This is a genomic window from Bacillus sp. JZ34 (assembly GCF_053903205.1).
This window is the reverse complement of the sequence record NZ_CP096403.1, coordinates 3674959-3905644: the sequence shown is the minus strand read 5'-3', so window position 1 is coordinate 3905644 and position 230686 is coordinate 3674959. Positions and strand designations below refer to the sequence as shown.

At 45.9% G+C, this 230686-nt stretch carries 211 protein-coding genes, 11 tRNA genes, 3 rRNA genes, 9 pseudogenes, 1 riboswitch and 1 other annotated feature; of the genes and pseudogenes, 158 read left to right on the top strand and 76 right to left on the bottom strand.

All coding sequences use genetic code 11. The annotated features are described in order from the left end of the window. The first annotated feature begins 18 nt into the window (after positions 1-18). Together M1D90_RS19860 and M1D90_RS19855 are read left to right on the top strand one after the other, a co-directional pair. A complete protein-coding gene (locus tag M1D90_RS19860) occupies positions 19-1125 on the top strand; it encodes a GerAB/ArcD/ProY family transporter (RefSeq protein WP_101561625.1) in 1107 nt (368 codons plus the stop codon). Positions 1126-1180: 55 nt separating this feature from the next. Beyond that, a complete protein-coding gene (locus tag M1D90_RS19855; protein ID WP_039073202.1) occupies positions 1181-1912 on the top strand; it encodes a MerR family transcriptional regulator in 732 nt (243 codons plus the stop codon). 29 nt (positions 1913-1941) lie between these two features. Here the strand turns inward: M1D90_RS19855 and M1D90_RS19850 are convergent, their stop codons facing one another. Both M1D90_RS19850 and M1D90_RS19845 read right to left on the bottom strand, forming a co-directional pair. Then, on the bottom strand, positions 1942-2625 hold the full coding sequence (locus tag M1D90_RS19850; protein ID WP_456282999.1) for an ABC transporter ATP-binding protein: 684 nt from the start codon (positions 2623-2625) through the stop codon (positions 1942-1944). Between the two features lie 15 nt (positions 2626-2640). Continuing rightward, positions 2641-4080 (bottom strand): ABC transporter permease, encoded by a 1440-nt coding sequence (locus M1D90_RS19845; RefSeq protein ID WP_456282998.1) that lies wholly within the window; start codon positions 4078-4080, stop codon positions 2641-2643. 217 nt (positions 4081-4297) lie between these two features. Here M1D90_RS19845 and M1D90_RS19840 point away from each other — a divergent pair, with 217 nt between their 5' ends. Then, positions 4298-4984: a response regulator transcription factor gene (locus tag M1D90_RS19840; protein ID WP_020450166.1), complete on the top strand. Its 687-nt coding sequence runs from the start codon at positions 4298-4300 to the stop codon at positions 4982-4984. Beyond that, positions 4974-6401: a sensor histidine kinase gene (locus tag M1D90_RS19835; protein ID WP_039073204.1), complete on the top strand. Its 1428-nt coding sequence runs from the start codon at positions 4974-4976 to the stop codon at positions 6399-6401. Before M1D90_RS19840 ends, M1D90_RS19835 begins: the two co-directional genes overlap by 11 nt. A gap of 31 nt (positions 6402-6432) precedes the next feature. Here the strand turns inward: M1D90_RS19835 and M1D90_RS19830 are convergent. The 3 genes and pseudogenes from M1D90_RS19830 to M1D90_RS19820 form a co-directional block, all read right to left on the bottom strand. Then, positions 6433-7074: pseudogene (locus tag M1D90_RS19830) on the bottom strand (methyl-accepting chemotaxis protein); the annotation flags it as partial. Between the two features lie 357 nt (positions 7075-7431). Next, positions 7432-8151 (bottom strand): annotated as a pseudogene (locus tag M1D90_RS19825) (MCP four helix bundle domain-containing protein); the annotation flags it as partial. A gap of 134 nt (positions 8152-8285) precedes the next feature. Beyond that, positions 8286-9647, bottom strand: a complete 1362-nt coding sequence (locus M1D90_RS19820) for an aspartate kinase (protein ID WP_456282997.1) — start codon at positions 9645-9647, stop codon at positions 8286-8288. Positions 9648-9924: 277 nt separating this feature from the next. Between M1D90_RS19820 and M1D90_RS19815 the strand changes: the two genes are divergently transcribed. The 4 genes from M1D90_RS19815 to M1D90_RS19800 are packed head-to-tail and all read left to right on the top strand — an operon-like array spanning position 9925 to position 13532. Continuing rightward, entirely contained in the window at positions 9925-10878 is a 954-nt protein-coding gene (locus M1D90_RS19815) for an ABC transporter permease (protein WP_026580546.1), read from the top strand. Then, entirely contained in the window at positions 10868-11812 is a 945-nt protein-coding gene (locus tag M1D90_RS19810) for an iron chelate uptake ABC transporter family permease subunit (RefSeq protein ID WP_059231855.1), read from the top strand. Before M1D90_RS19815 ends, M1D90_RS19810 begins: the two co-directional genes overlap by 11 nt. After that, positions 11812-12570, top strand: a complete 759-nt coding sequence (locus M1D90_RS19805) for an iron ABC transporter ATP-binding protein (protein ID WP_103750272.1) — start codon at positions 11812-11814, stop codon at positions 12568-12570. The genes M1D90_RS19810 and M1D90_RS19805 overlap by 1 nt, the downstream gene beginning before the upstream one ends. A 14-nt stretch (positions 12571-12584) precedes the next feature. Continuing rightward, positions 12585-13532, top strand: coding sequence for a siderophore ABC transporter substrate-binding protein (locus M1D90_RS19800; RefSeq protein ID WP_023855630.1), 948 nt, complete (start codon positions 12585-12587; stop codon positions 13530-13532). 181 nt (positions 13533-13713) lie between these two features. Here M1D90_RS19800 and M1D90_RS19795 read toward each other — a convergent pair whose 3' ends face one another. From M1D90_RS19795 to M1D90_RS19775, 5 genes are all read right to left on the bottom strand, one after another. Next, positions 13714-15135 (bottom strand): MDR family MFS transporter, encoded by a 1422-nt coding sequence (locus M1D90_RS19795; RefSeq protein WP_026580547.1) that lies wholly within the window; start codon positions 15133-15135, stop codon positions 13714-13716. 11 nt (positions 15136-15146) lie between these two features. Continuing rightward, the gene (locus tag M1D90_RS19790) at positions 15147-16034 is read right to left on the bottom strand and encodes a TetR/AcrR family transcriptional regulator (RefSeq protein ID WP_229105608.1); all 888 of its coding nucleotides are present in this window, start codon (positions 16032-16034) and stop codon (positions 15147-15149) included. Between the two features lie 94 nt (positions 16035-16128). Next, entirely contained in the window at positions 16129-16971 is an 843-nt protein-coding gene (locus tag M1D90_RS19785; RefSeq protein ID WP_195537017.1) for an isocitrate lyase/PEP mutase family protein, read from the bottom strand. A 110-nt stretch (positions 16972-17081) separates the two neighbouring features. Continuing rightward, positions 17082-17819, bottom strand: a complete 738-nt coding sequence (locus M1D90_RS19780; protein WP_059231859.1) for an NADPH-dependent oxidoreductase — start codon at positions 17817-17819, stop codon at positions 17082-17084. A gap of 18 nt (positions 17820-17837) precedes the next feature. After that, on the bottom strand, positions 17838-18125 hold the full coding sequence (locus M1D90_RS19775; RefSeq protein WP_059231861.1) for a putative quinol monooxygenase: 288 nt from the start codon (positions 18123-18125) through the stop codon (positions 17838-17840). A 177-nt stretch (positions 18126-18302) separates the two neighbouring features. On the opposite strand from M1D90_RS19775, the gene M1D90_RS19770 reads away from it, so the two are divergent. Then, positions 18303-18599: an ArsR/SmtB family transcription factor gene (locus M1D90_RS19770; RefSeq protein WP_020450179.1), complete on the top strand. Its 297-nt coding sequence runs from the start codon at positions 18303-18305 to the stop codon at positions 18597-18599. Between the two features lie 64 nt (positions 18600-18663). On the opposite strand, the gene gabR is transcribed toward M1D90_RS19770, so the two are convergent. Continuing rightward, positions 18664-20094 carry a MocR-like transcriptional regulator GabR gene (gene gabR, locus M1D90_RS19765; RefSeq protein WP_026580552.1) on the bottom strand — a complete coding sequence of 477 codons (1431 nt, stop codon included), beginning with the start codon at positions 20092-20094 and terminating at the stop codon, positions 18664-18666. Positions 20095-20197: 103 nt separating this feature from the next. On the opposite strand from gabR, the gene gabT reads away from it, so the two are divergent. From gabT to gabD, 3 genes are read left to right on the top strand one after another with little or no spacing between them, the layout of a single operon-like run. Next, positions 20198-21511, top strand: a complete 1314-nt coding sequence (gene gabT, locus M1D90_RS19760) for a 4-aminobutyrate--2-oxoglutarate transaminase (protein WP_039073209.1) — start codon at positions 20198-20200, stop codon at positions 21509-21511. A 33-nt stretch (positions 21512-21544) separates the two neighbouring features. Next, entirely contained in the window at positions 21545-22936 is a 1392-nt protein-coding gene (locus M1D90_RS19755) for an APC family permease (protein WP_043054059.1), read from the top strand. Further along, entirely contained in the window at positions 22911-24305 is a 1395-nt protein-coding gene (gene gabD, locus M1D90_RS19750) for a succinate-semialdehyde dehydrogenase (protein WP_130569388.1), read from the top strand. The genes M1D90_RS19755 and gabD overlap by 26 nt, the downstream gene beginning before the upstream one ends. 43 nt (positions 24306-24348) lie before the next feature. On the opposite strand, the gene M1D90_RS19745 is transcribed toward gabD, so the two are convergent. Then, a complete protein-coding gene (locus tag M1D90_RS19745; RefSeq protein WP_026580556.1) occupies positions 24349-25233 on the bottom strand; it encodes a DMT family transporter in 885 nt (294 codons plus the stop codon). 162 nt (positions 25234-25395) lie between these two features. On the opposite strand from M1D90_RS19745, the gene M1D90_RS19740 reads away from it, so the two are divergent. Then, positions 25396-25887 (top strand): hypothetical protein, encoded by a 492-nt coding sequence (locus M1D90_RS19740; RefSeq protein ID WP_026580557.1) that lies wholly within the window; start codon positions 25396-25398, stop codon positions 25885-25887. Positions 25888-25934: 47 nt separating this feature from the next. Here M1D90_RS19740 and M1D90_RS19735 read toward each other — a convergent pair whose 3' ends face one another. Genes M1D90_RS19735 through M1D90_RS19725 form a run of 3 tightly spaced genes read right to left on the bottom strand, consistent with a single transcriptional unit; the run spans position 25935 to position 28820 of the window. Further along, complete coding sequence (locus tag M1D90_RS19735) at positions 25935-26579, bottom strand: YcnI family copper-binding membrane protein (RefSeq protein WP_396278985.1); 645 nt, start codon at positions 26577-26579, stop codon at positions 25935-25937. Positions 26580-26581: 2 nt separating this feature from the next. Beyond that, on the bottom strand, positions 26582-28228 hold the full coding sequence (locus M1D90_RS19730) for a copper resistance protein CopC (protein WP_035400577.1): 1647 nt from the start codon (positions 28226-28228) through the stop codon (positions 26582-26584). A gap of 19 nt (positions 28229-28247) precedes the next feature. Beyond that, positions 28248-28820 carry a DeoR family transcriptional regulator gene (locus M1D90_RS19725; RefSeq protein ID WP_039073212.1) on the bottom strand — a complete coding sequence of 191 codons (573 nt, stop codon included), beginning with the start codon at positions 28818-28820 and terminating at the stop codon, positions 28248-28250. Positions 28821-29081: 261 nt separating this feature from the next. On the opposite strand from M1D90_RS19725, the gene nirB (M1D90_RS19720) reads away from it, so the two are divergent. The 5 genes from nirB (M1D90_RS19720) (at position 29082) to cobA (ending at position 38003) form a co-directional block, all read left to right on the top strand. Further along, complete coding sequence (gene nirB / locus M1D90_RS19720) at positions 29082-31385, top strand: nitrite reductase large subunit NirB (RefSeq protein ID WP_396278987.1); 2304 nt, start codon at positions 29082-29084, stop codon at positions 31383-31385. Between the two features lies 1 nt (position 31386). Further along, positions 31387-33546 carry an assimilatory nitrate reductase catalytic subunit NasC gene (gene nasC / locus M1D90_RS19715; protein ID WP_035337190.1) on the top strand — a complete coding sequence of 720 codons (2160 nt, stop codon included), beginning with the start codon at positions 31387-31389 and terminating at the stop codon, positions 33544-33546. Positions 33547-33659: 113 nt separating this feature from the next. Then, positions 33660-36080: a nitrite reductase large subunit NirB gene (gene nirB, locus M1D90_RS19710; protein ID WP_023857922.1), complete on the top strand. Its 2421-nt coding sequence runs from the start codon at positions 33660-33662 to the stop codon at positions 36078-36080. A gap of 30 nt (positions 36081-36110) precedes the next feature. Continuing rightward, the gene (gene nirD / locus M1D90_RS19705; protein WP_020450192.1) at positions 36111-36431 is read left to right on the top strand and encodes a nitrite reductase small subunit NirD; all 321 of its coding nucleotides are present in this window, start codon (positions 36111-36113) and stop codon (positions 36429-36431) included. A 111-nt stretch (positions 36432-36542) separates the two neighbouring features. Then, positions 36543-38003, top strand: a complete 1461-nt coding sequence (gene cobA, locus M1D90_RS19700; RefSeq protein ID WP_075213084.1) for a uroporphyrinogen-III C-methyltransferase — start codon at positions 36543-36545, stop codon at positions 38001-38003. Between the two features lie 25 nt (positions 38004-38028). Here cobA and M1D90_RS19695 read toward each other — a convergent pair whose 3' ends face one another. Further along, complete coding sequence (locus M1D90_RS19695; protein WP_023857920.1) at positions 38029-38709, bottom strand: GntR family transcriptional regulator; 681 nt, start codon at positions 38707-38709, stop codon at positions 38029-38031. Between the two features lie 227 nt (positions 38710-38936). Between M1D90_RS19695 and M1D90_RS19690 the strand changes: the two genes are divergently transcribed. The 22 genes from M1D90_RS19690 (at position 38937) to M1D90_RS19585 (ending at position 61739) form a co-directional block, all read left to right on the top strand. Next, entirely contained in the window at positions 38937-40577 is a 1641-nt protein-coding gene (locus M1D90_RS19690) for an SLC13 family permease (protein ID WP_023857919.1), read from the top strand. Positions 40578-40721: 144 nt separating this feature from the next. After that, entirely contained in the window at positions 40722-41117 is a 396-nt protein-coding gene (locus M1D90_RS19685; RefSeq protein WP_035337180.1) for a 3-hydroxyacyl-ACP dehydratase FabZ family protein, read from the top strand. 15 nt (positions 41118-41132) lie between these two features. After that, positions 41133-41597, top strand: coding sequence for a tRNA (N6-threonylcarbamoyladenosine(37)-N6)-methyltransferase TrmO (gene tsaA, locus M1D90_RS19680; protein WP_023857917.1), 465 nt, complete (start codon positions 41133-41135; stop codon positions 41595-41597). Between the two features lie 170 nt (positions 41598-41767). Further along, positions 41768-43819 carry a BglG family transcription antiterminator gene (locus M1D90_RS19675; RefSeq protein ID WP_456282996.1) on the top strand — a complete coding sequence of 684 codons (2052 nt, stop codon included), beginning with the start codon at positions 41768-41770 and terminating at the stop codon, positions 43817-43819. Between the two features lie 16 nt (positions 43820-43835). Further along, entirely contained in the window at positions 43836-44117 is a 282-nt protein-coding gene (locus M1D90_RS19670; protein WP_003179002.1) for a PTS sugar transporter subunit IIB, read from the top strand. A gap of 23 nt (positions 44118-44140) precedes the next feature. Then, positions 44141-45514: a PTS ascorbate transporter subunit IIC gene (locus M1D90_RS19665; RefSeq protein ID WP_039073217.1), complete on the top strand. Its 1374-nt coding sequence runs from the start codon at positions 44141-44143 to the stop codon at positions 45512-45514. 14 nt (positions 45515-45528) lie between these two features. Further along, entirely contained in the window at positions 45529-46371 is an 843-nt protein-coding gene (locus M1D90_RS19660; RefSeq protein ID WP_039073218.1) for a transketolase, read from the top strand. Beyond that, positions 46368-47321: a transketolase family protein gene (locus tag M1D90_RS19655; protein ID WP_456282995.1), complete on the top strand. Its 954-nt coding sequence runs from the start codon at positions 46368-46370 to the stop codon at positions 47319-47321. The genes M1D90_RS19660 and M1D90_RS19655 overlap by 4 nt, the downstream gene beginning before the upstream one ends. Positions 47322-47394: 73 nt before the next feature. Beyond that, positions 47395-48150 carry a Cof-type HAD-IIB family hydrolase gene (locus tag M1D90_RS19650; RefSeq protein WP_020450202.1) on the top strand — a complete coding sequence of 252 codons (756 nt, stop codon included), beginning with the start codon at positions 47395-47397 and terminating at the stop codon, positions 48148-48150. A 288-nt stretch (positions 48151-48438) separates the two neighbouring features. Further along, positions 48439-49200, top strand: coding sequence for a 5-oxoprolinase subunit PxpA (gene pxpA, locus M1D90_RS19645; protein WP_456282994.1), 762 nt, complete (start codon positions 48439-48441; stop codon positions 49198-49200). A 24-nt stretch (positions 49201-49224) separates the two neighbouring features. Further along, entirely contained in the window at positions 49225-50436 is a 1212-nt protein-coding gene (locus M1D90_RS19640) for an NRAMP family divalent metal transporter (protein WP_195537026.1), read from the top strand. 23 nt (positions 50437-50459) lie between these two features. Then, positions 50460-51233 (top strand): putative hydro-lyase, encoded by a 774-nt coding sequence (locus M1D90_RS19635; RefSeq protein ID WP_212110048.1) that lies wholly within the window; start codon positions 50460-50462, stop codon positions 51231-51233. 77 nt (positions 51234-51310) lie between these two features. Next, positions 51311-52045: a 5-oxoprolinase subunit PxpB gene (pxpB, locus tag M1D90_RS19630; RefSeq protein WP_020450206.1), complete on the top strand. Its 735-nt coding sequence runs from the start codon at positions 51311-51313 to the stop codon at positions 52043-52045. Beyond that, complete coding sequence (locus tag M1D90_RS19625) at positions 52042-53055, top strand: 5-oxoprolinase subunit C family protein (RefSeq protein ID WP_105980722.1); 1014 nt, start codon at positions 52042-52044, stop codon at positions 53053-53055. Before pxpB ends, M1D90_RS19625 begins: the two co-directional genes overlap by 4 nt. A 31-nt stretch (positions 53056-53086) precedes the next feature. Beyond that, entirely contained in the window at positions 53087-53836 is a 750-nt protein-coding gene (locus tag M1D90_RS19620; RefSeq protein WP_023857908.1) for an IclR family transcriptional regulator, read from the top strand. 88 nt (positions 53837-53924) lie between these two features. Then, positions 53925-54563, top strand: a complete 639-nt coding sequence (locus M1D90_RS19615) for a GDSL-type esterase/lipase family protein (RefSeq protein WP_035337176.1) — start codon at positions 53925-53927, stop codon at positions 54561-54563. 271 nt (positions 54564-54834) lie between these two features. Beyond that, positions 54835-56259 (top strand): PTS mannitol transporter subunit IICB, encoded by a 1425-nt coding sequence (locus tag M1D90_RS19610; RefSeq protein WP_145930079.1) that lies wholly within the window; start codon positions 54835-54837, stop codon positions 56257-56259. A gap of 66 nt (positions 56260-56325) precedes the next feature. After that, complete coding sequence (locus M1D90_RS19605; RefSeq protein ID WP_023857905.1) at positions 56326-56766, top strand: PTS sugar transporter subunit IIA; 441 nt, start codon at positions 56326-56328, stop codon at positions 56764-56766. Beyond that, positions 56763-57902 (top strand): mannitol-1-phosphate 5-dehydrogenase, encoded by a 1140-nt coding sequence (locus M1D90_RS19600; RefSeq protein ID WP_039073224.1) that lies wholly within the window; start codon positions 56763-56765, stop codon positions 57900-57902. Before M1D90_RS19605 ends, M1D90_RS19600 begins: the two co-directional genes overlap by 4 nt. A gap of 259 nt (positions 57903-58161) precedes the next feature. Next, entirely contained in the window at positions 58162-60240 is a 2079-nt protein-coding gene (locus M1D90_RS19595; protein ID WP_456282993.1) for a BglG family transcription antiterminator, read from the top strand. Between the two features lie 110 nt (positions 60241-60350). Next, positions 60351-61220, top strand: a complete 870-nt coding sequence (locus tag M1D90_RS19590; RefSeq protein WP_101561604.1) for an SDR family oxidoreductase — start codon at positions 60351-60353, stop codon at positions 61218-61220. 15 nt (positions 61221-61235) lie between these two features. Next, on the top strand, positions 61236-61739 hold the full coding sequence (locus tag M1D90_RS19585) for a D-lyxose/D-mannose family sugar isomerase (RefSeq protein ID WP_396278991.1): 504 nt from the start codon (positions 61236-61238) through the stop codon (positions 61737-61739). A 16-nt stretch (positions 61740-61755) separates the two neighbouring features. On the opposite strand, the gene M1D90_RS19580 is transcribed toward M1D90_RS19585, so the two are convergent. Beyond that, complete coding sequence (locus M1D90_RS19580; RefSeq protein WP_456282992.1) at positions 61756-62139, bottom strand: DUF2283 domain-containing protein; 384 nt, start codon at positions 62137-62139, stop codon at positions 61756-61758. An 84-nt stretch (positions 62140-62223) separates the two neighbouring features. Here M1D90_RS19580 and M1D90_RS19575 point away from each other — a divergent pair, with 84 nt between their 5' ends. The 3 genes from M1D90_RS19575 to M1D90_RS19565 all read left to right on the top strand — a co-directional run bounded on the left by M1D90_RS19575 (position 62224) and on the right by M1D90_RS19565 (position 65013). Continuing rightward, entirely contained in the window at positions 62224-62646 is a 423-nt protein-coding gene (locus M1D90_RS19575; protein ID WP_023857899.1) for a pyridoxamine 5'-phosphate oxidase family protein, read from the top strand. Between the two features lie 451 nt (positions 62647-63097). Next, complete coding sequence (locus tag M1D90_RS19570; protein WP_023857898.1) at positions 63098-63907, top strand: lipid II flippase Amj family protein; 810 nt, start codon at positions 63098-63100, stop codon at positions 63905-63907. Between the two features lie 164 nt (positions 63908-64071). After that, complete coding sequence (locus M1D90_RS19565; protein WP_023857897.1) at positions 64072-65013, top strand: LCP family protein; 942 nt, start codon at positions 64072-64074, stop codon at positions 65011-65013. A gap of 31 nt (positions 65014-65044) precedes the next feature. On the opposite strand, the gene M1D90_RS19560 is transcribed toward M1D90_RS19565, so the two are convergent. After that, a complete protein-coding gene (locus tag M1D90_RS19560) occupies positions 65045-65338 on the bottom strand; it encodes a DUF3817 domain-containing protein (RefSeq protein ID WP_031305229.1) in 294 nt (97 codons plus the stop codon). Between the two features lie 84 nt (positions 65339-65422). Then, positions 65423-65833 (bottom strand): carboxymuconolactone decarboxylase family protein, encoded by a 411-nt coding sequence (locus tag M1D90_RS19555; protein WP_020450223.1) that lies wholly within the window; start codon positions 65831-65833, stop codon positions 65423-65425. A 117-nt stretch (positions 65834-65950) separates the two neighbouring features. On the opposite strand from M1D90_RS19555, the gene M1D90_RS19550 reads away from it, so the two are divergent. Both M1D90_RS19550 and M1D90_RS19545 read left to right on the top strand, forming a co-directional pair. After that, positions 65951-66379 carry an Lrp/AsnC family transcriptional regulator gene (locus M1D90_RS19550; RefSeq protein ID WP_043926750.1) on the top strand — a complete coding sequence of 143 codons (429 nt, stop codon included), beginning with the start codon at positions 65951-65953 and terminating at the stop codon, positions 66377-66379. Between the two features lie 70 nt (positions 66380-66449). After that, positions 66450-68633: a DNA topoisomerase III gene (locus tag M1D90_RS19545; protein WP_023857894.1), complete on the top strand. Its 2184-nt coding sequence runs from the start codon at positions 66450-66452 to the stop codon at positions 68631-68633. 158 nt (positions 68634-68791) lie between these two features. Here M1D90_RS19545 and M1D90_RS19540 read toward each other — a convergent pair whose 3' ends face one another. The 3 genes from M1D90_RS19540 to M1D90_RS19530 are packed head-to-tail and all read right to left on the bottom strand — an operon-like array spanning position 68792 to position 72160. Beyond that, positions 68792-69709, bottom strand: a complete 918-nt coding sequence (locus M1D90_RS19540) for a prephenate dehydrogenase dimerization domain-containing protein (RefSeq protein WP_025810087.1) — start codon at positions 69707-69709, stop codon at positions 68792-68794. Then, on the bottom strand, positions 69706-71802 hold the full coding sequence (gene pabB / locus M1D90_RS19535) for an aminodeoxychorismate synthase component I (protein WP_197407047.1): 2097 nt from the start codon (positions 71800-71802) through the stop codon (positions 69706-69708). The genes M1D90_RS19540 and pabB overlap by 4 nt, the downstream gene beginning before the upstream one ends. After that, complete coding sequence (locus M1D90_RS19530; protein WP_025810086.1) at positions 71771-72160, bottom strand: chorismate mutase family protein; 390 nt, start codon at positions 72158-72160, stop codon at positions 71771-71773. Before M1D90_RS19530 ends, pabB begins: the two co-directional genes overlap by 32 nt. Before the next feature lie 995 nt (positions 72161-73155). Here M1D90_RS19530 and M1D90_RS19525 point away from each other — a divergent pair. Then, positions 73156-74877, top strand: a complete 1722-nt coding sequence (locus tag M1D90_RS19525; RefSeq protein ID WP_023857889.1) for a pyruvate oxidase — start codon at positions 73156-73158, stop codon at positions 74875-74877. Positions 74878-75015: 138 nt separating this feature from the next. Beyond that, positions 75016-75621: pseudogene (locus M1D90_RS19520) on the top strand (lytic polysaccharide monooxygenase auxiliary activity family 9 protein); the annotation flags it as partial. Positions 75622-75740: 119 nt separating this feature from the next. On the opposite strand, the gene M1D90_RS19515 reads toward M1D90_RS19520, so the two are convergent. From M1D90_RS19515 to aspA, 5 genes are all read right to left on the bottom strand, one after another. Continuing rightward, on the bottom strand, positions 75741-75992 hold the full coding sequence (locus M1D90_RS19515; protein ID WP_020450232.1) for a hypothetical protein: 252 nt from the start codon (positions 75990-75992) through the stop codon (positions 75741-75743). A gap of 71 nt (positions 75993-76063) precedes the next feature. Beyond that, complete coding sequence (locus tag M1D90_RS19510; protein ID WP_025810083.1) at positions 76064-76615, bottom strand: GNAT family N-acetyltransferase; 552 nt, start codon at positions 76613-76615, stop codon at positions 76064-76066. A 53-nt stretch (positions 76616-76668) separates the two neighbouring features. Beyond that, entirely contained in the window at positions 76669-77949 is a 1281-nt protein-coding gene (locus tag M1D90_RS19505) for an Nramp family divalent metal transporter (RefSeq protein ID WP_079289441.1), read from the bottom strand. 182 nt (positions 77950-78131) lie between these two features. Further along, positions 78132-78392, bottom strand: coding sequence for a GlsB/YeaQ/YmgE family stress response membrane protein (locus M1D90_RS19500; protein ID WP_105979276.1), 261 nt, complete (start codon positions 78390-78392; stop codon positions 78132-78134). A gap of 94 nt (positions 78393-78486) precedes the next feature. Then, entirely contained in the window at positions 78487-79908 is a 1422-nt protein-coding gene (aspA, locus tag M1D90_RS19495) for an aspartate ammonia-lyase (protein ID WP_043054070.1), read from the bottom strand. Between the two features lie 306 nt (positions 79909-80214). Here aspA and M1D90_RS19490 point away from each other — a divergent pair, with 306 nt between their 5' ends. Beyond that, positions 80215-81429, top strand: a complete 1215-nt coding sequence (locus M1D90_RS19490) for a macrolide family glycosyltransferase (protein WP_456282991.1) — start codon at positions 80215-80217, stop codon at positions 81427-81429. Here M1D90_RS19490 and M1D90_RS19485 read toward each other — a convergent pair. Beyond that, complete coding sequence (locus M1D90_RS19485; protein WP_020450238.1) at positions 81426-81872, bottom strand: DUF2188 domain-containing protein; 447 nt, start codon at positions 81870-81872, stop codon at positions 81426-81428. The two genes, M1D90_RS19490 and M1D90_RS19485, sit on opposite strands and share 4 nt — an antisense overlap. 118 nt (positions 81873-81990) lie before the next feature. Between M1D90_RS19485 and M1D90_RS19480 the strand changes: the two genes are divergently transcribed. Continuing rightward, a complete protein-coding gene (locus tag M1D90_RS19480; RefSeq protein ID WP_103750286.1) occupies positions 81991-82812 on the top strand; it encodes an EcsC family protein in 822 nt (273 codons plus the stop codon). 42 nt (positions 82813-82854) lie between these two features. Here the strand turns inward: M1D90_RS19480 and M1D90_RS19475 are convergent, their stop codons facing one another. After that, positions 82855-84144, bottom strand: coding sequence for a Na+/H+ antiporter NhaC family protein (locus tag M1D90_RS19475; protein WP_456282990.1), 1290 nt, complete (start codon positions 84142-84144; stop codon positions 82855-82857). A 128-nt stretch (positions 84145-84272) separates the two neighbouring features. Between M1D90_RS19475 and M1D90_RS19470 the strand changes: the two are divergent. The 9 genes and pseudogenes from M1D90_RS19470 to M1D90_RS19430 form a co-directional block, all read left to right on the top strand. Next, a pseudogene (locus M1D90_RS19470) lies at positions 84273-84602 on the top strand (cupin domain-containing protein); the annotation flags it as partial. Positions 84603-84608: 6 nt separating this feature from the next. Next, positions 84609-84962: a YdbC family protein gene (locus tag M1D90_RS19465; RefSeq protein ID WP_306419670.1), complete on the top strand. Its 354-nt coding sequence runs from the start codon at positions 84609-84611 to the stop codon at positions 84960-84962. 101 nt (positions 84963-85063) lie between these two features. After that, entirely contained in the window at positions 85064-85504 is a 441-nt protein-coding gene (gene gsiB, locus M1D90_RS19460) for a glucose starvation-inducible protein GsiB (RefSeq protein ID WP_023857883.1), read from the top strand. A gap of 389 nt (positions 85505-85893) precedes the next feature. Continuing rightward, positions 85894-86934: an AI-2E family transporter gene (locus M1D90_RS19455; RefSeq protein ID WP_023857882.1), complete on the top strand. Its 1041-nt coding sequence runs from the start codon at positions 85894-85896 to the stop codon at positions 86932-86934. A gap of 71 nt (positions 86935-87005) precedes the next feature. Continuing rightward, positions 87006-87147, top strand: a riboswitch (cyclic di-AMP (ydaO/yuaA leader). 74 nt (positions 87148-87221) lie between these two features. Next, positions 87222-88466 carry a dicarboxylate/amino acid:cation symporter gene (locus M1D90_RS19450; protein WP_456282989.1) on the top strand — a complete coding sequence of 415 codons (1245 nt, stop codon included), beginning with the start codon at positions 87222-87224 and terminating at the stop codon, positions 88464-88466. A 69-nt stretch (positions 88467-88535) separates the two neighbouring features. Then, complete coding sequence (locus tag M1D90_RS19445; RefSeq protein WP_026580582.1) at positions 88536-89462, top strand: ABC transporter ATP-binding protein; 927 nt, start codon at positions 88536-88538, stop codon at positions 89460-89462. Continuing rightward, complete coding sequence (locus M1D90_RS19440; protein ID WP_023857879.1) at positions 89455-90222, top strand: ABC transporter permease; 768 nt, start codon at positions 89455-89457, stop codon at positions 90220-90222. The genes M1D90_RS19445 and M1D90_RS19440 overlap by 8 nt, the downstream gene beginning before the upstream one ends. 121 nt (positions 90223-90343) lie before the next feature. Continuing rightward, on the top strand, positions 90344-90682 hold the full coding sequence (locus tag M1D90_RS19435; RefSeq protein ID WP_023857878.1) for a hypothetical protein: 339 nt from the start codon (positions 90344-90346) through the stop codon (positions 90680-90682). 124 nt (positions 90683-90806) lie between these two features. Next, on the top strand, positions 90807-91955 hold the full coding sequence (locus M1D90_RS19430; RefSeq protein WP_026580583.1) for an acyl-CoA dehydrogenase family protein: 1149 nt from the start codon (positions 90807-90809) through the stop codon (positions 91953-91955). Between the two features lie 36 nt (positions 91956-91991). Here M1D90_RS19430 and fbpB read toward each other — a convergent pair whose 3' ends face one another. The 3 genes from fbpB to M1D90_RS19415 form a co-directional block, all read right to left on the bottom strand. Then, on the bottom strand, positions 91992-92147 hold the full coding sequence (gene fbpB / locus M1D90_RS19425; protein ID WP_023857876.1) for a Fur-regulated basic protein FbpB: 156 nt from the start codon (positions 92145-92147) through the stop codon (positions 91992-91994). 2 nt (positions 92148-92149) lie between these two features. Further along, positions 92150-92308 (bottom strand): Fur-regulated basic protein FbpA, encoded by a 159-nt coding sequence (gene fbpA, locus M1D90_RS19420; protein ID WP_023857875.1) that lies wholly within the window; start codon positions 92306-92308, stop codon positions 92150-92152. Between the two features lie 413 nt (positions 92309-92721). After that, on the bottom strand, positions 92722-93042 hold the full coding sequence (locus M1D90_RS19415) for a thioredoxin family protein (RefSeq protein ID WP_003179104.1): 321 nt from the start codon (positions 93040-93042) through the stop codon (positions 92722-92724). Positions 93043-93202: 160 nt separating this feature from the next. On the opposite strand from M1D90_RS19415, the gene M1D90_RS19410 reads away from it, so the two are divergent. From M1D90_RS19410 to M1D90_RS19385, 6 genes are all read left to right on the top strand, one after another. Continuing rightward, entirely contained in the window at positions 93203-94288 is a 1086-nt protein-coding gene (locus M1D90_RS19410; RefSeq protein ID WP_023857873.1) for a D-alanine--D-alanine ligase, read from the top strand. A 116-nt stretch (positions 94289-94404) separates the two neighbouring features. Further along, entirely contained in the window at positions 94405-95775 is a 1371-nt protein-coding gene (locus M1D90_RS19405; protein ID WP_025810070.1) for a UDP-N-acetylmuramoyl-tripeptide--D-alanyl-D-alanine ligase, read from the top strand. 65 nt (positions 95776-95840) lie between these two features. Next, on the top strand, positions 95841-96551 hold the full coding sequence (locus M1D90_RS19400; RefSeq protein WP_023857871.1) for an alpha/beta hydrolase: 711 nt from the start codon (positions 95841-95843) through the stop codon (positions 96549-96551). 335 nt (positions 96552-96886) lie between these two features. Then, on the top strand, positions 96887-98350 hold the full coding sequence (cshA, locus tag M1D90_RS19395; RefSeq protein ID WP_023857870.1) for a degradosome RNA helicase CshA: 1464 nt from the start codon (positions 96887-96889) through the stop codon (positions 98348-98350). A 112-nt stretch (positions 98351-98462) separates the two neighbouring features. Continuing rightward, positions 98463-98942 (top strand): PH domain-containing protein, encoded by a 480-nt coding sequence (locus tag M1D90_RS19390; protein WP_035337159.1) that lies wholly within the window; start codon positions 98463-98465, stop codon positions 98940-98942. Beyond that, complete coding sequence (locus M1D90_RS19385; protein ID WP_456282988.1) at positions 98932-100416, top strand: PH domain-containing protein; 1485 nt, start codon at positions 98932-98934, stop codon at positions 100414-100416. The genes M1D90_RS19390 and M1D90_RS19385 overlap by 11 nt, the downstream gene beginning before the upstream one ends. Here the strand turns inward: M1D90_RS19385 and M1D90_RS19380 are convergent. After that, a complete protein-coding gene (locus tag M1D90_RS19380) occupies positions 100413-101012 on the bottom strand; it encodes a rhomboid family intramembrane serine protease (RefSeq protein ID WP_039073239.1) in 600 nt (199 codons plus the stop codon). The genes M1D90_RS19385 and M1D90_RS19380 overlap by 4 nt on opposite strands. A gap of 343 nt (positions 101013-101355) precedes the next feature. Here M1D90_RS19380 and M1D90_RS19375 point away from each other — a divergent pair, with 343 nt between their 5' ends. The 13 genes from M1D90_RS19375 (at position 101356) to M1D90_RS19315 (ending at position 111653) form a co-directional block, all read left to right on the top strand. Continuing rightward, entirely contained in the window at positions 101356-102315 is a 960-nt protein-coding gene (locus M1D90_RS19375) for a LolA family protein (RefSeq protein ID WP_164468292.1), read from the top strand. Between the two features lie 224 nt (positions 102316-102539). Beyond that, entirely contained in the window at positions 102540-103709 is a 1170-nt protein-coding gene (alr, locus tag M1D90_RS19370) for an alanine racemase (RefSeq protein WP_456282987.1), read from the top strand. Positions 103710-103820: 111 nt separating this feature from the next. After that, on the top strand, positions 103821-104102 hold the full coding sequence (locus tag M1D90_RS19365; RefSeq protein ID WP_006638778.1) for a CopG family ribbon-helix-helix protein: 282 nt from the start codon (positions 103821-103823) through the stop codon (positions 104100-104102). A gap of 4 nt (positions 104103-104106) precedes the next feature. Then, complete coding sequence (gene ndoA, locus M1D90_RS19360; RefSeq protein ID WP_003179128.1) at positions 104107-104457, top strand: type II toxin-antitoxin system endoribonuclease NdoA; 351 nt, start codon at positions 104107-104109, stop codon at positions 104455-104457. Between the two features lie 117 nt (positions 104458-104574). Then, positions 104575-105402 (top strand): RsbT co-antagonist protein RsbRA, encoded by an 828-nt coding sequence (locus M1D90_RS19355; RefSeq protein WP_023857863.1) that lies wholly within the window; start codon positions 104575-104577, stop codon positions 105400-105402. Positions 105403-105405: 3 nt separating this feature from the next. Next, the gene (locus M1D90_RS19350) at positions 105406-105771 is read left to right on the top strand and encodes an STAS domain-containing protein (protein WP_031305225.1); all 366 of its coding nucleotides are present in this window, start codon (positions 105406-105408) and stop codon (positions 105769-105771) included. Between the two features lie 2 nt (positions 105772-105773). Next, complete coding sequence (locus M1D90_RS19345) at positions 105774-106175, top strand: anti-sigma regulatory factor (protein ID WP_023857861.1); 402 nt, start codon at positions 105774-105776, stop codon at positions 106173-106175. A 10-nt stretch (positions 106176-106185) separates the two neighbouring features. Next, positions 106186-107193 (top strand): PP2C family protein-serine/threonine phosphatase, encoded by a 1008-nt coding sequence (locus tag M1D90_RS19340; protein ID WP_020450261.1) that lies wholly within the window; start codon positions 106186-106188, stop codon positions 107191-107193. A 58-nt stretch (positions 107194-107251) separates the two neighbouring features. Next, positions 107252-107578: an anti-sigma factor antagonist gene (locus M1D90_RS19335; protein WP_020450262.1), complete on the top strand. Its 327-nt coding sequence runs from the start codon at positions 107252-107254 to the stop codon at positions 107576-107578. Next, a complete protein-coding gene (gene rsbW, locus M1D90_RS19330; RefSeq protein WP_020450263.1) occupies positions 107578-108060 on the top strand; it encodes an anti-sigma B factor RsbW in 483 nt (160 codons plus the stop codon). The genes M1D90_RS19335 and rsbW overlap by 1 nt, the downstream gene beginning before the upstream one ends. Beyond that, on the top strand, positions 108026-108817 hold the full coding sequence (gene sigB / locus M1D90_RS19325) for an RNA polymerase sigma factor SigB (protein WP_023857858.1): 792 nt from the start codon (positions 108026-108028) through the stop codon (positions 108815-108817). Before rsbW ends, sigB begins: the two co-directional genes overlap by 35 nt. Further along, a complete protein-coding gene (locus tag M1D90_RS19320; protein ID WP_020450265.1) occupies positions 108814-109413 on the top strand; it encodes a PP2C family serine/threonine-protein phosphatase in 600 nt (199 codons plus the stop codon). Before sigB ends, M1D90_RS19320 begins: the two co-directional genes overlap by 4 nt. A 77-nt stretch (positions 109414-109490) precedes the next feature. Continuing rightward, entirely contained in the window at positions 109491-111653 is a 2163-nt protein-coding gene (locus M1D90_RS19315) for a Tex family protein (protein WP_456282986.1), read from the top strand. Between the two features lie 41 nt (positions 111654-111694). On the opposite strand, the gene M1D90_RS19310 is transcribed toward M1D90_RS19315, so the two are convergent. Further along, the gene (locus M1D90_RS19310; protein WP_020450267.1) at positions 111695-112252 is read right to left on the bottom strand and encodes a TetR/AcrR family transcriptional regulator; all 558 of its coding nucleotides are present in this window, start codon (positions 112250-112252) and stop codon (positions 111695-111697) included. A 153-nt stretch (positions 112253-112405) separates the two neighbouring features. Here M1D90_RS19310 and M1D90_RS19305 point away from each other — a divergent pair, with 153 nt between their 5' ends. Together M1D90_RS19305 and M1D90_RS19300 are read left to right on the top strand one after the other, a co-directional pair. Then, a complete protein-coding gene (locus M1D90_RS19305) occupies positions 112406-113029 on the top strand; it encodes a GNAT family N-acetyltransferase (RefSeq protein WP_023857855.1) in 624 nt (207 codons plus the stop codon). Positions 113030-113169: 140 nt separating this feature from the next. After that, the gene (locus M1D90_RS19300; protein ID WP_025810061.1) at positions 113170-116289 is read left to right on the top strand and encodes an MMPL family transporter; all 3120 of its coding nucleotides are present in this window, start codon (positions 113170-113172) and stop codon (positions 116287-116289) included. A gap of 166 nt (positions 116290-116455) precedes the next feature. Here M1D90_RS19300 and cmpA read toward each other — a convergent pair whose 3' ends face one another. Next, the gene (cmpA, locus tag M1D90_RS19295; protein WP_023857852.1) at positions 116456-116566 is read right to left on the bottom strand and encodes a cortex morphogenetic protein CmpA; all 111 of its coding nucleotides are present in this window, start codon (positions 116564-116566) and stop codon (positions 116456-116458) included. A gap of 111 nt (positions 116567-116677) precedes the next feature. Here cmpA and M1D90_RS19290 point away from each other — a divergent pair, with 111 nt between their 5' ends. From M1D90_RS19290 to M1D90_RS19250, 9 genes and pseudogenes are all read left to right on the top strand, one after another. Further along, positions 116678-117139 (top strand): SprT family protein, encoded by a 462-nt coding sequence (locus tag M1D90_RS19290; protein WP_023857851.1) that lies wholly within the window; start codon positions 116678-116680, stop codon positions 117137-117139. A 116-nt stretch (positions 117140-117255) separates the two neighbouring features. After that, positions 117256-117330, top strand: a tRNA-Asn gene (locus M1D90_RS19285). A 2-nt stretch (positions 117331-117332) separates the two neighbouring features. After that, a tRNA-Ser gene (locus M1D90_RS19280) sits at positions 117333-117423 on the top strand. Positions 117424-117451: 28 nt separating this feature from the next. After that, positions 117452-117523, top strand: a tRNA-Glu gene (locus M1D90_RS19275). Positions 117524-117535: 12 nt separating this feature from the next. Next, a tRNA-Gln gene (locus M1D90_RS19270) sits at positions 117536-117610 on the top strand. Between the two features lie 8 nt (positions 117611-117618). Next, positions 117619-117694 (top strand) — tRNA-Lys (locus M1D90_RS19265). Between the two features lie 12 nt (positions 117695-117706). After that, positions 117707-117789 (top strand) — tRNA-Leu (locus tag M1D90_RS19260). A gap of 20 nt (positions 117790-117809) precedes the next feature. Then, positions 117810-117892: transfer RNA gene (locus M1D90_RS19255), tRNA-Leu, on the top strand. A gap of 229 nt (positions 117893-118121) precedes the next feature. Next, positions 118122-118205: pseudogene (locus M1D90_RS19250) on the top strand (pentapeptide repeat-containing protein); the annotation flags it as partial. Positions 118206-118276: 71 nt separating this feature from the next. Here M1D90_RS19250 and M1D90_RS19245 read toward each other — a convergent pair. The 3 genes and pseudogenes from M1D90_RS19245 to M1D90_RS19235 form a co-directional block, all read right to left on the bottom strand. Then, the gene (locus tag M1D90_RS19245; RefSeq protein ID WP_128823342.1) at positions 118277-119161 is read right to left on the bottom strand and encodes a DMT family transporter; all 885 of its coding nucleotides are present in this window, start codon (positions 119159-119161) and stop codon (positions 118277-118279) included. A gap of 570 nt (positions 119162-119731) precedes the next feature. After that, complete coding sequence (locus M1D90_RS19240; RefSeq protein ID WP_369523847.1) at positions 119732-120106, bottom strand: site-specific integrase; 375 nt, start codon at positions 120104-120106, stop codon at positions 119732-119734. Between the two features lie 204 nt (positions 120107-120310). Next, positions 120311-120439 (bottom strand): annotated as a pseudogene (locus M1D90_RS19235) (tyrosine-type recombinase/integrase); the annotation flags it as partial. A 341-nt stretch (positions 120440-120780) separates the two neighbouring features. Here M1D90_RS19235 and M1D90_RS19230 point away from each other — a divergent pair. Both M1D90_RS19230 and M1D90_RS19225 read left to right on the top strand, forming a co-directional pair. Continuing rightward, positions 120781-121401 carry a hypothetical protein gene (locus M1D90_RS19230; protein ID WP_128823337.1) on the top strand — a complete coding sequence of 207 codons (621 nt, stop codon included), beginning with the start codon at positions 120781-120783 and terminating at the stop codon, positions 121399-121401. Between the two features lie 15 nt (positions 121402-121416). Then, the gene (locus M1D90_RS19225; RefSeq protein ID WP_023857848.1) at positions 121417-121689 is read left to right on the top strand and encodes a DUF3986 family protein; all 273 of its coding nucleotides are present in this window, start codon (positions 121417-121419) and stop codon (positions 121687-121689) included. A 102-nt stretch (positions 121690-121791) separates the two neighbouring features. Here M1D90_RS19225 and M1D90_RS19220 read toward each other — a convergent pair whose 3' ends face one another. Then, on the bottom strand, positions 121792-121947 hold the full coding sequence (locus M1D90_RS19220; RefSeq protein ID WP_023857847.1) for a hypothetical protein: 156 nt from the start codon (positions 121945-121947) through the stop codon (positions 121792-121794). Between the two features lie 467 nt (positions 121948-122414). Then, positions 122415-122930: pseudogene (locus tag M1D90_RS19215) on the bottom strand (ATP-dependent DNA ligase); the annotation flags it as partial. Positions 122931-123244: 314 nt separating this feature from the next. Here M1D90_RS19215 and M1D90_RS19210 point away from each other — a divergent pair. Continuing rightward, positions 123245-123886, top strand: coding sequence for a glycoside hydrolase family 11 protein (locus M1D90_RS19210; protein WP_456282985.1), 642 nt, complete (start codon positions 123245-123247; stop codon positions 123884-123886). 1012 nt (positions 123887-124898) lie between these two features. Here M1D90_RS19210 and M1D90_RS19205 read toward each other — a convergent pair. Beyond that, on the bottom strand, positions 124899-125927 hold the full coding sequence (locus M1D90_RS19205) for a fatty acid desaturase (protein WP_456282984.1): 1029 nt from the start codon (positions 125925-125927) through the stop codon (positions 124899-124901). Between the two features lie 611 nt (positions 125928-126538). On the opposite strand from M1D90_RS19205, the gene cspC reads away from it, so the two are divergent. Continuing rightward, on the top strand, positions 126539-126742 hold the full coding sequence (gene cspC / locus M1D90_RS19200; protein ID WP_003179166.1) for a cold shock protein CspC: 204 nt from the start codon (positions 126539-126541) through the stop codon (positions 126740-126742). Between the two features lie 253 nt (positions 126743-126995). Here cspC and M1D90_RS19195 read toward each other — a convergent pair whose 3' ends face one another. Continuing rightward, positions 126996-127982 (bottom strand): zinc-dependent alcohol dehydrogenase family protein, encoded by a 987-nt coding sequence (locus M1D90_RS19195; protein ID WP_020450277.1) that lies wholly within the window; start codon positions 127980-127982, stop codon positions 126996-126998. A gap of 550 nt (positions 127983-128532) precedes the next feature. Here M1D90_RS19195 and M1D90_RS19190 point away from each other — a divergent pair. Further along, positions 128533-129918, top strand: a complete 1386-nt coding sequence (locus M1D90_RS19190) for an aminotransferase-like domain-containing protein (protein ID WP_456282983.1) — start codon at positions 128533-128535, stop codon at positions 129916-129918. A 97-nt stretch (positions 129919-130015) separates the two neighbouring features. Next, a complete protein-coding gene (locus M1D90_RS19185) occupies positions 130016-131314 on the top strand; it encodes an MFS transporter (RefSeq protein ID WP_456283524.1) in 1299 nt (432 codons plus the stop codon). A 620-nt stretch (positions 131315-131934) separates the two neighbouring features. Here M1D90_RS19185 and M1D90_RS19180 read toward each other — a convergent pair. Then, positions 131935-132588, bottom strand: a complete 654-nt coding sequence (locus M1D90_RS19180) for a hypothetical protein (protein WP_035337128.1) — start codon at positions 132586-132588, stop codon at positions 131935-131937. Positions 132589-133162: 574 nt separating this feature from the next. Continuing rightward, entirely contained in the window at positions 133163-133777 is a 615-nt protein-coding gene (locus M1D90_RS19175) for a YczE/YyaS/YitT family protein (protein ID WP_456282982.1), read from the bottom strand. A 109-nt stretch (positions 133778-133886) separates the two neighbouring features. On the opposite strand from M1D90_RS19175, the gene M1D90_RS19170 reads away from it, so the two are divergent. Genes M1D90_RS19170 through M1D90_RS19160 form a run of 3 tightly spaced genes read left to right on the top strand, consistent with a single transcriptional unit; the run spans position 133887 to position 135523 of the window. Further along, complete coding sequence (locus tag M1D90_RS19170) at positions 133887-134339, top strand: MarR family winged helix-turn-helix transcriptional regulator (protein ID WP_023857834.1); 453 nt, start codon at positions 133887-133889, stop codon at positions 134337-134339. A gap of 25 nt (positions 134340-134364) precedes the next feature. Further along, positions 134365-134883 carry a GNAT family N-acetyltransferase gene (locus M1D90_RS19165; RefSeq protein ID WP_039073244.1) on the top strand — a complete coding sequence of 173 codons (519 nt, stop codon included), beginning with the start codon at positions 134365-134367 and terminating at the stop codon, positions 134881-134883. A 22-nt stretch (positions 134884-134905) separates the two neighbouring features. Then, entirely contained in the window at positions 134906-135523 is a 618-nt protein-coding gene (locus M1D90_RS19160) for an FMN-binding negative transcriptional regulator (protein WP_145624631.1), read from the top strand. A gap of 268 nt (positions 135524-135791) precedes the next feature. Here M1D90_RS19160 and M1D90_RS19155 read toward each other — a convergent pair whose 3' ends face one another. Then, positions 135792-136706 carry an arginase family protein gene (locus M1D90_RS19155; RefSeq protein ID WP_145624633.1) on the bottom strand — a complete coding sequence of 305 codons (915 nt, stop codon included), beginning with the start codon at positions 136704-136706 and terminating at the stop codon, positions 135792-135794. Positions 136707-136811: 105 nt separating this feature from the next. Between M1D90_RS19155 and M1D90_RS19150 the strand changes: the two genes are divergently transcribed. After that, on the top strand, positions 136812-137147 hold the full coding sequence (locus tag M1D90_RS19150) for a winged helix-turn-helix transcriptional regulator (RefSeq protein WP_020450289.1): 336 nt from the start codon (positions 136812-136814) through the stop codon (positions 137145-137147). Positions 137148-137458: 311 nt separating this feature from the next. Next, complete coding sequence (locus M1D90_RS19145; protein WP_025810048.1) at positions 137459-138331, top strand: YitT family protein; 873 nt, start codon at positions 137459-137461, stop codon at positions 138329-138331. Positions 138332-138452: 121 nt separating this feature from the next. On the opposite strand, the gene M1D90_RS19140 is transcribed toward M1D90_RS19145, so the two are convergent. Next, on the bottom strand, positions 138453-139565 hold the full coding sequence (locus tag M1D90_RS19140; protein WP_023857829.1) for a Gfo/Idh/MocA family protein: 1113 nt from the start codon (positions 139563-139565) through the stop codon (positions 138453-138455). 110 nt (positions 139566-139675) lie between these two features. Here M1D90_RS19140 and M1D90_RS19135 point away from each other — a divergent pair, with 110 nt between their 5' ends. Then, entirely contained in the window at positions 139676-140542 is an 867-nt protein-coding gene (locus tag M1D90_RS19135; RefSeq protein WP_456282981.1) for a LysR family transcriptional regulator, read from the top strand. A 364-nt stretch (positions 140543-140906) separates the two neighbouring features. Here M1D90_RS19135 and M1D90_RS19130 read toward each other — a convergent pair whose 3' ends face one another. From M1D90_RS19130 to M1D90_RS19115, 4 genes and pseudogenes are all read right to left on the bottom strand, one after another. Then, positions 140907-141479, bottom strand: a complete 573-nt coding sequence (locus M1D90_RS19130) for an RBBP9/YdeN family alpha/beta hydrolase (RefSeq protein ID WP_020450297.1) — start codon at positions 141477-141479, stop codon at positions 140907-140909. A gap of 83 nt (positions 141480-141562) precedes the next feature. After that, a complete protein-coding gene (locus M1D90_RS19125) occupies positions 141563-141892 on the bottom strand; it encodes a winged helix-turn-helix transcriptional regulator (protein ID WP_023857826.1) in 330 nt (109 codons plus the stop codon). Positions 141893-142374: 482 nt separating this feature from the next. Continuing rightward, positions 142375-143163, bottom strand: a complete 789-nt coding sequence (locus M1D90_RS19120) for a cyclase family protein (protein ID WP_456282980.1) — start codon at positions 143161-143163, stop codon at positions 142375-142377. 129 nt (positions 143164-143292) lie between these two features. Continuing rightward, positions 143293-143397 (bottom strand): annotated as a pseudogene (locus tag M1D90_RS19115) (hypothetical protein); the annotation flags it as partial. Positions 143398-143407: 10 nt separating this feature from the next. Between M1D90_RS19115 and M1D90_RS19110 the strand changes: the two are divergent. Next, positions 143408-143704, top strand: coding sequence for a DUF2306 domain-containing protein (locus tag M1D90_RS19110; protein ID WP_456282979.1), 297 nt, complete (start codon positions 143408-143410; stop codon positions 143702-143704). A gap of 230 nt (positions 143705-143934) precedes the next feature. Then, entirely contained in the window at positions 143935-144294 is a 360-nt protein-coding gene (locus tag M1D90_RS19105; RefSeq protein ID WP_020450306.1) for a putative zinc-binding protein, read from the top strand. A 130-nt stretch (positions 144295-144424) separates the two neighbouring features. Here M1D90_RS19105 and M1D90_RS19100 read toward each other — a convergent pair whose 3' ends face one another. After that, positions 144425-145249 carry an alpha/beta fold hydrolase gene (locus M1D90_RS19100; protein WP_051303798.1) on the bottom strand — a complete coding sequence of 275 codons (825 nt, stop codon included), beginning with the start codon at positions 145247-145249 and terminating at the stop codon, positions 144425-144427. Positions 145250-145381: 132 nt separating this feature from the next. Beyond that, the gene (locus tag M1D90_RS19095) at positions 145382-145645 is read right to left on the bottom strand and encodes a CD3324 family protein (RefSeq protein ID WP_020450308.1); all 264 of its coding nucleotides are present in this window, start codon (positions 145643-145645) and stop codon (positions 145382-145384) included. 344 nt (positions 145646-145989) lie between these two features. On the opposite strand from M1D90_RS19095, the gene M1D90_RS19090 reads away from it, so the two are divergent. From M1D90_RS19090 to M1D90_RS19080, 3 genes are all read left to right on the top strand, one after another. Continuing rightward, complete coding sequence (locus tag M1D90_RS19090) at positions 145990-146487, top strand: RNA polymerase sigma factor (protein ID WP_020450310.1); 498 nt, start codon at positions 145990-145992, stop codon at positions 146485-146487. Continuing rightward, positions 146487-147347, top strand: a complete 861-nt coding sequence (locus M1D90_RS19085) for a DUF3298 and DUF4163 domain-containing protein (protein ID WP_020450311.1) — start codon at positions 146487-146489, stop codon at positions 147345-147347. Before M1D90_RS19090 ends, M1D90_RS19085 begins: the two co-directional genes overlap by 1 nt. 228 nt (positions 147348-147575) lie before the next feature. After that, on the top strand, positions 147576-149471 hold the full coding sequence (locus M1D90_RS19080) for an acyltransferase family protein (protein ID WP_456282978.1): 1896 nt from the start codon (positions 147576-147578) through the stop codon (positions 149469-149471). A 23-nt stretch (positions 149472-149494) separates the two neighbouring features. On the opposite strand, the gene M1D90_RS19075 is transcribed toward M1D90_RS19080, so the two are convergent. After that, positions 149495-149944 carry an NUDIX hydrolase gene (locus M1D90_RS19075; RefSeq protein ID WP_026580609.1) on the bottom strand — a complete coding sequence of 150 codons (450 nt, stop codon included), beginning with the start codon at positions 149942-149944 and terminating at the stop codon, positions 149495-149497. A 197-nt stretch (positions 149945-150141) separates the two neighbouring features. Between M1D90_RS19075 and M1D90_RS19070 the strand changes: the two genes are divergently transcribed. Next, complete coding sequence (locus M1D90_RS19070) at positions 150142-151347, top strand: Bcr/CflA family efflux MFS transporter (RefSeq protein WP_023857816.1); 1206 nt, start codon at positions 150142-150144, stop codon at positions 151345-151347. 38 nt (positions 151348-151385) lie between these two features. On the opposite strand, the gene M1D90_RS19065 is transcribed toward M1D90_RS19070, so the two are convergent. The 3 genes and pseudogenes from M1D90_RS19065 to M1D90_RS19055 all read right to left on the bottom strand — a co-directional run. Further along, positions 151386-152558, bottom strand: coding sequence for an iron-containing alcohol dehydrogenase (locus tag M1D90_RS19065; protein ID WP_023857815.1), 1173 nt, complete (start codon positions 152556-152558; stop codon positions 151386-151388). 204 nt (positions 152559-152762) lie between these two features. Beyond that, positions 152763-153710 carry a histidine kinase gene (locus tag M1D90_RS19060; protein WP_229129451.1) on the bottom strand — a complete coding sequence of 316 codons (948 nt, stop codon included), beginning with the start codon at positions 153708-153710 and terminating at the stop codon, positions 152763-152765. Between the two features lie 225 nt (positions 153711-153935). Further along, positions 153936-155201 (bottom strand): annotated as a pseudogene (locus M1D90_RS19055) (ATP-binding protein); the annotation flags it as partial. A gap of 802 nt (positions 155202-156003) precedes the next feature. Here M1D90_RS19055 and M1D90_RS19050 point away from each other — a divergent pair. From M1D90_RS19050 to tsaD, 16 genes are all read left to right on the top strand, one after another. Continuing rightward, on the top strand, positions 156004-157086 hold the full coding sequence (locus M1D90_RS19050; protein ID WP_145608011.1) for a response regulator: 1083 nt from the start codon (positions 156004-156006) through the stop codon (positions 157084-157086). Between the two features lie 286 nt (positions 157087-157372). Further along, the gene (locus tag M1D90_RS19045; RefSeq protein ID WP_271725888.1) at positions 157373-163279 is read left to right on the top strand and encodes a SpaA isopeptide-forming pilin-related protein; all 5907 of its coding nucleotides are present in this window, start codon (positions 157373-157375) and stop codon (positions 163277-163279) included. 98 nt (positions 163280-163377) lie between these two features. Further along, the gene (locus M1D90_RS19040) at positions 163378-164010 is read left to right on the top strand and encodes a class A sortase (protein WP_145930060.1); all 633 of its coding nucleotides are present in this window, start codon (positions 163378-163380) and stop codon (positions 164008-164010) included. A gap of 569 nt (positions 164011-164579) precedes the next feature. Continuing rightward, the gene (locus M1D90_RS19035) at positions 164580-166001 is read left to right on the top strand and encodes a sugar porter family MFS transporter (protein WP_023857810.1); all 1422 of its coding nucleotides are present in this window, start codon (positions 164580-164582) and stop codon (positions 165999-166001) included. Between the two features lie 608 nt (positions 166002-166609). Then, positions 166610-166686: transfer RNA gene (locus tag M1D90_RS19030), tRNA-Arg, on the top strand. A 12-nt stretch (positions 166687-166698) separates the two neighbouring features. After that, positions 166699-166772: transfer RNA gene (locus M1D90_RS19025), tRNA-Gly, on the top strand. 100 nt (positions 166773-166872) lie between these two features. After that, positions 166873-168422: ribosomal RNA gene (locus M1D90_RS19020) — 16S ribosomal RNA — on the top strand. A gap of 170 nt (positions 168423-168592) precedes the next feature. Next, a 23S ribosomal RNA gene (locus M1D90_RS19015) occupies positions 168593-171522 on the top strand. Between the two features lie 132 nt (positions 171523-171654). Next, positions 171655-171770 (top strand): 5S ribosomal RNA (rrf, locus tag M1D90_RS19010). The 16S, 23S and 5S rRNA genes sit together here with 4 tRNA genes alongside, the layout of an rRNA operon. Before the next feature lie 12 nt (positions 171771-171782). Beyond that, a tRNA-Met gene (locus tag M1D90_RS19005) sits at positions 171783-171859 on the top strand. Positions 171860-171895: 36 nt separating this feature from the next. After that, positions 171896-171972: transfer RNA gene (locus M1D90_RS19000), tRNA-Asp, on the top strand. 196 nt (positions 171973-172168) lie between these two features. Next, positions 172169-173143 (top strand): thiamine-phosphate kinase, encoded by a 975-nt coding sequence (gene thiL, locus M1D90_RS18995; RefSeq protein ID WP_456282977.1) that lies wholly within the window; start codon positions 172169-172171, stop codon positions 173141-173143. Between the two features lie 17 nt (positions 173144-173160). Beyond that, on the top strand, positions 173161-173637 hold the full coding sequence (gene tsaE / locus M1D90_RS18990) for a tRNA (adenosine(37)-N6)-threonylcarbamoyltransferase complex ATPase subunit type 1 TsaE (protein ID WP_020450323.1): 477 nt from the start codon (positions 173161-173163) through the stop codon (positions 173635-173637). Continuing rightward, positions 173618-174307, top strand: a complete 690-nt coding sequence (tsaB, locus tag M1D90_RS18985) for a tRNA (adenosine(37)-N6)-threonylcarbamoyltransferase complex dimerization subunit type 1 TsaB (RefSeq protein ID WP_020450324.1) — start codon at positions 173618-173620, stop codon at positions 174305-174307. Before tsaE ends, tsaB begins: the two co-directional genes overlap by 20 nt. 12 nt (positions 174308-174319) lie before the next feature. Beyond that, a complete protein-coding gene (rimI, locus tag M1D90_RS18980) occupies positions 174320-174778 on the top strand; it encodes a ribosomal protein S18-alanine N-acetyltransferase (RefSeq protein WP_023855532.1) in 459 nt (152 codons plus the stop codon). Then, positions 174768-175793, top strand: coding sequence for a tRNA (adenosine(37)-N6)-threonylcarbamoyltransferase complex transferase subunit TsaD (gene tsaD / locus M1D90_RS18975; RefSeq protein ID WP_026578976.1), 1026 nt, complete (start codon positions 174768-174770; stop codon positions 175791-175793). Before rimI ends, tsaD begins: the two co-directional genes overlap by 11 nt. Before the next feature lie 239 nt (positions 175794-176032). Here tsaD and M1D90_RS18970 read toward each other — a convergent pair whose 3' ends face one another. Continuing rightward, positions 176033-177958, bottom strand: coding sequence for an ABC-F family ATP-binding cassette domain-containing protein (locus M1D90_RS18970; RefSeq protein ID WP_039073316.1), 1926 nt, complete (start codon positions 177956-177958; stop codon positions 176033-176035). Between the two features lie 146 nt (positions 177959-178104). On the opposite strand from M1D90_RS18970, the gene moaC reads away from it, so the two are divergent. From moaC to tatC, 4 genes are read left to right on the top strand one after another with little or no spacing between them, the layout of a single operon-like run. After that, complete coding sequence (gene moaC / locus M1D90_RS18965; RefSeq protein ID WP_048350303.1) at positions 178105-178611, top strand: cyclic pyranopterin monophosphate synthase MoaC; 507 nt, start codon at positions 178105-178107, stop codon at positions 178609-178611. 3 nt (positions 178612-178614) lie between these two features. Beyond that, positions 178615-179259: a redox-sensing transcriptional repressor Rex gene (locus tag M1D90_RS18960; RefSeq protein WP_020450329.1), complete on the top strand. Its 645-nt coding sequence runs from the start codon at positions 178615-178617 to the stop codon at positions 179257-179259. Positions 179260-179297: 38 nt separating this feature from the next. Continuing rightward, entirely contained in the window at positions 179298-179471 is a 174-nt protein-coding gene (locus tag M1D90_RS18955) for a twin-arginine translocase TatA/TatE family subunit (protein WP_020450330.1), read from the top strand. A gap of 6 nt (positions 179472-179477) precedes the next feature. Next, positions 179478-180254 carry a twin-arginine translocase subunit TatC gene (gene tatC, locus M1D90_RS18950; RefSeq protein ID WP_095293002.1) on the top strand — a complete coding sequence of 259 codons (777 nt, stop codon included), beginning with the start codon at positions 179478-179480 and terminating at the stop codon, positions 180252-180254. 44 nt (positions 180255-180298) lie between these two features. Here tatC and M1D90_RS18945 read toward each other — a convergent pair whose 3' ends face one another. Next, entirely contained in the window at positions 180299-180490 is a 192-nt protein-coding gene (locus M1D90_RS18945) for a YdiK family protein (RefSeq protein ID WP_023855536.1), read from the bottom strand. Beyond that, the gene (locus tag M1D90_RS18940; protein WP_128823503.1) at positions 180490-181224 is read right to left on the bottom strand and encodes a CPBP family intramembrane glutamic endopeptidase; all 735 of its coding nucleotides are present in this window, start codon (positions 181222-181224) and stop codon (positions 180490-180492) included. The genes M1D90_RS18945 and M1D90_RS18940 overlap by 1 nt, the downstream gene beginning before the upstream one ends. Positions 181225-181449: 225 nt before the next feature. Between M1D90_RS18940 and groES the strand changes: the two genes are divergently transcribed. The 4 genes from groES (at position 181450) to M1D90_RS18920 (ending at position 185683) form a co-directional block, all read left to right on the top strand. Further along, entirely contained in the window at positions 181450-181734 is a 285-nt protein-coding gene (groES, locus tag M1D90_RS18935) for a co-chaperone GroES (RefSeq protein WP_003179248.1), read from the top strand. Between the two features lie 44 nt (positions 181735-181778). Next, on the top strand, positions 181779-183413 hold the full coding sequence (gene groL, locus M1D90_RS18930; protein ID WP_020450334.1) for a chaperonin GroEL: 1635 nt from the start codon (positions 181779-181781) through the stop codon (positions 183411-183413). 786 nt (positions 183414-184199) lie between these two features. Next, positions 184200-185117: a VanW family protein gene (locus M1D90_RS18925; RefSeq protein ID WP_020450369.1), complete on the top strand. Its 918-nt coding sequence runs from the start codon at positions 184200-184202 to the stop codon at positions 185115-185117. Between the two features lie 116 nt (positions 185118-185233). Next, positions 185234-185683: a YfmQ family protein gene (locus tag M1D90_RS18920; RefSeq protein WP_020450370.1), complete on the top strand. Its 450-nt coding sequence runs from the start codon at positions 185234-185236 to the stop codon at positions 185681-185683. Between the two features lie 25 nt (positions 185684-185708). Here M1D90_RS18920 and M1D90_RS18915 read toward each other — a convergent pair whose 3' ends face one another. After that, positions 185709-185975 carry a hypothetical protein gene (locus M1D90_RS18915; protein WP_145608264.1) on the bottom strand — a complete coding sequence of 89 codons (267 nt, stop codon included), beginning with the start codon at positions 185973-185975 and terminating at the stop codon, positions 185709-185711. A 97-nt stretch (positions 185976-186072) separates the two neighbouring features. Between M1D90_RS18915 and M1D90_RS18910 the strand changes: the two genes are divergently transcribed. Then, positions 186073-186534 carry a GNAT family N-acetyltransferase gene (locus tag M1D90_RS18910; RefSeq protein ID WP_195259048.1) on the top strand — a complete coding sequence of 154 codons (462 nt, stop codon included), beginning with the start codon at positions 186073-186075 and terminating at the stop codon, positions 186532-186534. 65 nt (positions 186535-186599) lie between these two features. Here the strand turns inward: M1D90_RS18910 and M1D90_RS18905 are convergent, their stop codons facing one another. After that, entirely contained in the window at positions 186600-187280 is a 681-nt protein-coding gene (locus M1D90_RS18905) for an SOS response-associated peptidase (protein WP_080131257.1), read from the bottom strand. Between the two features lie 39 nt (positions 187281-187319). Continuing rightward, positions 187320-187550: a hypothetical protein gene (locus tag M1D90_RS18900; RefSeq protein ID WP_025811974.1), complete on the bottom strand. Its 231-nt coding sequence runs from the start codon at positions 187548-187550 to the stop codon at positions 187320-187322. Positions 187551-187710: 160 nt separating this feature from the next. Between M1D90_RS18900 and M1D90_RS18895 the strand changes: the two genes are divergently transcribed. After that, positions 187711-188325: a TetR/AcrR family transcriptional regulator gene (locus M1D90_RS18895; protein WP_026578969.1), complete on the top strand. Its 615-nt coding sequence runs from the start codon at positions 187711-187713 to the stop codon at positions 188323-188325. 15 nt (positions 188326-188340) lie between these two features. Beyond that, complete coding sequence (gene ppsA / locus M1D90_RS18890; protein WP_456282976.1) at positions 188341-190965, top strand: phosphoenolpyruvate synthase; 2625 nt, start codon at positions 188341-188343, stop codon at positions 190963-190965. Between the two features lie 26 nt (positions 190966-190991). Here the strand turns inward: ppsA and M1D90_RS18885 are convergent, their stop codons facing one another. The 3 genes from M1D90_RS18885 to M1D90_RS18875 all read right to left on the bottom strand — a co-directional run bounded on the left by M1D90_RS18885 (position 190992) and on the right by M1D90_RS18875 (position 192552). After that, the gene (locus M1D90_RS18885) at positions 190992-191276 is read right to left on the bottom strand and encodes a hypothetical protein (RefSeq protein ID WP_020450376.1); all 285 of its coding nucleotides are present in this window, start codon (positions 191274-191276) and stop codon (positions 190992-190994) included. 65 nt (positions 191277-191341) lie between these two features. After that, on the bottom strand, positions 191342-191704 hold the full coding sequence (locus M1D90_RS18880) for a DUF488 domain-containing protein (RefSeq protein WP_035337100.1): 363 nt from the start codon (positions 191702-191704) through the stop codon (positions 191342-191344). An 83-nt stretch (positions 191705-191787) separates the two neighbouring features. Next, on the bottom strand, positions 191788-192552 hold the full coding sequence (locus M1D90_RS18875) for an SDR family oxidoreductase (RefSeq protein ID WP_035337097.1): 765 nt from the start codon (positions 192550-192552) through the stop codon (positions 191788-191790). Positions 192553-192705: 153 nt separating this feature from the next. Between M1D90_RS18875 and M1D90_RS18870 the strand changes: the two genes are divergently transcribed. After that, positions 192706-194181, top strand: coding sequence for a carboxylesterase/lipase family protein (locus M1D90_RS18870; protein WP_456282975.1), 1476 nt, complete (start codon positions 192706-192708; stop codon positions 194179-194181). A 20-nt stretch (positions 194182-194201) separates the two neighbouring features. Here the strand turns inward: M1D90_RS18870 and M1D90_RS18865 are convergent, their stop codons facing one another. After that, entirely contained in the window at positions 194202-195479 is a 1278-nt protein-coding gene (locus M1D90_RS18865; protein WP_026578966.1) for an MFS transporter, read from the bottom strand. Between the two features lie 369 nt (positions 195480-195848). On the opposite strand from M1D90_RS18865, the gene M1D90_RS18860 reads away from it, so the two are divergent. The 5 genes from M1D90_RS18860 to M1D90_RS18840 all read left to right on the top strand — a co-directional run bounded on the left by M1D90_RS18860 (position 195849) and on the right by M1D90_RS18840 (position 200644). Then, positions 195849-196529, top strand: a complete 681-nt coding sequence (locus tag M1D90_RS18860) for a PspA/IM30 family protein (protein WP_128823493.1) — start codon at positions 195849-195851, stop codon at positions 196527-196529. Positions 196530-196564: 35 nt separating this feature from the next. Further along, complete coding sequence (locus tag M1D90_RS18855) at positions 196565-197590, top strand: TFIIB-type zinc ribbon-containing protein (RefSeq protein WP_026578964.1); 1026 nt, start codon at positions 196565-196567, stop codon at positions 197588-197590. Next, a complete protein-coding gene (locus M1D90_RS18850; RefSeq protein ID WP_145654475.1) occupies positions 197590-198357 on the top strand; it encodes a TPM domain-containing protein in 768 nt (255 codons plus the stop codon). The genes M1D90_RS18855 and M1D90_RS18850 overlap by 1 nt, the downstream gene beginning before the upstream one ends. A gap of 20 nt (positions 198358-198377) precedes the next feature. Then, on the top strand, positions 198378-199352 hold the full coding sequence (locus M1D90_RS18845; protein ID WP_020450384.1) for an SPFH domain-containing protein: 975 nt from the start codon (positions 198378-198380) through the stop codon (positions 199350-199352). A gap of 236 nt (positions 199353-199588) precedes the next feature. After that, positions 199589-200644 (top strand): LLM class flavin-dependent oxidoreductase, encoded by a 1056-nt coding sequence (locus M1D90_RS18840; RefSeq protein ID WP_065643585.1) that lies wholly within the window; start codon positions 199589-199591, stop codon positions 200642-200644. 35 nt (positions 200645-200679) lie between these two features. On the opposite strand, the gene M1D90_RS18835 is transcribed toward M1D90_RS18840, so the two are convergent. Continuing rightward, positions 200680-201507: a TrmB family transcriptional regulator gene (locus M1D90_RS18835; protein ID WP_020450386.1), complete on the bottom strand. Its 828-nt coding sequence runs from the start codon at positions 201505-201507 to the stop codon at positions 200680-200682. A 147-nt stretch (positions 201508-201654) separates the two neighbouring features. Here M1D90_RS18835 and M1D90_RS18830 point away from each other — a divergent pair, with 147 nt between their 5' ends. From M1D90_RS18830 to ftsW, 4 genes are all read left to right on the top strand, one after another. Beyond that, entirely contained in the window at positions 201655-202287 is a 633-nt protein-coding gene (locus M1D90_RS18830) for a homoserine/threonine efflux transporter (RefSeq protein ID WP_020450387.1), read from the top strand. A gap of 193 nt (positions 202288-202480) precedes the next feature. Continuing rightward, on the top strand, positions 202481-203125 hold the full coding sequence (locus M1D90_RS18825; protein ID WP_020450388.1) for a helix-turn-helix domain-containing protein: 645 nt from the start codon (positions 202481-202483) through the stop codon (positions 203123-203125). 15 nt (positions 203126-203140) lie between these two features. Next, entirely contained in the window at positions 203141-204298 is a 1158-nt protein-coding gene (rodA, locus tag M1D90_RS18820) for a rod shape-determining protein RodA (protein ID WP_065643587.1), read from the top strand. Next, positions 204295-205437, top strand: a complete 1143-nt coding sequence (gene ftsW / locus M1D90_RS18815) for a putative lipid II flippase FtsW (RefSeq protein ID WP_035337089.1) — start codon at positions 204295-204297, stop codon at positions 205435-205437. The genes rodA and ftsW overlap by 4 nt, the downstream gene beginning before the upstream one ends. A 318-nt stretch (positions 205438-205755) precedes the next feature. On the opposite strand, the gene M1D90_RS18810 is transcribed toward ftsW, so the two are convergent. Beyond that, on the bottom strand, positions 205756-205815 hold the full coding sequence (locus tag M1D90_RS18810) for a hypothetical protein (RefSeq protein WP_219192634.1): 60 nt from the start codon (positions 205813-205815) through the stop codon (positions 205756-205758). A 288-nt stretch (positions 205816-206103) separates the two neighbouring features. Then, positions 206104-206529 carry a VOC family protein gene (locus M1D90_RS18805; protein ID WP_026578960.1) on the bottom strand — a complete coding sequence of 142 codons (426 nt, stop codon included), beginning with the start codon at positions 206527-206529 and terminating at the stop codon, positions 206104-206106. Between the two features lie 94 nt (positions 206530-206623). Between M1D90_RS18805 and M1D90_RS18800 the strand changes: the two genes are divergently transcribed. The 13 genes from M1D90_RS18800 to pgmB all read left to right on the top strand — a co-directional run bounded on the left by M1D90_RS18800 (position 206624) and on the right by pgmB (position 223735). Further along, a complete protein-coding gene (locus M1D90_RS18800) occupies positions 206624-207571 on the top strand; it encodes a helix-turn-helix transcriptional regulator (RefSeq protein ID WP_105980756.1) in 948 nt (315 codons plus the stop codon). Positions 207572-207863: 292 nt separating this feature from the next. Then, complete coding sequence (locus M1D90_RS18795; RefSeq protein ID WP_035337087.1) at positions 207864-208541, top strand: DUF3298 and DUF4163 domain-containing protein; 678 nt, start codon at positions 207864-207866, stop codon at positions 208539-208541. A gap of 71 nt (positions 208542-208612) precedes the next feature. Beyond that, positions 208613-209992 (top strand): polysaccharide deacetylase family protein, encoded by a 1380-nt coding sequence (locus M1D90_RS18790; protein ID WP_080131264.1) that lies wholly within the window; start codon positions 208613-208615, stop codon positions 209990-209992. A gap of 4 nt (positions 209993-209996) precedes the next feature. After that, entirely contained in the window at positions 209997-211661 is a 1665-nt protein-coding gene (gene amyS / locus M1D90_RS18785) for an alpha-amylase (protein WP_334212609.1), read from the top strand. A 167-nt stretch (positions 211662-211828) separates the two neighbouring features. Then, entirely contained in the window at positions 211829-212779 is a 951-nt protein-coding gene (locus tag M1D90_RS18780; RefSeq protein WP_020450398.1) for a LacI family DNA-binding transcriptional regulator, read from the top strand. Between the two features lie 115 nt (positions 212780-212894). Then, positions 212895-214658 carry a glycoside hydrolase family 13 protein gene (locus M1D90_RS18775; protein ID WP_456282974.1) on the top strand — a complete coding sequence of 588 codons (1764 nt, stop codon included), beginning with the start codon at positions 212895-212897 and terminating at the stop codon, positions 214656-214658. 94 nt (positions 214659-214752) lie between these two features. After that, positions 214753-216006: an extracellular solute-binding protein gene (locus tag M1D90_RS18770; protein WP_224146534.1), complete on the top strand. Its 1254-nt coding sequence runs from the start codon at positions 214753-214755 to the stop codon at positions 216004-216006. A 41-nt stretch (positions 216007-216047) separates the two neighbouring features. After that, positions 216048-217355 (top strand): carbohydrate ABC transporter permease, encoded by a 1308-nt coding sequence (locus tag M1D90_RS18765; protein WP_020450401.1) that lies wholly within the window; start codon positions 216048-216050, stop codon positions 217353-217355. Continuing rightward, positions 217356-218207, top strand: a complete 852-nt coding sequence (locus M1D90_RS18760; protein WP_023855564.1) for a sugar ABC transporter permease — start codon at positions 217356-217358, stop codon at positions 218205-218207. A 4-nt stretch (positions 218208-218211) separates the two neighbouring features. Beyond that, the gene (locus tag M1D90_RS18755; protein WP_020450403.1) at positions 218212-219096 is read left to right on the top strand and encodes a DUF1189 domain-containing protein; all 885 of its coding nucleotides are present in this window, start codon (positions 218212-218214) and stop codon (positions 219094-219096) included. Then, positions 219074-221410, top strand: a complete 2337-nt coding sequence (locus M1D90_RS18750; protein ID WP_456282973.1) for a glycoside hydrolase family 65 protein — start codon at positions 219074-219076, stop codon at positions 221408-221410. The genes M1D90_RS18755 and M1D90_RS18750 overlap by 23 nt, the downstream gene beginning before the upstream one ends. Then, positions 221352-223058 carry a glycoside hydrolase family 13 protein gene (locus M1D90_RS18745; protein ID WP_456282972.1) on the top strand — a complete coding sequence of 569 codons (1707 nt, stop codon included), beginning with the start codon at positions 221352-221354 and terminating at the stop codon, positions 223056-223058. Before M1D90_RS18750 ends, M1D90_RS18745 begins: the two co-directional genes overlap by 59 nt. Further along, positions 223055-223735, top strand: a complete 681-nt coding sequence (pgmB, locus tag M1D90_RS18740; RefSeq protein WP_328067175.1) for a beta-phosphoglucomutase — start codon at positions 223055-223057, stop codon at positions 223733-223735. Before M1D90_RS18745 ends, pgmB begins: the two co-directional genes overlap by 4 nt. Positions 223736-223950: 215 nt before the next feature. On the opposite strand, the gene tyrS is transcribed toward pgmB, so the two are convergent. From tyrS to M1D90_RS18720, 4 genes are all read right to left on the bottom strand, one after another. Beyond that, the gene (gene tyrS / locus M1D90_RS18735; protein WP_456282971.1) at positions 223951-225204 is read right to left on the bottom strand and encodes a tyrosine--tRNA ligase; all 1254 of its coding nucleotides are present in this window, start codon (positions 225202-225204) and stop codon (positions 223951-223953) included. A gap of 42 nt (positions 225205-225246) precedes the next feature. After that, positions 225247-225464, bottom strand: a binding site (T-box leader). Then, a complete protein-coding gene (locus M1D90_RS18730) occupies positions 225459-225905 on the bottom strand; it encodes a MarR family transcriptional regulator (RefSeq protein WP_223254891.1) in 447 nt (148 codons plus the stop codon). Its footprint overlaps the feature before it by 6 nt. Positions 225906-226102: 197 nt before the next feature. Continuing rightward, entirely contained in the window at positions 226103-226669 is a 567-nt protein-coding gene (locus M1D90_RS18725; protein ID WP_456282970.1) for a hypothetical protein, read from the bottom strand. Continuing rightward, on the bottom strand, positions 226666-227067 hold the full coding sequence (locus tag M1D90_RS18720; RefSeq protein ID WP_206761178.1) for a hypothetical protein: 402 nt from the start codon (positions 227065-227067) through the stop codon (positions 226666-226668). The genes M1D90_RS18725 and M1D90_RS18720 overlap by 4 nt, the downstream gene beginning before the upstream one ends. 192 nt (positions 227068-227259) lie before the next feature. Between M1D90_RS18720 and M1D90_RS18715 the strand changes: the two genes are divergently transcribed. Together M1D90_RS18715 and M1D90_RS18710 are read left to right on the top strand one after the other, a co-directional pair. Beyond that, positions 227260-227640: an RlpA-like double-psi beta-barrel domain-containing protein gene (locus M1D90_RS18715; protein WP_020450411.1), complete on the top strand. Its 381-nt coding sequence runs from the start codon at positions 227260-227262 to the stop codon at positions 227638-227640. A 56-nt stretch (positions 227641-227696) separates the two neighbouring features. After that, positions 227697-228716 (top strand): hypothetical protein, encoded by a 1020-nt coding sequence (locus tag M1D90_RS18710; RefSeq protein WP_456282969.1) that lies wholly within the window; start codon positions 227697-227699, stop codon positions 228714-228716. A 44-nt stretch (positions 228717-228760) separates the two neighbouring features. Here the strand turns inward: M1D90_RS18710 and M1D90_RS18705 are convergent, their stop codons facing one another. From M1D90_RS18705 to M1D90_RS18695, 3 genes are all read right to left on the bottom strand, one after another. Continuing rightward, positions 228761-229753 carry a DUF4003 domain-containing protein gene (locus tag M1D90_RS18705; protein WP_456282968.1) on the bottom strand — a complete coding sequence of 331 codons (993 nt, stop codon included), beginning with the start codon at positions 229751-229753 and terminating at the stop codon, positions 228761-228763. 94 nt (positions 229754-229847) lie between these two features. Then, complete coding sequence (locus tag M1D90_RS18700) at positions 229848-230150, bottom strand: small nuclear ribonucleoprotein (RefSeq protein ID WP_456282967.1); 303 nt, start codon at positions 230148-230150, stop codon at positions 229848-229850. A 122-nt stretch (positions 230151-230272) separates the two neighbouring features. Further along, entirely contained in the window at positions 230273-230494 is a 222-nt protein-coding gene (locus M1D90_RS18695; RefSeq protein ID WP_456282966.1) for a hypothetical protein, read from the bottom strand. Positions 230495-230686 lie beyond the last annotated feature (192 nt).

The following is a 230686-nucleotide window of genomic DNA, read 5'->3' as shown; positions in this document are numbered from 1 at the left end:
GAGAGAGGAGGGCTTTAAATGGAGAAAGCAAAAATCAGTGCTGCACAGTTGTTCGTGCTGATTGTTCTGTTTGAACTCAGCAGCTCTCTGCTGATTTTTCCAGGACAATCTGCCGAACAGGACGCCTGGATCGCGATCTTGTTCGGAACAGTCGGAGGGCTGGCTTTGTTTATGATGCACCACTTTTTCTACCAGGTGAATCCCGACGCCTCTCCCTATGAAACGCTGATGAGTATTTTTGGAAAACCGGTTGGCTGGGGCCTGTCTTTTATCTACATTGTTTATTATTGTTATATTGCGGCAAGGGTTTTGCGCGATTTTGGCGAAATGCTGCTGACGTCGGCTTATCCGAACACGCCGATTATCTTCGCGAATGGTTTGTTGATTGCAGTTTGTATTTTTACCGTGAGGAAAGGAATCGAGGTCCTGGCCCGTTCAGGCGAGCTGCTGTTTGGCATCATGTTTTGGCTCGCTGTCATAGGCCTCATCTTAATTGTTTCGTCAGGCTTGATTAAACCGAAAGAGCTTTTGCCTATTTTTGGAAATGGACCCGGTCCGATGTTCCATGCCGTGTTCACGCAAACGCTGTATTTTCCGTTTGGAGAAATTATCGTCTTTACATTGATCCTGCCGTATTTAAAAGAAAAGAAACAGGCAAAAAAAGCGGGGCTGTTGGGAATCGCCATCAGCGGCATCATCCTGGCTTTTAATGTGGCATTGAACATCAGCGTGCTTGGCGTCGACCTCAATATGAGGTCGCGCTTCCCATTGCTGAGTACGATCCAGACGATTCAAGTCGCCGAATTTCTGGACAGGCTTGATGTATTTTTCATGCTCGTGTTGGTGATTGGCGGTTTTTTTAAGATGAGCATTTTCATGTATGCCGTAACCGAAGGCGTGACCGTCTTATTCAAGCTTAAAAAACCCTCCAAAATCGTTCATGTCATCGGCATTATCATTTTGATTTTATCTGTCTCCATTGCCAGCAATATTTCGGAGCATGTAAAAGAAGGAATCGAGTTTGTTCCTTTATATGTCCATTTGCCGATGCAGGTGATCCTTCCTGCTTTTATTTGCCTGGTCGCTTATGCGAAAATGAAAAAAAATAAAAAAAAGACCGTGTAATGGATTGACCCCGCCCTTAGGGCACCCTTTAACATGACAGACGAGGTGAAGTTTGATGCTCTATACGGTAAAAGAAGTGGCCGGGTTGGCGAATATCACGATCAAAACGCTATACCACTACCATAAGATCGGCCTTTTATGCCCCGCGGAGGTGACGGATGCCGGCTACCGCCTTTACGGGGTAAAAGAGCTGGAACGGCTGCAGCATATCTTGTTTTATCGGGAGCTCGAATTTCCGCTCAAGGAAATTAAGCAAATACTGGACGGCGAAGCTGATCGACTGACGATTTTATCTGAGCAGAAACGTCTTTTTACTGCCCGTTTGGACAGGATAAAACAGCTTATTTCTACGATCGATCTCTCGATTCAGCAGGCCGGGAAAGGAGAAGCAATGGATCAATCAAGCATGTTTAAAGGGTTTTCAAGCAGCAGGGAATGGGAGGATGCACTCGCTGAACAGAACCGCTATTTGAAGGAGGCGTATGATGTCGATTTGCTGAGAGGAGAACCGGTCATCGCGGAAGAAATGAATGAAAAAGCTGAAGAGGCGGCCCGTTTTATGAATGGAATGGCCGAAGCGCTCAGAGATGGAGTCAAACACGACCATGACCAAGTAAAGACCGCAATTAAACGGCACCTCAAGTTTTTGGGGATCACGTCCGGCGATTTTCAGACGCAGACACGCTTTTTTATCGAAGATGATTTTCATCGCGGGATGCTTGAAAATCAGCAAACCGGCCTCTCGTATTATTTGGCGGCGGCTGCAGAAGCTTTTGCTTCATCATAAAAGAAGGGGAACGGCTCATGCCGTTCCCCTTATCCTGCTGATCTGCGGTTTTTGACGGTAAAGCCGCCTCTTGAAAGCCGGATGTTGACATCGGATACCTTTGCGATCTGTTCGTCATGGGTGACCATGATGACGCATTTGTTTTCTTGGTGGGCAAGGTTTTGGAAGAGCCGGACGATGTCCTTTGATGTATTTTCATCCAAGTTGCCGGTCGGTTCATCGGCGACGATTAAGTCCGTGTCACAGCAGAACGCTCTGATGATGGAGACACGCTGCTGCTGCCCGCCGCTTAATGTCAGTACTTTCTGTCTGGCCTGCTTTTCGCCGATGCCGACTTTTTCGAGCATCTCCAAAGCGTATTGTTCTTTGTTTTTGACCTGAGATCCGGTAATTTCCATGGCCGACGTGATATTTTGGAGAGCCGTCATATACGGGAGCAGGTTATAGGACTGAAAGACGATCGATACATATTGATTGCGGAAGCTGGTCAGCCCGATTTTTGAAATGTTTTCTCCTTTATACAGGATGTCTCCCTCTTTTGGTACATCAAGTCCGCCTGCCAGCGATAAAAAGGTGGTTTTGCCGGAGCCGGAAGCCCCGACAATCGTATACAAAAGCCCTTGGCTGAATTGAATGCTGATCTCTTCGAAAAGAGGCTGATCCTGATTTTTATACCAATAGCCGACATTCTGAAATTCTAAAATAGTGCCCATGATCTTCACTTCTTTCTATTCTTGTTTTGTTAAAATCGTTTTCGGATGGAGCCTTAAAACAGATATTGACGGAAGGAGCGTCGCGAACAGCGCGATTAAAAGGCCGATGCCGCCGAGTGCCATCAAGTTCCCGAAGGATACTTGAATGTCAAGCTGATCAATGGCTGAGACTTGGGCGGTCCTTTGTCCTAAGAAGCCTCCGCCGCCAAGGCCCATCATTCCGCCTGCAGACTGGCCAGCTGACGTTTGTTCGATTTGCTGGCTCAAGAGCTGGTTCCCGATTTGCCCGGCAATCAAGCTGCCGGTTAATGCTGAGATGCCGATGGCAAGCACTGCGATCATTAAGATTTCGGTCAAAAACTGTCCGATGAGTTTCCAGCGTTTTTCACCGATCGCCATCAGAACGCCCATTTCGTATTTTCTCTCCCTGATTGACATCATGACGATCAGTCCGAGGATCACCGCTCCGGCGATCGTGACGAGATAGACGACATTTTTCGAGAAGGACGCGACATTTTCAATCGGGCCGACCATCTGCTGGTACAACTGATCATTGGCATCCAATGTGAATGTATCCAAATCAATGCCTGTTTTCTTGGCAGCCGCAATGAAAGTGTCGATGTTGGAGGCGTCGTCCATATTGTAGACCGCTTCATCAATCGCGTTTTTATAATCGTCGCCTTTTAAGGCCGATGCCGCCGTATATGGTGTGTAGATTTTGTTATAAGGGTTTAAAAAGGCAAAGTTTTGCGCTTGATTGTCTCCGGATGAAGTCGTTTGATAGATTCCGACGATTTTCAAATTGATTGTTGTAGCTTCATCGCTGCTCGCTTTGACTTTGATCGTATCGCCGACTTTCAGAGCGTTTTCTTCGGCAAGCGTTTCTTCAATCACGGCGACTTTTTTATTCACATCATCCTTTGTTAAAGCACGGCCTTCCGTGATCTTGGACGTCCCGTTGGAAAATTCGTCGACAAGGGCTGTGCTTGTCACACCTTCGATTGATACGTCAGCCTGCATCATTTGCCGGTCGCCCTGTTCATTGCCGCCCGGTCCGGCCGGCTGCTCGCTGTTTGAGGCCGAAGAATCCTCGTCACCGCTTTCGATCGGATCGAAATTGTCCGCTAAGGCAGACGTAGAGGAGATGTAGTTATAGCTTTTGACATGGTCAAGGCCCGCAAGCTTCTCGGCTGATTTAACAGAAACGGGGGTCGATTCAAACCTTTTCCGTTCTCCTGATTCCTGCTGTTCTTTCATCATTTTTTCCCTGTCAACTTTGAGCGTGACGCTGCCTCCAAGCTGCTCCCTTGCCAGTTCGCTCGATTTCACGGCCGCCGACTGGATCGTAATTCCTGTCAGCACGAGCACGCAAATCATCGTGAAAACAAACAATTGTAAAAGTGTTTTTCCTTTTTTCGCTTTCATGCTCCAAAAGGCTCGTTTGAAAAAATTCATAACGCGTGATTCCTCCGTATCTATTTCATTTATTATGGCCGCGAAGTCAAACGGCAGCAGGACTTTTGCCTTATGCTTGATTTCATCTTAGCCGCTACTTATGAATAAATTATGACCAAACTGTTGCCAGTCCTTTAAATGTTCAGAATGGAATTGAGAAATGGCTGAGCCCTGTGTAAAATGAATCTAACGTTTGTCTAGCGGAGGCATATTGACGATGAAAATATTAATGATTGAGGATAATTTAAGCGTATGTACAATGACAGAAATGTTTTTTGCAAAAGAAGGATTTGAAACAGAGTTCGTCCATGACGGACTTGAAGGATATAACCGTTTTAAATCGGATGATTGGGATTTGTTGATCATCGATATCATGCTGCCGTCCATGGACGGGGTCACGATCTGCAAAAAGGTCAGGGAAGAGAGCACGGTTCCGATTATTATGCTGACGGCAAAAGATACGGAATCAGACCAGGTGCTCGGTTTTGAGCTCGGAGCTGATGATTATGTGACAAAGCCGTTCAGCCCTTTGGCGCTTGTGGCGAGAATCAAAGCGGTGAGCCGGAGGTATCAAAGTGCCGGCCCGCAGGATTCCGCTGACAGCGACTCGCTTGAAACGGAACATTTTAAAATCAATAAAAAAACGAGAGAAGTGTTTTTGGACGGCGTTCAAATTCAAAATTTGACGCCTAAGGAGTTCGATTTATTGTATTACCTGGTGCAAAGTCCAAAACAGGTTTTCTCAAGGGAGCAGCTGCTTGAGCAGGTTTGGGGATATCAATTCTACGGAGACGAGCGGACGGTTGATGTTCATATTAAAAGGCTGAGAAAAAAGCTTGGCAGCGACTCGCGGCCGTTTCTTTATACCGTATGGGGAGTAGGGTACAAGTTCGATGAAGATTAAGTATCTCTATCAGCTGCTGGCCAGTCACATCACTATATTAATCATGGCTTTTCTCATTACCGGGGCGCTGTTTTCCCACTTTGTCAAAGACTTTGCATACGAAAGCAAAGTCGATGAGCTGTCTTCATACGGCTATCGCATCATGGGCGAAATGGAGATGCGGCCAAAAGGCGCACCGGCCATTATGAAGCCGTTTGAGGAAATTTTGCGAAGCAGGAAGATCAGCTTCTTTCTTTTTAATGAAAAGAAAGAGGTCTTGATGACGCCGGCCGATTTGCGGCCGCGAAAGCTGCTGCTCAGTGATGAAGAATGGAAAGAGCTTAAAGATGGAAAGGCCGTGGTCGTCAAAACCGATTTTAACCGTTTTAATGAGGAAGTATCGGTTGTGGCGCTGCCCAACATCGTCAACAATGAATTTCAGGGAGGCATTCTGCTGACCGCTCCGATCAGCGGGACCGAGGAAATGATCAGCGACATGAACCGCTTTATGCTCTTTACGGCGGCGGGTGTTATCTTAGTCGCTATTCTTCTAAGCTGGCTGACGTCCAAATTCCATGTCGCCCGCATTCAGAAGCTCCGCGATGCAACGAAAAAAGTCGCCGCCGGAGATTATGACATCCATATCGAAAACCGCAATAAGGATGAGATCGGTGATTTGGGCGACGATTTTAACATTATGGCCCGCAAGTTAAAAAGCTCAAGCGAAGAAATCGACCGGCTTGAAAAGCGAAGAAGGCAGTTTATCACTGACGTCTCACATGAGCTGAAGACGCCGCTGACGACGATCAGCGGTTTAGTGGAAGGGATGAACAGCCAGACGATACCCGAAGATCAGCAGGATAAATGTATGAAGCTGATTACGGAGGAGACAAAAAGGCTGATTCGCCTCGTCAACGAAAACCTTGATTATGAAAAAATCCGTTCCAATCAGATTACACTGCAAAAACTGCATTATCCGCTGATCGAAGTGTTTGAAATCATTAAAGAGCAGCTGGCGCTTCAGGCTGAGGAGAAACAGAATCAGCTGATCCTCGATGTGGAGGATCATGTGATGGTCAATGCCGATTACGACCGGCTCATCCAGATACTCGTCAATATTACGAAAAACAGTATTCAATTCACAACGAACGGAACCGTTTGGCTGAGAGGCCGGGAAGACTATAAGGAGACGGTGATCGAAATAGAGGATACCGGAATCGGCATTGATGAAAAGGATATTGAAAACATTTGGGATCGTTTTTATAAAGCAGATTTATCACGGACGAACACCCCTTACGGAGAATACGGGCTGGGGCTGTCGATCGTCAGACAGCTCGTCGCCCTGCACAACGGTACGGTAGAGATTGAAAGTGAGAAAAACAAAGGAACAAAATTTATCATCCGTCTGCCGCTGACAGCGAGAGATGATGATGAATAGAAACCCGCCAGACAGCGTCTGGCGGGTTTTGTTAATCTTTAATTTTGAATTTCTGGATCAGGTGCTGCAGCTCTTCGGCGTTTTGCGCGAGAATCTGTGATGCGGCGGCGATTTCTTCCATTGAAGCAAGCTGCTCCTGAGTTGCCGCACTAACCGTTTGCGTGCCTCCCGCTGCTGTTTCGGCTACTTCTTTGACGCCGGAAATGGCGGTTTCGATTTCGCTTGCGCCGGCTGTCAGGTTTTTCACCAAGTTTGTCACGTCATTGATCTGTGTGACGACCTCCGTAATCGAGTTTTCGATTTTTTGGAACGCGCCTCCCGCTTCATGAACGACGACAAGTCCTTCTTTGACTTCGCCGGTTGCCGAAATGACCGAGTTCATTGTCTGCTTCGTATCGTTTTGAATGATCGTAATCAATCTTGTAATCTGTTCTGCTGAGCGGGCCGATTGCTCGGCTAATTTCCTGACTTCATCCGCGACGACGGCAAAGCCTTTTCCTTGTTCTCCCGCCCGGGCCGCTTCAATGGCCGCGTTTAAAGCAAGCAGGTTCGTTTGTTCAGCGATGCTCGTAATCACTTCGGTAATATTTCCGATCTCATTGGAACGCTCTGTTAAATGTTTAAATGCTTCTGAGAGCGAGACGACCGTTTCATTAATAGACTTCATTTGAGTGCTCACTTTATCAATGGCTTTCGTGCCTTCAAGCGACATCTTCGCCGTCTGGTCAGCGGTGGCGGCCGCTTTTTCGGCATTTGAAGAAATTCTTCCGGCAAACTCGGTCATTCCCATAATAACGGTTCTGCTGTTTTCAACGCTTTCCACCTGCTGATCGGAGCCTACTGCAAGCTCCTGGATCGTTGTTGAGATGTACTCGCTCGCCTTTGTGCTTTCATCCGCACTGGCGCTCAGCTCTTGTGATGAAGAAGCAACTTGGTGCGACGTTTCGCCGACCGTTTCAATGATCGAACGGACGCCTGCTACCATTTTGTTAAATGATGATGTCAGCAATCCCAATTCATCTTTCGATTGATATGTTCCTTTGACAGTAAAATCGCCTTGCTCAGTTTCTGCGAACAGCGCCTGAATGTCTTTGATCGGCTTTGTGATCAGCCTTGTCATTAAGAGGCCGATCGAGATGGATAAAACAAGCGCTACAGCAATGACAATGATGAGAAGCGTGATGATTGAACCGGCTTCTTTAGAATCCTGCTGATAGATTGTTTTGGCGTTATCAGCATTTAAGGTTTGAATGTCTTCAATGAGCTGGTTGACCGTTTCTCTTTGAGGCTCCATCTTTTTTAGATAGACGTCATATGCTTTATCATTTTCGTTCTTCACCGCCAAGCTGAGCATCTCGCTGCTGATATCTTGCAATTTCTTGTATTCGGTTTTGAAATTTTCGTATTTTTTAGAGACGTTGTCCATTAATTTCAGCTGATCGATTTTTTCCATTAAGGTGCTGTTTTCTTCGTTTTTTTCCTTAATGTGTTTTTGCAATGTTTCATTTCGATCGTTGTCTTTCGTCACCATCAGCTCGAATTTGTACGTATCAATATCAAGGTTGTTCGCTTTTAAATTTGCAAACAACTGGTTGGGAACCAATTGATCTTGATAGATGATCTCTGAACCTTTGGAAAGCTTGTTCAGCCCGCCTATCCCCTGGATGCCGACAATCGACAAAGCCAGCGCTGAAATGATAATGATGACAAATAGTTTGCTTCTGATTTTTATATTTTTCAACAGATTCATAAGTGTTCTCCCATCAGTTTATTTACTTTACATATCGGCTTTCAAAACGGTTTTGTGAATGAATTTAAGGCAGGCAATTTTAGGGAAGGGTATATTTTCTGACAGCAAAAAAACCCCATAAAAAAAGGGGTTTTTTAAACGAGAACTTTTGCGAAAAATTCCTGGTATAACGCGCGGACCGCTTGTTTTTCCTGAGCTTCCTTAACGCCGAACATCATGCTGACTTCCGAGGAGCCCTGGTTGATCATTTCGATGTTGACGCGCGCATCGGACAATGCTTTTGACGCTCTTGCCGTCGTTCCGACGTTATGGCGCATGGCTTCGCCGACGACCATAATCAGGGCAATATTGTGTTCAATCGTCACTTCATCGGCATCCAGTTCTTCCTTGATCCGTTTGATTATCCGCTTTTCTGCTGCTTGATCCATTTGATCCTGCCTTAAAATGATCGTAATATCATCAATGCCGGATGGAATGTGTTCATACGTCAGTCCGTCATCTTCAAGGATTTGCAGAACGCGGCGTCCGAAGCCGATTTCGCGGTTCATTAAATATTTGCTGATGTAAATGCTGCAAAATCCGCTGTCGCTGGCGATCCCGACGACAGGTCCGTTCGTATTGTCGCGTGTGCTGACAACTCTTGTCCCCTCCGCGTCCGGATTGTTTGTATTTTTGATCTGAACCGGTATGCGCGCCCGGAAAGCAGGGATCAATGCTTCATCATGAAAGACGGAAAAGCCTGCATACGACAACTCCCTCATTTCCCGGTATGTCAGCTCGCGGATTTCTTTCGGGTTGGATACGATCGCCGGGTTGACAGAATAAACGGCGTCAACGTCAGTGAAGTTTTCATACAACTCGGCTTTCAATCCATTCGCTAAAATGGAACCTGTAATGTCAGAGCCGCTCCGCGAAAACGTCATGACTTCGCCTTCCCGGCTGAATCCGAAGAAGCCGGGAAAGATGATGATGCCCTTTTGCTGTCTCAGCTGAAACAGATTGTCATACGACTCGGGCAGGACTTGTGCGTTGCCTGGCTCGCTCGTCACAAACAGCCCGGCGTCTTTTGGACTGACATAGTGCGCTTCAACTCCCTGGTGCCTGAAGTAAGCCGCTACCAATTTGGCATTGTTATCTTCGCCGCTTGCTTTGACCGCATCGATAAACCGTTCCGGATTTGTTTTATCACCTTCGAGCAGCTGAAGCAGGTCGGCCCGGATCCGGTCGATCACGACATCGTCAAGTCCGAGCTCAAGCGCGATATCGGCATATCGTCCGACAATCGCCTCAACCAGATCGGGCGCTTTTTTTGATGATAAGTACTGTTCGGCGCATTCGATTAAAAGGTCCGTTACTTTCGTATCCTCGGGGTGCCGTTTTCCGGGTGCTGATACAACGACGGCCTTCCTTTCCGGATCAGAAGTGACAATTTGAAATACTTTCTCTAGCTGAGCCCCTGAAGCGAGCGAGCTGCCCCCAAATTTAACGACTTTCATTTGTTACATCTCCCAAAGTTTAAATTTTCGAAATAAATTTAATCTTAATTATTGCGCTTTTTACAAGAAGAATCAAGGTTTTTCTTTCGGGAATGAACAAATGTATTTTTGAGGAGGACTAAAGATGGGGAAATCGCATGGTTTCAACCTTTGTATCTATTAATCTTATTGACTATGTCAGAAAAAATGGTAAGATATATGAAGACCCTTATTGATAATGATAATCATTAACGTCGGCGGAGGGGTTTGCTTTGTTGTGCAAGGAGGCTACTGCAGCATGAAATTACGATACTTATTGCTAATGCTCATCATTCTTTCAATCAGCTCGATATTCATCGGCGTTAAGGAGCTTTCGCCTCTTGATCTTTTCCGCTTTAACGAGGACGAAATTCAAACGCTTTACATAAGTAGAATTCCGCGCTTGATTAGCATCGTGCTTGCGGGAATGAGCTTGAGCATTTGCGGGCTGATCATGCAGCAGCTAACGCGCAATAAATTTGTTTCACCGACCACCGCTGGAACGATGGATTGGGCGAGGCTCGGTGTGATCATTGCGATCGTGCTTTTTTCGTCTGCAGGAATTGTGGTTAAAATACTGTTTGCCTTTGTTTTTGCACTGTTTGGCAGTTTTTTGTTCGTCAAAATTTTGGACAGAATCAAGTTCAAAGATGCGATCTTCATCCCTCTCGTCGGTATGATGCTCGGAAGTGTTGTCAGCGCCATCTCCACTTTCATGGCTTATCAGTACAATATCATTCAAAACGTCAATGCATGGTTTGAAGGGAATTTTTCGCTGGTCATGAAGGGGAGGTATGAGCTCTTATTTCTGAGTATACCGCTCGTTATCATTGCCTATCTGTTCGCCAATAAATTTACGTTGGCCGGGATGGGGGAGTCTTTTTCCATCAATCTTGGATTGAATTATAAGCGGGTGGTCAATATCGGATTGATCATCGTATCTATTATTTCGTCCGTCGTCATCCTGACGGTCGGCACGCTTCCCTTTTTGGGTTTGATCATCCCGAACATCGTGTCCATCTACAGGGGAGATCATTTGAAAAACAGCCTGCCTCATACGGCGGTTCTCGGAGCCGTTTTCGTCTTGTTTTGCGATATAGCGGGACGTCTCGTCATTTACCCGTACGAAATTTCGGTTGGTTTGATGGTCGGCATCATCGGGAGCGGCGTTTTTCTTTACTTGCTTTTAAGGAGAAAAGCCTATGCGTCATAAACAGAAAATGCTTATACTCATCGTGATAGCGGCAGCCTGCATCAGCTTGTTTCTGTTCTACGGATTGCCGTCTGTATGGGAATATGCGCTTCCGCGGAGGTTTGCCAAAGTTTTTGCGATCATCGTTGTCGGTACAGCCATTGCGTATTCGTCGATGATTTTCCAAACGATCACAAACAACAGAATTTTGACGCCGAGCATCCTCGGACTCGATTCTCTCTATGTTCTGCTGCAAACCGGGATTATTTACTTTTTCGGTGCAGCCAAACTCGCCGATCTTGGTAAAAACGGCAATTTTTTATTGTCAACCGGTTTGATGGTCTGTTTTTCATTTGTGTTGTTTTTCCTGATGTTTCGCCGCGGGGGAAGGCACATCTTCTTGCTGCTGTTAGTTGGAATCGTATGCGGCACATTGTTCAGAAGCCTGTCATCCTTTATGCAAATGTTGATCGATCCGAACGAGTTTCAAGTTGTTCAAAACAAGATGTTTGCCAGCTTCAACAATTTGAACACGGACATTTTAATGCTTGCTTCGCTCATCATTCTGGCGATTCTCGTTTACGCTTGGCGGTATAATCCGTACTTTGATGTCATTTCGCTCGGCAGGGATCAAGCCGTCAACCTCGGAATCGATTACGACCGGACGGTGAAGAAAATGCTGATCGTCGTCGCCGTTCTCGTCTCCGTATCTACTGCACTTGTAGGGCCGATCACATTTTTGGGGCTGCTCGTCGTCAATGTGGCGCGGGAAGTATTTAAAACGTATAAGCACAGCGTCCTGATTCCCGGAGCGGTTTTGTTCAGCATCATTGCGCTTGTCGGGGGCCAGTTCATTGTTGAAAAGCTGTTTGGTTTAACGGTGACGCTTGTTGTGATCATTGATTTTATCGGCGGGATTTATTTTATTTACCTGTTGCTGAAGGAGCGTAAATGATGATAGAAGTACGAGATATCATGAAACAATTCGGAGAGCAGACCGTTGTTCATCCCACGACTTTAACGATAAAAAAAGGAATGATCACGTCCTTCATCGGACCGAACGGAGCGGGGAAAAGCACGCTTTTGTCCATCATCAGCAGGCTGATTGGCATGGACGCCGGAAAAGTGCTGATTGACGGCAAGGAAATCAGCGCATACAAAAGCAATGATTTAGCCAAAAAAATCAGCATTTTAAAGCAGTCCAACCAGATCAACATCAGGCTGACTGTCAGGGAGCTCGTCAGTTTCGGCAGATTTCCTTATTCACAGGGAAGGCTCTCGAAAGAGGACTGGGCATATGTCGACGAAGCGATTGATTATATGAAGCTGAGAGACATTGAGCATAAACACCTCGATCAGTTGAGCGGCGGCCAGTGCCAGCGTGCTTTTATCGCAATGGTCATCGCTCAGGATACCGACTATATATTGCTTGATGAACCATTAAATAACCTCGATATGAAACATTCAGTAGAGATAATGAAGCTCTTGAAAGACCTTGTCGAAAATCGCGGTAAAACGATCGTCATTGTCATTCATGACATTAATTTTGCCTCGGTTTATTCAGACAGAATCGCAGCCCTGAAAAACGGGCGGATTGTAAAAGAGGGGCCGGCGGAAGACATTATCCAAACGCCGGTGCTGAAAGACATCTATGATATGGACATTCCGATCCAACAAATCGGAGACCAAAAAATCTGTGTATATTTTAAATGATGAGGTGACTTGAATTGAAAAAACTATCTTTATTGATTATGGCATTGATAACCGTTCTTGTCGTATCCGCCTGCGGAAACAAAGCTGCTGATACAGATGCAAAATCTTCCTCTAAAAAAGAAACCGTCACAATTAAACATAACAGCGGTACAACAGATGTACCGAAAAACCCGAAAAAAGTCGTTGTCTTCAACTTCGGAATGCTTGACACGCTTGATGAGCTTGGCTTGAGCGATCGCGTTGTCGGCCTTCCGAAACAAACCCTCCCGTCTTACTTGAAAAAATACAAAGACAGTAAATACGAAAGCGTCGGCGGACTAAAAGAGCCTGATTTTGAAAAAATTGCAGAGCTTGACCCCGATTTGATCATCATCGAAGGCAGACAGTCTGAGCAGTATGACGAGTTTAAAAGGATCGCACCGACGATCGACATCGAGCTTGACCAGAAGAACTACATGAACAGTTTTAAAGAAAATACCGAAAATATTGGAAAAATCTTCGGTAAAGAAGATGCTGTCAAAGAAGCTCTTGCGAAAATCGATGATAAAGTAGAGAAAGCCAACAAGCTTGCGAAAGAAAAAGGCGGCAAAGGATTGGTCGTCTTAACAAGCGATAAACAAATCAGCGCGTATGGAAGCGGCTCAAGATTCGGTTTGATCCATGATGTGCTCGGCGTTGAACCTGTCGACAAAAACATCGAGGCTTCCCTTCACGGTCAAAGCGTCTCTTCCGAGTATATTTCTGAAAAGAACCCTGATTACCTGTTTGTCATCGACCGAAGCGCTGCCATCGGCGAAAAAGGAACAGCAAAAGAAGTCATTGAAAATGAAATTGTAAAATCAACAAAAGCTTATAAAAAGAGCCATATCACATATCTTGATCCAGGTTACTGGTACCTGTCAGGCGGAGGTCTTGAGTCCGTATCTGAAATGGTGACAGAAGTTGAAAATGGATTAAAATAAAAGAGCGAGGCTGCCGGTGTATCCGGCAGCCTTTTTGTCTGTTCAGGAGAAGAACTCGAATGATATTCATTTCATATGAAAGGAGACGCAGAGCAGGTCTTCATGCTTCTTACGCTTCAAGGGATCAAATATATCAAACCATATAAAAACACGCCAGTTTGATTGAACTGGCGTGTCAGGATCAGCGCGCCGGCTGGCCTTGTTTGTCGGCCTGCGGCTTCTTTTTCAATGTGAACGAAAGGATAAATCCGATCAGCGCCAAGACAGCGGCCACGATAAAGGCGGAATTCATGCCGTGAATGAGCGCATTTAACGGGTTAGATGCGGCAGCGTTTTTGGCTGAATTGCTCATGACGGAAATCAAAACGGCCGTGCCGATTGAACCGCCGATCTGGCGCATCGTATTGTTCATCGCTGTTCCGTGCGGGATGAGATGCATCGGAAGTGCATTGATGCCAGCGGTTGTGAGAGGCATCATAATCATGGAAGTGCCCATCATCCGCAGCGTATAAATGACGATAATAAATGTCAGCGAAGTATCCATTTGCAGATCCGCAAACGGGATCGACGTCAGCAGCAAGATGGCAAAACCGATAATCGCAAGACCTTTTCCACCGATCTTGTCAAAAATCCGGCCGATGATCGGCGACATGATACCCATTGCTATCGCGCCCGGCAGAAGCATCAGACCGGAATCGAAAGCTGTCACGTCTCTGACGTTTTGCGTATACAGCGGCAAAATGGTTTCAGTACCGATCATTAATGCAAAAACGATCATACCGAGGAGCGTTGTTATCGTAAAAGTCCACGATTGGAAAACGCGAAACTCGAGTATCGGCCTTTTGATTCTTAATTGTCTAGAGATAAAGAAGAACAGAGCGACTGCACCGACTGCAAAGGAAATTAAAACGGTATTGCTTCCCCAGCCTTCTGATCCGGCGTTGCTGAAGCCGTACAATAAACCGCCGAAACCCAGGCTGGACAGGATAATAGATAAGATGTCCACTGATGTTTCTCTCAATTTCGTAACGTTTTTCATCAGTAAGATGACAAGCACAAGATCAATCAGGGCAATTGGCAGAATAATATAAAATAAGTATCTCCATGTAAAGCTGTCGACGATCCAGCCTGACAATGTCGGTCCGATGGCCGGTGCAAATGCGATGACCAAACCGACCATACCCATTGCAGCCCCGCGTTTTTCAACCGGGAAAATCGTTAAAAAGATCGTCTGCATGAGCGGCATCATAATTCCCGCACCCGCGGCCTGGATGATTCGCGCCGCAAGGAGAACCGGGAAGTTAGGCGCAACTGCGCCGACGACCGTTCCCGCCACAAAGATGCTCATCGCGGCGATGACGAGCGCGCGGCTCGAAAATTTTTCGATTAAAAAGGCGGTAATCGGAATGAGAATCCCGTTTGTCAGCATGAACGCCGTTGTCAGCCATTGAGCTTTTGTAGCGTCTATGTTTAAGTCTGCCATAATATGCGGCAGTGCCGTAACCAGAAGCGTTTGGTTCAAGATCGCGATAAACGCCCCTGCAATGAGCAAACCTACGATGATATTTCTGTTGTATGTCTGTTGTTCAGTTCCTGTGTTCATATCAATCCCTCTTATTCTTTGATACTAATTGTTTGTATTTGTGAAACATCGCATTGGAGCGCCTCGATTTTTCCAAGGTAATCAAGGAGAGCCTTAATTAAATACGTGCGGGGCTCATTGGCGAAAAGCTCCTCGCTCAGCAAATCTGCGGCAGACAGCAATTCTGTCACGGAAACGTCGTCTTGTGGCAGCGAGGAAATCTTGTTTTTCAGTTTTTGCAAAAGGTCTTCAAGCAATTCCTCTTTTTTGAGCGGTGCCCAGCATGATGAGAAATTCGTATAGGAGGCAATAATGTCTTCATTTAATGAACTTTTCTGATCTTCGTTCAGCTTTTTCTCTATGAAGAGATCCAGAACCGACATAATGAATGGCGGAATCGTTTTAACGTCAGGCTGCGCTTTTCCAGTGCCGACTAAAAACAGGAATTCTCTCATCAAACCGTGGAAAATGATGACGATATCCCATATAAACGGCTCCACCTCTTCGCCGTACGCTTGAATGATAGAGTCTTTATGCCAGCTGATGATCAGCGATTTTGTTTCTTTCAGATGCTTTTTAAATACCGCGGTATCGGGAGACGATCCCTCATTGGAGAGGAAATTGATAAATTGGCGGTTTTCCCTGAATTCCGTAATCTCCAAAGCGATTTTTTTAGCGAGTCTTTCTTTTGGCGTCAGCGAGGTTTCCGTATTGATGATGGCGCTTTTGTTCAGCATTTCATGCTTTCTGAACTTGATCAATGCCAGCAGAAGATCTTCTTTAGATTGAAACAGTTTATAAATAGATGCTTTTGACATTTTGCATTCTTCAGCGATCGCTTGCATTGCAACGTTATGATAGCCTTTTTGGGCAAACAGCTTTTTGGCGGCCCTTAAGACTGCTGCTCTTTTTTCGTTCATTCCGGCTCCTTCTTTCGCAATGATAAAACTCATGGGTTACGAAAAAACCCATGAGTTTTCATAAATGAAATATTAACAGACCGAACTGTTTAGGTCAACGATTTTGTTTTGGGTTACGATGAAGGCTGATCCAATCGGCAGCTTCGCCGTATGAAAGGACTCCGTCCGTCATATGACTGAAGGAGCCGCGGGTGATGATGTCTTCACCGATCTTTTTCACCAGCGACAGGGCGGCTCTGAACGGGGCGGATCCGCAGCTGATTCTTTCGATCCCCAGTTCGGAAAGAATTTGTAAAGAGGGAGTGTGTGAGCCGGCCAGTACGTTGAGTGGTCCGGGTATACCTTTTCTCAGCCGTGCAATGGTGCCTGTATCATTGGCTCCGGGGATAAATATGCAGTCCGCGCCTGCTTGTCTGTACCGATTTGCCCGCCGGACGGCTGTTTGAAGCCGGGAACCGGGAGCGTCTGCATTGAGCCAGTATACATCCGTGCGGGCATTGATCAAAACAGGAAGGTTCAGTTTTTTGACAGCCGCAATTTTTTCTTCCATTAATGTTGCATCACAAAGCGGCCGGCAGGGGTCTTTCGTTCCGTCTTCAATATTCATACCGACAACGCCGGCCGCTGCGGCTTTTTTTGCGTTTTCAGCAACTGCTTCCGGTGATTGGCCGTAACCCGCTTCAAGATCCGCGCTGACGGGAATATCGACGGCATCCGTGATGGTTTTCAGGACGGAAAGCAATGTTTCAAAAGGGAGATGTTCGCCGTCGGGATAGCCGAGGGACATGGCAATTCCGGCGCTGGTTGTGCCGACTGCTTTAAAACCGCAGTTTTGAAACGCTTTGGCGCTGGCCGCATCCCAGGCATTCGGCAGAACGAACGGGCCTGACTGATGATGGAGGTCTAGAAATGCTTTATATTTTGCAAATGGTTTCATGTGTTCCACTCCTTTTTTACATATTGTAAAGGTAAAGACCTTCGATGCTCATCGAAATGTGGAATGGAACGCATGAAAAAAGGCTATCGATCACCGATAGCCTAAAGTATCTATTCGAGTTTAAATCCTTGTTTCTCAAGCATCTCACGGATGTGAGGATAATACACTTTATTGTAATAAGCGGATATGCCCTGAGACCAGTTTCTTGTTTCCTGTCCGTTTGTCCGTTTTGTCATGTATTCGGATATTTCTTCATCGTACGCGTCGATCAGCGGTTTTAAGTCAGGTTGATAGGTTTCGCTGTGCCTTACCGCTTGTTCAGGAAGTCGCGGCTTTTTCGCGGAGCGGTCCGCCGGATGGCCGACGACAAGCCCTGCGACAGGGAAGACGTATTCGGGAATATTGAGCAGCTCGATCAGCTCTTCTGCACGGCCGCGGACAGCGCCGATCGGCACAGTGCCAAGCCCCATCGATTCAGCGGCCGCTGTGGCCGTACCGAGAGCGATGCCTGCGTCGACAGCTCCGACAAGCACGGATTCCATTCCGTCTGTGATCGCAAGCGTTTCGCCGTTTTTCTCAAGGGCGATTTTCGCACGGTTGAAGTCCGCGCAGAACAAAAGGAAAACGGGGGCCTGCTCGATCCAGACCTGTCCGCCGGCCAATTCGGCGATTTTCTTTTTCCGTTCTTCATCTTGAACCGTAATCACGGTGACCTGCTGGCCGTTGATTGAAGTCGGTGCGGCTTGAACGGCTTGAATGATCTTGTCCAGCTGTTCAGGGTTCACGGGCTCATCTGTATAGCTGCGAATCGATCTATGGTCTGTCAATGATTTCAATACTTCATTCATTTAAACGTCATCCTTTCTTTAATCCGGTGTGTGCGTTTTAACCACATTCAGCGGTTCTGATAAAAGGTCGCCCGCGGCTTGAACGAAAGCTTGAAAGTGCTCTGTCTGATTATGGGCGTCAATTGCGTTTTGATCTTTCCATTGCTCAAGCATGACAAATGTATTGGCATCTTCGGTATCTTCAAACAGCTGGTATTGGGCATTGCCGGCTTCAGCTCTTGAATGTTTAAGCAGCGGTTGTACGCTTTCGAGAAAGGCGTTGCGTTTTTCTGGTTTTACTTTCATATAGGCTTGCAATACGATCATCGGTTCAAACCTCCGTCATGTCATTTAGAATTCCTTTGCGTGTACGTTGTATACACAGTGAATTGATTGTTCGAAAATCATCGAACAATTGCATCGTAACATGTCTTTGCTTTGGCGGCAACCTATTTGCCTTCTTGACGAATTGTCTTGAAGTTAGGATTATGATACATTTAACCCATGAAAACAAATGAAATGAAGTTAATATCTGTTCTCCATGCCTTGAGTGATCCATACAGGCTTGAGATTGTCAAAGCCCTGGCTGACACAGCCGAGAAAACGTGCGGTACATGCACAAATCTCAATATCGCAAAGTCTACGCTGTCCCACCATTTCAAGGTGCTGAGAGAAGCGGGACTGCTCAAAGTCCGCATTGAAGGGAAGCATCATTATTACTCCCTCTGCAAACGGGAATTGGAGGAGCAGTTTCCGGGACTGATTGAGGCGGTTCTCCAGGTAGAAAAGGAACGGTGGTAAACGGGCAGACGTTGGCTTTCTAAAGCCAAGTTGATACCGGCAGGAGCGAACCTGCCGGTATTTTTTAAAACTTCTCATCACCGCATACCGCTTCATAAAGCTTGGCAGTCCCTTTGTCGATCTGATCGGCAGCGATTTTAGCAAATCCAAGCACGAGCGATACTGTTCCTTCATGTTTTGTCTGCTCTTTCTTTAACGTAAACCGGTTCATGCCGTAAACCTCGACCCGTCTATCCTTTGCTCTTGATAAAACCTCTTCTTCACTTCTATCTGTTTCAAAATCGGCCACAAAGTGAAGGCCTGCGCTTTCGCCTTTAATTTTCACCCGGCCGTTAAAGGTTTTGACAAGGCTTCCGATCAGCCTTGTCCGCTTTTCTTCGTAAATCTGGTTCATTTTCTTGATGTGCTTTTGGTATTCCCCCGATTCGATCAATTCCTGCAAGGCGAGCTGTGTTAAAACGCTGCTCGATTGAATCGAGAAATGGTGCCTTTTTCTGTATCGCTTCAGCAGCTTTTGCGGCAGTACCATATAGCTGATTCTCAGACCCGGAAGAAGCGATTTTGAAAACGTGCCGATATAGATGACTTTCTCAGAGCGGTCAAGGCTTTGCAGGGCGGGGATCGTATCGCTCCCATATTTGAATTCGCTGTCATAATCGTCTTCCACAATATAGCGGTTTTCCCCGTCGGAAACCCAATTTAAAAGCTGAATCCTTCTCGATACCGGCATAATGATTCCTGTTGGAAACTGGTGTGAAGGCGTGACAAATAAAACATCCGGATTCAGACGGTGAATCTCGCTGATCCGCATTCCTTTATGATCGAGCTGAATCGTGGCCACTTCTTTCCCTTCATTTTTCAGCAGTCGATAAATGCGGCTGTATCCCGGCTCCTCCATCGCATAGACGGCTGAGGCGGGGAGAAGATCCTGAAGCGTATGAATTAAGGACTGCGTGCCTGCGCTGATCACGATTTGTTCGGGGTGACACTTGACGCCTCTCGTTAAAGCGATAAACCGTGCGATCGTTTGGCGCACTTCGTAGACACCTTGCGGATGCGTCATTTCTCCAAGTTCGTTTACATGAGAAGAAACCGCTTTCTGTTCACAGCGAAGCCATGTTTTAAATGGAAAATGCGCCGTATCGACGCTCATATGGGAAAACGATATCCAGCCGTCTTTGCTTGCCGGCTTTTCAACCAGTTCTTTTTCCAATTGAAAAGGGCCGGGATGGCGGCTGGCATGGAACGTTTCGATCTGCTCTACAAAAAAGCCTTTTCTTTCACGTGAATAAAGATAACCTTCTGCCAGAAGCTGCTGGTAGGCAGCGTTGACCGAATTAATGCTGACGTTCAATGCTTCGGCGAGCTCGCGCTTGGAAGGGAGTTTTTTTCCCGGCAAAAGATTGCGGCTGAAAATTTCTTCTTTAATCCGTTGATAAATTTGGTGATAAATATAATCCGCATCCTTGGAGCGGTCAATCGGTATCGTAATCATAGCGCCTCCCCCCTGGTACCTTTGAAAATTAATGATTGGTACTTTTCATCATACCAAAAAATATTCAGAATTATAAGAAATAAGAGTGGGGGAGAGATTTTTTATGAGTCTGAACACAAAAGCATTCACAACGGAAGATTGGCAGGCCAAACGGGATCAATTTGTGGCAAGGGGTGTCTCCAACGGAAACCGTCATCTGGCCGCTAAAGGGGAAGGGGCCGTTTTATACGATATTGACGGGCGCCGTTTTATCGATTTTGCCGGGGCGATCGGTACATTAAATGTCGGGCATTCACATCCGAAAGTTGTAGAAGCTGTCAAGCAACAGGCCGAACAGCTCATTCATCCGGGTTTTAACGTCATGATGTATCAGGCCTATATCGAATTGGCGGAAAAACTTTGCCGGCTTGCACCGGGCTCACACGAGAAAAAAGCGATTTTCCTGAACTCGGGGGCGGAAGCCGTAGAAAACGCCGTGAAAATATCCAGAAAATATACGAAGCGTCAAGCAGTCGTTTCTTTTACCCGCGGATTCCACGGGCGCACAAACATGACGATGAGCATGACGAGCAAGGTAAAACCATACAAATTCGGATTCGGCCCTTTTGCACCTGAAGTATATCAGGCGCCGTTTCCTTACTACTATAGAAAACCTGAAGGGATGACTGATGAAAGCTACGATGACATGGTTATTCAGGCATTTGACGATTTCTTCGTCTCGTCTGTTGCTCCGGAGACGGTCGCTTGCGTTGTCATGGAGCCGGTGCAGGGAGAAGGAGGATTTATTATTCCTTCCAAACGGTTTGTGCAGCATGTCGCAGCCTTCTGTCAAAAACACGGCATCGTTTTTGTCGCCGATGAGATCCAAACAGGCTTTTCCAGAACAGGCAAATATTTTGCGATTGAGCATTTTGATGTCGTTCCTGATCTTGTGACGGTGTCAAAATCGCTGGCTGCCGGCGTTCCGCTCAGCGGTGTCATCGGCCGGGCGGAAATGCTTGATGCGGCGGATCCGGGGGAACTCGGGGGCACATACGCCGGAAGTCCGCTTGGATGCGTAGCCGCTTTGGCAGTGCTCGATATTATCGAATCGGAACAGCTCAACAAACGCTCTGAAGAAATCGGCAAAGCCATTGAAGAGCGGGCGCATGAATGGAAGGTGAAATATCCGCAGATTGGTGAAGTTCGCAGACTTGGCGCGATGGCGGCGCTTGAAATTGTCCGGGACGAAAAGACACGGGAGCCGGACAAAGCCGCTGCGGCCAAGATTGCCAAGTACGCCAATGAACACGGCCTGCTCTTGTTGACGGCAGGTATCAATGGCAACATTATCCGTTTTCTGTCTCCGCTTGTTATTACTGATGAATTGCTTGAGGAAGGGTTCGGCATCATCGAAGAAGCGCTGAAACAGCTCTAGTTTGACATCTTCTAAAGGAAGGGGCGGATATAGATGGGTAAACAGCAAATGAAAAAAACGATGTCGCAGACGGATGTGCTATTTTTAGCAATCGGGGCTATGCTCGGCTGGGGCTGGGTCGTCCTTTCCGGCGACTGGATTTCGACAGCCGGTTTTTTGGGCAGCACCATCGCATTTATCATCGGCGGCATACTGGTCATCTTAATCGGGTTAACATACGCGGAGCTGTCTTCTGCCATCCCTGAAACGGGGGGCGGCTTGGTTTTCGTCTACAGGGCGTTTGGCCGGAAAACGGCTTTTGTCGCCGCTTGGGGTGTGCTTTTCGGCTATGTTTCGGTGATCACATTTGAGGCGGTCGCATTACCGACCGTCATCGATTACGTCCTGCCTGTCGAACATCAAGGGTTTCTCTGGTCGCTTAGCGGCTGGGACGTGTATGTCACTTGGGTGTTGATCGGTTCAGGGGGTGCGGTCGTCCTGACCGCGCTCAATTACTTCGGCGTCAAGCCGGCCGCGATTTTTCAGTCGGTTTTTACGATCGCGATTATCGCCACGGGCTTTCTCCTTTTGGGAGGCGCTTTGGTAAACGGTAATGTTGAACATATGCAGCCCCTTTTTAAAGACGGATTCTCCGGGATGATGTCCGTCCTCGTCATGATTCCGTTTCTGTTTGTCGGATTTGACGTCATCCCTCAGGTTGCGGCTGAAATTAATGCCCCGAAAAAAATCATCGGCAAAATTTTGATTATTTCGATCGTCAGTGCGGTCGTGTTTTATTTGCTGATTGTTTTCGGCGTGACGATGGGGCTGTCAGAAAGCGAGCTTGCAACGACTTCTTTGGCGACCGCGGATGCAATGGTCAATCTGCTCGGGAACCAGCTGTTCGGCACGGTGCTTGTCCTCGGCGGAGTCGCCGGCATCATTACAAGCTGGAACGCATTTATCATCGGCGCGAGCCGCATTCTGTTTGCCATGTCTGAAAAAGGCATGGTGCCGAAATGGTTCGGCTTCATCCATCCGAAGTATAAAACGCCGACGAACGCGATTTTGTTTCTGGGAGCGCTGGCATTTTTTGCACCGCTGCTCGGGCGCCCTGCCCTTGTTTGGATCGTCAATGCAGGGGGAACAGGTATTATAGTCGGATATTTGATCGTGTCGATTGCATTCATGAAACTGAGAAAGACAGAGCCGGATTTAAACAGGCCGTATAAAATCAATAAGTGGAAAACGACGGGTATATCTGCTATCCTCTTAAGTGTTATCTTTCTTGCCTTTTATTTGCCAGGCATGCCGGCCGCGCTCACATGGCCGTATGAGTGGCTGATCTTGGCAGGATGGACATTGATCGGTTTTCTTTTATACAACAGCAGTTCAAAACGTAAAGGGGAGGAGATTCAACATGACCAGCATGCTAGAAGTATATAATCCTGCGACTGGAGAAAAAATCAAATCGGTTCCCCAGCAATCTGCAAAGGAAGTCGAAGAGGCAGTCGTACGCTCGCATGAAGCATTTCAAAAATGGTCGAAAACATCGGCTTCAGAACGAGCGGGCTTACTGAAAAAATGGTTCGATTTGATTGTGGAGCAGAAGGACGAGCTGGCAAAATTAATTACGCTTGAAAACGGCAAGCCGTACGCTGAAGCACAGGGAGAAGTCATATATAGCGCAGGCTATATCGAATGGTATGCGGAGGAAGCAAAACGCATCTACGGAAGAACGGTTCCCGCATCTGTGACGAACAAGCGCATCATCGTCACGCGCCAGGGAGTCGGTCCTGTTGCGGCGATTACCCCGTGGAACTTTCCGGCGGCGATGATCACGCGAAAAGCGGCACCGGCTTTGGCGGCAGGCTGTACCTTTATCATCAAGCCTGCGCCTGACACGCCTTTAACGGCGCTTGAGCTCGTTCGCCTCGGCCACGAAGCGGGCATTCCGAAAGACGTCCTTCAGTGTGTGATCGGCGACGGAAAAGAGATCGGTTCTATTTTTACAAGCCATCCGCTGATCCGCAAGATTACGTTTACCGGGTCAACGCCTGTCGGCAAACATTTAATGAAAAACAGCGCCGAGACGGTGAAGCATGTGTCAATGGAGCTCGGCGGCCATGCTCCGCTGATCGTTGATGAAGATGCCAACATCGACCTCGCCGTTAAACAGACGATGCTGTCGAAATACAGGAATGCCGGACAAACGTGCGTCTGTGCAAACCGTCTGATCGTTCATGAATCGGTTAAGGATGAATTTGCAGAAAAACTCCGCGCGGAAGTCGCCAAGCTGAAAGTCGGAAACGGACTTGAAGAAGGTGTATCAATCGGCCCGGTCATCAATAAAAACGGCTTCCAAAAAATAGTTGATCAAATCAATGACGCGGTGGATAAAGGGGCGAAAGTTCTCATCGGCGCCGAATACGAAAGCGATGATGAGAAATCATGCTACTTTGTCCACCCGACAGTGCTGACGGATGTTGATCCTTCAATGACGATCATGCATGAGGAAACATTCGGTCCCGTTGCGCCGATTACGACTTTTAAAACGCTGGACGAAGCAGTCAAGCTCGCCAATGATACGCCTTACGGTTTAGCGGCATACTTCTTTACGGAAAACTACCGCCGCGGCATCTATTTATCCGAAAATCTTGATTACGGCATTCTCGGCTGGAATGATGGCGGACCGTCAACCGTTCAGGCGCCTTTCGGCGGCATGAAGGAAAGCGGCATCGGACGCGAAGGCGGACAGGAAGGCATCGAGCCGTATTTGGAAACAAAATATTTGTCTATCGGTTTGGATGAATAACAAGACAACATGAAAACCCGCCCGCATATCCACGGGCGGTTTTTTACGCTTTCACTTGTTCAGCGTTCATTTTATTCTTTTTGGGCTGATAGGAAATATAAAAAATGCCCAGCAGAAGCAATGCGATTCCGGCCCAGGAAACAAGAGGCAGCGATTCCTTGACAAGCACGGTTCCTAAAAGCGACGCCGTGAGCGGTTCAGCCAGCGACAGGGTCACCGCTGTTGAGGCGGGCACTTTTGCCAATCCTGTCGTAAATAACAGGTACGCGGCACCGGTTGCAATGACGCCGATATAGAGGCTGACAGCCGATCCCTGAACCGATAAGATCCAGCTCAAATCGTACAGAAACAACAACGGGGCAAGCAATACAGCGCTTAAAAAGAACACGGTGCCTGTGACAGCCTCCGGCTTCTGCTGTTGCAGGAGCTTTTTGCTTGTCAGCGTATAGACGGCAAAGGAAAGACCGGCGCCGAGTGCGAGCAATATGCCGAGAAAGCTCCCTCCCGATGAGGCGGAAGGGATGAATAACAAGGATACGCCTGCTATCGCTGCAGCCGTTGCGATCCACCATTTCGCTTGGGGCACTTTTTTGAACACGAGCCATTCGAGGCAGCCGGCGATAATCGGAGCGCTGCCGATGGCGACGACCGTTCCGACGGCGATCCCTGAGAGACTGACAGCTGAAAAAAAGAAAGGCTGATAAAATGCCATGCTCAATGCTGCGATAATCAGCGTTTTAACGGGCCAGCCGCTGCGTTTTAATTGACCGCGCAAAGCCGCGAACAAGAGCAGGGTGATGCCGCCGACCGCCATTCTGACAGCGCCGAACACAAGAGGCGCCGCTTCTTCAGGCGCGAACGCCTGGGTTGTTCCCGTCGTTCCCCATAAAATGGCCGCAAGCAAGACAAACAGAATCGATACTTTCATACTCCGATCTCTCCCTACTCAATCATTCAGAACTTTTTCTATTGTAAGATAAGTTTGTCAATTTTTGAATCACCGTATTGGAAATTTTCCTGCAAAGAGGATATATTCAACGCTGGCCGAATTCATATAATGCCCTAAAACAATTAAAGTCGGAGGAAGCGGATGAAAAAACGAACAGTTTTATTATTTTTGGCGATCTTGGTTGCGGGTTGTGCGAGCGCCCAAGAAAATGATGAACAAACCAAATGGGTGAACAGCGAACAGGAAGCGATTGAGGACGGTATTCGTTACGAGAACATCACAAAAGACGATATTATAGACAAAATCGATTTAAACGGCGAACAAGTCGTCGTTTTTCGATTCGGCGATTCGGAGGGAGAGGGAATTTGCCTCGCTCACATCAAACGGGAAAACGGCAAATATCAATGGTACCGCGACTTAAATTACGCAATTGTAAAATCGGATCACCCGAAAACGGAGAGTGCGGAAGCTTCTTCACCGTTCACAACGCCTAAGGGAAGCAAGTACACGTTATATACAGGGGATGCCGCTCGCCTGAATGGAACATTTGAGACTGATGACGGGCTTCATTTAGAGGCGGTGGTCGATCAAAAAACGGGCATGTATTATCAGATCGTGCGGGATTCGAACTGAAATGGGCACAAAAAGGCTGTCGGGATATTCCCGACAGCTTTTCATTTTTACGCTTTCTTTTTGCGCACTGTCAAGAGCAGCGCAGCACCCCCAAGAAGCACGGCGAGGATCGACAGGATGAGGGAAGCGGTTTGAATCCCTTGTCCGGCTTGACCGTCTTCGTTTTCTGCGGCTGTGTTTTGTTTCGTTGAAGCGCCGTGTGCGTCAACCGTTTCGTGCCCGAGCTTTGCAGCATCGACAATGCTTGTGATCGCATGCGGGGTATCGGCGTTTTCATCGCCGGTCCACTCGACAATCGTGCCGTCTTTATAATATTGGTAAGCGTTCCAGGCGGCCTTTTGTTCTTTGTCAGGGTTTTTGGCGGTGAAAGTAAACTGTTGGAATTCACCAGGCTGAATGCCGCCGTTTTCGGCTTCCCACGTCACCCTTGTCACTTTCTCGTTTTTACCGGTTTCAGTGCTTGTTTTCCAGCCTGGCACCGGTTCATACTGCTGAAATTCAACACCGTCCGGCATGCTGAGAACGACCTTGGTTGTGGCGTTGTCTTTTTCAACCGGTACTTTGACGGTGTATGTTTCCCATGAGCCTGCTGCTGATTCTCCCGGTTTTACCGTGACATGTGCGCTGACAGGCACGGAGAAAAGCAAAAATGATGCTAGGATTGCACCCAGCCATAATGTTTTTTTAAACATAATCAAAACTCCTTTTTATTAATTTTTGCATTGAAAACCGTTCTGATCTCCTCAAATGACGCCGTTAACCCGTGAACGCGGATTTTCCAGATGCCGTCTTCGCTTAAATTTAAATTTTTCGTTTGAAAAACGCCGTCTTTATTTTTGCTGAGGCTGAACGTGCTCTCTTTGTCATCCCCGAAAAGCCCGGTTTTCTCAACGGTTAATTCGATTTTTTGAATATCTTTGACGACGTCTCCTTTTCTGTTTCTGACTGTGACTTCAAACGCATTTGAGCCCGGCATGTTCGGGCTGATTCGGAGCGACAGCGTGTTTCCTTCCGTCAATTGCTTCGTCTCACTGAAAGGCTGCGGCAGCGGTGCGGGCGGACTTGGAATATTGGTGAAAACCGCCGTGGTCACCAGAATGAGAAGTCCGACCGCCCATTCAGCCTTCAGCGAACGGGCGCCCTGCTGTTTCGGCGCTTTTCTAAAACGGAAATAGTGTAATGCCCCGAGTCCGATCATGAGAAGAACGAGGGCCGCTTTTACAAGGAGCGCTTTTCCGTAAGCCGTCCCTAGCAGGTTATCCAGTGTGTGAACAATGAAGAAGCTGTTGAAAAGGCCCGAGAATATAAGAAGCCCTGCAGAAGCGAGCGCCCATGGCGAGAAGCGCCGAATGGTTTCCCATATTAAACTTTTGTCAGGCTTCAGCCAGTCTTTTCCGAAAAACAGCACAAACATCGCGAGTCCGCCCGTCCAAATGGAAGCGGTATTCAGATGGATGAAGTTCATCACGATTGTCATATAGCCGGCGCTCGTCGAAGCGGCATGGCCGTCGAGCGATTTGACGAACAAAAGCCCGGCAAAAAGGAACAGGCTCAAGATCGCGCTCTTCAGACCTTTTCTGTTCGAACAAAAAACAAGCAAGGCGATGATGGCGATGTTGATCAGCCACAGCATTCCGCCCGTCGTATTCAGAAGCGTTTCTTGCAAAAGCGAAGGCTGGAAAGCCCCGATCCAGGAAACGCCCGCGTTTACTTTGGTTTGCAGGGGCAGCTGAATGATGATGGCGGCCCCTGTCAATAAGAGCGCCGCATTCTTGATCCGCTTCAGACGGCGCCGTTTGCCACCCGGCCAGCCGTTTTCAGGGCGGTACCATACGAGCTGAAAGAGAGCGGCCCCCATGAACAGGGAGAAACCGGTATACAAAAGGACGCGTTCCATGACGGTATCGGCTGCCGGCAGGCCTGATGCTTGTTTTTGCTGATCTTTCGGCAGCCCGCCTTGAATGTTTCCGATGCTGAAAGGGATCGTGCCTGATACGGGATGCCCGTCTGCTGATACAGCTCTCCATTCGGCCGAGTAGATATCATCCTTCAATTTCGGTTTCAGCATGACGGTCATGATTTTGGCGTTTTGCGGATCGATTTCCGTTTTGCCGGAATCAACGCGCTCACCCGACGAATTTCTGACCGTTATCGAATGAAACCCGTTCTGAATCGCTTCATTGAATTCGATCTTGATTTCTGCAGGCGCTTTTTTCAGCTCCTGATTTTCAGCGGGAGTTGATTTTACGATATATGCGTGAGCAAAAGCGGCTTTTGGCAGCAGAATGATACAAAGAACAGCGAGAACTGTCCAGAGTGTTGCTCTTTTCATCACATTCATCCAATCTTTTAACAAAATTTCACGTCTTCAGGCTGCAGCAGCTGTTCTTCATCGTTTTCTGGACGAGAAGCGCGGCATCGTCAAACGATAACAGCTGCCCGCCAAAGCCTTTTTTGAATTTCCGTGCATCCGCTTCAGAAGCGAAAGGGATCGCCTGCGGCTCGCAGCAGTTCAAATGAAGATTCGTATCCAGCAAAAAGACGGCGGCTTTGGCGCTGATCGTCGTATCTAGCAAAAAATCCCTGCAGATTATCTGGGAGACGTCATCTTTCACTTTCTCATAGCGGAGCATTGCGCAATGGGCACAGCAAAATTGTTCAATTTGACTGTCGTTTTTTACAATTTGCACGGAAAGCCTCGAGCCTGCCCCTTTTCCGCACACGACGCAAAGCTGCCCAAGCTGCTGCTTCGGCTTGTTTAGCGTGATTCCGCCTGCCGTCTTGATGACCTGTCCGTTTTCAACAAGCGGTTTAATGTCGCGGTAAACGGTCATTTCAGAGACGTTCAGCCTTTTCGAAATTTCTGAAATGCGCAGAGATTCTTCTTCTTTGACCCACGCCAATATCTGCTGTCTTCTTTTAATCGGTAGCATTCTCCTCCTCCATTCCTTATGTTCTTTACTTATAAGCCTAGTAGATTGCAGGAAAAGAAACAAGCAGAACGTGATAAAAAATGTGATAAAATGTTGAACTTTAACATCGGCGGCCAAAGCCGTTAAATCGTCATCAATGAGTACTGGTCAAACCGTCCTGTTTCTAAAATTTTTTGTCAGGAAATGTAACAGGTTTGAACGCTTTAGCGATGCAATGTGAAATAATAATCCAGAGCAAAGCTGCAGAGAGGAGGGGAGAAAATGGGGAAACAAAGGCTGGTTTTAATAGGAAACGGCATGGCCGGAGTTCGCACGGCCGAAGAAATTTTACAACACGGCGGGAACCAGTTTGAGATCGTCATCATCGGCAGTGAACCACACCTCAGCTATAATCGGATTCTGCTGTCTTCTGTCCTTCAGGGAGAAACGGATTGGAACGATGTGATGACAAAAAGCCGGAGCTGGTATGAAGAAAACGGGATTACACTTTATACAGGGGAAACGGCTGTCGCAATCCATACGGTTAAACAGACGGTGGCGACAGATCAAAACCGCGAAATCGCTTATGACAAACTGATTATTGCGACGGGCTCTTCCCCGTTTATTCTCCCGGTTCATGGTGCAGATAAAGAAGGGGTATATGGTTTTAGAACAATAGACGATTGCCGGGCATTGATAAAGGCATCAAAGCGGTTTAAAAAAGCGGCCGTTATCGGCGGGGGAATTTTGGGCCTTGAGGCGGCGCGAGGGTTGGCAAACCTCGGGATGAAGGTTGATGTGATTCACCACTCTTCCTGCATCATGCAGAACCAGCTTGATCCGCCGGCATCTGCCATGCTCCAGAAAGAGCTGGAGCGCCAAGGGATTCATTTTCATTTGGATAAAGATGCAGAGGCGATTTTAGGAAGATCCCGCGCCAAGGGTGTGCGGTTTAAAGACGGGACGAAGATCAGCGCCGATCTCATCGTCATGGCTGCCGGTGTCAGACCGAATATCGAACTGGCCAAGGCAAGCGGTATTGCAACCAACAGGGCGATCATTGTCAGCGACTATATGGAGACAAATGTGCCAAATGTCTACGCCGTCGGTGAATGCGCGGAGCATAACGGAACGGTCTATGGCTTAGTCAAGCCATTGTATGAACAGGGGAAAGTGCTGGCCAAACATATTTGCGGCCTCGAATGTGTTGGTTATCAGGGCTCCGTCCAGTCCGCAGCTTTAAAAATGTCCGGCATCGATGTCTTTTCGGCAGGGAAAATCACAGAGGACGACTCGACGACGGCTATTAAACTTTTTGACGAAGCGGCAGGAGTCTATAAAAAAGCGGTTTTTCAAGAGGATAAAATGGCCGGCGTGATTTTATACGGAGACACCAGCGGCAGCCGAAGGCTGTTGGAAAGCATCATCAAACAAAGGGATATTACCGTTGTCAAAAAAGAGCTGTTTCAATCGGAAGAAGACAGTTCAGTCGCTTCTATGGCGCTTGGTGAAACGATCTGCCAATGCAACGCGGTTTCAAAAGGCGCGATCATGGAAGCCATACAGACGCACGGTTTAAAGACGGCCGAGGAGGTCAAAGGCTGTACAAATGCTTCCGGATCATGCGGCGGCTGCAGGCCGTTAGTCGAAGAACTGCTGCTCCATACCGCTGAACAGGATGATTACGTATCTGCGGCGGAACAGCCGATGTGCGCCTGCACTTCATTCACGGAAGATGAAGTCGTGAACGAAATACAGATAAGAAATCTTTCTTCCGTTCACGAAGTCATCTCGGCGCTCGGCTGGAAAAACAGCAGCGGCTGCCGGATTTGCTTGCCCGCGATTCACTACTATTTAAAAATGATCCGTCCGGACATCATCTATAAGGAGCGCGATGAGGAGACGAATATAATGATTCCGCAAATGTACGGAGGCCGAACGAATGCCGAAGAGCTGAAGCGCATTGCAGAAGTGATTGAAAAGTATCAAATACAAGAGGTGTACATGACACACCATCAGAGATTAAAGCTTGCTGGTATCAAGCCGGAGTATATAGAGCGCGTGAAAGAAGAACTCGGCATGCCGCATTGCCCGCCGCCTCAGCATGGGATCGCCGCGGTTAAAACGTGCACATGCGGTTCACGAGGCGAACCGCAGATACAAACATTGGCGGCAGACTTGGAAAAAGCAGCAGAATCCCTCCTCATTCCGGCCAAGGTCTCGATCGGGGTGTCGGGCTGTTTGGATGATTGCGTGTACGCTTCAGTTCATGACATCGGACTTCTCAAAGTAAACGGGGGCTGGGAGATTTATGCGGGCGGCCAAGGAGGCCAGCATGCTTCTCCGGGAGAGCTGCTTTCAGTAGCCGACTCGGCGGAGGAAGCGGGGGAATTCATGAAAGGCCTTCTTCAATATTACCGTGAAACAGCAAATTATCTCGAGAAGGTCGGGCATTGGATTGAACGCGCCGGCATCATTCATATCCGGGAAGTTTTATTTGACAACGGACTTCGCGGCCAGCTGATCGAACGGCTTGAAAAAGAGAAGCGGCTGGCTCAGCAAGAAACGATAAAAGGGCTGATGTGAATTGACAGAACGATTGCTAAAGTACTTTCGCACGAAGCAAAAAGAAGTGCAATCCGAAAAAACGTATGACACCCAATGTCCATTTTGCAGCATGCAGTGCAAAATGCAGCTCATTGAACAGACAATTGTGACAAGAAAAAAATACACGGCGGTCGGAAAAGACAATCCGACGACAAAAGGACGGCTGTGCATGAAAGGGATGAACGCCCACCAGCATGCCTTTCATTCGGAGAGGATCACCCATCCGCTGATCAAAAAAAACGGCGACTTCGTCCGTGTGACATGGGATGAAGCGCTTCAGTACATCAAAGAGCAAGTAACAGCGATCCAGCATGAAGATGGCCGCGATGCTTTGGGTGTATACGGCAGCGCGTCCATTACAAACGAAGAAGCGTATTTGCTGGGGAAGTTCGCCCGCGTCGCCTTGAAGACGAAGCATATTGACTACAACGGCAGGCTTTGCATGTCGGCGGCCGCTACAGCTGCAAATCAAACCTTTGGAATGGACCGGGGGCTGACAAATGCCCTTTCCGAGATCCCCCATGCAAGGGTCATCATCCTCGCAGGTACGAATATCGCAGAGTGCCAGCCGACGATCATGCCGTATTTTGAAGAAGCGAAGCAAAACGGGGCCTACATCATTGTCATCGATCCCCGCGAAACGGCAACGGCCAAGATCGCCGATCTGCATTTGAAAATCAAGCCGGGGACAGACGCCGCGCTCGCAAACGGTATGCTGAAAGTCATCATTGAAGGACAGCTGACAGACGGAGCTTTTCTCAGAGAGAGAGCTGAAGGTTTTGAAGAGGTCAAGCGCCATGTGGCGTCTTTATCACTTGAAGACATTTCGGCCAAAACCGGGATACAAATCGAGCAGATTAAAAAAGCTGCAGTAAAATTTGCCCGTGAGGAGACGGGAATGCTGTTCACGGCAAGAGGGGTTGAACAGCAAACGGACGGAACGGCTGCCGTCAGAAATTTACTGAATATTCTAATATCAACTGGGAAAATCGGCAAATTTGCTTGCGGCTACGGCGCCGTCACCGGACAAGGAAATGGGCAGGGGGCGCGGGAGCACGGCCAGAAAGCAGATCAGCTGCCAGGGTACCGGTCGATTGAAAACGAAGCTGACCGCGCTTATATTGCGGATGTTTGGGGCATAAAAGCTGAAGACCTTCCAGGAAAGGGTGTATCCGCCTATGAAATGATGGAGAAAGTTCATGAAGGCGAAATTACCGGGATGTTTTTAATGTGTTCAAACCCTGTTGTATCCAGTCCGAACGCAGGCTTTGTCAAATCCGCTTTGGGAAAATTAAAGTTTTTTGCCGCCGTTGATTTGTTTCTTTCTGAAACGGCTAGACTCGCGGACGTCATTCTCCCCGCATCATCCTATCTCGAGGACGAAGGAACGATGACCAATCTGGAAGGCAGAGTGACATTAAGGGAAGCCTCAAAACCGTGCCCCGGTGAAGCGAGGCATGACTGGCAAATGATTTGCGATATTGCTGCTGCGCTTGGAAAAGGCCGTTATTTCTCATATCGATCGGCAGAGGATGTTTTTAATGAATTAAGAAAAGCGAGCCGCGGCGGAATTGCCGACTATTCGGGCATCACTTATGAACGTCTGAGAAAGGAAGGCGGCATTTTATGGCCTTGTCCCGAACAGGGACACCCCGGGACACAGCGCCTGTTTGAATCATCCTTTGCCCACCCGGACAAAAAAGCGAAAATGTGCGTCGTCCCGAACGAACCAATGATCAAAAAAGATGAACCGACTGAAGAGTATCCCCTTTATCTGACGACCGGAAGGGTGATGTCTCATTATTTAACCGGAGTACAGACGAGAAGGAGCGCTGCACTCAAGGCCAGACACTTTGAATCATTTATGGAAATTCATCCGAAAACGGCGGAAAAATACAACATTAGCGACAGGGTGCTGGTCAGGGTGGAGTCAAAAAGAGGCAGCATCATTGTCAGGAGCAAATTATCGGAAGCCATCAGGCCGGATACCATTTTTGTGCCGATGCATTGGGCAGATTCGCAAAATGTGAACGATTTGATAGCGGAAACGCTCGATCCGTCTTGCAGAATGCCGGGATTTAAGGTTTGCTCCGTAAAAATTCGTCCGTCAGTTGACAATTATGTGAATAAATTGTCATAAAAAGTCATAAAAAGTTTACAAAATTAACTATAATTTGTGATAGTTTTAAAGATGTAAACAGAATACTTGTTTAGGGCGTATAGTGAATTGTTTTGAAAAAGGGGAGGATCATAGTGAAAAAAAAGCAGCTAGTCCTGGTAGGGAACGGTATGGCCGGGGTCAGGGCCGTTGAAGAAATTCTTAAAATTTCAAGCGAAGAGTTTCAGATCACGATTTTTGGAAACGAACCGCACCCAAACTATAACCGGATTCTTCTTTCCAAAGTGCTTCAAGGAGATACGGATGTTAAGGACATTACACTGAATGATTGGGATTGGTATGAAGAAAACGGGATTCAGCTGTATACGGGGGAAGAAGTCGTTAAAGTTGATCCGGAGTCCAAAACCGTCATCACGGATGCGGGAAGAGTCCAGCCGTATGATGAACTGATTTTGGCGACAGGTTCTCTCCCTTTTATTCTGCCATTGCCCGGAGCGGATAAAGAAGGTGTAACAGCATTCCGTGATATCAAGGATACGGATATCATGCTCGAAGCTTCCAAAACGTACAAAAAAGCAGCCGTTATCGGCGGCGGATTGCTGGGACTGGAAGCAGCGCGCGGACTTCTTAACCTTGGCATGGACGTTACCGTTATCCACCTCGCGCCATATTTGATGGAGCGTCAGCTTGATGCAACCGCAGGACGGCTTTTGCAAAAAGAGCTGGAGAAGCAGGGCATGAAATTTTTGCTGGAAAAGCAGACAGAAGAAATTTACGGAGAAACACGTGTCGAAGGCTTAAAATTCAAAGACGGCTCAATGCTTGAAGCCGATTTGGTCGTCATGGCGGTCGGAATCAAGCCGAACGTTCAGCTCGGCAAAGACTGCGGCCTTCCGGTAAACAGAGGAATCGTCGTCAATGATTACATGGAAACCGAAGTTCCCAACATTTATGCTGTCGGAGAATGTGCGGAACATAGAGGCATTGCCTACGGACTTGTCGCGCCTCTTTATGAACAGGCGAAAGTGCTTGCCAAAAAAATCTGCGGCGTTGAAACAGCTCCGTATGAAGGGTCTGTTTTATCAACCCAGCTGAAGGTTTCCGGTGTTGAGGTCTTTTCTGCCGGTGATTTTAATGAGGATGACGGAGAAGACAAAAAAGCGCTTAAAGTGTTTGACGAACAGGACGGAATCTACAAGAAAATCGTTCTGCGCGGCAATCAGGTGATCGGCGCCGTACTGTTCGGAGACAGCAGCGAAGGTAACAGGCTGTTTTCCATGATTCAAAAAGGAGCAGATATTTCAGATACTTCTAAAATTTCAATCTTGCAGCCTTTGAATCAGGAAGAAGGCATGAGCTTGACCGCTGCGATGAGCGACGATGAGATCGTATGCGGCTGTAACGGCGTTTCGAAAGGAATGATCATTCAGGCGATCAAAGAGCAGGGCTGCACATCGACGGATGAAATTAAAGCCTGCACAGGCGCATCACGTTCTTGCGGAGGATGTAAGCCGCTTGTCGCTGAGATTCTTCAGCATACGCTCGGCTCAGAGTTTGATGCTTCAGCACAAAAAGAAGCGATTTGCGGATGTACGGACCTGTCAAGAGACGAAATCGTGGCCGAAATCAGAGAAAAAGGGCTGACCCATACGAAAGAAGTCATGAACGTGCTCGGCTGGAAAACGGCGGAAGGCTGTTCCAAATGCCGCCCTGCGCTTAACTACTACCTCGGCATGATCAATCCGAAGGAATATGAAGATGAAAGAGAATCCCGCTTCGTCAATGAACGGATGCACGCCAACATTCAAAAAGACGGCACATATTCAGTTGTACCGCGGATGTACGGCGGGGTTACCAATTCGAATGATTTGCGGCGCATCGCTGATGTCGTCGACAAATATGAAATTCCGCTAGTGAAAATGACCGGCGGCCAGCGGATCGACCTGATCGGCGTCAAAAAAGAAGATCTTCCGAAAGTATGGGCTGATCTTGACATGCCTTCAGGATTTGCTTACGGAAAAACGCTCAGAACCGTAAAAACGTGTGTCGGCGAACAGTTCTGCCGCTTCGGCACGCAAGACTCAATGGCCCTCGGAATTGACCTTGAGAAAAAATTTGAAGGGCTCTACACGCCTCACAAAATTAAAATGGCGGTTTCCGCTTGTCCGAGAAACTGCGCTGAATCCGGCATTAAAGATATCGGCGTCGTCGGCATCGACGGTGGCTGGGAAATTTACGTCGGCGGAAACGGAGGCACGCATTTGCGCGCAGGCGATCTGTTAATGAAAGTCAAAACGGCTGAAGAAGTCATCGAAATCACAGGCGCGTATCTCCAATACTATCGTGAAACAGCCAACTATTTAGAACGGACATCTGCTTGGATCGAACGTGTCGGCTTGTCCCACGTCCAATCCGTATTGAATGATAAAGAAAAACGCAAAGAGCTGAATGACCGCATCAATCAAGCGCTGTCTGTCCATAAAGACCCGTGGAAAGACTTTTTGGAAGACGAAAAGACAACAAAACAGCTATTCGAAAATGTTGTCACTTCTTAAAATGAGAAATCAACTTGAGGAGGAATTCACATGGTGAACAAGAACTTAACAAAGGTGTTTGTTTCGAAGATCGGGGATTTGCCGAATCAGCTTGGGAAGACAGTGCTTATCGAGGACAAGGAAATCGCGGTATTCAAGCTTTCAAACGGCAATGTCCGCGCGATTGAAAACCGCTGCCCCCACAAAGGGGGCGTTCTTGCCGAAGGAATGGTAAGCGGCAAATTCGTCTTCTGTCCGATGCACGACTGGAAGATCAGCCTTGAAGACGGCAAAGTCCAAGAGCCTGATACAGGGTGTGTTCAGACATACGAAACGGTCGTTGAAGGCGAAGATTTGTATATCGTTTATTAAACGGCTCAAAGACATGTATTGTCAAAAGCCTCAAGGGTCGCTGAATGTGCTCCCTCTTTATTAAAAAAACAAACGCGTTCACAGAATTGGCAGATGGAAGGATGACAGTTGATGGGGAATGGGAAAGTATATTTTGTCGGGGCCGGACCGGGCGATTCAGGATTGATCACATTAAAAGGAAGAAAGCTGATCGAGGCGGCGGATGTCATATTGTATGACAGGCTCGTCAATTCCCGGCTGCTTGAGCATGCAAAAGCATCATGTGAATTTGTCTACTGCGGCAAGCTCCCGGACCGCCATTATATGAAACAAAGTGAAATCAATGCACTGCTCATTGAAAAGGGGCTGAAAGGCCTCAAAGTGGTCCGGCTGAAAGGAGGAGACCCGAGCGTGTTCGGCAGAGTCGGAGAAGAAGCGGCAGCCGTCAGCGAACACGGCATCCCGTACGAAATGGTGCCCGGCATTACATCGGGAATCGCCGCGCCTCTTTATGCCGGACTGCCTGTGACCCACCGCGATTTCGCTTCATCCTTTGCCGTTGTCACCGCCCATGATAAATCGGGCAAACCGGAAATGAATTGGGAAGGGCTGGCCAAAGGCGTCCAAACCCTCGTCTTTTACATGGGGATCAAAAACCTTGGTTATATATGCGAGCAGCTGATGAAACACGGCAAGTCTCCCCTTGTTCCCGCGATGGTCATCCAATGGGGCACATGGGGCCGGCAGCGGAGCGTTAAAGGGACATTGCAGAATATCAGGGAAAAAATAACCGAGCATCAAATTAAAAATCCCGCGATCATCGTCATCGGCGACATCGTATCATTCAGGCAGAACAGCTGGTTTGAAGAAAAGCCTTTGATCGGGCTGAACATGATGGCGGTCAAAAGCTGTGAAGAAGAACGAGTCCCGGTGGAGACGCTTCGTGAACAAGGCGCTGAAGTTGTTGAATGGCCGAAATGGAAATCACTCGAAACGGTGCCTGACGATACAGTTTTAGAGCGAATTGCTTCTTTTGACAGCCTGCTGTTCACCTCAAGTGCGTCACTGCGCAGATTTTTCAGCCGGCTTGCCGCTTTGAAGATCGATGTCAGGGAAATGCGCGGCCGGCTCTACGCTTCAGATCTGCATGTAAAAGCAGCTCTTGAAGAACGGGGATTTTCCGCTTTTCTGCAGGCGGAAATGCCGGTTTCGGACAGCTGTTTGCTGATCGGCAGCCGGGAAGCCGTGCAAAATCAACCGCACTCCGGTTGTGAGGTATTGATTACACATGACAGGATGATCGACAGCCGCTTTACATCGATCATTAAACGGGAGATCGAGGAGTTTCCTGTTGATATCGTGATCTTTGCGAATCGAACATGCGTCGAGCTGTTCGTAAACGAGGCTGAGACAATCGGCCTCCATCCGGAAAAAACGGCTGCCCGTCTGCAGGCGGTCTGCCTCACGGAAGAAGCGGGGAAGAAGGCTGCAGCCGCAGGGTTTCAGCGCGTTCATATTGTGAATGAACGCGACCGCCTTCCTGATATCATCAAAGGGATCAACCGCACAGCCGAATTTGTCTGCCAGAACTGAAAAAAGCAGGGGTAACCCTGCTTTTTTAGCGTGCGGAACTGCTTCCGAACAACACCTCTTTTAAATAGCAAAGGTCTGCCTCTATATGCTTCCTCATTGATTCGGCAGCCTTGGCGTCATTTCTGTCCTGCATGTGACGCAGAATCTCCTCGTGCTGATTGATGATGTCAAGGGTGCGCGCCGGTTTTTCAAGGTTTTTGCTCCGATAGAAAAAGGTCAGCGACCGCAAATCAAGCAGCTGTTTTTGCAGGCGTTCGTTTTCGCTCGTTTCGATGATGACATCATGAAATTGCGTATTTAGGCGAAGAAGTGCATTGGCCGACTCCGGACTTTGGGTTTCCTGGTGCTTACGCGCTTCAGAGAGCGTTTCGGAAATGAGCTCCAGTGTTGCATTTGAAGCAAGGCGGGTTGCCAATGAAACGGCCAGGGATTCGAGCGCCTGGCGGCATTGGTATATTTCTTCAAGGTCTTTGATTGTCGGTTCATAAACTGTAATTTTTGATTTATCATCTATCGATAATAATCCTTCTTGTTCAAGTGTCCGAATCGCCTCCCTGACGGGGCTGCGGCTCACTTGCAGCTCCTTGGCGATTTTGGATTCGTAGATCCGTTCGCCGGGTCGATATCCTCCTTTAATAATCATATCTTTTAAATAATGATGGACTTGATCATGATAAGAGACTGCACGTTGTATGGAAAACTTCACGCTGTTCACCTCGTTTATTTTTCACTGCGGAAATCACTAATAGTCTAGCAAAAAGAGAGAAATACCATCAACCTAAAATTACCATAATATTGAGTATTTTGTGACAAAAAAGTGTTGACTGCCATTAGCTGTCCGTTATAATTAAGTTATAACTGTCGACAGTCGGCAGCTTACTTTTTATTTACTATTGTAAGCGCTTTATCGATAGAGGGGAAGGGGGATTTTTGATGAAATCAAGCGTTGTGTCAGCATGGGATATGCTTTGGAGATCACACCGGGAAGCAAAGAGGCTGCTTTTGTTCGCCATGCCTGTCAGGGCGGGAAAAGATGCTGATTTAAAGATCAAGTCGGAGCAAACCATGAAGGAAGAAAAGCCGCCGAGCTATAAAACGCCTCAGAAAATCGGACTGCTGCTAGGTCCTGCATTGTTTTTCGCCGTCCTTTTGTTCTTTTTTCCCGAGGGTCTGAGCCATGAAGGAAGAATGGTATTGGCGACCACGTTGTGGGTTGCGGTATGGTGGATTACGGAAGCTGTTCCGATTCCGGCTGCATCATTGCTGCCGATCGTGCTGCTTCCGCTGACCGGGGCGCTGGAAGGGGCAGCTGTCACGTCAAGCTACGGCGATCCAATCGTTTTTTTATTTTTAGGAGGCTTTTTGATTGCACTTGCGATGGAGCGCTGGAATCTTCATAAACGGATCGCGCTTAATATCATTTCTGTAGTGGGAACGAGCACGTCAAGGATCGTCCTCGGGTTTATGGCGGCCACAGGGTTTTTGTCCATGTGGGTCTCAAATACGGCCGCGGTGATGATGATGCTTCCGATTGGAACCGCTATCATTCATCAGGTATCAGCCGTCATGAAATCTGAAAGAAAAGATTTAGCCGGAGAAGAAGCGAAATTTTCAAAAGCGCTGATCTTCAGCATCGGGTATGCGGGGACGATCGGCGGACTCGGTACGCTAATCGGCACACCGCCGAACATTATTTTGGCGGCCAATATTAAGAAGCTGTACGGAGTTGAAGTGTCTTTCGGTGGTTGGATGGCTTTTGCCGTTCCGGTCGTTGTCATTTTGCTTGTAGCGGTATGGCTGTACTTGACGAAAGTGGCGCATCCGATCAAGATGAAGGAGCTTCCGGGCGGAAAAGAATTGATTCTCGAAGAAAAAAGAAAGCTCGGAAAGATGAGCTTTGAAGAAACAATGGTTCTGCTTGTCTTCGGGTTTGCCGCGTTTATGTGGGTGACAAGGACATTTTTATGGGATGATAAAATACCCGGTATTGACGATACAATGATTGCGATATTCGCAGCTTCATTGCTCTTCTTGATCCCTTCGCTCAATAAAGGGGGCAGGGTATTGGACTGGTCGGTTTCGAAGGACTTGCCGTGGGGGATTCTCCTTTTATTCGGAGGAGGCTTGGCGCTCGCGACCGGTTTTAAAGAAACGGGTCTCGCCGAGTGGATCGGCGGAAGGCTTACGGTATTGGATGGATTTAACTTTGTGGTCATTGTTGTTATCTCAGCGGCATTGGTTCTCTTTTTGACGGAGATTACGTCGAATACGGCTACGGCGACTATGATTCTGCCTGTACTGGCCTCGCTCGCTTTAGCGCTGAATGTTCACCCGTACGCATTAATGGTGCCTGCTGCAATGGCGGCAAACTGCGCCTTCATGTTGCCGGTCGGCACGCCGCCGAATGCAATTATTTTCGCATCGGGAAAATTGAAGATCAGCGAGATGGTTCGAACCGGCTTTGTTATTAATATTTTCACACTGATTTTAATCGTCGGAGCTGTGTTCTACATTCTGCCGAATTTATGGGGAGTGGATCTAACCGTCTTCCCGGACAATCTGAAATCGAATTGATGAAGCAAAGCCGGGGGCTTAGACCCCGGCTTTTTGTCATGGTGGAATGTTTGAGCGTTCAGCAGCTTCATTCTGTGTCATCGCGTTAAATAAAAGAGAAAAAAATGAAACTGCGGTATAATCATGTAAAAAAGGATGATCAGCGTGAACAATTCTCTACTGCCGCATCGATACCCGTTTCTATTCATTGACCGTGTTGTTGAGAGCGAGCCGGGAAAATGGGTGAAAGGATATAAATTCATAACGGAAAACGACTGGTTTATTACGGAAAACCAAAAGGAAATGCCATTTTCCATTATCATTGAAGCGCTGGCTCAAACCGCTGCATTTACTGCGCTCAAAGACCCGGATGAGATCGGCTTTCTGTCTTCGGTGAAAAAAGCTGAATACACCGGCAAGGTCTTTGTGGGAGACAAACTTGATCTTTATTTTGAAGTTTCCCGCTTTAAAAGAGGGTTTTTATTCGGCAACGGAACCGCCTCAGTAAACGGAAAACCGGCAGCGAAAGCGGAGATCGGGATTTTTATGGAAGCGAAGTGAAAGCGGGGGATAAAATTGATAGAATTAAAGCCTGTCGCGTTTGTGAAAAACTTGCGGACTGTGCCGCAGGATGATCATTGGGGCGATGTGATTTCTGAAATTAATTTGGCTGAAGATATTCATCCGGACGCTTTAAAAGGGATCGAAGCATTTTCTCATTTGGACATTATCTTTTACTTTCATCAAGTAAAAGAGGATCAAATACAATATCAGGCGAGGCGCCCGAGAAACAATCAAAACTATCCTGAGACAGGCATTTTCGCCCAACGGGGAAAAAACAGGCCCAACAGGCTCGGTGCAACCGTTGTGACACTCCTTGAAAAATCCGGGAGCAAGCTTGTAGTGAAAGGGTTGGATGCGATTGACGGGACACCTGTAATCGATATCAAACCGGTAATGAAAGAGTTTCTTCCGAAAGGACAAATCATACAGCCGAAGTGGTCGGAAGATTTGATGAAAGTATATTGGCATGACAGCTGATTGATAGAAAAAAACCTCTCAACACCTTTTGAGAGGTTTTTTCATGCTTGTACGATAAAAAAGAAGGATATCAGACCAATCTTGAAGATCGGAAGTCCCATGAATTGTACCCAATCGGCAAACAAAATGAAAACGCTTTATTATATGATGGCAATAAGGGGGGCGCAAAAATGATCAACGAGAAACGTCCGGCTCAATTGCTTCAATATTTGCTGCGTGTCAGAGAAGCGACCATGCATCAGCTGATTGATCATTTTCAATTATCAAAACGGCAAATCTGCTATGACCTGGACAAAATCAATCATTGGCTGACCGGCAAGCAGCTGCCTGAAATCGAATATAAAAGAAAAAACCGGCTGGCCGTTCCGGAAAAATTGCTTGAATTGCGGTTCTCCGAAGCCTGTTCAGACATCGGCCGCTCGTTTATTTTTACACAGGAAGAGCGGATCAAAGCCTTGTACATGTTCCTGTTTGTCCGCAGGGAGCCGATTTCATCCGCTCATCTCACACAGTTATTGCAGGTCAGCAAAAATACGGTCATGAATGATGTGAAAAAAGCGAATGAGACGCTGGCTCCGTTTTTGGTGGCGATCAGATATACAAGACAGCGCGGCTATCATTTAATAGGAAGCGAGTTTGATAAAAGAGTTCCTGTCATGCACCACCTTTCTTATTTTCTGCAAAAGCCTTACGGCAAAGAAATCCTTCATTATATTTTAAAAGTTTCCGGCTCGTGCGATCACACACAACAAGAAACGAAAAGAGCGGTTGAACTTGTCTCGAAAGAATACAGGATTCAACTCGTTGAAGAAAGGCTCAATGAATTTGTTTACTTTCTGATGATGTATTCGATCAGAGTGGCCGAAGGAAAAATTGTTCGTTTTCACCAGGAGGAGGGGGAGCTTTTAAAGCAAAGTCCGCTGAAAAACGCAGCCGTAAGGCTTGTGAATGAACTTCGGATTCCCGTCTATGAAACCGAACTTTGCTACATTTTGATCCAGCTGCTCGGGCTTTCATTTGGACAACAGCCGGCGCATGATCCGCTTTATCAGCTGTGTGAAAAGCTTGTGTTTGAATTTGAATCAAGAGCATGCATCACATTTCAGAGGAGGCGCGAGGTGGCGGAATCTCTTTATCGGCACTTGAAGCCGGCATATTTCAGAATGAAATACCGCATTCCGATTCACAATCCCCTGCTCAGCAAGATTAAGAAAGAGCACAAAGAACTGTTTACCATCGTTCAAAAGCTGATGCGGCACCTTGAAGCGCTGCTGAACAAACCGGTTCCAGAAGAAGAAATCGGCTTTATCACGATTCACTTTGGTGCATTGCTTGAGCAGCCGGTACAGTCCGGATCATCGAAAAAGACAGCTGTCGTCATTTGCCCGAGCGGTGTCAGCTCATCCTTGATGGTCAGGCGCCAGCTTGAATCGCTATTTTCAGAGATTGTCGTTGAGAAGGCGATGTCTTTGCAGGCATTCACACCTGACGTCTTTGACCGTTATGATGCCGTGTTTTCCACCGTTGAGCTTAAAACCAAAAAGCGATACTACATGGTCGGGCCGCTGATGACGCCCGCTGAAAAAAGCAGGCTTGTCAATGAAGTGTATCAGGAACTGTTCGGCGTGAAGCAAAAGGAGCTTTTGACAGACGAATTTCTTCACATCCTCAAGAAGCACGCCAAAATCATAGACGAAAAAGGCCTAAGAGAAGCATTGAAAAATATTATATTTATTCAAAAAGTGACGGAAACAAGGGGGAAACGACCAGTGCTGAAAGATCTGCTGACAGATGAAACCATTCAAATGGCTGACCAAATCAAAAGCTGGGAAGAAGCGATTCAAACAGCGGCAAAACCTTTGCTTGATAAGGAGGTGATCTTGAAAGAATACACAGATGCCATGATCGACAATGTCAAAAAGATGGGACCTTATATGATCATCGGCCCCGAGATTGCCGTTCCTCATGCAAGACCTGAAAAAGGCGTCCGAAAGGTGGGAATGAGTCTCCTGAAACTGAAGGAGCCGGTCTATTTTTTGGATGATGAACAGTATCCGGTAAGGCTTTTGTTTTGCATTGCGGCGGTTGACCATACGACACATCTGAAGGCGCTTTCCCAACTGACCCGGCTTCTCAGCAGTAAAGAAAATCAGGACTCCTTAAAGGAAACCGAGTCGTTGGATCATATCAAACGTTTAATCGAAGCCTATTCATCCAATTAAAAACAGGAGGGATAACATGAAGATATTGGCAGTTTGTGGATCAGGACTTGGAAGCAGTTTTATGCTGGAAATGAATATTAAAGATATTTTGCAGGAAATGGGGTTAATGGAGATCGAGGTGGATCATTCGGATTTGAGCTCAGCGTCTCCTGATCAAGCGGATTTGTTTGTCGTTGCCAAAGATATCGCGGAAGGAGCAGCCCACCTGCGGGATATCGTCGTGCTTGAAAGCATTATAGACATGGATGAACTGAAAACAAAACTGGTTAAAACATTGCAGGAAAAAGGAGTGCTTTAATCACAGAAAAGGAGGAACTGCAAATGGGTGAAAGAGCGCTAAAGCTGATGATGGATGTGTTAAGCCAGCCGGCTGTATTAATTGCAGCCATTTCTTTTATCGGTCTTCTGCTTCAAAAAAAGCCGGCCAATGAAATCGTGAAAGGGACGACGAAATCGTTTTTAGGTTTTATCGTGATTTCAGCCGGGGCGGGTATTCTTGTTGGTTCGCTTGAGCCGTTCGGAAAGATGTTTCAAGCCGCCTTTCATGTGAACGGCGTCGTTCCGAACAATGAAGCGATTGTCGCGATGGCGCTCAACGAATACGGGACGGCGACAGCGCTGATTATGTTTTTCGGGATGCTGTCCAACATCTTAATCGCCCGTTTTACCAGATTAAAATACATTTTTTTGACGGGCCATCACACATTGTATATGGCTTGTTTAATCGCCGTCATACTGGCGGTGGCGGGTTTGAAGGGTCCGTTTTTGATCGGCGTCGGAGCGGTTTCGCTCGGCTTGACAATGAGTGTGTTTCCGGCGATGGTTCAGCCTTTTATGAAAAAGATAACCGGCAATGATAAGGTCGCGTTCGGCCACTTTTCTTCAATCGGTTACGCTGTGTCCGGGTTAATCGGCAAAGCAGCAGGCAAGGGCTCGCGCTCGACTGAAAAAATCCGGTTTCCGAAGGGCCTCGGATTTTTAAGGGACAGTTCTGTCAGCATTGCGCTCACCATGACCATCTTGTACGTTTTGATTGCCTTATTTGCAGGGGCGGGCTATGTGGAGCGCGAGTTGAGCGACGGTACACATTACCTTGTCTTCTCCGTTATTCAAGCGGTCACATTTGCGGCAGGGGTGTTTATTATTCTTTCGGGAGTCAGACTCGTGCTCGCAGAGATCGTTCCGGCTTTTAAAGGCATATCTGACAAACTTGTGCCGGATTCCAAGCCGGCGCTGGATTGTCCGATCATTTTTCCGTACGCACCAAACGCCGTACTAATCGGCTTTTTTTGCAGCTTCATTGGCGGCATCACCGGCATGTTGATTCTCGGAGCAGCCGGAGCCGTCATCGTTCTTCCCGGAGTGGTTCCCCACTTTTTCACAGGGGCCTCGGCCGGCGTCTTCGGAAACGCTGCAGGGGGGATACGGGGAGCGGTCTTGGGGTCTTTTGTCAACGGTCTGATCATTACGTTTTTCCCTGTGTTTCTGCTGCCGGTCATGGGTGATTTAGGCTTTGCCAATACGACATTTTCCGATACCGACTTTGCCGCGACAGGAATCGTGCTTGGGCATGCGTTGAAACTGCTGGGGGCAGGAGGAGTTGTAATTGGAATTGCAGCGGTAGTGGCCGGTGCGGTCTTACTGGGCTTTAAACGCGGAAAGGCGGGGAAGTCCGATCATAAAGCTGAAGCATAAAGGAGTGGGCAATGATGTCAGTGAAGGAAATCAATATGGAACGTTTTCGTGACCAAATCAGGCTGCTGACACTGAAACAGCTTCATCACCTCGGTTTTGGGCATTATGGAGGCAGCTTGTCAATCGCCGATGTGTTAGCCGTTTTATATGGAAAGGTGATGAAAATAGATCCCGCCAATCCGTCGTGGGAAGATCGGGACTTTTTTATCCTTTCAAAAGGGCACGGCGGCCCCGCCTTGTATGCAGCGCTTCATCTTACCGGCTATTTTGAAGAAGATGTGCTCTATACGCTAAACCAAAACGGCACGGCTCTTCCGTCGCATCCTGACCGGAATTTAACACCGGGAGTCGATATGACGACCGGGTCGCTTGGCCAGGGGATCTCGGCTGCGGCAGGAGTCGCACTGTCGCACAAGCTTTCAGGACGCACTAACCGGACCTTTGTTATTGTCGGCGACGGGGAGCTGAATGAAGGTCAATGTTGGGAAGCGATCCAATTCGCGGCACACCATAAGCTCCACAATTTTTATGTGTTTGTGGATGATAATAAACAACAGCTGGACGGTCCGACTAAAGATATTATTGATCCGCTGGATTTTGTCAGCAAATTTTCAGCCTTCGGTTTTTATTCCGAAAGGGTAAACGGACATGAACCGGATGCGATTTATCAAGCGATCAAAAGAGGAGAAGCCCAGCGGGAAAGGCCGGTTGCCGTCATCCTTGATACGGTGAAGGGAAAAGGCATCCCTTATTTTGAAAATATGGAGAACAGCCACCACATTAGAGCGAATGATGAACAAAATCGCATAATCGAAAAGATCATGATAACGCTTGAAGAAAAGGAAGTGAGGGCATGAATGAGGCGGCAGCAAATGTCAAGCTGGATGCAGTCGAAATGAGGCAGGCATACAGCTCGGCCGTTTATGAACTGGCTCAGGAAAACGCGGACATCGTGGCGTTGGAAGCGGATTTGATGAGCTCGATTTCCATGGACAAAATTAAACGGCGCATTCCCGAGAGAGTGATCAATTGCGGGGTTATGGAAGCCAATATGATAGGGATTGCGGCCGGGCTTTCGTTAACCGGAAGAATCCCGTTTGTTCACACGTTCGCCCAGTTTGCGACAAGACGCTGCTTTGATCAGCTGTTTGTTTCAGGTGCCTATGCCAAAAAAAACATCAAGATTCTCGGTTCAGATTCGGGAATTACGGCTGAACATAACGGCGGAACACACATGGCCTTTGAAGATTTGGGACTCGCCCGGCTAATCCCGAATGCCTTTGTTTATGAAGCGAGCGATGCAGCAATGCTCCAATTTTTGATCAAAAAGGCTGCGGCAGAGTACGGCATTCACTATATCAGGACGATCAGAAAAAAGGCGGTCAGACTTTATGATGAACATGAAACATTTGCAGACGGAAAAGCAAAAGTTCTCAAAGACGGCAGCGATGCGGCGCTGTTTGCCAGCGGCATCATGGTCGCAGAAGCTTTGCGGGCGGCAGAACTGCTAAAAGAAAAAGGGATCGATGCAGCGGTCATCGATATGTATTGCATCAAGCCGATCGATCAAGAAACCGTGATTCGCTACGCACAAAAAACGAATGCGATTGTCACGGCAGAAAACCATAATGTCATAGGCGGATTGGGAAGCGCAGTCGCGGAAGTGCTGAGTGAACATCATCCCGCTCCGCTCAAGAGAATCGGGGTTCATGAAGCCTTCGGACAGGTCGGGACGATCGATTATTTGAAAAAATATTACCGTTTGACCGCAGAGCATATCGCACGGGCGGCGGAACAGCTCGTTTAAGATTTCTTTGTCCTGGCCGATTTTTATATTAGAATAGATAAAAGCCTAAAAAAAGTGAGGTATCTTAAATATCGTGTCAGTCAGTCAAAGAGATCGAATCGATGTGAAGCTAGTAGCTCTGGATATGGATGGAACACTATTAAATGATGAACAGACCATTTCTGATGAAAACAGAAATGCGATTAAAGAAGCAGAGGAAAAAGGGATTTATGTCGTGCTCAGTACCGGCCGCACGCTGATGACGTGCCGGGAGTTGGCGGAGTCGCTCGAACTGTCTTCTTTTTTGATCACGGCAAACGGCAGTGAAATTTGGGATTCGTCTTTCAACCTGGTCGAGCGTCAGCTGCTTCATCCCGATCATGTCCAAATGATGTGGGATTTGCGAAATCTGCACAACACCGATTTCTGGGCCGCCAGCGTCGATAAAGTGTGGAGAGGCGAGTTTCCTGAGGATATTCAGGCGTATGAATGGCTGAAATTCGGCTTTGATATTCCGGATGACGACGTCAGAAACCGGGTCCTGGAAGAGCTGAAAAAGAACAAAGAATTGGAAGTCAGCAATTCAAGCCCGACCAATATTGAAGTCAACGCCATCGGGATCAATAAAGCGGCCGCTTTGGCAAAAGTATGCGAGCGCCTCGGCTTTACGATGGAACACGTGATGGCGGTCGGAGACAGTTTAAATGATATCGCCATGATCAAAGAAGCGGGTTTAGGCGTTGCCATGGGGAACGCCCAGGAAATCGTCAAAGAAACCGCAGACTGGATCACGGATTCCAATATCGAACACGGAGTCGCAAAAGCGATCAGGCATTGGGTATTGTCCTAGCCGAAAAAAGAGCCGATTTACGGCTCTTTTTTTTGTGCAAAATAAAAAATATTCATGGACTGAAGCAAGTTGAAAAAACCTTGTGAAATCAGGTTTTTCAGCTAAAACTTTTTAGGAAAAATGATTTATTTTATGTGAGGTTTTCTAACAATATGATGCCAAGCGGGCAAATCCTTGATATAATCTATTCAAGTTTGATTATTCGGAATTAAGGTTCCGAAAATCGGAACAAAACGAGGGATATACTAAAATTCGACCGAATGTGCATCAATATATAGGGGGGATTTGATGAATCAAGTTGATTTAAACTGCGATCTTGGAGAAAGCTTCGGCGCTTATAAAATCGGGCTCGATGAGGAGATTCTCGAATTTGTTACATCAGCCAACATCGCTTGCGGATTTCATGCCGGAGACCCTGGCGTCATGAGCAAAACCGTCAAAATGGCGGCGGAAAAAGGCGTGAAAATCGGCGCGCATCCGGGACTTCCCGATTTAGCGGGATTCGGGCGCCGCAATATGGCGATTACGCCTGAAGAAGCATACGATCTTGTCGTGTATCAAATCGGTGCGCTTTCAGGATTTTTAAAGGCCGAAGGTGTGACCATGCAGCATGTGAAACCCCATGGCGCACTGTATAATATGGCGGCGCAAAGCCGGGAACTGTCGGATGCGATCGCGCGTGCAGTTTATCAAACAGACCCGGAACTGATTTTATTCGGTTTGGCGGGAAGCGAACTTGTGCTTGCCGGTGAAAGAGCCGGTTTGAAAACGGCTCACGAAGTGTTCGCCGACCGTACATATCAGGAAGACGGAACGCTGACTTCCCGCCGCCAGAATGATGCGCTGATTCATGATGATGATGAAGCCGTCGGTCAGGTGATCCGCATGGTCAAAGAAGGCAAAGTCCGCAGCCTGCAAGGAACGGATGTCAGCCTTAAAGCAGATACGGTGTGCATTCACGGAGATGGTGCACACGCGCTTCAGTTTGCGAAAAAAATCCGCCGTGAACTCAGAGCAGCAGATATTAAAATACAAGCTTTTTCTACATGATGTTGACAAAAGGAGGAATACCATTTGAAACAAAATAAAAAAACAAAAGCGTCATCAAGCAACTGGACGTTGCTTTTGGGCGCCGCTTTTTTAATGGCCACATCCTCAATCGGGCCGGGATTTTTAACGCAAACCACAGTCTTTACACAGAGCTTGGCTGCAAGCTTCGGCTTTGTCATCCTCGTTTCCATCATTTTAGATATCTTCGTTCAAACCAATGTATGGAGAATCATTGCGGTTTCTGAAAAAAGAGGGCAGGAAATCGCCAACCTCGTCTTTCCGGGACTCGGCTATGTCATCGCCTTTCTCGTCGTTCTGGGCGGGCTTGCTTTCAACATCGGCAATATCGGAGGCGCCGGTCTCGGCCTCCAGGTTTTATTCGGCATTACACCGCAGACGGGTGCGATCATCAGCGCCGCGATCGCGGTTTTGATCTTTGTCATTAAAGAAGCGGGAAAAGCGATGGACCGGTTTACGCTGATCGCGGGCTTTGTCATGATTTTATTAGTGGTGTACGTTGCGATTACGACCGGTCCTCCGGTTGGAGAAGCAGTAACAAAAACGATCATGCCTGATAATATCGACATTCTTGCGATTGTGACGCTTGTCGGCGGCACGGTCGGCGGATACATTACATTTGCCGGCGGACACCGTTTGCTTGATGCGGGTGTTAAAGGGAGGGCTGCGATTCCTGAAGTAACGAAAAGCTCTGTTTCCGGCATTTTGATCACATCTGTCATGAGAATTGCGCTTTTCCTTGCTGTACTTGGAGTCGTCTCAAAAGGCCTGCACATTAATCCGGATAACCCGCCGGCTTCTGTCTTCCAGCTTGCTGCGGGAAATATCGGCTACAAAATCTTCGGTCTCGTCATGTGGGGAGCTGCTGTTACATCTGTAATCGGCGCTGCTTATACGTCCGTATCTTTCTTTAAAACGTTTTCTCCGAAAATTGAAAAGAATTCGCGCGGCATTATTATTGTCTTTATTATCGTATCAACGATTTGCTTTGTAACAATTGGTAAGCCGGTCAACCTTCTCGTGCTTGCCGGCGCATTAAACGGTTTAATCTTACCGATCGCACTCGGATCCCTTTTGATCGGCGCGTATAAGAAGAATATCGTCGGCGACTACAGGCATCCGATCTGGCTTACAATTCCGGGTATTCTGGTCGTTATTGTCATGGCGGCCATGGGAGGCTATACGTTAATCAATGAAATTCCTAAGTTATGGGGATGATATCGTTGCGTCATGTAAATGAAATGTGCCCTGACGAAGTCAGGGCCCTGATTCGAAAAGGCGAAATAACGGGTCCGACAGCCGGGATGGCCGGGGGTTTTACCCAGGCAAACCTGGTGATTTTGAAAAAAGAGCTCGCTTTTGAGTTTTTGCTGTTTTGCCAGCGCAATCAAAAGCCGTGTCCGATTCTCGATGTCACAGATCCCGGATCTCCGGTTCCGTCCATCACGGCGCCGGATGCCGATATCCGCACCGATTTTCCGAAATACCGCGTATACAGGCGCGGCGAATTGGCGGATGAAGTGACCGATATCCATTCTTTATGGGAAAACGACATGGTCGGTTTTTTAATCGGCTGCAGCTTTACGTTTGAACAAGCGTTAATCAATAACGGAATCCCTGTCAGACACATTGAAGAAAAGCGAAATGTTCCGATGTATCAAACGAATATTCCTTGTGTCCCGGCAGGCCGTTTTCAAGGGCCGATGGTTGTCAGTATGAGGCCGGTTCCGGAAGAGCAGGCGGTGCGTGCCGTTCAGGTTACATCAAGGTTTCCCGCTGTTCACGGAGGACCTGTCCATATCGGCAGTCCTGAAGCCATCGGTATAACAGACATCGCAAAACCCGATTTCGGCGATGCGGTCACGATAAAAAAAGGGGAAGTTCCGGTATTTTGGGCATGCGGCGTCACCCCTCAGGCCGTCGCCATGCACGTAAAGCCGGAGCTGATGATCACGCATTCGCCCGGCCATATGCTGGTTACCGATGTTCGGGACGAACAATTTGGCGTGTTATAGGATCTAAAAAATCAATACAGAGTGGTTTATCTGTATTGATTTTTGATTTAAGGGGATGAAAGGCAAGGTGAAACAGAATGAAAAATCTATCGAATGTGACAATGTCTCCGCTCGGCGACTCCGCGGTTATCATTCAGCTCGGAGAGGGGATAAGCGAACAGACGCATCGTGTCGTCAGTGCACTGACAAAGCGGATTGAAAACGATCCGTTTCCCGGTTTTATTGAGTGTGTGCCGGCTTTCACGAGTGTGACCGTTTTCTATCAGCCGTTTGAAGTATACCGCAAGATGGAGAGCGGCAAGGCTGTTGATTCTCCGTATGAAAAGGTAAAAGCCCTCATCGAACATCATCTCCAAGAGCTCACAATGGAAGAAGAAACAAATCAGCGTACGGTGGAAATTCCGGTTTGTTACGGCGGCCGTTTCGGCCCTGATTTGGAGGAAGTGGCCGACATCAACGGACTGACTGCACAGGAAGTCATCGATATTCACACCTCGGGTGAGTACCTCGTTTATATGATCGGCTTTGCGCCGGGCTTCCCTTACTTAGGCGGAATGTCTGAAAAGATAGCCGCGCCGCGGCGGTCCTCTCCGCGGACTTCGATTCCCGCCGGCTCCGTGGGAATCGCCGGCATGCAAACAGGCGTCTATCCCCTTTCAACGCCGGGCGGCTGGCAGCTGATCGGCAATACGCCGCTTGAATTATTCAAGCCTTATGAACAGCCTCCGAGCCTTCTGAGAGCAGGGGATATCGTGAAATTTGTCAGCGTGACAGAAGAGGAGTATCACGCGCTGAAGGAGGGAAAATCTTGAGCATAGAAGTGTTAAAGCCGGGTCTGATGACGACGGTTCAAGACTTGGGCCGCGCAGGTTTTCAAAAATACGGCGTGCTTGTCAGCGGGGCCATGGATGCCGATTCTTTGCGGATTGCCAATCTCCTCGCGGGGAACAGCCAGAACGAAGCTGCACTTGAAGTGACGCTGATGGGACCGGGGCCGTCTCTCCGCTTTCAAAAACCGGCTCTTATAGCGGTGACGGGCGCTGACTTTTCACTGATGGTAAATGACGAAGAAGTCCCGCTTTGGCGTCCGGTTTTCATCAAAGAAGGCAGTGTGCTGACATTCGGCATGTGCAAGCGCGGCAGCCGTGCATACATGGCGGTGGCCGGAGGGATTGATGTGCCGCCTGTGATGGAAAGCAAAAGCACATATGTCAGAGCAGGGCTCGGCGGCTTTCAAGGAAGGGCGCTTCAAAAGGGAGACGTGTTATCACTAGGCAGCCCGGCGCCGTTGTCGGAAGCGATGTATAGAAAGCTTGCAGACCATGGCGATGGCTTAGGCTTTGGGGCTCCGAAGTGGGCTGTCGACCGCAAATATTTTCTCCCGTTAAAAAAGAATCCGGTCATTCGTGTCATCAAAGGCGATCAGTTCGCTTGCTTCACCTCATCATCGCAAGAACGCTTTTTCGCGGATACATTCCGGGTGACGGCCAAATCCGACCGGATGGGGTACCGTCTTCAAGGAGAAGCGCTCGAACTCACTCAGCCGCTGGAAATGATCTCTGAAGCGGTATCGTTCGGAACGATTCAGGTGCCGCCTGACGGCAATCCGATCGTTCTTCTCGCAGACAGACAGACAGCGGGCGGATATCCGAGAATCGCCCATATCGTATCCGCCGATTTTTCACAGGTGACGCAGATGATGCCGGGCGAGCAGGTACAGTTTCAGCTTGTCAGCCTTCAGGAAGCAGAGCGCATTTACATCGAACGGGAGACGAAAATCAGCGAACTTTCCGCCCGATTGAAGCTTGAATACATGTTATGATAGGTGTGATGTGTATCAGGAGGGGGAAGGCATGGAACATAAAAACAAAACAGTTGTCAAAGCTATGACCCTGCTCAATCTGTTCCTGACGAGAGAAAGGCTCTCACTGGGCGACATGATTGAGCTGACAGGCATGCCGAAAACATCTGTCTACCGCATGGTTTGTTCTCTCGAAGAAATGGGTTTTCTCGACCGTGACGAGAACGGGATGTATGCTTTAGGACTGCTGTTTTTGCAATACGGCCACCTTGTTTCAGAAAGGCTTGATATCCGAAAAATCGCTCTGCCTATCATGGAAGAACTCCGCGATGACGTGGATGAAGCCGTCCATTTGATCGTGAGGCAGGGAAATGAAGCGATGTATATAGAAAAAATTGAGGGCACGCAGACCGTTCGCCTCTATACAGCGATCGGGAGGCGGTCCCCTTTATATGCCGGAGCCTGCGCAAGAAGCATTCTGACATTTTTGCCTGAAGAAGAGCGGGATGCCTATATCAAGAAAACAGAGCTGGTGCCGATCGCTTCCGGTACGATCCGGGATAAGAACGAGCTGATCCGCATTTTGAATGAGTCGTACCGGAGCGGCTGCACGGTCAGTCATTCGGAGCTCGAAGACTACACCTCTGCGATCGCCGCGCCGATTTTCAATCATAAGCGCGAAGTCGCGGCGGGGATCAGCATCGCCGGGTTTGAAGCCCGCTTTCAGAAAGACCGTCTTCCTTATTTGACCGAAAGAGTGAAAAAGGCGGCGCTTGACATTTCGAGAAAGTTAGGTTTTTAGGAAAAAAGAAAAGTATCCTTTCGAGCCTCTCCCGAGTACATATATGGTAGCTGCCGCGAAAAAACGGCATACCGGAGGGGGAAAGGATATGACGCTTCAATATACGGCTCTCGGCGATTCTCTAACCGTCGGGGTCGGTGCAGGTTTGTTTGAGCCGGGGTTTGTCCAGCGCTATAAAAGGAAAATGGAAGAGGATTTGAACGAATGCGTTTCTTTGCTTGTATTTGCGAAATCGGGTCTTGAAACGTCGGACATTCTGGCGATGCTGAACGAGCCGTTCATCATGGAACAGGTCAAAAAAGCGGACGTCATCACGATAACGGGCTGCGGCAATGACCTTCTGCAATCGCTGGAGATATATGAAAAAGAAAAGGATGAACACGTCTTTTTGGAAGCTTCCTCACACTGTCAGAAAAACTACTCAGGCATGCTTGAGAAAATCGGAGACATAAAGGGAGACAAAGATACGCGTTACCTCGTCCGTCTTCTCAATTTATACAACCCTTTTCCGTCGATCGAATTAGCGGACAAATGGATTTCCGGCTTTAACAGGCATTTAAAACAGCTCGAGTCCGCTCCGCAAATCAAGGTGATCGATACTTATGCTGTCTTTAAAGGACACGAACAAGAATATTTGTCAATTGACCGCGTACATCCAAACAGCAGAGGGTATGAAGCGATGGCGGAAAATTTGCGAGCGTCGGGCTACGGGCCGCTGAAAAGCTGAATATGATGAAGAAAGACCATTCCAATCAGGAATGGTCTTTTTTTATGCAATTCTTCAGCGCGCCTTTATTTTCCTCGAGTCGGCCGCGGCAGCCGAAACCAGACTAAAAAATGAAACTATTAAATTTTGTCACACGGCTCCTGCCAAAGTGCCGTTTTCTTTCAATTGAGCAGTCATCTGTAAGCGTTTTAATATAAAGACAAGGAGCCGACATTATTCGACATCATTTTTTTATCACAGGCTTTAAAGGACAACAAAGGAGGGTTATGAAATGGAAGAAAGACAAAATCCAGATTTCAAAGTAAAGATTCAACGTTTCGGAAGCTATTTGAGCGGAATGATCATGCCGAATATCGGTGCATTTATCGCATGGGGGATCATTACCGCCCTGTTTATTCCGACGGGATGGATGCCGAATGAGGCGCTTGCTTCATTGGTTGATCCGATGATCAAATTTCTGCTGCCGCTCTTGATCGGATACACGGGCGGTAAGATGGTGTACGACCACCGCGGAGGCGTCGTCGGTGCGACTGCAGCGATGGGTGTTATTGTCGGTGCGGACATTCCGATGTTCCTCGGCGCGATGATCATGGGGCCGCTGGGCGGCTTCCTGATGAAATTGACGGACAGGCTTTTCAAAGATAAGGTCCGTTCCGGATTTGAAATGCTGATCAACAACTTTACAGCCGGAATTCTCGGTTTCATTTTGGCAGTGCTCGGCTTTCTTGCGATCGGTCCGGTGGTGCTCGGCTTGAACAAAACATTGGCGGCCGGCGTGGAAGTGATCGTCAATGCGAATCTGCTTCCATTGGCAAGTATTTTTGTAGAGCCTGCGAAAGTTCTTTTCCTTAACAATGCGATTAACCACGGTATTTTGAGCCCGATTGGTATTGAACAGGCCGCCCAGACAGGAAAATCGATTTTATTCCTTTTGGAGGCGAACCCAGGTCCGGGTCTCGGGATTCTTTTAGCTTACATGATTTTTGGAAAAGGCACATCAAAGCAGACCGCCCCGGGCGCTGCAGTGATTCACTTCCTTGGTGGGATTCACGAAATTTATTTCCCTTACATTCTGATGAAACCGCTGTTAATCCTGGCTGCAATAGCGGGCGGAGCGAGCGGTGTGCTGACATTCTCCATCTTTAATGCGGGGCTGGCGGCTGTTCCTTCACCGGGAAGCATTATTGCGGTGCTGGCGATGACGCCGAAAGGCAACCACATCGGTGTGATCCTTGGTGTTCTCGTCGCGGCAGCCGTTTCATTCATTGTAGCTTCTTTGATTTTGAAAACGTCTAAAGCCGGCGAAGAAGATTTAACAGCCGCAGCGGAAAAAATGCAGCAAATGAAAGGTAAGAAGAGCCAAGCCGTTTCTGCATTGACTTCGGCTGATGAAGCGGAAGAATCAGAGGCAACTTATGAAAATGTCGGCAAGATCATTTTCGCGTGTGATGCCGGAATGGGCTCCAGTGCGATGGGGGCATCGATTTTGAAAAACAAAGTCAAAAAAGCAGAACTCGATATCGACGTATCCAATACATCGATCAATAATCTGCCTGGAGATGCCGACATCGTCATTACGCATAAAGACTTAACGGAACGCGCAAAAGCGAAGCTTCCAAACGCTAGACACATATCAGTGGAAAATTTCCTTAACAGTCCAAAATACGATGAACTGATCAATCAGCTTAAAAAGTAAAGTTTGAGAATCCGTGAGCCTGTCAATCAGGCTCACACAACATGTATGAAAGAGAGTGATTTCCCAATGAAACCAGTACTTGCAAAAGAAAACATTCATCTCAATCAATCTGCCGCAACGCAGGAAGAAGCGATCAGGCTGGCCGGAAAGGCGCTGGTTGACGCCGGCTATGTGACCGCGGATTATATCGAGAAAATGTTGGAGAGGGAAGGCCTCACTTCCACTTACATGGGGAACGCAATCGCTATTCCGCATGGTACGGAAGACAGCAAGCGGGATGTTCTTCACTCCGGAATATCCGTGATCCAGCTTCCGGAAGGTGTCGAATACGGCGATGGCAATATCGCTAAAGTGATCTTTGGCATTGCCGGGAAAAATGATGAGCATTTGGACATTTTGTCAAAGATTGCGATCGTCTGCTCAGAAGCGGACAACGTCGAACGGATCATCAATGCGAAAAATGAAGACGAGTTAATGGCGGTTTTTGAAGAAGGTGACCAAATATGATTGCACTGCATTTCGGTGCGGGGAACATCGGCCGGGGATTTATCGGAGCCTTGCTCTGCAAATCGGGGTATGATGTCGTGTTCGCCGATGTAAACGATGCCGTGATCAAGGAACTGAACGACAAGGGCCGCTATATCGTCGAATTGGCCGATGCCGGAAGGAAGCAGGAAACGATTGGCCCGGTTCGGGCGATCAACAGTGCGACCCAGCTTGACGAATTGTATGATTTCATAGCGAAAGCCGACCTTGTCACCACTGCGGTGGGCCCTGCGGTTCTTAAGCTGATCGCAGAGCCGATTGCAGAAGGTTTGAAGCGCCGGATAAAACTAAATACACAGCCTTTAAACATCATAGCTTGCGAGAATATGATCGGAGGCAGCGCTCATCTTCGCGAGGAGATTTTTGCCCGCTTAACTGAAACAGAGCGCGCCGCAATCAGCGATTCAGTCGGTTTTCCGAACTCGGCAGTCGACAGAATTGTGCCGATCCAGCATCATGATGATCTGTTGAAAGTAACGGTGGAGCCTTTTTTCGAATGGGCCGTCGATCAAACGGAATTCGCGGGAAAAGTGCCGGATATTGAAGGTGTGACATATGTACCGGATCTCGCGCCATTCATCGAAAGAAAGCTGTTTACGGTCAATACCGGACATGCCATGGCGGCGTATGCCGGCTATAAGAAAGGTTTGAAGACGATAAAAGCCGCCATTCACCACCCGGAGGTCCGTCAAACGGTAGCAGGCGCGCTTGAAGAAACAGGCCGGTACCTTGTTCAGACATACGATTTTACACAGGAAGAGCACCGGGCATATATGACAAAAATTATCGGGCGCTTTGAAAATGAATGCCTATCAGACGATGTCACCCGTGTGGCCAGGTCGCCGCTTCGCAAGCTTGGCAGGGATGACCGTCTTGTCGGCCCGGCCAGAAAGCTTTGCGACCTCGGCTTTGAACCTGTCCGCCTTGCAGAAGGTATTGCCTTGGCGCTGCAGTTTGATTGTGCCGATGATCCGGAAGCCGTTGAGCTTCAAAGCATGATCGCTGAAAAAGGCTATGAAGGCGTGCTTCGAGATGTATGCGGACTAAAAGAGGATCATTCTTTATTCAAACTGGTGATCAGCCATTTGAAAGCATAGTTTCAGATAGAATCGGGAAAAGTTCGGCAGCCGGGCGGGGGCTGCCGAAACAGAATGTATGAACAGGGCGGCGCAGATGCAACCTAACCTAGAAACATCAGCTGTGGGCTGATGTTTCTTCACTTCTTGAAGATTTTAATAAAAAATTAATTAGTTCGAATTGAAGATTTCTTAACAGCGTTTTATGATAGGGATACCGTTTCAACCGCCGGACCCCCTTTCACTCCCGCAAAAACGACAACACCGGAGGCGGCGTTTTATGTATATGACAGCAAGGGAACAAAAATTGATGAAATACCTTTTGCATCAAAACCGCTATGTCAAAGTCAATGAAATTGCCGACTATATTGAAGTCAGCACAAGAACGGTCCACCGCGAGCTCAAAGCGGTTAAATCCGTTCTGGACAAGTACAGTCTTCAACTTGATAAGCAGCCGGGAAAAGGCTTGAAACTGGTCGGTGTCTACAGAGACAAACAGCGGCTTCTTGAAGATCTGTCCCGGGACAGCCATGTCGAATACAGTGCCGATGAACGAAAGCTTTTGATTTTATGCGCGATGCTTGAAGCGGGAGAACCGATCAAGCTTTATACAATCGCCAATGACTTGCAGGTGACGACGGCAACGATCAGCAACGATCTTGACGAGCTGGAGAAGTGGATCGCTCCGTTCGGCCTGTCGCTGATCAGAAAAAGAGGTTACGGCATAGAGCTGAGGGGGCCGGAGGATGCCAAGCGAAAAATCGTCGGAAACTTGATGGCCGACAAGCTCGATGTTCAGCAGTTTCTGGAAACAATCGAAATGAATATTAAAGGCAAGAACGAAGCGCCGGAGAAAATATTCGGTGTCGTCAGCAGGGGGAAATTGCTGAAAGCGGAAAAAGTGCTGTTTCAGATGAAAGAAAAGTATGGGCTTTCCCTTTCCGACAGTGCATACATCGCTCTCGTCGTCCACTTGACGTTTGCGATCGAGCGGATACAGCTCGGTGAAATGATTAATATGAATGAAGAAGAATTGACGGACCTGAAGCGTACGAAAGAGTTTGAACTGGCGCTTGCGCTTGCAAAGGAGCTTGAAAATGCGTTTCACGTGAAGATCCCCGAAGCTGAGGCGGGTTATATAACGATGCATTTAAGAAGTGCCAACAAAAGCTTCAAAATCGACTACAGAGCGGAAGATATCGAGCTGGATACCGCCCTCAGGACGAAAAAGCTGATCGATTTCATCTCGCAAAAAACGGGCACGAATTTAACAGGCAACCATTCGCTTTATGAAGGATTAATCGCCCACCTTGAACCGGCGATCATCCGGATCAAAGAAAAGATGTCGGTGCATAATCCGTTAACAGAACAGGTCAAAAAAGATTATTTTCTCTTATATATGGCCATAGAGGAAGGCGTCGAAACATTTTTTTCGGAAATCCGGTTTCCAGATGAAGAAATTGCTTTTATCGTCCTTCACTTTGGATCGGCGCTTGAGATGAGCAAACAAAAAGTAGACATCAGCGCGCTCGTGATTTGTTCGAGCGGAATCGGTTCATCAGAGATGCTGGCCTCGCGGCTGAAAAAAGAGCTTCCTGAAATCGCTTCCTTTGAGATATCCTCGCTGATGGAGCTGAAATCGAAAAATACCGGTGCCTATGACATCATCGTTTCAACCGTGCCGATCCCATATGAAAACATTGACTGCGTCACCGTCAGTCCGCTCCTTGACACAGAAGATGTGAAACAGATCAAACACCAGCTCACCCGGAAAATCCCGCTCATCCTTCGGAAAAAGCGGATGGCTCCCAAAAAACCGGAGCCGTTTCCTGATATGCTTCAGATTGCGCGGAAAATCGGCCATTACGCAGCCGGCATTCAACATTTACTGAGCCATTTTACAGTTGAAACGCTGGAAGCTGAATCAAGCCTGGAACATACGGTCAAACGCCTTTGCAGCACCCTTGAAGATCAAGGTCTGGTTACGGATGCAGGGCAGATGGCCGGCGGGCTGATGACAAGAGAAGCACAGGGGGGCCTCGGCATTCCCGGAACCACCTTCGCACTGTTCCATTTAAAAAGCGAAGCGGCCGCGATTCCCCTCTTTAAAGCTTATGATCTGTCCAAACCGTTCGAGATCAAAGGGATGGACGGAAGCGTCATGAAGATGACGCGGATGCTTATCATGCTGGCGCCGGCCGATCTGTCTCCGGAAGGTTCCGAGATTTTGAGCTTGATCAGCTCTTCGATGATTGAAAGTGACGAAAGTATAAAAGCGTACCAGACCGGAGACCGCGAGCAGCTGTACGGAAGGCTGAACGTTTTGTTTCACCGGTTTATACAGGATAAAGAGTGGTAAAAGCCCCGGTCACCCGGGGCTTTCTTCATTTTTCGCGCACACGGTCATGTTTAAACAAAAATTTCTCCGGTTAAAAGTCTAGTAATATCAGCTAAAGGGAGGAATCACAAATGGATTTGCGCAATCAGCAGACAAACGGACAGCCGGCACAGACGCAAGACCGTCAGCCCGGCATCGAAAGCGTCATGAACCCGCGTCCGATCTATGAAGATGAAAATTACAAAGGGACGGATAAATTGAAAGGAAAGGTCGCACTGATTACAGGGGGCGACAGCGGAATCGGCAGGGCAGTTGCCGTTGCCTATGCTAAAGAAGGCGCGGACATCTCGATCGTCTACTTAAATGAACATGAGGACGCTCAGGAGACGAAAGTGCGGGTTGAAAAAGAAGGCGTCAAATGCATGCTGCTTCCCGGAGACGTCAGAGACGAAGCATTTTGCAATGACGCGGTTGAACAGACTGTAAAGGAGCTCGGCCGTCTTGATATTCTTGTCAATAATGCGGCCGAACAGCATCCAAAAGACAGCATTAAAGAGATTTCCAGTGAACAGCTTGAGAAAACATTTAAAACAAATTTCTTCTCTTATTTCTACTTTACAAAAAAAGCGATCGATTATTTGGAGCCGGGCAGCGCGATCATCAATACAACATCGATCAACCCTTACCGGGGCAATCCGCAGCTGATTGACTACACGGCAACAAAAGGTGCGATCAATGCATTTACACGGTCGATGTCACAGGCGCTCGTCAAAGACGGCATCCGTGTCAATGCCGTTGCACCGGGACCGATTTGGACGCCGCTGATCCCGTCCACATTTTCAGGTGAGGAAGTGGCGAAGTTCGGTACAAATACACCGATGGGCCGTCCAGGTCAGCCGGTGGATCATGTGGGCTGCTATGTGCTTTTAGCATCTGACGATTCTTCGTATATGACAGGGCAGACCCTCCACGTCAACGGCGGAGACTTTATCACGACATAAAAGGGGGAAGCTCGTGTGAAGGTGACAAAGGAAGACGTAATCGAATACTACGAGAAAGCGGGCATCGCGCTGAGCGACGATGATAAAGAAAACATCCAAATCATGGACTACGGTTTAAATAAGCTGAATAAGCTGGGACTTCAGCTGTTCGTCTATGTCAACACAGACCGCTACTGTGCCAAAGAGCTTGTATTATTCCCTGAACAAACATGCCCCGAACACCGGCATCCTCCCGTAGACGGGAAGGAAGGGAAAGAAGAGACATTCAGGTGCAGATACGGAAAAGTGTATTTGTATGTAGAAGGAGAAAAAACGGAAGTCCCGGCCGTTCTGCCGCCGCACGAAGATATCGAGCATTTCACCGTTTGGCACGAAATTCAGCTCACACCCGGCGAACAGTACACGATTCCGCCGGATACGAAACATTGGTTCAAAGCGGGGAGTGAAGGTGCTGTGGTTACGGAGTTTTCTTCAACAAGCACCGATGATCACGATGTGTTCACAGACCCGAGAATTTAGCGAATGGGAGCCAATCTCATTTGCTTTTTTCCGTCCGATCAAACACATCAAAGCCGATGAAGCGTTGTCCGTCATGATCGGCAAAATAAAATTGAACACCGTTCACACAAAGTGTTTTGACCGCTTCCTGTGACGTCGGTCGAAACCGATGAACGCGGGCGCCGTTTAGGAAAGCCGGTTCAAGTTTGTGTTTTCTGCCGGTCAGCGTTCCAAGCCGCGCTATTTCCGGAGCCGCCTTCCCCGGAAATTCGACACCGATCATCCGCTGATGGCAGTCAAAGTCTGCAGCCAAAGCCGTATTGCCGATATCATCGGTTGCTGCGGCAGACCCGGCACGGTTTTCCGTCAAAGCAATGTAGCCCATATCAGCCCCAGCATCAAACGATATGAAAATATTCACGTCAAAAACCTCCGCTCAATTGTTTAATATACAAGACATTGTGGAAAAGTAACAGTGGAGACGATACAAAGGAGGGAACTTAAAATGGATCAGCAGCAATTGAAGAACAAAGTGCTCGACATTCTCGATCATCATAAAATCGGTTCGCTTGCAACGGTCGAAAGCGGCAAACCTCATTCCCGCTACATGACCTTTTTCCACGACGGGCTGACGCTTTATACACCGACAAGCGATGAGACGCACAAGGCAGAAGAAATTGATAACAATCCGAACGTCCACGTGCTGTTGGGTTATAACGGCGAAGGATTAGGCGATGCATACCTTGAAATCACAGGTACGGCAAAGCTCAACCATTCAAAAGATTTAAAGGACAAAATCTGGGATGAAAAGCTTGAGCGCTGGTTTGACGGAAAGGACGATCCGAACTTGACCGTGCTTGAGATTGAGCCTTCGGAAATCAGACTGATGAATGAAGGTGAAAGCACCCCGGTCACGCTGGATCTGTAGCGCGCTGTGCTTAACAGTTTGTCATCAAGGACGAACTGTAGTATAATAAAAAACAGGAACACGCAAAAGAGCAAATAAATGGAAAGTAGACTTCTTTTTTCTTTCTTAGAAGATACTGATTTCTTCCTCTGACCCGCCCCTAACAGGATAGAGGGAAAAAAGACTTTTTGTTTCACAATTCACACTGGCGCGGCTTCGGAGCCGCAAGGACGAATGAGAGGTAGGGCTTTCGTTGTCTTGTATCAGAAATTCCATGGTGTTTACTTTCAACTCGGAACGATAGATGCTGATCTTTTACGAAATTCAAATGACCGCCTTTGGCAGCGGATAAATTATTTGCTCGAATAAATATGATAATTGAGACCGCTTCGGCTTTTGCCGGGGCGGTTTTTGATTTGCCGAAACGTTTGCGTTTTGAAAACAGTCTTACCTATAGACTGGAGGAAGAGAAATGGACTTTTTAACATCTAAGGTACTATTGATTTTTTGTTTTCTGTTGCTGATCCATTCCATCGAAACGCTCGCATACGCCGCTCGTCTGTCAGGCGCGAGAGTCGGATTTATCGCATCGGCGCTGTCATTATTTAATGTGATGGTCATCGTCTCAAGAATGTCAAACATGGTTCAGCAGCCTGTGACGGGGAAGCTTGTCGATGTTGCGGGTGCGGACGCACTTTCCCTCGTCGGCAGCCAATTTCGGTTTTTAATCTTTGGTTCAACCGTCGGTACAATTTTCGGAATGCTGCTTCTGCCGACGTTTGTCGCCGTATTTTCGAGAGCGATTGTTCATTTGGCAGGGGAAAACGGCTCCGTTTTGCAAGTGTTTCGCAAGGCGTTCTCAAAAAATATCTTCAAGCATGCCAAGCATTATGCGAGAAGACCGAGTCTGGAATATGTGAAAGACTTTCGGTTCTGCTACATACCGAAGCGGCTGTTTGTCTTGAACATGGCCATCACGGCGATTTATACAATCGGCGTTCTTGCCGCTCTTTATGCGGGCGTCCTCGTGCCCGAAAGGCATACGACCGCGGTGATGGCTTCCGGCCTTGTCAACGGGGTGGCGACGATGCTGCTGGCGCTGTTTGTCGATCCGAAGGTTTCGGTACTTGCAGATGACGTAGCAAAAGGGAGGCGGAGCTACACCTATTTGAAATGGGCTTCGATCACGATGGCAACATCGAGGGTGGCCGGGACGATTTTTGCCCAAGTTCTGTTTATCCCGGCTTCTTACTATATCGCATGGATGACGAAGTGGATGTAGTCGATTTTTGACGAAAAGATCAAAATTCGATCATTTTTCTTTCAAAATGAAAGAAATGAAAACAAAAGATTATCTTTTTCGACACGATTAGACGGCTTGATCTTTCTTTTATTAATTGCCCGCTGTTTGATCCTGTGATAGTCTTATGTGTGGCGGTGATAAAAGTGGAGAGGGTTAGAGTAAGAGTAAGAAAACCGAAAAGAAAAAGGCGAAAAATCATAAAGCGCCTGTTTACCTTAATGTTGCTGGTTATCATAGCAGCAGCGGGTTATACCTACTTTGAATACAAAAAAGGCTTATCCGAATCTGACGGGGATTTTAAAGAAGACGGTCAGTTTGAATTTAACGGGGAAGGCTCTGATCTTGATGAAGTGAACATCCTCGTTCTAGGGATCGATTCAAGAGGGGAAGACCATTCAAGGTCTGACTCGATGATGGTGATCCATTATAATAAAAAGCAGAAACAGCCTAAATTGATTTCGATTATGAGGGACAGCTATGTCGACATACCGGGATATGACAAGCAAAAAGTCAATGCGGCTTATGCATACGGAGGCCCGGAACTCGTCAGAAAAACATTAAAAGAATCCTTTGATTTGGACATTAACTATTATGCCATCATCGATTTTAAAGGTTTTGCCAAAATCGTTGATGCGGTGGCGCCTGACGGCATCGAAGTCGACGTTCCGAAAAAAATGTCGTACGGAATCGGCATGACACTGCAGCCGGGAAAACAAATTCTTCACGGTGATAGGCTGCTGGGCTATGTCCGGTTCAGGCATGACAGAGAAAGCGATTTTGGACGGGTCAGAAGACAGCAGGAAATCTTTTCAGAGCTTCAAAAAGAAGCGATGAGCATCGGAAATATCGCCCAGCTTCCGAAGCTGTGGGGGCTCGTCGATCCGTATATTGAAACAAACATTCCGAACGGCGTCATCTTCTCCCTCGGCAAAGACTTTTTGCTCGGAAGCGTAAAAGAAACCAAAAGCTTCAGGCTCCCGGTTGACGGATCATTCACGAACAAAGACGATCCAACATACGGGGCGGTCCTCGATTTAGACCTTGAACAAAACAAGGAAGAGCTGAAACGCTTTTTAAATGAGTGATCAAAAAAACCGCCGGGTTTCCCGGCGGTTTTTACTGATCATATTTTTTTAGTCCCCGGTCATAAAGGAAATTGCCGAACGGAACAAATGCGGCTACAAGACCGGCAGCCGGCCATTTCACAGACCACCTCAGCACAAAAGTCGCATACAACAGAACAAACAAATACAAAATAAACAATCCGCCGTGAAGCGATCCGACAATCGTAACGGCCATCGGATAATCCGCCCAATATTTAAGCGGCATGGCGATAAACAGCAGGATTAAAAGCGAAATGCCTTCAATAAAACCCATCAACCGAAGGCGGCCAATCGGCGTTTGCAGCATAGTATACCTCCTGTGGAGTGATAGTCTACCTTTATACTATAAACCAAAAGGGGACAAATATGACAGGTTTTTTCTCCGTTGGATTTATGCGTCTGCCGGAAGCTTCATTAAAGCGCCGAAATATTGCTGAGCAGTCGTAAAACAAATAAATGCGGTCAATTCCGTTATTTCTTCTTCTGAAAACACTTCTTTTAAAACATCAAACTGCCTGTCTGAAACGCGCTCCCTCTGCGCCAAAAAGACCTCTGCAAACCCCATTGCAAAGCTCGTTTTCTGCTGATTCGGGATCTCGGGTTTCCCCTTTGCCTTGCAATATTCGCATCCGTTTCCCTGAGCCAGCACGCGGCGCACCTGCTCCTTCAGTTCCTTTGATAAAAAGCCGTCTCCTGACAGCTCCTCAGCTAAAGCCGTCCAGTTTGACATCAGGCTTTCGGAGTGTCCGAGCAGCCGCTGAAACGGCGTCTCTCCTCTGTCTGAAAAATTGATTCTTGTCATATGATGATCACCTCTTCATAATCATATATAAGCAGAAGTGAAAAATGAATTTCGAACGAAAGAATTTTCATGATAATATTAAAATGATGAAATAGAATGAAGGGAATAAAGTTACATATGAAAATTGATGACCTCGATTTTAAAATCATAGCCGAATTAAAGAAAGACAGCCGTTTATCGATGCGGGAGCTGGGCAGGAAGATCAGCCTTTCCGCGCCGTCTGTGACCGAAAGGGTCAGGCGGCTCGAATCGTTCGGCGTCATTAAAAAATATACGCTTGACATCGATTACCAAAAGGTCGGCCTTCCCGTATCCTGCATCATTGAAGCAACGGTGAAAAACGGGGAATACGAAAGGTTTAAAGCGTATATCGAACGCCTCCCGAATATTGAATTCTGCTACCGGATCGCGGGAGCCGCCTGCTATATGCTGAAAATCAATGCAGAGAGCCTGACGCAGATCGAAGCGTTTATCAATGAAACATCACCATATGCCCAAACCGTGACACACGTCATTTTTTCTGAAATTGAAATAAAGGAATCATGAACATTAGAGCTGCATCTGTATCATCTGTTATAATAAAAGGATGCATGAACAAGAAAGTGATGTGATGGACTTGTCTAAAACAGTCGTTTTAGCAGAAAAACCTTCAGTCGGCCGTGACTTGGCCCGCGTGCTGAAGTGTCATAAAAAAGGAAACGGATATCTTGAAGGCGACCGCTATATCGTGACATGGGCGCTCGGCCATCTGGTCACATTGGCGGACCCTGAAGGATACGGAAAGGAATTCCAGTCTTGGCGGCTTGAAGATCTGCCAATCATCCCCGAGCCTTTAAAGCTTGTCGTCATTAAAAAGACCGGAAAGCAGTTTCAGGCGGTTAAATCGCAGCTGATCAGAAAAGACGTCAAAGACATCGTCATAGCAACCGATGCCGGCCGGGAAGGCGAGCTTGTCGCCCGCTGGATCATCGAAAAAGCAAAGATTACGAAGCCATTGAAGCGCCTGTGGATTTCATCGGTCACAGACAAAGCGATTAAAGACGGATTTAAAAACTTAAAGAACGGCAAAGACTTTGAAAACCTTTACCATTCAGCCGTGGCTCGAGCTGAAGCCGATTGGATCGTCGGCATCAACGCGACGAGGGCGCTGACAACGAAATTCAACGCCCAGCTTTCCTGCGGACGCGTACAGACGCCGACATTGGCGATGATCGCGAAAAGAGAGGAAGATATCAAGAACTTTAAACCCGTCCCTTATTTCGGCTTGCGTGCAGCGGTTGACGGTATGACGCTGACGTGGCAGGACAAGAAAACGAAGCAGACCCGCACTTTCAACGCGTCTGTGACGTCACAGCTTGCAGGAGCGCTGCAAGGCAAACCGGCCGCTATCGTCGACTTGAAAAAAACGGCGAAAAAAAGCTTTGCCCCCGGACTTTATGATCTGACCGAGCTGCAGAGGGATGCCCATAAACGCTACGGATTTTCCGCAAAAGAAACGCTGTCCGTTTTGCAGAAGCTCTATGAGCAGCATAAGCTCGTCACCTATCCGCGGACGGACTCAAGATTTCTTTCTAATGACATCGTCCCTACGCTGAAAGACCGTTTGGAAGGCATGCAGGTCAAGCCTTATGCTCAGCATGTGACCCGGATCTTAAAGCATGGCGTTAAAGCCAATAAAAGCTTTGTTAACGATGCGAAAGTATCCGATCACCACGCGATTATTCCGACGGAAGAGCCGCTTGCGCTCGGTGCGTTAAGCGAAAAGGAAAGAAAGCTTTACGATTTGATCGCGAAGCGCTTTCTCGCCGTTTTAATGCCGCCGTTTGAATATGAAGAAACTAAAGTGTTCGCCGAAATCGGTGGAGAAACCTTTACGGCAAAAGGGAAAACCGTTCAGTCGCAAGGCTGGAAAGCGGTGTACGATTTCGCAGACGAAGATGATGACGAGGAAGAAAAGGATCAAACCCTTCCTAAACTCGCAAAAGGCGACACGCTGTCCGTCCGGTCTTTGACAGAGACGAAGGGTGAAACAAAACCGCCGGCGCGGTTTAATGAAGGAACATTACTGTCTGCGATGGAAAATCCGGCCGCATTTATGCAGGGAGAAGAAAAAAACCTTGTGAAGACTCTCGGAGAGACGGGCGGACTCGGGACGGTGGCAACACGCGCCGACATTATCGAAAAGCTGTTCAACACATTCCTGATCGAGAAAAAAGGAAAAGATATCTATATCACCTCAAAAGGAAAACAGCTCCTTGAGCTTGTTCCGTCAGATTTAAAATCTCCTGCCCTCACCGCTGAATGGGAGCAGAAGCTGTCAGGCATTGCGAAAGGAAAACTGAAATCCTCCGCCTTTATCAAAGAAATGAAGGAGTACGCAAAGCAGACGATCAGAGAAATCAAAAGCAGCAATCAAACGTTTAAGCATGACAATATCACAGGGACCCATTGCCCTGACTGCGGAAAACTGATGCTGAAAGTAAACGGCAAACGCGGCACAATGCTCGTCTGCCAGGACAGGGAGTGCGGCCACCGCAAAACAGTCGCCAAACAGACGAACGCCCGCTGCCCGAACTGCCATAAGCGCATGGAACTGCGAGGACACGGAGAAGGCCAGACATTCGCCTGCGTCTGCGGCCACAGAGAAAAACTCTCCGTTTTCGAAAAGCGCAGGGCAAAAGACAAAAATTCAAAAGCATCAAAACGCGATGTACACTCCTACATGAAAAAGCAAAACAAAGATGAGCCAATCAACAACGCGCTCGCCGAACAGCTGAAGAAGCTGAAGCTTGATCAATAATCATCAAACAGCCTGCCGGAAACGGCAGGCTGTTTTAATGTGACCAAATATCACAAAACTAGCGAACTTGTCAGTGGAAAAGTCGCGAATCTACACGATATTTTCATACTTCTATTTATGCCGGAAAGCTGTTCAAAGGAATCAGTTGTTTATAAAATTCAATTAACCGGGGGATTGGTTTGGCTGTGCTTTCCCTCCTTTGGTGCGATTGGCCCTTCAAAGATACTAGTACAGAGATCTTGGTAATGGGCTATTTCAGATCCAAATACCTCTCGGGATTTACGCATCAGTTCGGTGAATACGGACTGATCCCTCACCGATTCATTCAACGATGCAACTGCTTCAGCCAGTGCAGCACGAGCCGTCATTGCTTGGTGGTTCACGGATTGGACGTCCCAATACACATCCGGTGTTCCAGAACTAATCCGTGCCAGTAGCGCAAGCATAGTTGCATGCGGAGGGGGTGCAAGAGAACCAAGTTTTGCAATGTCAACATCTAATTCTGCGAGCGCCAATCCAAAGGTGAGTATCGCTGCATGAGTGAGTGCTTGCAAAGCCGCGGCCAATTGATCATGCTCCTCAGCTTCTAATAGCACCGGACGACCTTTCCAATCTAAAATCATCTGAATCAAATGACTTCCTTTAGGCCCATCGTTTTGAACGATGACAGCTACCGGTCTACCCACGATACTAAGGCTGGGAGCAAACATAGGGTTAAGACCTATGCTTTCGAAAGGCAAACCCAAAGCGTGTATTTTGTTAAATATGGGTGATTGTACAGAAAGAGTGTGCGCCAAGAGAGAATCAGGCTTCATTAACGTCCCGACAACTTTTACTGCTTGAAGAGCCGCGGTCTCTGGTAAAGCGAGCATCACCATGTCGGCCTTTTGGATCTTATCTTTGGCCTGTGGAGTCGGAACCGTAATGTCACATTTCATGAATTGTCGACGAACGGAAGGAGGATTCATATCGATAATACATACTTCAACACCCGATTCTTCAAGAAGGTCTGCAAACATCCCGCCAACGCCGCCGGCTCCTCCCGCAATCACACACTGCCTTATTTCCTGACTCATCTTGAACCTCCCACTGCAGAGACTTCCGCTGCTGCGATAGCTGAGACCATAGCTCGCGCTTTAACCTGAGTTTCTTTGAATTCCTCTTCTGGATCTGACAATGCTACGATCGCTCCTCCGACACCAAAAGTCGCCTTGTCATCGGTCACAACAACTGTGCGGATAACAATACTAAGATCCGCAGCTCCACTCAGTCCAAACCAGCCGAGGCTGCCCGAGTAGACACCGCGGGGGCCCTTCTCGAGTCGGTCTATGATTTCCATCGTCCGAATTTTCGGAGCACCGGTCATCGAACCGCCTGGAAAAGCAGCGCGGACGCAATCAACCGTTGATTTGTCCGGACGTATAGTGCCGCGAATCGTCGAGATCAACTGGTGAACTGGTGCATATGTTTCTACATCGAAAAGCTTAGGTACATGAACAGATCCTATTTCACAAACAGTGTTAAGGTCATTTCTGACTAAGTCAACGATCATTAAGTTCTCTGCGAGATCTTTTTCATCACTTAGCAACTCATTTCGTAATTGGTGATCTTCAGCAGAAGTCCTGCCTCTCATCCGGGTACCCTTGATCGGTTTGGACTCAACGATACGATCAGCACCGATTGAGAGGAACCGTTCCGGAGAGGCACTTAGTACTGCTGCATCCGCAAAGTTTAAAAATGCCCCATAGGGAACCGGACTGATTCTTCTCAGATGCGTATACGTAATCCAAGGATCTATAGGGGTATAAACAGTTGCGGAATTAGTCAAACATATCTCATAGGATTCACCATTGCGGATTTCTTCTAAGCAATTGTTGATCAGTTGAAGATAAGAAGGCCGGTTATGCCGAAACTCGATTGGGATATTGTGGTCTGGCACGGATGTAAGGACTGAATCCTTGTCCGAATCGTTTGCTGCAGCAGGAATGTCATTCAAGATTCGCTCTGCCGTATTTAGCCAGTTGAGTGCTTGCTTATCCTCATCCCCAGTCGAAAGACACAACAGATAGGCTTCCTGTTCAAGATGATCAAAAACAAGCATGCGGTCAACGAAAAGCAGGGCTGCATCAGGAATCTCAGATTGATACCGGCTGCTCCCGCAAGTTTCAGCTTTTAGCTCATAGCCAATGTAGCCCACATAGCCGAGATTGAAGTCAAAGGGAAGGCCTTCCGGAGTAGATGTTGCCCGACGGCGGATTTGCTCATCAAGATAATCATAAAATGACTGTTGAATGAACTCCGTCTCTTGACCCGAACGTTGTACTTTTACAACACCTTCTGCTACTCTATAGGTCAAATATTCAGCATTCTCTCCCGCACCATCGCCAAGATAGGAAAATCGTGACAAGCCTTCAATGACACTGCTGCTGTCAAGCCAGAATCCATGAGGTGCATCAGCAAATAGTGTCTGGTAACTTAACTGAGCGTCAGGAAATCCCGATAATTTTCGAAAATGGATCCGGTAGAAATCGCTTTTAGAATGGGAAGGCTCCTTTAATTTGGGAGACGGTCTTGATCGTTCAGTGCGCTTCGGAGTCAGGTCTCTAAAGTTGGCAAGCAACTCGCGCCCATAATGACTGCAGATTGACTCGGGGTGGAATTGCACACCCCAAATCGGCAGATTGCGGTGTCGAAGCCCCATAATCAACTCATCTTTTGTCCACGCAATTGCTTCCACATCATCACCCAGATCAGTAACGACAAGGGAGTGATAGCGTACGACAGAGAACTCAGGAGGAAGCCCGTCAAAGATATCAACCCCTGAATGGTGAATGACTGATGTTCGTCCATGCATAGGCTCAGAAGCATGGTTCACCTTCCCGCCAAACAAATGAGCTATGCCTTGATGTCCAAGACAGACTCCGAGGACTGGCAGCTTAGCTTCTTGAATAATAGTTGTATTAATACCAAAGTCCTCAACCCGTTCCGGTCGACCGGGGCCTGGGGAGATCACGATGTTGTCAATCTCATCAATCGGCACTTGTGACCAGTCCACATCATTACGGACAACTATTGGCGGTCGGCCATTTACTTCGCCGATCAATTGATACAGGTTGTAAGTAAATGAATCATAGTTGTCAATTAGAAGTGTTTGTATCCCTGCCCCCATTAAACAATTCCTCCCTTTTTCTTTTTTGACCGGCCAGGCTTGAAGAAATGTCCTGTCTCCGATTTTCTGAATGGTCAATTACGATATCCTCAACCCTGCACGTTTCAGAAATAATGAGCTCATAAAGGTTACGCAAAAACTCTTGACTTAAACCATTCTCGTCAGCGTATCGAGCTGCCCGTTCCTGGACAAAGTTAATTCGGTGCGGCTGCATCATCGGAATATTATACTCGCGTTTGTATAATCCAATCTTAATGCAGCATTCTAAACGTTCTTTCAATGTATCCAACAGTTGTTCATCAATACGATCAAGTTTTACACGCAGGCCCTCAAGCCCCTTTTCTATTTCTGATAACATGTAAATGCCTCCAATTCTAAATTCTTTTGATAAAAGAGAGGGACTTTACCTTGACGATCCGCGTCTCTCCTTTTCACCCGAAACTTAGACTATGAAGTATACGGTTAATAAGATAAGAAGATTTGAGTGTTTCGACTATAGTTTCAGTGAAATTACCTTCAGACCGCAACAACCGAATCTCGAAGACAGATGGCTTCCACAACACTTGAAACTGATAATCTACAGCATTATGAATACCTAACGTGCCGAGGAGACTTAACAAGCGGATTGAAATTGTCGTGGTATCTGCATTAATAGAACAGACCAGCTTGTCCTTCTAAAATGGAGTAACCTTTATACAATGCCGCATGACAGGTGGATTCACATACGTACGAGCACTGCTGACCCATCAGATCAGGATGATTGGATAAACAATCCAGTATCAAATGCTAAAAATTTTATAAAAGCAGATTATAATAGTTGCCGCCACGACCACCCCTGTGTTTGACGAAGGATTTAACAATCTTAACTTTCATCGATGCTATGCAAATTCGGTTTATTTCTGTTAAATTATAACTCTGAACCTAAATTATAACAATTTAAATATTAAAAAAGTTTCAACACTTGTGTGAATGAACTGCGCCGCAATTGCTCTAAAGGATGAAGACCAAATGAAAAGGCATGAGTGCCATACAATTCCGGACTCATGCCAGTCTAACCGCTTCATGACATTTTATTGTCTAACTTCGCTGGGGCATATCAAAATGAGTGGCAGCCTTTTAGTAGATTTGATCATGTATACATGGAGTGGTGCTTAGGATAGGTGCCGCCGGATTTACCGGGCATGGCTTCAAGTTCAGCAGTGTGGCGGAGAGATCTTTATGCGAGATGAGCACGGCTGGGAACACAAAGCATGAAACAGCCGCTGTCGTGGTTTCCTTCACTTTCGTCAGCATGCCGGATCACGTTTCCCGGCAGCGAAAAAGTGGTATGGAAGAAACAAAGGAGGACGTGATATGGCAAACAAAACCGCAGGAAAAGTAGCTGCAGAACTGCTGAAGGAATGGAATATTGATCATGTTTACGGCATGCCGGGGGACAGCGTCAACGAATTTATCGATGAATTGCGGCATGAAGAAAACAGCCTCCGCTTCATTCAAGTGCGCCATGAAGAAACCGCTGCTCTCGCTGCCGCAGCTGATGCGAAGCTGACAGGCAAAATCGGCGTCTGCCTTTCGATAGCTGGCCCGGGTGCCGTTCATCTGCTGAACGGATTGTATGACGCCAAAGCTGACGGGGCGCCTGTGCTGGCGATTACAGGGCAGGTGTCTTCAAATGAAATCGGAAGAGATTACTTTCAGGAGATCGGTCTTGAACGAATGTTTGAGGATGTGGCTGTCTTTAATCAGCAGGTTCATTCGGCCGAAGCCCTGCCTGACCTTTTAAATCAGGCGATCCGTACCGCCTACAGCCAAAAAGGGGTCGCCGTACTGAGCGTATCCGATGATCTGTTTGCGGAAAAGATTAAGCGGAAGCCGGTTTATACGTCTGCGCTTTATATTGAAGGCGATCTTCAACCGAAGCAAAGCCAGCTGTTGCAGTGTGCACAATTGATTAATCATGCGAAAAAGCCGGTGATTTTAGCCGGAAAGGGAATGAAATCGGCAAGAGATGAGCTGCTCGAGTTTGCCGATAAAGCGGCCGCACCGATCATCGTTACGCTCCCCGGGAAAGGAGTCGTACCCGATCGGCACCCGCACATGCTCGGGAATCTCGGACACATCGGTACAAAACCCGCATATGAAGCGATGGAGGAAAGCGATCTGTTGATCATGCTGGGGACTTCTTTTCCGTACCGCGATTATCTTCCGGAAGATGCGCCGGCTATTCAGCTTGATAACAACCCGGCGAAAATCGGCAAACGGTATCCTGTCACCGCCGGCCTTGTCTGCGATGCGAAAAAAGGGCTTATGGAACTGACGAAAACCATTGAACGGAAATCGAACCGCGCATTTTTGGAAAGCTGTATACAACATATGAGGAAGTGGCGCTATGAAATTGAAAAAGACGAACAGGTGGCGACAGAACCGCTCAAGCCTCAGCAGGTGATTGCAAGGCTTGAGGACGCAGTCGCCGATGATGCGGTCCTGTCTGTTGACGTCGGAAATGTGACGGTTTGGACGGCACGCCATTTTAATATGACCAATCAGGATTTTCTGATTTCAAGCTGGCTTGGCACGATGGGATGCGGTCTTCCAGGCGCGATTTCCGCAAAGCTTTCCAATCCGGAGCGCCAAGCTGTAGCCGTGTGCGGAGACGGCGGCTTCAGCATGTCCATGCACGATTTTCCGACTGCTGTCAAATATGACCTGCCCATTGTTGTGGTGATTTTAAATAATCAGAACTTGGGAATGATTCAATATGAACAGCAGGAAAAAGGGCATGTTAATTATGCAACAGCGCTTGAAAACGTCGATTATGCCAAGTTTGCCGAGGCCTGCGGCGGGAAGGGCTTCAGCGTGACAAAGCACGAAGAGCTCATTCCGGCTTTGAAAAATGCCTTTCAATCACAAAAGCCGTCGATTATCGATGTGGCCATAGCAGATGAACCGCCGCTTCCGGGAAAAATATCTTATACACAAGCTGTCAACTACAGCAAATATATGATCAAAAAACTGGTTGAGAAAAAAGAGCTCGACTTGCCGCCGCTGAAAAAAAGTTTAAAAAGGATTTTTTAGTATGATGCCAAGGGAGATCGTCCCTTGGCTTTATCATGTTCAGATGTTAAAATTTGATGGATAGTATTGGGATATCCGCGTTTTTTCTTTTTGCATCAAAACCCGTCTCAACACAATAAAAAGAGAGGGGATTGAAACGTGGATTATTTTAAGAAAAGTACCTTCAGTACAGCTTTCATACTATCAGCCGGATTGCTGTTGATGTCAATCATTCCTCAGCACGCCTTCGCTCATGGTTTTGTCGAAAAACCAGGGAGCAGAGCGGCTCTGTGCAGTGAGGCTTACGGACTTCTCAATCTGAACTGCGGAAGCGTGATGTATGAGCCGCAAAGCCTGGAAGCGAAAAAAGGGTTTCCGCATGACGGCCCGGCAGACGGACAAATAGCATCCGCGGGCGGACTGTTCGGCGGGATTCTTGATCAGCAGTCGGAAAATCGCTGGTTTAAACATATCATGACCGGCGGAGAACACACCTTTACCTGGACATATACCGCCCCCCACAACACCAGCCAATGGCACTACTATATCACCAAAAAAGGCTGGGATCCTGACAAACCGCTAAAGCGTGCAGATTTCGAACGGATTGGAACCGTTCCGCATGATGGTTCCCCTGCATCCCGCCATTTATCTCACCAAATTTACATTCCAGAAGACCGCTCCGGGTATCATGTGATATTGGCCGTTTGGGATGTGGCTGATACTGAAAACGCTTTCTATCAGGTGATCGACGTTGATCTAGTGAACAAATAAAGCCCAGTAGTCTGAAAACCGATTTGTGAATCAGCGGGTTTTGGTGCAAACAGAGAAAATAAGTAATCAAAAACCCCGGCATGTTTTGGGAAAGCCGGGGTTTTTGGTATTCGTTATTTCTTTTTCTTCATGGCGGCAGCCATGAACGGCAGCAGGGTGCCGAACAGCATTGTGCCGCCGAAGAAATTCCCGAGGTAAGGCTGTCCGATCAGGTAACAGACGGCAAATACAGCCGCAGCAAGACCGATCATGATATAGCCTGGATAAAACCTTTTTTTAAAGCTTGTCCGCTGGGTCACCCGGAAAAATATCAGCCCGATGACGAGCGGGACAATCCATAGGTAAAACAGTATAAATACTTTCATAATCAAAACTCCATATTTTTTTATCTATCATACCAGATTGCAGTATAAAATGCGTGTGACAAATCCCGGACTCATTTGCTGCGGGCGAGGTATTCCTCCTTCAGGAGCCCGTATACGAAATGGTCGGCGAAGTGGTCGTGGAGCCACTCGCATTGCCTGAGGCAGCCTTCTTTCGTGAAGCCGAGCCTTTCCGGAATAGCCTGGCTTTTTACGTTTTGAACAGCGGCTCTAATTTCAATTCTGTTTAAATCGTATTCGCTGAAAAGCGTGTCGATCAGCGCCCGGCAGGCATCAGTCATCAGCCCTTTTCCTTGAAAAGGCTCCCCCAGCCAATAGCCGATCGAAGTCGTACGGTTGATCCAATTGATATAATGGAGTCCGATGATTCCGGCAAAATGGCCTTGATGCCATATTCCCGCTTGAAACCCGTTGTTCGCAGCGGCCTGTTTCATGCATTCTTCGATAAAAGCTTCGGTATCCTCCAGCTGCTTTGTGCCGTACACCCAAAACAGCCATTTCCGCAACACATCTTTAGACTGCTGGATCTGCATATAAACTGCTTTGGCATCTTTTGGTTCGAGCATTTTTAAATAAAGATCATCACGCACCATTAATTTAAACATCCAGAATCCCCCTTTTCTTCAGTATAATATAAAAAAGCCGACCAAGGTCGGCTTTAACCAGAAAATGTATCGTAAATCAAGAAAATATTAAGGGCGACGATTAAGGCGGCGATCAGCCAGGAGACGGCTGTTATCCACTTCGCATTTTTCAGGCTCCCCATAATGCGTTTATTGCTCGTAAATAAGATAAGCGGGATAAGGGCAAAGGCAATCCCGAATGACAGGACGACCTGGCTCAAGACAAGAGCGGTTGTCGGATTTACCCCTGAAGCAATAATAGCGATAGGCGGCAACATCGTAATGAACCGTCTTAAATAAAGCGGAATCCTGAAATTAATGAAGCCCTGCATGATAATATCTCCTGAAAGCGTTCCGACAGACGAACTTGATAAACCGGCGATTAACAGGCCGACGCCGAACAGTACGGCGGAAAGCGGACTGACCATGCTGCTGAAGTGGCTGAAGGCCACATCAAGGTCTTCGACAAAAATGCCGTTCTTATAAAACAGTGCAGCGGCGACGATCAGCATGCTCGCATTGATTGCTCCGGCAATCAGCATGGCGATTAAAATGTCGATGAACTCAAACCGGAATATCTTCTTCTTTTCCGCTTCCGTTTTTCCGATCACTCTCCGCTGGGTGAGAGCGGAATGGAGATAGATGGCGTGCGGCATCACGGTCGCTCCCAAGATTCCCGCCGCCAGCAGGATGCTGTCTGCACCATCGAAGCGAGGAACAAACATGCCCTCCAAAACGGAACCGATATCAGGTTTTGCAAAAAAGGTTTGAAAGGCAAAAGCGATCACGACGATGAACAGCATTCCTGTTATCGCCGCTTCTAGCGGCCTGACGCCGCGCCTTTGCAGTTCCAAAATCGCGAAAGATCCGGCAGCTGCAATAATCGATGCTTCAAGCATCGGTATGCCGAACAGCAAGTAGAGACCGAGAGCAGCTCCGATAAATTCAGCCAAGTCGGTCGCGATCACGACAAGCTCTCCCTGAATCCACAAGCCGATGGAGACCGGTTTAGGGAATTCTTCCCGGGCGACTTCGGGCAGATTTTTACCCGTTGCAATTCCGAGCTTAGCAGACAGCGACTGAATCAGCAAAGCCATCATATTTGAAAAAAGAATCACCCATAAAAGCAAGTAGCCGTATTTCGAACCAGCCGCGATATTTGTGGCGAAATTGCCGGGATCAATATAAGCTATAGCCGCGATAAACGCCGGACCCAAAAAAGGGAGCAGCCTTTTGAAGCCTTTGCTTTTTCCATCCAGTGCATCTTGAGCTTCTTTTGATATTTGCGAGTGTTTGGACAAATCGTGACTGACCATTTGATTCACCTAGATTCTCAGTTGTTTTTCCTTGTACATAAAAGTTTCCTTAGTGCAAAAATTATATCATCATCATATGCCCGCGACGATCAATTGTCAACCATAAGATGCTATAGTATATGCGCGAACGGTTTCGCCCAAACAAAAAACCAGCACCGCTTTTGGGCGATGCTGGCCGGATATTATGCCTGAGAACCCATTCTCCCGCGGAAGATTAGGTTTAAAATGAAGACGAGAATTGCGGCTCCGATTATCGCCGGAAAGATGGCGAATCCCGCAATATCAGGCCCCCACGTTCCAAGCAGCCCGTGGCCGATCCAAGCTCCGATAAAGCCGATGACCATGGAGCCGATTATTCCTCCTGGTGCACCATTGCCCCCGATTGCGCCTCCGATTAAACCAATGACAATGGCTACGATTAAAGAAACGAGAAATCCTAACATTGTCTTTCCACCTCTTTCAATTGATTTATATTAAATGTATAGCCCGTCTCGGGCGTCTATAAACGCTTGAAAGCATATTGAAAAAGACGGCTGGCTATTCCTCGAGAAGCGAAGCGCCTGCGATGCCCGGATGCGTCATTTCATACGGATCCAGAATGAGATCCAATTCTTCCTCTGTCAAAACATCATGGAGCAAACACAGCTCGCGCACTGACCGTCCTGTGGCGATCGCTTCTTTTGCAATTCGTGCGGCAGCTTCATAGCCGAGGTGCGGATTGACGGCCGTAATCGTTCCTACGCTTTTTTCGACGAATTCTTTCAGCCTGATCTCATTCGCTTCAATCCCGGTGATGCAGTAATCGGTAAATACACGAAATCCGTTGTTCATGATTTTAATCGACTGCAGCAAATTAAAGACGAGTACGGGCTCCATCACGTTTAACTCAAGCTGCCCCGCCTCTGATGCAAGGCAGATGGTATGATCGTTGCCGATCACCTGAAATGCGATCTGGTTCATCAGTTCAGGCATCACCGGATTCACCTTGCCGGGCATGATGGAGGAGCCGGGCTGGCGGGGAGGCAGCCGGATCTCGGCAAGCCCTGCCCTCGGGCCTGACGCCATTAAACGCAAATCGTTGGCAATTTTGGACATGTTCATCATGCCGACTTTCAATGCAGCCGATACTTCTGTGTAGGCATCCGTGTTTTGTGTGGCATCGACAAGATGGTCAGCGCCTTTCAGCTGATAGCCGCTGATATCTGATAGGTGTTCGACAACGCTTTGAATATATCTCGGATCAGCGTTTAAACCTGTGCCGACTGCGGTTGCTCCCATATTGACTTCATAGAGATGATGCTGAGACTGCTTGATCCGCTGAATATCGCGTTCGATGACCCGGGAATAGGCTTCGAATTCCTGACCGAGCCTGATCGGAACAGCATCCTGAAGATGAGTGCGGCCCATTTTGATAACGGAATCGAACTCCTCCGCTTTTTGGCGGAAGGCATCCAGCATATGTTCCATCGTCGATATAAGCTGTCTTAAGTGATTCAATGTGGCCAGATGAATGGCTGTCGGAAACACATCATTCGTTGATTGGGCCATATTGACATGTGTGTTCGGGCTTAAATGGAAGTAATCACCTTTTTCTTTTCCTAAAAGCTCCAAACCTCTGTTTGCGATAACTTCATTTGTATTCATATTCATTGAAGTGCCGGCGCCGCCTTGAATGGGGTCGACAATAAAATGATCGTGCCAGAGCCCTTCCGCTATTTCGCCGGCCGCTTTTACAATGACTTCGCCGAGCTCTTTATATAAACGTTTAATATCCATATTGGCGAGAGCCGCCGCTTTTTTGACCATTGCCAAAGCTTTAATCAGCTCTTCATCAATCCGGTAGCCTGTAATCGGAAAGTTCTCCACGGCCCTCATGGTTTGTACGCCGTAATAGGCGTCAGCCGGAACTTCTTTTTCGCCTAGAAAATCCTTTTCGATCCTGGTTGCTTTCGTATCCATGGCAAAACCTCCGTAGGTTGTTTCTTATGATGTATTGTGCCTCGATCGGCCGTGTTTTAATTTGCTTTTAAAAAAAGGAAAATCGTCTTCTGATTGGGGCTGTCAAGTAATAAAGAGCCTGTTTTCTCTAATAATATACGCTCATTTGCATGGCAAAAAAATTTAATGGAAAGATATGCAGAAACAGACAAATGGTTATATAGTTATGTTTATGTATTATTAACTTAATTAAATTTCTTTACTTCATTTGTCTTTTTGTAGTAAATTTCCTTATATAAATTTTCGTATGAGAAAGGAAGAGCTGTGATGGGACATGTACTGATGATCAATTTCCCGGGGGAGGGGCACATCAATCCCTCTCTTGGCGTCACAAAGGAGCTGCAAAGACGAGGAGAAAGCATCGTCTATTATGCAGTTGAGGAATACGCTGAAAAAATTAAAAAAACAGGGGCGGAAGTCCGTTTATACCCGGATTTCAGAGAGGCTTTATCACCCGGGAAAGAAAGAGAAAAGATGGACTTTGCCGAGTTGGTATACAATATGTCAGGTAAAGTCGATGAGATCGTTCAGCTCATCTGCCAGGAAGTCAGGGACGAGTCTTATGATTATGTGATATATGACCATCACTTTTTGGCGGGGAAAATCATTGCTGAAATGCTTGGGCTGCCGAGTGTTTCGTTATGTACGACATTTGCAATGGACGAGACGTTCGCAAAAACGTTTACCCTGCAAGGCGACCTTGAAAGCTCGCCGTATTTTGAAAAATTGAAGCAATCCCTTGGCGAATTAAGTGAGCGGTACCCCGTCAGTCTCGACAAGCCGTTTGACATATTCTCCTGTCCGGGGGACATTACGATTGTCTTTACCTCCAGGGAGTTTCAGCCTCATGCCGAGCGATTTGGAAATGACTATTTGTTTGTCGGGCCGTCGATTACGAGCAGACAGGATCCAGGCAGCTTCCCGTTCGCTGAGCTGGAGGGGGAAACCGTCATCGTGATCTCGATGGGCACGATCTTTAATCAGCAAAAAGAGCTGTATCATATGTGTATCGAAGCGTTGAAAGACTTTGACGGCAAGGTGGTTATGGCTGTTGGGAAATCAACGGACCCCGCGGATCTCGGCACCATACCGGATCATTTTATCGTGAGGCCGTATATCCCGCAATTGGAGGTTTTGAAAAAAGCCGATGTATTTGTCACCCACGGCGGCATGAACAGTACAAATGAAGGCCTGTATTTTGATACGCCGCTCATCGTCATTCCGATGGGTGCTGACCAGTTTTTCGTCGCAGCTCAGGTGGAACGGACAGGGGCCGGGATCAAGCTTGATAAAAATGAACTTTCTCCGGCTGTTTTACAAAAAACGATTAAAGATATGCTTGAAAACCGCTCCTATAAAGACGGAGCCGCCAAAATCGGCCGCTCGCTCCGCGATGCCGGGGGCTATCAAAAAGCAGCTGATGCTGTATTGGAGTTGGCGGGGAAAAAAGTAAGACGCTCCAAAAACGGAGCGCCCCGTTAATTCATCCTGATCTTCCGCTCCACACTGCCGTCTTTTTTATGGACGATGACGGCAGTGCCTTTGTTTTCGGCGATTTCTTTCGCCCGTTCGACGGCTTCTGCTTTTGTATCCTTTACTTCGCTGGCCCGCTTGGCGTCTTCGGCTTTGACTGCCCAGCCTTTTTCGTGTTTAATGACATGCTCGCACTTTTCCGCAAGCTCCGGCCTGCTGCTCGAACCGCTGTCACCGCGTACCGTTTCATCAGCTTCCTCCGCATAGGATTTGAGTTCGCTTTTGCTCCTGTTATCCGCCCATTCCTTCGCCTGACTCGTCGCGATCGGAATCGCCCGGCTTTCGTCGTATCCTTCGTCTACCATTGCATTCGCAATTTCAATGGCTTTCTTTTTTACCGGTTTGTCCAAATGTTTCAATGAAGCGGGATAGTCTTCCATTGACCATGGCATTTGATCATTCCTCCTTTTACATAAAGGTTTACCCTCCGGCTGCCGATCAAAAAACACGGATTCATAAAGTGAATCATTGTATACTATAAAAAAACACGATTGAGAGGGCGAACCTTCTGTGCGCAACGATAAAACAGATTTGGAAAACGAACTGAAAAAAATTGAAAAATGGGAAAAAGAACAGCAGAAAGCGTGGTTTTGGGAAAGGATCGGGCGGCTGCCGTTCAAGGTTCTGGACAAGCTTACACCGGCATTCATTCAAGATAAAATCGGTCTCTTGCTCGACGAAATCGGCGGCTTTATTCAAAACGGCGGCCAATATTTGACGTCCGAAAAACATCTGATCCGCCAGTTTCAAAAAAAGCTGCCGGATGAAACGATCGAAACGGTCGAAGATATTCAAAGGGCTCCTTTGGAAGTGATGGATCAAATGTGTGAAAACCTCGGAAAAAACAGGGCGAATACCGCGGCTGTCCAAGGAGCGACAACAGGTGTCGGCGGCTTATTCACGCTTGCCGTCGATATTCCCGCCATCCTCGGCCTTTCATTGAAGACATTACAGGACATCGCGGTGTCTTACGGCTACGATCCTAAAGAAAAAACGGAGCGGATGTTCATTATTAAATGCCTGCAGCTCAGCGCTGCTGATATTGTCGGGAAAAGGGCGATCATTCAGGAACTCAGCCGATACCATCTACAGTCAGGCTCACGGGAAAATATGATTTCGCAAATTCAAGGCTGGCGGGAGGTTGTTTATACATACCGCGATTCTTTCGGATGGAAAAAGCTGTTTCAAATGGTGCCCGTCGCAGGCATCCTCTTTGGCGCAATCTCAAACCGTTCAATGGTGAACGGCGTTGCCGAAACAGGGATGATGATGTATAAAAAGCGGAGGATCATGGAAAGGCTTGCGGAGCTGGACGCCGCAGATACAGAGTGATAAAAAGGCTGCCGTTTGATAACGGCAGCCTTTTTCATGGAGTTACGCTTTTTCCGTAAAGCGAGGCAGTCTGAAGATAATCGCGCATATGCCGCAGACGCCGATCAAAATCGGATAAAAAGAATAAGGAAGAATGCTGACAGGCGATATTTTCACGATTTGTGCAGCTGACAGCATTTGCGCGCCGTAAGGAATCAATCCTTGTACCACACAGGAAAAGATATCGAGGATGCTCGCCGATTTCCTATTGTCGATTCCGTACCGGTCGGATAAATCTTTTGCCAGCGGCCCCGCTGTAATAATGGCAATCGTATTGTTGGCCGTCGCCAGGTTTGCCGCGCTGACAAGGCCGGCAATGCCCGCTTCCGCTCCTTTTTTTGAACGGATTCTCCGTGATACAAATTGAAGGAGAAATGCGATCCCGCCGTTTCGCTTCATCATTTCTGCCATTCCGCCAATCAGAAGCGATAAAATGATTAGTTCGGACATCCCGCCGATGCCTTCGGTGATCGCGGTTAAATACGTATGAAGCGTCAGGCTGCCGTCGGAAATACCGATTACTCCGGCTAACACGATGCCGCCGAAAATAACGGCCATAACATTAAATCCGAGAAGGGCGAATATCAGAACACCGAGATACGGCAGCACCTTTACCCAGCTGTAAGTCCCGGCTTGTGCGGCAGGATGCCCTCCGGCTGAAAACACCATCAGCAGGATGACCGTGGCAACCGCGGCAGGCAGGACGATCAGGAAATTCGTTTTAAACTTGTCCGACATTTTCGTCTTTTGTGTGCGGACAGCGGCAATGGTCGTATCGGAAATAAATGATAAGTTATCACCGAACATCGCGCCCCCCACAACCGCAGCAACCGAATAGGCCGCCGGAACGCCGATTTCGGCGCTGATCCCTGCTGCGATCGGAGCGAGCGCAGCAATCGTTCCGGTTGACGTGCCCATCGACACAGAGATAAACGCAGCGATGATAAATAAACCGGCAACCATAAACTGCCCCGGTACAAACGAAAGCGCAAGATTAACGGTTGATTCAACGGCCCCCATCGCCTTTGCGGCTGATGAAAACGCGCCGGCCAAAATAAAGATCATCACCATGATCATAATATCGGGGTGTCCGGCGCCTTTCGCAAACCACTCCGTCTTTTGGCTGAGCTTCTCCTTACGGTTCATCGCCAGTGAGACAACCGATGCCGCAAGCGCCGCGGCCACGATTGGCAGGCTGTAAAAATCGCCTGTGATCAAGCCTGATCCAACGAATAAACAAACAAATAAAAACAGCGGCAAAAGCCCTGAAGCTTTTCCGTTTTGATTTTGCATGATGTACACCTCTTCTATAGGTTCAAACCGTTTTTTCACCAATATCCAACACTTTAAAAGGCGAACGCTCAAAAGTCAAATGGTAAAATAAGTTCGGGAGAAAATCAAATGAAAGAGGAGTGAAGCTGATGGATCGCAAAACGAGTCTTCTTGAATTGACAAAGGAAGTCACAGAAAAGCATGCCAATTTTTCCGTTTCGGAAGTGAACGACCATTGTATGCGAATTGCTGTTTTGGAGGGCGAATACGTATGGCATTTCCATCCCGGCTCAGATGAGCTGTTTATTGTTTTGGAAGGAGAGCTGTTGATCGACTTTCAGGACCGTCCCACAGAAGTCCTGAAAGCGAACGATTCCCTGCTGATTCCGAAAGGCGTCATTCACCGGACGCGCGCTGATGTAAGGTCGGTTAACCTTTGTATAGAAAAAACTAATGCGGAAACCGTCCCGTTCGCGGAAGGGAATGTGCTGAAGCTGATACGGTGCAAACCAGCCGGACAACAGCTTCATGCATTCAGCGAGGCGCAGGCCAAATGGGCTCCGCTGCAAAACGTCAGCGGATTCATCAGACAGTGGGGCGGATGGATGGAAACAGAAAACGGGCCGGAAGCCCTTGTCCTGGTGCTTTGGAAATCAAAGCGCGATTATTTGAACTTTATGGCCGATCATCATGATGCAATATATGAAAGAACGAATCAGAAAGGTACGTTCGAATCCATCAACATTACCCTGTTTGAAGAGCCTGCCGAGATATCTAAGACGCTGCAGAACAATACGCCGGCTCCGGTACCGGAATGGACGGTAAAAGGCAGCGGATGATTGCATGATTCCCGGACTCTTTCGTGAATGTGCTATTTGTGTTTACGCTTTTTGAAATGTGGAATGTAAAAACCATAACACTTCAAAAGGAGGAATCGAAAATGGCAAACAATAATGACAACAACAAAATGAGCAGGGAAGAAGCAGGCAGAAAAGGCGGAGAAAAAACAAGCCAAAACCATGATAAAGAATTCTACCAAGAGATCGGTCAAAAAGGCGGAGAAGCCACAAGCAAAAATCATGACAAAGAATTCTACCAGGAAATCGGCGAAAAAGGCGGGGAAGCCACAAGCCGTAATCATGACAAAGAATTCTACCAGGAAATCGGTGAAAAAGGCGGAGAAGCCACAAGCCGTAATCATGACAAAGAATTCTACCAGGAAATCGGTGAAAAGGGCGGAGAAGCCACAAGCAAAAACCATGACAAAGAATTCTACCAGGAGATCGGTCAAAAAGGCGGAGAAGCCACAAGCCGAAACCATGACAAGGAGTTCTATCAAGAAAACGGTGAAAAAGGCGGACGCCAAAGAAGAAGCGGTTAATGTACGGTGAAGAGAGGGGCTGACAAACAGTCCCTCTCAGCGTGTCGACAAACCCTCGCATTCGTTGTCAGGCCTGCGCGTCGGTGCTCACGAATTGCAACATTCGCTCCGCCCCAATGCTCGGCCTTCCTAGACTGCAAGGGTTGAGGGTCACGCTGAAAGGATTTTGTCAATAATCTGGAGGGGCTGAACATCAGCCCCTCCTTTTTTATGGAAGATGCCTGCCGCTACCGCACGAGCGCTCATATTAAAATATTATTAATTATTGATCTTCTGAAGAGATTTCCGGTCTGTTTTGTTATATAATTTACAGATGATGCATCAAATTGTAATTATAAAAGTTTGAATGCTAAAAGTTAAGGACTAAAGTACTGGTGGGAGTGTACCGAATGGCAGCGTTGATTAAATTTTTTCAGCATCCTGGGGTCAGGCGTTTTTCAGTTTTTGTTGTATTGGCGGGAGTTTTATATCTGTTCCGCAGCATGATGAATCTCATATTGCTCACATTTATCTTTACGTTTTTGATGAACCGTCTGGAAAATGTGATCCGCGGTTTTTTAAACCGCTTTATTAAAGTCAGCCAGAGACTGATTATTTCCTGTTTGTATGCGGCTCTTGCCATCGCGCTTTCGATCGGCGGTGTGGTCTATTACCCCGTGATCGTCACCCAGATTCAGCAGCTGATCAAACAAGGAAAGTATATTGCTTCTCACCCTGACAGCATTCCTTTTCTCGATATGATCACCGGTATGTTCGGCGATATCAATTTGACATCCTATTTGGAAAAAGGTCTTAACTTTATCTATACATATATCACAGATATTAGCGCGTTTGGCCTGCAGGTGGTTATGTCATTGGTTCTCAGCATGTTCTTATTGATCGAAAAAGACAAGGTCTTGAGCTTAATGGATAAATTTAAGACGAGCAAAATAGCCATTTTCTACGAGGAAATTGCTTACTTTGGTAAAAAATTCACGAGAACGTTCGGAAAGGTGCTTGAGGCTCAGTTTATTATCGCCTCCATCAATTGCGCATTGACGACCATTGCCCTCGCGATTATGGGTTTTCCTCAGCTATTCGGCCTTGCCGTCATGGTGTTTTTCCTCGGGCTGGTTCCGGTCGCAGGCGTTGTGCTCTCCCTTATTCCGTTAAGCATTATCGCCTACAGTATCGGCGGAATCGCTTATATCGTATCACTGGTATTGGTCATCATGATCGTCCATGCGATAGAAGCCTATTTCCTCAATCCGAAACTGATGTCCGCCAAGACGGAGCTGCCGATTTTCTTCACGTTTATCGTGCTGATTTTTTCTGAACATTTCATAGGGATTTGGGGTTTAATTATCGGTATTCCGATATTTGTTTTCCTGCTTGATATCCTTGATGTCACAAGTCAAGAGAAAAGCCGAACAGCGGGCACCCGAAAATAGCATATATTTGTAAATCAGAAAATTTGGTTTACATATTTCGAATTTTCAGGTATAACTGTTATATAACGAAATAGCGCCACACGTTTAATCCTTTAGTAGGAGTGGGGGACCCGATCATTTGGGGTGAATTTTTCTGTTCCCGTGCGAACTGAAAGACGGACATCTCTTCGTCCGAACCCGTCAGCTAACCTCATCAACGTGAAGAGAGTCATGTGGAACCAATTTTAATGGTAAAAGCCCATGGGAGATCTCTCATGGGCTTTTTTTGGAAAGGGGAGATATGTTATATGAAGTTAGCAACAAAAATTATTATCGCTCTATTACTCGGTGCAGCCGTCGGTATTATACTGAACGTCACTTCGCCGGATGTATTTAGCAAGCTTAATACATTTTTATTCGGGCCGCTCGGCACGATCTTCCTCAACTTAATTAAAATGCTCGTTGTACCGATTGTTTTCTTTTCTCTCACTTTAGGGGTAGCAGGACTTGGAGATCCAAAGAAACTGGGCAGAATCGGTGCCAAAACGATTTCTTTCTTTTTAGTTACAACGGCAATTGCTATTATTATCGGACTTATTTTAGCGTTGGTCATCAAACCGGGAACCATCGGAACGTATGATACAAGCGCAGCGGAATATTCAGCTGAGAAGGCGCCGAGCATTGCCGAAACGCTTTTGAATATCATTCCGACAAACCCGGTTCAGGCAATGGCTGAAGGAAATATGCTGCAAATCATTGCTTTCTCCATTTTGGTCGGTCTCGGAATTACGATGCTCGGCAAAAAAGCGGACGCTCTTCTCAAAGTGGTTGAACAAGGTAACGATCTAATGATGTATCTCGTCAATCTCGTCATGAAGTTCGCACCGTACGGTACGTTCGGCTTGATTGCCGGGGCAATCGGAAGTCAAGGATGGGACGCCATTAAAGCAATGGGGCTTTATATGATCGTCGTCATTCTGGCGCTGTTCATCCACACCATCGTCACATACGGCTCAGCGATTGCGTTTTTGGCAAAGCGGAACCCGTTCACATTCTTTAAAGATTTTTCAGAGGTTATGCTTGTTGCCTTCAGTACGTCAAGCAGCAACGCGACGCTTCCGGTTTCGATGGATGTCGCTCAAAGAAAGCTGAAAGTGCCAGAGCCGATCTCAAGCTTTGTTCAGCCGCTTGGAGCTACGATCAACATGGATGGCACGGCGATTATGCAAGGGGTAGCGACGGTCTTTATCGCTCAGGTGTACGGCAATGACCTGTCACTGACACAGCTGTTGATGGTTGTTCTCACCGCAGTGCTTGCCAGCATTGGAACAGCGGGTGTTCCGGGTGTCGGACTGATTATGCTCGCCATGGTTCTTCAAACAGTTGGCCTTCCAGTTGAAGGAATTGCGCTAATATTGGGAATTGACCGACTTCTAGACATGATTCGTACGGCTGTCAATACAACAGGTGATGCAGCATGCGCAGTCATCGTCACCGAAACGGAAAAGAAACACGGCAAAATCGAAGCCCCTCATAGTGAAGTGTCCGTGTAACTCAAAAATGATATAATCAAACAGTGCCTTTTCGGCACTGTTTATTTTTTTGGGAAAGAGGAGGGGGCTATGACAAAGCAGCCTGTTTTACATATAGAAAATGTTGATAAAATCATAGACGGCAAAACGATATTGAAGGATATCCGCTTAACGGCGGATGAAGGGGAGATCATCGGCCTGCTTGGTCCGAACGGATCAGGAAAAACGACCCTCATCAAATTGATTACCGGGTTAATTAAAATGAAGAGCGGATCAATTGTCATAAACGGCTTTCCGATTGACCGCCAATTTGAAAAAGCGATCCGGTCGGTCGGAGCCATCGTTGAAAATCCTGAATTTTATCCGTATCTGACAGGCTATGAAAATCTGAAACACTATGCAAATATGCACGCTGGAATCGGTCGGGATAGACTGGCGGAAGTGATCAGCAGGGTCGGGCTAGAAGATGCCGCAGAAGACAAGGTCAAAACATACTCGCTCGGAATGAAACAGCGCCTCGGTATTGCCCAGGCGATTCTTCACCGGCCGAAGCTGCTGATTTTGGATGAGCCGACAAACGGATTGGACCCGGCGGGAATGAAAGATTTCCGCGAACACTTGCGTGAGCTTGCCGAAGAAGAAGGAACGGCGATCCTGTTTGCGACCCACTTGCTGAAGGAAGTGGAAGATTTGTGCGATCGGGTCGTCATCCTTCAACAAGGGAAAATCAAATCAACCGTCGTCCTCAATGATGCGGATGAAAAGCAGGAAAAGGCGATGCTGGAGGTACAGCCCTATGACAAAGCGCTTCAGTGGCTGAAAGACCAGGGATACGAAGCCCACGCCGAAAAAGGTCTCCTCGCCGTAAAGGTGGCGAAAGCGCAAATTCCTGCTTTAAATCAACAGCTTGTCGCCAATGAGATTGACGTCTATTCGATCGCTCCGTTTAAGCAGTCTCTTGAGGATGAATATATGGCGCGGACGAATGGAACGGAAGAGAGGAATACTGATGTTTAAACTGATTCAAAACGAGCATGTTAAATTGCTGAAGCGAAAAGTAACATTTGTATCGCTGGCGCTGATCGCGGTCTTTCAATTTCTCCTCGCGCTCATAACGAAAAGAATCCTGATGAGCGCCGGGACAGAGGATCATTTTATCGGCTATTTTTCATTCACCCCAAACCTGAATATCCTCTTGCAGGGGCTTTCGATTGTGGTGGCGGCTTCAATTATATCCTTTGAATATGATAAAAAGACGATCAAATTTTTGCTGATCCGTCCTGTCAGAAGAGAAAAAATTCTTGTTTCAAAATACGTGACGAGCGTGCTCGCAAGCATTTGGCTCTTTATCATTTACTACGGATTTTCTTTATTGTTCGGTCTGCTCTTTTTCGGCGTGAAGCTCGACGAAAAAGCGGAGCCGCTCTTTATCAATACGGTGACAATGATCGGTACGCAGTGGTTTGAAGTATGGATGATGGTTTCCTTTGCGTTTTTATGCTCTGCATTGTTTAAAAGCAGCGCGCTCAGCATCATGGTGTCGATCGTCGTGCTGTACGGCGCCAAAATGCTTGTGACGATCATGTCTTATTTGGAAAAACCGCTCGGTAAATTTTTGTTGTTCGCTAATACTGATTTAACGCAATACGCCGGTGAGGCCAAGCCGCTTTTTAGCGGGATGACGCCTTTGTTTTCACTCGTCATCGTCTTTCTCCATCTCGTGTTTTTTCTCGGAACGGCGTGGTGGGCCTTTTGTAAACGCGATATGAAAGTATAAAATATTTTGTCTAAAGTGTGACAAAAGGGATGACATTTTTGTGAAATATGTCGTAATTACCGTGTGAATTTCCTATTCTAAATTATAATTTTGGGATAAGGGAATGGGGGATGAGACATCCATGAAAAAATTTATTACGGCATTGCCGATTGTATTGCTGTTGTCATTTTCATTTGTTTCTTTTGCCTTTAATTTCGATCATCTTGTCTATTTTAGACTTGCGCTCGGGCTCTTTTCGCTCGCAGGTTTGTTTCTGTTATATAAATTGAAAAACGGCGTCCGCTTCTTTATGGCGTATCTTTATGGAAGCTGGGTCGTGCTGGCCGGAATCGCCGCATATGAAGAACCGCTTTTTTCCGATTTCTTCTTCGGCGGTCTCACGATCACGATGGGCTACTTAACCTACATGCTGATTTATCTCGGTATGAAGGTTGACCGTCGCGGCGGTCAAGCCGTTTAGTCAAAAGCGCACCTCGCTGAAGGTGCGCTTTTTTGTTTTGCCAAGGGTATCATTTGCACAACAAGCCGTGAACGAACTATAATACTTATTAAATCTATCGGAATTTGGTCAGGAGGATGCCGGTGTGTGTTCAATATTTGTGAAAACGGAAAGGCAGCAGGAATGGCTCGGTAAAATCGGGAAACTGGCGGATGAATTTGAGAAAACAGCAGCGTATTATGACGAACATGCCCAATTTCCCGCAGAACATATTCAAAAGCTGCGGGATTCAGGCTACACAGCGCTGACGGTCGGAAAAGAATACGGGGGAGAAGGCATTTCACTCTACGATATGCTTTTGTTTCAGGAACGGCTTGCCAAAGGAGACGGACCGACAGCTCTCAGCATCGGCTGGCACTTGAGCGTGATGGGAGAACTGGCGGAAGGAAACAGCTGGGACCGGCATGTGTTTTCATCGATTTCACATGAAGCATTAAAGGGTGCGCTGATCAACAGAGCTGCAAGTGAAGCGCAGACGGGAAGCCCAACAAGAGGAGGACGCCCCGGAACCCATGCGGTCAAAAAGAACGGCGGATGGATTGTAAACGGACGTAAAACATTTACAACGATGTCTCCGGTTCTCGACTACTTTCTTGTCACCGCTTGGATTGAAGAGAAGCAAACGATCGGCGTTTTCTTGATCCATAAAGATGCGGAAGGCTTGGCAATAGAAGAAACGTGGGATATGGCGGCGATGAGGGGTACGGGAAGCCACGATCTGGTGCTGACCGATGTCCGTCTCGACGAATCCATGCTTGTCGAGCTGTTGGCAGGTAAAAGAACGGATAAAGTCAACGGCTGGCTGCTTCATATACCGGCTGTTTATCTAGGTATCGCACAAGCAGCGAGAGATTATGCCGTCCAATTTGCAAAAGACTATCAGCCGAACAGCTTGAAAGGTCCGATTAAGGAAGTGCCTGCTGTTCAGCGCCATATCGGCGAAATCGATTTGGAACTCATGAAAGCCCGCCACTTTATGTATCATGTCGCAGAGCTTTATGATGACCCGGAGCGCCGCGCCTTTTTAACAGGTGAGCTTGGAGCGGTTAAACATACAGTAACGAATACGGCCATTGCTGTCGTAGACAGGGCGATGAGAGTCGTCGGAGCGAAGAGTCTGGCGAGAACGAACCCGCTCCAAAGATTCTATCGCGATGTCCGGGCGGGCCTCCACAATCCGCCGATGGATGATGCGACAATCGGCAAGCTTGCTGGCATTGCATTCAGTGAATAGTAAAAAAGAAGCCGTTCAAAATGAGCGGCTTCTTTTTTAAGTTTGTTTTGCTTTAGACATTGCCAAAAGGCGGTTCTCGTGTCTGCGGTCGATCTTGTCATAAATGACTTCCATTTCTTTCGGGTTCTTGGCGATTTCTTTCTTATATTCTTCGACAAGCTGATGAAAGGTTTTAATCTTCCGTTTTGACATGATTATCCGCCTTTCTTGTTGGATTGGTATTCGCTTTCGAGTTCGCTTAAAGACAATTCGTAAAGGTGGCGCTCTTCTTTTTTATATATGCCAAGCTGGATAAGCCGCTGAATGAGTTGTTTCTTTCTCATTTCCACCGCTTTCTTTAATTGAGGGGCCATGTGATCACCTCGTCAACCATTAGTGATATTGATAATCATTATCAATAAAGGATATTATACTAAATAGTATCACCAAATGTAAAGAGACATCCTTAAAATAATATTGAAATAAATTGAAAAATATGAATTATTATCCAAAAACGTATATAAAAAAAGAAGCCGACAAGGGCTTCACAACTAGAAAAAATAATTGCAAAATAGGAACAAAAAACATTCTACCTGAATATAAAAAACGAATCAAGAACTTTTTGCGAAATTTCGACATTTTCGTTTCCCGGGAAATACTCGTGTCGAATTATTAATGAAAGCTCACTTTTATGAAACAAATATTGCTGCTGTCCCGTCTTGTATAAAAAGGACATGGGCGCTCCCATGTCCTGCGGTTCAGACAAAAAATCAGAACTTTAAACGAATTAGCTAATATGTTCAGCCAGGAACTCGTTCACTTCTTCAGGTGTTTTGGCATTTGCGCTGTGAAGGTGCCCCGTTTTTTCGCCGTTTTTGAAAATCAACAGGCTTGGAATGCCCATGACCTGATACTTATCGGCAAGTTCAGGAAGATCGTCTTTATTCAGCTCATACCAGTCATTTTCCTGATAAGCCTCAAGAATGTCTCCGATGAACATGTTCATGCGTGTGCAGTCCGGGCACCAGTCAGCATAAAATTTGACGATGATTTCTTTATCGGATTGGATCAGTTCATTAAATTGTGCTTCTGTTGTGATTTTTTTCAATTGCAACCTCTCCTTTTCAATGCCATTTTAATATAAAATGAAAAGGATTTACATACAAATGCTTTTTATATGCTGTTTTTAGACCGTATTAAAATAATTAGATCATTTTCCCGGGAAAGTGATAAGATAGTAAAGATGAATCCAGTGGGGGGAGTACGAATTGAAGACAAGATTAGGATTGGTATACGGCGGAAAATCAGCGGAGCATAACGTTTCTCTGCAAACCGCGCTGGCCGTCACGAAAGCATTAGATACTGAAAAATTTGATATACACCCGATTTATATAACAGAAAAAGGCGAGTGGGTGAGAGGGCCGCAACTGACAGAACCGGTTTCAAATGTGAAAATGCTTCAGTTTGAACAGACGGGCCAGACATTTTCTCCGGCATTGCTGAACCGCGATATGTTTCCGGGCGAAGCTGATGTAAAAGAAGACTCGATTGATGTTGTTTTCCCGCTTTTGCACGGACCGAATGGGGAAGACGGCACCATTCAAGGCATGCTTGAACTATTGAATGTGCCATATGTGGGCAACGGAGTCTTAGCTTCCTCTGCGGGCATGGATAAAGTGGTCATGAAGCATCTGTTTGCACAGGCAGGGCTTGACCAGGCGAAATACGTTTCATTTGTGAAAAAAACCTGGAGTCACTCTAAAGAAGAAAGCTATGATCAAGTGGAAGCTGAGCTTGGTTATCCGTGCTTCGTAAAACCGGCTAACCTTGGATCAAGCGTCGGGATCAGCAAATGCAGAAACCGTGAAGAGCTTGACCAAGCCTTTGAGCTTGCATTTCAATATGACCGGAAAATTGTCGTTGAAGAGGGCGTCATCGGACGCGAAATAGAACTCGGCGTTCTGGGGAATGATGAACCTGTCTGCTCAGTCGCGGGGGAAATCGCTCCGAAGAAAGATTTTTATGACTATAAAGCAAAATATGAAGACGGCGACACTGATTTGATTATTCCGGCTTCCCTGACAGAGGACGAATACGAAACAATGCGCAGCATGGCGGTCAAAGCGTTTCAGGCGATTGACGGCTCAGGCCTTGTGAGAGCGGACTTTTTCCTTACAAACGAAGGCAGGGTCCTGATCAATGAAGTCAATACGATGCCGGGATTCACACCGTTCAGCATGTTCCCGCTTCTCTGGAAGCAATCAGGGGTTGAGTATGCTGAACTGATTGAAAAACTTGTCGCTTTGGCAATCGATCGGCACGAAGAAAAACAGCAGATCAAACATACATTTTAACGGGATGGAGCGGACCGAATCCGGGGGAATGCGGTTCGCCCTTATATACAGCTGCAGACACTATCCTTATTTGTGGTAGTGTCTCTTTTCCTTGCTGGAGAAAGAGAGGGACATACATGATAACGAGAACGGTAAAAGAAATTGCTGAAATGTCGGAAGGCGTTTTGACGAATGAAGCTTTTGAAGGGCGTCTCGTCAAAGGCGTCTCAACCGATTCGAGAAAACTGGCGAAAGACCAACTGTTTATTCCGCTTGCAGGCGAGCGGTTCAATGGTCACGTTTTTGCAGAGCAGGCTTTTCAGGAAGGCGTCGCAGCCGTGCTGTGGAACCGGAGCGAACCGAATCCTCCGGAAGGGAAGCCGGTCATTTTAGTTGACGATACGCTGGAAGCGCTGCAGAAGCTTGCGAAGGCATACAGGCATCAGCTGGACGTGAAAATCGTCGGCGTGACCGGTTCAAATGGGAAAACGACGACAAAAGACATGATTCATGCTGTGTTGGGCACCGAGTATAAAGTGCATAAGACAGAAGGAAACTATAATAACCACATCGGCCTGCCCCTGACGATTCTGGCGATGCCGGAAGATACGGAAATCGCCATTTTGGAGATGGGGATGAGCGCCAAAGGGGAAATTGATTTTCTGACACGTCTGGCGCGTCCTGATATCGCCGTCATCACAAACATCGGTGAATCGCACCTCCTTGAACTCGGATCAAGAGAAGGAATTGCAGAGGCAAAGCTCGAAATTGTCAATGGGCTTTCAAAAGAGGGCACACTCATTTATATCGGAGATGAACCGCTGCTCGCTGAAAGGCTGAACCAGCCGCCTTACGAGACAAAGACGTTTGGAGAGGATCCGGCTTTCGATTATCAGCTTGAGGATATGACGCAGACGGAAGAGGGCACGGCATTCCGCGTCAGAGGGATCGAAAACCGGTTCTTCATCCCGGTGCTCGGAAAGCATAATGTGAAAAACGCTTTAGCTGCGATTGCGGCCGGAGACCTTCTGAATGTCAGCAGGACTCATATTGCAGAAGGGCTGACGAAACTGAAAGTGACCGGTATGCGTCTTGAGCTTGTGAAGACACGGGCCGGCGTTGCAATCATTAATGACGCCTATAATGCAAGTCCGACATCGATGAAAGCGGCGATCGAGCTTGTCGACCAGATGAAGGGATACGGCAAGAAAATGCTCGTTCTCGGCGATATGCTGGAGCTCGGCGAAGGAGAGAAAGCGTTTCATGAAGACATCGGGCAGGCAGTCAATCCGGACTCAATCGACTTTTTATTTACGTACGGGGATCTCGGTGCATATATTGCAAAAGGGGCGCTTAAACATTTTCCCGAACACCGCGTCCTTCATTTCAACCCGGAAAACAAAGACGGTTTGAAAAAGACATTGAAAGAAAAAGCGAATACAGGGGATCTGATCCTTGTCAAAGCGTCCAGAGGCATGCGTCTTGAGGATGTTATAAAAGATTTGTAAGGGAACATTGAATCATAAAGTCGTTTTTTATGTGATCATCAGTAAAAGAAAACGGGTGAATGGTCATGATAGGATGTTTATGCATTCACGGATTTACCGGAGCACCGTATGAATTGGAACCGCTGGCTTCTCATTTAAAACAAACGGCCGATTGGCGAGTCGAAATGATCACGCTGCCCGGGCACGGGGAGATGCCGGTTTTAAAAGGCGTCTGTTTTCAGGAATGGATCGCTTGCGCGGAAGTGGAGCTTGTCCGTTTGTTGAAAACGTGTGATACGGTATTTTTAATCGGATTTTCAATGGGCGGGATGATTGCCGCCTATTTAGCCGGAAAATATCCGGTCAGCCGCCTTGTCCTGTTGAGCGCGGCTGCCCAGTACATCAGCCCGGGACAGCTGATCCAGGATTTGAAGAATGTGATCAAAGATTCTTTGCAAGGCAAGCTTGAGGATAATCTGCTTTACAAAAGGTACAAACAAAAGCTGACAAGCACCCCGGTGTCTTCAGCATTTCAGTTTCGCAAGCTCGTCAAGATGACAAAGCCTGCTTTGAAAAACCTCCGGATCCCTGTGCTCATTGTTCAGGGGGAATGCGATTCAATCGTGCCGCTGTCAAGCGCGTATTATCTTTATGAAACCATACCTTCCGAAGAGAAAGAGCTGTGCCTCTTGCCGGAATCCAAGCACCATGTCTGCCTTGAAGAAAACTCCGCTGTCCTCTTTCAAACCGTTGAGGCGTTTCTCAAAAAAACGCCGATTGAATCCATAAAAAAATAAATAATTGAACGGCAATCTGCAAAAAATAATCGGGGATGCGGGCAGGGAAAAATGAGTGTATGCTGTCGAAAGCCGCACAAGCCTGTGTTACAATGTGTAAAAGACGTCACCAGGCGGGCTTGACGTTTCGCGGACGGGTCTATAGATGGCTGCCGAACCGGCGAGAGAGCACACTGCTCATTTTCATCTTGTTGAAAAACGTATAACGGAATGGTAATATAACATGTAAAGTAATTCGGGCTTTGCATAAGTATGGACCTGTCCTTTGCACAAAGGGCAGTTTTTATTGATAAAACACGATTACTGAAACAGTAAGCAGAAGGAGTTTGAATACATTGACAATAACGTTTCAAGATTTTCAATTAAGTTCTGATCTCACAAAAGCGATCAAGCGTATGGGATTTGAAGAGGCAACACCGATTCAGGCACAAACGATTCCGCTCGGCCTTGCAAATAAAGATGTGATCGGACAAGCGCAAACGGGAACAGGAAAAACGGCTGCATTTGGCATCCCCCTTGTTGAGAAAATCAACCCCGAGTCTCCTAACATTCAAGCCATTGTTATCGCACCTACTCGTGAATTAGCCATTCAAGTTTCTGAAGAGCTATATAAAATTGGACAGGATAAACGCGCTCGCGTGCTGCCGATTTACGGTGGACAGGATATCGGACGCCAGATTCGCGCGCTTAAGAAAAATCCTCATATTATCGTTGGAACACCTGGCCGTTTGCTTGACCATATCAACCGCCGCACAATGCGTCTTCAAACAGTGAACACCGTTGTGCTTGATGAAGCGGATGAAATGCTGAACATGGGATTCATCGAAGATATCGAATCCATCCTTTCCAATGTGCCCGCTGAGCATCAAACATTGCTGTTTTCTGCAACAATGCCTGCTCCGATTAAACGGATTGCAGAACGTTTCATGACCAACCCGGAGCACGTGAAAGTGAAAGCGAAGGAAATGACAGTATCAAACATTCAGCAGTTCTACCTTGAAGTACATGAACGCAAAAAGTTTGATACGCTGACACGTCTTCTTGACATCCAGTCTCCTGAACTGGCGATTGTATTCGGCCGGACAAAGCGCCGCGTCGATGAACTAACAGAAGCGCTTAATCTGCGCGGTTATACAGCTGAAGGAATCCACGGCGATTTGACTCAGGCGAAGCGAATGGTGGCACTCCGGAAATTTAAGCAAGGCGCAATTGAAGTGCTCGTTGCGACAGACGTTGCGGCGCGTGGCCTTGATATTTCAGGGGTAACGCACGTCTACAACTTCGATGTGCCGCAAGATCCTGAAAGCTATGTTCACCGCATCGGAAGAACGGGACGCGCAGGCAAAACAGGAATGGCGATGACCTTCATTACACCGCGCGAAAAAGACATGCTCCGCGCCATCGAGCAGACGACAAAACGCAAAATGGACCGCATGAAAGCACCGACTCTAGATGAGGCGATTGAAGGACAGCAGCAGGTGACGGTTGACCGCCTCCGGACGATCATCGAGGAAAATAACCTGAACTTCTATATGACGGCTGCAGCGGAATTATTGGAAGACCATGATTCTGTGACAGTTGTTGCGGCTGCCATTAAAATGATGACCAAAGAGCCGGACAACACGCCTGTCCGTTTGACGGAAGAGGCTCCGCTCAGAACGAAGCGAAATAAAAGTCACCACCCCCGTTCATCAAAACGCAGAGACGGCGGCGGCTACAGAGGAAAGAACAATCGTTCATCTTATGATAAAAAGCGTTCTTCGAATGACAGACGCCAAAAAAAATCATATAATTCATAATCAAAAGGCGGATCCTTTTTTACGGATTCGCCTTTTTTTAAAAACGAAAGTCTTTATCCGAAACATTTTCAGCCTAAGACCGTAAATAGAACTAGATTGGGGGAATCGAGTTTTGAGAAGCGAGCCGAAAAATCAAATAAGCCGCGATGGCGTAAAAGTCTGGAGAATTACAGCTTGTATCACATCATTCGTTTTAATGCTGGCTGCAGCAGGCCTTGTTGCCGCAGGGTTGATATTTAAATGGCCGGTATGGATCGGCATTTTGTCAGCAGCCGTTTGGCTGGTGATTTCATTTGTCATCATTATTATTATTCCGAATATCCGCCACAGAATATGGCGCTACGAAGTCCATGAGAACGAAATCGATATTCAGCACGGCATCTTTGTGGTGACCCGCGTGATCGTTCCGATGGTCAGAGTCCAGCATGTTGATACATCGCAGGGCCCCATCCTCAGAAAATATAATCTCGCCTCCGTGCAAATTTCAACAGCCGCGACGACCCATTCCATTCCCGCTCTGGATGTTGAAGAGGCGGATCAGCTCAGGGACTCCATTTCCAGGCTGGCAAGGGTGACTGAAGATGATGTCTGAACCGAGACGCATGCACCCCGCCGCCGTCATTCTCAACTTTATTAAAGGCCTTGTTGAGACCGTTAAAAACTTTATCATTCCATTTGGCGTAGTGCTTTTTTTAAATCAGTCGCACACAGTCAAAATGCTGGCGATCGCCGCGGCCGTGCTGTTTTTCATTGCTTTGGTCGTGACGAGCATCATTAAGTGGAGCAAATTTACATACCGTATCGAAGAGGATGAATTGCGAATAGAGGAAGGCCTGATTAATAAGAAAAAAAGGTATATTCCGATCGAACGGATTCAAACGATCAACACGAGCGCTGGCCTCATTCAGCAAATATTCAAGCTGGTGAAGCTTCAAGTCGAAACGGCAAGCGGAGGAACGGAAGCGGAAGTTTCCTTGGTCGCCATTACCCAGGCAGAAGCCGAACGTATTCAGCAAGCGCTTTTCGAAAGGAAAAAAGCGGCGGAAAGCACTGAAGCCGCTGTCACGGATCCCCAGGAAGAGACTGCTGCAGAGGCGGAGGAAACAGCGGAAGAACCGCAAATGATGTACAAAATGACCGGGCAGGAGCTTTTAACTGCAGCGTCAACATCAAGCGGGATCGGCGTCATTATTTCAGGGGTATTCGCTTTTTTCACTCAAGTCGACGACTTCTTTGATTTGGACTGGCTGTATGACCGTTTTGCTTTTTTGAATAGCGCTGGAGCGACTGTCATCGCCTTAGCTGCTTTTGTTGCCCTTTTCATTGCATGGCTTCTCAGCATTGTCGGGATGCTTTTGAAATACGCGAATTTTACAGTCGTGCGTAAAGAGAAAGAAATCGTCATTTCCAGAGGGCTGATTGAAAAGCATCAAATCACGATTCCGCTGCAGCGGATTCAAGCGATTAAAATCAAGGAGAGTCTGATCAGGCAGCCTTTTGGACTTGCAGCCGTCACGATCGTCAGCGCAGGCGGAAACGTTTTGGAAGAAGATAAATCTGCCGTCCTATTTCCGATTATCAGCAAAAAAATGATCAAACAGCATCTCGGAGAACTCATTCCGGATTATGCGCCGGAAGACGATTTGAACCGCTTGCCGAAACGCGCACTGCGCCGTTATATCCTGCGCGCATCCTGGCCGGTTCTCGCCGTCGTTCCGCTTTCTATTCTGTTTCCGCCGTGGGGCTATTTGTCCGCTGTATTGATTCCTTTTTACTGGATCATCGGCTACTTATCATACCGCGATGCCGGCTGGAAGATCAGCGGCAGCAAAATCATCATGTCATCGCGCTTCATCGGCAGAACAACCGCTGTCATTCAGCGCAGGCGCATGCAGGTGTTCGAAGTCAGCCGCTCGTATTTCCAGCGCAGAAGACAGCTTGTTTCGATCCATACATCAACAAAATCATCTGCTTTAATGGAGAAGTTTTCGGTGGCTGATGTCGAGGAGAAAGATTCGGACGATATTTTTGTATGGTATTCTTATGAAAAAAGAGTGAACGGTTAAAAGCCGTTCACTCTTTTATTTAACAACGGAGGAGCCAGAGCGAGTCCGCCCAGCAGTCCGAAGATGTGCGCCATGATATTGATATTTTGGTTGACAAACGTCATCAAAACCGAAATGGCGAGGATGGTGACGATGATTTGGGAATTGGCGCTTCCCAACAGCTCTTTTCTAAACAGCACGATGTACAGGTACACACCGAACAATCCGAATATCGCTCCTGAAGCACCGACATGCATATACTCCAGCGGTTCGATGAAATACGTGCCGATATTGCCGATCACTCCTGTCCCAATATAAACGATGAGAAACTTGAGTTTCCCGAGCATTCGTTCCAGCCCGGGGGCAAATAAAAAGATCGACATCGAATTAAAGAGCAGATGGCCGAACCCGGCGTGAATAAAGATCGGTGTCACAAACCTCCACCATTCTCCATTCGCTATCCCCCAGTTAAATCCAATCAATAAATCAGACCACATCTGTACGGCCGTCAACGGAAGTAAAAAAAGAATCCAGATGGCAAGCTGCAGGGCCAGTATGGCGGATGTGACCGGGTAGAGCCTGATAAACGTCTGAAAATTTTCTGTTCTGATAAACATGCTTATGATTTAAGCCCCTTTACAATGATCTCGTACATATATAGTAACACGTTTATGAACAGGCAGCGGCGATTAGTACGGAGGAGAAAAATGATTTTGAAAGGTTGTCATGCTAGTCTGCATATTGTCTGAGACACGCTCATATATTGGGTAGTGCAATAAGGGAGACGAGTCGTTGCAGGCTTTTATGGTACGCACGCCGATACAGCCGGCCCTGTTCTTATGGCGTACCGTTAAAGTCGAACAAGCGGTTTCTTCCTTTTTACATCAATGATTAAAAAGGGGTTGAAAAAAGGTGAGAAAAAGCTTTGTTTTGCTTTTAACGGGGCTGCTTGTAATCCTTATGCTTTCTGCCTGCGGCCAAAAATCGCAAGAAGATGTTGTGACGGGGCTCGACAAGAAGGCAAAAGAATACACGTCCTATAAGGCAAAAGCGAAAATGACGATTGAAACGGGAAATGAACCGCAGGAGTACAATGTGGAAATCTGGCATAAAAAACCTTCTCTTTACCGGGTCTATTTGGAAAACCCGAAAAAAGACCAGAGCCAGGTGATCTTGCGCAATGAAAACGGCGTGTTTGTTTTGACTCCGTCGCTGAATAAAAGCTTCCGCTTCCACAGCGACTGGCCTAATAACAGCAGCCAAGTATACTTATTCGAATCGCTCGTAAAAGATGTCAAAAATGATGGGGAAGCTTCTTTTTCCGCAAAGGATTCAAAATACATTTTTGAAACGAAGACGAATTATCAGCATAATCAGATGCTGCCGACCCAGGAAATCGTTTTCCATAAAAAAAACATGGCTCCTTCATCGGTTAAGGTGATGGACACGGACCGCAAACCGATGGTAAAGGTTGAGTTTACAAGCTTTGAATTCGATAAGCCGCTCGATAAAGACGCATTTGATGAAAAGAAAAATATGACGCTGTCTCAAATTGACGTAGCGACAAGCGCGGACGTGTCAGACTCTTTCGCCGTCAAAACGCCGCTCGATGTGCCTCAGGGCGTGAAAAAGCTTGAGGAGAAAGAAATGGCGACTGAAGACGGCAAACGAATCGTCATCACATACGGCGGTGAAAAGTCCTTTACATTGATTCAGGAAAAAGCCCGCGTCGCCAAAACATCTACTTCTGTGTCCATGAACGGAGAGCCGGTTGACCTCGGCTTCACGGTCGGCGCACTGACGGATAAATCGTTGTCATGGACTTATGACGGAGTCGACTATTTCATCTCATCAGAAGACCTTTCTCAAGATGAACTTCTGATGGTTGCCAAAAGCATGCAAGGCCAGTCTTCAAAATAGACTGTGCCTATCCAGCAGCCTGTTTTCCGCCCGGAAGCGGAAAGCAGGCTGTTTTTATATTTCCGGCGCAAGCGTATGTTTTCGACAGTTTTTCCGTAAAATGTATAGCGTGCCAGCAATTTTTCTCTTGTTCTGGGCAGTTGTTCCCGTACAAAATTTCCCTTTCTCCGAACTTTTTAGTATGATGGGAAGGACGATTGAAACAAGGAACAGGAAGTGTCATGATGAGCTTAAAACCATTCTATAGAAAGACATGGGCCGAAATCGATTTAACGGCTTTAAAAGAAAACGTGCGCAATATGAAGCGGCACATCGGCGAGCATGTCCACTTGATGGCCGTCGTTAAAGCGAATGCCTACGGACACGGGGATGCACAGGTAGCGAAGGCGGCTCTTGCAGAAGGGGCGTCCATTCTTGCTGTGGCTTTACTGGATGAAGCGCTTTCGCTGAGAGCGCAGGGGATTGAAGAACCGATTCTTGTCCTCGGCGCAGTGCCGCCCGAATATGCCGGCATTGCCGCGGAAAAGCGCATTACCGTGACGGGCTACTCAGCCGGCTGGCTGAAAGACGTGCTCGGTTTTCTCGGTGAGACCGAAGCTCCTCTTGAATATCATTTGAAGATCGACACGGGCATGGGCCGCCTTGGCTGCAAAACGGAAGAAGAGATCAAAGAAATAATGGAGATGACCGAATCGAGCGATAAACTCAATTGTACGGGCGTGTTCACTCATTTCGCGACGGCGGACGAAAAGGATACCGATTATTTCGACATGCAGCTTGACCGCTTTAAAGAACTGATCAGCCCTCTCCCGCTTGACCGTTTAATGGTGCATTCGTCAAACAGCGCCGCGGGTCTGCGCTTCAGGGAACAGCTCTTTAATGCCGTCCGCTTCGGCATCGGCATGTACGGTTTGGCGCCGTCAACCGAAATAAAAGACGAGCTGCCGTTTCGTCTGCGGGAAGTGTTTTCGCTTCATACCGAACTCACCCATGTGAAAAAAATTAAAAAAGGCGAGAGCGTCAGCTACGGGGCGACATATACGGCCAAACTTGACGAATGGATCGGGACAGTTCCCGTCGGGTATGCTGATGGATGGCTGAGGCGCCTGGCCGGGACGGAAGTGCTGATCGACGGAAAACGCCAAAAAATAGCAGGGAGAATCTGCATGGACCAGTTCATGATTTCCCTCGCCGAAGAATACCCTGTCGGCACAAAGGTTACCTTGATCGGGAAGCAAAAAGACGAATGGATTTCAGTCGACGAAATCGCCCAACATTTGCAGACGATCAATTATGAAATTACCTGTATGATAAGTTCAAGGGTGCCCCGTATGTTTTTGGAAAATGGGAGTATAATGGAAATAAGGAATCCGATCTTGCCTGATCAATCCTGAAAATTGATGAATTAGCGGAAAAACAACTTTGCTTGCGAAAAGAATAATGATATCATTATGGATGGAATGGATAGAGTGTTGTATCCGTAAGTTTGGTGGAGGTGTATGTTTTTGTCTGAATCCAGCGCAACAACTGAAATATTGATTCGCTTGCCAGAAGCTTTAGTATCAGAACTGGATGGTGTCGTCATGCAAGATAACGGGAGCAGAAATGAACTGATTTACCAAGCCACAAAAATGTATTTGCGCGAGCGCAAAAATCGACAAATTCGGGAATCGATGAGACGCGGTTATATGGAGATGGCCAAGATTAATTTGAACATCTCTTCTGAGGCTCAATTTGCAGAGTATGAGGCTGAAAACACAGTAGAGCGCTTAGTAAGCGGAGGATAATCATTTGATTGTTAAACGCGGCGATGTTTATTTTGCTGACCTATCTCCTGTTGTTGGCTCAGAACAAGGCGGGGTGCGCCCGGTTTTAGTGATTCAAAACAACATCGGCAATCGCTTCAGCCCAACTGCTATTGTTGCAGCCATAACAGCCCAAATACAGAAAGCAAAATTACCTACCCACGTCGAAATTGATGCGAAACGCTACGGTTTTGAAAGAGATTCCGTTATATTGCTCGAACAAATTCGGACGATTGACAAGCAAAGATTAACGGACAAAATCACCCATCTCGATGATGAAATGATGGAAAAGGTCAACGAAGCCTTACAAATCAGTTTGGCACTCATTGATTTTTAATATTAATGAAAGTTGCTCGAGGCGAAAGAGCAACTTTTTTTGTGTTCAAAAATAACAAACGATATAATGGAACTGTTAGTCCAAAAAATGTTATCAGATGTAGTTAGGGGGATGAACATGTCGAATCAAGCAGTGTTAAAATTTATCTCGGAGAACCAAAATGTACTCGCCGTGAATTTGGCGGATATTCTGAAAGACCTAAACAGCAACATGACAAACGTGAAGCTGACTGAACACATGTATGAGACGATCAGCAATGAATACATTCATATCCTTATGAATGAGTCCGGGGACGGGAATGAAAAATCGATCGACACCATCTACCAGTTTTCTTCAAAAGCCGTACAGCTCGGCGTTCCGCTGAAGCTTCTGTCGTCGGGATTATCAGCTTTTTGGAAGCACCTGTACTATGAAATGAACAAGGACGTCCCGGAAGATCAGCAATGCTATGATCTGATATGGGAAATCGATAAATTTATCGAACCGATCAACAGCGAAATCTTGAATCAGTATGCGATCTCCTGGGAGAAAACCGTCGCTCTTCAAAAGGTCGCATTACAGGAGCTCTCGGCGCCGCTGATCCCGGTTTTTGAAAATATTACGGTGATGCCTCTCGTCGGCACGATCGACACGGAGCGGGCCAAAAAGATTATGGAAAACCTGTTGAGCGGCGTCGTCAAACACCGGTCCGAAGTCGTCCTCATTGACATTACGGGCGTGCCTGTCGTCGATACGATGGTCGCACACCACATCATGCAGGCTTCCGAAGCTGTCAGACTGGTCGGCGCAAAATGCCTGCTCGTTGGAATCCGCCCGGAAATCGCGCAGACGATTGTGAATTTGGGAATCGATTTAACTCAGGTTATTACAAAAAATACCCTGCAAAAAGGAATTCAAACCGCATTAGAAATGACAGACAGAAAAATTGTTTCATTGGAGGAATAAGTTTTGAGGATACCTAACATTCCAATTTTGAAGCTATATAACTGTTTATTGGTATCCATTCAAGTGGAGCTCGATGACCAAACCGCTCTGAAATTTCAAGAGGACCTGCTGAACAAAATATATGAAACCGGTTCGAACGGAGTGGTGATCGATCTGACTTCGGTGGACATCATCGATTCATTCATCGCCAAAGTACTTGGCGATGTTATTACAATGTCAAAACTGATGGGCGCCAAAGTCGTTCTGACTGGCATCCAGCCGGCTGTTGCGGTGACATTGATTGAACTCGGCATTTCTTTGGACGAGATCGAGACGGCGCTCGATCTCGAAAAGGGGCTCGAGACATTGCAGCGGGAATTGGGGGAATAAATATGGCAGACCAATCCTGTGTAAAGATTTTGACAGAATGGGACATAGTGGCCGCCAGACAGCTCGGGCGAAATGTCGCCAAAGAACTGGGGTTCGGCACAGTGGACCAGGCCAGAATCACAACAGCCATCTCAGAGCTGGCGCGTAATATTTATTTGTATGCCGGAAAAGGCCGAATCTGCATCGAACAGGTTCAGGAAGAAGGTAAAAAGGGGTTGAAAGTCATAGCGGAGGATGAGGGGCCGGGAATCGCTGACATCAAAAAAGTGATGGAAGACGGTTTTTCAACCTCAGGCGGCCTCGGAGCGGGCCTGCCGGGGGTAAAGCGTCTGATGGACCAATTTGAATTGCATTCGGACGCGGAAAATGGAACGGATATACAAGCCATAAAGTGGCTGCGGTAGGAGGGAAGGAATGGATTTCAGGGAAGTGATTGAGCAGCGCTATCGACAGCTGCTTAGCCGTTATATATCTGAATTAACAGAGACATCCCTTTATCAGGGGCAGAAATTCAGCAGAAAAACGATTGAACATCAAGTGCCGCCGGAAGAGATTATCAGCATACACCGAAAAGTTCTGTCTGAATTATATCCGGATCTTCCGGACCATGTGTTCCATTCTCTCGATTTTTTAATTGAAGTGATGATTGGATACGGTTTGGCCTATCAAGAACATCAGACATTAAGAGGAATTCAGCAGGAAATTAAATCGGAAATCGAAATTGCCGCAAATGTCCAGCAAACGCTGCTCGAGACGAAGATCCCGAAAGTTGAAGCGCTTGAAATCGGAGCGGTCAGCGTTCCGGCTAAGCAAATGAGCGGTGATTATTATCATTTTGTACGGGACAAGGAATCGATTAACATCGCCATTGCAGATGTGATCGGGAAAGGAATACCGGCCGCGTTATGCATGTCGATGATCAAATATGCGATGGACTCTCTTCCGGATTCGGGCACATCTCCTTCACAGGTGCTGAAAAACCTGAACAGGGTCGTCGAACAAAATGTGGACCCTAGCATGTTTATTACAATGTTTTATGGCAATTATCATCTCCAAAAACACCTATTTACGTTTTCATCTGCCGGTCATGAACCTGGCTTTTATTATTCTTGCAGGGAAAATAAATTTTACGATTTAAACGCAAAAGGCCTCGTTCTTGGCATTTCATCACAATACGACTATGAGCAGTACGAGCAAAAACTGGATATTGGCGATATGATCGTTCTTTTTTCAGATGGTGTAACCGAATGCCGGACAGACAGCGGATTTTTGGAGCGGTCTGACTTGCAGAACCTAATCACTGTACATATGGAGAAACCGGCTCAGCAAATGGTTGACTGTATATACGAACATCTGCTCAAGCTTCAGGATTTTCAGCTTCATGACGATTTTACTCTCATTGTTTTCAAAAGAAAGGTTTAAAGTTTCTCTTCGCTGGGTAATAAACCAGTAGCTCATTAAGAGAACCAGAGGTGATATTGTGAATTTGGCAGTTGATACGAAAAAAAATGATCATGTGATAGAAGTAAAAGTGGCGGGCGAAATTGATGTGCATACGGCCCCGGCATTGCGGGATGAGCTGATGCCGCTCGCGGAAGAAGGAAAAGATCTCAAAGTTTCTCTGAAAGACGTTTCATATATGGACAGTACAGGGCTGGGTGTATTTGTCGGCATTTACAAAGCGGTAAACAGAACTGGGGGTTCTTTAGTGCTTGAAAATCTGTCAGAGCGTTTGATCCGTTTGTTTGATATTACAGGCTTAAAGGACATCATTGATATTTCTGGAAAGTCAGAGGGTGGATTATAATGAAGAGAGCAGCTGATTACATTGAAATGAAGTCACCTGCCAAACCTGAATACGTAGGAATCATTCGTTTAACCCTGTCGGGGATTGCAAGCAAGATGGGGTATTCTTATGATGACATCGAAGATTTGAAAATTGCGGTCAGCGAAGCGTGCACAAACGCTGTGCAGCATGCTTATAAAGCAGACAAAACTGGAGAGGTCTCCGTCAGATTCGGCGTGTTTGAAGACCGCCTCGAAATCATCGTCGCAGATCAGGGAGACAGTTTTGACATTCACGATAAACAGAAAGGGCTGGGGCCATATTCCCCTGAACATACGGTAGATCAATTGTCAGAAGGAGGGCTCGGTTTATATTTAATGGAGACGCTCATGGATGAAGTGCGTGTCCAGATTGACTCAGGCGTAACCGTCTCGATGACAAAGTTCTTAAACAGGGAGCGAGTTGATGATGGCACAACCGTCCAAAACTACGAAACTAACTAAAACCGAAGTCGACACGCTGATCAAAAAATATCAGGATAGCCAGGATGAAGACGCTCAGCTGACCCTTGTTCAGACATATAAAAATCTGGTGGAAACACTCGCCAAAAAATACTCAAAAGGAAAAAGCTTTCATGAAGATTTATGCCAGGTTGGGATGCTCGGATTGCTTGGAGCCATCAAACGCTATGATCCCGATGTGGGAAAATCGTTTGAAGCGTTTGCGATTCCGACCATTATCGGAGAAATCAAACGGTTTCTCCGTGATAAAACCTGGAGCGTCCACGTTCCGAGAAGGATCAAGGAGCTCGGGCCGAGAATTAAAATGGCGGTGGATCATTTAACGAATGAAACGCAAAGGTCCCCAAAAGTCGATGAGATTGCCGAGTTTCTTGACGTCACAGAAGAAGAAGTGCTGGAAACAATGGAGATGGGCAAAAGCTATCAGGCGCTTTCCGTCGACCACAGCATTGAAGCGGATGCAGACGGCAGCACGGTGACGATCCTCGACATCGTCGGCTCGCAGGAGGAAGGCTATGAAAAGGTGAACCAAAAGCTGATGCTTGAAAGCGTATTGCACGTACTGTCCGACCGCGAAAAGCAAATCATTGAGCTGACTTACATTCAAAACAAAAGCCAAAAAGAAACCGGTGACATGCTGGGCATATCGCAAATGCACGTCTCACGTCTGCAGCGCAAAGCTGTCAAAAAGCTGCGGGAAGCGTTGGCTGAAGATCCGTTTATGGAGCTTAAACCATGATTTGGACTGAGTCGAATGAACATATGCAAGCGCTTGTTTATCAGCTTCCTAAAGAAGGAAAAGCCGTCTGCGGAGACAGTTTTTATTTCCATGCGACTGACGAAACTATGGTGTGCGCGCTGGCCGACGGGCTTGGCAGCGGTGCGATGGCACAAGAATCCTCCGCGGTTATCAGCGAAGTTGTCGAAGAGCACGGTCATGAAGAAGTCGCAAGCTTGATGGAACGGTGCAATCAAGAGCTGAAACATAAGCGCGGCGCAACTGTGGCGATTTTAAAAGCCGATTTTCGAACAAGAACGATTGCTTACAGCTCTGTAGGCAATATCCGCTTTATCTTGTACGCTCCTTCGGACAAATATATCCACCCTCTCCCTGTGACGGGATACATGTCGGGAAAGCCGCAAACATACAAAACATTCACCTACACGTATGAAAAAGGGTCAAGATTCATCATGTATTCAGACGGATTGGAAGTACCCGCTCTCCGGTCTTATTTAAAACAGCACCACACACCTGGAGATATATCGAATCAGCTTGAATCATACACACTAATAGGAAAAGACGATCTCACCTATATCATCGGACAGCTTTTTTAAAGAAGCTGCCCTTTGATATAGGTGTTTTTCTGTTTGTTTTGGTACACTAAGAAGACAACATTCTTTTGGAGGCTACAATGGATACTTTAGCGTTAATCGTCAAACAAATCGCAAAAGAAACAGAGCTTGCGTCAAAGCATGTCGAGAGTGTCATTCAATTGTTAGAGGACGGAAACACCGTTCCCTTTATCGCGAGATACCGCAAAGAACAAACGGGCTCCATGGATGAAGTCCAAATTCAAACAATCTCCGAACGCTGGGGATACATCCAGCATTTAAATCAGCGGAAAGACGAAGTCATCCGGCTGATCGACGAACAGGGTAAGCTGACCGGACAGCTGAAGCTCGATATCGAAAAAACGGACAAGCTCCAGGAAGTTGAAGACTTATACAGACCATTTAAACAAAAACGAAAAACGAAGGCGACGATCGCCAAAAGCAAAGGCCTTGAACCTTTGGCTGATTTCATCATCGCGCTCCCGCGCAACGAAGACGTAATAGCCGAAGCACGCAAGTACATAAATGAAGAAAAGGAAGTCATGAGCGCCGAAGAAGCGCTTGAAGGAGCAAAAAACATACTGGCTGAACGGATCTCAGACGAACCGGAATACAGAAAGTGGATCCGGCAGGAGACTTTTAAAAGAGGAACGCTGAAATCCGCGGTGAAAGACGCCGAAGCCGATGAGAAGAAAATCTATGAAATGTATTATGAATATGAAGAGCCGATTCAAAAAATCGTTCCTCATCGCGTGCTTGCGGTTAACCGCGGCGAAAAAGAGGAGATTTTGAGAGTGTCGGTCGAGCCGCCGGCAGACCGCATTCAAGCTTACTTGGAAAAACGAATTTTACAACACAAGCAAACAAGTGCTCAAGATGTGCTGAAAAGCGCAATCGAAGACGGCTATAAGCGCCTCATTCAGCCGTCCATCGAAAGAGAAATCAGAAAAGAATTGACGGAAAAGGCGGAAGATCAAGCGATTCACATTTTTGCCGAGAATCTGCGCAAGCTGCTGCTGCAGCCGCCGATGAAAGGAAAGCTCGTTCTCGGCGTCGATCCGGCATTCCGCACAGGCTGCAAGCTTGCAGTTGTCGATGAGACGGGAAAGATGCTCAAGATCGATGTCATATATCCGCACCCTCCCGTCAATAAAAAAAGCGCGGCCATTGAAAAAGTGAAACGCATCATCGAAGATTTTCAAATTGAGGTCATCGCCATCGGGAACGGAACGGCATCAAGAGAGACGGAACAATTTATCGCCGATCTTTTGAAGGACATCGACAGAAAGGTGTACTATCTGATCGTCAATGAAGCGGGAGCCAGCGTCTACTCGGCATCAGAGCTTGCGAGGGAAGAATTCCCGGATCTGCAGGTTGAAGAACGGAGCGCCGTGTCGATCGCACGCAGACTCCAGGACCCGCTCGCCGAACTTGTCAAAATCGATCCCAAGTCGGTCGGTGTCGGCCAGTACCAGCACGATGTCAGCCAGAAAAAACTAAACGACTCGCTCGGCTTCGTGGTAGAAACCGTCGTCAACCAAGTCGGCGTCAACGTGAATACGGCGTCAGCCGCGCTCTTGCAATATGTAGCCGGACTATCGAAAACAGTCGCGGCCAACATCGTCAAAAAGCGGGATGAAATCGGAAAATTCACGAGCCGGAAAGAGCTGAAAGACATTCCGCGCCTGGGCGCGAAAACGTATGAGCAATGCATCGGCTTTTTAAGGGTGCCTGACGGCGGTGAACCGCTCGACCGCACAGGCATCCACCCTGAGAGCTATAAGGAGACGAGAGAGCTTCTGAAAAAGCTCGGCCTATCAACAGCCGACATCGGTACAAGAGAGCTTCAGGACAAAATCAACGAACTGAATATTTCCGAAGCAGCAGAACAGCTTGGAATCGGGGAAATCACTCTGAAAGACATTTGCGCCCAGCTGACAAGGCCTGAGCGCGATCCGAGGGATGAAGTCCCTAAACCGCTCTTAAAAACCGATGTACTTCAATTGGAGGACTTAAAAGAAGGGATGGAACTGCAGGGGACAGTGCGGAACGTCGTTGACTTCGGGGCATTTGTCGACATCGGCGTGAAACAGGACGGGCTCGTCCACATTTCCAAGCTCAGCCATTCCTTCGTCAAGCATCCGCTTGACGTGGTATCGGTCGGGGACATTGTTACCGTATGGGTGGAAGATGTCGATGCTGCAAAAGGAAGGGTATCCTTATCAATGGTGAGGGATCGATAGTCCAGCTTGCCGGAGCTTTGTTTCTCCGGCGGGCTGATCTTTTACACTCCGATTTTTAACAGAATGCGGTGGATGACGCCAGCCACATGAGCCGGCGTCTGAACCATCCCTTCATTTATCCATTCCTCCAAAACGCCGACCACTCCTGAGACGACAAATGATATTTCCATTTCATCGCATGTAACCTCGTTTTCCGATTGCTCTATCATGCTCAATTCTTCAAAAATTTTCCTCTGGAAAAAGTCTTTAAATTTATTGATGGTCAAAATGTTTCCTTTCGGTTTCGTCAATAAAGTGAAAATCGCAGCGTTTTGATAAATATATTCGGTCGTTTTTTCGATGAAGGTGAGCAAATTGTGCGGATCTTCGCTCGGAAAATAATCATCGTAAAATCTCCCCAGCTGATCAAACAATTCATTTTCTATTTGTTCATACAAGTCAAAAATATCTTTATAATGAAGATAAAAGGTTCCGCGTCCTAAATCCGCGCGCCTCGATAAATCAGAAACGGTGATTTTATTGATTTCTTTCTCATGGAGCAGTTTTAAAAAAGCCTCTTTTATCGCTCTTTTCGTCTTGATTGATCTTCTGTCCTCCATCGTTTTGCCCTCCGTTTATAGACAAATTTTCATGTGTTGTTCATTATTGAACAGCTCAATCACGATTGCCGATTGAACATTGCTTTTGCTTCAAATTATAATGAACATGTGTTTATTAATCAATAGCTGTTCATATTTTCGAGGAGGTTTTCAATGATTCAATATCGTCTGGCTTCAGCTGATCACTTGGACGAGGTGGCACAACTGTTTCATGAGTCTTTTGACAACTATCCGTTTATGGATTTGCTTGTAAGACCCGAAAAGAAAAACCCCGAATTCTTTTATGAACTGCATAAAGTCATCACTCAGGCATATATAAATAGGCGGGGGTGCTTTATCGGTGTTGTGAATGGTGAGATCGTCACCGCGGCCCTCTTAAAACATCGGGATGATCCAGACGTTGGAGTGATGGATTATATATCAGCTGGAGGAATAAAGTTGTTTATAAAAGGGGGCCTTTCCGCGGTATGGAATATGGTGAATGTGGCGGAAGAGGCGAAAAGATCGTACAAGGGCATCAAACAGCAGAAATGGTATTTGGAGGCGTTGGGGGTCTCCTGCTTCCATCAGGGCAAAAGTTTCGGCAGCAAGATGATCAATGACTGCCTGGTCCCTTTCATCCGAAGAAACGGAGGCGGGATCCTCGCTTTAATCACCAACACGAATTTAAATCGATCGTTTTACAAAAAGAACGGATTCGATGAATTTAGTGCATTTCCCCTTAAGCGATTCGGCCGTGAAATAGGAAATTGGAGTTTCAAAAGAACAATTTACTAATGTATTAGAAAGCCGATATAAAAAGTACGACGGCTTTCATGTTGATCAGCAAAACACGAATGTTTTGTCTGACGGCAGCAACCAGCCGTCTTTTTTTAATGAAAAACCCGCACAGCTCATAGAGGAGGAATAAAACGTCAATGAGAACGATTATAAAGGCGAGATGGATCATTGCGGCGCTCTGGATTGCAATGGCCGCCGTCTTATTCATCACGGCGCCTGATATGGGGCAATTAACAAAGGAGAAGGGCCAGATAGCGGTCCCTGAAGGCTATCCGTCTTCTTACGCGAACAAGCTTCTCGAACAAATGTCAAAAGACGGGGATACGGACAAATCGGTTGTCGTCGTATTTCAGGACAAACAGCTCCTGCCGAACCGGGAGGCGGCTTTAAAAAAAGCGATCACCATTTTAGAAAAGGATTCCTCCCTTCACGTCTCAGATATTACATCATACTTTGATGCGGAGGAGGATATTCAAAAGCAGCTGTTGTCAAAGGATCGAACGACGCTGCTTGTACCTGTCACATTTGATGCGAACAAAATCAGTGCGGCCGATTTTAAAGCAAAGGTAAATGAAAAGCTCAAACCTTTAAAGCTTGACTACGAGATGACCGGACAGCCGCTCATTGATGATGATGTTATAACAAGTTCACAGGAAGGCCTGAAGAAGACCGAATATATCACGGTCGGTTTTATTTTAATCGTATTGATTCTCGTCTTCCGTTCTGCGGTTGCGCCTTTTGTCCCGCTTTTGGCGGTCGCGCTTTCCTACCTTGTGAGCCAGTCCGTCGTCGCCTATCTTGTCGAATACGCTGATTTTCCGCTGTCCACGTTTACGCAAATTTTCATGGTGGCGATCATGTTCGGAATCGGGACAGATTACTGCATTCTTCTTTTAAGCCGTTTTAAGGAAGAGCTTGCCCACGGGAAAGACAAGATTGAAGCTATCCTGACAACGTATAAAACGGCGGGAAAAACCGTTCTGTTCAGCGGATTCGCCGTTTTGATCGGTTTTACTTGCATCGGCTTCGCCGAATTCCAGCTTTACAAATCTGCGGTCGCAGTAGCGGTTGGTGTCGCAGTCTTGATTTTGGCGCTTTTGACGATCGTGCCGTTTTTCATGGCTGTTTTGGGAAAAGTGCTGTTTTGGCCCGTCAGAGGGAATATCGGGCATCCGCAGTCAAAACTATGGGAAACCGCCGGGCGTTTCGCATTCAGTAAGCCGCTGATCAGTCTGTTGATCGTAGCGGCCGTGGCCGTTCCGCCGATCTTAATGTATAAAGGAACGCTTTCCTACAACAGCCTTGATGAAATCGGAGATCAATACGAATCCGTCAGTGCATTCAACACCATCTCCGACAAGTTCGGGCCTGGGGAATCTTTACCGGTCACGGTCGTCCTCAAAACATCGGATGCGCTCGATACCAATGACGGGCTGATCGCAATTGAAAAAATCAGCCGCGCCATTGAACAGACAAATGGCGTCAGCAAAGTTCGCAGTGCGACCCGTCCGGTCGGAAAAGGACTGAGCGACCTGTATGTCAAAACACAGGCAAACGAACTGAATAAAGGGCTTGAGAGCGGCAATAAAGGTCTGAAAAAGATCAAAGACGGGCTTGCCGAGGCGAGCAAGTCGATCGCGGATCAGAAGCCGCAAATCGAAGCGTCCGGAAAAGGAATCAATCAGCTGATCAAAGGAACCGAATCGATTAAAGCCGGCATCAGCGACGTTGAAGCCAATATGAGAAAGCTGAAGGACGGTACAGACCAAAGCAAAGAAGGCGTCGCCCGGGCGAAAAAAGAAATTCAAGCTGCGAAAAAACAGCTGACGGCGCAGGTCGATCAATTAAATGGACAAATCGAAAACTACAAAGAAATATCGAAAGTCTTGAAAGTAGCATTGTCACAAGCAGAAAGTGCCCAAGGCATAACGGCTGACGTGCAAAAGATGATCGAGCAGACAAATCAAAATTTCAAAAATCTTGAAAGCGAAATTCCCGAAGTGAAGGAGAATCCTTCTTATTTAGCGATCAAAGGCTCTTACACAGAGCTTGCATCGGCAATCAAGCAGGGATCACAGAAAGCGGCCGTTTACACGAAGCAGGCGGCAAACGCGAAAAAGCAGCTTGAAGCAGCAGATGCATTTATCGCAAAAGCGCAGGAAGAGCAAAAAGTGTACACAAGCAAAATCGATGCTCTGATCAACGGCCTCGGCCAAATCGAAAAAGGACTTGAAGAGACATCGAAGGGGCAGGGACAGCTCGCCGATTCGCTGCCTAAGCTCGAATCAGGAGCGGGCGATGTCGCTGAAGGCCAAAAGCAGATGAAGGAAAAAGTCGGAGAATTCGCCGGCCAGCTCGATCAATTAACAAAAGGTTTGAATTCAAGCGTGGACGGCCTCGAAAAAATTTCAAGCGGTCTGATGGGGGCAGGCGACTACCTGGATCAGCTGAAAAACGCATCGGATCAAGAAATGTCCGGCTGGTTTGTCCCTAAAGAAGTCCTGAAAAACAAGCAGTTTCAGCAGGTGTTTAATTCCTATATGTCAGACGACCGCCATATCACGACGATCGATGTGATATTGGAAGGCAATCCGTACGGAAACGGAGCAATTGCTAATGTTAAAGATATTGAAGCGTCCGTAAAACGGGCTCTTCCCGATACGCATTTGAACGATGCATCATTTGGCGTCGGCGGCGTTTCCAGCATCAATGCCGATCTGAAGCAGCTGTCAGACCAGGATTTCAGCAACACGGTGATCTATATGATGATCGGAATTTTCCTGATCCTCGTCCTGCTGTTCCGTTCTATTGTCATGCCGGTGTATTTGGTCGGATCGTTGATCTTGACGTACTTTGCGTCCATCGGTATAACCGAGTTTATTTTCACGGCGTTTTTCGGCTATCCCGGCCTCAACTGGGCGGTGCCTTTCTTTGGATTCGTGATTTTAATGGCGCTTGGTGTGGACTATTCGATCTTCCTGATGGAACGCTTTAACGAATATCGGGGAACGGATATTAAAACGGCGATGATGGAATCGATGAAAAATATGGGGTCCGTTATTATTTCAGCTGCTGTCATTTTGGCGGGAACCTTCGCGGCAATGCTGCCGTCCGGCGTTTTATCGCTTCTGCAAATCGCCACCCTAATATTGACGGGTCTCTTGCTGTATGCATTCGTCATGCTGCCGCTGTTCGTCCCTGTGATGGTTCGGATCTTCGGCTCAGCCAACTGGTTTCCGTTCAAAAGAAAAGAATAAACGGCTCGTCCATCCGCAGAAGAATCATTCGCCCATGCTCCCCGAAATCGGGCGGTCAGCTCCATTTGGGGAGTAACGGGCGCCATTGTGTGAGATGATAAAAGGACCGGTGAAGATGATGAGGAAACAGAAGAAATTCCGTTCGGGCTCCGATGAACACTGTCTATCAGCAGTGTTTTTTTCTGTAAAAATACCAGCACTGATTCAGCAATTTAATCTGGTAATGATCTTTTTCATAAAAAGCTCTCTGCATCTGGCTTTTGAGCCAATTCGGCATTGCTCATCCCTCCTCAGGCTCTTATCATAAGAGTATGGGTGTTGTGTATTAGTTTATGCCGCCCGGAATTTGTCCTGTTCAATGTTTTTAAAAATGAGGTGGACCGAAGCAATGGACGAACAACAACTGCAGCAGCTGACAGAACAGCTTTCGCTCACATATTTTAAAAAACCGTTCCGGCACCGCGCTTACTTCAACAGCCGCCTGAAAACGACCGGAGGCAGGTATTTGCTGAATTCCCACAATATTGAACTGAATAAAAAATACCTGACAGAGCACGGGCAAAATGAGCTTGAAGGCATCATCAAGCATGAATTGTGCCATTACCACCTCCATCTTGAAGGAAAAGGCTACAAGCACCGCGACAAAGATTTTAGAACGCTATTAAAGGAAGTCGGTGCGCCGCGATTCTGCACGCCGCTCGCAGGAGAGAAAAAGCCGCAAAGAAAAGTGCGCACATACAAGTGCGAAGCATGCGGACAAACGTTTCTCCGAAAGCGGAAAATGGATACAAGCCGTTACGTTTGCGGCAAGTGCGGAGGGAAAATAAAAGAAATCATAAAAAAGGGTTGACTGATCAGGCTTGTCTATGATAAATTATAAAAGCCGTCGCAAGACGAGCCACAAAGACAAATTGTTCTTCTTGACACATTTTGTCGACATATTTATAATAAAATGAGTCTGATCATTCCACAGTAGCTCAGTGGTAGAGCTATCGGCTGTTAACCGATCGGTCGCAGGTTCGAATCCTGCCTGTGGAGCCAATGGAGAAGTACTCAAGTGGCTGAAGAGGCGCCCCTGCTAAGGGTGTAGGTCGCGTAAGCGGCGCGAGGGTTCAAATCCCTCCTTCTCCGCCATTAGGAAAATATGATGCTGACTTCATATGGCCCGTTGGTCAAGTGGTTAAGACACCGCCCTTTCACGGCGGTAACACGGGTTCGAATCCCGTACGGGTCATTTCTCATATGTTGGGCTATAGCCAAGCGGTAAGGCAACGGACTTTGACTCCGTCATGCGTTGGTTCGAATCCAGCTAGCCCAGCCATTATATTTGAGCCATTAGCTCAGTTGGTAGAGCATCTGACTTTTAATCAGAGGGTCGAAGGTTCGAGTCCTTCATGGCTCACCATTGTTTTTTCACGCGGGTGTGGCGGAATTGGCAGACGCGCTAGACTTAGGATCTAGTGTCTTTACGGCGTGGGGGTTCGAGTCCCTTCACCCGCACTTTAAAAACAACATATCATGCGGTCGTGGCGGAATGGCAGACGCGCTAGGTTGAGGGCCTAGTGGGGGCAACCCCGTGGAGGTTCAAGTCCTCTCGGCCGCATCATAGGAATACCAAGGGTTTAAGCGCCCTTGGTGTTTTTTGTTTCTTTTCATTTAATTTTTTTTACTCCGCATTTACTCCAGTTACTTAAAGTAAGTCATCTAATTTGTGGGCTTTTTGGAGATGCCCTCGGAGGTTGAAAGTTGTGAAGCGATTGTGTCTGAACAACATAAAAAGCCCTCCACTCGACGGCTTTAGTTCTTCTACTTGTGAAAACCCAATCGTTACTCTGGAGAATTTAAAAGGGTGTAAGGTGTCAACATATCAGGCTATCCAATTTGCCAGTTTATTAGGATTAAACATCAAAGAATAATTCTTTCGGAGGGGGAAGAAACTAAGTTAAAAGAAAAGCAAACTATATAAAATAGTCTGCTTTTCTTTTTGTTATGAATTAACTTCTTTTTCTTTCTCTTTAATAACTAATAAAACACCACTAAGAATTAAAAACGAACCTATCCAAAATGTCCCGCCTATTTTTTCTCCCAGCAGAAGCCATCCAAGTAAGGTTCCAACTAGAGGCTGAAAAAAGAAAAAGAGACCTCCACTTGAAGCATTTAATAATTGTAATCCACGGTTCCACAATAAAAAAGCACAAGCTGTTGAAACAATTCCTAAGTACAAAAGACCACCTAGAGTTTTAGGGTCAAGCAGTTGTGACGTGAAAATTGCGCTAGGTTTTACAAAAGGAGTTAGTGCCACAATGGCTACAAAAGTTGAATACGTTGTAACAAGTAAAGACGAATAGCTGTTAGGGACACGTTTGATAAGCACTGACATTAGTGCCCATGTAAGTGCTGCAACAAGCAGAGAAATACCACCAATCTGATTAGAGGTATCAATATGACCGTTTCCAACAATAAATAATACGCCTATAGTCGCTAAAATAATTGAGGTTCCTTTTTTTATATTCAATGGTTCTTTAAGTAATAGACGAGCAAAAATAACCATGAACGCTGGTGTGGAAGACGTAATAATTGCCCCCATTTGTGCTGACGATAACATCGTTCCATATTCTTGCGTAACAATTGAAATTGTGTTGCCAACTATTCCAATGACAACAATTAATAAAATGTCACGTTTATGAATTTTCCAAGATTGTCTCTTTATTAAACCAACGATAAATAGTGTAAGGATGGCGATTACGTACCTAATCCAAACCAATTCAATAGGCGGAATTACTGCGACAACAACCTTAACTACAACATACATGCCACCCCAGATACTAGCGGCTAAAGCTAAATATATAGAACCTAACAGGGTATTTTTCATTTTTTTGTTCCCTCCGTATTAAAATTAGGTCAATAAATGCCCTAACGGAGAGAAGTAGTCACTTTACTCCATTAAGGGCGGAGAAGTGCTACTGGAACATCATTTTCAAATAGTGGAGCTAAAAACATATTTTTTCACCTCAACTTTATTATTGCCCTTATTATACAATGTCTGTTATTAAGCGGCAAACACTTCTATTTATATTAGTGAGTGTTGTTTGAGGTAAGCTGCGGGATTTTCTTGAAGTATGCTTTCTTAAACGAGTATAAAATTCCATACGTGACACAGATGACATGTTTGTTTTAGTCTAAAAATCAGTGCCCATTTTGTGACCAAAAAGAACATAAAATGATGAAAATGAGTGTAATGAGTATCTATAAATGCTTGATATGGCGGGCTTTTGTAACTGATGATAAGCTTCCACTTTATTGAGGGCCTAGTGGGTGAATAACCCGTGGAGGTTCAAGTCCTCTCGGCCGCATCATAGGAATACCAAGGGTTTAAGCGCCCTTGGTATTTTTTATATTCATCTAGTTTTTTGTCTCCTGTGCCCACACCGTGCCCACTTACTTAAAATAAGTCGTCTAACTTGTCCGTCATTTCTTTCTGTTTATTGGGATATAGGTGTCCGTATACATCTATTGTTGTTTTTACAGAATATTTAATTTTACGACTGAAAATGTCCTTTGATGATGGAGTGTCTTTATATTGAAAAATATAGGACTCATCTGAATGAAGAATATTGAGTTTTTTAAATAAATCCTCTTGTTTCTCTCTCCAATAGTCTAGGAGAGAGAAAAGTTTTCTATTAATGCTTATGCGTCGAATAGAATTTTTTGTTTTGGGTAACGTCACTATAAACTCTTTGTTTAAATATGTTGCAGATTTGCGAACATCTATTTCCATTAATATTCGGTCTATGTCTTTCCATTGGAGGGCTGACATTTCACCGCACCTCATTTCGGTGAAAAAGGCTAGTGCATAAAATGTTTTAAAAATGACTTGATCGTCAGGAATTAAGTTGATGAATTTTTTTAATTCCTCCGGTCTCCAAAATTTCATCTTTTTTCGATCAAGAGGGAGTTTTTTGATTTTGCTGCATGGATTGTTTTGAATAAATTTTTCATTTTGGGCTGTCTCGAATATTTTATTTAAAGTGGATATGATATTATTTACGGATTTATTGCTCAGTTTCTTATCGAGTAAGTGATTTCTAAAATCGATGATATGGGTGTGCGAGATCTTTTGTAGATCAGCATTTTTGAAATATTCTCGAATGTGTTTATTTATTGTGTATTGCTGAATTTAGTAATAATTTGGCTTGCTGTCGACCTTGCAGTTTTTTAAATGCTGATAAAACTCTCTGTTCCTAAAGCTGTAGCATTATAATGAAATTTTGAAAATCCAAAACAAAGATTATGTTGCATTTATTGATGCTGAGGAAGGAACATGTCACTTTAAAGACAGGATTTTTTTTGATTCAATAAAACCTATTTATCTTGAGCAGAATGGAAACACCATCCACGCAATACTTGATTACTTAAAGTAAAATTAGCTGTTGATTTTCATACCATATATTGATATATTTGGAATGAAAATAATTAACTAGGAGATCAAATATGGCGAAAAAGTTTATTAAAACTATTGTCTCACTTTTGGTCTTTGTGTTGGTTATGGGTGTTCTAAGTCCATTATCTCAAGCAATTGAAGAGGGGAAAGAGGATGAAAGCATTGATTTCAACTCAACTCTCAATACATTGAATGAGATTTTTCCAAAAAACATTGATGGAATATCATCAATTTCAACAATCAATAAAAAGGACATTCAAAATTTGGATAATGAAGAGTTTGAAAAAGAGTTTGATTTTTTAATAGAAGACCCAGTATTTCAGCAGTTAGAACAGGTGCTTGCCGAACAAGAGGTTAAGGACGCTGAAATAAAGCCGATGTGGGTGCCAATTGTTGCTACAGCTTTAAGGGTCTTAATTAGCAAAGTTGGCAGGTCTGGAATGAAAAAAGGTTGGGCAATCGCGAGACCATATGTTGAAAAAGCTTTAAAGGCGCCGAGTAAATACAAGATTGATGGCCCCGGTGGTGGTGGCAGAATTATTCAAGTTCGTTTAAAATCTACCGGAAAACCAATTTTCAGATTAGATTATTATCCAGTTAAGACGGGAGGCCCCTATAAACTTCATTACCATGTGCCGCCTAACATGAAAAAACATCATATCATTTTCTAAAGGGAGGGTTTCCTAATGAATTATGATGAAACGCAACATCTACATATTAGTTACGATAAAAATGGATTAGATCTTGAAGCAGTAGGATTAAAGAGACTAGATGTTGATGTTTGGGACGTGTATTTTAACTTTCAGGATCATGCAATGGATGAGCCGTCTTTGAAGTTTTCAAAAATCGATCCATTCGGTTGTAAGATATTCTCGATAACAAGTAAAGATTTAAGTGAAGATGAAGCTACTCAATACTTCGAACTTTGGATTAAACATGAGTTAAATAAAGCTCTCTAATTTAAGCTCCCTTGCTACGAGGGAGCTTTATTGTACGCTAAGAAAGAATAAGCACAGCATAGCAATATATATGTATCTTGAGCAGAAGGGAAGAGGTAGCGGTTATTCTTTATTCAATGCCTCAACAAAACGCCACCCGTACAATTCTTTTCTCATTTCAAGGTCATCAGTACCATCACCACCTTGGCTTAAAAGAATCAATTCAGCAGAAAACCACTCTTCAAGAACCTCTTCAAATATTTCACAATAGTTTTTCAAGGGCTTTTCACCTATTCTTTGGTGTATTAATTCTTGTTCATGAAAAAAAAAGGGGGGATTTATTCTATGCAGGATGCGCTCTATTTGCTTGATGAAGCAGAACAGGCCATGATAAAGCTTTAACTTCTGAAGATTTGCAACATACCTTAGCCTTTAAAATTAAAAAATCTTTAGCTGCTTTAAACATGGATAGACCTTGTTAAATAAAGAGGGAATAGAGAACCACTTTGGTAAGTTAGTACTCCATTTTTACTCCATAATTAATAAAAAACAATCAAATTTTGTGTAATCAACGATGTAATGAAAATAAGCCTTCATAAGCAGTGATAAGCTTCCACTTTATTGAGGGCCTAGTGGGTGAATAACCCGTGGAGGTTCAAGTCCTCTCGGCCGCATCATAGGAATACCAAGAGTTTTGACATCCTTGGTATTTTTTGTTTTGTTGTTGTATTTTTACTTTAATGAAAAATAGGCTCAATAAATACATATTCATCAGATTCAGACTTTACTTGTTTCATAGAGTGGAACTTACTTCGTTCTGCATGTGGCATGAATTCCATAAACCCAGCTGCAGTTCTATCGGGATGGGGTAGAAAATTTTATATCCGTTTTGGTGTGCCGGTAATAACGACTTCGGTGTAATGATAATTGATCACTTTCAGCCAATAATGAGAACGTGTATTAATTTCATCAGGCGAGTCAGCTTTCTTGAGCACGATTCCCTCTGAAATTTTTTCTTTGACCAAGGCAAAGTAAGCTAGTCCGTTTCCTTGAATTCCTTCGATAGGATGATTCAGTTCAAGTGAATTCAGAACTGTCTTACGCCACAGTGAGCGGCTTGTTGGCGATTGACCGACTGTCTTTGTAGAAACATCGAAAACACAGTAAACAATCTGATGAGCTGACTTTTTGGACATGAAACGTTCCATTACAGCTTCAAAGTCAGGAGCACCACCTGGGGCAGCTACAATGACTTCACAATCTCTCATGTATATCTCCTTTATACGAAATGGTATAAATGGTTATTAATTACAAATATTACTCCGTCAGATTTAGAATCAAGAATTGTGATTCTGCGAAAAGAGGATAAGGCTATAGTTTTACAAGAACACTTATAATGTGATTTTTTAGGTCTTTGTAATTAAATTACATTTATTTATGATATTCACTCATGAATTCATGGTATTATATTGAAGGGAACGATCAAAAGCTTTGGCATTAGTAATTATTAATGTTTTTAATCTATACGAGTGCCACCTCATGTCAAAGTCAGAATAATTTTTATAGGAGATAACATATGTTTAAGTTTAAAAAGAATTTTTTAGTTGGATTAACGGCAGCTTTAATGAGTATTAGCTTGTTTTCGGCAACCGCCTCTGCAGCTAGTACAGACTACTGGCAAAATTGGACTGATGGGGGCGGAACAGTAAACGCTGTTAATGGGCCTGGAGGGAATTACAGTGTTAATTGGTCTAATACCGGAAATTTCGTTGTTGGTAAAGGTTGGACTAAAGGTTCGCCATCTAGAACAATAAATTATAATGCCGGAGTTTGGGCGCCGAATGGCAATGGATATTTGGCTTTATATGGTTGGACGAGATCACCGCTCATAGAATATTATGTAGTGGATTCATGGGGTACTTATAGACCTACTGGAACGTATAAGGGTACTGTATACAGTGATGGGGGTACATATGACATATATACAACTAAACGTTATAACGCACCTTCCATTGAGGGCCAACATTCTACTTTTACGCAATATTGGAGTGTTCGCCGGTCTAAGAGACCAACTGGAAACAACGCTAAAATCACTTTCAGCAATCATGTTAAAGCATGGAAGAGTCATGGAATGAATCTGGGTAGTATTTGGTCTTACCAAGTCTTAGCGACAGAGGGATATCAAAGTAGTGGAAGTTCTAACGTAACAGTGTGGTAACAGATCATCTTTAATCAGGGGTAGCGGCTGTTGATCGTTCCTTGAGACATTTTATAATCATTGTTAATGTGAGTGACTAAGAGGCGACGGTCTTTTAGTTGGGATTCCAATGTATTCCTCGGAGTGGGGAAAACGATTGTTTAGGTCTTGATAGGAAAATACTGGATTAAAGGGAAGGCAAGGTTATAGAATTTGAACCAGTATAAATTTTAAAGCAGGCATATGCCTGCTTTATTTTAATGCGCTATTAATGATTTTTGCATGTATTCCATCTGATTTGTTCCCTGCAAGTATTTCCTCAGTTGCTTCATTCGTAAAGTGAGGAATTCCTTTTATATCGGCTAATTTTTCTCTAAAATCTTCGCAGCCGAAGAGCAAATTGATAAATACAAAGAACGAGCAAGAAGTACAGAATATGATCATTGGAAGGATTGAATTATATTTAGACTTTTCTGTTGTGAAGGCACGAGCTTTTACAACAAATATAAAAGGGTTCAATCGAGGATTCCGTCAAATAAAAATAACTCCAGGATAGCGGTCGAGGGTTCGAATTAACGAAAAAAAAAGACAATAGTGAAACCTCTTTTTTGTCATCAATCTCATGGATAGACCATAAATCTTAAGAATCACTTTGGTAAGCTTTACGGAATTCGTTTGAAAAGCTTACTCCATTTTTATTCCTTAATTCTTAAAAACAATGAAATTTTATGTGATTGGTGTAAAGAAATACAATGAAAGCAAGCTTTCATAAATCGTGATAAGCTTCCACTTTATCGAGGGTCTAGTGTGGGCAACCCCGTGAGGGTCAAATCCTCTCGGCCGCATACCAATAATATCGAGGGTTTAATTACCTTTAGTATTATTTTTTTGCAGAAAATACGGCAATAAATGTACTGGTGGAATCTGCAAGTATATTTGGCACTAAAAAAGTGCTGACCTCTGCACAAAACCGTTGTGCGAGTCTGCACTTTTATTCTGCAAGATACACTGCCGGTTATCATCGATTAGTTGTTTAATCCGTTCTTAGGTGTGCTGATATTTGGTTTTTAGAAGCTTTTTTTAAGTGGCTAAAACCAACAAATTTTTTGCTTTCTTCATCCCACAGGCGGAACTTTAATGACTTAAGACTTGTTGCCAGTGTAATGGTCGGAACGTTTTGCAATGGTTTAATGTTGTTATGCACTTCTTCAAGCTTATAGTTTGGGACTCTCGGGCTTAAATGATGAACATGATGGAAACCGATATTGCCTGTTAGCCATTGCATGACTTTTGGAAGCTTATAAAAAGAGCTTCCTTCAACTGCTGCTTTTACATATTCCCAATGCTCATCTTCTTCAAAATAAGAATCCTCAAACGTATGTTGAATATAAAACATCCAAATTCCGAGAGATCCCGATATCATAAAAATTGGCGCCTGAATCAGCAGGAAGTTTTGCCAGCCAATAGCCCAGCATAAAAGTGCTGTCAAAGCGACGATTCCCAGGTTCGTTACATACGTATTCATCCGTTCTTTGCGTTTTGCCCCTTTACGATTAAAACGATTGGTAATCCCGAAGACGTAAATCGGCCCAATCATAAACATAACAAACGGATTTCTGTACAAACGGTACATTATTTTTGTCTTAGTTGAGGCTTCCTTATATTCTTCAACGGTCAGTACCCAAATATCGCCTGTACCGCGTTTGTCCAAGTTGCTGCTTGTCGCATGGTGGACAGAATGGTCGCGTCCCCAGTGATCAAAAGGATGCAAAGTCAGAATTCCTGTAATTGTTCCAAGGATTCGATTCGCCATTTTGTTTTTAAAAAAGGAGTAGTGGCAGCAATCATGAAAGATGATGAAGGTTCTCACTAAAAAACCTGCCGCAACGATAGAAATCGCTAATGTAAGGAAATAAGAAATCGACAAGCTCTTATATGCCAAACACCATAACAGGAAAAATGGTACCAATGTGTTAATGATTTGAGAAATACTTTTTTGTAAATCGGAGTTTTCATAAGGTGTAACCAGTTTTCTCAAAGTCTTTAGGTTTTGGTTATTCATTTTTTAAAGTTTCCCCTTCCCTGATGAGTTTCTAAGTGTACGTTTTATTGCCTTTGAAGTCCCAGTGTCATACATCATATAAGTATCGTTCTTAGCCCTCTTTATTGGAAACTCGAAACTGATTTGCAGAGTTGGCCGGGATACAAAAGGCGTATGAAAATTATACCCGGCTCTTTATCGGGCAAAACTCTCTCCCTGCTTCCCTATGGGAATTGTTCTTTTTAGACCGTGAACATTGATTGTTTGAGGAACAGACATCATGAACAAGAAACAGCAGAGCTTTTTAAAGAAAATCAATTTTAGCAAAGAAAAAGGTTTGAAGACACTCGCGATTCATTTTCACGGTGTTTTCAAACCTCTTAGACATGTTATATATTTGATGCAGAATAATTGACGCCTACCGCTTCTGCACTGCTATCCACACGTTTAAGAAAAAATGCCATGAATAAAACGATAATATGATTTGCAATTATTTCCGTTTCCTGTTATGATAAAGGAGAATTATTTTTGTTCGGTGTAAAGGATAGTATGAATATTGACTTTTCGTCTTGATGATACTTTGGGCAAGGATAGTAATACAATGTGCGGTAACGCACTAGGAGGCAACAAAAATGGAACAAGGTACAGTTAAATGGTTTAATGCAGAAAAAGGTTTTGGATTTATCGAACGTGAAAATGGAGACGATGTATTCGTACACTTTTCTGCAATCCAAAGTGACGGATTCAAATCATTAGACGAAGGTCAAAAAGTAACATTTGACGTTGAGCAAGGTCCTCGCGGAGCTCAAGCTGCTAACGTTCAAAAAACTGCTTAATCTTCAATCGTTTATACAAACAGGCTCTTTATATAGGGCCTGTTTTTTTATGTTCTCTGTATAATGCTTAATAAAAAACCCTACTCAACGTTCGAGTAGGGAGGTGGTAAAAGGTAATAGAAAAAGATTTAACGCTTCAAAGGTTGTTTACAGTATAACATAATCGATTGACAAAATGCGGAATTTATATAAATTTTTTATTTTTCTTTTCAATTACAACTACTACTTTTTCTTTCTTTTGGTTACATCTCCTTCATGCAAAGTTCAACAGTATTTTTCCATTCAAACCCGGCTGTTCATAATGCTTCAACGCATCATAGAAATCTTCAAAATCATATACTTTTTCTGGAGCATTGATGACCATTCTTCCGCTCTCAACGAGCTTAATCACCTGCGAGAAGCGATTGCGGTATTCAGAAACGGAATGTCTCTCGTTCCAGAGTCTTAAGGCGAATAATTGTGGTGACACATGGTATACATTGTGTAACTTTCGCCAATCGTTTGGTATACCTGACAACAGACCATAACTGACAAACGTTCCTTCAGGTTTTAACATCCTCGCCAGCAGTTCGCCGCTTTCTCCTCCAACAGAGTCAATTGCATGGTCAACACCGATGTCGCAAGCATCAGAAATCTGTTCATATATAGAACCGTTGGAAGCGTCGATGACTCGCCATGCCCCAAGTTTTTGAAGTTTTTCTATCTTGCGGCTGTTTCTTGTAATGACAATTAAACGGAATCCCAGTATAGTAGAAATTTGCGCAAACAAACCTGCAATAGATGTACCTCCGCCATTCATTAACACAATTTCATTCGGCTGAACACGCAATGATTCCGTACAAATTAGCCAGGCTGTTAATGGATTAATATACAGTTGACTGGCGTCGTTATCACTTATTGATGGAGGCAGCTCTATTGCATAATCAGCTTTGGTGGTTACATATTGTTGCCAAGTTCCCTCTCCTCTTACAGGGAGGACCCTTTTTCCAATCAATGATGGTGATACATCTTTACCCTGATCTATGACAATTCCCACACCATCATATCCTGCAACAGCCGGCAGCTTAATTCTATGAGAATAGGCCCCTCTAATTGGAAGCAAATCTGATGGATTAATTGGACTGGCAATCATTTTGACAAGAATTTCATTTGGCTGAAGAGGAAGCTTTTCTCCGGTATATAGCTGTAATTTTTGAAGCGGATCACCAAATTCCTTATATATTAATGAAACATTATTCATGATTTGTTATTGGCTCCTTAGTTTAATACTTCTATAAATAAACTTGCACTCTTTTGAGATTATGTCAATATTGTCTTTGTTTTTAGCTCCTAGTGTAAGTGCAGCTTCTACTACAGCGCAGACACAACAAAGAAATATCACCCAGACTGTTAGCTATCCATCTGTAGGACAACTGTCTCAAAAAGAAATTCATATCATGGCGCTCATGATAATCCTAAACATCAAAGAGTTTCCATACTCAGCACTGGGCTTCGGCGTTAGCCAAAAAATTAGCTTAACAAGCACTCCGGTACATACTTGAAAGAGCCGTGATTGCTAAAAAATTATGCCAAAAAGGCGAAAAACGGTTTTTATAAAGTAGCAAACTACATTGAAAAAGTTCAACATTCAAGAAAAATGAATTGCTGCATTTATAAAAGCCGGACTTCCACCTGATGTTGTCGATTTAGTACCTATTACTTAAAGTCGCAGTCTAACTTGTCCGTCATTTCTTATAATTGTTTTATAAACAGCACAACCATATAATAGAACGAAAAAAGGATGGCGTATCATGCCGATCAATTCTTTTGAAAACTATCCGATGAGCTGGAAGCCATCGATTGATAAAACTGAAAAGCCCATTTATAAAGCACTTGCAAGGCAATTGGAGCAGGATATAGTAAACGGAGTTTTATTGCCTGGAACAAAACTTCCTCCTCAGCGGGAACTGGCTGATTATTTGGATTTAAATTTGAGTACCATTTCAAAGGCGTTTAAAATGTGTGAGTTAAAGGGCCTGTTAAGTGCAACTGTTGGGAGCGGCACATTTGTATCGTATGATGCGTTATCGAATGCGTATTTACTTGAGGATACAAAGCCAAAGCTCATTGAAATGGGCGCAACACTGCCGGATCATGCTTCTTACGAGCCGCTCATGCTCCATTTGAGCAGCATGCTGCAAGAGACAGATTATGAAAAATGGTTTGGTTATGGCCGGGCGGGCGAAAGCCTTTGGCAAAAGGATGCAGCTGTTAAGCTAATTCGAAGAGGCGGTTTTGAAACAACCGTTGAGCACATTTTATTTGCAAATGGGGGACAAAATGCGATCGCTGCCGCATTGGCGGGTCTTTGTAAGCCTGGAGACCGCATTGGTGTTGATCATCATACATATCCCGGATTAAAAACTGTTGCATCAATGCTAAGTGTGCAAATTGTACCGATAAAATCCGAGAACGGTGAAATGAAGCCGGAGTCACTTGAATATGCTTATAAAAATGAAAACATTACAGGCATTTATTTGATCCCGGATTACCATAACCCGACAGCTTCCTTTATGTCTGTAGAGAATCGAAAGGTCATTGCAGAAATTGCAAAAAAGTATAATTTGTTTATTATTGAAGATGCATCGTACCATCTTCTTGGCAAAAATCCACTTCCAGCCCTTGCATCATTCGCGCCGGAACAGGTGATCCATATCGCAAGTTTATCTAAATCATTGGCACCGGGGCTGCGACTGGCGTATGTTGCAGTGCCGTATCAATTTAAGGAGCCGGTTTCGAGGGCGCTTTATAATTTAAATATAACGGTTTCCCCGCTATTAGCAGAACTTGCTGCGCGCACGATTGTATCAAATCAATTTGAAGTCTTAATTGAGGGGCATCGTGAACAAACGATTTGCAGAAACCAAATCGCAAATCGATATTTTGCTGACTATACGTGTTTAGGTGGTGAAACAGGCATCTTTCGGTGGTTGTTGTTACCGGGTGGGATTACAGGTGCTGAATTTGAAAAATTAGCTGCTGAACATGGAGTGCAAGTGTATGCGGCTGAACGCTTCGTAGTTGGGAATAATTGTCCGGAAAGGGCGGTAAGGGTTTCTGTATGTGCACCAGAAACGCTCGAAGAGCTTGAAAAAGGATTAATAATCCTTAGGCGCTTGCTAAACGATCTTGCCTAATTATTGTCCGCCATACAATTTCAATATTGTATGGTTTTTTTGCGCGTGTTATGATGATTCAAATCTAGTTGGAGGTTGATCAAGGAAGGCAGGTTAGATCATGCTGCACAAAGAAAGTGTAAAATCGTTAGACGTTCAATCAGCTTCATTACAAAGCTACATTGGTTCCCCAGAAAAACAAAAAACGTTATACAAGCGTACATTATTTGTTGTAAGTGTTTCACAAATTTTTGGCGGTGCAGGGCTGGCGGCAGGAATTACTGTCGGTGCCCTTATTGCTCAGCAAATGCTCGGAACGGATGCTTACGCAGGGGTCCCGACAGCTTTATTTACTTTAGGATCAGCGGGGGCAGCCTTATTTGTAGGCAGACTTTCTCAACGCTATGGTCGTCGTGCAGGCCTTTCAGCCGGTTTTGTGATTGGCGGTCTTGGAGCAATAGGAGTTATCATTGCAGCAATCATAAATAGTATTTTCTTGTTATTTGCTTCATTGCTTATTTACGGTGCTGGAACAGCGACAAATTTACAAGCTCGTTATGCGGGTACGGACTTGGCAAATCGTAAGCAGCGGGCGACTGCTGTCAGTGTGACGATGGTTATGACAACATTTGGCGCGGTTGCGGGTCCGAATTTAGTGAATGTGATGGGGGATTTCGCCCATTCTATCGGTGTTCCGTCATTAGCGGGCCCTTTCATTTTAGCCGCGGCGGCATATATCTTAGCAGGTGTTGTCCTATTCATCATGCTTCGTCCAGATCCATTAGTTATCGCAAGAACAATCGAATCGATCAAGCAAGAACCAAGTGATAAAGGACATTTGACAACAACTGAACACACAGAAAACAAAAGAGGCGTAATCGTTGGTGCAGCCGTTATGGTTCTTACCCAAATTGTAATGGTCGCTATTATGACAATGACACCGGTTCATATGAGACATCATGGGCATGACTTGGGTGCAGTTGGTCTTGTTATTGGCTTTCATATAGGTGCCATGTATCTCCCTTCACTTGTTACAGGGGTTCTTGTTGATAAGTTGGGACGTACTGCAATGGCGATTGCATCTGGAACTACGCTGCTTCTGGCAGGCTTAATAGCAGCATTTGCACCGGGAGATTCTATGGTTCTTATCGTAATTGCTCTTTCTTTGCTGGGATTAGGGTGGAATTTTGGTTTGATAAGCGGGACTGCACTGATAGTTGATTCAACTGAAACGGCCACACGGGCGAAAACACAAGGTACGGTGGATGTTCTGATTGCGTTGTCAGGAGCTGCCGGCGGAGCATTGTCCGGAATGGTGGTGGCAGGCTCAAGTTATCTAACATTATCACTTACTGGAGGAATTTTATCCTTATTACTCATTCCTGTGGTGGCATGGTCTCGTGAAGGTAAAAGATAAGCCGGATGCATTCAATTCGGGAGTCCAAGACAAATGGCTGACATGTGGTATGGCATGTACAGCATTAGAGATCGAGTTGAATAACGGAAGATCAACATTGGGTGTTTATTTCCGTTTGCACCCAACGTGTACATGAAATGATGCAAATGAGCATAATGCACAGCAATGCCTGAAATGGAAATATGGCTACGCTTTACAGAGGGAAACCTCGTGAAGATTTAAATCCCCTCGGCTGCATCATAGGAATACCAAGGGTTTTGATGACCATATTAGTTTTTGTTAAATCAACAAAAATATGTTTTTGTGTCTAAAGGTGTCCATTAACTTAAAGTAAACATCTAATTTGTAAGTATTTTTTATTAATTCCCAAGTGTTCCTTTATGGTTGTGATTTTCTCTTTGAATTGTTAATAAAAGCACGTAAATAATCATATAGTATTTGTTTTGTTTAAAGCGGTACTCGTTGAACATTTAAATTTTTTGACTTGAAATTTCTTTGACGAAGGGGTGTTCTTTATAGTAATAGCTTTTAGTGCAGGCAGGTCGTTTGAAATTTTATACAAAACGCCAGAAATAAAAATGAAAGGAAAATCTTAAAGCAGGCAATATGCCTGCTTTAATTCAATCTGTTACATAATCTTTATAGACAATGTATTCTTTGCCGATTTTTTTCTTTCGATTACTATCTTTGTACCACTGTACATAGTCCTTTTCATACCATATACCTTTAACTTTTTTCATATATATAATTTTTGTGTAGTAAGCCATAGTAGGTGAAACACCAGCAAAATAGGAAACTAAGCCACTGCCAGCAGCTATAGCAGTTCCGGTAATAGAAGCCAAAACAGCTGCTACAGCTCCTGTATAAATTTGAGCTATTTTAGTACTCCCGTATTGGGTATGGCTATATTTCCATCCCCCTTTACCGACGCCTACACCGCTTCCCTCGGGAATCTTTGTAATACTAAATGAACCGCTGGTTGAAGTTTGATAATTATTTTGAACAATAGATTGAGTTATTACTTTTGAGCCTTGTAATCCTTCAGAATTTTTTGAGGTAATTTTAATATCTCCAGTCGTTTTGTTATAAACAGCTGTATAAGTTTCTCCTGTTTCATCAGTTACTGTTGCTGTGCGTGTAGCAACAGTATCAATAATAAATGTTCCTTTGGTGTGCATTTCTTCCTGAATTTGCTCCTTTGCATTGGCAAAAGATATAGGAAATGCTAGAGTTAATGATGAAGCTACAAGTAGAGATTTTGCTAAAACTTTCAAAATAAGATCCTCCATTCATTTAGAAATATTATACAATGCAAGTATATCGTAAATTTCTATAAAAAGGAGAATTAATACTAATTATGCCATTGGAAAATTTGTTGAGTCCTCTATTGTTGTTGTTGTTATGTATAATATGCTTAATAAAATCTTTTACGTACCGTAAAGAGAATAAAAATAAGGTTATGATTTTTTTTGCTGTACTTGGAGTAGCCAGTCTAATCACATTTATTTATAAAATAGTTTCTTTATAATTTGATATCATTTATATAGTAAATAAATTGAAAAATTTTCTGATTTTAAAATAAAAATAATCCATTTTCAGATAAAGGTGAGGTGTCAAAGAAAACTATGATATTGCGAGGCTAAAGCAGGCATATTCCTGCTTTTTTTAATATTAATCTTACAGTGACATAATGAATGTGATCAATCGGGATAGTTAATATAGCAGTCAGTAGTGTGAAAGAGACTATTCCCTACAAAATTTTATTCCTCATTTAAAATAACTCCCTAATTTGAATATTATTAAAGATTAGAAGGAATGCCAGTAGTTAAGAAGTGAACGCTTTTAACTTTATAGTGGCGAACCGGAATGTGTTATTAAGCGCCCCAATACTTTTCCAGCAAACGGCATAAAAAAATGAAGAACAAGCCCTCCTAAACAAACGGTTAATAAAGTTCCGATGCCAATCGGTCCTTTTAAGATGACGGCCGCTGTCAAGAAGACGAGGTAAATGATGGTTCTCGAAACAAATATGTTGGTTCTCGTTAATTCTTTTATGATGAATGTGAATCGGTCAATTGGCATTGGAGCAAAATTTGTGTATAAGTATGTCGCGGTTCCTAAACCTGTAACAACCAAGCCGATTCCAAAACAAATCACTTTGCTCCACCATTGTTCTGGTGTGATAAAAAAGTGCAGGAAAAAAAGCCACATATCAATGCCGATCCCCGTTATAAACGCCGTTAGCATCCCTGAAACTTTCGGTCTTTGGCTTTTTAAAAAAGAATTGCAGCCTATGAATAGCAAAGCAATGATGACTTCCCAACTTCCCACAGTAAGCCCCGCATGTATGGACAGTCCCACCAAAAGTGCGTCAAAAGGCGAAGCGCCAAGATCTGATTGAATCGTAAAAGCAATCCCAAGGGTTAAGATTAAAATTCCTAATACATAAAAAACATATTTCACTTAACTCGCCCTCTTTATTTTTATTGCAAATACAACAAAATTTCGGTATATTTAATGTACGCCATTTATGTTGTATTTGCAACAAAAACATGTTCGAAAGGAGTTTATGATGAAGGATATTCTTCGTGAAATTGGAATGATTGCCCGGGCTTTGGATTCTATAAGCAATATCGAATTTAAAGAACATGACCTGACAAAAGGGCAATATTTGTACCTTGTCCGAATATGCGAAAACCCGGGAATCATTCAGGAGAAGTTAGCTGAAATGATTAAAGTGGACCGGACCACCGCAGCCCGCGCTATAAAAAAACTTGAAATGAAAGGCTTTATTGAACGGAGAGATGATGAATATAACAAAAAAATAAAAAAACTCTTTCCGACGGAAAAGGGGAATGAGGTATTTCCTTTTATAAAAAGAGAAAATGATCATTCGAATTGTGTGGCATTAGAGGGGTTTTCCGAGGGGGAAGCGGAGACCATCTTCAATCTTCTTCAAAGAGTAAGAAAAAATGTAGAAAAAGACTGGGAGTTCGTGAAAAAGGGGAACAAGAGAAATTATTGACGGCATAAAGGAGCGGCAGATTGAAATGACAGTAAATATAAAAAGGTGCACCCTTGAAGACTTACAAAAGCTTCAAGAAATTGGTTGTGAAACTTTTAATGAGACATTTAAGCATCAGAACTCGCCGGAAAATATGAAGGCCTATTTGGAAAAGGCGTTTCACTTAACACAATTAGAAAAAGAACTATCCAACAGCGCTTCGCAATTCTTTTTTGTCTATTGTAACAATGAAATCGCTGGATATTTAAAGGTCAATACTGATGAGGCCCAAACTGAAAAAATGGGTGATGAATCACTTGAAATTGAGAGAATTTATATCAAGAACGAGTTTCAAAAACATGGGCTTGGCAAATATCTGTTCAATAAAGCTATGGAAATTGCGAAGGAACTGAATAAAAAGAAAATCTGGCTGGGCGTATGGGAAAAAAACGAAAACGCAATTGTTTTTTATAAGAAAATGGGGTTTGTTCAAACCGGTGCTCACTCTTTTTATATGGGAGATGAAGAACAAACGGACTTGATCATGACCAAAACACTCCTATAACTTTTTTGAAAGGAGGATGACGATGTATATTCCAAAATATTTTAAAGTCGAAAATGTTGATGAAATTTTGGATTTTGTCCAAAAAAACTCTTTTGGCACGATTGTTACGACAGAACAAGGGAAGCCAATCGCTACTCATTTGCCTTTGGGATTCAATAAAAAAGGTGATGATTACTATATCACCGGCCATGTCTCTTTTGGAAATCCGCAGTGGAGAACTTTTGAAACCTGTCAAGATGTGCTTGTTATGTTTCAGGGGCCGCACGCATACATTTCTTCTTCCTGGTATGGGCATGAGGATGTTCCAACATGGAATTATCAAGCCATCCATATATACGGTCAAGCAAGCATTCTAGAGAGAGATGAATTAATAGAAGAATTAACAATTATGATGGGAAAATACGAAAAACACCGAGAAAATCCAATTTTATGGGATAACCTTTCTCCTCAACTTTTAGAAAGACAACTGAAAGCGATTGTCGGGTTTAAGATTAAGGTGGAAGACATTCAGGCTGCATATAAATTAAGTCAAAACCGAAATGATACAGACTACATGAACATCATTGATCAATTGCAAAATGAAGGAGATCCCCATGCGGAGCAATTGGCGGCAGTGATGAAAAAGAGGCTGGAAAATTAAATATAAATCCACCTTCAACCCTATGCAGGAGTTAAAGGTCGGAATCAGAGCCGTCATTTATGCAGCATCTTAAAGATCGAGCGGGAAATGAAAAGGCAGGCCGAATGGTTAGGCCGAATCATCTTTGTCGAAGACTTAATGGGGTCGCAGCCCGCGAAAGTTCAAGTCTCTCGGCCGCATCATAGGAATACCAAGGGTTATGACCCCTTGGTATTTATTTATGGAGGGTTACCGACTCCATTAATTTGTTGTTGTCCCGTTTATGAAATTATTGATTTAAAATAGGGATTTCACTAAGCAATTTCTTCAAATGAATAGAGTCCCACGGCAAATGTTCGGTTATACCTAATCCAACTACATCCGTTTCGGAAGAGAGTTCTTTCAGAAGATGAAGCAGGTGCGGCATTTGCATTGTTCCCTCAGGAGAAAAAGTTACAGGTGCTTCAGGATTGGCGAATAATAAAGAACGAAATGCCTTCGGATCAAGCACGTCTAAATCAAGGTGTATGGCCAGATACTTGATGTTGCTTTCTTTTATCCATTCTTTTATAGACTCGGTACTGGTCATTAACTTTTTAGTTCCGGCAGTTCTAATTCCAAGTCTTTGAATCACTTCAGTGTCGGGTTCTGTGGGAGTTATACCGAGTCTTTGAAGTACTTTTGATATCACTTTTGTTTCTTCTTCTGTAGGAGCTGCTAATCCCGCGATAAAGACATTTTCAGGTTTAAGGGGAATGTTCACATGTTTTGCGAACTCTTCATCTCCTTCTCCCAAAAGATTTCCGAGCGGTAATGTATGACCGTTATCATATCCGGCATATCTAACTAAATCGCTGTGAGCATCAATCCAAATTAAACCTAAGTCCCCGCCGTATCTTTCGTTTAAATAAGCAAATGGTGCTTGTTCGACTAAGCAGTCACCGCCAAACATGACAATGCGATCCGGCTTATGGGCATGAATGATATGCTGAGCAGCCTCCAATTGTTCCAGCAGTTGTTTTCTCCCGTTTATTCCGTTTTCGTTTTCAAGCGGAGTTCCATCATAAGTTTGAACCGGAACATGAATAAGGGGCTGATCATTTTCAGGAGCCAGCCAAGCAAGCAGTTCCGCTCCAAAAGAGTAGTTGGGATTGTTTCCCCCTTGCCATTGCGGCATCAACAGACGTATCGTTTTTTTAGCCATGTTATCGTCTCCTTTACTTCAAATTACGGTTAGTATAAAATGAACGCAAACAAAAAAACAGTACGCACTTTATTGATAGGTACTATCCGAAAGGGAAGTGTTAATATGAGTATGGCTGAATATAAAGGCAAAGTTAAAAATATTCAAGATACACCTTTTGGCTACACATTGTCCGTGATCGGCGGCAAATGGAAAATGGTTATTATTTATCTCCTCGCGGAAAATCAACCGGTTCGCTTTAATGAGCTGAAAAGACAAATAGGGGCTATTACTTATAAAACATTGAGTTCACAACTTAAAGAATTGGAAGCGGATGGTCTGGTGAAGCGGAAAGAGTACCCTCAAGTTCCCCCAAAGGTCGAGTACAGTCTCACTGGTAAAGCGGAATCACTATTGCCGGTTTTAGAAGGGTTATGTGAATGGGGGGTGAAAAACCAATAAAGTTAAGGATTCATTCATCTTGGAGAGAGAAGAATCAAATGCTTCGTTCTATTGCCGACAATCCTTTTGTCTGGCCGGAAATGTCCATAAACATTAGGGCCTTTATTTGTTATTCACCAGTTATGAAAACGGGGTGCTTGCAATATAGCTCTGCCGGCACATGAATGTTCCAAGTCTAAAAGGGTTACCTTAATCCAATGTAATGATCGGTATTTGCAGCAGCCGCTCAAAAAACGTGATTGAACTTTTGAACCTAGAAAAACTGTTATGGTATATTTAAATATAACGTAAAATTTGAAATGAGGAATGGCATGAATAAAATCGAAAAACATAAGAAATTTAAAGCGAAAATGATTTTCAAAGTTATAATGGTCATGATCGGAGGAATCATAGCGGCCTATGGATTGGAAACAGTGCTGATTCCTAACAATGTATCTGATGGCGGAGTGACAGGACTCAGCATTGTTGGTTCACAACTATTTGACTTGCCGCTTGGTATACTTATCGCAGCTTTAAACATCCCGTTTGTCTGGCTGGGGTATAAGCAAATCGGGAAAAGCTTTGCGTTATTATCGATTATCGGAATCGCATCACTTGCAGCAGGTACAAGTTTTATGCACCACACTCCGGCTATAATCGAAGGGGACACCTTGTTAGTCACTGTTGTCGGAGGGATCATCCTTGGTTTTGGAATGGGGCTGGCGCTGCGTAATGGCGGAGCATTGGACGGAATTGATATGCTTGCTGTGCTGTTATCGCGCAAATTGCCATTTGGAACGAGCGATCTCATTCTATTCTTTAACCTTTTTGTGTTTATTTTTGTTTCCGCTGTATTTGGCTTGCAAGGGGCATTGCTATCAGTCATCGCCTACTATATTGCGTCCAAAGTCATTCATGTTGTCGAGGAAGGATTAAGCGGTTCTAAAACCTTTCAAATTATTACAACAGAACCTGAGTTGATGGTGGAGACAATTCGCGATCAATTGGGCCGAAGTGCTACATATAAAGAAGCTTACGGTGGTTTTTCCCACGAAAAGTTTAAAGAAATTACATGTGTCATCAATCGCTTAGAAGACACCAAATTAAAGGAAATCATTAATGAAGTTGATAAAAATGCTTTTGTCACTGTATATGACGTAGCTGAAGTCAAAGGCAGTAATTTTAGAAAACCTAATATTCATTGATTAGGGATTTCCTAAGAAAAAACATACCAAAGCTTGTTGGTATGTTTTTTTATATCATGTCGGTTTCCGAACAATTTGCTAATGCTGGACAGGCATGTGCCAAGGCAAAGTTATAATGTTCCTACTCATTTTTTAAGAGTACTTTTTTACCGGTCTTTGCCGACTTCCGAATGGCGTCTAACAACCGGTGCAGTTTGACAGCGTCATGAAAGTTTGGGATTTGATTTTTATGTTCAAATATATCTTCCGCTAAAATAGTATAAGCAGTTTCAACATAGCCTCTTGCACCATGATCCTTTACTGGGGAAATTTTTACTTCTTCAGAATAAACATCTTCAGCATTTAACAAATTATGAGGATGTGTAATCTTTTTGACTTTGAGATTGCCAAATTGTACGTGTCCTGAGGAATTATGCTGTGTTAAACGCAAAACACCTTTTTCCCCTCTAATCTCTAATTGAAAAGCTGGATAAACTCCGCCCTGAATATGGACAGAGGCTGAAGCGCCATTAACGAGCGTCCCCTGGATTAAAATTTGGTCAGCTGTGTTTTTTGGTATTTTCATCCCTGTTTCTTGTATAACGGCTTCTGTATAATGACTGTTCATTGCAGCTGATAATTCTTTAAAATCACCCAGGATATGACAAAGAACATCGAGCGAGTGACCACCGTTAATTGTAAGAAGGTTCGCCCCATTTTCTCTTTTTAAAAGGTAACTGCTTTTTTCATCTGTTATTCCTCCCTTTCCTTGTGTTGCTACCTGCATCGTGCAGGAGATGACCTTGCCGATCTCCCCCTGTTTGATTGCCCGCTTTAAATAATTGACTTCTGGAGATTGCCTTCCCTGTAATCCAATCGCATGATGAATGTTTGCGTCATCTGCCAATTTTGCCAGTTTTTCAGCCTGCACAGTATCTTTGCCTAAAGGCCATTCACAATATATATGTTTATTTTCTTCTATGGCTGCAAGCGAAGCTTCATAATGGAAAGGAACCTTTATACTGACGACTACCAAATCAACATCTTTTGATTGTGCTAATTCCTTATAATCTGTAAAAGCAGAGGCAGCCTTAAGCATCATAGCGCTTTTTTTTGCGGTTTCCATTTTTGATGTTCCAATCGCCGTTATTTCATAAAAAGGATTTTCCTTCAATACCGGAATATGTGTTTGACTAGCCCATTGATTATTCAAAGATCCGCCTATAATCCCTGCTTTTATCACGTTGTTCTTCATTAGCTATCCCTCCAAAACTCTTTAAACCGAGTATAATTAAAATTAGAGATCATTTTAAATGTTAAGTTATGATGGTTATATCACTTTTTTTGATGGGGGTTGAAATATGAATGGATATTGAAAACATGAAAGCTTTTGTTTCAGTGGCGGAATTAAAAAGCATATCTGCTGCTGCAATTAAATTGAATCACCTTCAATCCAATATGACTGCGAAAATAAAAAAAATCGAAACTCATTATCATCAACAACTGTTTATCAGAAATTCAAAAGGAGTCAAACTAACGAAAGAGGGAGAAAAATTATATCATCAATACAAGAAAATCTTGTTCGTTTGGGAAGAAACCGAAAACATCATGAAAAAACACGATGAAAAACTCCGTATTGGCACGATGATATCTGTCGGTGGAACTCAATTCTCAAGTGCTTTAAATAAGCTTTATCATACATATCCTGATTTATCGGTAACATTAAAAACAGGTTCAACAGAATATATTGAAAATCAAGTTCTTCTTGGAAAAATCGATGTTGCTTATACGATTGGATCGCTAAACAATAAAAAGATAAGTTATCAAAAAGTGGGATATGAAGAATTGGTGATCATAGGCCAAGGTATAGATCAATATACGAGATTTGATGATTATATAAACGGAAAAAACGTACTTGTATTATCAGATAAGTGCTTGTATCTAACATTATTATGTAATATTTTTGAAGATTCGAACATCCAACAGGGGGAAATCATTGAAGTGGGCGATCCAGAATCCTTAGTGCAATTTGCATTGATGGGTATGGGAATTTCCTTAGTATCAAAGCGCATAGCAGATCGCTACAATATCCTTAATTATTTAGAAGTTCCCTCATCTTATCGAAACGTCGATTTGTATTTCATTACAAGACTAAATCATAAATTTACACCTATAGAGAAACAGTTTATTGAATTAAATAACTCCCTGAGCGACATCATTGAAGGAATGTAAGGTTGATAAAAAAGTTATGCTCTCTTAAAACCAATACAAAAAGGTGTACCCTTATGCGTGAAAGATATATCAATGAACGGGATTCATTTCTTTTGGAACTTGGTTAGGTAATATCCCTGATCTAAATTAGAGATGACTCATTTTGAAGCTTTAAGTGCTAAGCCTTCACAAGAAACATAAGCCGCGCTTTCATTCAAGTGCCTTCAACAAAGCTATATTATACACATTTTCATTGGCATGACGTAATAGACCACCTCAAAATAGGGAACTTTGACGTCGATTTTTTCCACACTTATTAAGAAATTGGAGAAGGGCGGCTTCTAAGCCCTTTGCCGCCCTAAAATTCGAATATCCTTTATTGTTTTTAGCAAGTTTCTTTTGAGAAATAGGAGTTTAAAACATCATAAACAATCGGCAAAGAAGTAAATCCGTCAGTTTCTAAAAAGTGCCCCCCGTGTTGAACTTCGTAAAGCTTAGCGTCAATTTGTTGCGCCAGATCTTTGCTCCATGCAAATGGCACAATTTGATCGTCTCTAGAGGCAATGACAGCACGATGCTTAGCTGACTCAATGATGTTTTGAAAATCAAACGATTCCTCGGTAAATTCATCTAACATCTTTAAATCGGGCAGTGACTTGGCAAAGCCGGAAACGAGCAAGATTCCGCCAAGTGGTTGACGCAATTGCGTTTGTTCCAAAAACCTCAAAACGGCGGCGCACCCCAGGCTGTGTGCAACCAGATAAGTATGTTTATTTAATGTGTGCTTATTTAAAGAGAGCGTATCAAGCCAATCTTTAAGCCTTGGCTGGTGAGGATTAGGCATGTCTAAAATTTCTGCGTGTATTCCGTCTGCAAGCAGACGTTTTTTCAGCCAAGGAAACCAGTGGTTGGTTGAGGAGGCTCTGTAGCCATGAATGATATAAATTTGTTTTGTCATCCTGTTCTCCTTACAAATAATTTTTATTCAGTATAAAATCCCTCCCGTCGGGAAACAAGTACGCACTTTTTAGTAAGTATTTTTTACTCATAAGGCAAACCTTCTCTTTGTCCCCATCTGCACATTTCATCTATGAGAGGGTATAAAGACAGTCCTCTGTCTGATAACGAATACTCCACTCTGAGGGGATTTTGAGAAATCTCCACCCGGTGAATCAGACCGTCAGTTTGCAACTCCTTCAGCTGGGAACTTAACATTTTATGGGTGATTAACGGCATAGCCCGTTTGAGCTCCCCGTATCTCATCGTTTTTTCACACGCCAGCTCATAGAGGATTCTCATTTTCCATTTACCACCTATAAGAGATAAGGTGTATTCAAATGGAGCTTGTTTGCTGCGGCATAAGGTATTCATGGTAATCAAACCTCCTTTTTTAAGATCATAACAAAAATCAATATTGAGCCTGGCTTCAACATAAATAGCAAAAGATTCACTTGTTTTCCTTATTTTGTTGAGGAGATGTGATATGATACAAAAAAAGGGAGCGGATTTCTTCTGAAAAAGGGCGGGAATACTTTTGCGCGAATTTGCACCTCAAGTTTTTCAAACGATAGGGATTATTGGTTTTATTTTAGCTTTTGTCCAGATTCCAATCGGCTGGTTTATCGGATTTTTCTTTTCCGGTTTGTTCTTCATGATGTTGAAATCAAACAATGAAAAGTCGGGAACCTTCAACGTGATGGCTGGATCCGCGTGTTTCTTGTATTCATTTTATTGTTTGTTTACGCAAGTGTTGTGACTGAATATAAAACAAAAATAAAAGCAGGCTGATGTCTGCTTTTATTTTTGTTATCTGTCTAGCCGGCATCTCCACAAACGAAAAGCTGCTGACGTTCTTATGCGTTTTCACCGCTAAGAATCGCAACCGGGCGCGCCCAGCCGGCAGACGCTTTTTCAACTTTTACCGGAAAAGCCATGACGTAAAATCCAGTGGAAGGCAATTGATCAAGGTTGGCGAGCTTTTCAATTTGGCAGTAAGGAATGGTGCTGCCTGAATAATGACCTTCCCAAATAATGGATGGGTCTTTTTCCTGCTCAAAGCGCTTGGCGGTCATGCTGAATGGAGCGTCCCAGCTCCAGGCGTCAGTTCCGACAAGGCGCACGCCGCGTTCCGTTAAAAATAGAGTGGCTTCACGCCCCATCCCGCAGCCGCTGTGCAGGTAATCGTTTTGTCCGTATTTGGCGCCAGCCGACGTATTCACAAGAACAATGTCGCCGGGCGCGAGTTTATGATTGATGCTGTGAAGCTCCTGTTCGATTTCTTCAGGGGTAACGATATGCCCGTCTTTCAAATGTCTGAAATCCAGCTTAACGCCAGGGCCATGAAACCAGTCAAGCGGCACTTCATCAATCGTCATCATCCGCTTGCCGTCGTCTGTAACAGAACGGTAATGATATGGAGCGTCGATATGCGTTCCGGCATGCGTGGACATCTTCACTTTTTCCAGCGACCAGCCTTCTCCCCCGGGAAGATCTTGCGAGGAAAGGCCGGGAAAGCTCTGGACCATCTGTTTAGCTCCTTGCTTATGATCCGCATATTCGATTTCAGGGACAAACCCCGGCGGATCAGACGGTATATCACCTCTTAACGATACCGACAAATCTACAATTTGATTGATTTTCATCTGTTTTCCCCTTTCTGCCTAAGCGGCTGACCATTGAAATTGTAGGCGATCAAGCTGTTATCTTTTTTATTTTACATGATGAGCCATACAAAAAGCCTGCAGAACATTCTGCAGGCGATTCGCATTTTTCTACACTTGCTGTGACTTAGGTTTCCTCAGCTTGTAAATCGCGATCAGCATGATAAACCAAACCGGCGTGACAAATAAGGCAAAGCGGGTGTCCTGCGCCAGCATAGCCTTTAACATGGTGAATATGTATTGGCCTGCCGCCACGGTTATTTCCGTCATCAAAGCTCGGCGAAATCAGTTTATCAAGCACCGGAATTGGATGATTCGCAGCTATCTGTTCTGTTTTACCAATATGTTCATTCACTTGATCACTTTCGTGTGCCATAAAGGACTCGGCCTGATATATGACATCAGCTACACGATAGGCGTTTTCGGAGCGATTGTGCTTTGCATCGCGTTGGCCGAATGGATCATTCGGTTCGCCTTTAAAAAGCCGGCGCAAATTTTTTATACAAATCACAGGGGCTTTTAAGCCCCTGCTCTTTTTCCTGTGGATTCCATATAGCTCAAGGAGGCGAGTATTCTCATTTGAATACGGGAAAGGAGTGTGAAGCAGTTTTGCTTTTGCTTGGGCTGTTTGATTCAGCTCATAGAGTAATAGAAAAAGTGATCTGACTCACAGTTTTCATCACGCACCTCCTGTAAAGTAAATGATAGTTTTTTGCCGGCGAAAATAAAGAAAAACAGGGGATGTGTCAACCGATGAAAAGAACTGATCTGCCTCTAGTGTATTCGTGCTCCGGATGTTCCTCGGCCGCGCAAACGGCCAATATGATTGCCATTAAAATGGATCGGGAGAAAACGGCCGAAATGTCGTGCATTGCCGGAGTCGGCGGCGATGTGAAACCGCTTGTCAAAACAGCAAAATCCGGGCGGGATATCATTGCGATTGACGGCTGTCCTTTATGCTGCGTCAAGAGTTGTTTAGCTAAGCATGATGTTCAGCCGAAGCATCATTTTGTATTATCGGATTTTAACGTGCCGAAGAAAAAAGGAGCAGATCCCGACCCTGTCCTTTATATGAATGCGTATGAACAAATTTTGCAGCTCTTAAAATGCTAAGCCTTTTGGGAATATTTGGGGTGCTGTTTAGAGCATCAGTGAACGGATGCATTTGAATTGAAAAATCGAATGTCGATTACAGGCCATACGCTTTCTGCGAACGGCGGATTGATTTAAAATACCGAGGGTTTCATCCCTTGGTATTTTTGTTGTTAAATCTTCTAAAAACCATGTCCAGCTTTTCGGCAAATTCCTCCGGGTATAAAACGCATCCCACATGATTGCCTGGAAAATCGACTACTTTCGTTTTCAAATGATCAGCCAATGCTTCTGCATACCTGTACGGGAGACAGCCTTGCGAATCAATGCCGCCGGCAGGAACGACTGTAACCGGTGAAGCTTTAAGCCTGCCGATGTCGGGTGAATATTCTCTTAAACCCGGCACCTCGGACAGGATAAAATAGTCAATGTTGGCCATGAGCTGCTCCGTCCGGGATTTTGGACGGTCCGGCTGAGCTGTGGACGTAATGCCCATCGCTTTCGCGAATGCTTCTAAAGCCTGTAATCCGCTTCGTTTGTATTGTTTTTCAAGGTTCTCCAAGCTCTCGAACCCTTTGGTGCGGTCACTGCCGGCCAACAATTGCGGAATCGGAGGCTCGTGTGCGACCAACATGCGGATTTGTGCAGGATGGCGGATGGCAAGATCAAGGCCGATGACCGCGCCGGAGCTGCAGCCGAATACATGGGCCGGTTCATCCGTCAGAGCGGCCAGCAGCCGGCTCGCATCATCGCTGTGTGCGGAAACCTGGTAATTTTCATTCGGATCTTCCAGCCTGCTGTGGGAATGCCCGCGGCGGTCGTATGTGATAACCGTGTAACGGTCGGATAGGCGGTCTGTAATCGGGTATGATTCTGCATTGCCGTTGCCCCCGTGAATCATAAGCAAGATAGGCCCAGAGCCGCGCACTTCGTAGTAGAGCTTTGCTCCGGGTACTTCCAATACACCGTGTTTCATGACAATATTCTCCTCTCGTTGCATGATCACTTTTACATTACATGACGGAGAAAGCATAGAAAATGCAGAAATCAGCTAATAAACAAACTCGCCATATTAAAAAGCACCGATCACAAGGATCCGTGCTCCAGTTTATTTTGTGTAAACGATTTTTTTAATCGTTTCGATGGAAAGATGATGTTCCGCTGCTAAGTGCTCAATCGTTTCGCCATTTTTAAAGGCCCTTTTTATCGCGGTGTTGCGATCATCGATCAGCTTTCTTGCTCCTGAACGTGCACCCCATTTTTTGTGGGCGGATTCAGTCTTGGGAATGTAGATCGTTTCCCCTTGAACATACTTTTGAATTTCCGATAGCAGCTTTTCAGGTAGAACAGCGGCAGCCTTTACGTATGCCATGTTTGCCAGCTCCTTATTCCTTTGATTGTAAAATAAGGGGCATAGCCAATTACCAGAAAAGCTTACTTCAGGCGATTTTATTTGTCCACCCCATGCAAAGTATCGCCTTTTCCGATAACAGGCTTTGCATGAGACGCTGCATGATCCGGCATTCTGATGCTTGCCATGTGATCACCTCCTTCGAATTTGCTATTCATTATAAATGAAATCGAGATTGGCGGCACTTGATGATAAAATATTTTTAAAAAGAATGACCAGTCCGCAAACTATTTTTCACGCTCCCGCGTCTATCCTAATGTAACAGCCGTATATACGTATATTCAAAAAAGGAGTTCTTTATTGCAATGAAGAAACAAGCAGCCAGAGCGTCTCTTGTCGCTTGCATAACAGACCGGAAAGAAGACTTTTACCGGCTGGCGTACAGCTATGTGAAAAATCAAGAAGACGCCTTAGATATTGTCCAGGAATCAATCAAAAAAGCGCTCGATTCCGTCGATTCTGTTCGCAATCCGGATACGATTAAAAGCTGGTTTTACAAAATTTTGGTGCGGACGGCAATCGATTTTTTGCGCAAACGGAAAAAACTAAAGGTTATGGATGATCAAACGATCGAATTTTTAAGCAAGGGCAAGGAAGATATCTACCGGGATACAGACCTTCATGAGGCGCTTGACGAGTTGCCGCATCCCTACCACACCATTATTGTTCTGCGATTTTTTGAGGATCTCAAACTGGAAGAGATTGCGGAAATCACAGGCGAAAATTTGAATACGGTCAAAACGCGCCTTTACAGAGGATTGAAGCTTATGCGCATCCAATTGACGAAGGAGGATCTTTCTTAATGGAAAAGAAATTGGAACAGCTGAGAAAAGCATATCAAAACGTCCCCATTCCGAAGGAACTGGATCAGGTTGTCGAAACTGCGCTTCAGCATAAACCGAAGAAGAAGAGAAGGCTGGTGGTATGGCCTGCATCAACGCTTGTCGCGGCGGCTGTACTATTGGCTGCCGTCGTGAATATCAATCCCGGAGCAGCCCAGGCCATGTCGCGTTTACCCGTCATCGGCAAGGTCGTTAAGGCCATCACATTCACCGAGATCAAACAGAAAGATGGAGAATCGAGTATTGACGTGAAAACACCGGCTCTGTCCGGCTTGAATAACCGGGAGCTTGAAAATGGCATTAACGAGAAATATGTAAAGGAAAGCCGTCAGCTTTACCGGGAATTCATGAAGGAGACGTCCCGGAATAAAAAAGGGCATCTCAGCATCTACAGCGATTATGAGACAGTCACGGATACGAAGGATTTGATTTCGATTCGGCGAAGCGTCGAAAGAACGGAAGCGTCCAGCTATACCGAACGGCGCTATATCACCATTGACAAAAAGAATGAAATTCTGCTTACCTTGAAGAGTTTGTTTAAAGACGACCGGTATATTACGGCCATCAGCGAAAACATTAAAGAACAAATGAAACAGCAAATGAAAGATGATCCTGATAAAATATATTGGATCAATGACGAGGAAGTCGAGCCATTCAAACGAATCAAGGCCGACCAAAATTTTTATATTACAGAGAATCATAAACTGGTGATTTCATTTGACGATTATGAAGTCGCACCCGGATATATGGGCGCGGTAGAGTTTGAAATTCCGACTAAGGCGATTTCGAGCCTGCTGATCGGCGACCGCTACATCCGCTAGTCAAAAAATCCATGATTCGCTGAAATCATGGATTTTTTACTTTTTACAACTTTGTAACACCATATTCAGCTTGAAACTTTTATACTAGAGAGACGGCATCATTCAGGGTAGATAAAAATGACGATTTTTTGAAACAAAAAACGGTCCTGACTTCGTCTATAATATCGGAGCCGTAAAAGGCGCGAAACATAAAGAAGAACCGTACGTACATATCATTGGAGGAATACCATGCGAGATCAGACACAACAACACCGTTACATACCGGGGTTAGACGGGCTTCGGGCTTTTGCCGTTTTGGCGGTTATCGCTTACCACCTCAACATGAGCTGGGCCGACGGAGGCTTTATTGGCGTTGATATCTTTTTTGTTTTATCAGGATATTTGATTACATCGATTATCCTGCCGGCGTATGGAAATGACATTTCCCTCACATTCAGAGATTTTTGGGTGCGCCGGATACGGCGGCTGCTTCCAGCGGCGACGCTCATGATTTTCGCAACCGTCATATGGGTCGCTTTGTTTAACAGAGAGCTGATGCATACCGTGCGGGGAGATGCGATCTCCTCTCTTTTATATGTCAGCAATTGGTGGTTTATCTTTCACGACCTCTCATATTTTGATAGTTTCGGATCGCCGTCTCCTTTAAAAAACTTGTGGTCACTGGCGATTGAAGAACAGTTTTATTTCATCTGGCCGATCATTTTGCTGTTGGGCATCTACATATTTAAAAAGCGGGAGAGGCTGGCTGCGGCGGTTGTGCTGTGTGCGCTCTGTTCAGCCGTATGGATGAGCATCTTGTACGTCCCTGGCGGCGATCCGAGCCGCGTATATTACGGGACTGATACGCGCGCCTTCGAGCTGTTGATCGGATGCGCATTAGCCCTTGTGTGGCCGATGAAAAGACTATCTGGGAACAGGCTCCCAAGCAGCCTGAAGCACGCGTTGCACGGAACTGAGCTTGCCGCTTTCGCGCTGCTTATGATGAGCATTTATTTTGTCGATGAATTCAGCCCGTTTCTCTATCATGGCGGAATGCTTCTGATCAGCATAATCGCAGCGATTTTGATTGCATGCGTCAGTCATCCGAGCAGCTTCTTGGGCTTTGTCCTTTCCGTGAAGCCGCTGCGCTGGATCGGGAAAAGGTCGTACGGCATTTATCTTTGGCACTATCCCGTCATCGTGCTGAGCACACCTGTTCAAGAGATTGGAAATCCGGTGTTCTGGCATGTTGCGATTAAGGTCGCTGTTACGTTTATTCTGGCGGAACTTTCGTATCGCTTTATCGAGAAGCCAATCCGACAAGACGGTTTTAAACCGTTTGTCAGCCGGGTTTTTCTGGATAAGATCACGAAATGGAAAACCGCTTCCGTTCCCAGCAAAATATCAATCGGACTGATGTTTGCCGCACTCCTCATTTTTGCAGGAGGCCTGTCGGGATTGGCCGACGAAAAGAAACAGCCGCAACAGGCCTATTCCAAATCTTATGAGGAAACAAGCGCCTCAGCGGATCAGCCGGCTGACAAAAGTGAAGAACGGAAGGATGATAAGAAAGTACAAGCTGAAAGCGGGAAAGATGATGAAACTAAAAGCCGGCAGAAAGCCGGCGGGGATGAATCGTCAAATACAAAAGATGAGCAGTCTGCGGAAAAAGAGCCTGATCATATCGAGAAAGAGGTATTGGCTGTCGGGGATTCGGTCATGCTTGACATTGCTTCCAGCCTGCGTAAGAAAATTCCGGGAATCACAATCGACGGTCAGGTTGGAAGGCAAGTGAGGGAAGCGCTTCAATTGACATCAACCTACGCTTCCTTTAATCATTCGGACAAAGCCGTCGTGATTGAACTGGGAACAAACGGCTATTTTACGGACAGTCAGATGGACGCTTTGCTTGATGCGTTCTCAAACGCTGATGTCTATCTCGTGAACACGCGCGTCCCCCGTCAGTGGGAGAGCAAGGTGAATGAATCGCTTCGGAAGCAAGCGGACAGCCGTCAAAACGTGACATTGGTCGATTGGCATACTGAAGCCCTGAAACATCCCGAATATTTCACCGCTGACGGCGTACACCTGATGCCGAAAGGGACCGAAGCTTTGGCATCGCTTATCGTCAAAGCGATGAAATAATGCTTAAACATAAAAAGAGGCTGTTATTTCTTGAATTTCGTGATAAATCTAATCAAATAAGGTGTTTTTAAAGTTTCTTTTACTAGTTTGTTATGATGTTTTGTAAAATTTTTTATTTGTTTTCTTCTATGGGGAACCATTAACAAAGGTAATCTATCTTTGCGAAACCATCCGATTTTTGCTGTTTCTGGCCCTTGTTTAATGGGTTCCCCACCTAGTAATTTTCCTGAATAGATGTACTGTATGTCATGATATTGCGGTTGATCGTACTCTCCTATTTTGCACATAATAGAAATACGGTAGCCTGTTTCTTCTACCATTTCCCTCATGGCGCATGTTTCCGGCTGCTCGTGCTTTTCCATTCTGCCTCCTGGCAAGTCCCAGACAGGATAATCTTTTCTTTTAACCAGAAGTATTTTTCCTTTGCTATTTTCCACAATTGTAAAGCAACCTACAGTGTTTACTGCATTCAAGTTAAGATAACTCCTTCCTGTGTTTCACTTCAATTATAAATCATCTGACCGATTCGATCTCCGATCTTAACCGGTCATGAGCAATCCTCTTTCACAGCCAAAAAAATATGTTACAATATACAAATGTTTTGCGATCCTCCAGTTTATTTCATGATGAAACAATATATTTTACTAGCTTGAAAGAAAGGTTTGATACTATGCTCCATAATCCAACAGGAAAGGAACGCCTTGCATTGGCTTTTCTGCTCGGCATGCTTGCGATATTGGGCCCGCTGAATATCGATATGTATTTGCCAAGCTTTCCCGAAATTGCCGATGATTTATCAGCTGGAGCCTCGCTCGTACAGCTAAGCTTAACAGCGTGTTTGATCGGGCTTACGTTTGGTCAGCTCGTTATTGGGCCGGTCAGTGATGCACAAGGAAGACGGAAGCCCTTATTAATATCCATCTTTTTATTTGCGTTGTCTTCTTTGTTTTGCGCGCTTTCCCCGAACATTATTATGCTGGTCATTGGTCGTTTTTTACAGGGTTTTACCGCTTCGGCGGGAATTGTGCTGTCGCGCGCCATTGTACGGGACGTGTTTACAGGCAGAGAGCTTTCTAAATTTTTCTCGCTTTTAATGGTGATCACCGCGGTTGCGCCAATGGTCGCACCAATGACGGGGGGAGCCATCCTGCTTTTGCCGTTCGCTACTTGGCATACGATTTTTTATACTCTATCATTGATCGGATTGTTCCTAGTGCTCGTTATCTCAATGAAATTGACTGAAACATTGCCGCCTGACAAACGGATTCCAAGCTCAATCGGTTCGTCTCTCAAAACGATGGGAAGCTTGTTGAAGGACCGGTCTTTCATCGGCTATGCGCTGACTGTCGGTTTCATTCACGGAGGCAGCTTTGCATACGTGTCCGGAACCCCTTTTGTATATCAGGACATCTATGGGGTTTCTCCTCAAGTGTTCAGCGTGCTGTTCGGCATTAACGGCCTCGCTATTATTTCGGGAAGCTTTATCATCGGGCGTTTCGGGGGAATCATTCATGAGAGGAAGCTCTTGCGGATCGCGGTTATTACCGCTGTCATCGCGACATCCGTTCTCCTGACGATGACGATTTTGAAAGGACCGCTTGCAGCGATTGTCATTTCCATCTTTATCTACATGATAACCATCGGAATGACGTTGACAAGCACATTTACGCTGGCGATGGAAAACCAGGGACACCGTGCGGGCAGTGCAAGCGCGATGCTCGGCATGCTTCCGCTTCTGCTCGGTTCGATCGTTTCGCCTCTCGTTGGAATGAATGAAACAACGGCCGTTCCAATGGGTGCGATCATGTTTATTACAGCTGTGATCGGATCTTTCACCTTTTTTGCCTTAACACGGGAAAGACAGGGGGAGCGGTAAAGATAAGGACGGAATCACTTGATTCCGTCCTTTTGTTGTTATAGAGAAGCCCGGAGAATGGCGAGTACGTCATCTTTGTTTAGTTTTTGGAAATTGGCGAAGCCGCCGTGCTCGATTTCTTTAGCGGCGATGTCTGCGATCAGATCGAGCTTTTCTTCGCCGATGCCGTAGTCGGCAAGGCGGGAAGGAGCGCCAAGGCTTGTCCAGAACGCGGACAGCTTATCGATTCCTTCAAGCGCGATGTCTTTATCGGTTTTGCCTTCTGTGTCAATGTCAAACATGTTCAGCATAAGGGCTTTGAAGCGGCTGACATTCGTATCAAGCGTATATCTCATCCAGTTCGGGAACAAGATCGCAAGGCCGCCCGCATGCGGAATGTCGTAAACGGCCGAAACGGCGTGCTCCATTGTATGGGAAGCCCAATCGCCGAAATAGCCCATTTGCAGCGTGCCATTCAAAGCGATTGTGCCTGCGTATAAAATGGTTTCCCGGTGCTCATAGTTTTGCAGGTCTTCCAACAGCTTCGGTGCCGTTTCGATGACCGTCTGCAAAACGGAAAAGCACATTCTGTCCTGAAGCGGCGTGTTTTTGACATTATGAAAATATTGTTCAAACACATGGCTCATCATATCAACAATGCCGTAAACCGTTTGGTTTTCCGGGACGCTGAACGTATTTTCAGGGTCTAAAATGGAGAACTTCGGATGCGTGACATCGCTTCCCCATACATATTTTTCATTCGTTTCCCAGTTTGTAATGACGGAATCGGGGTTCATTTCAGATCCGGTTGCAGCTAAGGTTAAAATCGTACCGAACGGCAGGGCGTCTTTTGCTGTCGTTTTTTTGCTGAAGATATCCCAAGGGTCGCCGTCGTATTTTGCTCCGGCAGCAATCGCTTTTGTGCAGTCGATGACGCTTCCTCCGCCGACAGCGAGGAGAAAATCGATTTCATGCCGGGCACACAATTCGATCCCTTTTTTAACCGTAGCAAGACGCGGATTTGGTTCTACTCCGGAAAGCTCGTGCATGTCAGCGCCTTCTTCTTTCAACACGCGCGTAACTTCGTCATAAAGACCGTTCTTTTTAATACTGCCGCCTCCATAAACAAGCAATACATTTTTTCCGTATTCCTTTAATTCTTTTCTTAATTGTTCAAGCTGGCCTTTTCCGAAGATCAATTTCGTTGGATTGTAATAGCTGAAATTTTCCATTGATGAACAAACCTCCTATGGTATATGTAAAAACAGTTTTCTACTATAACATATTGAATCGTATAGAAAAAGAGGCCGTGTTCTTACAAAGGACAGGGTCAAATTGTACAGAGGGGAGGAAGCACACACCTGATTTACTGCGTAAAAAAGCTTGCCGACTTTGCCGGCAAGGCTGAGGAGGCCGTTCTGTCTTCAGGTTAAAACCTATACTGAGACGTCCGCCGATTCGTTGATAGAAATGACCATTGAGACAGCGGTTCCGTCATCCGGCGCACTCTCGATATTCAGTTCGCTCCCGCAGAAGTGCTTCAGTCTTCGGTTGATATTTTTCATACCGACGCTATGAGTGAAATGAGAGGAAAAGATATCGTGTTGTTTTTCCGGCGGCATGCCGATTCCATTGTCCTCTATCTTGATATAATAGCGGTTTTCGCTTTCTTTTTTTGCCGTCAGCTTGATCCAGCCTCCGCCTCTTTTTTTGCTGATCCCGTGGTGGACGGCATTTTCGACAAGAGGCTGAATCATTAATGGCGGAAGGGCAAAGTCAATGTCTTCGTCAATATCGTAAATGACGTCCAGCCGATCGCCGAAGCGCGTTTTTTCAATAGAAAGATACGAATTCACAATCGACAGTTCATGTTTGAAAGAACTCATCCCTGATGTATTTTGAAAATCAAAACTCATTCTTAAGTAGTTTGTAAAATCAGCCGTTACTTCGCGCGCTTTTTCAATATCCAAATGACTGAGCGCGATAATTGTATTTAATACGTTGAAAAGAAAGTGCGGCTTGATCTGCGACTGGAGGAATGCCATCTCCATATTGGTCGCTTGGGCTGCCGTATCTTTCATCATGATCAGGTTTTTAACGCGGGCTGCAAATTCAGTGTAGTTGTACGGTTTTTGCAAAATGTCATTTGCCCCGGCGTGAAAAGCCTTGTATTTATCATGATCGATGATGGCTGCCGTAATAATGAGAACCGGAAGTTCCACCATTGTGAATCTTTCACGGATTTTCATAGAGACTTCAAACCCTGTCATATCGGGCATCATCAGATCCAAAATCACCAAGTCAAGCTTTGATCGGGAGGCGACTTCGAGAGCCTCTTTGCCGCTTTTTGCTGCGATGACTTGATAAGGAACGCCTTCAAGCATATCGGCCAAAATTTTTAAGCTTTCAATGTTATCATCGACGATCAGAACAGTTGGAGCATCCATTTTCTTTGAATAATACGGCGTGCTGATTGAAACATCGGGCAAACTCCTGACGGCTTGCTGTTGAGGCACGTTCTCCTTATCGTCAAGAAGCGAGTCATCCTTTGCGACAGGCAGTGTGAAATGAAATGCCGATCCTTTCCCTTCTTCCGATTCTACCCAGATCTCCCCATTTTGAAGCTGAACGAGCTGTCTGACGATGCTTAAACCGAGCCCGGCTCCGTCATCTTTATGGTTTTTTGCTTGTTGAAAAGATTCGAATATCGATTGACGGACGGCCTTTGGTATGCCGACTCCTGTATCTGCTACAGTGATTTTGACCTTCTCTTGGTTGATCCTCTCGGCAGAGAGCGTAATTTGTCCCTCCGGCGTATACTTGATTGCGTTATCTACCAGGTTGGTCATGATTTGCCGGAAGCGGTTTTCGTCAGCCAAGACGAGCGGCAGTCCGGATGGAACCAGGTTTACAATCTGGACCTGTTTATTTTTTGACAACAGCCGATAGAAGCCCATTTCCGTACTGATCGCTGAATGGGTATCGACAGGAACGGCTTGAATCTGCAGCATGCCCTGCTTCATTTTTTCCAAATCGAGAATGTCATTCACCAGGCTGGAGAGCCTGTATCCCATGCGGATGACCAGCTGCAGATTTTCTTTTTCTTCCTCTACCGTCCTTTTGCTTTTCCTTGCCAAAAGGGTCTGACATATATTAATCATGCTGTTCAGCGGCGTTTTAAATTCATGCGATGTTTTGGCGATAAATTCGTCTTTTAATCGATTCATTCTGAGCAATTTCAAGGATAGGACTTCATTCTCGCGGAATGCGCCTGCGAATTGCTGCGCCATCATCAGAACAGCCGCCAGCAAAGCGATGATTGACGGCACGGCATAGAGCGAATTGAACGAAAAGCCTCTTTTGCCGCTGTAAGCAGAAACGGTCGTTAAAATGACGAATGCGCTCATTGAGATCGCTGCAATCGTAAGATAAAGACTGCCTTTCATTTTCCGAAGGGCAGCAATCGCAAACACATACGTAATATAAATCAAAGTCGTGACGGCAAGAACGGAATGCAATATATATGCGAGACGGTCTGTAAAACCCCATGATATAAAATCAATCAACAAAACCAGTGCAGAAAATGCAGTCGCGCCGATTATCCATTTTTTCGAAACGATTTCTCTGTAAGCGAAATAGAGATAGAGAAAAACCGCTATACTGACAAGCACCATTGTGGTTGCCCTCATTACGCTTAAACCCGAGAATGAAACAGACGGAAAGAAAAGAAAGATCATTCGTTCTCGTCCGATTAAAAGCACAATGACCGAAAAAAGAAGACACATCGTGGAAAAAAAGAATAAGTGCTTATCCTTTTTTCGATGCAGGAAAAAGCCGAGAAAGTATAAACCGGTAATGAAGAATGCCGTGATCATGCTGGTTTCATTAAAGAAAGAAATTTTGCTTTGGTGTAAAATATGCTGCTGCGTTCCGAAGGTAATCGGTTTTTCTATTCCCCATGAAGGTGTTTTTTTGAAGTTCGAAAATTGTACAATCAGCTCGTTGTTCCCGCGGTGAATGTCGAAAAAACTCGTATAAGGCCTGTTTTGAGCCCTGAAATTCGCTTTGCTTGAAGGAGTTCCGCTCTGCCCGATCAATTTGCCGTTGAAATAAATTCGGTTTGCGCTGTTAATAAAAGAGGTGCTGATTCCGAACATCTCATTGTCCTGCTTTGACCGGATCATCAGTCTGTATGTACCGTAATCCACGTTTTCTCCTGAATCGGTAAGTTTGACATTGTTAGGCACAGCGGAATAAATGGGGGCTTTTCCAATGCCTGAATGGATCGCCTTTGGCGAGAGAAGCTGGTTTCGATAGAGTGTCCATTCCCCGGTGAGCGCGATGTTCCCATCTTTCTGAAAATCCCATGTTTCCAGATTGATGATTCCTTGCTTTGCTTCAGGGTAATTCTGATCGGACAGTTGATTGTTAATGAATAAGAAAATAAAAAAGAAGCCGGCATAGCCGAGAATAATCGAAAGGAAAACAAATAGCTTTTTCAATATCAGCACTCCTCATTCAGCCTGCTGCAGTCTTGTCGAATCCATATGAATATTGTACTCTTAAATGTTAATAAACGACAAGAATAAGAAAATGAATCCAACTAAGTAGGGCCATTGACATGATATAATCATTATAATAATTTCCAGATGACTCGATGAAATTGGGGTGGGTGTCGTGAAAGCGTTAATTGTGGATGATGAGGAATTGGCATTGCTTCATTTTAAAAATATGCTTGAACGAACAAATTGTTTTCGATCCATTGAAATGTTTCAAGATCCGGCTGATGTTATGGAGTATCCGGATATTCAGGATATAGACACGGTGTTTCTTGACATTGAAATGCCGGGGATCAACGGGATTGAGCTCGCTGAAGCGATTCAATCGATGAATGAAAACATTCAGGTTGTTTTTATCACGGCCTATAACGATTTTGCCATAAAAGCATTTGAATTAAATGCGATGGATTATTTGCTTAAACCCGTCGATTACGTCCGGCTCGTGAAGACGGTTGAACGGATCAGAGAAAACAGCTTGCTGAAGGCTTCCGCGGAAAACGGCGGAGGAGACTATTTCATTCAATGTTTTGGGAGTTTGCAATTTTACAAAACGGAGAAGGATGTCAAAACATATATACCCGTAAAGTGGAGAACGTCCAAAGCACGCGAAATTTACGCGTATTTGCTTCATCATCACGGCCATGTGATCAGCAAAGACGTGTTGATCGACCTGTTCTGGCCTGACCATGATGTCTCTAAAGCGAGCACCCAGCTGTATACGGCGATTTATCAAATCAGAAAATTAATCGAAAGGCTTCCTTTTAGCCAATCCATCGAGAAGACTGACACAGGATATGTCCTCCGGATTTCCGGTGTGAAAGTGGATGCTGACGAATGGGAAAAGTCGCTGAAAGAGGCTCCTCCAATTGATATGGCGACGATCAACCGGCACATGGAATTGCTGCTTGCATACGAAAACCATTACTTTATGGAACACGGTTATTTGTGGGCCGAACCCGAAAAAACACGGCTTGCCCGGATATGGCTTGGAAAAGCTTATGAACTGGTCGATTGCCTTATTCGTGAAAAAGACTACCGCCGGGCGCTTGATATATGTCTGCAGGTCGAGAAATTCGAACCGTACGATCATAAAATCATCCAATACAAGATGCAGCTGTTTAATAAAACCGGGAATGTAGAAGAAGCGATCAAGGAGTATGAGCGCTACAAACTCATCAAGGACAAAATGAATGAAATGTAAACACGAGGACCGGATCAGCCGGTCTTTTTTTTATGCCATTTTCAGCTTACATGCCGATGTTCAGAAATTGTATAGTTCCATCTCATACAATGTAGTTTGGTTCGGATGATCTCAGCTGACATAAAGCAAAATTCATAGCCGCGATATCTTGATTACCGCCGCTAAACATACAGCAGCGAATTTAAAAGCCTGTCATTCTTCAAATAGAAAAGTATTTTCAGGGATTCATTTTCCAGGCTCAATCGATCCGTACACAAAAACATGATAAAAGGGGAGGAATCACAATTTGAGATCGAAAAAATATTCGTTCAGCCTCAGCAAAAAAAGAGGGCTGAAACCATTTTTGATCACTTGCCTGGCATTGTATTTGATCTTCAGTCAAGTTGTCGGCTTTACGCTGACGGCAGTGGCTGCCGGCACATCAACAGGGAGCAGCGTGTTTTTTGATTCAGTGACAATCAAAAACAGCGAAGATCAAACGGTTGACGGGTCAAAGGGAGACGACCCGGCATTAAAACCGGGTGACAAAGTGACACTCACATACGAGTGGGCGTTAAAAAACGATGAAGAAGCCGGCACCGAAAAAAGCTTCACTGTAGAGGTGCCTAAAAGCTTCGAATTCGCTCAGGATGCCAAGGGAGATGTGAAATCGGCAGATCAGCAGATCATCGGCAGCTATGAGGTGAAAGCGGACAGCAACATTTTGACCGTAACCTTGAACAGCACTGCAGAGGCAAAAGGGTCCATCACTCTGGAAGCAAAGTTTGCCGCTGCCGTGAAAAGCGGTACAAAAACGGTCACCGCTCTCTTTCAACTCGGAGCAGGCAAGACGCAGCAAGCAGTCATCCCTGTAAATACAGGATCCGAATCGGAAACGGCGAAAAACGATTCTCCGTCATCTGAGGATGATCAGGCAGCAGCTGACGATCAATCAAAATCTTCAGGGGAGCAGGACGAAGAGGAAACGAAGACAAAAGCTGCTGACACTGAGAGCAGCGATTCAAAACCGCCAGCATCTTCAAGACTAGCGGCAGCCGGGAGCCTTGCGTCCGGAGGTAATCAAATCACCCAAAATATTTTAACCGGCGTGACGCTGACAGATGAACACGGAAAGCCTTATGACAAAAGCAACCGGGCCGACACGAATTCTCCGGCAAAAATTTCAATCACTTGGGACATCCCGGATGAGCTCGGAAAGACGATAAATGACGGCGATCGCTACGAATTTGATCTGCCTGAAGCTTTCATTATGTACAACGATATTACGAATCAGCCATTAAGCTCAGGCGGTATCACGTACGGCTATTTTTCAATTGATACAAAAGGCCATGTTGTGATGACGTTTAATGGTGAAGTGAAAACAGATTCGAAGGTCAAAGGCACGTTGTTTGTCAATACGCAGTTCAACGCGCAAAAAATAAAAGGATCGACGACTCAAAAGATTCCCTTCCCGGTGAAATCAGACACTCCGGAGGTAACGGTTTATTTTAAACCAAACGTAAGCAAAACCATCGATAAATCAGGAATTTTTGATAAAGGCATCAATCCGGGGCAAGTCACATGGACAGTCGACCTCAACAAAAAATTGGATCAAGTCAAAAATGCCAAGTTGACCGAGAACTTTCCGGAGGGGCTGATCTATCGTTCTGTCAAAGTTTATCAACTCGATGTCAACATAGATGGTTCAGTCAGCCAGGGAGATGAAGTTCTTTCAGGCTACACTGTAGACGCAAATGGGAATGTCACATTTGACGGTGAGATAGATTCGGCTTATCGCCTGATCTATGTGACGGACATCGATGACTCCGCAAAGCCGGACGAAGGCGGAAATGCTGCATTTACGAACAAGGCGACATTCGGCGGAGACAATCTGGAACCGGCTTCTGCAGAGGCCTCTGTCACAGCCAAATACGGGAAAATGATCGAAAAATCGTCGACAGGTTATAAAAGCGATTCACAGACTTTCAGCTGGACGATTTTATATAACTATGGTGAGAAGAAGATTGACGAATCCAAGGCGAGCATAACAGACTCGTTTGGTTCCGCTGATTTGCAGCTTGTTTCAGATTCCTTGAAGGTGATTCCGATTACCTTCAATCAGAACGGAAGTGAACAGGCGGGAACGCCTCTAACGGAAGGCAAAGACTATACGCTCTCCGATAATGGAAGCGGGTTTGAAATCAAATTTAACCAAAATGTTACCGGAGCTTACAAAATCACATATCAAACCGAGGTCAACAGCGGAGTGATCATCGATAAATCGACAACGTATACGAACACCGCAGTGACCGGAACAGGGGAATCAAAGAAAGCTTCCGGTACAGCCATTCAACAGAATTTGATAAAAGGCTATTCAAACATTGATTACAAGAATAAAACGGTCGATTGGACGATCGCAATCAACAAAAACAACTACACGATGAACAATTGGAAGTTGGATGATAATTTCGAAAGCGGCGGGCTCGCGCTCCTCGACGGATCATTCCGTCTTCAGGATGTGACGAATAACAAAACGCTTCAAGAAGGCAAAGACTATACATTGACAATAAAACCGGATCATGAAGGTTTTCTTCTGGAACTCATCGGAGATTATGCAACAACAAACAGCCAATTTAAGATCACTTATACGACGAATATGAATGCCGACTTTTCAAACGAAAATGTCAAAAACACGGCTGAATCAACCTGGACAGATCACAGCAGCACTGAACGCAAAAATAAGGAAACGAGCAGTTTTACACCGAATCGCCAGACATCCCACAACGGTTTCAAAAACGGCTCATATAACGCGGTTTCAAAAGAAATCACGTGGAAAATCGGGATCAACTATAATGGTGAGCCGTCAAAGAATCCTTATATTAAAGATGCTTTAGCAGATGACCAGCAATTTGTTAAAGGTTCAGTGGTCGTCAAGAGCTATGCAGTCAATAAAGACGGTTCCATCACAGAAGGAGACATCCTGCCCGCTTCACAATATGATGTGGAGGAGCCGTCGGCTGACAATAAACAAACGCTGACTGTCCATTTGAAAACGGACGATTCCGTCCCGTATCTTATTGTATTTAAAACTTCGCTTAAAGGGCAGGTCATTAAGCGTGACCCTTACACCAACAAGGCGACGTATTATAATGCCGGATACTCAGAGCGTGAGTTGACGGCATCCGTTTCGGTCGCCGACGGAGGAAGCCTCGTTTTCAAAGGAGGCAAACAAAACGGAGGTTATGTCGATTGGAGTATTAATGTCAATGCGAGCCAGTCGGTATTGGAGGATGTAAAAGTCACCGATACTCCGGATACCAACCAAATTTTAGCTGAAGATTCTTTTAAAGTTTATCAAGCTAAATACGATGAAAAAGGTGCAGTCAAAGACAGCGGAGGAAATCTTGTCCCGGATGATGTTCAGCTTCAAAAAGGCGAAGACTATACACTGGACATCAAGACCGACAATGCAACCGGTGAACAATCATTTGTCCTGAAATTTACAGGTGATTACAAAAAAATCGACCGCGCCTATGTGATTCAATACCAATCATTAATCAATATTGCCGGCACGAGCGGTCATGTTCACAACAAAGTGTCGATTTCGGGAACGAATGTTCAGGAACAAACCCAGGAAAACAACAGCTCGGTCTTTGTTGCCGTTTCAAGCGGCGGCGGTTCAGGCTCAGGTGAAAGAGGCAGCTTGACAATCCTTAAAACGGGGGAAGGCGGCACACCGCTTTCTGGAGCAGATTTTCAATTGCGGACAAAAGATAATGAGCGGCTTCTGCGGACAGGAACGACTGACGACGACGGCAAGCTGACATTCGGTAATATCCGCTACGGGACTTACATTTTAAAAGAAATCAAGCCGCCTGACGGATATACGATCAGCGAGGCTTATGCAGACGGGGTCTCCGTTGAGATTAACAGCAGCTCTTCCAGTGCCGGAGCGCTTTACAAAGTCGTGAATGAAAAGAATAAGGTGACGCTTATCAAACAAGACGAACAAAAGAATCCTTTGGAAGGAGCCGTGTTCAAGCTGGAGAAAAAATCCGGCGATGGCACCTTTACAACAATACGTACGAGTATTAAGAGCAATGAAAACGGAAAAGTAGAAATCAACGGTTTACCGCCCGGCAATTATCGTTTGCTGGAAACGAAAGCTCCAGAAGGATATCTCTTAAATACAAAAGAAATCAGCTTCTCCGTCAAAACGAATGATAAGAATCAAGTACCTGACGTTGATTTAGGAACATTGATCAACTATAAAGGCAGAGCACATTTAACGAAAGAAGATGCAGAAGGCCGTCAATTAGAGGGGGCTGAATTCAAGCTCATTGATCATGAAGGCAAAATCGTTCATGAAAAGCTCACCTCAGATCAAGACGGGAAAATCGCAGTATCTGATCTTGCGCCTGGCCGCTATGCCTTTGTTGAAACCAAAGCCCCCGAGGGCTATGTGATAAACAGCAAGGCAATCGAGTTTACCATATCTGAATCGGCAAAAGAAAAACCGGAATCCGTGGACGCAGGCAAAGCCGTCAACTATAAAGGTTCGGTTTATTTGACAAAAGAGGATGCGGAAGGCCGTACGCTGAAGGGCGCTGAGTTTAAGATCGTTGATCATGAAGGCAAAACCGTTCATGAAAAGCTCACTTCCGATGAAGACGGAAAAATCGCAGTTTCAGGCCTGGCGCCTGGGCGCTATGCTTTCGTAGAAACGAAAGCGCCCGAGGGCTTTATGTTAAACAACGATCAAATAGAATTCACCATCCCGGGCTCAGCTGAAGGGAAACCGGAGCCGGTTGATGCAGGCGCCGCTGTTAATTATAAAGGCTCGGTTCATTTAACAAAAGAAGATGCGGAAGGCCACAAGCTTGAAGGAGCCGTTTTTAAGATCGCAGATCAAAACGGGAATACCGTACAGGAGGAACTGGTCTCAGATCGAAATGGAACTGTTACGGCTTCAGGCCTGGCGCCTGGGCGCTATGCTTTCGTAGAAACGAAAGCGCCTGATGGATTTGTATTGAACAGCGGGAAAATAGAGTTTGTCATCCCGGATGCCGCTGAAGGAAAACCTGCCCATGTAGATGCGGGTAAAGCCATCAACTACAAAGGTTCGGTTTATTTGCAGAAAGAAGATGAAGACGGCAATGGATTAGAAGGAGCCGTGTTTAAAATCATTGACAGCGAAGGCAAAACGGTCAAAGACGATTTGATCTCTAAAGAAGGCGGCAAAATCGAGGCTGGCGATTTGGCGCCGGGAAGCTATCAATTTGTTGAAAAACATGCACCTGACGGTTACCTGCTGTCAACAGATCCGATCCCATTTTCCATTACCGGGAAACACGAAGGTGAGCCGAAACAGGTTAAACTGACGGCTCTCAACAAGAAAAACAGCGTTGTGCTCACAAAAGTCGGCCAGGATGACAAGAGCGCCGGACTTCAGGGAGCGCAGTTCGATTTGACAGATGAAACCGGCAAGGTGCTGAAAACCGGTTTGGCAACAGACGCAGACGGCCGGATCACAGTGTACGGTCTTAAGCCCGGTAACTACCAATTTGTCGAAACAAAAGCGCCTAAGCATTATCAATTGGATAAGACGCCAATATCGTTCACAGTCAAAAATACTGATACAAAGCCAATTGAAATGACTGCAGAGAATCAATTGACACCGGGCGATGCGAAACTGACGAAAGTGGACCGCAACGATAAAAAAGCTGTGTTGAAAGGAGCAGAATTCAAGCTGCTCGATGCCGATGGAAAGCCTGTTAAAGCCGCAGGCAACGGGAAAAAGCTGCCGGCAGTCTGGACGACAGATCAAAACGGTCAATTTATTGCGGAAGGTTTGGCACCTGGGCGCTATCAATTTGTCGAAACGAAGGCGCCTGACGGTTATAAGTTGGATGAAACGCCGATTCCTTTTGAAATTAAAAAAGGACAGTCAAAACCGGTCGAGATCACAGCATCCAATGAAAAGCTGAAAACGCCGGCTGTTGACAAAGGCACATCGAACCCGAATTCGGGAGACCCTAAAACAGATAACACACCGGACCGAAATTCGAACGGAGATCCTAAAGGTCATTTGAAAGATACGCTTCCGAAAACCGGTGATAGAGACAGCATCATTCCGATCATGATCGGCATCCTGCTGATTCTGTCTGGAGGAGTCTTCGCTTTCTACACAAGAAAGAAACAAAGAAAGGCGTAAACGAATCATTTATGCACCTGATCATGAAACCGGTCAGGTGCTTTTTTGAAAAACGGCATTCGTTCATTTGACATAAAGGTTAGAAAGGACTGTGGGACATGTATAAAAAAATGATCGTTGCCGTACTTGTCATATCAGGTATACTCTTCGTCTTGTCTCCTTTTATTAAAGAAAGCATCATCATCAATCTCAGCAAGAATAAAAGTTTTGAATTGACTGCTGAACAGGCGGAACAAAACAATACGCAAAAGGCGTCATTTGATTTTGAAGCGATTCAGCCGCCTTCTTTTATGGAAGCAGTAAAAGCCGGCCTCGATCGTGAATCGAAAGCGATCATCGGCCGGATCACCATAAGCAGCGTCAATATCAAGCTGCCGATATTGAAAGGCACAACCAATCAAAATCTTCTCTACGGAGCGACAACAATGCGTCCCGATCAGAAAATGGGCGAGGGCAACTACCCGTTGGCCGGACATCATATGAAGCGGGAGAACCTCTTATTCGGCCCTCTTATCCACATTAAAAAAGGGGACACCGTTAAAATCACAGACTTTAAAAAAGACTATATATACACTGTGACATCCAAACAATTCATTTCTGAAACGGACACAGATGTGATTCAAGAGACGAAAGAAAAAGAAATTACGCTGATGACATGTGACAAAGCCGTGAGAACCGAAGGGCGCCTTGCGGTTAAAGGAAAGCTGATTCATGTTGCTGTTCACAGATAATTGAAATGTCCGCTGCAGGCAGGAAAAAATACTGAGGGAAAGCCCCTTGGTATTTTTTTATTGGGACTAAAATTCTACACATCACAAAAAAGTGACAAAAAGATCACTATGAAATGACAATAGTGAAAAAATGCTGATAAATAATAAAAAAAGAAATGAAATTATGTGAGTTGGATGGAATTCCTATCATAACGCCATTAATTACGCTTTTTAAAATGAAAAAAAGATAAATTTTCTGAAATTTATGTTGACTGAAAGCGCTTTTAAAATTATGATAATATCAGACATAACAAAGATATACCAAAAACATAACTATAATCTAACAATGTATTTAAACGGCATATAAATGAAAGCGATTCCAAAATATTCCGTGGTAGGCAATTGGTTGTGCGGAAGCTCCGGCTTCCATCAAAATAAAATTTTCAATTTTCTGTTAAGGGGGTGGTTGGCGAAACTTTCGAAAGTTGGGAATGAGTCTTTTGGGAAAAGAAATGAGCTCCTTTTAAGGATGTTTTCGAAAACCTTTGGAAATAAATCAATTTTTAAAAACAAAGGCGGGGGAAATCGATATGAATGAACAGGGAAATCAGAAATCATTTTTGCGTACTGTTATTTTAGTCTCGACGTTCGGCGGACTTCTATTCGGATATGACACCGGAGTGATCAACGGAGCTTTGCCTTATATGTCTGAAGGAGATCAGCTGAACCTGACTGCCTTTACAGAAGGGCTGGTCGCAAGTTCGCTTCTCCTGGGAGCGGCATTGGGGGCGGTATTCGGCGGAAGGCTCTCCGATTATATCGGGCGCCGCAAAAACATCATTTTTCTAGCTGTGCTTTTCTTTTTCTCGACGCTCGGATGTACGCTTGCGCCTGATGTGACGATTATGGTCATCTCTCGGTTCCTGCTTGGAGTTGCTGTAGGAGGAGCATCTGTTACGGTACCGACTTACTTGGCTGAAATGTCTCCTTCAGAGAAAAGGGGACGAATGGTTACCCAAAATGAATTAATGATTGTCTCCGGACAGCTCTTGGCATTTACTTTCAATGCCATCCTCGGAACCACAATGGGGGATAGTTCCCATGTTTGGCGTTACATGCTGGCCATTGCCGCAGTCCCGGCTGTGTTCTTGTTCTTTGGTATGCTGAGAATGCCCGAAAGTCCGCGCTGGCTTGTCTCTAAAGGGAAAAATGAAGCGGCGCTGGGCGTTCTGAAAAGAATCCGCGAGGAAAAAAGGGCGCATTCGGAAGTTGCTGAAATCGAAGCTGCGGTCATGAAAGAATCTGAAATGAAAAAAGCGAATTATAAGGATTTGGCTGTCCCATGGGTGCGCCGAATCGTATTTCTCGGAATCGGGATCGCTGTCGTTCAGCAGATTACCGGCGTAAACTCTATCATGTATTACGGTACAGAAATACTCAAAAATGCCGGATTTGAAACAAAAGCTGCACTTATCGGAAATATTGCAAACGGTGTCATTTCAGTTTTGGCGACATTCGTGGGGATTTGGCTTTTAGGGAAGGTCGGGCGCAGACCGATGCTGTTGACCGGTTTAATAGGGACGACCTCAGCTTTGCTGCTGATCGGCATCTTCTCAAACGCCCTTCAAGGTTCAGCTGCTCTTCCGTATGTCGTACTTACGCTGACAGTAACCTTTCTTGCATTCCAGCAAGGTGCTATTTCTCCTGTAACATGGCTCATGCTTTCTGAAATATTCCCGCTTCGCGTTCGCGGTCTAGGGATGGGCGTCACCGTGTTTTGTTTGTGGATCGTCAATTTCTTTGTCGGATTTTCATTCCCGATATTGCTTGATGCGATTGGACTGTCATCGACATTCTACATTTTTGTCGGACTTGGACTTCTTTCCATTGCATTCGTGAAAAAATTCCTTCCTGAAACAAAAGGTCTCACACTTGAACAGCTTGAGCATAATTTCCGCAACTACAAATCGGAAAAAGCACCAAGCGACGCGAGCGCTAAAATCAGCGGATGACAATTTTGCCGAGGGACATACAGGTCGAGTCCCATCGGTGTACAATATAGATGAAGGATTTGAAGTTTGCAGGCGGAAATCTTCCTATAACAAGATTTCTGCCTGTATTTTTGTATACGGTGCGGAAAAGCAGGCTATTGGAGGCGCCTTTAGGATATCTTAAAAGCCGTTCGTAAAATAAAAGCTTCATTAAATGATCGTGCAAGAGTGATGTCGAAGTTAACGATTTAGAGCTTCGGTTCCGTATATAACTTGATGAAGCGGGGAACATTCAATAAAACATCACATAAGATGAAAAGGGCAGGTAAAACGTCATCTATTATGAATGGCTGTAAGCATAATTTTTTTAGAAGTATAAAAAAACGAAAAAAGTGTTGACGGATGAATTGAAGGCATGATATATTATTATTCGTCGCTAAGACAACGAAGTTACAACTTCGAAATGCCGATATAATATTCATCATTTAAAGGGTGTACAAAAACCTTAAAATGTGTATAATGGATAAAGTCGAAACAAAAAAGCTTCATCCTTTCGGTAGAAAAACTTCAAAAAAAACTTCTTGACTTTAACTGATATTCATAGTATTATAGTTAAGTCGCCTGATGAAGCGCCCGTAGCTCAATTGGATAGAGCGTTTGACTACGGATCAAAAGGTTAGGGGTTCGACTCCTCTCGGGCGCGCCATATATTCGCAATGCGGGTGTAGTTTAGTGGTAAAACCTCAGCCTTCCAAGCTGATGTCGTGAGTTCGATTCTCATCACCCGCTCCAATTTTAGAATGATCTTTGAAAACTAAACAAGACAAAACGTACCTGTTAATTCATTTTTTATAAATCGCACAGCGATGTGCGTAGTCAGTCAAACTACTTTTTATCGGAGAGTTTGATCCTGGCTCAGGACGAACGCTGGCGGCGTGCCTAATACATGCAAGTCGAGCGGACAGATGGGAGCTTGCTCCCTGATGTTAGCGGCGGACGGGTGAGTAACACGTGGGTAACCTGCCTGTAAGACTGGGATAACTCCGGGAAACCGGGGCTAATACCGGATGCTTGATTGAACCGCATGGTTCAATTATAAAAGGTGGCTTTTAGCTACCACTTACAGATGGACCCGCGGCGCATTAGCTAGTTGGTGAGGTAACGGCTCACCAAGGCAACGATGCGTAGCCGACCTGAGAGGGTGATCGGCCACACTGGGACTGAGACACGGCCCAGACTCCTACGGGAGGCAGCAGTAGGGAATCTTCCGCAATGGACGAAAGTCTGACGGAGCAACGCCGCGTGAGTGATGAAGGTTTTCGGATCGTAAAACTCTGTTGTTAGGGAAGAACAAGTACCGTTCGAATAGGGCGGTACCTTGACGGTACCTAACCAGAAAGCCACGGCTAACTACGTGCCAGCAGCCGCGGTAATACGTAGGTGGCAAGCGTTGTCCGGAATTATTGGGCGTAAAGCGCGCGCAGGCGGTTTCTTAAGTCTGATGTGAAAGCCCCCGGCTCAACCGGGGAGGGTCATTGGAAACTGGGGAACTTGAGTGCAGAAGAGGAGAGTGGAATTCCACGTGTAGCGGTGAAATGCGTAGAGATGTGGAGGAACACCAGTGGCGAAGGCGACTCTCTGGTCTGTAACTGACGCTGAGGCGCGAAAGCGTGGGGAGCGAACAGGATTAGATACCCTGGTAGTCCACGCCGTAAACGATGAGTGCTAAGTGTTAGAGGGTTTCCGCCCTTTAGTGCTGCAGCAAACGCATTAAGCACTCCGCCTGGGGAGTACGGTCGCAAGACTGAAACTCAAAGGAATTGACGGGGGCCCGCACAAGCGGTGGAGCATGTGGTTTAATTCGAAGCAACGCGAAGAACCTTACCAGGTCTTGACATCCTCTGACAACCCTAGAGATAGGGCTTCCCCTTCGGGGGCAGAGTGACAGGTGGTGCATGGTTGTCGTCAGCTCGTGTCGTGAGATGTTGGGTTAAGTCCCGCAACGAGCGCAACCCTTGATCTTAGTTGCCAGCATTCAGTTGGGCACTCTAAGGTGACTGCCGGTGACAAACCGGAGGAAGGTGGGGATGACGTCAAATCATCATGCCCCTTATGACCTGGGCTACACACGTGCTACAATGGGCAGAACAAAGGGCAGCGAAGCCGCGAGGCTAAGCCAATCCCACAAATCTGTTCTCAGTTCGGATCGCAGTCTGCAACTCGACTGCGTGAAGCTGGAATCGCTAGTAATCGCGGATCAGCATGCCGCGGTGAATACGTTCCCGGGCCTTGTACACACCGCCCGTCACACCACGAGAGTTTGTAACACCCGAAGTCGGTGAGGTAACCTTTTGGAGCCAGCCGCCGAAGGTGGGACAGATGATTGGGGTGAAGTCGTAACAAGGTAGCCGTATCGGAAGGTGCGGCTGGATCACCTCCTTTCTAAGGATATTATACGGAATATAAGACCTTGCGGTCTTATAGACAGGTGCGTTTAGATCTTGTTTAGTTTTGAAGGATCATTCCTTCAAAACGTGTTCTTTGAAAACTAGATAACAGTAGACATCACATTCAATTAGTAAGCAAGATATCACGTAGTGATTCTTTTTAACGGTTAAGTTAGAAAGGGCGCACGGTGGATGCCTTGGCACTAGGAGCCGATGAAGGACGGGACGAACACCGATATGCTTCGGGGAGCTGTAAGCAAGCTTTGATCCGGAGATTTCCGAATGGGGAAACCCACTGCTCGTAATGGAGCAGTATCCATATCTGAATTCATAGGATATGAGAAGGCAGACCCGGGGAACTGAAACATCTAAGTACCCGGAGGAAGAGAAAGCAAATGCGATTCCCTGAGTAGCGGCGAGCGAAACGGGAACAGCCCAAACCAAGAGGCTTGCCTCTTGGGGTTGTAGGACACTCTGTACGGAGTTACAAAGGAACGAGGTAGATGAAGAGGCCTGGAAAGGCCCGCCATAGGAGGTAACAGCCCTGTAGTCAAAACTTCGTTCTCTCCTGAGTGGATCCTGAGTACGGCGGAACACGTGAAATTCCGTCGGAATCCGGGAGGACCATCTCCCAAGGCTAAATACTCCCTAGTGACCGATAGTGAACCAGTACCGTGAGGGAAAGGTGAAAAGCACCCCGGAAGGGGAGTGAAAGAGATCCTGAAACCGTGTGCCTACAAGTAGTCAGAGCCCGTTAACGGGTGATGGCGTGCCTTTTGTAGAATGAACCGGCGAGTTACGATCCCGTGCAAGGTTAAGTTTGAAAAGACGGAGCCGCAGCGAAAGCGAGTCTGAATAGGGCGCATGAGTACGTGGTCGTAGACCCGAAACCAGGTGATCTACCCATGTCCAGGGTGAAGTTCAGGTAACACTGAATGGAGGCCCGAACCCACGCACGTTGAAAAGTGCGGGGATGAGGTGTGGGTAGGGGTGAAATGCCAATCGAACCTGGAGATAGCTGGTTCTCTCCGAAATAGCTTTAGGGCTAGCCTCAAGGTAAGAGTCTTGGAGGTAGAGCACTGATTGGACTAGGGGCCCCTACCGGGTTACCGAATTCAGTCAAACTCCGAATGCCAAAGACTTATCCTTGGGAGTCAGACTGCGAGTGATAAGATCCGTAGTCGAAAGGGAAACAGCCCAGACCGCCAGCTAAGGTCCCAAAGTATACGTTAAGTGGAAAAGGATGTGGAGTTGCTTAGACAACCAGGATGTTGGCTTAGAAGCAGCCACCATTTAAAGAGTGCGTAATAGCTCACTGGTCGAGTGACTCTGCGCCGAAAATGTACCGGGGCTAAACGTATCACCGAAGCTGCGGACTGTTCTTACGAACAGTGGTAGGAGAGCGTTCTAAGGGCTGTGAAGCGAGACCGGAAGGACTCGTGGAGCGCTTAGAAGTGAGAATGCCGGTATGAGTAGCGAAAGAGGGGTGAGAATCCCCTCCACCGAATGCCTAAGGTTTCCTGAGGAAGGCTCGTCCGCTCAGGGTTAGTCGGGACCTAAGCCGAGGCCGAAAGGCGTAGGCGATGGACAACAGGTTGATATTCCTGTACCACCTCCTCACCATTTGAGCAATGGGGGGACGCAGGAGGATAGGGTAAGCGCGGTATTGGATATCCGCGTCCAAGCAGTTAGGCTGGGAAATAGGCAAATCCGTTTCCCGTAAGGCTGAGCTGTGATGGCGAGCGAAATATAGTAGCGAAGTTCCTGATTCCACACTGCCAAGAAAAGCCTCTAGCGAGGTGAGAGGTGCCCGTACCGCAAACCGACACAGGTAGGCGAGGAGAGAATCCTAAGGTGATCGAGAGAACTCTCGTTAAGGAACTCGGCAAAATGACCCCGTAACTTCGGGAGAAGGGGTGCTCTGTTAGGGTGCAAGCCCGAGAGAGCCGCAGTGAATAGGCCCAGGCGACTGTTTAGCAAAAACACAGGTCTCTGCGAAGCCGTAAGGCGAAGTATAGGGGCTGACGCCTGCCCGGTGCTGGAAGGTTAAGAGGAGCGCTTAGCGTAAGCGAAGGTGCGAATTGAAGCCCCAGTAAACGGCGGCCGTAACTATAACGGTCCTAAGGTAGCGAAATTCCTTGTCGGGTAAGTTCCGACCCGCACGAAAGGCGCAACGATCTGGGCACTGTCTCAACGAGAGACTCGGTGAAATTATAGTACCTGTGAAGATGCAGGTTACCCGCGACAGGACGGAAAGACCCCGTGGAGCTTTACTGCAGCCTGATATTGAATGTTGGTACAGCTTGTACAGGATAGGTAGGAGCCTTGGAAACCGGAGCGCCAGCTTCGGTGGAGGCATCGGTGGGATACTACCCTGGCTGTATTGACCTTCTAACCCGCCGCCCTTATCGGGCGGGGAGACAGTGTCAGGTGGGCAGTTTGACTGGGGCGGTCGCCTCCTAAAAGGTAACGGAGGCGCCCAAAGGTTCCCTCAGAATGGTTGGAAATCATTCGCAGAGTGTAAAGGCACAAGGGAGCTTGACTGCGAGACCTACAAGTCGAGCAGGGACGAAAGTCGGGCTTAGTGATCCGGTGGTTCCGCATGGAAGGGCCATCGCTCAACGGATAAAAGCTACCCCGGGGATAACAGGCTTATCTCCCCCAAGAGTCCACATCGACGGGGAGGTTTGGCACCTCGATGTCGGCTCATCGCATCCTGGGGCTGTAGTCGGTCCCAAGGGTTGGGCTGTTCGCCCATTAAAGCGGTACGCGAGCTGGGTTCAGAACGTCGTGAGACAGTTCGGTCCCTATCCGTCGCGGGCGCAGGAAATTTGAGAGGAGCTGTCCTTAGTACGAGAGGACCGGGATGGACGCACCGCTGGTGTACCAGTTGTTCTGCCAAGGGCATCGCTGGGTAGCTATGTGCGGACGGGATAAGTGCTGAAAGCATCTAAGCATGAAGCCCCCCTCAAGATGAGATTTCCCATTCCGCAAGGAAGTAAGATCCCTGAAAGATGATCAGGTTGATAGGTCTGAGGTGGAAGTGTGGCGACACATGGAGCTGACAGATACTAATCGATCGAGGACTTAACCTAAATATTTGTGAATGTCTGACCGTTATCTAGTTTTGAGAGAATGCTCTCAGAAAGCCAAAGGCAAGGAAACTCGGCTAAAGGCCCTCACATCCTGTGAGGAACGCCCAGTACCTTCGTCCTGAAGGCAAATAGTTTGGTGGCGATAGCGAAGAGGTCACACCCGTTCCCATGCCGAACACGGAAGTTAAGCTCTTCAGCGCCGATGGTAGTTGGGGGATTCCCCCTGTGAGAGTAGGACGCCGCCAAGCTGTTTATATTATCGCGGGGTGGAGCAGTTCGGTAGCTCGTCGGGCTCATAACCCGAAGGTCGCAGGTTCAAATCCTGCCCCCGCAACCAAATCTAATTTCCATACAAAGAAAATAAATAAAAAGTGGTCCGGTAGTTCAGTTGGTTAGAATGCCTGCCTGTCACGCAGGAGGTCGCGGGTTCGAGTCCCGTCCGGACCGCCATGTTGTACACAAACGAAATCTTTGAGGTTTTCGTTTTTTTTTATGTCTTCTTTCAGGTCTATGCTGAAAACTTGGCTTCATCGGCGTTTTTCACAATGTTTGCCGAGTTTCTTTATTTCTTGGATAATTGGTGAGAATTCGATAAACTAATGATAGTGTTTTGATTGGTTGCAACAGCAAAGGAGCAAATGATCTTATGGACGAATTTGAATTGATTCAAATGATTACGCCCCGTTCGCTTTTTCACCGAGAAATAGAGATCGGTATTGGGGACGATGCCGCTGTTTATCATACAAAGAACGGTTATCAGGAGATTGTTGCGGTCGATACGATGGTCGACGGTATTCATTTTTTATCATCCCATTCATCGCCTGCCGATATCGGATATAAAGCATTGGCTGTGAATATTAGTGATATTGCCGCGATGGGAGGCAGCCCCAAGTATTATCTTGTGTCCATTGCTGTTCCTTCCGGCTGGCACGCGGTGGATATTGAAGCCATGTATGAAGAAATGAATAAACTGGCGACACTATATCAAATGGACTTAATCGGCGGTGACACCGTATCTGCCAACGGGCCGCTCGTTTTGACCGTAACAGTAATCGGCGAGATTGAAAAGGGCAGAACTTGTTTAAGAAGCCATGCCGAACCCGGGGATGTCGTTTTTGTGACGGGAGAACTTGGCTCATCTGCTGCCGGTCTGGCTTTTATATTGGGCCAAGCAGAGATGAAAGACGAGAAGCAGTCTCAATATTTTATAGAGCGGCACAAGAGGCCTTTGCCGAGGGTTGAGGCAGGTTTGCTCTGTTCAGGCTATCATCATGTGGCACTTAATGATATCAGCGACGGGCTTGCCAGCGAATTAAATGAAATTGCCGAAGCGAGCCGTGTTTCCATTGACATATATAAAGAGATGATTCCGGTCCATTCGGATTTACATACACTGCACACAAAATGGGAAGAGTGGGTCCTTTTCGGCGGCGAGGATTTTGAACTCGTCGGTACGATTTCTAATGATCAATGGGAACGTTTTAGTCAGGAATGCTCTGAACGTCATGTGCCGGTTTATCAAATCGGCCGCGTCACACAACAAGGGCAGGCGGACGTGTTTTATCATAATGGACAGGACCGCGTTCTTCTCGAAAAAAAAGGATATAACCATTTTAAATAAGACAGGTGACAAGTAAAGTGAAAACGTTAGAGTGGAAAACGACAGAGCCTGAAGAGACAAAAAACATTGCCAGACTGGCAGCAAAGTATGTTCTGCCCGGTGATGTCATCACATTGGAGGGCGACCTTGGAGCAGGCAAAACGACTTTTACAAAAGGATTTGCCGAAGGGCTCGGAATCAAGCGGGTTGTCAGCAGCCCGACTTTTACCATTATCAAAGAATACCGGGACGGCTCTCTTCCGCTGTTTCATATGGATGTTTACAGAATGGAAGATGAAACGGAAGATCTCGGATTAGATGAATATTTTGAGGGAGACGGCGTCTGCCTTGTGGAATGGGCGCATTTGATTGAGGAGCAGCTTCCGAAAGAGCGCCTAGAGGTGGTCATTAAGCGGCTTGGCGATGATGAACGAAAGCTGACCTTTACCCCTAAAGGCAGCCGCTACGAAAATCTTTGCGAGGAGATCAGCAAACATGACGATACTTGCGATTGATACATCCAATTTAACGCTCGGCGTGGCATTAGTTAAAGACGGAAAAGTGATAGCCGAGCATATATCCCACTTAAAGAAAAACCATTCAGTCAGAGCTATGCCGGCGATCGACGAACTCCTTAAAGAGTGCGGTTTAGAGCCGAATGACCTGACCCAAATTGCAGTTGCCAAAGGTCCGGGTTCATATACAGGCGTGCGGATCGGTGTTACGATTGCAAAAACGCTTGCATGGTCATTAAATATTCCGATTAAAACCGTTTCAAGCCTTGAAGTGCTGGCGGCAAACGGCCGTTTTTTCCAAGGCTTGATTTGTCCGTTGTTTGATGCCAGACGCGGTCAGGTTTATACGGGACTATACCAGTATAGGGACGGTAAACTGCATGGCTTGGAAGAGGACCAAAACATTCTGCTTGAGGATTGGCTTAAAAAACTGAAAGCCATGGATCAGCAAGTCCTTTTCATAGGAAGTGACACAGAGATTCATCAGGAGATGATCGAACAGATTCTCGGTGAACAAGCGGTCATTGCTGGCCCTGCCCTGCAGCTTCCACGACCTTCAGAATTGGCTTTAATCGGAGAACTTAAAGAGGCCGAGCCTGTGCACAGCGTTGTTCCAAACTATATTCGTCTGGCCGAAGCCGAGGCCGTCTGGCTTGAAAAACAAAAGTAAACGGGTGAAGCCATGAACACGCAAATGGTCATACGCGATATGAATCCAAAAGATTTGGACCAGGTTTTTGAAATTGAAAAAAGCTCTTTTTCTTCTCCGTGGAAAAAAGAATCTTTTCATCATGAGCTTTTTCACAATATGTATGCTCATTACCTCGTTCTCGAAGTTGAGGAGCAAGTTGTCGGCTACTGCGGGATTTGGATCGTCATGGATGATGCCCAGATCACCAACATTGCCGTTTCACCTGCATATCGGGGCCGCCGTTTAGGAGAAGCTCTTTTGAAAGCCGCGATGAAGCTTTGCCGGATGAAAAAGGCGGTTCAGCTTTCTTTAGAGGTAAGGGTATCGAATCATATTGCACAAAGCTTATACAAAAAGCTCGGCTTTGAGCCGGGAGGAATTCGTAAAAATTATTATACCGATAATGGGGAAGATGCATTATTAATGTGGGTGAGACTAAATGAATCATAAAAAAGATCTGTATGTATTAGGAATCGAAACAAGCTGTGATGAGACGGCCGCCGCGATTGTCAAAAACGGAACGGATATCATTTCAAATGTCGTAGCGTCGCAAATCGAAAGTCATAAACGGTTTGGCGGCGTTGTTCCCGAGATCGCATCAAGGCATCACGTGGAACAGATGACGATCGTGCTTGAGGAAGCCTTTGCACAAGCGGACATGACATTTGATGACATTGATGCCATCGCAGTAACGGAAGGACCGGGGCTTGTCGGCGCTTTATTGATCGGCGTGAATGCCGCGAAAGCGCTCAGTTTTGCCCGGGGCATACCACTCGTAGGCATTCATCACATTGCCGGTCACATCTATGCCAACAGACTTGTTCAGGACATTCAATTTCCGGCGATTGCCCTTGTCGTCTCAGGCGGCCACACCGAACTCGTGTATATGAAAGAGCACGGCTCATTTGAAGTCATCGGAGAGACGCTCGACGATGCGGCAGGCGAAGCCTATGACAAAGTGGCGAGAACGATGGGGCTTCCTTATCCGGGAGGACCTCACATTGACAAACTTGCGCAAAAAGGCGAGGCAAATGTGCCGCTGCCGCGCGCATGGCTTGAAGAAGGCTCTTATCATTTCAGCTTCAGCGGATTGAAGTCTGCAGTCATCAACACGCTTCACAACGCTTCACAAAAAGGTGAAACGATAGCTCCGGAAGATTTGTCAGCCAGCTTTCAGGAAAGCGTCATTGATGTCCTCGTCACAAAAACGGAACGCGCTGCGAAAGCTTATGGCGTCAAACAGGTGCTGCTTGCCGGAGGAGTTGCTGCAAACAAAGGGTTGAGAGCGGCGCTTGAAAAAACGTTCAGCAGCCATCCGGAGATTGAGCTTTTGATCCCGCCGCTTTCGCTGTGTACGGACAATGCCGCGATGATTGCCGCCGCAGGTACGGTTGCTTTTGAAAAAGGAATCAGAGGAAAATATGATATGAACGGTCAGCCTGGCTTAGATCTGACGTCTTATTAAAACCTCACGCTCTGTGAGGTTTTTTTGCCCGGGAATAGTTATTAACAGGTTATTAACATATATCCACAGTCTTGTGTATAATGTTAAAAACCTTAATTTACAGACCTTTTTTACCTGTTAATAATGTGTATAAATATTATGTTTTTTGTGGATATTGTGGGTAAATCGCTTTCTTTCTTTTAAATAAAGGATTTTATTTGTGGACAAAAAAACCGCTCCGGCGTGGAGCGGTTCATCCTTTATTCATTTGTAGAGAGTGTTTCCCATTCTGTTAACAGTTGTTCAAGCTCCTCATTCAGCCGTTCATTTTCAGAGTGGATTTCCTGGACCTTCTCATGGTCTTGGAAGACGGCGGGGTCACACAGGAGCTCCTCATTTTTTTCGATCTGTTCTTCAATGTCCGTAATTCTTGTTTCGATTTCTTCAATCCTTCGCTGCCGCTGGCGTTCTTTTCTTTTCAGCTCTTTTTCTTCCTCATAGCTCTTTTTTGCGCCAGGTTTTTCGGAAGCGTTTTTCTGATGCTCTTCCGTCTGTTTTTCTAGTTCTTTCAGTTCAAGCTGCTGCGCTTTTTTTTCTGTGTAATAATCGTAGTCGCCTAAATATTCTTCTGCTTTGTCGCGGGAAAGCTCCAGTACTTTTGTCGCGATCCGGTTGATAAAATAGCGGTCATGGGACACAAATAATATCGTTCCCGGGTAATCGATCAAAGCGTTCTCCAAGACTTCCTTGCTGTCCAGGTCGAGATGGTTTGTCGGCTCATCAAGAATAAGGAAGTTCGCTTTTTGGAGCATCAGCTTGGCGAGGGCAAGCCTTGCTTTTTCGCCGCCGCTTAACGCGTGTACAGGTTTTAATACGTCTTCTCCCGAAAACAGGAAGTTGCCGAGGCAGGTCCGGATATCCTTTTCATTCATTTCCGGATAATCGTCCCAAAGCTCGTCAAGCACGCGTTTTGACGACGTCAATTCAGCCTGTTCCTGGTCATAGTAGCCGATTGAGACATGGGAGCCTGTCGCGATTGTTCCCGATACCGGCTGCAGCTTTTGAATCAATGCTTTTAAAAGGGTTGACTTGCCGATTCCGTTCGGTCCGACCAGTGCAACGCTTTCCCCGCGGGTAATGCGAAAGTTCAATGAACGGAGCAGCGGGGGCTGCTCCTGATAGCTTACTGTCAAGTCTTCCACCCGCAGTACATCGTTTCCGCTTTGCCTTGTAATTTCAAAGCGGAAAGACGCCGACTTTTCATCTCCGAGCGGTTTATCCATGATCTCCATCCGTTCAAGCTGCTTTCGTCTGCTCTGCGCCCGTTTCGTCGTCGAAGCTCTGGCCAGATTCCGGTCGACGAACTCCTGCAGCTTGGCGATTTCGTCCTGCTGCTTTTCATAAAGCTTTGTTTCCTTTTCCAGCTGTTCGGCTTTTAATTGGAGATAAGAGCTGTAGTTCCCGGTATATTTTTTGCTTTGGGACCGGCTGATCTCGTAAACTTGGGTAACCACTTTGTCAAGAAAGTACCTGTCATGGGAAACGATTAAAATCGCTCCGCTGTAATTTTGCAAATATTGTTCAAGCCATGTCAGGGTATCGATATCCAAGTGGTTTGTCGGTTCGTCCAAAATGAGGAGGTCGGGTTTTGTCAAAAGCATTTTTCCGAGGGCAAGCCTTGTTTTTTGACCTCCGCTTAAGTCCTGGACGCGGACGGAGTCGTCAAACCCCGCAAAGCCGAGCCCGTGCATGACGGATCTGACCTCTGCCTCATATTGGTAGCCGCCTTTGTCCTTGAACTCCTGCTGAAGCCTGTCATACGTCTTCATCAATGATTCAAGCATGTCCGGTCCGGCCTGCGCCATCTTTTCCTCGATCGCGCGCATTTCTTTTTCCATTTTTTTTAGAAAATCAAATACCGACAGCAATTCCTCTTTGAGCGTCAGCTTGGAATCGAGGCCGGAATGCTGGTCAAGGTAGCCCATCGTCAAATCTTTCGGCTTGATGATGTCCCCCTTTTCATATGAAAGTTTTCCTGCGATAATCTTTAGAAGAGTCGATTTTCCGGCGCCGTTGCGTCCGACGATCGCAATCCGGTCCCGAGATCTGACTTCGAGTTTTATATTCGTTAAAATCGTATCGGCTCCAAACGATTTTGAAAGTTGGTTCACTTGTAAAATCATCATGATCTTTCACCTCTTGTCTGCTATTTTAAGTGTAGCCTATCACTGCGCAGTCAGCAAACAATTAAGTGAAGTCTGGAAGATTTTAGCCAAAGAAAAAGACAGAATGAAAAAAATAGTGTATGATCGTTATAAGGAGAGTTCAGAACATGAATGAGTTTACACATTTTAATGAACAAGGCAGAGCCAAGATGGTTGATATAAGCGAAAAGGAAGCTTCAGTACGCACAGCTGCGGCTGTTTCAAGCGTGTCTATGAATCGAACAGTACATGAAAAAATCAAAAACCGGGAAATCGGAAAAGGCGATGTATTGTCGGTGGCGCAAGTGGCCGGAATCATGGCCGCAAAACAGACATCCGCCATCATCCCGATGTGCCATCCGATCGCTCTGAAAGGAGTCGACATCGCCTTTCGCTGGGAGGAGAAAGAACAGAAGAGCATCCTGCATATTCAATCTAAAGTGAAGACCAAAGGGAGCACAGGTGTGGAAATGGAAGCGTTAACTTCGGCCTCCGTATGTGCGCTGACCGTATATGACATGTGCAAAGCGGCGGATAAGGGAATGGTGATAGGACCGACCTTTCTTCTCGAAAAGACAGGCGGGAAAAACGGTGACTATAAAAGGGAAAAAGCTGATGTAGACATGGAGGATTAGTTTATGAACATGGATCATTCAAAAATTCCGCAAGCGACAGCGAAACGGTTGCCATTATATTATCGTTTTTTAAAAAACCTTCATGCATCCGGAAAACAGCGTGTATCTTCCGCTGAGCTGAGCGATGCCGTCAAAGTCGATTCTGCGACCATCCGCAGGGACTTCTCGTACTTCGGCGCGCTCGGAAAAAAAGGATACGGCTACAATGTCAATTATTTGCTGTCCTTTTTCAGAAAGACGCTTGATCAGGATGAAATGACGAACGTAACGCTCATTGGCGTGGGGAATTTGGGGACAGCCTTTCTCCATTACAATTTTATCAAAAATAATAATACAAAAATCGCCATGGCGTTTGACATCAATGAGGAAAAAATCGGAACCGAGGTCGGCGGTGTTCCCGTCTATGATCTGAATAGACTTGAAGAGCATATGACGGATGATATCCCCGTCGCCATTTTGACGGTACCGGCTCAAGCCGCACAGTCGATTACAGACAGGCTGGTGGAGCTTGGCATTAAAGGCATTCTTAATTTCACGCCGGCCCGCTTGAATGTGCCGGAACACATTCGCATTCATCATATAGATTTGGCGGTTGAACTTCAGTCGCTGGTGTATTTCATGAAACATTATTCAATGCAGGAAAAGTAAAACGGAAAACGAAAAATAAAGGAAAGGGGGCAGGCTTTATGCCAATCGGTCCTGGAAGCTTTATTTTAATTGTCGTGGTGGCGCTTTTGATATTCGGCCCGAAAAAACTTCCCGAGCTGGGAAGAGCAGCGGGAAACACGCTGAGGGAGTTTAAGAATGCGACAAAAGGTTTGGCTGACGACGATTCCGATAAAAAGAAAGAAGATCAGTAGGATAGGATGACATTTATGAAGGAAAGAGAAATGTCGCTGATAGAACATATCACAGAACTACGCAGACGGCTTGTGATCACTTTTTTCTTTTTTGTTTTATTTGTTGTGGCAGGCTTTTTATTGGCAAAGCCGCTGATTATCTATCTGCAGCAGACGGATGAAGCGAAGCTGCTGACGCTCAACGCGTTCAAGCTGACCGATCCTTTATTTGTGTACGTGCAGTTCGCTTTCATCATCGGCGCCGTCTTGACTTCGCCGCTTGTTTTATACCAGCTGTGGGCTTTCATTAGCCCGGGGCTGTATGAAAAAGAACGAAAAGTGACGCTCAGCTATATTCCGATATCGATTATTCTTTTTTTAGGCGGCATTGCCTTTTCTTACTTTATTTTATTTCCGTTTGTCGTGGACTTTATGACGAGAGTCTCAGATGATCTGAATGTCAACCAGGTCATCGGAATACACGAATATTTTCAGTTTCTGCTTCAGTTGACGCTTCCTTTTGGCTTATTGTTTCAGATGCCTGTGGTCATCATGTTTATCACAAGGCTCGGCCTCGTGACGCCGATGTTTTTGGCGAAAATCAGAAAATACGCATATTTTGTGTTGTTCGTCATCGCGGCGCTCATTACACCGCCTGAGCTTTTGTCGCATTTAATGGTCTCAGTGCCATTGCTCATTCTTTATGAAATCAGTATCGTGATTTCAAGAATATCCTACAGGCAGGCGCAAAAAACAATGATTCAAGAGGAAAATCAAGCGTTTTTGAACGACCATACAAAATAAGAGCCATTCTTTTTCAGAATGGCTCTTTTCCTTCACAAAAAAGGCTATTGATCTTTTCGTTTCATCTTGCCGGCCAGGGCGAACATTTTAAAGGAAATGCTGATATTATAGGCTGCGAAAAGCATCAGCAGGATCGTGTAAAAAGACCACATGCTTCCGGGCGAGGTTGCCGCCAGATATGTAAACAGCACACCCGTTAATAAATAAATCGCTCCCCAGAATTTAGGGCTTCTCATCATAGAAATCCTCCAATAATCATTTGCATTTTCTCGGCGTGTTTCAAATATTCTTCAATAGGCTCCCGGAATGTCTGCAGTAAGACGACGAGCGTATTCATGGCGACATGGGCGAAAATAGGCACGATAATCCGGTTGGTTCTGACATATAAAAAGGAGAATGTGAATCCCATTGCTGTATAAATGAGCAGATGGCTGAAATCCAAATGGACGACCGAGAAGAGCACCGAACTGAACAAAGCGGCAATGAAAAAATTCGTTTTCTCATAGATTGCACCGAAAATGATCTTTCTGAAAATGATTTCTTCAAGAATCGGACCAAATACAGAAGAGACAAACACCATCAGCGGCAATGCGGTGATGATTTCCATGATCCGCTGCGTATTTTCCGATTCCGGGTTGACCCCGAACAAGTACATTTCGATCGAAGCGGCAATTGACTGCGAAAACAAAGCGAGAAAAACGCCGGCTACCGCCCATCCGATTGACGCTCCAACCGATGCTTTCGGGCGGTTGCGAAGCGTCGTCTTCGGCACCGTCCGCAAAATCAGCAGCACGATAACGAGACAGAGGGTAAACGCGATGACAGACCAGACGCCTGTCAATGTAAGCTGGGCTTCAGCCTTTGGCTGTCCTTTGCCCACTCCCAAAAAGTAAAGAAGAGGCAAGCCGACAGCGGCCGACAATTGCATGAGAACGTATGCCAATATAATAAACCAGTATTGTTTTCTCAAGCTTTATGTACTCCTTTTCTAAAAATCTAATTCAGACTATGTTTATTGTAACACACTCTTTTTAAATTATAGGATGATAAGGACATGCGGAGAAATGTAAGCGCAAAAAAATTTGACCTTATCACTTGAAATTGCCTGGGAGATTCTTTATTATAAGAATTGTGTTAGCACTCACCGAGTGCGAGTGCTAAAATTACATATGAAAATATTGAGGAGGTTGTTTCATTGTTAAAGCCATTAGGTGATCGCGTTGTCATTGAGCTCGTTGAGTCTGAAGAAAAAACTGCCAGCGGAATCGTACTTCCTGACTCCGCAAAAGAAAAACCACAAGAGGGTAAAGTGGTTGCAGCCGGTTCAGGCCGTGTGTTAGAGAGCGGAGAGCGCGTTGCATTAGAAGTGAAAACAGGCGACCGCATCATCTTCTCAAAATATGCAGGTACCGAAGTGAAATATGAAGGTACTGACTACTTAATCTTGCGTGAAAGCGACATTTTAGCTGTTATCGGCTAAGTCATAAATAAAAACGAGACAATTATATAGGAGGTTCGAATAACATGGCAAAAGATATTAAGTTTAGCGAAGAAGCCCGCCGTTCAATGCTGCGCGGTGTAGATGCATTGGCGGATGCTGTAAAGGTAACTTTGGGACCTAAAGGACGCAACGTCGTTCTTGAGAAAAAATTCGGTTCTCCATTAATCACAAACGACGGTGTTACCATCGCGAAAGAAATCGAGCTTGAAGACGCGTTCGAAAACATGGGCGCAAAGCTTGTTGCTGAAGTTGCGAGCAAAACAAACGATGTTGCCGGTGACGGTACAACAACAGCGACAGTTCTAGCTCAAGCGATGATTCGCGAAGGTCTTAAAAACGTAACTGCCGGCGCTAACCCTGTAGGCGTGCGCAAAGGTATCGAGCAGGCTGTGGCTGTAGCGGTTGAAAGCCTGAAAGAAATCTCCAAACCAATCGAAGGCAAAGAATCAATCGCACAAGTTGCTTCAATCTCCGCTGCTGACGAAGAAGTCGGAAGCCTGATCGCTGAAGCGATGGAGCGCGTCGGCAACGACGGTGTCATCACGATCGAAGAATCAAAAGGATTCACAACAGAGCTTGAAGTGGTTGAAGGTATGCAGTTTGACCGCGGATATGCGTCTCCTTACATGGTGACAGATTCCGATAAGATGGAAGCGGTTCTTGAGAACCCGTACATCTTAGTAACAGACAAAAAAATCACAAACATTCAAGAAATCCTGCCGGTGCTTGAGCAAGTTGTTCAGCAAGGCAAACCGTTGCTTCTGATTGCTGAAGACGTTGAAGGTGAAGCTCTTGCAACATTGGTTGTCAACAAGCTTCGCGGAACATTCAACGCAGTGGCTGTTAAAGCGCCTGGATTCGGAGACCGCCGCAAAGCGATGCTCGAAGACATCTCGATCCTGACAGGTGCCGAAGTGATCACAGAAGATTTAGGTCTTGACCTTAAATCAACTCAAATCAACCAATTGGGACGCGCTTCTAAAGTTGTTGTGACAAAAGAAAACACAACAATCGTTGAAGGTGCGGGAGATACAGAGCAAATCGCGGCACGCGTCAACCAAATCCGCGCTCAAGTTGAAGAAACAACTTCTGAGTTCGATAAAGAAAAATTACAAGAGCGCCTAGCTAAGCTTGCAGGCGGCGTAGCTGTCATCAAAGTCGGCGCTGCGACTGAAACAGAATTGAAAGAACGCAAGCTTCGCATCGAAGACGCCCTGAACTCTACTCGCGCTGCGGTAGAAGAAGGAATCGTATCAGGCGGTGGTACAGCTCTTGTCAATGTTTACAATAAAGTAGCTGCCCTTGAAGCTGAAGGCGACGAACTGACTGGTATCAACATCGTTCTTCGCGCTCTTGAAGAACCAATCCGTCAAATCGCGCACAATGCGGGTCTTGAAGGATCTGTCATCGTTGAGCGCCTGAAAGGCGAAGCTATTGGTGTAGGCTACAACGCTGCAACAGGCGAATGGGTGAACATGATCGACAAAGGTATCGTTGACCCTACAAAAGTAACACGCTCAGCTCTGCAAAACGCAGCATCTGTAGCGGCTATGTTCCTGACAACTGAAGCAGTTGTTGCCGACAAGCCTGAAGAAAACAAAGGCGGCGCAGGAATGCCTGACATGGGCGGCATGGGCGGTATGGGTGGAATGATGTAAGCCCAGCGTCCAAAACGCTGATATATCAAGGAAAAGAGGCTCTTTTGAGAGCCTCTTTTTATTTTAACTTGCGATGACATATAATTACTACTTTAATCCATTGTGGTATAATTGGAACCTGGATTTTTAACAGAAAGGTTAAACAATTATGTCGCACAACAAACTAATGTTTTTGCTTTTATCATTTTCATCTATTATACATCTGCTCGGTACAATTTCTGACCCTGCGTCCAGCTGGAAGTCCTGGTTGGTGAACATTGCTTTCATTTTATTGGCCCTTCTCTTTTTAAATCTCACTTTAAAAGAAAAGAAAGAAAATCAACAGAACAAGTAACGGTACGCTCTTCTCAAAGAGAAGGGCATATATTTTATAAAGAATGAGCAGTCGGCCAGTGCCTCAGAAGTCATTGTTCTTTTCGGGGGGTTTTAAAAAAATGGTCAAAAAAATTGTAAATCGATTGAATTCATTTTCCCTGCTGGGGACAATCTTTTTTATCGGCAGTTATTTGACGTACAAATTTAATGGCATAGAGCTAGTTGGGTTCCTGTACTCAGGCATCACTTTTTTGATAATCCTGATAGCCACCACCATAATGTTAGTCAGGCTAAAAAGAAAAGGAACCAATGAAAATAAACAGGCTTAATGCATGCTTTATACTATTTTTAACTTCCCTCCATTAGTGTAACCTTTCTCATCCATAATATAGATGATCATTAAAGCATCACACGTCCAGTACATCAAATATCATCTCCTGTTCATACTAATAGCGGGAGGTACATCGACTTATGCTGAAAATTTGGATGACTGGACTTTTATTATTAGCGCAGCCTGCGGGACATTCTGACAGCTTAACGATCACCCAGCAAGGGAAGAAAGTGGCCGTTGTGAACCGTGAAGATTTTACAATGCCGCTTCCCGGGACACCGTTGATTGATGATAAAAAATACGCCGAGTTCGTTGACAGGCTTGAGCGGAAAGTACACAAGGATCCCGTCAACGCCGTGATCAATGATCAGGGAAGGATCGTTCCCGGCAAGGTTGGCTACAGCCTTTCCAGGAAGGGGGTTAGAGAGCAGTTTTATGCGTATTTTTATGGGGATGGTCCGTCCACGATAGAAGTGCCTGAATTGAACATTTACCCGAAAGTGGACAGCGAACTGCTTTCCCATATCCGGACACAGCGGATCGGTCAGTATGTGACGTATTTTAATTCCGGGAATAAAAGCAGGACGCACAACATTTCACTCGCGGCAAAAGCGATCGACAATCATGTTGTGTTTCCTAATGAGACGTTTTCATTTAACAAAGTTGTCGGTATGAGGACGCCGGACAAGGGGTATATGAAGGCTCCGGTGATCGTGAGAGGCGAATTGTCTGAAGGGGTTGGCGGAGGCATTTGCCAGGTTTCGTCAACATTGTTTAATGCGGTTGACCGGGCAGGACTGGAAATCGTCCAGCGCTATTCCCACAGCCGGCGTGTCCCTTATGTTCCGCCGGGGCGCGACGCGACGGTCAGCTGGGGCGGGCCTGATTTGCGCTTTCAAAATAAATATAACCAACCGGTCTTGATCAGGGCGAAACGGCATGGAGGAACGATGATTGTTACACTTTATTCCTCTGATGTGGTCAATCATCAGCTGCGGAAAGTTCCGAAGGCTCCTTCTGAAATCCCAAAAGAAGAGCATCAGGGCGGGGATCACTGAAGGCGAATGTTCATCTGGGCTGCACTTGTTCACACAATGTACAATAAAATCCTTTAGTCTGTATGATAGGATGAATCAAGGACATCTTTAAATTTCAGACAAGAGGAGATGATCGAGTGACATGGCTTTTTGTAACCTTTTTGGTTATCTTCAGTCTTTTTAAAATATTGGTCACTTGCCTTCCGAGCGGTGTCGTAGAGTGGCTGACCGGCAAATTTCAAGTTCATGTTAAGCTTGAGGAAGCGAATGTTACAGTGACGTTCGGAGGAGAGCGTTTAGAGGGATCTGACAAGAGTCAATTTATTCAAAACTTTAATGAGGCCGTATTTATGGAGCGGTATTACATCTACCCGGGAGACGAGCCGCTTTTTGTAAATCCGAAAAACGCTGGGACACCGTTTGTTATCGAAACAAAAAGAGGGAAAAACGCTGTGAAGCTGTTGGTTTACAGATACGATGATCATATAGACGTCGTTAAACAATATAAGAAAAAGACGGCCGCTTATTGTCTGCGTTCTGACGGTCTGCAAAAATGCAGGGGGCTCAAAACGGCGGATTTGGTTTAAAAAGCAGGGAAAACCTGCTTTTTTATTATGATATGAAATAAAGCCTGACAGCGCTGTAACCGATCAAAAATAAACAAGCAGCGATCGTAAAGATAAATTCTCCTTTTTTATTCTTCTTCAAAAGAACGAATGAACGCACACCGATGTTCAGTCCAAACAGGATGAATCCTACATTCAAATAAACGGGATTGAACCCGGATGGAATGATGAGAAGAAATATCCCGGCAAGCGTGATATAATGGAATGCTTTGACAAGCGGCGGTTCTTTTTCCCGCGCTGTACGGCTGTCCATTTCACCATCACCTTTCTTTAGCAGTAAAATCCTTGTATTGCATATTATTCTAATTTAAAATGTGGTTGATGAAAAGTCTTGCACAGGGAGAAACGCCATGACCATACATATTCAACAGCTTGATGCCCCTCTGAAGCCTGAGTTTGTTGCTAAACTGATTAATTTGTGGAATGATAATGCATTGGAAACGGCTGATTGCACATTGGATGATCAAGATAGAGAAATGATACAGCAGCAGTTGAAACAATATGTTCAGTCCGCATACGGAGCGGTTTTTGCCGTCGTGAATGAAAAGCAAGAAGCGGTCGGATACGGGCTGGCCTCTATTAAGAAAGATTTGGTCAGCGATTGTCTGAGCGGGCACATCGATGAAGTGTACATAGCCCCGGTCTATCGAAGAAACAAGCTGGGAAAGCTTGTTGCAGATCGTATGATGGATTGGTTTGAAAGGCATCAAGTGTCTCACGTTCAAGTATCGGTTGATATCGATAATCAATCGGCGCTGCGTTTTTGGGAAGGCATCGGCTTCAGCAGTGAATTTTATCTTCTGAAACATTAGTTTTTTGAATCAAGTGGGCGCGGCTCCTCTCGTCATGACCGGCCGCCTCGCCCAAAAGCCCCTTTTTATTGCAAAGGGGCTTTTTTGATGAGCTCAGGAGAATTATGATGCGGTGAATTGACGAGAGGCGCGACTTCATACGCTTCCATCTCTTTTGACCCATATGGTTTTAAAAGGCTTTCTAAGTATGCAAGGTCTTGATTTTTCGGATTCAGCCATTCTTTTTCAGCTTGACGATCAAGAATGACGGGCATGCGATCATGAATATCTTTCATTAAATCGTTGGGCATTGTCGTAATGATTGTGCATGTATAGACGGGCTTGCCGCCGGCAGGCTGCCACTTCTCCCAAAGCCCCGCAAACGAAAACAGTCCATTTGTTTTGAGCTTGATCCTCATCGGCCGCTTTGTCTTTGCATCGGTCCGCTTCCACTCATAAAAACTGTCTGCCGGAATGAGACACCTTTGTCTGATCAGCGGCTTTCGAAAGCTCGGCTTCTCAGCCAAAGTCTCAGCGCGCGCATTGATCATTTTATAACCGATTTTCTCATCCTTTGACCACGGCGGAATCAATCCCCACCGCAGCCGCCCTAACCGGTTATGGGAACCGTCGCTGATGACGGCGAGAATGCGCTGGGAAGGCGCGATGTTATAACTTGGGCTGTAATCTTCAATCGTCATTTGATCAATCTCGAAACGATCAATAATCTCATCAAATTCAGAAAAGAGCGTAAACCTGCCGCACATCTTAGTCACCCTTGTTTGTTTATTGGAAGTTTGAGGCTTTTATATATAAATGGCCAACAAGGCCGCTGAAACAGCCATGACAAAGCAGTCATCGCCCGTCATGGCCACGCCGTTTTTGATGAATACGCTGCAGGTCCAGTTGAGCGCCGATCCTTCCGCGGTCCGGTCAATCAGCTTTTTACCCGCTGTGTAAACACATGCTTTAAATAAAGAAAACGAAATGGAACATAAAATAAAGAGCAAAATAAACTTTACCATCAACACCAGCATTGCCTTTTCACCCCGGCATATTTTGTAAGCTCCACCTTCATTTTACCAATAAATTCATATGTTAAAACCCTATTCTTGTTTTATTTTATTGACCGACTGGTCAGCAAGCGCTACAATTTATACTAACCGATTGGTCAATAACGAAAAGGAATGATGATCAATGCCTTTACAGCTTTATGAAAAAGAACAAATACTCGATGCCTGTTTGGAGGTTTTTGCCCGGCACGGCTATGCAAAGACTTCGACCGGAATGCTGGCGGAAGCGGCCGGTATTTCAAAGGCGCTGATTTTTCATCACTTTAAAAGCAAAAAAATTCTGTACTTAACTGTGCTCGATTATTGTATTGAAAAGGTAAAGTCGCGCCTTTCCCTTGATGACCTGTCGTCTTATCATGATTTTTTTGAAGCGAAAGAAAAAATAAGTTTGGCTAAGCTTGAGTTTTTCGCGGATTATCCAAACGTATATAAGCTCACGAAAGAAGCCTTTTTTTCACCGCCTTCCGAATTAAAAGAAGAAATCGCCGCAAAGTATGGGGAGCAATTTGCCGTTAGAAATCGTATTCTAAAACAGCTTTTTGCGAAAGTTCCGTTGAGGAAAGGAGTCGATCGTGAAGAGGCGTTCGAACTCATCATGGTCATGATGGGGCATTTTGAACAAAAGTTTCTAGCGAAAGTAACGGCTGAGAACGATTATGATCCAGCCTGGAGCAGACGTCTTCTTGAAGAACGAAAACGGTTTTTGGATATGATTCGTTTCGGTATTGAAGGCGAATAAAAAGGGGGATTTCTGATGGGACGCTATGTATTGGGCTTTCATGAGGTCGATCGAGCCGATTTGCCGCTTGTCGGCGGGAAAGGGATGAACTTGGGCGAGTTGTCGAAAATGGGCGGCATTCAAGTGCCTCACGGCTTTTGTGTAACCACAAAGGCATATGAAAGGATGATTGGCGAAAACGGCAGAGTCAGTGAACTGATTGATCAGCTGTCACTTTTGAAAGTGATCGATCGAGAGCAGATTAACGAACTCGCCCTCCAGATCCGCAATGGTATTGAAAGGGCCGAAATCGCCGAAGAGATCAAAGAAGCGGTTAAAAGCGCTCACTCAAATGCTGGCGGCGGTGCATATGCCGTCCGATCAAGCGCTACAGCGGAAGATTTGCCTCATGCCTCTTTCGCCGGGCAGCAAGATACGTATTTAAATATAAAAGGAATAGAGGCGATCTTGAAGCATATCAGCAAATGCTGGGCTTCATTGTTTACAGAGCGGGCCGTGATCTACCGGGTTCAAAACGGTTTTGACCACCGTAAAGTTCAATTATCGGTCGTCATCCAGCAGATGGTGTTTTCGGAGGCGTCCGGCATTTTGTTTACGGCAGATCCCGTTACATCCAACCGGAAGGTCACCTCGATTGATGCGAGCTTTGCTTTGGGGGAGGCGCTTGTATCTGGTATGGTTTCGGCAGACAACTACAAGGTTCGCGAAGGAGAGATCGTTCAAAAAACGATTTCCGAGAAAAAGTCGGCAGTCTATTCTTTGGAAAGCGGCGGCACTGAGGCGCGCGAAGTCGAAGCGGAACGCCGGAAAAAGCAAACATTAACAGATGAACAGATCATACAGCTTGAAGCACTGGGAAGGAGAATCGAAGCTCATTTCGGTTTTCCGCAGGATATTGAATGGTGTCTGGCTGATGGCGAATTTTTCTTTGTCCAGAGCAGGCCTGTAACGACATTGTTTCCTCTCCCGAAACAGAGCGATGACAAGCTGCGCGTCTATATGTCTGTCGGGCATCAGCAAATGATGACAGAGCCGATCAATCCGCTTGGGATATCGTTTTTCGGGTTGATCTCGGGTTATGAGCTGACCTGTGCCGGCGGAAGGCTTTTTATTGATTTATCACACGATTTGGCATCTTTTGCTGGTCGGAAAGTCGTCCTCAGCACGGCGGGGAAAAATGATCCTTTCATGCATAGCGCTCTTGTGAATTTTTTGAAAAGAAAGGAGCTTGTCAAAACCCTGCCTAAAGGGAAGCGGATGTTTAGATTAGGGGCTGAGGGGCTGTCATGGTCGCTGCCTGGTCATGCGCTGAAGATTTACCGGAAAAACGACACAGGTGTAGTCAAACGGCTCATGTCCAAAGCGGAAGCATCCATTCATGAGGCTGAACAGCGATTGAAAAATGCATCGGGTGAAACGTTATTTGCACAGATAGAAGAGGATCAAAAAAACTTGAAAAAAGTTCTCTATGATTCAGAGAGCATGGCTGTGATTATGGTTGGTTTATATGCGGTATACTGGCTCAATCGAAAAATGGAGAAATGGCTTGGCGAAAAAAATGTCGCCGATACCCTTTCTCAATCGGTATTGCACAATGTCACATCTGAAATGGGATTGGCGCTTTTGGATGTTTCCGATGCTGCCAGAGGATACCCCGAGGTTCAGAAATATCTAGCGCATGCCAATGATGAAACCTTTTTCGAAGATCTCAAACAGCTTGACGGCGGTCCCGCTTTTATCAGCGCATTGCGGGCATTCCTTGAGAAATACGGCATGCGCTGCACCGGTGAGATCGATATGACCAAGACGCGCTGGAGCGAACGCCCTTCCATTCTTGCTCCAGTGATTTTGAGCAACATCAAAAACTTTGAACCTGGTGCGCGAACGGTCAAGTTTGAACAGGGGCGATTGGAAGCGGAGCAAAAGGAGAGGGATCTGTTAAGCCGTCTGCAACAACTAAAGGGAGGCAGACAAAAGGCAAAAAAGACAAAGAAGATGATCAGCGTTTTGCGGAATTTTATCGGTTATCGGGAATATCCCAAATATGCTCTGATCAAACGCTATTTTATATATAAGGAAGCGTTGATGAAAGAAGCCGCCGTTTTGCAGCGAAAGAAGCTGATTCAAGCGAAGGAGGATATTTATTATCTGTCTTTTGATGAATTGAGAGAGGCCGTTTGCGCTAATCGTCTCGATGTGAAGAAGATCGAGGAAAGAAAAGCAGAATATCAGCATTATGAAAAATTAACGCCTCCGCGAATGATGACTTCAGAAGGCGAGGTCATCACGGGAGAAGTTCTGGGAGACCACATTCCGGCGGGAGCATTGGCGGGCGTTCCTGTTTCATCGGGAGTCGTCGAAGGTAGGGCAAGAGTGATTCTGAAATTGGAAGAAGCCGATATCGAAGAGGGGGATATCCTTGTTACGCCTTTTACAGATCCGAGCTGGACACCGCTGTTTGTCTCAATCAAAGGTTTGGTGACGGAAGTGGGCGGCCTCATGACACATGGCGCCGTCATTGCGCGGGAATACGGGCTTCCGGCGGTGGTGGGGGTTGAGCATGCGACGAAAGAAATTAAAGACGGACAGAAGATCAGGATTAACGGATCGGAAGGCTATGTTGAAATACTCGAATCATAAAAGTGAGCGCAGCTTCAAGCTGCGCTTTACTGTTTATAAAGGTCGGCGGACAACATCCAATCCATCAAATGCTGATACGGATAATAGGTTGTGCCATTTAATTCAATTTTAGGTATGTCAGGATATTTACTCAGCATTTCTTTCGTTTCTACTTTACTTAAACCTAAATAATAATGTAAATCGCCTTCTTTAACTAAATAGGGATAGCCTGAATAACTCCCTTTTGGGTTTTTAAAGTTTTTCAAGCCGTCACCGATAAAATAGCCTAAAGCCGCTAAACCAAGCCCGATCCAAAACAGGTTCATTTCCATGTTTACCATCCTTTTCGCATATTGCTTTATCTGTCATACGAAAAGCGTTGAAAAAAGTTTCAAGGTCAAAGGCTTTGCCGGTTCAGCATCTCATAAAGAACGACGGCATGGTTATGGCGCTCATCCTTTGCACCGTAAAGCAGAATAACGGTTTCGTCCGCAGCCATTTCTTTTAATTCCTTGAAGCTTCTCTGTTTTTCAGGCTGTTGTTTGATTTCATTTTGATAGGCTTCTTTAAACGATTCGAATTTTTTCGGGTCATGACCGAACCATTTTCTTAAATCAGGACTTGGAGCGATTTCTTTCATCCAGCAGTCAAGGTTCGCTTTTTCTTTTGAAATGCCGCGCGGCCACACACGGTCGATTAAAATGCGGCGTCCTTCTGCTTGCTGGTTTTCCTGATAAATGCGCTGGAGAATAAACGGCATTTGGATCACTCCTTCTCATTTTATGATAAAACGGCCGTCTGGAAGGAACAACCTCTATTGAAATGACAATGCCAACATTCCTTTTATTCGATGGAATGTTTTAAAGAACTGTACATTTGGCTGACGCTTTCATCGATTTCATCTCTTGACATCCGCAAGGCTTTTTCCGATCTGGCATAGCCGATTTCTAATCGGCCTTCTTCCAGCCCTTTAAAAATCTCATCGGCAAATTCATCCAAAGGAGCTCCGGAATCATGCAGTCCGACACCGCCCAGATCTGTATTGACCGCGGGAGGAGCGACCTCTATGACCTCAACGCCGGCCTCGGAAAGCTGATGTCTTAAACTCATCGTAAAAGAATGGAGAGCGGCTTTTGTCGATGAGTAGATCGGTGCGATCGCCATCGGTGTAAACGCCAGGCCTGATGTCACATTGATGATCGCTGTTTTCCCCGGTTTTTTGGCAAAGTATTGGCTAAAGAGCATGGCCAGGTGGATCGGTGCCTCCATGTTGACGGTGATTTCTTTTTTGTAGTCAGCCCAATTGTCTATGACATCTGCTTTTAAAATGTGGTAGCGCTGCTGTATACCCGCATTATTCACAAGTACGTTTACGCCAGGGTGACGTTCTTTGACCCATTCAAATAATGCCAGTCGTTCCGTTTCATCGGTTACATCGCATATACGCGTGATCAGCTCCGGATATTTTTCCTTTGCTTCTTTCAACTTGCTTTCCCTTCTCCCGCAGACGATGACCGTATTTCCCGATTTCATAAATCGTTCGGCAAAAGCAAAGCCGATTCCTGATGCGCCGCCTGTGATCAGTACTGTGTGTCCCGACAGTTTCATTGAAATCCCTCTTTTCCGTCAAATTTTCAAACAATAAGTTGAACATCTCTTCTGATCCTATACTAGACCCTTCATTTTCCAAAATGCAAGTATTCCGATTAGACGGTATCGTCCGATTCCATTATCATTGAAAAGTGAAAGGGGTGGAATAAAATGTATGAAACGACTGTCCAAACGTGCTTTGGAAAGCTGAAAGGCAGAACGGAAAACGGTGTCCGTATCTTTAAAGGCGTACCTTTCGCAAAACCTCCCGTCGGCAAGTTAAGGTTTCGGGAACCGCAGCGAATTGAAGCCTGGGAAGGTGAGCGGGAGGCTTTTCAATTTGGTCCGGTTTGTCCGCAGCCTGACAGGGGGTTGCCTGGTGAGTCAACGGGGGTTGAAAAGTCTGAGGATTGCCTTTATTTAAATGTGTACGCACCTGAAGAGGCGGATGGGGATCTGCCTGTTATGGTGTGGATTCATGGGGGCGCTTTTTATCTCGGAGCCGGCAGTGAACCGTTCTATGACGGGACTCAGCTCGCAAAGCAGGGAAAGGTGATCGTGGTCACCATCAATTATCGCCTCGGTCCGTTCGGTTTTTTGCATCTTTCTGCAATTGAAGATTCCTACACAAGCAACCTTGGCCTCTTGGATCAAATCGCGGCCCTTGAGTGGGTGAAAGAAAATATCGCTTTCTTTGGCGGAGACCGTCATCATATTACGGTATTTGGAGAATCGGCGGGATCGATGAGCATCGCTTCGCTCTTGGCGATGCCGAAAGCAAAGGGGCTTTTTCAACAGGCCATTATGGAAAGCGGGGCGTCCGCAACAATGTCTGAAAAGCTTGCGAAAGCCGCAACAGAAAGATTCTTAACGATTCTCGATATTGATCAACATCATCTGGAGCGCCTTTGCGATGTATCTGATCAAGAACTTCTTCAAGCCGCCGATCAGCTGCGTACTTTAATGGGAGAAAATATTTTTGAATTGATCTTTCAGCCGGCACTTGACGAAAAAACCCTCCCGCTGAAGCCGGAGGCCGCCGTCGCGAAGGGTGCGGCAAAAGGAATCGGTCTATTAATCGGAACAAACCGCGATGAAGGCGCTTTGTTTTTTGCCTCTGCTTCGGAACTTTTGCCTGAGAGGAAGATTAATGAGATTTTAGAAGAATACATGGGAAAAGAGGCCGCTGAAGCCGCCGCGCCTCTGTATCCGAGATCATTGAAAGGCCATGTTGATATGATGACAGATCTAGTCTTTTGGCATCCGTCCGTTGTGTTCGCTTCGGCTCAATCACAACATGCATCTGTCTTTATGTACCGGTTTGACTGGCATGCCGATTCGGAGCATCCGCCGTTCAACAAAGCGGTGCACGGCTTAGAGATTCCGTTTGTATTTGGCAATATGGACAGTTTGGAACAGCTGACAGGTACGAAGGCTGGGGAGGAAGCGCATCTGCTTGCTAAACAGATCCAGGCTGCCTGGGTGTCTTTTGCCCGCTCCGGAAATCCGAGCACCGATGATGTCAGCTGGCCTGATTATGATGAAGATTCACGGAAAACGCTGATTTTTGATCAAGAGATCGCGATTGAAAACGACCCGTATTCAGAGAAGAGGAAGCTGTTGACAGCCTCAAACCTGCAGGTTTAGAACAAGCGGCTGACCACAGGTCAGCCGCTTTGGTGGTAGCGTTCGCTTTGAATGGCTTCAAGCGATTTGCCGCGCGTTTCCGGCGCCATACGGAGCCCGATGATCATATGAATGACGAGAAATGCAATCATGACGGCGCCGGCTGTTTTAAAGCCCAATCCCGTAATCATCGCAGGAACGATCAATGAGATGAGCCCGACGCCGATGCGGACGATGAAGAACATAAAGCCTTGGGCGAGCGCCCTGTATTTCGTATGAAAAAGTTCTGCCGCCCACAGCCCGTAAAACGCCTGCGCTCCAAATCCCGCAGAAATGCCCCACAGGCATACGAATAATAAAAGCTCCGTGATGTTCATCGTACCGAAGGTGAGGATGACCCATGCGGCGGTTGCCATGGCTGCTCCTATGCCAAAAAGCGTTTTCCGATTGACTTTATCGCCGAGACGGATAAAGACGAAGTATGTGGACGCCACTGTCAAAATCCATAAAAATGCCTGCAGCAGGTTGGCTTGCGCCGCTGTTAAACCGCCGACCGTCTCATAAATATACGGCATGAAATATCCCATTGTTCCGGCAACAAGGTTCCAAAACGCGTAAATTCCGATAAGGAGAATCATGGCGTGGAGGTTCGCTTTGTTGGTCAACAGCTCTTTGATCGATGCCTTTTCTGCAACTCCTTTTGCTTTGTCTTCAGCTTCTTTTCGCTTTTGCTCCTCCCAGATGGACGATTCGTGAATCTGCTGCTGCAAAATCCACGTGATGACCGCGACAACGAATAATTGCGCAAAAATCAACCGGCTTCCCAGCAAACCGAGCGGTGCCAAGGCAACCGATAGCAGCAGCGTAAGCGCCGGTCCGACCGACCATGCCAGCTGCCCCCAGCCGACGCGTCCGGCGCGTTCGTGATCAGGCGCCTCCTCGGCAATATAAGTCCAAGCAGCCGGAATCGCTGCGCCCACCGCAATTCCCGTCACGATGTAACCGGTTAAAAGCATCGGAAAATTAAACGACAAGGCAATCAGCAAAACGCCAAGCATATAGACTAATAGATCGTACTTGTATATGAATTTTCTCCCGTAACGGTCGACTAAAAAACCGCCGAGAAAAGCGCCGATCGCCGCGCCGAAACCATTTGCGCTTAAGGCGCCGAGAAGCCCGACCCGGGCGTCGTCCAACCCTAAATATTCAACCCATAACGAAAGCCCGCCGGCCCCTGCGACGATTGATCCCGCCTCCAAATAGTTGGACATGGCAACCGTGATCGTCGACTTCAAACTGCCTTTTTTTCTCCCTGGCATGATTCGCTCCCCTTTCAAAACAGAATTCTTTTCTGACAGAAGCCGGATTGATGCGTTGAATGCTGGATTTTTCTTTCGTGAGTCATGCGAATATGTAAGCGCTGTCATTTTCTGGTGATACCGACCCTGCATCCGTTCCAGCTTGCATGCTGTTCCGAATGTTTTTCATATAGTATTACTTTATTCCGAAATCAAAAATAAATCAACATATAAATCAGAATATTCCGTCTGAATATTTTTGTTTTTGTTTGAAAATTTTTCTCGAAAAACTGCCATTATATCAATTTTTTATTAAAAAACCGAAACTTTTCCTCTGGAAAAATAGTATATTTAAACTAAGTATATTTTACTATAAGGAGGAGTTTTTAGATGAGTATATTAAGCAGGTTCAAAGACATTATGGCCAGCAATATTAACGCTTTGCTTGATAAAGCAGAGGACCCGGAAAAAATGGTGGATCAGTACGTCAGGAACTTGAACAGCGACTTAAACAAAGTAAAGGCGGAAACGGCGTCTGTCATGGCGGCCGAGCAAAGGGCAAAAAGAGAACTGGCGGATTGCCGGGCGGAAATCGACAAGCTTGAGCGCTATGCAATGAAGGCATTGGAAGCCGGCAGCGAGGCGGATGCCCGAACATTTTTAGAAAAGAAAGCGGTGCTGGAAACGAAGGCGTCCGAATTAGAAACTGCATTACAAACGGCGTCATCCAATGCGCTTCAAATGAAAAAAATGCACGATAAGCTTGTTTCTGATATTGGAGAGCTTGAAGCGCGCCGGGCCGAGATCAAAGCGAAATGGACAGCGGCGAAAACACAGGAAAGAATGAATAAACTCGGTGCATCTGCAGCGAATGCCAACCATTCAATGTCCGCTTTCGGCAGAATGGAAGAAAAGGCCAACCGGGCGCTTGATGAAGCGAATGCGATGGCTGAACTGAACGCCGCTCCTCAAGATGACATAGAAGACCTGAAAGCTAAATATGACAGCCCCTCTGGTGTGGATAATGCACTTGCCGCACTGAAAGCAAAAATGGCGGGTCAAAAGTCATAACAATTTGAAATGAATAAAGTGAGAGGTTAAGAGACATGGTGATTTCTTATAAATGTCCGGGCTGCGGGGATGACATGGCCTTTGACGCTGAATCCGGCACGCTGGCCTGCCGGAGCTGCGGGAGACAGGACAAGATTGAAAACATTCCGGAAGAATTAAAAACAGCGAGATTTACTGAAGACGAAGCAACAGAATATCATTGCCAAAACTGCGGCGCTATTTTGATCACTGAAAAAGAAACGACGGCTACCTCCTGCAGCTTTTGCGGGGGAGCGGCTGTGATCGCCGACCGCTTGTCCGGAAACCTTGCCCCGGCAAAGGTCATTCCTTTTACGATCAGCAAAGAGGAAGCGGCAGACGCGTTTCGCAAGTGGTGCAGAAAAGGGCTGTTAACACCAAAGGGCTTTATGTCGGCGGACCGGATTAAAAGCATCACAGGCATGTACGTTCCTTTTTGGATGTACGATTTAAACAGCAAAGTGCAGGTCAGCGCCCGCTGCACAAAGGTACATAGGTATACACAGGGCGACTACATCTATACGAAGACCGAACATTATGATGCGTTTCGCGATATCAATCTCGACTACATCAAAGTCCCGGTGGATGCATCAGAAAAGATGAACGATGAATTGATGGACAAATTGGAGCCTTATCCGTATGATCAGCTGAAAGATTTTAAAACGGCCTATTTGGCAGGCTACATCGCTGAAAAATATAATTACGATGATGAAGAGCTTTTTCCGCGGGCGAAAAGCAAAATCAGCGGTTACATCGAGTCATATATCGATTCCACCTTATCAGGATACAGCTCCGTCGATGTGAAAACGAAACACGTCGATACGCAAAAAATGAAAAGCTTTTATGTGCTTTTGCCCGTCTGGATGGTCAATTACAACTACAAACAAAAGGATTACATTTTTGCGATGAACGGACAAACGGGAAAAGTCGTCGGCAAGCCGCCGATCAGCTCATTTAAAGAAAAGATGTGGTTTAGCGGACTGGCTGTCTCCATATTTGCGGTCTGGAAAATCATCGCTGCTGTGATGGGAGGCGGGGCGTGATGAGAAATTTATTGAGAAACGCAATGATCCTATGTATGATTTTCCTTGTCTTCATCCCTATAGCCTCCGGTGCGGCAGCCTCTGAACAGAAGCGGTATGTTTATGATGAAGCCGGGCTTTTGACCAAACAGGAAATCGAGAAACTGGAGACGCTGGCAGCCAAATTGGGCGCCGAGCGGGAAACCGACTTTATCATTGTGACGGTCAATGATACGAATGGCCGCGATGTGAAGAAATTTACTCAAGACTTCTATGACGAAAAAGCGCCCGGCTATCAGAAGAAGCATGGAAATGCAGCCGTGTTAACGGTTGATATGGAGCATAGAGAAGTCTATCTTGCCGGCTTTAAAAAGGCTGAAGAATATTTGAATGACGCCAGACTGGACAAAATTAGAGAAAAAATCACGCCGGATATATCTGACAATCATTATGCGGCCGCATTCGAAATGTTTATGAAGGCGGCGTATGATGATATGGAGAAGAAACCATGGGCGGACAGCATCTTTTTTAAGACATGGTTTCAATTGCTTGTGTCAGCAGTCATCGCGGGAATTGCCGTCGCCATTATGAAATACAATTCAGGCGGCAGAGTGACCGTAAGTGCAAATACGTATATGAACGGTGATACATCCGGAGTGATCAGAAAGAATGACGAGTACATCAGAACGACCGTCACAAAACAAAGAAAACCGTCCAATAATAAAAGCTCAGGCGGCGGAACGACGAGTGGAGGACATTCGCACAGCGGCAGCCGGGGAAGCTTTTAGAAAGGGAAAGGAAGAGCTCAATGGTGTTTTTTAAAAATCAATTTGCAAATGTAGTAGAATGGGATGAATTTCGCGATGATATGATTTTCTACAAATGGAACAACCGCGAAATCAAAAAGGGGAGCCGGCTGATCATTCGTCCCGGTCAGGATGCCGTCTTTTTAAACAATGGAAAAATCGAAGGCATATTCCAAGATGAAGGCGACTATGATATTGAATCTGAAATTATTCCTTTTTTATCTACTTTAAAAGGTTTTAAATTTGGCTTTAACAGCGGGATGCGCGCCGAAGTCCTGTTTGTCAATACGAAGGAGTTTACCGTCAAATGGGGGACGAAGAATGCCATCAATATCCCGGCTGCAGGACTACCGGGAGGCATGCCGATCAGAGCGAACGGCACATTTAATTTTAAGGTGAATGATTATGTCGCATTAATCGATAAAATTGCCGGTGTGAAAGATCAGTATGTTGTGGAAGATATCAAAATACGGATCACATCTATCCTTGATCAGCTTTTGATGAAGTGGATCACAAAAGAAGGAAAAGATATGTTCAACCTTCAAGCCAACGCCTTTGATATCGCAAAAGGGATCAAGGAAGACCTTGATATGGAGATTGTCAGCGACGGCATGACGGTTACAGGCTTTAACATCATGAGTTTCAATTATCCGAAAGAAATCCAGGACATGATCACGAAGAACGCTTCCCACGGCATGGTTGGCGATCTGAACAGATATCAGCAGATCTCCATGACAGACGGCATGGCGTCAGGAAAGATGACAGGCGGCAGTGCCGCATCCGATATGGCCGGCATGATGATGGGGATGAACGTAGCGAACCAAATGATGAATCAGATGAACCAAAATCAGCAGGCGCAGACACCAACGCCCCAAAGCACGCCGCAGGCAGGGACAAAGCCGAACTTCTGTCCAAACTGTGGAACGAAAACGGGGGAAGCCAACTTCTGTCCGAACTGCGGGCAGAAACTTGTGTAAGCTGGTATCTTCTTTGTGAATGCATGAATACCAGACCGGCATGATTGCCGGCAGACCAAGCTGGAAAACAAATGGAGCAGAAGCTGATCCTGATTCACAAGTCGGATCAATTGCATGATCAGAACGCCCGCCGTATTCTATATATAACAATGTGAGTGCCGGGTGAAAAGAATACGGCATACATCAATCAACGATGTACAGAATAATTAAAGGATACAATGTGGAGGAAAAGCGACATGGAATTAGGCATCAGCACCTTTGTAGAAACGACCCCTGATATCAAAACCGGAAAAGCCATCAGCCATGCGGAGCGGCTGCGCGAAGTAGTGGAGGAGATCGTCCTTGCCGATCAGGTGGGCTTGGATGTATTCGGAGTTGGAGAGCATCATCGTCAAGATTACGCAGCTTCTTCTCCTGCCGTCGTCCTGGCCGCAGCGGCTGCACAGACGAAGCACATCAGATTAACGAGCGCGGTCACCGTGCTGTCGTCGGCTGATCCCGTCCGTGTTTTTCAGGATTTTGCGACGCTCGACGGGATTTCAAACGGCAGGGCGGAAATCATGGCGGGCCGAGGGTCTTTCATCGAATCCTTTCCGCTGTTTGGATATGATTTAGATGATTATAATGAGCTCTTTGAAGAAAAGCTTGATCTGCTGCTCGAGCTGCAAAAGTCGGAAAGGGTCACATGGAGCGGCAAACATCGTCCGGCTATTCAAAATACAGGCGTGTACCCGCGCCCTGTGCAGAATCCGCTGCCCGTATGGATCGGAAGCGGCGGAAACCAGGAATCCGTCGTGCGCGCCGGCCTGCTCGGCCTGCCGCTGGTTCTCGCGATTATCGGGGGGAGTCCGCAGCATTTCGCCCCGCTTGTTGAGCTTTATTACAAAGCGGCGGAACATGCAGGGCATGATGCCTCAAAGCTGACAGTCGCTTCCCATTCCCACGGCTTTATTGCGGAGGATACCGAGACGGCCGCCGATCGGTTTTTCCCTTCCACCCAGCAGGCTATGAATACACTTGCGAGGGAGCGGGGCTGGGGGCCGTACAGCCGGTCGAGCTTCGATGCAGCCAGAAGCTTTGAAGGGGCGCTCTATGTAGGCGATCCCGAGACGGTGGCGGAAAAAATTATTCACCTGCGCAAGAATGTCGGGATCACCCGCTTTTTGCTTCACGTTCCGGTCGGTTCGATGCCGCACGAAGATGTCATGAAGGCGATTGAACTTTTTGGAACAAAAACGGCGCCGCTCGTCAGGGAAGAAGTATCCCGCTGGGAGGCAACCGAAAGATCATAATTATAAAAGGCCCGCGCTTTCTTTGCGCGGGCCTTTTATTTCATATAATGCTTTTTGAAATCCGGATGAATCGAAAATTTTCGGCGCAAATGGATCAGGTTTTCGCCGAAACTTTCCTCCAATACCTCTCTGTGCTTCTTCATGATTTCCATCAGATACAGATCATGAATCATCACTTCGGTAATCGGCATCACCAAGCCTACATGCATCGTCCAGGCTGCGCGGCTGTCTTTCCCGTGCGAGACAATGCCGGCCACGACTTCCGAATCGTCGACGCTGAATACAAGCCAGCGTCCGTCGTACTCTTCTGTAATTTGCGTGCTGCTGTCATGGAGATAGACATTGGCGAAATCAGCTTCAATGTCGCCGTACGCAATGATGGTGACGATGACGCCTTTTTTTGCGGCCTGCTTGAGTTCCGGCTCCAATTCAGGAAAATCCTCTTTCCAAATTTCGAGGAGAATCCTTTTTCCGGCTGATGATATACAAGCCTTTACTTTATCGATAATCTCGCTTCGTCCGGTGATGTTCCAAATATTTTCCCGGTCATTTGCAGTGCGCTCAAACTTCTCGAAATATTTTTCTGCCTGTTCAAAAGTCTCTTCCGCTTTCAGCCGCCGGTTTTTAATCAGTTCCTTGGCGGGAACGGGGATGTACTGCGGTGTGCCGCCGTAGCTGACAAAGATATCGCCGCGGATCACGAGGCTCTCCAGCACTTCGTATATTTTCGACCGGGGAACACCCGATTTTTTTGCCACCGCATAGCCTGTCAGCGGCGATTCTTCCAAAAGCGCCAAGTATGCTTTCGACTCATACTCGGTGAAATTCAGGTTTTTCAGTACGTCTAATATGTTTTCCTTCATAAGCCCTCCAGCTTCAACAAGAGTCGCTACCTTTGTCACTCATATTTTGCTGGATGTATTGATTTATTTCAAGTCCGCTGATACACTTTTTAATAAGTGGTTACTAAAGTAGTCACTATATAAACCAGTATGGGGAGGAGACATCTGATGGATAGCCTGCTGTCATACATATCGATTGCCGCCATGATGGTGGTGATACCAGGAGCAGATACGATGCTTGTGGTGAAAAACACGCTTCGCTACGGGCCGAACGCCGGGCGCTGCAATGTTCTCGGTTTGGCGACAGGGCTTTCTTTCTGGACGCTGATTGCCGTTCTCGGCTTAGCGGTGGTGATTGCGAAATCGGTGATTCTGTTCAATACGATCAAATACTTGGGGGCGGCCTATTTAATATATTTAGGCATTAAAAGCTTTTTCGCGAAAAAAATGTTTTCTTTGGAGGACATACAAGCCGAGAAGAACAAAACCGAAAACGCATCAAGCCGGCATTATAAGGATTCGTTTATGCAAGGATTGTTCAGCAACGTTCTGAATCCGAAAACTGTTTTGGTTTATATCACGATTATGCCTCAATTTATTAATTTAAGAGAAAGCGTCAACCAGCAGTTGATCATCCTCGCTTTAATCCTTACCTTTCTTGCTGTGTTTTGGTTCCTCATCCTCGTATATTTGATCGATTTCGCAAAAAAATGGCTGAGAAGCGTGAAATTCCAGAAGGTCTTTCAAAAAGCCGCGGGGCTGGTGCTTGTCGGGTTTGGCGTTAAAACGGGTTTGGATTGATATCGGATAAGGAGTGAGTTTTGACTCGCTCTTTTTTTGTTTATTTGTCAACAATTATAGGGTGGAATAAGTGAGATAAAACAGATGTCTATGGTTATTCGTTGACATTTTGACAACGGTTCTATATATTTATACCGACTTGGCCTTTTGGCTGATAGATTGATACATTTTTAGTGTGAGAGGAGAAAGGCTCGTGGATGAACAAAAGAAAAATCAGCTGGGGGCGCTGCTGAAAGAGCATTTGCGAAAAAGATCATTATCTTTAAGAGAATTGAGCGAACGCACTCAAATCGATAAAGCGACCATCTCAAGAATCATCAATGGCAAAAGAAAAGCAAACCTGAACCATTTGCAAAGGTTTTCAGAAAGTCTCGGCGTTTCTTTTGATGAGATGATGACAGCGGCCGGCTATGCGATCGAGAAGACGAGGGAAAGCGAACGTCAGGATATTCACTCGTCAGTTGCCGAAATTGAAGATGTTTTGCAAACCTCAAATGTCTATGATCGGTCCTTTACCACGGAAGAACTGAAAAACAAATTGAATGAGTACGAACAATATTCCCAGACGGAGGAAGGAAAGCGTACCATTCTGGCTGAGTTTGAATCCAAAGTCGAGAAAGTCGCCGGCATTGGTCCTTTTCTGACCCGTTTGCACGACATGTACAGCCGATTTACCTCAGGGCGGGGGACGCCGCGTGAATTGCTGCTGATGGGCGGCGCTTTGCTGTATTTCATCGTTTCTGTTGATGTCATACCGGATTATATTTTTCCAATCGGCTATATTGATGATGCCGCAGCGGTTCAATTCGTTTTCAACCAGCTGTCACATAAATCATGATGGAGCATGTTACAGATGAAAAGAAAGCCTATCAACATTGACATCAGCCTTCTGCTCATTCTATTTTGTTTGTTTATCATCAGTCTGCTGGCCGTTTACAGCGGGTCCGGCCAGTATGAAACACAGGACCCTTTTTATTTTGCGAAACGGCAGGTTTTTTGGTATCTTGTCGGGTTTGGCGTCATGGCGGGAACGGCCTACATCGACTATGAGCTGCTAGAACGATTGGCGCTTCGTTTATTTGCGGGAGCCGTTTTTCTTCTGATTCTCGTTCATTTTTTTGGAACTTATAAAAATGGTTCGCAAAGGTGGATCAGCTTCGGAGTCATCGAAATCCAGCCTTCAGAATTTATGAAGATCATTTTGATTCTTCTGTTGGCTTCGATACTCAACCAATTTCAGCATAAAAGGTTCTCCTTCACGGAGAGCATCATACCGACGGGGAAAATCATGGTGTACACGGTGATTCCGTTTTTCTTCATATTGGTACAGCCTGATTTAGGGTCCGCATTGGTGATTTTGTCGATCGCATTCACGTTGATGCTTGTCTCGGGGATTTCGGGGAGAATGATCATGTCCCTGTCGCTTGGATTCATGGGATTGGTCGCCTTTTTGACGTATTTGCACAATCATTACTTTGAGATTTTTTCAAAGATAATTAAGCCTCACCAGCTTGACCGGATATACGGCTGGCTCAGTCCTCATGAACATGCTTCTACATATGGATACCAGCTGACGCAGGCGTTATTGGGGATCGGATCGGGCCAGATGTCAGGAAGCGGCTTTACTCATGGAACCCAAGTGCAGGGAGGGAAGATTCCGGAGGCTCATACCGATTTTATTTTCGCCGTGATTGGTGAAGAATTCGGCTTTTTAGGTGCCGTCACATTAGTCTGTCTCTATTTTCTGATGATCTACAGAATCATCAGGATCGCGATCTCGTCCAACAGTCTGTTCGGTCTTTATATATGTGCGGGGGTTGCGGGGTTGATTGTATTCCAAGTGTTCCAAAATATCGGGATGACGATCGGGTTAATGCCGATCACAGGGCTCGCTCTTCCGTTTATCAGCTATGGCGGCAGCGCGCTGCTGACCAACATGATCGCCTTAGGTCTCGTTTTCAGTGTGAATATCAGATCTAAACATTACATGTTTGGGAATGACTGGGGATGAAGGTGCACAAAATGATTCTTTCCCATCTAAAGAAACTGGATTATGTATTGATTGCTTCGGTTCTGTTTTTATCCTCGTTTGGCTTGCTGATGGTATACAGTGCCGGCTACCCCCTCGGATATATGAAGTATCATGATGGCAGCTATTTTTTTATGAAGCAGCTGCAGTGGCTGCTCATCGGTTTGACCTTTTTTTCGGCTGCCGTCTTTTTCCCTTACAAAGCTTACAGCAAACTCATCCGTTTTTTGGTGAAGCTTTCTTTTTTGCTGCTGATTCTCGTTTTGCTGCCGGGAATCGGGATGGAGAAAAACAATTCTCAAAGGTGGATTCAACTCGGTTCGCTCATGATCCAGCCGTCCGAGGCTGTGAAGCTAGTGATGGTTATTTATTTCGCCTATGTGTATGCAAAAAAGCAGAGATACATCGCCGATTTTGGAAAGGGCGTCATGCCGCCGCTGATCATTTTGGCCGCTGTGTTTTTTTTGATTTTAAAACAGCCCGACTTGGGCACCGCTGTTTCGATCCTGTTAAGCTGCGGAGCGGTTCTGTTGTGCGCCGGTCTCAGAATACGGCACTTGCTGCTTCTCGGAACAATGGCAGGGGCGGGCATCGCATATTTTGCTATGACAGCGTCGTACCGGTTAAAAAGGCTGACATCGTTCAGCGATCCTTTTCAAAATGAAAACGGAGACGGCTACCAGTTGATCAATTCCTACCTTGCCATTGATTCGGGCGGGGTATGGGGGAATGGATTGGGGAACAGCGTTCAAAAGCTGGGGTTTCTTCCTGAAGCCCATACGGATTTTATCATGGCGGTCATCAGTGAAGAACTCGGCGGTGTCGGGCTGTTGATGATCATCGGGGCCTACCTGTTGATCATGTTCAGAGGTGTTAAGATCGCTGCACAAATCGATGATCCGTTTGGAAAGCTGCTGGCGGTCGGCATTACTTTCCAGATCATGATTCAGGCATTATTTAACCTGGGCGCTGTTTTCGGCCTTCTTCCCATTACCGGAATTCCTCTTCCGTTTGTCAGCTACGGAGGTTCTTCGTTAATGTTCATGCTGACGTCAGCCGGGATATTGGTCAACCTCTCCTCACATGTGAAGCGGGGAGTAAAAAAAGAGGGGCCTTTCTGATGTAGAAAGGCCTTTTCCCGATTTTGAAGTTAAAATTGACGAGATGATCCTATCATCAGGAATTTATCTTCTCATATCGCATTTGACCGTGACTCCATTTTTATATAAACGCATCCATATTGATAAATAAAGGAAATCGTGATATATTCAAGGTGTGAAACAGAATAATCTTTAGATGAATGCGTAAACTGAAAAAAACCGGAAGATGCGGCAACATCTCCCGGAAGCAACAGAGAGGCTCCGTAAAAAGGAGTCGGCTCTATTTTTAGATCCCAATTAAAAAGTAAGATCGTCTTGGTGTGGGAATCAAGGGCGATCTTACTTTTTTTTGTCGTTCGATGACAGAATTGCCACGACAAGAATGCCGAAAGAGACCATAAGTTGCAACGCCTCTGATACTGTCACATGCTCACCCCCTTTCTCTCCAAGAGATGGAGGGTGAGCCGACCGCCCTTATATAGAACCGAACTGTTGCTACCCCTTATTATACCAAAAAGAAGAGGCGTTTCCATAAATGCCCTTTGTCAAGTGAATTTGAAAAAACGCAGTTTTTTAAATTTTTGTGGTCAAATACCGCTTTTTAGCCAAAAAACCCTGCAAATTTTTCCGTGCAAAAAAGGCCGGTTCATGAAACCCGGCCTTTTTTGATATGTCTCATTTGTTCATTTATGCGGGACGCGCGGCAAAAATTTGAAAGGTAACGCCGAACGGATCGGTGACAATGCCGTAAGCGGGACTGAAATAAGTCTCCTTCAGCTCAAGCTTGACCTCGCCCCGCTCGCTCAGCTTGCCAAACAGCCGCTTGGCCGAAGAAACGTCAGCTGCCGTTACGCAAATGGACAATTGGTTTCCACTTTGGAAAGGCAGTTCAGGAATGATGTCGGCGATCATCATGACGGCGTCGCCGATTGTCAAAACGGCGTGTGCGATGAAAGCCAATTCGCCATCCTTAAAATTCGCCGCCTCATCTGCGGGGCCTTCGCCAATCGTCTGACTGAACTTTACTTCAGCCTCGAGTACATCACGATAATAATCAATCGCTTCCTTTGCTCTTCCATTCATCAGGATGTAAGGTGTAAATTGCGTTTTCATAGAGCGAACATCTCCTTTTTTTGTTGATCTAAGAAGATTGTATATTATAATGGTGACAACTTATGTCATGGTTAAAAAATGATTGGAGGTTTTCATGTCTAAAGCGAAACGATTGAATGAAATGATCATGATGGTAAACCGGAAAAAACGATTTACGGTCGGGGAGCTGGCGCAGGAATTCGGCGTTTCCAAGAGAACGGTTTTAAGGGATTTGCAAGAGCTCAGCGAAATGGGGGTGCCCCTCTATTCTGAAACCGGCCCCCACGGAGGGTATCAAGTGTTAAATGAAAGGATTCTTCCTCCCATCGCCTTCAGCGAGAACGAAGCGATCGCCATCTTCTTTGCGATCGATGCGCTGAAGCATTATATATCCCTGCCGTTTGACGCTCAGTACGACTCCATCAAAAAGAAATTTTATTTGAACCTTACAGGAGACATCCGGGATGCGATTGACAGTATGAAGGATCGCGTTGCTTTTTATACGCCTTATGAGCAAAAAGACGACATTCCGGTCTTAAAGGTGCTGCTTGAAGCGGCAGTTCAGCAAAAGGTGTTGATCATCGAATATGAAGCAAACGGTGCAGTAAGCAAGAGAAACATTCAGCCGATCGGAATCTATGCCAATCAAGGGAAGTGGTATTGCCCGGCTTACTGTTTTTTAAGACAAGACTACCGCATCTTCAGGTGTGACCGGATTAAGCGGGCCGAGCTTGATGAACATGCGGCCCCGCTTGATTTGACCGGTCTTAATTTAAAGAACCGTTTTTCAGCTGTGTCCCGGCCAAGGGAGACATTGGAATTATCAGCGGAGCTGACAAAAAAAGGAGTAGAACGGCACGGTTCACTCAAATGGCCACACCTTGAGCTGGATGTAAAAGAAGACGGGTCCGGCGTGCTGAAAGGAGAGATCGCGCCGAAGGATATTGATTTTTTTGCGGATTATTTCATTTCATTCGGCCGGGAAGCAATTATTCAGAAGCCTTCCGAATTAATCGAAAGGATGAAGCGGACATTATCCGACATGCTGAAACAATACGGCTAAAATGAAGACTCCGGTCAGACTGATCACGAAGACCCCAGCCTGCGTTTTTCCTGCATTTACAGCCCCTCAAAAAAAGCGTGAAGACGCACGTCTCATTCATCATTCCGTTAACGACACTCTCAGGAATTGAGAGTGTCTTATTTTTGCCGTCAGAAGAAATTTTTACCCAAAAAAGTTGACGGGGGATTTAAAAGTGGGTATCATTACAAATATGAAATAAATATTACATTTGTGTTACAAAAGAAAATGATATGTTACGAGTTTAAAAGAAGATTGACAAAGGAGCATGCTTATGAAAAAAGCGATGGCTATTTTAGGATTCCTTGTACTCACAGCATCGCTGCTATTCATCATCAATAAAGGAACATCTCAAATAAACGCTTCACAAAATAGAAAAGCCGCGATTCACACGGAATATTACAAAGACATCAGTTCGCTTTCTTTTCCGGTATTCAGCGATTTGAAGGAAGAAGATGCCCAGCTGGCCAACGAAGCGGTAAAACATCATTTAAAAAACTCTTATAAAGAATTTCAAAAAATCGTTAAAGATGCCGAAAAGAAGGATAAGGACGAGGAGAACGTCTATGAAACGTCCTACAAAGTCAAATACAACGAGGAAGGCAAACTGAGCTTTTTAATCTATGACTATCAGTTCTCCGGCGGCGCGCACGGCATGTACACCGCTACATCCTACAACTTTGACTTTGACAAGCGCAAACAAGTCGTGCTGACTGACGTATTAAACAATCAGGCAAAAATCGAAAAAGCAAAAAACTATATTTTCAGCTATATCAACGAACATCCGGAACAGTTTTATTCTGATCTTAAAAAGAGCGATATCCGCTTGGATGAACACACGGCTTTCTATTATACAAGCAGCGGAATTTCAATTGTATTTCAGCAGTATGATATCGCCCCGTATGCGGCCGGAAATCAGGAAATAAAGCTTCCGTCGACGCTTTTATATTAGTCCCGGTATGAGAAACAATATTTGTAATAGAAACAGAGAAAGCAAGTCATGAAACAGGAGAGTGAGCAGCGATGTCTGGCAAACCATCATTTCGATGGGTTAAAATGTTGATTTTTTTAACGATATTAATAGGTTTGGCGGGGTACTCTTACAATAAGGTGTCAAGCAACAGTCAAGAGCCCCCTCAACCAAAAAAAGGCGGCGGACAATCCGGCCTCGGCGTCGAATCCATGGTCAGCGACAGCAAACAAGAGCGGTATGCCATCCACTATCCGGTATTTCGCATAAAAGAAATCGATGAACAAATAAAAGATTATGTGAATCAAGAATTGGCCAGTTTTAAAGAGGATAATGCAAAGGCCCAGGCTCAGCATGAAGACGGGCCTTTTGAACTGAACATCAAATATAAGGTTGTCTATTACACAAAAGATGCAGCCAGTGTGGTGCTGAATCAATACATAGAGGCCGGGGGCGTTTCGGGTACAACGTCTGTCAAGACGTTTAACGCCGATTTAAAACAGAAAAAGCTGCTGTCCCTTCAAGACCTGTTCGAAGAAAATTCAGATTTTCTGAACAGGATTTCAAGCATTGCCTATCAGGAATTGAAAAATCGGAATCCGTCTGCCGACACGGCTTTATTAAAAGAAGGGACAAGCCCTCAGGAAGAGCATTTCAGCCGCTTCGCGCTCCTGGAAAACGAAGTCGAATTTTATTTTGAGAAAAAACAAACCGGTCTTGAGCAGTCTGTAAAAATAAAAAAAGAATGGGTAAAAGATATTTTAAAAGACCAATATCAGGATATGAAAAAGAGCCGTCTTCAGGCCAAACGAGAGCAGGAGCCTGTCCCCCTTCCGAAACAAGCGAAAATAAATCCTGATGAAAAAGTGATTGCTCTCACATTTGATGACGGCCCGAATCCCGCTACAACGAATAAAATATTGAATGCTTTACAAAAGCATGAAGGGCATGCGACCTTCTTTGTGCTTGGAAGCAGAGCCCAATATTATCCCGAAACGATAAAACGGATGCTGAAGGAAGGAAACGAAGTCGGCAACCATTCCTGGGACCATCCGTTATTGACAAGGCTGTCAAATGAAAAAGCGTATCAGGAAATTAACGACACGCAAGAAATGATCGAAAAAATCAGCGGACACCAGCCGGCACACTTGCGCCCTCCATATGGCGGAATCAATGATTCCGTCCGCTCGCTTTCCAATCTGAAGGTCTCGTTGTGGGATGTTGATCCGGAAGATTGGAAGTACAGAAATAAACAAAAGATTGTCAATCATGTCATGAGTCATGCGGGAGACGGAAAAATCGTCTTAATGCACGATATTTATGCAACGTCCGCAGAAGCGGCGGAAGAGATTATTAAAAAGCTGAAAGCAAAGGGCTATCAATTGGTAACTGTATCTCAGCTTGAAGAAGTGAAGAAGCAGAGAGGATATTGAATAAATGAGAAGAAAGCGCCATATCGGCGCTTTTCTGTTGCAAGAAAATATAGGGAAAACGATATTTGTTAAAAATTCCAAATATTTATACAATAGCATGTGTTTCACTTTGAAAGGGGAGAGGAAAATCATGAAACAACACAAACGGCTTTATGCCCGATTGCTGCCGCTGTTATTTGCGCTCATCTTCTTGCTGTCTCACTCTGCAGCAGCGGCGGCAAGTCTTAATGGGACGCTGATGCAGTATTTTGAGTGGTACATGCCAAATGATGGCCAACATTGGAAACGCTTACAAAATGACTCGGCATATTTGGCTGAACACGGTATTACTGCCGTCTGGATTCCCCCGGCATATAAGGGAACGAGTCAAGACGATGTAGGCTACGGCGCTTACGATCTGTATGATTTAGGGGAGTTTCATCAAAAAGGGACGGTTCGGACAAAGTACGGCACAAAGGGAGAACTGCAATCTGCGATCAACAGTCTTCATTCCCGGGACATCAACGTTTACGGCGATGTAGTCATCAACCACAAAGGCGGCGCTGATGCGACCGAAGATGTAACGGCTGTTGAAGTCGATCCTGCTGACCGCAACCGCGTAACATCAGGAGAACAGCGAATCAAAGCGTGGACACATTTTCAATTCCCGGGGCGCGGCAGCACATACAGCGATTTCAAATGGCATTGGTACCATTTTGACGGAACCGATTGGGACGAGTCCCGAAAGCTGAACCGCATCTATAAGTTTCAAGGAAAGGCATGGGATTGGGAAGTTTCCAATGAAAACGGCAACTATGATTACTTGATGTATGCCGACATCGATTATGATCATCCTGATGTCACGGCAGAAATAAAGAGATGGGGAACGTGGTATGCCAATGAGCTGCAATTGGACGGATTCCGCCTTGATGCCGTCAAACACATTAAATTTTCTTTTTTGCGGGATTGGGTCAATCATGTCAGGGAAAAAACAGGGAAGGAAATGTTTACGGTAGCTGAATATTGGCAGAATGACTTAGGTGCGCTGGAAAACTATTTGAACAAAACAAACTTTAATCATTCAGTGTTTGACGTGCCGCTTCATTACCAGTTCCATGCTGCATCGACACAGGGAGGCGGCTATGATATGAGGAAATTGCTGAACGGAACAGTCGTTTCCAAGCATCCTGTGAAAGCGGTTACGTTTGTTGATAACCATGATACACAGCCGGGGCAATCGCTTGAGTCGACTGTCCAAACATGGTTTAAGCCGCTGGCTTACGCTTTTATTTTGACAAGAGAAGCAGGCTACCCGCAGATTTTCTACGGGGATATGTACGGGACGAAAGGAGCCTCGCAGCGCGAAATTCCTGCCCTCAAACACAAAATCGAACCGATCTTAAAAGCGAGAAAACAATATGCGTACGGAGCACAGCATGATTATTTCGATCATCATAACATTGTCGGCTGGACGAGAGAAGGCGACAGCTCGGTTGCAAATTCTGGTTTGGCGGCGTTAATAACAGACGGACCCAGCGGGACAAAGCGAATGTATGTCGGCCGGCAAAACGCCGGTGAGACATGGCATGACATCACCGGAAACCGTTCCGATTCTGTTGTCATCAATGCAGAAGGCTGGGGAGAGTTTCACGTAAACGGCGGATCGGTTTCGATCTATGTTCAAAGATAGAAGAAAAGAGTGATAGGACGGATTTCCTAAAGGAAATCCGTTTTTTTATTTTCTCCTTCTTATAAAATTTCTTTGATTCCATCTTATAATTAATTTTAACAAGGTGTCATCAGCCCTCAGGAAGGACTAGCTGACAGTTTGAATCGTATAGGTAAGGCGGGGATGAAATGGCAACGTTATCTGATGTAGCAAAGAAAGCAAATGTGTCGAAAATGACGGTATCGCGGGTGATCAATCATCCTGAGACTGTGACGGATGAATTGAAAAAGCTTGTTCATTCCGCAATGAAGGAGCTCAATTATATACCGAACTATGCAGCAAGAGCGCTCGTTCAAAACAGAACACAGGTCGTCAAGCTGCTCATACTGGAAGAAATGGATACGACTGAACCTTATTATATGAACCTGTTAACGGGAATCAGCCGCGAGCTGGACCGTCACCATTATGCTTTGCAGCTTGTCACAAGGAAATCTCTCAATATCGGCCAGTGTGACGGCATTATAGCGACGGGGTTGAGAAAAGCCGATTTTGAAGGGCTGATTAAAGTATTTGAAAAGCCTGTCGTTGTATTTGGCCAAAATGAAATGGGCTATGATTTTATTGATGTTAACAATGAAAAAGGTACCTATATGGCAACACGCCACGTCATTGGGCTGGGCGTCCGCAATGTCGTCTTTTTTGGAATCGATTTGGATGAACCCTTTGAACGGTCAAGGGAAAAAGGCTACCTTCAGGCGATGGAAGGCAGTCTGAAAAAAGCGGCGATTTTCCGGATGGAAAACAGTTCGAAAAAAAGTGAAGCACGCGCACTGGAAGTGCTGGCATCCCTTGATGCACCGGCAGCCGTGGTTTGCGCTTCCGACCGCATCGCACTCGGGGTCATCCGCGCGGCGCAATCGCTCGGCAAAAAAATTCCGGAAGATGTCGCGGTTACCGGCTATGACGGGGTGTTTCTCGACCGGATCGCTTCGCCTCGCCTGACAACGATCAGACAGCCTGTTGTTGAAATGGGAGAGGCTTGCGCCAGAATCCTGCTGAAAAAAATCAATGAAGACGGAGCGTCGCAAGGCAATCAATTTTTTGAGCCGGAACTTATTGTCCGGGAATCGACTTTGTAAGGGTCTCATTCTGTTACCGGTAACAAGCTGAAAATGATTGTTCCTGTTATGCCGTCATGATAATTTCAGAATAAAAGCCGGTTTATCACAGCCGGACAACCAAAAAGGGGGAAACATGATGGAATATGCAGCGATTCATCATCAGCCTTTCAGCTCTGATGCCTATTCTTACGATGGAAGGACATTGCACATCAAAATCCGTACAAAAAAGAATGATGCCGATCACGTACGCTTGATTTGGGGAGATCCTTACGAATACACCGGCGGCACATGGAAAGCGAACGAGCTTGCGATGGCGAAAATTGCCGCGACAGGCACGCATGATTACTGGTTTGCCGAAGTGGCGCCTCCATTCAGGCGTCTGCAATACGGGTTTATCCTTACAGGCGCTGATGGTCAAGACACTTTTTACGGAAGCAGTGGTGCCTGTCCGTTTGCCGGAAAAGCGGCAGATATGGCCAAGTACTGTTTTAAATTTCCGTTTGTTCATGAGGCAGATGCGTTTAATGCACCTGACTGGGTCAAATCAACCGTCTGGTATCAAATTTTTCCGGAGCGCTTTGCCAGCGGCCGAGAGGATTTGTCTCCGGAAAACGCTTTGCCGTGGGGAAGCAAGGACCCCGAGGTGGACGATTTTTTCGGAGGGGATTTGCAGGGGATCATAGACAAACTGGACTATCTGGAAGACTTGGGGGTAGGCGGCATTTATTTGACGCCGATCTTTGCCGCGCCTTCCAACCATAAATACGATACATTGGACTATTGCTCGATCGATCCGCATTTTGGCGATGAGGAACTCTTTCGCACGCTGGTCAGCCGGCTTCACGAGCGGGGAATGAAGATCATGCTTGACGCTGTTTTTAATCACATCGGCAGCGCTTCGCGAGAGTGGCAGGATGTCGTCAAAAACGGTGAAAAGTCCCGTTATAAAGACTGGTTTCATGTTCATTCTTTCCCTGTTAAAGAAGGCGGCTACGATACATTTGCGTTTACGTCCGAGATGCCGAAGCTCAATACCGCCAACCCGGAAGTTCAGGCTTATTTACTTGATATCGCGCTGTACTGGATACGCGAATTTGATATCGACGGCTGGCGTTTGGATGTGGCAAATGAAGTCGATCATGCGTTTTGGAAGAAGTTCCGTCAAGCCGTTACGGCAGAAAAGCCCGACATTTTTATATTGGGCGAAATCTGGCATCAGGCTGATCCGTGGCTTAGAGGAGACGAATTTCATTCGGTTATGAACTACCCGTTCACAGAACCGATGATTGACTATTTTGCAGACGGATCGATTTCAGCTTCGCAAATGGCGAGCCGCATCAATTCGCATCTCATGAGCGGGATGAAGCAGGTCAATGAGGTGATGTTTAATTTGCTGGACAGCCATGACACGAAGCGGATTTTGACAAGATGCGGAGGAGATGAGAAAAAAGTACGCTCTCTTTTGGCATTTATGTTTGCTCAGACAGGCTCGCCGTGCATTTATTACGGAACCGAAATCGGGCTGGACGGCGGGGATGACCCATTGTGCCGGAAGTGCATGGTTTGGGAAGAAGAGAAACAGAATCAAGAGATGCTCACATTTATGAAACGGCTGATCGCTTTGCGAAAACAAGAAAATGATGTATTGACGTATGGAGCGCTCGAGTGGAGGCTGGTTGACGACGAAAACGATTTTGTCAGTTTTTCCCGAACGGATGAAGGAAAAGAGCTGATCTACTTCTTCCACCAGGGCAGCGAGGTGCGCCGTGTCAGATTGCGGGATTTGAAGATTGCAAGCGACAAAAGAATATATGATGCGTGGTCGGAAGAAGCGCTCCATCATGATGATGCGGTCGACATACAGCCAGGCGGGTTTTTCATTTTGGGGGCGGTTTAAATTCTGTTACCGGTAACAGAATTTAAACTATTGTAACCGCTTTCTATCGAGGATTACAATTGTCTCAGATTCGAAGATAGAAGGGGGAAAAAAGATGCAACATTTAAAAAAAGGATTTTTAGCGATGCTGGCGACAGTTCTGCTGTTCGGTCTTGCCGCCTGTTCAAGTTCAAAGGAAACGGGGGGCAACGGCGGGAAAAAAGTGCTGACCGTGTCTGTAGAAGAGGTCTATAAACCTTACGTTGAAAGCATAAAGGAAGGTTTTGAAAAAGAGAATGATGTGACAGTCAAAATTGTTGAAAAGCCAATGTTCGATCAGCTTGAAGCGCTTCCTCTTGACGGCCCGGCAGGCAATGCGCCCGATGTCATGCTTGCGGCATACGACCGTATCGGCGGCTTAGGACAGCAAGGGCATTTGCTGGAAGTCAAACCGTCTGAGACTAAAAGCTTCGGCGACAAAGAAATGCAGCAAGTAACAGTTGACGGAAAAGTCTACGGAATCCCGCTTGTTATTGAAACTCTCGTACTCTATTACAATAAAGACCTGTTAAAAGCGCCGCCAAAAACCTTTAACGAGCTTGAGGATTTAACAAAAGACAAGAGGTTCGCTTTTTCTTCGGAAAAAGGAAAATCGACCGCTTTTCTCGCAAAGTGGACGGACTTTTACATGTCATACGGTTTAATGGCGGGATACGGGGGATATGTATTCGGAGCTGACGGCACGGATTCCGGAGACATCGGTCTGAACAACAACGGGGCCGTGGAAGCGGTGGAATACGCCGAGAAATGGTTCAGTGAATATTGGCCGAAAGGCATGCAGGACAATACGAGCGCTGACGATTTTATCCAGCAGACCTTTATGGACGGAAAAGCAGCTGCTGTTATCGGAGGTCCATGGTCGGCTTCCAATTATAAAGAAGCCGGTTTGAACTACGGTGCCGCGAAAATCCCGACATTGCCAAACGGAAAAGAATATGCCCCGTTTGCAGGCGGAAAAGGCTGGGTCGCCTCTAAATATACGAAAGAGGCAGAGCTTGCTGAAAAGTGGCTGCAATATGCCGCAAATGACGAAAATGCTTACCGTTTTTATGAAGATACGAACGAAGTTCCGGCCAACCTCGCCGCACGAAAAAAAGCAGGGGAGCAAAAAAGCGAGCTGACGTCGGCGGTCATCACACAATACGAAACGGCGACTCCGACTCCGAACATTCCGGAGATGGCCGAGGTGTGGACAGGTGCAGAAAGCCTGATATTTGACGCGGCAGCAGGGAAAAAATCGGCACAGCAATCAGCGGATGATGCCGTCCGTGTAATTAAAGAAAACATTAAAGAAAAGTATGTGAAATAAAACGGCGGTTTTAGCGTCCGGAAGAATAGAGGGCGAAAAAAATGAACAAAGACCAAACACTTGCAAAACGGAGCCGGAAGGCAGCGCTGTTATCGATTATTCCCGGTGCTGGCCAGATTGCAAACCGGCAGTTTTCAAAGGGGATCCTTTTTCTTGTCATCACAGGCTTGTTTATTTGTGAGTTAGCGGTTTTCGGTTATCAGGCGCTGATCGGCCTCGCGACGCTGGGGACTGTCCCGGGAGAAGATCACTCGCTGTTTCTGTTGATAGAGGGCACGCTGCAATTGATATTGACGCTCGTTTTTCTGATGTTTTACATCTTTAATCTGTATGATGCCCGGAAGACCGCCGCGATGAAAGCGGCGGGTTTGAAAATCAGCGAGACGGCCGGGGACATGATCAGAAATGCAGGTGACAAAGGGTTTCCGTATTTATTTACGCTGCCGGCATACCTCATGATGGTGTTTGTAATTATTTTTCCGGTGCTGGTGACTCTGTTTATCGCGTTTACAAACTACGATTTTTATCATATTCCGCCTAACAGTCTCATCGACTGGGTCGGCTTTAAAAATTTCATGAATATCTTTTTCCTTGGCTCATATCGGCAAACATTCGCCGATGTACTGGGCTGGACGATCATCTGGACGATCTGTGCGACAACGCTGCAAATTGTTCTCGGCATCGTGACAGCGTTGGTCGTCAATCAAAACTTTATTAAAGGCAAGCGGATGTTCCGGATCATCTTTCTGCTTCCGTGGGCCGTTCCGGCATTTATTACGATTATGAGCTTTGCCAACATTTTTAATGACTCGGCGGGCGCGATGAACGTCCAAGTGATCCCGCTTTTGAACCAGCTCCCGTTCGTCGATATCCCGGCTGTCGCATGGAAGACCGATCCGTTCTGGACGAAGACGGCTTTGATTATGATTCAGACGTGGCTCGGTTTTCCATACATTTATGTCATGGTGACAGGGGTGCTTCAGGCGATTCCCGGAGAGCTTTATGAAGCGGCAAAAATTGACGGCGCGACATTTATTCAGCGCTTTAAACACATTACGCTGCCGATGATTTTATTTGCGACCGCACCGGTGATGATTACCCAGTATACGTTTAATTTCAATAACTTCTCGATCATCTATTTATTTAATGAGGGCGGTCCGGGGAGTGCGGGGGCCGGAGCCGGGTCAACCGACATCTTAATATCCTGGATCTATAAGCTGACGACGGGAACGTCGCCGCAGTATTCCGTGGCGGCTGCTGTCACACTGCTCATTTCTTTCATTGTCATCGGGGTTTCCCTGATTGCTTTTAAGAAATCGAATGCCTTTGGCAATGAGGAGGTCATGTAGATGAGAGGGATTTTCAAAAATACGCGGTTCACCGGGATGCTGAACAAGGTTTTGACCTATATATTTTTAACGTTTTTAAGCATCGTGATTATTTATCCGCTTTTGATTACGGCATCATCCGCATTTCGGGTCGGGAATGTAGCGGCTTTTACACTCGATTTTTCGGGCCAATGGACATTGGACCACTTTAAGCGGCTGTTTGAAGAGACGCTTTACCTCAACTGGTACGGGAATACGCTTGTGATCGCGCTGTCTGTCATGGTGTTCCAGGTGACGATTGTGACGCTTGCCGGCTATACGTACAGCCGCTACCGGTTTGCGGGCCGAAAAAAGAGTCTCATTTTCTTTTTGATCATTCAAATGGTGCCGACGATGGCGGCGCTGACCGCTTTTTACGTCCTGGCCATGCTGATCGGAGCTTTGGACCAATATTGGTTTTTAACTGCAATCTATATCGGCGGCGGAATTCCGATGAACACATGGCTGATGAAGGGCTACTTTGATACAGTGCCTAGAGAAATCGATGAAGCGGCGCGGATTGACGGAGCGGGGCACCTGCGGATCTTTGCTTCGGTCGTTCTGCCGCTTGTGAAACCGATGCTTGCTGTCCAGGCGCTGTGGGCGTTTATGGGGCCGTTCGGCGACTATCTGCTGGCGAAATTTCTGCTTCGCTCGCCGGAAAGCCTGACCATCGCCGTCGGTTTGCAGACATTCATCTCCAATCCGCAGCAGCAAAAAGTCGCGCTGTTTGCAGCGGGCGCGATTCTTGCGGCTCTGCCGATTTGCATCTTGTTCTTCTTTCTCCAAAAGAACTTTGTGTCCGGTTTGACATCCGGCGGAACGAAGGGATAAACCGATGAACGACATGAGACACGAAAAGCTGATCGTCCGCTTTCTTAAAGCAGCGGCATCACCGGCGGGCGTCATGCGCTGCAAACATACATTCAGCTGGCTCGAAATTTCTTTTCTGTTTATGTTTTTGACAGCTTGCTTAACGGCGCCCGTGTCGATTGCGTTGATGAAAATGGACCGCTTCAACGCCGGGAATTTGCTCCCAAACGTTGTTCAAAAGGCTGACGCGCAATTCATCAAACAATTAAAAGGCTACCAATTGACAAACGGGAGATTGACAGGCACAGACGAGCTGTACCGTGTGGAGAAAGAGAAAACCTTGCTGGCGGTCGATTTGAAGCATGAATTGAAAACAAGCGGTGAGAACGGCCGGATAAAGGCGGAAGGCGGCTATCAAAACGCGCTCATCTTTCAGTCAGATCATCTGATTATCAGCGATCAAAGCGGAGCGGGGTTTTCTGTCCGCTATCCGGCAAAGGCCGGGCTGAATGATCTGGATGCCGATCATGTAGGGGATTTTATCGGTGCCATGTGGTTTGCCCAATATAAGCCGCTTATCATCATGCTGGCCTGTTCCGCGGTTTTCATCATTTCGCTTTTTGTAACGGCCGTTCTGACGGGAGGCATCTGGATCTCCAAAAAATCCAACATGACCGGGATAAGGTCGTTTAAGGAAGCGGCCGCAGCGGCGGTGTGCGGATCAGCGCTTCCGGCAGCGGCTGCAATGGCTTTTGGTATGATCCGCTTTGACTTCATCATGATGCTGCTCATCCATTCGTGCGGAAGCGCTTTGATGGTCTCTTTCATCTTCAGACATATATTCAAAACCCGCCATCACAACGAAAATCTTCAGTCAGGAGGAAATCATGGTAAATCAGCGGCTATTTGAGATCGACCAGTGGAAAATCAAAACAAACCAATTTGAAAAAGAACATAAGCGGCTTCAGGAAAGTCTGACATCCTTGGCGAACGGCTATATGGGGATCAGGGGGAATTTTGAAGAAAGCTATTCAGGCGAAAGTCTCAAAGGCACATATATCGCAGGGGTTTGGTTCCCGGACAAAACGCGTGTCGGCTGGTGGAAAAACGGCTATCCCGAATATTTTGGGAAAGTGATCAATGCGATGAATTTCATCGGAATTGATGTATATGTAGACGACGAAAAAGTCGACCTCAATCAAAACGGCATCGAATCGTTTGAATTGGAGCTCAATATGAAGGAAGGCATCCTGCGGAGAAGCGCTGTCGTTCGCGTGAATCAAAAGGCTGTCAAAATTTCGTCGGAGCGCTTTCTTAGTCTTGATGTCCAGCAGCTGTGCGCGATTCATTATGAAGCGGAATGCCTGACCGATGAAGCTGTTATTACACTTGTCCCTTATCTTGATGGCCATGTCGCTAATGAGGATGCCAATTTCGAAGAGCGGTTTTGGCAGGAAGAAGCGAAAGGCGCCGAATCTCATCGCGGTCATCTTGTGACAAAAACGATTGAGAATCCGTTTGGAACGCCGCGTTTTACGGTGGCTGCTTCAATGTGCAATGTGACAGAAGGATATGTCAGCGAGCATTTTCAAACGGATGCGATGTACGCGGAAAACCGCTTCTGTTACGAAGTGAAGCCGGGAACAAAGGCTTCTTTAAAAAAATTGATCATTGTCACAACGTCCCGGGACTTTGAAGAAGCAGAGCTTTTAGTAAAGGGCAGGGCGCTTTTGGCTGATGTTCTTCAGCAGGGATATGAAGAAGCGAAGCGGAGGCATACCGAACATTGGATGGAAAGGTGGGCAAAGGCTGACATTGAAATTAAAGGGGATGATGAGCTTCAGCAGGGCATCCGGTACAACCTCTTTCAGCTTTTCTCGACATACTACGGAACCGATTCGCGCTTAAACATCGGGCCGAAAGGATTCACGGGCGAGAAATACGGAGGAGCCGCCTACTGGGATACTGAGGCGTACGCCGTTCCTGTGTATTTGGCGACGGCCGAGCCGGAGGTGACAAAGAATCTGCTTTTATACCGATATCATCATTTGGAGGCAGCTAAACGGAATGCGGCCAAACTGGGGCTGAAGGGAGCCCTTTATCCGATGGTGACCTTCACAGGCGATGAATGCCACAATGAATGGGAGATCACCTTCGAAGAAATTCACCGCAATGGCGCAATCTGTTATGCGATCTACAATTATGTCAATTACACAGGCGACCGTGACTATATGAAAGAATACGGGATAGACGTTCTCGTCGAAATCAGCAGATTTTGGGCTGACCGTGTCCACTTCTCAAAACGTAACAACAAATATATGATCCACGGCGTTACAGGGCCGAATGAATATGAAAACAATGTCAACAACAACTGGTATACGAATTTGATTGCGTCGTGGACGCTTGAGTACACGCTCGAAAACCTCGCTGTCCTCCCGGAGGAAAAACGCCGCCGGCTTGATATACGGGAAGCCGAAATCGAGAGGTGGAAGGATATCATTGCGAAAATGTACTATCCATACAGTGAGGAATTAAATGTTTTTATTCAGCATGATACATTCCTGGATAAAGAGCTTCAGGCAGCGGATGAGCTTGAACCGGATGACCGCCCGCTCTATCAGAATTGGTCATGGGACAAAATTCTCCGCTCCAGTTTTATTAAGCAGGCGGATGTTCTGCAAGGCATTTATTTCTTTAATCATCGATTTACGATGGAAGAAAAACGGCGCAACTTTGAATTTTATGAACCGATGACGGTTCATGAATCGAGCCTTTCGCCGTCTGTCCATGCGGTGCTGGCGGCTGAACTCAAAATGGAAAAGAAAGCGCTTGAACTGTATAAGCGTACAGCGAGGCTTGATCTGGATAATTACAATCATGACACAGAGGAAGGGCTTCATATTACATCGATGACCGGAAGCTGGCTCGCGATCGTGCAAGGATTTGCCGGCATGCGGACCCAAGATGAGACGCTGTCGTTTGCTCCGTTTTTGCCGAAGGAATGGGACGGTTATGCGTTCAACATCAATTATCGGAACCGGCTAATCAATGTGCAGGTAGAGGAAAACAGCGTCGCCTTCAACCTTGTAAAAGGAGAATCGCTTTCCATGACAGTTTATGGAGAGCAAATCGCACTGAACGGACGGTATGAAAGGAGGATGCCCGATGAGCCAATGGTGGAAAGAGGCAGTCGTGTATCAAATTTACCCGCGGAGTTTTTATGATTCCAACGGAGACGGATTCGGTGATTTGCAGGGCGTGATTCAAAAGCTCGATTACATTAAAAGCCTCGGAGCCGATGTTATCTGGCTGTGTCCTGTGTTTGATTCCCCGCAAGATGACAACGGCTACGACATCAGCGACTACAGAAGCATATACGAAAAGTTCGGAACGAACGATGATATGTTTCAATTGATTGATGAAGTGCATAAACGCGGAATGAAAATCATCATGGATCTTGTCGTGAACCACACGTCTGATGAACATGCCTGGTTTGCCGAAAGCCGCAAGTCAAAGGACAATCCTTACCGTGATTATTATTTTTGGAAAGATCCAAAGGCGGACGGTTCAGAACCGAATAATTGGGGATCGATCTTTTCAGGATCGGCGTGGACATTCGATCAGCGGACAGGGCAGTATTATCTTCACTACTTTTCGAAAAAGCAGCCTGACTTAAACTGGGAGAATGAAGCGGTTCGCCGGGAAGTATACGATTTGATGACGTTTTGGATGGACAGAGGCGTGGACGGCTGGCGGATGGATGTGATCGGTTCCATTTCCAAATACGTCGACTTTCCCGATTATGAAACAGATGACAGCCGTCCTTATGTCGTCGGCCGCTATCATTCAAACGGCCCCCGTCTGCACGAATTTATACAAGAGATGAACCGGGAAGTGCTGTCCCGTTACGACTGCATGACGGTCGGCGAAGCAAACGGCTCAGATGTTGAAGAAGCGATAAAATACACGGATCCAAGCAGACATGAGCTGAACATGATTTTTACATTTGAACATATGGACATCGATACAAAACAACATTCGCCGAATGGGAAATGGCAGATGAAGCCGTTTGATCCGATCGCTTTAAAAAAGACGATGACGAGGTGGCAGGCCGCTTTAATGAATGTCGGCTGGAACACGCTTTATTTCGAAAATCATGATCAGCCGAGGGTCATATCCCGCTGGGGCAATGACCGCGAACTGCGCAAACAATGCGCCAAAGCATTTGCAACGGTCTTGCACGGGATGAAGGGAACCCCGTTCATTTATCAGGGAGAAGAAATCGGCATGACAAACAGTGAAATGCCGCTCAAGATGTATGATGATCTCGAAATCAAAAACGCATACCGAGAACTTGTCATTGAAAATCAAACGATGACAGAGGAAGACTTTCGAAAAGCAGTGGCGAAAAAAGGGCGGGATCACGCGAGAACGCCGATGCAATGGGATGACGGAAAACACGCGGGCTTCACAGCTGGAGAGCCTTGGCTGGCGGTAAATCCCCGCTATCAAGAAATCAATGTGAAGGAATCGCTCTCAGATGAAGATTCGATTTTCTATTATTATCAGAAGCTCATCGGGCTGCGCAAACAACATAAAGTTATCGTACACGGAGATTACCAGCTGCTGCTTGAGGATGATCCGCAAATCTTTGCGTATATCCGTGAATACCGGGGCGAAAAGCTGTTAGTCGCCGTGAATTTGTCAGAAGAAAAGGCGCTGTTTCATGCTCCGCCGGAATTGCTTGAAGACAAGTGGGATGTGCTGTTATCCAATTACGCCCGCGAGCGGCTTGATATAAGTGGCAGCATGGACATGGAACCCTATGAAGCTTTTATGATGATCAGCCGGGTAAAGGGTTCGACATTATGAAAGCGGTCATTTTTGACTTGGACGGCGTGATCACGGATACGGCCGAGTATCATTATCTCGCTTGGAAACATACTGCCGAACAAATCGGCATTGAGATTGACCGGAGCTTTAATGAACGGCTGAAAGGCATCGACAGAGAGCAGTCGCTTAACACGATTTTGATTCACGGCGGTGCGGCCGGAACGTATCGGGAGGCGGAGAAACAAGAGATCATGCGCCGGAAAAATCAATACTACCAACAGCTGATCCAAAACTTGACACCGCATGACCTGTTGCCGGGAATCGCCGGGCTATTTGCCGAATTGAAAAGGGAAAATGTAAGCATCGCGTTAGCTTCGTCAAGCCGAAACGCGCCCGCTATTTTGCAACGGCTCGGGCTCATGGACGAATTTCATGCTGTCGTTGACCCGGCTGCGCTTGCTCGCGGAAAGCCCGACCCCGAAATCTTTTTGACGGCCGCAGCGCTGCTCGGTGTGCCTCCGTCTCAGTGTGCAGCAATCGAAGACGCTGAAGCCGGGATCGCCGCGATCAAATCCGCAGGGATGTTTGCGGTGGGAGTCGGTGATGAGACATCGCTGAGCGGGGCTGATTTGATCGTGCACAACACAAACGAGCTGACATTTGAGCTGCTGAAGGAAGGATGGCAGCGCTGTTGCTGCATAAGAGAAGACAAATGAATCGTAAAATGGCAGGCCGCCGCTGGCGGCCTTATTTGCAATCAGAGAGGAGAAGGCAAAAATAAGATCAAGGTGTTCGGGAGGCCGTTCGGATATGCTTTTCGAATCGAAACCATCAGGCGATTGAATACCGACCTGTTGCAAATTCTAACGCCTGCGCTTTTCATGAAAAACAGCCTAATCGATCCTTTTAAAAGGATGATTAGGCTGAATGTTTATTGAGGCATTTGCAATTTGACAAACTTCCGTTTGCCGACTTGGATAATCATACCGTGTTCGACTGCCACATCCGCATGAATCGATTCTGCTTTGATGCCGTTGATTTTAACGCCGCCGTTTTGGATCATTCGGCGGGCTTCGCTTTTGGAAGGGAGGAGTCCGAGCGTCACCAATAAATCGGTGACAGGCACCGTTCCGTCACCTTGCCAGTGTACAGACGTTATATTGTCCGGCGCGCTGTTTTGCTGAAAAACCTTTTTAAACTGCTGTTCGGCCGCTTCGGCCGCCTCGCTTCCATGATACATGTTGACGATGATTTTCCCGAGAAGCATTTTCGCATCTCGCGGATGAACGGCCCCCGTTTCCAAATCTTTGACAAGTCGTTTTTTATCTTCCGCCTCCAGGTTGGTCGCAAGATGGATATATTTTTTCATCAAACTGTCCGGAAGCGACATCGTTTTTCCGAACATTTCATGAGGGTCTTCATCAATGCCGATGTAATTGTTCTTTGATTTCGACATTTTTTCAACCCCGTCAAGTCCTTCGAGCAGCGGCATGAGAATGACGACCTGTTTTTCTTTTCCGTACTTTTCCTGAAAGTGTCTGCCCATGAGCACGTTAAAATGCTGATCCGTTCCGCCCAGTTCGATATCGCTGTCGAGAACGACCGAATCATATCCCTGCATCAACGGGTAAAAGAATTCATGAAGCGAAATCGGCTTTTGCATGGCCATTCTTTCTTCAAAATCATCGCGTTCCATTAAACGGGCGACGGTAATTTTGCCCGCGAGCGCAATGACGTCTTCCAAGGTTAATCGTTTCAGCCATTTTGAGTTGTAGTGAAGCTCGACTTTGTTCTGATCAAGCACTTTTCCAAACTGTTGAAAGTATGTTTCGGCATTGCGGCGGACTTCTTCGTCCGTCAGCTGTTTCCTTGCGGCGGATTTTCCTGTCGGATCGCCGATTTTTCCTGTGAAATCTCCGATCAGGAGCTGGACGATATGCCCGTTTTCCTGAAATTGGCGCAGCTTATTCAAGACGACAGTGTGGCCTAAATGAACGTCAGGCGCCGACGGATCGAGACCAAGCTTAATTTTCAGCGGTTCGCCGGTCAAAATCGATTTGGCCAGCTTTGCCCGCAGTTCTTCCGGGGGAATGACCTCCTCCGCTCCGTTCATATATAAGTGAAGCTGCCTTTCGACTTCCCGCTTCTCGGCAGTTGTCAGTTGATCAAATTGTTGTTGCTGCATGATAACTCCTCCTTTTTTGTTTAAAAAAAGAGCCTCATCCCGATAAGGGACGTGGCTCAAATGCACGCGGTACCACCCTGGTTGAAGACCTCCGTCTTCCGCTCTATTTCAGATAACGGTTTCCCGTTCTTTGCTACTTGAAGGTTCACAAAGAAAGCTCAGGGAGGTAATTCGCGTCTGCCTTTGTACCGGCTCGCACCAGCCGCCGGCTCTCTGGAACAGGGAGACAGCCCGCTACTTGTTCCCGTCGTTGCTTATGGTTTATGAAGATTGTCGTTCACTTTTCGAAGGAGCTCGATCAATGTATTCTGCTCCTCTTTTGTCATGCCTTTGATCAGCATTGTTTCCCCTTTGTGGAACGCCGGATAGAGCTCTTCAATAGCGGCTTTTCCTTCAGGGGTGATCTCGGCGTATACGTGTCTGCGGTCTCTCGGATCCGTGCTTTTTCCGCAAAAGTTCTTTTTTTCAAGCGTTTTAATGACATTGCTCGCAGTGGCTGTTGAAATGCCTGACAGTTCAGCGAGTTTTCTCGTTTCAAGCCTGCCCCATACCCATAGATCGTAAAGAATCGAAAAAGCCGTCCATGACAATTGATATGAGGAAAGGATCTCGGTCTCCATTTTGACGCGGAGCTTTTGCGCTGACCGGTAAAGGTTGGTGGCAACCGAAATGGCTTCAAGATTCAAGGACTCGATCGGCATGCGTTTCAGCTTGATGAGTGTGTCGTGTTCTTCCTGTCGAAGATGGGGGGATCTATCCAAATCGTAACGCCTGCCTTTTTATTTTCAGAATCATTAGCTATGAAACGAATTTTAACAGATGGTTTTCATCCATGCAAGCCCTTTTTTGATATGACGAGAAAAGCCGGCATCATGATGATGACCGGCTCTTGTTTCAGCTATTTTTTGGTGATCTGTTTGCGGCGCACTTCAACCCGATCCCCTTTTTGAATGTTGTCATACTGTTTTTTCGAGACGAGGACGGCATGTTCTTTTCCGTTTTGATCTTCAATCAACAGCCAATATCTTTTTTCATTTCGTTCAGAGAGCGCTTTTTCTTTGATTCCGGCGGTGCGGAGCATGCTTTTTTGTTCTGCTGTATATCCGCCCGCGTGGAAGATCATCCAGTATGGAAAGTAGTAATTCAAAAAGGCTGATCCAGCAGGATTTTGATTGAGTGTTTGCTTGATGCTCCCTTTGTACAGGGTATTGGACGGCAGTGTCCGCTGGATGGCGTTGAACTGACTGCTCTTGTTTAAATATTGTCGGCTCGCAGACTGATTCATATAACTGCGCATTCTCTGGTTGACTGAACCCGGACGTGTTTTTAAAGAGCTGTTATTAGCCGAGGAACTCGAAGCCTTGGTTCCGGATGTTCCATTGCTGCCTGTTGCCTCTGCTTGAGCAAAAGGCAGCAAGAGAGACAGCGCCATGATCAAAATAAGAGGAGCGCTTTTTTTCTTCATTGTTCATCACTGCTTTTTTGTTCCACTTTATCTTTGACGACGCCCTCAAGCGGCTCCTGGTCATATTTGATGTATGGGGGACGGTAGATGAAGGCTTCATGATCGCGGATTTTAATATAAGGCTGTTCGACATTTTCCACATTTTCCACATATTTTTTGAAAGTCTCCGTCTTTTCTTTCCCATTTTTCACGTATGATGCTTTCAGTAAAGGTGCTTTGTCGGATTCGCTGTCATTCACGTAATCAAACCATACGAGATCGTATTTTTGAATGGAATGGTCTTCTGAGACCTCCTGTGAACGGTCTGAAGCGGATGATGAACATCCAGATAGGGGAACGGCGAAAAGCATCGCAGCCGCGGATAACGAGATCAGTTTCGATTTTTTCACTGTGATCATCCTATTCATTTTGGTTTCTCTTTTATATACGAACGATCCTGGCAAAGGTGTCATCTGTTCTTGATAGTTTGGTAGAAAACTGGGCGTAATAATTGCATTTTAAACGTAAACAAACTGTAAAATACCATTTCTATGAAAAAAGGTATAATTTGAATGTCAGAAAAAAATCCCATTCACGGAGGATATTTTTATATGAAGAAGATACTTTTTTCTGTTTTTGTTTTGGCAGGCAGCTTGCTATTGGCATTCAATTTTGCCGGTGAGGCGAGTGCTAAAACGAAAAAAGTCAGCGGCTACATCACTTGGTACAACGGCGTGGGCAAAGTCGGCGCTGACGGCAAAAGGCTCGGCCATTGGGACTGCGCCACAAAGATGGGCTTCGATGTTCCGAGAAAAGGCACAAAAATAAGAGCCTATTCTAAAGCAAAACCAAAGAAAGTCATTACAGTCTATAAATATGATGTCGGCAGAATGCCGGGCGCTGTGTTGGATGTAAGCCCGAAAGCTTTTAGAGCTTTGGGATTTCCGACAAGCAAAGGAAAGGTAGCCGGACATTATACATATAAAAAATAGGAGAAAAGAAGCAAGGAAAATCGTTTTCTTGCTTCTTTCAATTGGCGGGGGCGAATATGAAAAAAGTCTTTGTGTTTTTGTTGGCGGCCGTCATTTTAGCCGCAGGCGCATTTGCGGCCTTCCGCTATTTCGTCCCGGAAAAAGCGGAGCCGGCAAAGGGCGGCGGTTCGGACCTGCTCGTATCGATAACCGATCAGAAGCTGATGACTGCTTACTATGAAAATCAAAATAAGCTGTATGAAGAAAAGATGACGGATTACCCGGCTGCGGCATTAGACCGGAAAAAACGCATTCTTTATTATACGAACACCGATAACAGCAATATGAAGCATTTGATCAGGCTGGATTTGCAGTCGGGCGAAAAAACAACCCTATATTCAGGGGATGAATATGTCGACGGACTCAGTTTATCGGCGGACGGTTCGAAGCTGTTCATGCGATACAACCTTGCGGAGGAGAGAAATTTTCACCTCGCTTCCTTTGATTTAAAACAAAAGGCGTTTCACGTCATTTATCCATCGTTAAACAACAAGGACGAGAGCGTCAGCTACTATCAGTACAACAAAGCGAACAATCAATTCGTTATGCTGCATTATTCATTGAAAGAAGACTATCAAAAAACAGATGAGGCGAACAGCAAAGGAGTGCCGCCCAAACCGACGAATATGAACATTTCCCTGACGGATGAGAAAGATCAGCACCAGGTGAAAACGATCGCAAAATTTATCAATGACACGGCAATTTCGCCGGATGGCAAAACGATCGTCTTTACAGAATCGGCTGATGATCAGAAGTCGATTTATGCGATGGATGCTGAAACGAAAAAATATAAAGCGATCATTTCAGATCAGCGGGCATTTTCATTAGTCGACTCAGCACAGCCGCAATTCTCGAAAGACGGGAAAAAACTCTACTTTCTCGCTGAAGCAAAAGATGCGAAGCTGCTTGAAGATGAAACGGGGAGCGAAGCAAGGGTGAGAACGATTTATTCGTATGATATGGATACGAAAAAAGTGAGCAAAGCCTGGGAAAAAACAAACGGGATTATCAACACCTTTTCCGTTATTGACGAATAATGAGCATCAGCCGGCACAAACAGTCTGTGCCGGCTGATGTTTTATCATGAGCCGTTTGCCTGAGACGCCGCAGCCGAGCTCGTCATAATGGCGATTGCTGCCGTCTGTTGTGCTTGAATAACGGCTTCAAGCGTTTGATAAAGTCCTGTTTCCAGAAGCGTCGGATCTTCCGTTTTTTCGCTCATGAACAAATTGACAGCCGTTTTCAGATTCATGTCTTTCTGCCACCTGAACAGTTTATCGCTGTTCAATGCGCCTGCCATGATTGTGATGGCATCTATGTCTTTTTCACCGTTCTCAAGCAATGCAAGCAGTCCGATTTCCGGGTAATGGACAGGCTTCGGTCTTCTATGCTTTTTTGTCAATTCATCGTATATCCGAAGGGAGCGGGCGACAAGCTGATCGGAATCCCGCTCCGGCAAAAGCGAGAGGATGTGGCTGAGAAACTGCAAATCGTTCCCTTTGCGAAAACCCGCTTGGTTCAGCTTTTGGTAAAACGCTTCGATATAGTCGATCAGTTCACCTGTTTCCATGTCTGAACCGGCCAAAAGCACGGCGAGCGGGTAATCGCCGGCCGATGTTAAAAAGACGTGCTTGTCCTTCATTCCTTTGTAAATAGACAAAGCCCGATTGATTTTGTCTTCATGATCATGCTCATCAGGATATTTTGTCAAAAGGATAAGTGCGGACAAGTAGGTGAAAATGCTTTTTTTGAATCCGTTGCCGGTCAGTTTTTCGTAAATAATGAAAAAAGGTCTGATATGCGTTTCAGGTTCTTCGAAGCGCACGTCAAACATAGCGGCGAATGTATAGCGATGGGCCGACTTTAACGGCGAAAATGTCCCGGCGGCCTGTTTGACGGCCTCACTAAGCGTTAAAAACCGTTCTTTATTAAAAGGCCGCTTGTTGACGACATACATGGAAGCAATCATCATCAATGTCCGCTGATCTGTGACTTTCCATTTTAAATCGCTTTTTAACTCAGAGTAAATTGCTTTATATTGATCCAATCGCTGCTGCAGTTTAGCAGATGCCATTTTATCTGTCTCCTTCCTCGGTTTGCGTCGTTTTTGTATATACGAAGCAAAGGAAAATAAGTTTCATGGATTTGGCATCATACCGGGCTTTTGCTTAATAATATGGAAAAGGATACAGCGCGGTAATAATAACAAACGGGAAGATCCTGCTCCTGAACCGTCGGAATCGCCGGCGCGGATATCCGTATCCGCCGTAAAACTGCCTTTCATCTGTCACGTCTTCGGGAATGAGGAGAGATGCTTCCTGACGGTTCACCCCTTCAAGGATCCCGTGAACGGAACGGCCGTCCTTCATTTTCAGCACGACATGATAGTGCATGTATTTGCGGCATAAATCGTGCAAAGACCTTTGATGATCATGGGGCATTGAGCAAACGGCATCTTTCGGAACACTCATATTCATTTCCATCTCCTTTTAGATTTATGGTATTCATCTAATGGATGAATGTTCCGGCTTGGAACGGTGAAGCCGTGGTATATGTAAAAAAGCCGATATGAATCGGCTTTAAAGATCAATGGTCAGCACTTCTTTCTGCGGCACTTGAAACGGTCGTCATCATCATCAGAAAAACACTTTCTTTTTCTGCATTTGAACCGGTCATCGTCAGAGCTGCGGGTTTTATCCGTTTTATCCGTTTTATCGGTATCCGCCGAACGCAGCGCTTTCCTTGACTGTCTTTCTTTTTCCCGCTCAGGGCTGTATGGATCGTAATTGTCATAGTACTCTTCGTAGCTGCTCATTTTGAGGCAATCACCGCCTTTGGGTCATGATATGATAATGTATTATAAAGAGGGGCGTTTTGCCTGTGCATATGTAATGGTTTGTTGTGCCGTAAATAAGCTGATCAACTGACAAAATTCAACATTGAATAAAAGGATTTTTCGTTTCAACCGCTAATATTATTATGTATCAACTATTTTTTTTCGGCTGCG

Excerpts from the sequence above, each read along its gene's own strand:
- M1D90_RS19860 (WP_101561625.1), top strand. The coding sequence starts at position 19 with ATGGAGAAAGCAAAAATCAGTGCTGCACAGTTGTTCGTGCTGATTGTT.
- M1D90_RS19855 (WP_039073202.1), top strand. The coding sequence starts at position 1,181 with ATGCTCTATACGGTAAAAGAAGTGGCCGGGTTGGCGAATATCACGATC.
- M1D90_RS19850 (WP_456282999.1), bottom strand. The coding sequence starts at position 2,625 with ATGGGCACTATTTTAGAATTTCAGAATGTCGGCTATTGGTATAAAAAT.
- M1D90_RS19845 (WP_456282998.1), bottom strand. The coding sequence starts at position 4,080 with ATGAATTTTTTCAAACGAGCCTTTTGGAGCATGAAAGCGAAAAAAGGA.
- M1D90_RS19840 (WP_020450166.1), top strand. The coding sequence starts at position 4,298 with ATGAAAATATTAATGATTGAGGATAATTTAAGCGTATGTACAATGACA.
- M1D90_RS19835 (WP_039073204.1), top strand. The coding sequence starts at position 4,974 with ATGAAGATTAAGTATCTCTATCAGCTGCTGGCCAGTCACATCACTATA.
- M1D90_RS19820 (WP_456282997.1), bottom strand. The coding sequence starts at position 9,647 with ATGAAAGTCGTTAAATTTGGGGGCAGCTCGCTCGCTTCAGGGGCTCAG.
- M1D90_RS19815 (WP_026580546.1), top strand. The coding sequence starts at position 9,925 with ATGAAATTACGATACTTATTGCTAATGCTCATCATTCTTTCAATCAGC.
- M1D90_RS19810 (WP_059231855.1), top strand. The coding sequence starts at position 10,868 with ATGCGTCATAAACAGAAAATGCTTATACTCATCGTGATAGCGGCAGCC.
- M1D90_RS19805 (WP_103750272.1), top strand. The coding sequence starts at position 11,812 with ATGATAGAAGTACGAGATATCATGAAACAATTCGGAGAGCAGACCGTT.
- M1D90_RS19795 (WP_026580547.1), bottom strand. The coding sequence starts at position 15,135 with ATGAACACAGGAACTGAACAACAGACATACAACAGAAATATCATCGTA.
- M1D90_RS19790 (WP_229105608.1), bottom strand. The coding sequence starts at position 16,034 with ATGAACGAAAAAAGAGCAGCAGTCTTAAGGGCCGCCAAAAAGCTGTTT.
- M1D90_RS19785 (WP_195537017.1), bottom strand. The coding sequence starts at position 16,971 with ATGAAACCATTTGCAAAATATAAAGCATTTCTAGACCTCCATCATCAG.
- M1D90_RS19780 (WP_059231859.1), bottom strand. The coding sequence starts at position 17,819 with ATGAATGAAGTATTGAAATCATTGACAGACCATAGATCGATTCGCAGC.
- M1D90_RS19775 (WP_059231861.1), bottom strand. The coding sequence starts at position 18,125 with ATGATCGTATTGCAAGCCTATATGAAAGTAAAACCAGAAAAACGCAAC.
- M1D90_RS19770 (WP_020450179.1), top strand. The coding sequence starts at position 18,303 with ATGAAAACAAATGAAATGAAGTTAATATCTGTTCTCCATGCCTTGAGT.
- gabR (WP_026580552.1), bottom strand. The coding sequence starts at position 20,094 with ATGATTACGATACCGATTGACCGCTCCAAGGATGCGGATTATATTTAT.
- gabT (WP_039073209.1), top strand. The coding sequence starts at position 20,198 with ATGAGTCTGAACACAAAAGCATTCACAACGGAAGATTGGCAGGCCAAA.
- M1D90_RS19755 (WP_043054059.1), top strand. The coding sequence starts at position 21,545 with ATGGGTAAACAGCAAATGAAAAAAACGATGTCGCAGACGGATGTGCTA.
- gabD (WP_130569388.1), top strand. The coding sequence starts at position 22,911 with ATGACCAGCATGCTAGAAGTATATAATCCTGCGACTGGAGAAAAAATC.
- M1D90_RS19745 (WP_026580556.1), bottom strand. The coding sequence starts at position 25,233 with ATGAAAGTATCGATTCTGTTTGTCTTGCTTGCGGCCATTTTATGGGGA.
- M1D90_RS19740 (WP_026580557.1), top strand. The coding sequence starts at position 25,396 with ATGAAAAAACGAACAGTTTTATTATTTTTGGCGATCTTGGTTGCGGGT.
- M1D90_RS19735 (WP_396278985.1), bottom strand. The coding sequence starts at position 26,579 with ATGTTTAAAAAAACATTATGGCTGGGTGCAATCCTAGCATCATTTTTG.
- M1D90_RS19730 (WP_035400577.1), bottom strand. The coding sequence starts at position 28,228 with ATGAATGTGATGAAAAGAGCAACACTCTGGACAGTTCTCGCTGTTCTT.
- M1D90_RS19725 (WP_039073212.1), bottom strand. The coding sequence starts at position 28,820 with ATGCTACCGATTAAAAGAAGACAGCAGATATTGGCGTGGGTCAAAGAA.
- nirB (WP_396278987.1), top strand. The coding sequence starts at position 29,082 with ATGGGGAAACAAAGGCTGGTTTTAATAGGAAACGGCATGGCCGGAGTT.
- nirD (WP_020450192.1), top strand. The coding sequence starts at position 36,111 with ATGGTGAACAAGAACTTAACAAAGGTGTTTGTTTCGAAGATCGGGGAT.
- cobA (WP_075213084.1), top strand. The coding sequence starts at position 36,543 with ATGGGGAATGGGAAAGTATATTTTGTCGGGGCCGGACCGGGCGATTCA.
- M1D90_RS19690 (WP_023857919.1), top strand. The coding sequence starts at position 38,937 with ATGAAATCAAGCGTTGTGTCAGCATGGGATATGCTTTGGAGATCACAC.
- M1D90_RS19675 (WP_456282996.1), top strand. The coding sequence starts at position 41,768 with ATGATCAACGAGAAACGTCCGGCTCAATTGCTTCAATATTTGCTGCGT.
- M1D90_RS19670 (WP_003179002.1), top strand. The coding sequence starts at position 43,836 with ATGAAGATATTGGCAGTTTGTGGATCAGGACTTGGAAGCAGTTTTATG.
- M1D90_RS19665 (WP_039073217.1), top strand. The coding sequence starts at position 44,141 with ATGGGTGAAAGAGCGCTAAAGCTGATGATGGATGTGTTAAGCCAGCCG.
- M1D90_RS19660 (WP_039073218.1), top strand. The coding sequence starts at position 45,529 with ATGTCAGTGAAGGAAATCAATATGGAACGTTTTCGTGACCAAATCAGG.
- M1D90_RS19655 (WP_456282995.1), top strand. The coding sequence starts at position 46,368 with ATGAATGAGGCGGCAGCAAATGTCAAGCTGGATGCAGTCGAAATGAGG.
- pxpA (WP_456282994.1), top strand. The coding sequence starts at position 48,439 with ATGAATCAAGTTGATTTAAACTGCGATCTTGGAGAAAGCTTCGGCGCT.
- M1D90_RS19635 (WP_212110048.1), top strand. The coding sequence starts at position 50,460 with ATGTGCCCTGACGAAGTCAGGGCCCTGATTCGAAAAGGCGAAATAACG.
- pxpB (WP_020450206.1), top strand. The coding sequence starts at position 51,311 with ATGAAAAATCTATCGAATGTGACAATGTCTCCGCTCGGCGACTCCGCG.
- M1D90_RS19620 (WP_023857908.1), top strand. The coding sequence starts at position 53,087 with ATGGAACATAAAAACAAAACAGTTGTCAAAGCTATGACCCTGCTCAAT.
- M1D90_RS19615 (WP_035337176.1), top strand. The coding sequence starts at position 53,925 with ATGACGCTTCAATATACGGCTCTCGGCGATTCTCTAACCGTCGGGGTC.
- M1D90_RS19610 (WP_145930079.1), top strand. The coding sequence starts at position 54,835 with ATGGAAGAAAGACAAAATCCAGATTTCAAAGTAAAGATTCAACGTTTC.
- M1D90_RS19605 (WP_023857905.1), top strand. The coding sequence starts at position 56,326 with ATGAAACCAGTACTTGCAAAAGAAAACATTCATCTCAATCAATCTGCC.
- M1D90_RS19600 (WP_039073224.1), top strand. The coding sequence starts at position 56,763 with ATGATTGCACTGCATTTCGGTGCGGGGAACATCGGCCGGGGATTTATC.
- M1D90_RS19595 (WP_456282993.1), top strand. The coding sequence starts at position 58,162 with ATGTATATGACAGCAAGGGAACAAAAATTGATGAAATACCTTTTGCAT.
- M1D90_RS19590 (WP_101561604.1), top strand. The coding sequence starts at position 60,351 with ATGGATTTGCGCAATCAGCAGACAAACGGACAGCCGGCACAGACGCAA.
- M1D90_RS19575 (WP_023857899.1), top strand. The coding sequence starts at position 62,224 with ATGGATCAGCAGCAATTGAAGAACAAAGTGCTCGACATTCTCGATCAT.
- M1D90_RS19570 (WP_023857898.1), top strand. The coding sequence starts at position 63,098 with ATGGACTTTTTAACATCTAAGGTACTATTGATTTTTTGTTTTCTGTTG.
- M1D90_RS19560 (WP_031305229.1), bottom strand. The coding sequence starts at position 65,338 with ATGCTGCAAACGCCGATTGGCCGCCTTCGGTTGATGGGTTTTATTGAA.
- M1D90_RS19555 (WP_020450223.1), bottom strand. The coding sequence starts at position 65,833 with ATGACAAGAATCAATTTTTCAGACAGAGGAGAGACGCCGTTTCAGCGG.
- M1D90_RS19550 (WP_043926750.1), top strand. The coding sequence starts at position 65,951 with ATGAAAATTGATGACCTCGATTTTAAAATCATAGCCGAATTAAAGAAA.
- M1D90_RS19540 (WP_025810087.1), bottom strand. The coding sequence starts at position 69,709 with ATGAGTCAGGAAATAAGGCAGTGTGTGATTGCGGGAGGAGCCGGCGGC.
- pabB (WP_197407047.1), bottom strand. The coding sequence starts at position 71,802 with ATGGGGGCAGGGATACAAACACTTCTAATTGACAACTATGATTCATTT.
- M1D90_RS19530 (WP_025810086.1), bottom strand. The coding sequence starts at position 72,160 with ATGTTATCAGAAATAGAAAAGGGGCTTGAGGGCCTGCGTGTAAAACTT.
- M1D90_RS19525 (WP_023857889.1), top strand. The coding sequence starts at position 73,156 with ATGGCAAACAAAACCGCAGGAAAAGTAGCTGCAGAACTGCTGAAGGAA.
- M1D90_RS19515 (WP_020450232.1), bottom strand. The coding sequence starts at position 75,992 with ATGAAAGTATTTATACTGTTTTACCTATGGATTGTCCCGCTCGTCATC.
- M1D90_RS19510 (WP_025810083.1), bottom strand. The coding sequence starts at position 76,615 with ATGTTTAAATTAATGGTGCGTGATGATCTTTATTTAAAAATGCTCGAA.
- M1D90_RS19505 (WP_079289441.1), bottom strand. The coding sequence starts at position 77,949 with ATGGTCAGTCACGATTTGTCCAAACACTCGCAAATATCAAAAGAAGCT.
- M1D90_RS19500 (WP_105979276.1), bottom strand. The coding sequence starts at position 78,392 with ATGTTAGGATTTCTCGTTTCTTTAATCGTAGCCATTGTCATTGGTTTA.
- aspA (WP_043054070.1), bottom strand. The coding sequence starts at position 79,908 with ATGGATACGAAAGCAACCAGGATCGAAAAGGATTTTCTAGGCGAAAAA.
- M1D90_RS19490 (WP_456282991.1), top strand. The coding sequence starts at position 80,215 with ATGGGACATGTACTGATGATCAATTTCCCGGGGGAGGGGCACATCAAT.
- M1D90_RS19485 (WP_020450238.1), bottom strand. The coding sequence starts at position 81,872 with ATGCCATGGTCAATGGAAGACTATCCCGCTTCATTGAAACATTTGGAC.
- M1D90_RS19475 (WP_456282990.1), bottom strand. The coding sequence starts at position 84,144 with ATGCAAAATCAAAACGGAAAAGCTTCAGGGCTTTTGCCGCTGTTTTTA.
- gsiB (WP_023857883.1), top strand. The coding sequence starts at position 85,064 with ATGGCAAACAATAATGACAACAACAAAATGAGCAGGGAAGAAGCAGGC.
- M1D90_RS19455 (WP_023857882.1), top strand. The coding sequence starts at position 85,894 with ATGGCAGCGTTGATTAAATTTTTTCAGCATCCTGGGGTCAGGCGTTTT.
- M1D90_RS19450 (WP_456282989.1), top strand. The coding sequence starts at position 87,222 with ATGAAGTTAGCAACAAAAATTATTATCGCTCTATTACTCGGTGCAGCC.
- M1D90_RS19445 (WP_026580582.1), top strand. The coding sequence starts at position 88,536 with ATGACAAAGCAGCCTGTTTTACATATAGAAAATGTTGATAAAATCATA.
- M1D90_RS19440 (WP_023857879.1), top strand. The coding sequence starts at position 89,455 with ATGTTTAAACTGATTCAAAACGAGCATGTTAAATTGCTGAAGCGAAAA.
- M1D90_RS19435 (WP_023857878.1), top strand. The coding sequence starts at position 90,344 with ATGAAAAAATTTATTACGGCATTGCCGATTGTATTGCTGTTGTCATTT.
- fbpB (WP_023857876.1), bottom strand. The coding sequence starts at position 92,147 with ATGTCAAAACGGAAGATTAAAACCTTTCATCAGCTTGTCGAAGAATAT.
- fbpA (WP_023857875.1), bottom strand. The coding sequence starts at position 92,308 with ATGGCCCCTCAATTAAAGAAAGCGGTGGAAATGAGAAAGAAACAACTC.
- M1D90_RS19405 (WP_025810070.1), top strand. The coding sequence starts at position 94,405 with ATGATAACGAGAACGGTAAAAGAAATTGCTGAAATGTCGGAAGGCGTT.
- M1D90_RS19400 (WP_023857871.1), top strand. The coding sequence starts at position 95,841 with ATGATAGGATGTTTATGCATTCACGGATTTACCGGAGCACCGTATGAA.
- M1D90_RS19385 (WP_456282988.1), top strand. The coding sequence starts at position 98,932 with ATGATGTCTGAACCGAGACGCATGCACCCCGCCGCCGTCATTCTCAAC.
- M1D90_RS19380 (WP_039073239.1), bottom strand. The coding sequence starts at position 101,012 with ATGTTTATCAGAACAGAAAATTTTCAGACGTTTATCAGGCTCTACCCG.
- M1D90_RS19375 (WP_164468292.1), top strand. The coding sequence starts at position 101,356 with ATGCTTTCTGCCTGCGGCCAAAAATCGCAAGAAGATGTTGTGACGGGG.
- alr (WP_456282987.1), top strand. The coding sequence starts at position 102,540 with ATGAGCTTAAAACCATTCTATAGAAAGACATGGGCCGAAATCGATTTA.
- M1D90_RS19355 (WP_023857863.1), top strand. The coding sequence starts at position 104,575 with ATGTCGAATCAAGCAGTGTTAAAATTTATCTCGGAGAACCAAAATGTA.
- M1D90_RS19345 (WP_023857861.1), top strand. The coding sequence starts at position 105,774 with ATGGCAGACCAATCCTGTGTAAAGATTTTGACAGAATGGGACATAGTG.
- M1D90_RS19340 (WP_020450261.1), top strand. The coding sequence starts at position 106,186 with ATGGATTTCAGGGAAGTGATTGAGCAGCGCTATCGACAGCTGCTTAGC.
- rsbW (WP_020450263.1), top strand. The coding sequence starts at position 107,578 with ATGAAGAGAGCAGCTGATTACATTGAAATGAAGTCACCTGCCAAACCT.
- sigB (WP_023857858.1), top strand. The coding sequence starts at position 108,026 with ATGGCACAACCGTCCAAAACTACGAAACTAACTAAAACCGAAGTCGAC.
- M1D90_RS19320 (WP_020450265.1), top strand. The coding sequence starts at position 108,814 with ATGATTTGGACTGAGTCGAATGAACATATGCAAGCGCTTGTTTATCAG.
- M1D90_RS19315 (WP_456282986.1), top strand. The coding sequence starts at position 109,491 with ATGGATACTTTAGCGTTAATCGTCAAACAAATCGCAAAAGAAACAGAG.
- M1D90_RS19310 (WP_020450267.1), bottom strand. The coding sequence starts at position 112,252 with ATGGAGGACAGAAGATCAATCAAGACGAAAAGAGCGATAAAAGAGGCT.
- M1D90_RS19305 (WP_023857855.1), top strand. The coding sequence starts at position 112,406 with ATGATTCAATATCGTCTGGCTTCAGCTGATCACTTGGACGAGGTGGCA.
- M1D90_RS19300 (WP_025810061.1), top strand. The coding sequence starts at position 113,170 with ATGAGAACGATTATAAAGGCGAGATGGATCATTGCGGCGCTCTGGATT.
- cmpA (WP_023857852.1), bottom strand. The coding sequence starts at position 116,566 with ATGCCGAATTGGCTCAAAAGCCAGATGCAGAGAGCTTTTTATGAAAAA.
- M1D90_RS19290 (WP_023857851.1), top strand. The coding sequence starts at position 116,678 with ATGGACGAACAACAACTGCAGCAGCTGACAGAACAGCTTTCGCTCACA.
- M1D90_RS19245 (WP_128823342.1), bottom strand. The coding sequence starts at position 119,161 with ATGAAAAATACCCTGTTAGGTTCTATATATTTAGCTTTAGCCGCTAGT.
- M1D90_RS19240 (WP_369523847.1), bottom strand. The coding sequence starts at position 120,106 with ATGTCAGCCCTCCAATGGAAAGACATAGACCGAATATTAATGGAAATA.
- M1D90_RS19230 (WP_128823337.1), top strand. The coding sequence starts at position 120,781 with ATGGCGAAAAAGTTTATTAAAACTATTGTCTCACTTTTGGTCTTTGTG.
- M1D90_RS19225 (WP_023857848.1), top strand. The coding sequence starts at position 121,417 with ATGAATTATGATGAAACGCAACATCTACATATTAGTTACGATAAAAAT.
- M1D90_RS19210 (WP_456282985.1), top strand. The coding sequence starts at position 123,245 with ATGTTTAAGTTTAAAAAGAATTTTTTAGTTGGATTAACGGCAGCTTTA.
- M1D90_RS19205 (WP_456282984.1), bottom strand. The coding sequence starts at position 125,927 with ATGAATAACCAAAACCTAAAGACTTTGAGAAAACTGGTTACACCTTAT.
- cspC (WP_003179166.1), top strand. The coding sequence starts at position 126,539 with ATGGAACAAGGTACAGTTAAATGGTTTAATGCAGAAAAAGGTTTTGGA.
- M1D90_RS19195 (WP_020450277.1), bottom strand. The coding sequence starts at position 127,982 with ATGAATAATGTTTCATTAATATATAAGGAATTTGGTGATCCGCTTCAA.
- M1D90_RS19190 (WP_456282983.1), top strand. The coding sequence starts at position 128,533 with ATGCCGATCAATTCTTTTGAAAACTATCCGATGAGCTGGAAGCCATCG.
- M1D90_RS19170 (WP_023857834.1), top strand. The coding sequence starts at position 133,887 with ATGAAGGATATTCTTCGTGAAATTGGAATGATTGCCCGGGCTTTGGAT.
- M1D90_RS19165 (WP_039073244.1), top strand. The coding sequence starts at position 134,365 with ATGACAGTAAATATAAAAAGGTGCACCCTTGAAGACTTACAAAAGCTT.
- M1D90_RS19160 (WP_145624631.1), top strand. The coding sequence starts at position 134,906 with ATGTATATTCCAAAATATTTTAAAGTCGAAAATGTTGATGAAATTTTG.
- M1D90_RS19155 (WP_145624633.1), bottom strand. The coding sequence starts at position 136,706 with ATGGCTAAAAAAACGATACGTCTGTTGATGCCGCAATGGCAAGGGGGA.
- M1D90_RS19150 (WP_020450289.1), top strand. The coding sequence starts at position 136,812 with ATGAGTATGGCTGAATATAAAGGCAAAGTTAAAAATATTCAAGATACA.
- M1D90_RS19145 (WP_025810048.1), top strand. The coding sequence starts at position 137,459 with ATGAATAAAATCGAAAAACATAAGAAATTTAAAGCGAAAATGATTTTC.
- M1D90_RS19140 (WP_023857829.1), bottom strand. The coding sequence starts at position 139,565 with ATGAAGAACAACGTGATAAAAGCAGGGATTATAGGCGGATCTTTGAAT.
- M1D90_RS19135 (WP_456282981.1), top strand. The coding sequence starts at position 139,676 with ATGGATATTGAAAACATGAAAGCTTTTGTTTCAGTGGCGGAATTAAAA.
- M1D90_RS19130 (WP_020450297.1), bottom strand. The coding sequence starts at position 141,479 with ATGACAAAACAAATTTATATCATTCATGGCTACAGAGCCTCCTCAACC.
- M1D90_RS19125 (WP_023857826.1), bottom strand. The coding sequence starts at position 141,892 with ATGAATACCTTATGCCGCAGCAAACAAGCTCCATTTGAATACACCTTA.
- M1D90_RS19120 (WP_456282980.1), bottom strand. The coding sequence starts at position 143,163 with ATGAAAATCAATCAAATTGTAGATTTGTCGGTATCGTTAAGAGGTGAT.
- M1D90_RS19110 (WP_456282979.1), top strand. The coding sequence starts at position 143,408 with ATGGTGAATATGTATTGGCCTGCCGCCACGGTTATTTCCGTCATCAAA.
- M1D90_RS19105 (WP_020450306.1), top strand. The coding sequence starts at position 143,935 with ATGAAAAGAACTGATCTGCCTCTAGTGTATTCGTGCTCCGGATGTTCC.
- M1D90_RS19100 (WP_051303798.1), bottom strand. The coding sequence starts at position 145,249 with ATGAAACACGGTGTATTGGAAGTACCCGGAGCAAAGCTCTACTACGAA.
- M1D90_RS19095 (WP_020450308.1), bottom strand. The coding sequence starts at position 145,645 with ATGGCATACGTAAAGGCTGCCGCTGTTCTACCTGAAAAGCTGCTATCG.
- M1D90_RS19090 (WP_020450310.1), top strand. The coding sequence starts at position 145,990 with ATGAAGAAACAAGCAGCCAGAGCGTCTCTTGTCGCTTGCATAACAGAC.
- M1D90_RS19085 (WP_020450311.1), top strand. The coding sequence starts at position 146,487 with ATGGAAAAGAAATTGGAACAGCTGAGAAAAGCATATCAAAACGTCCCC.
- M1D90_RS19080 (WP_456282978.1), top strand. The coding sequence starts at position 147,576 with ATGCGAGATCAGACACAACAACACCGTTACATACCGGGGTTAGACGGG.
- M1D90_RS19070 (WP_023857816.1), top strand. The coding sequence starts at position 150,142 with ATGCTCCATAATCCAACAGGAAAGGAACGCCTTGCATTGGCTTTTCTG.
- M1D90_RS19065 (WP_023857815.1), bottom strand. The coding sequence starts at position 152,558 with ATGGAAAATTTCAGCTATTACAATCCAACGAAATTGATCTTCGGAAAA.
- M1D90_RS19060 (WP_229129451.1), bottom strand. The coding sequence starts at position 153,710 with ATGCTTGAAGGCGTTCCTTATCAAGTCATCGCAGCAAAAAGCGGCAAA.
- M1D90_RS19040 (WP_145930060.1), top strand. The coding sequence starts at position 163,378 with ATGTATAAAAAAATGATCGTTGCCGTACTTGTCATATCAGGTATACTC.
- M1D90_RS19035 (WP_023857810.1), top strand. The coding sequence starts at position 164,580 with ATGAATGAACAGGGAAATCAGAAATCATTTTTGCGTACTGTTATTTTA.
- thiL (WP_456282977.1), top strand. The coding sequence starts at position 172,169 with ATGGACGAATTTGAATTGATTCAAATGATTACGCCCCGTTCGCTTTTT.
- tsaB (WP_020450324.1), top strand. The coding sequence starts at position 173,618 with ATGACGATACTTGCGATTGATACATCCAATTTAACGCTCGGCGTGGCA.
- rimI (WP_023855532.1), top strand. The coding sequence starts at position 174,320 with ATGAACACGCAAATGGTCATACGCGATATGAATCCAAAAGATTTGGAC.
- tsaD (WP_026578976.1), top strand. The coding sequence starts at position 174,768 with ATGAATCATAAAAAAGATCTGTATGTATTAGGAATCGAAACAAGCTGT.
- M1D90_RS18970 (WP_039073316.1), bottom strand. The coding sequence starts at position 177,958 with ATGATGATTTTACAAGTGAACCAACTTTCAAAATCGTTTGGAGCCGAT.
- moaC (WP_048350303.1), top strand. The coding sequence starts at position 178,105 with ATGAATGAGTTTACACATTTTAATGAACAAGGCAGAGCCAAGATGGTT.
- M1D90_RS18960 (WP_020450329.1), top strand. The coding sequence starts at position 178,615 with ATGAACATGGATCATTCAAAAATTCCGCAAGCGACAGCGAAACGGTTG.
- M1D90_RS18955 (WP_020450330.1), top strand. The coding sequence starts at position 179,298 with ATGCCAATCGGTCCTGGAAGCTTTATTTTAATTGTCGTGGTGGCGCTT.
- tatC (WP_095293002.1), top strand. The coding sequence starts at position 179,478 with ATGACATTTATGAAGGAAAGAGAAATGTCGCTGATAGAACATATCACA.
- M1D90_RS18945 (WP_023855536.1), bottom strand. The coding sequence starts at position 180,490 with ATGAGAAGCCCTAAATTCTGGGGAGCGATTTATTTATTAACGGGTGTG.
- groL (WP_020450334.1), top strand. The coding sequence starts at position 181,779 with ATGGCAAAAGATATTAAGTTTAGCGAAGAAGCCCGCCGTTCAATGCTG.
- M1D90_RS18925 (WP_020450369.1), top strand. The coding sequence starts at position 184,200 with ATGCTGAAAATTTGGATGACTGGACTTTTATTATTAGCGCAGCCTGCG.
- M1D90_RS18915 (WP_145608264.1), bottom strand. The coding sequence starts at position 185,975 with ATGGACAGCCGTACAGCGCGGGAAAAAGAACCGCCGCTTGTCAAAGCA.
- M1D90_RS18910 (WP_195259048.1), top strand. The coding sequence starts at position 186,073 with ATGACCATACATATTCAACAGCTTGATGCCCCTCTGAAGCCTGAGTTT.
- M1D90_RS18905 (WP_080131257.1), bottom strand. The coding sequence starts at position 187,280 with ATGTGCGGCAGGTTTACGCTCTTTTCTGAATTTGATGAGATTATTGAT.
- M1D90_RS18900 (WP_025811974.1), bottom strand. The coding sequence starts at position 187,550 with ATGCTGGTGTTGATGGTAAAGTTTATTTTGCTCTTTATTTTATGTTCC.
- M1D90_RS18895 (WP_026578969.1), top strand. The coding sequence starts at position 187,711 with ATGCCTTTACAGCTTTATGAAAAAGAACAAATACTCGATGCCTGTTTG.
- ppsA (WP_456282976.1), top strand. The coding sequence starts at position 188,341 with ATGGGACGCTATGTATTGGGCTTTCATGAGGTCGATCGAGCCGATTTG.
- M1D90_RS18885 (WP_020450376.1), bottom strand. The coding sequence starts at position 191,276 with ATGGAAATGAACCTGTTTTGGATCGGGCTTGGTTTAGCGGCTTTAGGC.
- M1D90_RS18880 (WP_035337100.1), bottom strand. The coding sequence starts at position 191,704 with ATGCCGTTTATTCTCCAGCGCATTTATCAGGAAAACCAGCAAGCAGAA.
- M1D90_RS18875 (WP_035337097.1), bottom strand. The coding sequence starts at position 192,552 with ATGAAACTGTCGGGACACACAGTACTGATCACAGGCGGCGCATCAGGA.
- M1D90_RS18870 (WP_456282975.1), top strand. The coding sequence starts at position 192,706 with ATGTATGAAACGACTGTCCAAACGTGCTTTGGAAAGCTGAAAGGCAGA.
- M1D90_RS18865 (WP_026578966.1), bottom strand. The coding sequence starts at position 195,479 with ATGCCAGGGAGAAAAAAAGGCAGTTTGAAGTCGACGATCACGGTTGCC.
- M1D90_RS18860 (WP_128823493.1), top strand. The coding sequence starts at position 195,849 with ATGAGTATATTAAGCAGGTTCAAAGACATTATGGCCAGCAATATTAAC.
- M1D90_RS18855 (WP_026578964.1), top strand. The coding sequence starts at position 196,565 with ATGGTGATTTCTTATAAATGTCCGGGCTGCGGGGATGACATGGCCTTT.
- M1D90_RS18850 (WP_145654475.1), top strand. The coding sequence starts at position 197,590 with ATGAGAAATTTATTGAGAAACGCAATGATCCTATGTATGATTTTCCTT.
- M1D90_RS18845 (WP_020450384.1), top strand. The coding sequence starts at position 198,378 with ATGGTGTTTTTTAAAAATCAATTTGCAAATGTAGTAGAATGGGATGAA.
- M1D90_RS18840 (WP_065643585.1), top strand. The coding sequence starts at position 199,589 with ATGGAATTAGGCATCAGCACCTTTGTAGAAACGACCCCTGATATCAAA.
- M1D90_RS18835 (WP_020450386.1), bottom strand. The coding sequence starts at position 201,507 with ATGAAGGAAAACATATTAGACGTACTGAAAAACCTGAATTTCACCGAG.
- M1D90_RS18830 (WP_020450387.1), top strand. The coding sequence starts at position 201,655 with ATGGATAGCCTGCTGTCATACATATCGATTGCCGCCATGATGGTGGTG.
- rodA (WP_065643587.1), top strand. The coding sequence starts at position 203,141 with ATGAAAAGAAAGCCTATCAACATTGACATCAGCCTTCTGCTCATTCTA.
- ftsW (WP_035337089.1), top strand. The coding sequence starts at position 204,295 with ATGAAGGTGCACAAAATGATTCTTTCCCATCTAAAGAAACTGGATTAT.
- M1D90_RS18805 (WP_026578960.1), bottom strand. The coding sequence starts at position 206,529 with ATGAAAACGCAATTTACACCTTACATCCTGATGAATGGAAGAGCAAAG.
- M1D90_RS18800 (WP_105980756.1), top strand. The coding sequence starts at position 206,624 with ATGTCTAAAGCGAAACGATTGAATGAAATGATCATGATGGTAAACCGG.
- M1D90_RS18795 (WP_035337087.1), top strand. The coding sequence starts at position 207,864 with ATGAAAAAAGCGATGGCTATTTTAGGATTCCTTGTACTCACAGCATCG.
- M1D90_RS18790 (WP_080131264.1), top strand. The coding sequence starts at position 208,613 with ATGTCTGGCAAACCATCATTTCGATGGGTTAAAATGTTGATTTTTTTA.
- amyS (WP_334212609.1), top strand. The coding sequence starts at position 209,997 with ATGAGAAGAAAGCGCCATATCGGCGCTTTTCTGTTGCAAGAAAATATA.
- M1D90_RS18780 (WP_020450398.1), top strand. The coding sequence starts at position 211,829 with ATGGCAACGTTATCTGATGTAGCAAAGAAAGCAAATGTGTCGAAAATG.
- M1D90_RS18775 (WP_456282974.1), top strand. The coding sequence starts at position 212,895 with ATGATGGAATATGCAGCGATTCATCATCAGCCTTTCAGCTCTGATGCC.
- M1D90_RS18770 (WP_224146534.1), top strand. The coding sequence starts at position 214,753 with ATGCAACATTTAAAAAAAGGATTTTTAGCGATGCTGGCGACAGTTCTG.
- M1D90_RS18765 (WP_020450401.1), top strand. The coding sequence starts at position 216,048 with ATGAACAAAGACCAAACACTTGCAAAACGGAGCCGGAAGGCAGCGCTG.
- M1D90_RS18760 (WP_023855564.1), top strand. The coding sequence starts at position 217,356 with ATGAGAGGGATTTTCAAAAATACGCGGTTCACCGGGATGCTGAACAAG.
- M1D90_RS18755 (WP_020450403.1), top strand. The coding sequence starts at position 218,212 with ATGAACGACATGAGACACGAAAAGCTGATCGTCCGCTTTCTTAAAGCA.
- M1D90_RS18750 (WP_456282973.1), top strand. The coding sequence starts at position 219,074 with ATGGTAAATCAGCGGCTATTTGAGATCGACCAGTGGAAAATCAAAACA.
- M1D90_RS18745 (WP_456282972.1), top strand. The coding sequence starts at position 221,352 with ATGAGCCAATGGTGGAAAGAGGCAGTCGTGTATCAAATTTACCCGCGG.
- pgmB (WP_328067175.1), top strand. The coding sequence starts at position 223,055 with ATGAAAGCGGTCATTTTTGACTTGGACGGCGTGATCACGGATACGGCC.
- tyrS (WP_456282971.1), bottom strand. The coding sequence starts at position 225,204 with ATGCAGCAACAACAATTTGATCAACTGACAACTGCCGAGAAGCGGGAA.
- M1D90_RS18730 (WP_223254891.1), bottom strand. The coding sequence starts at position 225,905 with ATGCCGATCGAGTCCTTGAATCTTGAAGCCATTTCGGTTGCCACCAAC.
- M1D90_RS18725 (WP_456282970.1), bottom strand. The coding sequence starts at position 226,669 with ATGAAGAAAAAAAGCGCTCCTCTTATTTTGATCATGGCGCTGTCTCTC.
- M1D90_RS18720 (WP_206761178.1), bottom strand. The coding sequence starts at position 227,067 with ATGATCACAGTGAAAAAATCGAAACTGATCTCGTTATCCGCGGCTGCG.
- M1D90_RS18715 (WP_020450411.1), top strand. The coding sequence starts at position 227,260 with ATGAAGAAGATACTTTTTTCTGTTTTTGTTTTGGCAGGCAGCTTGCTA.
- M1D90_RS18710 (WP_456282969.1), top strand. The coding sequence starts at position 227,697 with ATGAAAAAAGTCTTTGTGTTTTTGTTGGCGGCCGTCATTTTAGCCGCA.
- M1D90_RS18705 (WP_456282968.1), bottom strand. The coding sequence starts at position 229,753 with ATGGCATCTGCTAAACTGCAGCAGCGATTGGATCAATATAAAGCAATT.
- M1D90_RS18700 (WP_456282967.1), bottom strand. The coding sequence starts at position 230,150 with ATGAGTGTTCCGAAAGATGCCGTTTGCTCAATGCCCCATGATCATCAA.
- M1D90_RS18695 (WP_456282966.1), bottom strand. The coding sequence starts at position 230,494 with ATGAGCAGCTACGAAGAGTACTATGACAATTACGATCCATACAGCCCT.